This window comes from Luteolibacter ambystomatis (assembly GCF_018137965.1).
In the GTDB taxonomy this organism is placed as follows: Bacteria; Verrucomicrobiota; Verrucomicrobiia; order Verrucomicrobiales; family Akkermansiaceae; genus Luteolibacter; species Luteolibacter ambystomatis.
Window position 1 is genome coordinate 3,573,016 of the sequence record NZ_CP073100.1, and the last position, 230,686, is coordinate 3,803,701.

Here is a 230,686-nt window from a genome sequence, read left to right on the forward strand (position 1 = left end):
GCGCTCGTTCGGCACCGCGAGACGGTCCGCAATGGCATCGATGATCCGCAAGTTCGCCTGATGCGGAATGACGCAGGCGATATCCTCCGGCTGGAGACCGGAACGCTCGATCACCTTCTCCGCCGCTTCCTTCATGCGGGTCACCGCGTGCTTGAAGACTTCCTTGCCCAGCATCGCCAGCGTGGCGAGGTGGTCGTTGGCGTTGTCGATGGTGATCGGACAGGCCGAACCACCGCCGGGAATGTTGAGCAGATGGGTCTGGTTGCCATCAGTGCCCATCTCGGTCGCGAGGATGCGGCCCTCTCCGGGTTCGGCACGGCGCAGCACTGCGGCACCGGCACCGTCACCAAACAGCACGCAGGTGGTGCGATCCTCCCAGTTCACGAAAGCGGAAAGCTTCTCCGCACCAATGATGACCGCGTTCTTGAAAGCGTCCGCTTCGATCAGACGCTTCGCCATCTTCATGGCGTAGAGGAATCCGGAGCAGGCGGCGGAAATATCAAACGCCACAGCCTTCGCCGCGCCGAGATTGCGCTGCACATAGCAGGCGGTGGCCGGCGTGAGCGTATCCGGGGTGATGGTGGCGACGATGATCAACTCGACATCCGCGGCGGCGAGGCCGGCCTGCTCCAGAGCACGCTCAGCGGCCTTGGTGGCGAGGTGGGAAGTAAACTCACCCTCCGCGGCGATGCGGCGCTCCTTGATACCGGTACGGGTGACAATCCACTCATTGGAAGTATCCACCTTCTCGGCCAGTTCCTCGTTGGTAAGGATCTTTTCCGGCACATAGCTGCCGGTGCCTGCGATCGTGACGGCGATGTCGCTCATGTCTGGCGGGGAAGGTGGGAGGCAGGACCCGGGTTGTCCAGTCCCGGGTGGGGCGAAGAATCCGCTGCGAAAAACCCTCTTTCCTATCAGCCCGGCCACTCCGGAAAGGACGGTTGCGGGTAGACCGTTGTGGGGAAGGTTGAAAAGCCCATGAAACCCGCCCTCTCAGCCCTATTCTCGCTCACCGCCCAAGCCATGGCGGCCAATCCCGTTTTTCCAGGAGCCGATCCACACGCCTCTCTCATTGATGGCACCCTCTGGATCCATCCCACCCGGAGCAAGGGTGGCGACAACTTCATGGCTTTTTCCTCCAAAGACCTCGTCCATTGGCAAAACCATGGCCCGATCCTCGATTTCAAGGACATCCCATGGGTGTCGGCGGATGGGCGCGCCGAACACGGTGCCTGGGCTCCCTGCCTGATTCCGAAGGACGGGAAATACTACTTCTATTTCTCCGTAGGCCCGCAAGATGCCACCCACCCGTCCCGAATCGGGGTGGCTGTGGGAGATTCACCGGCCGGCCCCTTCAAGGACTCCGGAAAGATGCTGCTGACCGGCGGCAGCGGCTTCGAGGCGATCGACCCGATGGTCTTCATCGATCCCGCCGACAAGCGCCCTCTGCTCTACGCCGGTGGCAGCGCTGGGGCGAAACTGCGGGTGTTCGAGCTGAAGCCGGACATGATCTCCATCCTCCGCGAGATCAAAGTGGAAACGCCGCCGCAATTCACGGAGGGCGTGTTCATCCACCACCACGGCAGCCTCTATCACCTGACTTACAGCCATGGAAATTTCCGCGACGCCACCTACTCCGTCCACTACGCCACCAGCACCTCCGCCACCGGCCCATGGAGCTACCGTGGCGTGTTGTTGAAAAGCGACGGACACCACCAGGGCCCCGGCCATCACTCGGTTGTGGAGGATTCCAAGCTCGGGACGCTGATCGTTTACCATCGCTGGGAACAGGAAGGTCCCGGCCCCTATCAAGGCTCCCGGCAGATCGCGATCGACCGGATCAGCTACGATGCGGACGGGTTTCTCAAACCCGTCACGCAGACGAATGAAGGTGTGATTCGTTGAAATCGTGGTGGCGCCTTTCAAGCGCCAAGTCTCTTCAGCCGGAGGCACGGCGGTTGAAAACCGCCACCACGGATTCTCAAGCCTGCGCTGGAGTCTTGGAAACGGCCAGTGCCGCAAGAGCCTCCTCGATGTGCGGATTGACCTTGTGATCGACCGTCTCCATCCCCACGCGGATCGCATTGCGGACCGCGGTGGCGGTGGAGCCACCGTGGGCGATGATCACCACGCCGTTCACTCCGAGCAATGGACTGCCGCCATAGCTCTCCGCGCTGGCCTTCTGCTTGAGCGCCTTGAACGCACCCTTCGCGATGACCGCGCCAAGCATGCGGACCAGATTGCCCTTGATCTCGCTCTTCAGCCACTTGGAAACCGCCTTGGCCGTGGATTCGGCGGTCTTCAGCACCACGTTGCCGAGGAAGCCATCGCACAAGACGATATCCAACTCCCGCTCGAACAAGTCGTGGCCTTCCACGTTGCCGATGAAATTGATACCGGGCGTTTCCTTGAGGCGCTTGAAGGTCTCCTTGGTGAAGGTCGTGCCCTTCTCATCCTCCTCGCCGTTCGACATCAGGCCGACGGTCGGGTTCTTTTTTCCAAGCACGTGCTTGGCATAGGCGGTGCCCATCACCGCATAGGTCACGAGATGCTCCGGAGTGGCCTCCGGGTTGGCACCCGCATCGAGAATATTGCACTGGCCGTGCTCGTTCGGCAGCGCGGAAGCGATCCCCGCGCGGTCCACGCCCTTCAGCGTGCGCAGCTTCAGGATCGCCGCGGCCACGGCGGCACCTGTATTGCCGGCGGACACGAAGGCATCGGCCTTGCCTTCCTTCACCATGTCCATCGCGATGCTGATGGACGATTGCTTCTTCTTCCGCACCGTCTTCGCCCCTGGCTCGGCCATGCCGATCACCTCGGGCGCGTGGACGATGCTCACCCGCTTGTCCTTGAGATCCAGCCCCTGCTTCGCGCACTCCGCCTCCAGCGCCGCTTGTTCGCCGACGAGGTAGAGGTGCTGGAGTTTCGGATACAGGCGGAGGGCTTGGATCGCGCCTCCGATGTTCACGGCGGGGGCGTGGTCACCACCCATGGCGTCCAGGGCGACTTTCATGCGGGAATTACGGGAAAATGGTGGAAACGGGTGTACGCCAAATCACCGCGTCCGGAAAGTCCGGCGCGGTGACTGGAGAGAAAGCAACATCGGGGTGCTCAGAGAGCCTCGACGGTCAGCACCTGGCGGTTGCGGTAGTAGCCGCAGGACGGGCAGGCGATGTGCGAGGGAATGCGGGTTCCGCATTCCGGGCAGCTCTTGAGGATGGGGGCACGCCAGCGGGTTGCGCCACGGCGCATTTTCGAGCGGCTCTTGGATTGGCGGCGTTTTGGGACTGCCATGGTAGTAGAGTCGGTTAGTGTTGGTCCTTCAGGTCCTTGAGCGCGTCGAGGGCTGTCCAACGGTCGTCGGACCCCGCGCGGGGGGCGGTCTCTACATCGTCTTCATCCGGTTTGTCCACTGCTAAATAGCGGGAATCGACTTCGCAATGCTGCGGCTCGTCCGCATCCTCGCATCGCGGGTCCACCGGGAAGTGGATCAAAACCTCCTCCCGCAAGGCTTCCGTGGCGTCGATTTCGCCATCCCGGCCGATTTCCAGCGAGACCGCCGCATTTTCCAGCCGGATGGTCTGGATGAAGGGGTGCAGGGTGCGAACACAGATGAATTCAAAGGGCGCGGCCAGCGTTCCGGTGAAAAGCAGCTCGGAGCCGAAACGCTGCACGAAAAGGTCGTATTCCAGCGGGCCGGTGGCCTTCGCATCGCCCTCCGGGAGGTCGAAAGTCTCCGCAGGGAGCTCCCCGGAGACGTTTTTCCCGTCCTCCGGCAGGGTGGACAGGTCGATCAACAAACGTTTCTGCATGCCCGATTGTAATCCATCCCGTCCGTCCGCCAAGTGGAACCCGCGCCGCAAACCGGGGCCTCCCGCCAAACTGCGTTCCTCAGCCACCCAGTTCTCTTTGCATCTTGGCGCTTGTGCCCCGCTCCGCGCCCGCCAAGCTCACGCGCGAATCTTTCCGCCATATTTGCTTTATGCCTATCGACATCGACCTCCTCAGCCGCATTTGCGAAGCCCCCGGCGCTCCTGGCTACGAAAAGGAAATCCGCGCCCTCGTCCTGAAGGAAATCGACGGGTTGGCCGACGAGATCCGCACCGACAACATGGGCAACGTGGTCGCCTTGAAAAAAGGCAAGTCCTCCGCCAAGCGCGTGATGGCCGCCGCCCACATGGACGAGATCGGCTTCATCGTCACCCACGTGGATGACAAGGGCTTCGTCCGCTTCAATCCCGTCGGCGGATTCGATCCGAAAACCCTCACCTCCCAGCGCGTCCTCATCCACGGCAAGAAGGACATCCTCGGCGTGATGGGCTCGAAGCCCACCCACATCATGTCCCCGGAGGAGCGCAATAAGGTTCCGCAGATCAAGGACTACTTCATCGACACCGGCATGGCGAAGAAGGATGTGGAGAAATACGTCGAGGTCGGCAACTTCGTCACCCGCTACAGCCCGCTCATGGAGCTCGGCGATTGCGTGAACGTGAAGTCCCTCGACAACCGCGCCTCCGTCTTCCTCCTCATCGAGACCCTGCGCGCCCTCAAGAAGGCCAAGAAGAAGCCCTCCTACGATTTCTACGCCGTCTTCACCGTGCAGGAGGAAATCGGTCTCCGCGGCGCCGGTCCGGCCGCCCTGGACATCAAGCCGGACTTCTCCTTCGGCCTGGACACCACCATCGCCTACGATGTCCCCGGCTCCACCCCGCAGGAGCGCTGCACCGCCCTCGGCGAAGGCGCGGCCATCAAGATCATGGATTCCTCCGTCATCTGCGACTACCGCATGGTGGCCTACATGAAGGCCGTGGCGGAGCGGAACTCCATCAAGTGGCAGCCGGAAATCCTCGCCGCCGGCGGCACCGATACCGCCCAGCTCCAGCGCATGGTCCCCGGTGGCTCCATCGCCGGCGCGGTCTCGATCCCCACCCGCCACATCCACCAGACCATCGAGACCACCCACAAGAAGGACCTCGCCGCCTGCATCGAACTGCTCACCGCCTGCGTGTGCGAACTCGACGGCCACGACTGGTCCTTCTAACCGTGGCGGCGCTTTCCAAGCGCCCAGCCTCTTCTTTTACCCCTCTCCAAAAGCCGCCCCGGAAACAGGGCGGCTTTTTCTGTGCCTCCTCTTCAATCAGCAAAATCTGTGGTCATCCCATCAAAGGCCATCGGACCCTTTCCTCTCATGGACTCCCCCATTCAAATCCTCCCTTTGCATCCACCCGCGGTTTCTCTTCGCACTGACAAACCTTCCCCCCACCGCTGAAAGACCCTTTCTAAAAATTCCACCCCATATTTTCCGCGGATTCCCGCGAAATGGCCGGTGACGATTCCGTTTCTTTCAGTTTTCCGAACTAAATTTTTAAAATACCACCCCGGTTGCACAAGAGGGGTGGAGGGTTGAAATTTTTTTGACCCCCAAGATTTGGGAGGTTGGCTTGTGGCCGATTTTGAAACCCCTCGCTTTTGCAAGGGCTTGCGTGGGTTTCCGGCCACCAATGCGCGCCGCTCATGGCCCAATACCACCACATGTAGTATTGTGAATAATTTGTGGATACCATATGGGCAAAACCAGAATTGACCCAAGGTGACGTTTTCTGTCACGATCTCCAACGCTGCTCGCCTCCCGGCGGCAGCGCCCGACGCCTCCCGAACGACCTTCCCAAACCAGCCTTCCGACTGCTTCCCTGCCATGTCTGCTACCACGACCGTCACCCTCGGCAACCGCACCTTCACCCTCGATCGCGACAAGGCCGAACAAGCCTTTGCTTCCAAGCGCGTCATCAACGGCCGGGACACGATGTTCTTCAACATCCTGCCGCTGAAGTACCAGTGGGCCTACGATCTGTACAAGAAGATGAAGGCCAACCACTGGGAGCCGGAAGACATCACCATGCAGAAGGACGTGGAGCAGTGGCGCTCCGATGAGATCACCGATGTCGAGCGGTGGATCATCAAGATGGGCATCGGTTACTTCTCCGCCGCCGAGGGCATCGTTGGTGACAACGTCCTCCACGTCGTCCGCGAGGTCGTCACCGCTCCGGAACTGAAACTCGTGCTCGGTCGCCACGCCCACGAGGAAAACATCCACGCCGACTCCCTCGTCTACATGCTCTCCTCGCTGGGCCTGAACCCCCACGAGTGCGAGGCCATGTTCGAGGACATCCCGACCATCAAGGAGAAGAACCACTTCGTCGTCTCCAACAGCCGCGCCCTGCGCCGCGATGTCGACCTCACCATCACCGCCAACAAGCAGGCGCTCGCCAAGAACATCTTCCTCTTCGGCCAGGTCATGGAGGGCACCCAGTTCTACGGCCTCTTCGGCATGATCCTCAGCCTCTACCGCCAGAACAAGTTCCCGGGCATCGGCCAGATGTTCAGCTACACCCTGCGCGATGAGTCGAACCACATCGAGGTCTTCCGCAACCTGCTCATGGACCTTGTCGATGAAAACCCGGACATCTGGACCGATGAGTTCCGCGAGGACCTCCGCGCCACCATGGCCGAGGGCATCCGCCTGGAGAAACAGTTCATCCGCGACTGCCTCCCCGTCGCCGGTCTCGGCCTCAACGCCGCCGACTTCGAAACCTACATCGACTACATCGCCGACCGCCGACTCGCCACCTGCGGCCTCGCCCCGCTCAACGCCTCCGCCACCAATCCGTTCCCATGGCTCGCGGAGATGATGGACATCAAGAAGGAGACCAACTTCTTCGAAGGCAAGGTCACCGAATACCAGAAGGCCTCCGCCCTCGCCACTGTCCACGACGACGAACTTTGATCCCTCTCGGGGCGCAGCCCCGCTGATCCCTTACCTCTGCTTTTTTCCTTAGTTTCAATCCCTGCCCTTAGAAAACCATGTATCGCGCCGTTAACCCCGACGAGGATCTCATCCTGAAGCAGGTCATCACGGACCGCTTTACCCTTCCCGCCAACGATCGTGCCTTTGCTTGGCGCGAGGTGTTGCCCACGGAGAAGCGCAATCCCATCGCAGACATCATCGTCACCCGCGGCTCGAACGAAACGCACTTCTCGCTCGAAGACGTGGCGGACGCGATCGGTGACTCGCTGGCGGACCTCCTCATCTCCCGCCGTCAGGATGAGAAGTCCATCTTCTCGGACGTGAACCGCAAGTTCGTCTCGGACGTCGCCCACGCCGTCGCGAACTCCCTCACCCAGTCGCTCGATGACGGCGGCCGCCTCCGTCTCTCCGAGGCCGATCTCTACCTCCTCATCGAAAAGGCCCTCCTCGAGAACGACGCCTACGATGTCGCCAAGTCCCTGGCGTTCCGCCGCTCCATGGAGAAGAATGGCAGTGTGGACCTTCACACCGGCCCCCACGCCCTGCCCGTGCGCCTCATCCGTCGCAATGGCAACGTCGTGCCATGGTCCGAGACCAAGATCGAGATCGCCGTCCGCAAGGCCTTCCTCACCATCAAGGAAAACCCGGACGCCGCCACGGACATCGCCCGCGCCGTCACCGAGCGCATCCGCCGCGGCGACCAATCATTCGTCCACATCGAGGACGTCCAGGACATGGTCCAGGAGGAACTCATGCGCGCCGGCCGCTTCAAGGCCGCCGAGCACTACATCCTCTACCGCGCCCAGCGCAACCGCCTCCGCCAGGAACAGGAAAGCCGCACCGAGGACCCGAACCAGGAGTCCATGGTCGTCGTCACCACGGAGGACGGCACCAGCAACTTCTGGGACGGCACCGAGCTGAAAAAGCGCATCTCCTTCGCCTCCATCGGCCTCGACCTCTGCCTCACCGAGGTCGAGATCGAGCGCGAGCTGCGTCGCTCCATCGGCAGCGAGATCTCCGACAAGGACCTCAAGGCCACCGTCATTCTCAATGCCAAGGCCCTCATCGAAAAAGACGCGGACTTCGCCAAGTTCGCCGGCCGCATCCTCCTCTCCTACATCTATGAGGAAGTCCTCGACTGGAGCATCCAGAAGGACGGCATCGAAAAGCTCAAGGAAGCCCACAAGTCCAAGTTCAAGAGCTACCTGAAGCATGGCGTCGCCATCAAGCGCATCCACCAGGACCTGCTCGACAGCTACGACCTCGACAAGCTCGCCAACGCCTTCGATCCCTCCGCGGACCTCGACTTCGACTACCTCGGCATCCAGACGATGTACGACCGCTACCTCGTCGTCGACAAGACCGGCTCGAAGCCCCGCCGCCTGGAAACGCCCCAGTTCTTCTGGATGCGCGTCGCCATGGGCCTCTTCAAGCGTGAGGAATCCAAGAAAGAGGACTGGGTCATCCGCCTCTACAATCTCTACAAGGGCCGCCGCTTCTGCTCGTCCACACCGACGCTCTTCAACTCCGGCACCCTCCACAGCCAGCTCTCCTCCTGCTACCTCTACAAGGTCGATGACTCCATCGAGTCCATCATGATCCGTGGCATCGCGGAAAACGCCTTCCTCTCGAAGTGGGCGGGCGGCCTCGGCGGCTCCTGGACCGCCGTGCGCGGCACCGGTGGCTACATCCAGGGCACCAATGGCGAGTCCCAGGGCATCATCCCCTTCCTCAAGCTCCACAACGACCAGCTCGTCGCCGTCAACCAGGGTGGCAAGCGCCGCGGCTCCGGCTGCGCCTACCTCGAGACCTGGCACAACGACATCGAGGACTTCCTCGAGCTCCGCAAGAACACCGGTGACGACCGCCGCCGCTGCCATGACATGAACACCGCGAACTGGATTCCGGACCTGTTCATGAAGCGCATGGAGAACCGTGAAAACTGGACCCTCTTCCGTTCCAACGAGGTCCCGGACCTCCACAACCTCTATGGCAAGGCCTTCGAGACCCGCTACACCCAGTACGAGGCCATGGCCGCCGAGGGCCGCATCTGGTCCCGCCAGCTCCCCGCCATCGAGCTCTGGAAGAGCATGCTCAAGATGATCTTCGAGACCGGCCACCCGTGGATCACCTTCAAGGACCCCTGCAACGTCCGCTCCCCACAGGACCACGCCGGCGTCATCCACTCGTCCAACCTCTGCACCGAGATCACCCTCAATACCTCGGACGAGGAAACCGCCGTCTGCAACCTCGGCTCCGTCATCCTCGATACCCACGTCACCAAGGACGGCGCGCTCGATCATGAAATGCTCAAGGAGACCATCACCGTGGCCATCCGCGCGCTGGACAATGTGATCGACATCAACTTCTACCCCACCACCGCCGCCGCGACCGCGAACAGCCGCCACCGCCCCATCGGCCTCGGCGTCATGGGCCTGCAGAACGCCCTCTACAAGCGCGGCCTCTCCTTCGCCTCGGAGGCCGCCGTCGAGTTCAATGACGAGTTCATGGAAGCCATCGCCTACTACGCGTATGGTGCCTCCTCGGATCTCGCCGGCGAGCGCGGCGCCTACTCCAGCTACAAGGGCTCGAAGTGGGACCGCGGCCTCCTCCCGCAGGACACCGTCGACCTCCTGGAAGACGAGCGCGGTCGCAAGATCGATGTCCCCCGCGGTGGCAAGATGGACTGGTCCGTCGTCCGCGAGAAGATCGCCAAGCAGGGCATGCGGAACTCCAACGTCCTCGCCATCGCCCCCACCGCCACGATCTCAAACATCACCGGCACCACCCCCTGCATCGAGCCGAACTACAAGAACCTCTACACCAAGGAAAACCTCGGCGGGAAGTTCATCATCCTCAATGCGGAGCTCGTGAAGGACCTCAAGAAGGCCGGCCTCTGGAGCCCGGAAATGGTCGACCAGCTCAAGTACTTCGACGGCGAGCTCGATTCCATCGACGACATCCCGGAAGCGCTCAAGCACAAGCACAAGACCGTCTTCGGCATCGGCTTCGAGTTCATCATCGATGCCGCCGCCCGCCGCCAGAAGTGGATCGACCAGAGCCAGTCGGTGAACCTCTTCCTCTCCACCCCGGACATGAAGACCCTGTCTCACATGTATCGGCGAGCCTGGGACAAGGGCCTCAAGACCACCTACTACCTCCGCACCCTCCAGGCCTCGAACATCGAGAAAGCCACCATCGACGTGAAAAAGGAAGTCCGCGGCCTCGCCGCCGGCACCGGCGGCACCCCCGCCAAAACCTACACCGCCGAGGAAGTGAACGCCTGCTCCATCGAAGCCATGATGAACGGCGGCACCTGCGAAGCCTGTCAGTGAATTCATTTATTTGCCTTCTGCCAAATTCGCGGTTTCTCCCGATAGCTAACATTCTAATCAGCAATTTCTGACATGACTTCTTAACCCTGCCTAATCATTCCCCTCGGGGGAGGAGATTTAGGCTTTATTAAAAAAATTATGCTCACATCGACTCTCCGAGAAAATGGCTTAGATATAGAAGAATTGCTTCGTGCTGGCATCGCAAGTTTAGATCTTACAGATGCTCAGTACCAGAAAGCCGTTCGAGAGTATCACGCAATCGCAAAGCACTTGGATGAAAACCAAGATTTTTGTGAACGGCATTCTCCAGACATCTATCCGCAAGGGTCCATGGACCTGGGAACCTGCGTTCGCCCACTTCATCGCACGGAATTCGACCTAGATATCGTGGTGGTGATGAATGGAGCTCAATACATGACTCTTGAAGAAACCATGGATGACCTAGAAAAAGCTTTAAATGGCTTTGCTAAGAATCCCACCACCATAAGCCGATTAGATCGCTGCTTTCGAATAAACTATCCGGGTGATTTCCACATAGATCTTTTGCCCGTGAGGCCAAACCCTACGCCTCAAAATCTTACGGCAATCCAACTTCCGGATTGCAAATCGTTACTCTGGCGTCCATCTGACCCCAAATCTTATAAGATTTATTTCGAATTAGCAAAAGCTCGCGTTCTCCCTACCTCGCGCTCCTTTGAAGCTGTTATTAATTCAAAAAACGCAAGTATCGCACCAGCACCAAAACAAACGACGCAACAAAATAAATCAATCTTGCAGTTTGCTGTTCAACTATTGAAGCGTCATCGCGATCTCTTCTTTGAAGATCGGAACGATGCCACTTCTTCGGCCATCATAACTACGCTTTCCTCACAAGCTTATATCGGACATCAAAACATCGAGGATGCAGTACTTGAGATTCTGTTCACGATGGACAGCTTCGTGAGACCTGTGGCACCTCGTGTCCCAAACCCTCGATACCTAGTAGAAGATTATGCAGATAGATGGCCACACGTTCCTCCCTCTCGAGAAATTGCCTTTGGCGAATGGCTTAAACAAGCTCGAATTGACTTCGGCCGGATCTCAGATCTGAAGTTAAAAACAGCCTCAAATAGTCTCCAGCCTATTTTGGGGAAAGAGGCAGCCGAAGCAGCTTTGAGAACATTTGATCAAATGGGTATCTCGGGCCTACGAGCGGCGGGAAATTTAGGGAGTGACCGTAAAACTGGCTTTTTAGGGGTGGTAGCTGCTTCAGCTAGTGTTTTACCTGTCGGAGGAACTTCTTTTTTTGGAGATAAACCGTAAAGCTCGTAATTACAGCAAAGGTCCAAAAGAGGGCACTAGAACTAAACCACCCTACCGAATCGAGTGCTCTGATTGATAAGCGAACCTTAGTATGGGTAGGACTAGTGCGCCCCACTCCCTTGTGCTCAGAGTATCGAATTAAAATCGAATATAGCGTAGGCGGTCTTCCTTTTGTATCAGTTCTCTCACCAGAATTAATTCCACGGGATTCAACAGAAAAAATCCCTCACATGTACGCGCAGAGGCATCTGTGCCTTTTCCGCCCAAAAAACCAGCATTGGACACCGGGCAAATTAATTTCTCATACAGTAGTGAACTGGGCAAAAATGTGGCTCTATTATTACGAGCTCTGGCATGCGACCGGGGAATGGTTGGGAGGCGGAGAACATCCCGACTAGCTTCCTAAACGCCAAGCAAGGGCTCGAAGCCTGCACTGAATATGATTGACGAATCTGTCTAACATCTTCATTCACCCATTAAATTAATCCCCCTCTGCTGCCATGCCCCCTCTCAATTACTCTGCCAGACTCTCAAGTTTGACGGCACGGAAATCCGATACAGCACTTAACGAATCGGCTCTTTCCAAATCTGCCAGCGCCTCTCTACTCCCTTCCGACGTTAGATATCTACTAGAGTCCATGCGTGCAATTGGATCGGATTACAATTCGCGAACACTCGAAGCGGCCACTCGAGTAAGAAATCATCTGGAAAATAATTTGGAGCTCCCCGTTTCACGAACTTATAAAACCCAAGGTTCGGTCGTAACGAACACCAATATAAAACTTCACAGCGATTTTGATCTATTGGCAATCATCGACGATTACCATTTTCCTGAAACCAAGCCGATCAATCCTTATACCAAAACGGAGCCAAATTCAGATATACGGGCATTGCGCCAACAATCCACCTCAATAATGCAGGCGACGTATGACATCGTCGACACGAGCGGAGAAAAAGGAATATCAATTTACAATAAATCTCTTCATCGCAAGGTTGATCTAATATTTTGCTTCTGGTATCTAAGCTCAAAATATCAAGAAACGCAGGACGAATTTTACAAAGGAATATATCTTTATAAATTTCCCACCGGCGAAAAAATCAAAGATTACCCCTTTGCCGCAATACATAACATAAACCAAAAAGGGGATCGCACCAATGATGGGTCCAGGAAGGCTATTCGGCTAATGAAAAATCTCAAAGCTGATGGCGACAATGTCTTAAAAGAGCTCAAAAGTTTCCAACTAACAACGATCGCCCATTCGATTCCCGATGATCAGATCACCTATCAAACCGTGGGTTCTGAAATATTTATCGCTGAATCAGTGTCTAGGCAATTAGGAAATCTTATTAGGGACAACGATTATAGAAAATCCGTTAAATGCCCGAAAGGCATCGAATATCCTTTGCGCGATGATGAGATTGTTCCTTCTTTAAGGAGCATGAAAGAAGATCTAGACACTCTAGTGGCTGACGTAAAATCTGATCTTGCTAGAAGCGCTTTAGTTAAAAAAGCCTCCTTGGAATACTAGCCATGATTACTTTCCCACCTCAAGTTTTCATTGGCTCCTCCTCAGAGGCCGAGCCTTTTGCTAAGCAAGTTCAAGATGAGCTTTCTTCGGTTGCTAACTGCACCATATGGAAGAAGACATTTGATTTTGGCAATTCGGCCTATGAAGATCTCATGCGCAAACTTAGCTTGTATGACTATGGTGTTTTAATCGCCTCTCGAGACGATGTTGCAAAATCTCGAGGTGTAAAGCTCGATGTGGCTCGAGACAATATTATTTTTGAATTCGGCCTATTTGCAGGGCGCCTAGGTCGCCATAGGTCTTTTTTGATGGCAGAATCGGGAGTTAAGATTCCTTCCGATCTAAGTGGTATCACTTTACCATTTTTCAAAACGGCCAAGAACACTGGTTTCTTGTCAAAATTCAGGGGAAATTTAGAAACTTTGAGAGAAAAGCAAAAGCAATCTATTTCTCAAATATGCGAAAGCATTGCAAACCATATTAAGGAGCGTGAAAAAATTTATGAGTTTGGTTTCTTGCCTTCAACTTCTCTCGCCTATGGCTATTTTAACAATTTCATCGAGAAGGCAGTCACAAGCCTGATGGAGTCAAAAATACTGCGCTTAGGTAAAACATGCGGCTATCCAAATAGCTGCCAAAAGCACGATCCTAAATCTGCAGCACATTCTAAAGTCGCCGACGGCACAACATTTGATGACCTTCAACTGACGATTCTTATACCCGATGAGCTCCCTCCTGACATGTATAACAAAGTTAGAGCCCATCGTACCACGGGTGACTGGGAATTAATTAAGATCGACGCAGGCTCATTCCGACCTTTCGATTTTTATGTGCAAATATCCACCATCACGAGTGGGAAACTACAGCTATCTGATATTCCTATCACATTGAATGCACTTAGCGAATCGATTCGATCTTATATCGGAAAAAATCACATTGGTGTTTCGGATGAGGAAAAATTATTAGCCCAGCGCGAAATAAGAATATTCGTGGGCGTTTTGGAACACCTAATATCGAAAAACAGTATCACTAAAGGCAGGGTTAAAATTGAAATCGTTGATATTTAGCAAATGCGATAGCATCATTTTGCTGCTTTCCTTTAGATCTAGGATATCGACATTTATTCTAAGAACTACGAATCTGTCTCTAGACGCGATTCACAAGTTCCCAAGATTTTAGAGGGTGTCGTTCCTAACACCCAGGCGAGCTTCGCCAGGCTTTCAACTGTTGGCCGACGCTTGCCGCTTTCGAGGTAAGAGACGAAAGACACGGCCAGACCAGCCTTCGCGGCGAGCTCGCTCTTCGACAGACCTGCGGCAACCCGCCGCGCTTCGAGCTCGCTTCGCAGGAGTTCGGAGAGTCGTTCGGCCCGGGTATTGAGTTGCACCCTGTCAGTCTAACGAGAATCGGCCTTGACCGAGCTTTCTCTATAGTGAAATTAGATACAGTCCTTACCCCGATGGCTGGTCGAGATTTCTACCCCTCATTTCCCTTGCCCGTGACTGGCTTGGGAACAGAGCTGTCCCCAATCGAGCTGGAGGGCGATGGCGAGGTCGCGGAGGGCGGCGAGGCCCGGGATGCGTTCGTGGCGCTCGGCGCGGGAGATGACGCCGAGGTCCACGCCGGAAAGCGCGGCGAGCTTCTGCTGGCTCAAGCCCGCCTCCGTGCGGGCGTGCCGCAGGAGATCGATCAGGCGCCGGACGTAGGCTTCGCTTTCAGCGGAAGGCATCCGCGTTTGTTACCGGAATGCAAGACAACCGCCACGCTGAAAATTCTTTGTCATTTGACAACACATCAGGAGTTAGCATGATGGGTCTTGTCTGAATTGGGAGCCGATGCACCGGAAGATGACAGATCCTGCCGCGGGAACAGGAACACGCCCGGAGACGGGAATGACCGCGGACACAAGCGCAGGCGCAATGACCAGCGCAAGCGTGAGCGCGGACCGCGAGCTGGTGGCGGAGTCCATCAACCGCGCCATGGAGCGCTTCCCGTTGATTCTGGAGATCCTGGAAGAACTGTCCCGGCCCGGCATTCCTCATCCGGGGATGTGGAGATCCGCCACGGTTGCGAACGCGGCCTCACCGCCATGCTGGCCGCCCTGTCCCGCATCCCGCCCGCCGCCATCTCCCCGCCCCGGCGGGAACCATGGAGGAAAAGGCCGGAAGCTGGCTCCTCGGCGAGCTGCCCCGCACCCTCGTCGACCCCGGCCGCCTCGCCCGCTTCGAGCAGTTCATCCGCACCCTGCTGCCGCTTTGAAGTGCCGGGTGATCAGTCATCAGTGATCCGACAAATAGCAGAAGTAGAACCAGGCTAAATCGACATTCATTTTACTTTGGATGGGAAGTATCCAAAGGGCGCTTTGGATTTGGAGTGCGGCGAGGCATCGCCGCTTTGAGCGGAGGCGGGACATCGCCGGAAAGAGGCTTGGTGTCCAGGGAGCGGCTCCCGCGTTCCAGAATCATCTCCCCACGGGTTCAGGCATCTCCCGCATGATAGTGCCGCAGTTTCCGTCGATTTCTCCCCCGTGCCGAAAGCGGGGATGTCTCGCCGCACTCCACATCAGAGACACCCGGCCTCGCGCCTTAAATGTCGATCCAACCTAATCCATGTTTCCGTGAAGGAAAGTTGAAGGACGGGCCTCACTCTGTTAGCTGGCGCGCATGCGGATCTTGAAAGCAATCGGCGGAGCCATGATCGCGGTGGTGTTTGGCGGAGCCCTCGTTTCGTGCGGCACGGTGCACAGCATCACTCCGGCGGCGAAGCTGCTGCCACCGGAGCAGCGTGTGACGCTGGAGACGAGCCGCACGAAGGAGGAGCAGAACCAGATGTGCGACTACGCGGATTCGAAGTTCGGTGGATTCACCAGCCGGGGCGATTTTTTCACCCGCCAGGGCTACGCCGGACCGGGCGTGGTGGTCGCCATCAACGGTCAATACGGACGCTATTTCGAGCGGGACAAGCGCGGATGCTACGCCGCGAGCTCGGTGCGGGCCTCGATCGTCTGCGAGCCGGGGAAACTGAAGATCATTTCGATCCCGATCTGGACCGGCCTGTCGGAGAACGTGGACCATGTCTACGAATTCCAGGCGAAACCGGGACATCGCTATTTCATCGGGAACACCTACCAGTTCCCGTCGCCCTCGATTTCGCGCTGGCTCCCGATGGTCTATGACAAGACGGAAGGCAAGGTGATCCCTCTGGAGGGGATGAAGCCGCACATGGTCCGGCTGCCGAACATGGGTGGTCCGCCGACATTGATCGTATTGTAAGCGGGAACGCGGAGCCGGACGTCCGATGATCCGGGAGCTCAGGGAAAAGCAACAAGTTCCATCGCCCGGATCAATCCACCGGAGAACGTGAAACGGTGGCCGACGTGGACCTCCGCAAGCACCGCTCCCGCCAGGTCGTGCACCACCTGATGGACCTCGACGAGGATGCTCCCATCATCGCCCGGATGAAAAGCCACGGGCTCGACACGGGGATCAATCCCACTCCACTGCTCGGTCCGGTAGGCACGGATCTCTTCCAGCCCTTGGACAAAGCCGCCCTTGAACGCCTTCGGCCATTCCACGCCGCGCCCGGTTGGATCAGGTTCTCGGGAAGATCCCGGAATCCCATTGAATTTCTGTCACCCGGGATGACGCTCAGGCGCACAACCTCTTTCCCATGGACATCCGGACCTTCACTCTTCCGCCCGACATCCGCATCCGCGTGGGGCGCCTCGAGATCACACCGTTCTATCCTTCCCTTTTCATGGGAGATCCGGGCTCCGATGTCGTCAGAGACGCGCTCTTCCAGCAGAATAAGGAGAGCGCCCGGAAGTTTCTTGGACAGAATATGCCCTATCGCGCCCTGTCCCTGCCGACAGACTACCGGAAAGGGGACCACCTGCCCAGCTATTGGCATACCGCGGAACTCGTCTGCACGGATTGCGTGGACTATGGATTGGACGGTGGGGAATTCGAGGACCTCGACGTCGACCGCAGCTTGTATGGCGTCTGCTGGCTCGCCACGAAAATGACTTTCGAACTCGACCGCACGCAAGCCCTCCGGCTGCAGAAAATGGATTGGCGCAAGGAAGCGCTTCTTTACAGCGATCTCTTCGGAATCATCAAACGAGGAACTTGAGGACGGGGGACGATGGTTTTGCGGCCACAGATCTCGCAAGAGTTGCGGGAGACGCAGAGCCTTGTTAGCTCGCGCGCATGCGGATCTTGAAAGCAATCGGTGGCGTCGTGATGGCGGTGGTGTTTGGCGGAAGCCTGGTTTCCTGCTCCGGAGTGCTTTCGCCCCGTGGCCCGGAATCTCCGGCAGCCCTTCAGAAGCGCGGCCTGAAGCCGGGAGAAGGCTACCTCGTGGCGACTTTTGACAAGATTTCCCTGGATCGCGAGGGCGGTTCCGGTCCGGATCACGCGGTGAGCTGGGTGCAGGTGGAACGAGCCGGAAAACCGGGTGGGAACTTCGCCCGACTGAAACCGGCGGTGTCCCATCCCATCTACGATCTGCTGATCCCGAATGGCCGCCCCAGTGAAGTAGTGGCCATGCCATTGCCCGCCGGAAACTATGAACTCACCGGCTGGCGCGTGGAGACCAATACCGGAGGTGGCTGGATCGAAATCAGCAACCGCCTGCCGATCCGCGTGCCGCTGCAGGTGAATCCCGGTGAAGCGACCTACGTGGGTCGCTTCCGCTCGATCGCGGTATGGGGGCGGAATTTCATCGGAGTGCCCGTACTCGCCGATGGTGCGATGCTGCTGGGCGATGACTTCTCCAAGGACCAGAGCCGGATCTCCAATCACTATCCCATGATCCGGCCATCCATGATCCATCGCTCCAACGCCCCCGCCACCTATCAGGCGGAGATGAGACGTGTCGCCCGGACACCACGGGAAGAAGCGTTCTGGAAGAAATGGCTGTGAGCGCCGGATGATCGGGAGGAAAGGAGTTGAGCCGACACCCGCGCCCGGATAGCCAACCGCCATGCGGATCTTGAAAGCAATCGGCGGTGCCGCGATGGCGGCGGTGTTTGGCGGAGCGTTGGTTTCGTGCGGACCGGTCAACCGTCCCCTGACCCCTGCCGCCCTGCAGGCGCGGGGTTTGAAGCCGGGCGAGGGCTACATCGTGGCCACGTTCCAGCAGAAGACGGTCATGCCCTCCGGAAAGATGGAGAACCTCCCGGGTGCGGAAGCCAGCGTGACCATCAAGGGACCGACCGACGACACTCGCGTGTGGCTGGAACCCTACGCGCAAGGTCCGGGCCAGAGCGTGATGGTCAAGGGAGCGCGCAGCGAGGTGCTGGCGATCCCCATGCCGGCGGGACAGTACTCGGTGACGGGCTGGAGCCTGATCGGCCAGCGCATGACCGCCACGGTATCCGTAAGCAACCGCCTGCCGATGAACGTGCCCTTTGAGGTGAAGGCGGGCGAGGCCACCTATGTGGGCCGGGTGAATGCGCTCACCATCGTCGGCCGCAGCCTGATCGGCATCCCGGTGTTCGGCCATGGCTTTGTGATCGTCACGGACCGTTTCGCCGAGGATCAATCACGGATCGCGAAGACCTACCCGACGATCAAGTCCTCCACCATCCGCCGCTCGAATGTGCCCGCAGGCTATCTTTCCGAAATGAAGCGGATCGCGGACACGCCGGAGGAATCCGGTTGGAAGAAATTCCTGGGCCAGTAACCCGGAGCCGTGATCCCAAGAAAACAGCCCTACCTCCACGTGGGAGACAGGGCTGATGGTTTTCTTGGGGAAGAAATCGTTTGAAAAGAAAGAAGCGGCAAAGCATGGATGCCGCCGGGGGGCGGGTCACCAGTTCTCGATGTTGCTCGGGAAGTGGTTGTTCACGCTGTCGCCGAAGTTGCAGGCCATGAGGACCACGCCGATGTTCGGGATGGTGGTGAGTTCCTGGCCGCCGTAGCTACCGCCGCCCGGGCAGGTGGGGAAGTTTTCCATGAACAGGCCGGAACCGGCGATGACCTGCTCGCGGTTCTTGCCACCGGGGATGGTGGCGCCGGGGTTGAGCGTGTTCATGTTCGCATAGGAGCGGATGGCCTGCTGGCTATTACGGACATTGAGGATGCAGCCGGCGCGGTCCGAGCCCTTCTTCCATGCACGGGCACCGATGAAGAGGATGCCGATGAGCGAAAGCAGAACGAGGATGACGACGGTCAACTCGAGCAGGGTCATGCCGGCGCGGCGGCGGAGTGCGGTGGTTTTCATGTTGGGATAGGGTGGCGGATGGCAAGACAATCTCCGCTGTTAGATATGGTCATATAGGAATGCCGATGCTTCGCCTATCTACGCAATCATGCGGGGCGGGATCATGAATCCGGCCTCCGCATCCAGCCATCGCACACCCTCGAAACAAAGCGACCCTGCCTCCGGAGGGAGACAGGGTCGGTTGATTCTCTTGGGGAGAAAAATGGTCTGAAACACCGCGGACCTTGGAGATCCGCGGAATCCGGATCAGATCACCAGTCGCCGGTGTTGGTCGGGGTGTGGACCGGGCCGTCCGAGAAGTTGCAGGACAGCAGCACGGTGCCGACGTTCGGGATCGTGGTGCCGCTGAGGCCGGAGTAGGTGCCGTTGCCCGGGCAGGTCGGGGCGTTTTCCATGAACAGGCCGGAACCGATGAGCACCTGGGTGGCAGTCTTGCTGGCCGGGATGGTGGCACCCGGGTTCAGGGCCTGCATGTTGCCGTAGGAACGGATGGCCTGCTGCACGTTGCGGATGTTCATGAGGCAGCCGGCGCGGTCGGAGCCCTTCTTCCAGGCGCGGGCACCGATGAAGAGGATGGAGATGAGGGAAAGAAGAACGAGGATGACGACGGTCAGCTCGAGCAGGGTCATGCCCTTCTTCGACTTGGCGATGGTCTTGGTTTTCATGCTGGTATGGGAGGGTGGGGTGTTGGATTGATGGCGGCTGCCGCCATCGGGGTGGTTTTATAAAGGAAGGTGGACTTTTCGGCTATCTACGCAATCGCGTAGGGTCGGAATTACTTGTTTGCGCCTCTATCCGGGAGCGCGGGGGAAGTCTGAAGAGGAGGGAACAAAGCGGAAACGACCGCCCCTCCCGTTTTAAAAATAGCCCTGTCTCCTGGAGGCGGAGACAGGGCCGGGTGAATCCTCTTGGGGAGAAAACGTGTGGGAAGAAAACGAACCAGGCGGACGACTTACCAGTTGGCGGTGTTCGTCGGGGTGTGGACCGGGCCGTCCGAGAAGTTGCAGGACAGGAGCACGGTGCCGACGTTCGGGATGGTGGTGCCGCTGAGGCCGGAGTAGGTGCCGTTGCCCGGGCAGGTCGGGGTGTTCTCCATGAACAAGCCGGAACCGATCAGCACCTGGGTGGCGGTCTTGCTGGCCGGGATGGTGTCACCGGGGTTGAGCGCGCTCATGTTGCCGTAGGAGCGGATGGCCTGCTGCACGTTGCGGATGTTCAGGAGGCAGCCGGCGCGGTCGGAACCCTTCTTCCAGGCGCGGGCGCCGATGAAGAGGATGGAAATAAGGGAAAGAAGAACGAGGATGACGACGGTCAGCTCGAGCAGGGTCATGCCCTTCTTCTTGGCCTTGGCGATGGACGTGGTTTTCATGCAGGGATCGGGTGGGTGTTGGGTGTGTTGGTGACGGAGTCTCTCCTGCCGTCGGTGGGGTTTATAGGGGAAGACCGGGGTTTCCGCCATCTACGCAATCGTGGTTACGCCATCGCGTGGGGTGGGAGTCCCTGATTTCCAGCCACTTTCTAACAGGATAAGCATTCGGCACAATGGCGCCATCCCTTCCGGAATGAGCTTGATCCGGCGGCGGAAATGCCTGCCGATGCGCCTGCGGTGACGGCATTCCCATCCGCCGCCCGGACCATCATGAACGAGCTGGATCTTCCCATCCGTGCGGCGCTGGAGACCGCCGCCGGTCACGGCGTGCGCACGGATCGCTGCGATATCCTGCAGAACGGCCACACTCTGGTACTACGTCTATCGGAGACGCTGGTGGCACGCGTGGTGACGGACCGCGACGGCCCTCGCCAGGGCGGCGCCTGGTATGCCCGGGAAACCGGGGTGGCACGGCACCTGGCGGAGCGCGGGGCACCCGTGATCCCGGTGCATCCGGAGCTGCCACCGGGACCACATGAGCATCTGGGATACACGCTGAATTTCTGGCAATACGTCACGCGGGTGGCGGAGGAACCTTCACCGGAAGCCGTGGGTCGGACCTTGCATGAATGCCACACGGTCCTGCGGGATTGCCCGGAACCGCTGCCGGAAATGGCGATCCTCACGGAGACTCTGGCGCTGCTGGAGACTCTGGAAAAGCAGGCCCTCTTCCCTCCGGAGATCCTGGAATTGCTGCGCGGCCATCTGGAGGAATCCTTGGAAATACTGGCAACCCACCCACGCCAGCCGCTGCACGGAGATGCCCACGAAGGCAATCTCATGAATACCACGCTGGGACTGCTGTGGACCGATTGGGAGGACACCTTCCTCGGCCCGGTCGAATGGGACGTGGCATCGATCATCTGGAATCCCAAGGTGCTGGAGGGGAATGAGGACACCGCCAGCCGGATCGTGACCGCCTATCGTGCGGCGGGTGGCGCGGTGGATGAGGCCGCCCTGCAACAATGTCTGGTCGCACGCGCGGCCGTGATGAGCGCGTGGTATCCGATCTTGTATCCGCAGCCGGACGAATCCCGGCGACGGAAGCTGGCCTTCCGCCTCGAATGGCTGCGCAAGATGAAAAAATAGAAGCACTCTGGAATTCGGCGTGACCTCACTGTCGGGATGACGCATGGCTGCCAGCGTCATGTCCTCCCGCAGATATCATTCCGGACGCAGTTCCAAATGGAACGGCAATCAGAAATGCCTGGCCGTGGCGGTCGTGATCATGGGCGGGCTGACGCTGCTGTGTTTGATCGCCTTGGTGCAGGATCAAAGGGCGAAACATCCGGAAGCAGGCATTCCCGGCATCCTCGGCGCCGCCGCGATCTCTCTGGTGTGCCCGGGGCTTTTCGTCTGGTTGCCATTGATCATCCTTTGGAGGTCTCTGGCGAAAAGCAGCGCGCGGAGCTTGAAAGCCGTGGTTCGTTCCCAAGCCTATCGTGGCGGAGGTTTTTCCGACCTGACCCTCAAAAGCGATCAGAACCTGCCCAGGATCTGTCTCTGCTGCGGCACGGCCACCAACCGGGTCACGCCCTTGCGCTACGAGAACGCCCACACGGAAGCGAGTGTGTACGACTGGGGTCGAGCGGGTCCGTTCCTGCTGTTGGCACCTTTCTTCACGCTCATCCAAGGAGTGCTCATGGGTGCGATGTTCTGGCAATCCGTCGAGAAACGTCTGCAGCGGCGGAAGGCGCGAGAAGGAGCGGTCCTGTTCCGGATTCCGCATTGCCGGACCTGCTCAAAGCAGCAGCCAATCGTGCAGCGCCATTTCGATTTCCACGGTCGCAGCATGATCGTGGACGCTCATCCGGCATTCCGCAGCGCGCTGGGCTGAGGGGACGAAACGGACTCAGCGGAATTGATTCTGCTCCGGCCGGTATTCGTATCCCGCAGCGGACATTTTCGCGATCAGCGCGGACGGATCGAGGCCGTGGGTCTTCACCAGGTCATCAAGAGAATCACAGTGGTTGCGCAGTTCCGTATTGAGGAGGCCGAGCAGAAGATGCGGGTCCATCTGGAGATAGCGGGAGAGGTCCACGCCGGAAGACTGGCGGAATCCCCACGGGGATGACAAGCCGGAGCAGGGCACCTCAATTGCTGGCCGCCATCCAGACATACAGGGCGGCTCCGCATGTCAGCAGGATGAAACCCACCAGTGACAACCGCCAGAGCAACGAGCCGCGCTCATCCCTGTGCCTCGTATCCGGAACCACGGCGACGGTCTCGGACGGCACTGCGGCGGAAATCACGGGAGCCGCAGCAGACGAACGCACCTCATGACGAAAATCCGCCCGCTGAGGTGCCACCGAAACAGGCAACATCTCCGGAGCCAATGGCGATGGCGCGCGGTTTCCGCGGGTCAGCCGGTTGATTTTCTCCTGGGGGGTCATAAGAACAACGGAAGCTTTTTATCAACTCCCGCGGATTCTCTCAAAACCTATCCTGTACGTGATCGTGTCATATCACCCTACCGCGCCAGGCGGCGGAGCGATGGAATCACCGGGCACCAAAACAGCGTCCACGGACATCTCTTCAAAATCCGGGGCACCTTTCGAGCAAGCCTCCACCCAACGCAGGACGCGGCGGATCAAGGGATCAGCGGGACAGTGGAAGTAAGCGATCCGCAGGCGGCCCCAATCAAACACCGGGTCCGAACTACGGACGACGAGCGACACATCCCGCGGCACGGACAAGCCACGGGCCGCGAGAAAGCTGATGGTCGCGAAAGCATAGTGCATGTTCGGCACGATCAACGCGGTGGGAGAGGTAAGTTGGAACAAGGATTCCAGCAGCCTTTCGAAGCCTTCCGGCGTGGTTTCGTGATACGGAGCGTTGTATTCACTGGCAGGTAGTCCAGCGGCCCGGAGGTGCTCGAAGAACCAGTTCATCATCCGCCCCGGAACGGGTCGCACCCAATCAGGAAGGCACACCAGCACGATCCGCCGGTGCCCGAGACCGATCAAACGATCCACGCTTTCCCGGATGGCATTCAGGGAGCTGACCGACGCCATGGCCAGCGGATACCCGCCATGGCGTCCACCCAGCACGATAAAGGGAGGGCCTTGTTGATTAAACCAATCCAGGACCTCCACGGGCGCGCCGGAAATGACCCAGGCATCCGCGCCGCATTTGCGGACCATGCGGCCAATGCGTGCGGGATCGAGGCCAAGATCACCTTGGGACTTGGGAGCAAACACCGGCTTGTGACCGAGGGCTTCCAGATCGTGCATCAGCCTGAGAAATATTTCCTGAGTCAGAGCCACCGATTTTCCCAATTCCTCCCGGAGCAACAATCCCACCCGCAGGGATCTGATGATCGGACGCGATGTACCACCCACCACCTCCCTCCGCTTTCCCCTTCCGCGGGAGACGATGCTGCCCCGCGCTTCCAGAAGAGCCAAGGCAGCCACGGCGGTATCCTTGGAAACACCAAGGTCTCCTGCCAACCTTACCACTCCCGGCATTGCGCCCTTCCATCTGCCACTGTCAATGCCCTGCTGGAGGTGAAGGGCGGTTTGCTCGACCAAGCTGAGACGGGGAACCGGGTGCATGACACCTCTGAAAACTATCCGGTTTTTCCACCTAGTAAATATCAGGAATGCCATCGCCGGATCTCATGAACTTCCGGAGCGTGCCCGGATCACGATGGGGTTGAAAACACCCGCCCCGTCTCTCCGAAACCAGCATCCACGGCAATCATGACAACCCGGCTCCACTCCAGACTTCTCGCCATCTGTCTCCTCCCACCCATGTCCTCGCATCCTGCACCATCTCCGGCCGGACGGAGCACCTTCTGGCGAAAGCTCGGCGGGAAATCCCTGACCATTTCCATCCTCGTCCATCTCCTCCTGCTCGCCATCGGTCTGGTATGGATCTTCCAGGTGATCCCGGACAAGGTGCCGGATCCCGATTTCATGCCGAAGGGTGGCGGTGGCGGCTCCCCGGGTGTGAAGGAGACCAGCCACAAGAAGCAGCGCGCGACCATGTCCACGCTGAATACGCCTCGCATGGCGGCGAAGGGGGCGATCAGCAGCTTCACGCTTCCGGAGCCGGATGCGGCCTCTGCCATGTCTTCGGTCGGCTCGTTGAACAGCGGCCGATTGTCGGGGGGCCTCGGTGGCAGTGGGTCGGGAGGCGGCAGAGGCAGCGGAAATGGCTCCGGTTTCGGCAGTGGCAGCGGCCCCGGACTGGGAGGAAATGGGATGGGACCGAAACCGTTTGCCGGACTCATGTTCGGCACTCCGGTACAGGCCCGCTCCATCGGCGTGGTGCTCGATGTTTCCGGCTCGATGACCAATGACCTGCCGAAGGTGGTGAAGGAACTCGACCGGGTGGCACCAGGCAGTCCGCTGATCCTATACGTCGGATGCGGCATCGTTCCCGGCAGACCGGAAAAACGCGCCTATGCGACGCGGGACATTGAGGAAAAGCGCTTCGAACGCTTCTGGCGTCTGAGTCACGAAAGCGCCTACCTCCCCGCCAAAACGTTGGAGCAGGGCAGCGCGAAGATCCAAGTGGATTTCTCGACCCCCATCCCGGGGGAACCGGTGTTCCGCATCCTCGCGAACCGGAGCAACAGCTACTACATCGACTATCAGGGAGTCGGCTTCGCCTGGACCGCCCTGCTTGCACGCGAGCTCAGCGAGGTGGAGGCGGTCTATTGGTTCTCCGATTTCCAGGATCCCGTGGATACGAAGGAAGCGAAAGACGTGATGTACAAACTCAAGGCCAGGAAGCAGAAGCTCTACATCCATCCCACCACCCATGGTGGATCTTTCGACATCGTGAAGGACATGATCGTCACACCGACCCATGGCGATGTGGTGGAAGTCCGGTGATCCACGGAATCCATCCGATTCCGCGGGATTCCGGGCTGGTTCGCAAAGTTGGCGGGACCGTGCAACAAACCGCCGTCAGGCGCGTAACCCACGGATGTCTCTCACATTGCGTCTGTCCGCCACCCTCGCAGCTTGTCTCTGCCTCGTTCCAGTCCACGCTGAACCCGCCGCCGCTCCCAAGTCGGCGGCCAAGGCTCCGGCCACTCCAAAGACGCACGACTATGCAAAGTGGGAGAAGGACGTGGCCGCCTTCGAGAAAAAGGACGCGGAGAAAGCGCCTCCGAAGAACGCGGTGCTGTTCGTCGGATCCTCCACGATCGTGAAGTGGAAGTCCCTGGCGGCGGATTTCGCGGGGACCCCTCTGCTCAACCGCGGCTTCGGTGGCAATGAAATCGCGGACTCCACCTACTACGCGGACCGTATCATTTTCCCCTACCAGCCGAGGATGATCTTCCTGCGCGCGGGCACCAATGACATCCACGCGGGACGCTCGCCGGAGGATGTGGCGAATGACTTCAAGGCCTTCGTGGCCAAGGTGCGGACGAAACTGCCGGACGTGCCGGTCGTCTTTATTTCCGTGAATCCGACTCCGTCACGCTGGGCGGAGAAGGAAAAGGGCGAGCGGCTGAACGCCTTGGTTTCCGATTACGCCAAAACGGCACAGGGAGTGGTCTTCGCGGATGTCAGCAAGATCTCGCTGGATGCCGAGGGCAAGGTCCGCCCCGAACTCTTCGTGGCGGACCAGCTTCACTTCAACGACGAGGGCTACAAGCTGCTCGCCGCCGCGGTGAAGCCATATCTGCCAAAATAAGCCCGCGTCATTCGGAGGCGTTGGCGCGGCGCAGGGCGATCTGGTAGTCGCCGCGCTGGAGGATCAGTCCGGTGGAATTCGGATAAACCTTCCAGTTCGCCAGCATCACCGCCTTGCGCGATCCCTCCCCGGTCTGGTTGCCGATCACAAGGGTGCTGGAATCGGAATAGAGCTGCCAAACGAGCAGGCGCACGCGGACGTTCGGGTTCTGACGGAGAGATACAGCCAGCGAACCACTATGACGGCCCGCCTGCTCACCACCACCGAAGTCCATGAACCATTCCCGGTCCGCCTGCATGGCGAATAATGGATCGGAACTGGATATCACTTTGAAGTAGCCGCTCACGGAAGCGCGCGGCCCCGAGGCTTTGTCCGGAATATCGGCCCGGAGGGCCGGTGCGGCGGCCATCAAGGCCGTACCCGCCATCCATGCCACAACCTTTCCCGCGAGCGGGGACCGGCGGCATGCCGTCGTCTCGACTGGTTTAGGGGTCATTCTGCCAAATTAGCTCAATGCGTGCACAATTTCGAGAAGTTCCGACTCGTTCATTTCCAACCACTTTTCCGGACACTTCAGAGGACCGGAGCGCCGGGGCGATTGCAGGACCGGCTGATCGCCGTGCAAATCGCTCTCCCAGTGGCAATTGACGGGTTCCGGGGCCGATGCCATGGCTGCCGGATCATTCCGCTGCCATGAAAAGCCCATCGAAGACCCAACTCCGCCGCTGGCTGTCCTTGCTTCTTTCGCCTCTCCTGTTTGCGAGTTGTGCCCGCATTCCCGAGCTGGGCGCGATGATGGATCGTGGCGGCACCAAGGGCCGGAAAATCGTGGTCGATCTGAGCGAACAGCGCGCCTGGCTCTACCATCGCGGCGAAATGGTCGCCACCTCGCCGGTTTCCACCGGTCGCGAAGGCAAAGCCACTCCGGCAGGGCAATTCCACGTGATCCAAAAGGACCGCGACCACCGCTCGTCGCTCTATGGCGACTACGTTCGGGACGGCAGGGTCGTGGTGAAAAACATCGACGTGCGCAAGGCTCCCCGCCCTGCCGGCTGCCGCTTCGTGGGAGTGCCCATGCCGTACTTCCTGCGGTTCAGCGATGCCTGCGGACTGCACGCCGGACACCTCCCGGGCTACCCTGCCTCCAGCGGCTGCGTGCGGCTGCCGCAACGCCAGGCCAAGCGGTTTTACGATGCCGTGCAGGTGGGCACGCCGGTGATGGTGAAGCGCTGAAACGCGCGATTCCCGTCTCGCCATGATCACGAAAACGGGCTATGGGATAAGCTGTCACGCTGGCGTCAGCCGCAGCCGAACGTTTTTCACGGGAACCCGCCGTGGCCCGAAATCATGAATCCCTGTTTCCGACTTTTTCTTCCCCTGCTGGGAGCCGCAGCCACAACGACCGCAGCTCCCGTCCGCTACGTGGAAGGAGAGGTGCTCGTCACCTTCAAGCCCTGGCGTGACGCCTGGAGCGCGGACCAGACCTTGCAACGCCACTCGCTGAAGTTCCACAAACGCTTCGGCCTGCTCTCCCAACTTCGCTTGAGGCAAACGGGCGTGGTGCGCAGCGATCGCAAGAGCACCGCCATGCTGATCTCGGAGTTGAAGGCGGATCCCACCGTGGAAACGGTGGAGCCGAACTATCTGCGCTACACCAGCGCCCTCCCGAACGATCCGGCCTTTTCCAATCTCTGGGGCTTGCGCAACACCGCCCAAACCGTGCTCGGCACCGTCGGCACGGCGGGAGCGGACATGAAGTATGTGGAAGCCCGCCCGTTGTTCCGTCCCCCGGCATCCCGCCCCATTGCGGCCGTCATGGACACCGGCATGGATCGGCTCCATCCGGATCTCCAGCCGAACTTGTGGGTGAATCCGGGAGAAATTCCCGGCAATGCCTCCGACGACGATGGCGACGGCCGGATCGACGACCTGCACGGCTTCGACTTCACGTCGAACACCTCGAATACGGCTGACATCCAGTATGACGGAGCTTCGCACGGCACCCACGTGGCGGGCACGATCGCTGCAGTGGGAAACAACCAGCTCGGTGTCATCGGCGCCAACGAACAGGCCCGCCTGATGATCCTGAAAGTCTCCGCGGATGGCCACTCCATCAGCACGGCCGCGGAAATCGCAGCCCTGCAATATGCCGTCCTGATGAAAAACCGCGGCGAAAACCTCGTCGTGATCAACGCGTCCTTCGGGGGAGGCTCGTTTTCCACCACCGAGCGCGATGCGATCCAAGCCGCGGGGAATGCCGGTATCGTTTTCTGCTGCTCCGCCGGGAACGAAACCGCGAACAACGATTCAATCGCCACCTATCCGGCGAACTACCGCCTCTCGAACATGATCGTGGTCGCAGCCACGGATCAGAACGACACGCTGGCAACCTTCTCCAACTACGGTGCGACAAAGGTCGATCTGGCGGCTCCGGGCGTGAACATCTACTCGACCCAGCCCTGCTCGATCAACTCCACTCTCCAGGTCGGAGCCACCTCCTATGTCGCCACCGGTGTGAACCAATCCGGAACGACGGCGGGCATCACTGGCAATCTCATCGACTGCGGCATCGGAAACGTCGGTGAGTTCCCGCCTGCCGTGAACAACAACATTGCCCTCATCCAACGCGGCACGTTGCTGTTTTCCGAAAAGGTGACGAACGCCATGGTGGCAGGTGCGAAAGCCGTGGTGATCTACAACAACCAGAGCGGATCGAACGGCTTCAACCTCGTCAGCGACAACGTCAACTGGATTCCCGCCTGCGGCATCTCCCAGGCGGACGGACTCGCCATCAAAGCCTCGCTTCCGAAGACCGCCACCATCACCGGCACCCGCCAGGACAACTACCTCTACCTGAATGGGACTTCGATGGCGTCACCACAGGTAAGTGCGGCGGTAAGCCTGGCGGCCATGTGCTTCCCGGAAGATACGGTCGCGCAGCGCATCCAGCGCATCCTCTCCAATGTGGATGTGAAGCCTTCGCTCGCGGGCAAGGTCATCACCAGCGGCCGGCTGAACCTCCAGCGGATTGTGGACAGCGACCTGAACAGCCTGCCCGACTGGTGGGAAAAGCTCTACTACAACCAGTACACCGGCATCGCACCGAATGTGGATTCCGATGGCGACGGAATGACGAATCTCAATGAGTTTCTGGGAGGCACGGTTCCGACCAATTCCCAGAGCGCCCTCAAAGGCCTCGCCACCACCCGCAACCCTGCCAATGGCAACGTGACGATCACTTGGGCAGCGGTGCCCGGAAAAACCTACCAGGTTTACTACAGCACGAATCTTCAGACCGGCACCTGGCTGGCCACGCTGCCAACCTCGCAGGTCACCGCCGGTGTCGGACAGACCCAGTTGAGCTACACGGATACCACCACGGGCGCGGCCACCCGGCGGTTCTACCGGGTGCAACTGGTGGTGCAGTAGGTATCCTGACGCGGGCGAACCTTTGCCCGATGGACAACTTTCCCTTCGCCCCGGCGGAGCGGGATGGCTAGACTGTAGTCATGCCCTCGACCCGCATCTTCCTGGTACGCCACGGCGCGACGATCCTGACCGCCGAAGACCGCTTCGCCGGAGCCACGAACGTCCCCCTTTCCGATGAAGGACGCGAGCAAGCACGGAGGCTCGGCGTGCGGCTGGCAGGTGAGAAGATCACCGCGGTGTACGCCTCTCCGCTGGACCGCACCGTCGAAACCGCGAAGCTCATCTCGGCCCCCCACCACTTGGAAATCCACACCGTGGAGGGGCTGAAGGAGATCTCCCACGGCCGCTGGGAAGGACTCACCCGCGGTGAGGTGGATGCGCAGTTTCCGCAGGAATCCGCCGCCTGGGAGGAAGATCCCTTCACGTTCGCTCCTGTAGGCGGCGAAAGCGGGCTGCAAGTCACCGCACGCGCCCTGCCAGCTCTCATCGAAATCGTCCGCAAGCATCAGGGCGGCACGATCCTCGTGGTCTCGCATAAGGCGACAATCCGCCTGCTGCTGAGTTCGCTGCTGGGTTTCGACCCGCGCCGCTATCGCGACAATCTCGATCAGAATCCGGCGGCGCTGAACATCGTGGACTTCAAGGATGCGGTTCACGCGCGATTGACACTCTTCAACGACACCTCCCACTACGATCACGCCGGTCTGGCCATCCCCGCCGTTCCAAACGCCCGCCTTTCGAAATGGTGGGATGACGACATCCACGTCTCCGAGTCCGACCCAGGCTGAATGCTCAATCTGCATTGGCGGGCCAAGGGATCATGGAGCGTCGTCGGACGCTCCTTCGCATGTGCTTTGGCGAAACACATGCCCGTCGCCTTCATCGATCCGCCGGAGGGTCATCCGCCATCCGCAACGCCGGTCTCGGCCGATGCGGTGACCTTGAACCTCGGCGATTGGCAGATCTCCCCCACCTTGCCTGGCAGACGGGTGGTCAGCTATGTGCCGTGGGAAACCTCGCGGATTCCCTGGCCGGTCCGCCGGAAGTTGCAGCGTCTCGACCACATCCTCGTCCTGAGCGAGTGGCAACGCGGACTATTCGTAAGGAATGGAATTGCCGCGGAGAAACTCTCCGTCGTGCCGCTGGGCTTTGATCCGGAGGTGTTCCGTCCGGGACCGCGCCAACGTCCCGCCGATGCTCCGTTTCGTTTCCTGTTCATTGGCAAGTGGGAAGCCCGCAAGGCACTGCCGGAATTGCTGGAGGCATTCTGCGCGGAGTTCGGCCCGGAGGAACGCGTGGAGCTGGTGCTGCACGCGCACAACCCGTTCATCGACGGTTTCGATCAGGAAGCGCGGTTGCGCAAGGAGTTGAAGAAACTGAAAGCGGAGAACCGGAACATCCTCTGCCGCGGTGATCTGCCATTGCCGGAACTGGTGCGGGCCTATCGGGATGCGGATGCCTTCGTTCTTCCCACCCGCGCCGAAGGCTGGGGGCTGCCGCTGCTGGAGGCGATGGCGTGCGGGCTGCCATGCATCACCACGAACTATAGCGCGCTCACCACCTTCGCCCATGCGGGCAATGCACTGCTGGTGGATGTGGCGGACTTTATCCGCGTGCGTGATCCGTTTTTCTTCAATGGCTGGCTCAACTGGGGCACGTGGGCGAAGCCGGACGTCAGCCATCTGCGCCGGTTGATGCGTCAGGTGGTGGAGCAACCGGAAAAAGCCGCCGCACTCGGACGAAGCGCCGCCCATGAAGTGGTGGACAAGTGGACATGGGACCACGCCGCCACAGTCGCCATGGAAAGACTGGCAACGCTGCGGTGAAATGATCCTTCACCGGGAGGAGTCGTTTCATGGGATGATCTTATCCAACTGCTTTCCACCCGGAAACAACCGTTCACTCAGGAATGCTCTTGGCAAAGGGGGATGCGGTGACAACGTACCGTCCATGGCTCTCAGTGCCGCGAAGAAGCACCTGTTCTATTTCGAACTCTCCAAGCTGCTGGCCGCGGGTTTCGACATCCGCAAAGCCGCCGCTTCCATGCTGGCAAGCGGAGTGCCGGACGCGGAACGGGCCTTGTTGGACCGCATGGAAAAAGGCCTCGCCGAAGGCCGGACCATCACGGACGCGCTGACCGATGGAACCACAGCCATCAGCGAGCTCGAACGCGGCATCATCGCCGCGGGCGAGCGCTCGGGGCGCATGGCTCCGGCGTTCCGGCATCTGGCCGACTATTTCGGCATGGTTTCCTCGGCCACACGGACGATCACACGCAGCATGATCTATCCTCTGATCGTGCTGCACATGGGCATCCTCGTCGGCACGGCCGCCGGACCACTCCAGCGCGGCGAGGCATTCTCCAAAATCCTGCCATCCCTGATCCTCACCCTGCTGGTGTTCTACGCCGGAACGTTCGTGCTCTATCTAGCGGGAAAAACCCTCCTGAAAGCAGCGGAGACCAACCCCTCCCTCGACGGCCTGGTGAACCGCCTGCCGTGGGTGGGCAAGGCCCGCCGCAATCTGGCGATGGCGCGCTTCACCAAGGTCTATCACACCTGCCTGCTGGCCGGACTGGGCATGCAGGAGACCGCGTCCACTGCGGCGGCAGCCTCCCACAGCGGCCTGATCCGCGAGGCGGGTCTGAAGGTCGCGGAGGCTGCCACACAAGGTGGGCCACTGGGACCGGAGTTCATCGCCAGCAGCTCGTTTCCGAATGCTTTCTCCCGCTCCTACGCCACCGCCGAGGAATCCGGTACGCTCGACCAGGACCTGGACCGGTGGGCGGGCCTTTTCCAAAGCGATGCGGAACAGGCGGTCACGGCACTGGGGGTGGCGGTTCCGAAGGTGCTCTACGCCTGCATCGTCATCTTCGTAGGATGGAAGATCGTGAGCTTCTACGGAGGTTACCTCCACGAACTCGACAATATCGGGAATGATGACTGAAATTGTTTGCAACAACTGAACCCGCATCATCGTATTCCAATCATGCGCTTCCGATTCATGCTCGCATTGCTGCTGCCCTTTTCCGCGATGGCGGAAGAGAAAGAGATCAACCTTTTCAATGGCAAGGACCTGTCCGGCTGGACCAAAGCCGATGGCAAGCCGGTGACGACGGGCTGGAAGGTCGAGGAAGGCCTGCTTCACCGCGCCAGCGCCGGCGGCGATCTGCTCAGCGACAAGGAATACGGTGACTTCGAACTGACCTGGGAATGGAAGATCGCGGAGGCCGGAAACAGCGGCATCAAGTACCGCGTGCAGACCTATCCCGGCAAGGGCGTGCTCGGCTTCGAGTACCAGATGCTCGATGACGCGAAGCATCCGGACGGGAAGAACGGAGCGATCCACCAGACCGGAGCGCTGTATGAATTCTATCCGCCGGCTGCGGACAAGAAGCTGAATCCTCCGGGACAGTGGAATACATCGAAGATCATCCTCCACGGCTTCCATGTGGAGCACTGGCTGAACGGCTCGAAAGTGGTCGATGGCGACCTGTCCGGGGATACCTACAAGGCGGCGCTGGCGAAGAGCAAATTCAAGGACATCGCCAACTTCGGAGCCGCCCCCAAAGGCCGCATCCTGCTGCAGGACCACGGCGCGGAAGTCTGGTTCAAGACGATCGTGCTGAAGCCGCTGTAAGGCGAACCAGCGGAAAAGTCTCCACCTCGATCTTCACGCACCAAAGGTGCGAAATAGAAAGGTCGCTGGTTCTACTCGACCGTCTTTTCCTTCTTGGGAGCGGCTGGGGCCTTCCAGATCAAGCGCACGGCATCGATGCGGGGACGCGCGGCGGAGATGGCTTTGGCCAACTCCGCCTTGCGTAATTCCAGCGCGGCAATTTCTTCCGGGCGGACGTGATCGTTCACGCTGGCGAGGTCCTTGAGGCGGGAGATTTCAGCCGAGAGTTCCAAGAACATGCTTTCCTGCGCGGCTTGGATGATCGGGCGGCTTTGCTCGACCGCCATGTCACGGATCTTCGTGAGCATCGCAGGCAGCACCTTGCGTTTCACCGACTCGTTCTTGAGCAGCCCTTTCGATTCGCTGCGGCGCAGCTTCGCCGCGGCCACGGTGGCATCATCGGTGAGGACATTGCCGAGGTGATCGACCATGATGCGGACCGGTGTCTGCGGCAGGAAGCGTTCGACGTGCAGCTTCGCGGGCGCGATGGCCTCGACCACCACCCACGCTTCCAGCAGCATCCGCTTGTCGCCACCCGTTTCCCAAAGGGCGAAGCAGGCATTGCCATCGGCGGTGCCGAGCATGAGATCGAGCGCACCGCGAACCATGGGATGATCCCAGGTCATGAATGCCTCATGCTCATGCCCCAACGCACGACGACGGTCGAAAGTGATGGTGATGCCGTCATCCGGCAGCGCCGGGAAGGCATCGGACTTCAGGTTTCCGGGCTTGAGGAAATAACGCCGCGGATCGAGCTCCTCGATATCCACTCCGCTGTGTTCGAAAAGCCGGATGACGAAGTCCTCGAACTCCTTGTCCGCGTCCCAACCTTGGATACCTTCCACCAACGCAGCGGATTTCGCCGGCCGGTGCGAGCTGCGCTCCAGCAAGCGATCCTGCCCGCGGGCCAGACGTTCGGAGACCTCCGCGCGGACCTCGGCGGTGCGCGCGAGCAGTTTCTTCACGGCGGCAGGCTTGCCGCCATCGAGCGCGCGATTGAGTTCGTCCTGCACCTGCCACTGGATCTCCGCCCCACCGGCCACGCTGTGGCGGAAGGCATCGAGCCCTTCATCCATCCAACGAACGAGCGCCTCCTCCATGCCCGCGATGTACGGCACATGGATGCGGATGATTCCCTTCTGGCCGATACGGTCGAGGCGCCCGATGCGCTGCTCCAGCACATCGATGTCCTCCGGCACATCGAAAAGCACCAGATGGCGGGCGAATTGGAAATTGCGGCCCTCGCTGCCAATTTCGGAGCACACCAGGATGCGCGCGCCGTCCGGCTCCGCGAAGTAGGCGGCATTGCGGTCGCGCTGGAGAAGCGTCAGCTCTTCATGGAAGAGCGCGCCCTTCACGCCGGACTCTTCCTGAATGGCCTCCATCACCGCACTGGCGAGCTCCACCGTATTCGCAATGATGAGCACCTTTTCGTCACCCAGTTCCTTGAGCAGCTTGCACACCCAGTTGACGGCGGCGACAAAGCCTTCCTTGCCCTTCAGCTTGACGAGATTCGGTTCACGACCGGGAAAACCACCGAGATGGGCGCGGGTATTGCGGAACATCACACGCCCCATCCCGAAGCCATCAAGCAGATCGGAGACGAGCTTTTCGCGCGCGCCATCCACGCCGCTGCGGAAGCGGGCGAGCGATTGTTCCAGACGCTTGCGGCCTGCCACCAGCAAATCGAGTGAGGCACCGATGTCTTCTCCCGCATCGATGCGTTCGACAATGTCCGCGATTTCCTCGTAATGCGCCGACTCTTTCTCAAAGCGCGCGAGATCCGAATATCGCTCCGGATCGAGAAGCTGGAGACGGGCGAAGTGGCCTTCCGGGCCGAGCTGCTGTGGCGTGGCGGTGAGCAGCAGGAGTCCTTCGGTCTCCGCTGCGAGCGAGCGCACCATTTCGTAGGCGGCACCGGGTTCCTCCGGCGACCATTCGAGGTGATGGGCTTCATCGACCACGAGCACGTCCCAACCGGCTTCGCGCGCTTGTCCGGTGCGGCGTTCGTCATTGGCGAGGAAATCGATGGAGGCGAGCACCCACTGGCTGTCGAGGAATGGATTTCCTTCCGGGTCGCCTTCCTCGATCGCTTCGCAGCGGCTCTCATCGAAGATCTCGAATGAAAGCTGGAAGCGACGATGCAGTTCCACGAACCACTGGTGAACCAAAGGCTCCGGGACCAGCACCAGCACGCGCGAAGCACGACCAGTAAGCAACAGGCGATGAATGATCAGACACGCCTCGATGGTCTTGCCGAGACCCACTTCATCCGCGAGCAGCACGCGCGGCACGGGTCGGTTCGCCACCTCATCCGCGATGAAAAGCTGGTGTGGAATGAGATCCATGCGCGCACCGGCCAGCCCGCGCACCGGCGAGCGGCGCATGTCGGCACGACGTCGCAAGGCTTCACCGCGCAAATCGAACGCGGCGACATCATCGAGCTTGCCGCCGAAGAGACGCTCCTCCGGCTTGCTGAAGCTGATCGAGTCGCAAAGCTCCGCTTCCGGCACATCCCCGGCTTCCGTCTCATGAATGCGCAGGCCGTTTTCCTCGCGCACACGCTCCACGGTCATCTCCGCACCGGTGTGGGTCTTGATGCGATCACCGGGCAGGAAGCGCACGCGGCGCAGCGGCGCCGAATCGAGCGCATAGCAACGTTGCTCGCCAGCGGCGGGAAAGACGATCTCCACGCGGCCATCGGCACCGCTGAGGATGATTCCGAGACCCAGTTCGGGCTCGCTGTCACTGGCCCAGCGCTGTCCGCGCACCCATGCGTTCTCTACGGCTACCATGCGAAAATCGGGGGCGCGCAACCTAGTGCCCCCACCGGCCACCGCAAGCGTGGTTTTGTTGAAATCTCACTTCTCCATTTCCACGTCACTCCACCACAGGTGGAATCACGTAAGGACGCTCTTTCCTCTGGACACGCTCAGACTCCGGAAAACTCGTCCGCAGGCGGTGCGGCGGCGCGCTTTGCTTCCCGGCGTTCGAGGTAGCGGAGCATCAACCCGTAGCTGATGACTCCGATCGGCACCGCCAACAGCAGCGAGCCGAGCACCAGGGGCTTTCCTACGGTGAAGATCGTGGACCAGCGCAACAGTTCGCTGACCTTCGGATGGCCCGGCGGGAATTCATGAGGCGCGTGCAGGAGCCAGTAGCCGACGCGGTATTCCCACAGCAGCAGCCAGGGCGAGATCGGAATGGTCACGTCATGGAGCTGCACGGCGATGGCCGCGGCCACGACATTGCCGCGGAACAACCGTGAGGTTCCCATCGCAAGCAGGGTCTTGAAAAACAGGAAGGGCGTGAATCCCCAGAACATGCCAAGCCCCACGCCGAGCGCGATCGCGTGCGGGCGATCCTTGAGCAGGAAAAGGTGGGTCCATTTCTCATGGAGCCAGCGCCAGGCTTTGCGGAAGAAGGTCATGAACTGCCGGGACTATCGGGGGATATGACGCTGGATGCACGTTTCCTCGGAAGAAAAATCACGCTTCCCGTGAGGCACGGAGCCTTCATGCTGCCTGCGGACGATGCCACCGTGGACCTACCTGCTGCTGTTTTTCGCCGGGCTGGCGGGTGGATTCATCGATGCGATCGCCGGTGGCGGCGGACTGATCACGGTCCCGGCCCTGCTCGCGGCAGGACTGCCACCGGGAATCGCGCTGGGAACGAACAAGTTCCAATCGTCCTTCGGCACCTCGATGGCGGTGAGCCGATTTTTGAAAGCCGGTTTGCTGAAGATGGAGGGCATGCGGATCGCGGTGGTGCTGGCTTTCGCGGCGAGCATGGCCGGGGCCTTCGCCGTGAGCGTGTTGGACAAGGATCTGCTGAAGCGGGTGATCCCGTGGATGCTGGCAGCGGTGGCGGTCTATACCGCAGTGAACCGTCGGTTCGGTTTGCAGCGCGGAGAGCGGAAGATGGCACCGATGGTTTTCGCCACGGTCTTCGGCCTCGCTTTGGGATTCTATGACGGCTTCTTCGGACCGGGCACCGGCTCGTTCTGGACCGTGGCACTGGTGACCCTGCTGGGCAGTGATCTGCGCGAGGCAACCGGCTACACGAAAGCAGCGAACCTGGCGAGCAACGCTGGAGCGCTGGTGGTGTTTCTCGCCGGCGGTTCGGTACACTTCGCAGTGGGTGCGGTGATGATCGCGGGACAGCTTCTCGGCGCGAGGGCGGGTGCGAGCCTGGCGATCCGCCGTGGCGCGGGCGTGATCCGACCGGTCTTTCTCACGGTGGTGTTTGCGATGACCGTGAAGCTGCTGTGGGATGCGTGGGGCCGGTAGGACGTTATGGTACCTGCTTGTCCCAGACGGCGATGAACTCCTTTGCCATGGAGGGATCGGTGAGCAAGGTCCGGCCCGGGATCATCCCATCGAATGTCTTTTTCCGCAGGATGCGGAAGCGTCCGTTGCCACGGAAGGCCTTGCGTTTCTGAAGCTCAAGGGCGATCCGGCCCATGGTCATGCGGACGTTCACCTCCACCACCGGCCGCAAGGCCAGCGATCCATCTGCAAGCCGATGGATCATCGCGTCGATGCCAACCGGTCCGACATGGCCGGGCAAAAGCGCGGGCAGCTCGGCCGGAATGCGATTCTCATACCAATCCATCCCCTGCCCTGCGCCGAAGAAAAAAGCCGCACATTCCGGGTCCAGCATCGATCCCCATTTCCAGGCGACGCGGGTACCGGTGAAGCGCCCCGCGCTGTCATTCTCCATCACGGTCATGCCGACGAGGCGCACGCGGCCATCCGCCTCCATTTCGTAGAGCGCGGAGAAATCAAGGACGCGCCGGAGCCACGGCTCGATGGCGATGGCACGGTGTTTTTCCAGCGCCTGGCGAATCCATGCGAAGGCCGCTTCATCCAGCCTGCCAGGATCGATGCGGAAATGTCCACGACCCGCACAGGAATAGGCGGCTTTCAACAAGGCGGAACGATCTCCGGCATGGATGACGGCGGCTCTCTCGCGAACGATATCCAAATCGGTGGCGAGCCTGCCGCGTTGCCCGGAGGAAATGCCAAGCTGTTCTTCCAAACGCACCCCGAGCTCCTTCGAGAAGCAAACCGGCGGCAAACTTTCCCGCCACGCCCACGGCATGCTTGGCGCGATGTTGTCCGCCAGCCCCTCAAACAAGGCCGAAGCATCCGGCGACCACGCCCACGGGCGCATGCCACCCAGCTTCCGATCCTGAAGCGTGGACAAGTCTCCGCGCGAAACAATCTCCGGGATCTCCAAGCCTGCTGCTTTCAACGAAGCGAGGTGCGCTGCGGATGGCGGACGACGCATGACGGCGATGTCATCCTTCCGGCACCACGCGAGCGCGAGGATCTCCAGATCCTCGTCCAGCGCCACGGCGTGCTTGTTCGGATCGTAGCGAGTGCCACTCACGGCGGCCATCACGTGGGATTCCGCATCAGGATTGAACCACGCCAGCACCGGCGTGCGGCCGCGCGATTGGCCATAGACCTCCAGATGGCGGATGAAATCCTCATCGAGTCCGGCGAGCCGACGGCCTTCGGCATTGAATGGAGCGACCCCCTTCGCACGCGCGGCACTGAGTGGCAGCCGCTGCACCTGGCAGAAGGCCTCCCAATCGGTGGTACCATGCTGTTTCCAGTGACGGAACCATTTCACGCCGTGACCCACATGGCCGATCTCGTCCTGGTAGATCTTTTCCAGCACCGCTGCGGTCGCATTGTCCCCGGCCTGACGGAACAATGCGGCGTAGTGCTTCGAGAAATCGAGATTGGCCTGTTCGAAGGTGAGATTGAGGCGTGTGACGAATTCCAGCGGCGACTCCACCGGAGCCACCAGCTTCCAAAAGAAATCGTTCAGCGGAAGCTCACCGAAGCCGATGCCGCATTCCCGCATCCGCCGCAAATACAGGAGCGTATGCATCTGCTCCTCGCGCATGGCCTCATACACGCCCGCGCGATATTCCTTCGGCGCATCGGGAAACTTGAGCAGCACCAGCGCCATCAACTCCGCGGCGAGCAACTCGTGATTCGCGAGGAAGTGCAGCAGCCTGCCGCGCTCGCGGTCATCATCCAGCCGGTGGGTGCCGGGGAAATCGACCTTCACCCCCTTCTCTCCAAGCCGCAACTCGGCCGGTCGGCCGGGGCCGGAGCCGGGTACGGCGATGGCCTTGCCCGGCTGATCGTCACGGATGTCCTTGGGGACAAGCAGAAGCTTCTCCTCCAAGGTGGACGCAAACAGCACCCGCTCCGCCGCTTCACGCATCTGCATGACGCGGCGATCATGACCACTGTCCGGCCCTTGCACATCCCCAAATCAAATCCTCACCAGTGGCGGTGATGACCACGATAGTAGTAGGGGCGCGGACCCCAATACGGATTTCCGTAGTAGTACTTCGGCCGGTTATTCTGGCCGATGGCGTAACCCGCGACTCCGGCGACAGCAGCGGCGGCGAGGGGGTCCACCGACTGGCGGGGATAACCGTAGGCATCGTAGGTCGTCGTGCATGAGGTGGCCGTCATGGCGACCAACCCGGCGGCGATCACTTTGATGAGAGTGCTCTTCATGGGAATATTCGATTCACCCTTTTGACGGGCGACGTCCGGATTCATTCATCCGGAAAAGCAAAAAGCCGCCGGGAAAGTCTCCCGAGCGGCTTTTCCAACCTGGAGCCAATCAGCGCCAGTATCCGCGGTGGCGGAAGGCATTCGCACGATACGGATTGATCGGGCGGGCGTAGCCGCGTCCCCAGTAATTGCGGTAGTACGGGCGATAGTAGGGCCCGCCGTAGTAATACTTCGGCCGGTTGTTGTGGCCGATCGCGTAACCGGCGACACCGGCCACCGCCGCAGCGGCAAGCGGGTCAACGGACTCGCGGGGATTTCCGTACGCATCATAGCTGGTGGTACAGGAAACCGCCGTAAAGCCGACCAACGCCGTCGCAATGACTTTGAGAAGGAACGATTTCATGGATTTCCGGAGGTTGTTCTGACTCCTTGTCTCCCTTCTCGCAGATACCATTCCGAATGATCGAATCTCCACCCAACTCACTCACGATGAGAGAAAAACACCCTCTCGCCACTACACTCAAGCTGTTGTAGTGCCCAGCTTTCCCCGCAATTCGCATGGGCATTCCGCGCAACCCGTGCAATTCGCCCGATCAGACCTTGGTTTTCTCCAAGAACAGTGTGAACTCCTGCCGGTTGTAGGTCAGGTGCGTGGTTGCGAATAACGACAAACCCACCGCCTTCGCCCGCGTGGTCACCGCTTGATGAAGTTCGCTGGCGGCCTCCACGCTGCTGGCATCCGAGGTCTTCAGGGTGAAGACCACCAAACCGCCCTTCCGAAGGTGGCTGGAGAGACGGATGATGTAGCCGATGGACTCGAGCGCGCTGCCGTTGAGATCGGACAGAAAGGCATCGTAGTTCTCGCCTTGAGGCGGCTGGAACGTGGCCACGTCCGCACGCAAGAAGGTCAGGCCGGAGGTCTTGTCGAGCCGGGCATCGAGCGGAGCCCGATCCACGGCAGTGACGCGATAGCCGCGTTTCAAAAGTTCCGAAGTCATGCCGCCCGGGCTGGCACCGAGCTCCAGCCAGTGGCTGCCGGTCATGGGCAGCGGACGATGGAGGCGGAGATAGTGGAGGGCCTCGGCGATCTTCGCGCCAGCACGGCTGATGGTTCCGGGAGCGTTCTGGCTGATGTAGCGGGTACCTCCGGGGTGGAAGCCATTGCTGTCCCGCAGGCTTTGCACGCCGCAGAAGAGGCCTTCCGGCCCAACCAGGCAGAATAACGTAAGCGCGGCCGGGTCCTGTTCCTCGACCTCGATTTTTCCCACGTTCGGGAAAAGCTGGAGGGTGCGCCCCCGGAGGTTCGAGGCGAGGGTTTTGTAGTATTTGTTCGGTGAGCTGGGATCGAGCTGGCCCACCAGAATCGCTTGCAGCGGCAGATGGCCGAATTTCCGGAACATCGCCTGCGCCGCCTTTTCGATGAAGCCTTCCGTTTTCTGCGGGTTGCACGGCCAACTGTGATGCACGGGCAGGTTCCAGCGGATGAATTGGGCGGCGTCCGAGGCGCGGATGGCCTGGAAGTCTGTTCCTTTCAGAAGGTGATATTCGCTCCCAAGTGGTGTGGAAGCGGTCGCACCAGTCCGCTGGATCACCTCCTCCACCAGTTCCCCGAAGACCTCGGAGACACGGATCAACCAACCGGAAACAGGCGGAAAAGCGGGCAACGGAGCGGACATGATGTGGAGCGGGGCGCGACCGTGTCAGGAAACCGCCGCCCCGCCAAGAATCCATGCTCGTTTCCGGGAAGGTTCCCGCCTACAGTGCCGCTCCACCGGAACTCCATGATCATCCTGATCCGCAATCTCGACCGCGCCACCGACCGCATCCAGCTCCACGCCGTGCTCCGCAAGTTCGGCAAGGTGACCTCTCTCGATCTCGTGATGGATGAGGAGACCGGCCGTTCGAAAGGCTTCGCCTTCGCCAACATGGCCACCGCCAAGGACGCCGTGAACGCGATCCGGGAGATGGACGGCATGCAGCTCGGCGCGAACATCCTGCGGGTGAAGAAAGCCGCCGCGTCCTCCGTGAAGAAAGGCAAGGCCAACCAGCCGGAGGAAGAAGAAGCTCCGCAGCGCCCATCATTCCGTCCGCGTGGTGGATCGCGATCCGGTCCACGCTCCAGCCCGCCACGCAAGCGCCGCTGAGCATGCCCCCGGATCATTCCAAGGCGGTGGCGCGCTTGAAAAAGGCGTGCCCGACGATGAAGGGACTCATTGACCGGGTGGGTCCGTGCGCGATGGAATACGAAACCAAGCGCACGCCCTTCCAATCTCTGGTCAGCGCGGTGGCGCACCAGCAACTCCACGGCAAGGCCGCACAAACGATCCTCGGCCGCTACCGCAATCTATTTCCCGGCGGGCGCGATCCGGGGCCGAAGACGCTCGCCAACGTGAGCGACGATGACCTTCGAGGCGTGGGGTTCTCGCGCTCGAAAACCGCGGCGCTGCGGGATCTGGCGGAGAAAGCCATTTCCGGCGTAGTGCCGGGACGAAAGGAAATCGAAACACTGTCCGATGAGGAGATCATCGCTCGGCTGACACAGGTGCGAGGGATCGGGAAATGGACCGTGGAGATGCTTCTGATCTTCACGCTCGGCCGTGGCGATGTCTGGCCTGTGGATGACTACGGAGTCCGCAGCGGCTATCAATGGGCCTACGGTCTGGACGCGATGCCGAAGCCTAAGGTGCTGGAAGAGTTAGGCGAGAAGTTCCGCCCGCATCGGTCGCACGCCGCGTGGTACCTGTGGCGTGCGACGGAGCTGGCGAAGGTGAAGTAAAACTGGTCTCTGCAGGGTAGCTGAAGTCGTGAGACTCAGGTTGGGTAAAGTTCCGGAGTGCCTCGCATGTCGGTTTTCTCCCGACCTATCCAAAGCGAAGCATCGGGATGAGGTCGTATTCACCCAGCCCGAAGTCTTACGACTCCGGCTACGATCCACTTTCAAATCACTTCCGCTTCTTCTGCAGGAAGAGATCGATGCCATCCACGATGGCGATCCAGCTCGCCTCGATGATGTTCTCGGACACACCGATGGTGCCCCAGCTTTGATGACCATCGGTAGTCTCGATCAGCACGCGGGTCTTCGCCGCAGTGGCGTCATGGCCGTCCACGATGCGGACCTTGTAGTCCACCAGCGAGATCGCCTCGATCTCCGGATAGAAGGGCAGCAGCGCCTTGCGCAGCGCCACATCGAGCGCGTTCACCACGCCATGGCCTTCCGCCACGGTGTATTCCGGCGTGTTGTCCACGTAGAGCTTCACGGTGGCCTCGCAGACCGGCTCATGGCCGTCACGGTACTTGCGGAAGCTGGTGTGGTATTCCTTCAGGTCGAAAGGTTTCGTGTAGGTCCCCAGCTCGCGGCGGATGAGCAGCTCCAGCGAACCACCAGCGGCCTCGAAGGAATAGCCTTCGTGCTCCAGCTCCTTCACCTTCTGCAGCACCGCCTTGGCGACAGGCGATCCCTTCTCCAGGCCGAGCCCGAGCTGGTCGGCCTTGATGAGGATGTTGTCCTGGCCGCTGAGTTCGGAGACGAGGATGTTCTGTGAATTGCCCACGGACTGCGGAACGATGTGCTCGTAACTGCGGGCCAGTTTCTTCACCGCATTGACGTGCATGCCGCCCTTGTGGGCGAAGGCGGTGCGGCCGACGAAGGGCGCACGGGCGAAGTGCGGATTGTTCGACACGTCGTCCACATAATACGAGAGATCCAGTAGATTCTCCAGCGCAGGCACGACAGTGAGGCCCATCTTGAGCTGAAGGATCGGGATCACCGAGGTGAGGTTGCAGTTTCCGGTGCGCTCGCCGTACCCGTTGATGGTGCCCTGGATCTGGGTGGCTCCACCCTTCACCGCGGCGACCGCGTTGGCCACGGCCAGTTCGCAGTCGTTGTGGGTATGGATGCCGACCGGAGTACCGGGGATGCGGGCACGGACGACCTCGCAGATTTCCTGCACCTCATGCGGCAGCGTGCCGCCATTGGTATCGCAGAGCACCAGGCAATCGGCACCGCCCTCGGCCGCAGCCTGAAGAGTGGCCAGCGCGTGCTCGGCGGAATCCTTGTAGCCGTCGAAGAAATGCTCGGCGTCATAGACCACCTCGCGGCCGTGCTTCTTGAGATGGGCCACGGTGTCGCGGATCATCGCGCGGTTTTCTTCCGGCGTGGTGCGCAGGACCTCGGTGACCTGAAGCTCCCAGCTCTTGCCGAAGATCGTCACGACCGGTGTCTCCGCCTCCAGCAGCAAGCGCACCTGGGCGTCCTGCTCCACGGGAGTGTCCGCACGGCGGGTGGAACCGAAGGCCGCCAGCTTCGCGTGCTTCAGCTTGAGCGACTTCGCCGCTTGGAAAAACTCGACGTCCTTCGGGTTCGATCCCGGCCAGCCGCCTTCAATGTAATCGATGCCGAATGCGTCCAGACGCTCGGCAATTCGCAGCTTGTCGAGACCTGAAAGTTGGAATCCTTCGCCCTGCGTGCCGTCACGCAGCGTCGTATCGTAGAGGAATACCGGTTTCATCGATGGGGCGCGGAGCCTATCGGGCGGACCCCGGTTCGGCAACCGGCAATCCTCCCCATATCAAGGAGGGCGTTTTTGGGTAAACCAATGCGATTTTAAGGAGAAGACTCGAACGCGGGGTAGCCGGAGTCGTGAGACTTCGGGCTGGATAGAGTGCCGCACGGGTTCCGGCGATCATTGCTCTCAGATGCCCGGGATGAAATCTGCCGGGCATCGAGATTGGAGGACAAGGGTGGATCCCCCCCGCCTGAAGTCTTACGACTCCAGCTACAAAAATCAGAGATGCGGCTTCGGCGGATCCACCGGCGCTTCCCAAGCCATCGCTCCGACCAGCTTGGTCTCCCGCTTGTAGACCTTGTCCCCACAGGTGACGTAGAGGGTCTCCTTCTCCGGTCCGGCGAAGCAGAGATTGGACGGATAACGCGCTCCGGGCACGGGTGGCAGGATCAGGTTCACGCGACCCGGCTGGTCGAAGACCTGGATGCCCATCGCGGTGGCGGCGAGCAGCCAGCCGTCCTTGGTGACGCGAATGCCATCGGCCTTGCTGCCCGGATCGGGATCGGCCGGCGGAAGATGCAGGTGATGGTAAGGCTGGACGTTGACCAGCGAACCATCCGCCGCGCGGGTGGCGGACCAGATGTAACGACCACCCGGATCGGCCACGTCGATGCGGCTCTGGTCGGGAGTAAGCGAGATGCCGTTCACGCCGCGGAAGGCATCGCTGCCGAGCACCTTTTCCTGCCCGGAGCGGATGATCCACACGGCGTGCTTGGCGGGCTCGGTGGCGTAGATGGTGCCATCGTGCGCGACGGTGAGGTCATTGCCCTTGATGCCGGTGGCGTGGACTTTCTCCTCCTTGGTCTGGATGTCCCACGAAACGATCTCGCCACTGCCGGTGCGGCAGCCATAGAGACGGCCATCCGGGCCGAACGTGAGACCATTGGTGCCGCGGGTGTCTTCCATGAACACGGACACCTTCCCATCCGCACCGACGCGATGGATGAGATTCTTTGGAATGTCCGAGAAGAACACGGTGCCATCCGGGCCGGGCACCGGACCTTCGGTGAAACCGTGGCCTTCGCTGACCAGTTCCCAATCCTTGCCGGGGATCAGCATGTCCTTCGCACGGCTCTTGGTCGCATCATAGTGCACCTCGACCGGCTTCGGGAAATCCTTCCACAGCCAGCGCATGGCATCCGGCAGGATCGCGCCGCCGTGCTGGTGGGAATGCGGTCCCTCACCCCAGGCATGGTTCACTTCATAGCCCGCGAACTGGAGCGACCGCTCCATCTCCTGGTTCGCCATCCACCAGTCGCCGCAATAGATGTTCTGGTCGTTCGATCCATCCTGCAGGAATACGCGCAACGGCAGCGGCTCCGTCTTGCGGACCAGCACCGCCGTTTCATCGCCACCGCGCAGGCCCACGAACGTGCCGATCATGGAATACACGCGCCGGAACTGATCCGGGCGCTCCCACGCCGCGAAAAACGACGCGCAGCCGCCGGAGGAAGCGCCGCACAGGCCACGGTGATCCGGGTTCGGGCTGATGTTCCGCTCCTTTGCGACTTCCGGAATCAGCTCGCTGGTGAGGAACTTCGCGTAGTCGCCGGTGAAGGCATCGTATTCATAGCTGCGGTTGTAGCGCGGCTGGCTCTTGCCATCACCCGCAGGCGTGACGCCCGGATCGACGAACAACCCGATGGTGACGGGCATTTCCTTCGAGTTGATCAGATTGTCGAACACGATCGGCACCTTGTCCGCGCCCTTTTCGTTCACGTAGCCGCCGCCGTCCTGGAAGACCATCAGGCAGGCGGGCTTCGAGGCGTCGTATTGCGCCGGAGTGTAGACCCAGTAGTCGCGGGTGGAACCCGGATAAACCTTGCTGTCCTTGAAGGTGTGCTTGGCCACCGTGCCGACCGGGACGCCCTCGTGGCGCTGGGACGCGGGATCAACCGGGTAAGGACCTTCCGCCGCAAGGACGGAGGGCAGGACCAACAATGGAGCAAGGAGCAGGGGTTTCATGGATCAAAGCAGGACGAACCATGGAACCCGGATCTTTCGCACAAGAATGGACAACACCGAATGGCCAAACCGGAACCCGGTTGATCGAACCAGCCGGTCGGAAGAGATTGCCAGCGCCCTATCCGCTCATTGACCATCCGGAAAAATGGCGGAGGAATTCACCGGTACGATCGTGGAGTGGAATGAGGAGAAAGCCCATGGCTATCTCCGCTACGGGAAGAAGCGTATCTTCCTCCACATCCGAGATTTCTCCGAACGCCACAAGAGACCGGCCATCGGGGATCGCATCCGCTTTTGGGCCGGCACCGATGGCAAGGGCCGCCCCTGCGCGGTGAAAGCCGTGCATGTGAACGATGGAGGTCGCCTCGGCATCGGCAGCTTCATCGTCCTGGGCCTGCTTCTCCTCCTCCCTGCCATAGCCTGGTGCTGTCTTCCCCGGCCGTTGCAGTGGGTGGTTGGAGTCCTGTATGGCTCGGCCAGCGCCCTCGTCTGGTTTCTCTACGGCAGGGACAAACAGATCGCCCGCCAGAATGCGTCCGCCACCTCTCCACAGAGAAGACGGGTGCCGGAGTCCCAGCTCCACTTCCTTGAGTTCGCAGGCGGCTGGCCCGCCGCATTCATTGCCAAGCGTCGCTTGCGGCACAAATGTTCGAAACTGAGCTACCAGGCACAATACTGGCTGATCGTGACCCTGCACGAATTCCTCGCCTTCGATTTCCTTTGCGATTGGAGGATCATACGGGCGATCCTTGCCTGACAGTGATGCCCGCCCCGTCTGAACACCCCCGCGATCCGCTCCACGGCCTTACCCTGGAGACCATCCTGACCACCCTGGTGGATCGGCACGGCTGGGAGATGCTCTCGACGCGCATCCGCATCCGTTGCTTCACCCACGATCCCAGCATCAAATCCAGCCTGACCTTCCTGCGGAAAACCCCGTGGGCGCGGCAGAAGGTGGAGGCATGGTATCTCTACGATCTGCGCAAGGGGATCAAATAAGCGGTCAGGTTCGGCAGGGATCAGAGATATGCCCGGAACACTCCTCAAGCCGGTCGGGTCGGCCCACCAGTCGTCCGGCTGAAGGATCTCCACTTGGTTCCCGTAGGAAACTTTCCCCGCCATGCGCCGTTTGCTGCTCCTCTGCCTCCTGCCCTGCTCCATCCTCTCCGCTGTGCCGGTCTTCCCCGGCAAGGCCCCGGGTGCTCCCGCCGCCGATGGTACAGGCGGAGTTTTCACTCTCCGGAACCAACTCCTCTCCGCAAGCTGGTCCTGCCAGAACGGCGAACTGCGACCGGTGGAAATCGCGGACCTGCTCAACAACCACCGCTTTCCCCAGACCTACCGGCAGGTGTTCCGCTTCGCCACCGGCGAGGAAGCCACAAAAGGCGAAAACCAAACCTGGCTGGGCATGCGGCTCGAGGAGGATGCCGTGGTGGTCCAGTCCTCCGTCAATGGGCGCGGCTGGCGGACGCTGGCACGGATTCCCGCGGACAAATTCCCCGGAAAACCCGCCTTGGTCCGTCTCGGCAAGACCGACAGGAAGGGTGGTCTTTCCGACTACCCGGATGCGGGCACTCCCGGCAGCCCGCGCTTCATCAATTTCCGGATCACCGACGAGCGCCGGATCTTCGCGAATGATGGCTTCGCCACCCTGTCTCCGGAATGGACACCGCGGCTTTCCACCAAGCCCGGCACCGTTATAAAAACCGAGGACGGCTGGCTCACGGTCACCGCCCCCGCGAATTGCGCCGCCTTCGTGGAGCGGAAATTTCCCGCCGAGGCGACCCAGGTTTCCTGCCGTGTCGACCGCGCCAACGACGATGCCCAGTCATGGGGTCCCGGTCTCGCACTGGTGTGGGACAACGGCAAAGCGATCGTGGTCAACATGCGCAAGGAAGGCGCATGCTCGGTGATAGCGGATGGAGAGGAACAGGTGATCGGCTCTCCTTTCCAAGCCGTGCCGGACTACAACGTGGTGGCATCGAAGCTGAAGGTCTTCGAAGGCCCGAAGCTGGTCGATCTACCCGCCGAACCCGCCAATCCGCGCGAAGGTGCGCATCATCCCGGCAAGGCGATTGTCGCAAAACTCCGTGATGAGAGCACCGGCCTCGCGGTGATGTGGCGCGCGGTCTTGCGCGAGGGTTCCAACTACGTCCGCGAGGAACTTACGCTGGCCTCGCCGAAAGCCCCGCTCACGCTAAGCGGCGTGCAGATGCTCGACCGCGCGGTGGATTCCCCGGCCAAGCTCGGTACCGTGCCCGGCAGTCCGGTGATCGCCGGTGGGTTGTTCTTTGGCGCGGAGTTGCCGGTATTTTCGGTGGAGACTGCCAAGGACGGATTCACCGGCGGCTTCCCCTGCACCTACAAGCTGGAGGGAACTCAGACGGTGACTTTCTCCTCGGTGACCGGCGTGGTGCCGGAGGGACAACTCCGCCGTGGCTTCCAATACTATCTCGAACGCGAACGCGCCCGCCCGGCGAAAGCATATTTCCATTTCAACGGCTGGTATGACGCGGCGGTTTCCGAGAAGCGCTTCCTCGAAGTGATGGAGGCCTACAAACGCGAGCTGATTCAGAAGCGCGGCGTGAAGCTCGATGGCTTCGTCATCGACGATGGCTGGGACGACGCGCGGGACACCTTCTGGGATTGGAAGCGCTCCGTGCTGCCGGAAGGCCTCAAGAACCTCCGCGCCGCCGCCGAGAAAGCCGGTTCCCGCCTCGGCATCTGGATTTCACCGCTCGGCGGATACGGAGAAGCTCCGATGCGCATCGCCAACGCGCGCAAACTGGGCCTCACCGATGGCAACAAGCTCGATCTGTCCGATCCGCGCTACTACAAGTGGTTCAAGGAAAAGTGCCTCTCGCTGATGCACGAGGACCGCGTGGGCTATTTCAAGTGGGACAAGGCGGGCGATGGCGTGAACCCGCACTTTATGTCGCTGCTGAAGCTTGCCGATGAACTCCATGCGGATGATCCGAACCTGTTCCTGAACGTCACCGTCGGCACCTGGCCGTCTCCGTTCTGGCTGAACCATGTCGACTGCACCTGGCATGGCGGCGGAGATGTCGCCTGGATGGGCAAGGGCGACAAGCGCGAGCAATGGCTGACCTATCGCGACCACTCCGCGCTATCGGTGGTGAAGCGCGGCCCCTTGTATCCGCTGAACTCCATCATGCTCCACGGCATGGTGCTCGGCCACGCCTACCAGGGCAAAACCACCGCCGAAGCGGGCAACCACCTGCGCAACGAATGCCGGTCGTTCTTCGGCTCAGGCACCTGCATGCAGGAAAGCTATCTTTCCCCGGACCTGATGGACGATGCCGCGTGGGACGACCTCGCCGAAGCCGCAACGTGGGGGCGAAAACACGCCGCCGTCCTCACGGACACGCACATGATCGGCGGTGAACCGACGAAGATGGAACCCTACGGCTGGGCCGCATGGATGCCCGGACAGGCGACCCTCACGCTGCGCAATCCGGACGACCAGCCGAAGATCATCGCGCTGGATGCTCAAACAGTGTTCGAACTGCCGACCGGCGCACCGGCGAAGCTGTCCCTGAAATCCGCCTACAAGGAGCAGCGTGTGAGGACACTCGACCTCATGGCGGGAACACCGGTCACCTTGGAACTCCTGCCGTTCGAGGTGCTGGTATTCGATAGCGGGAATTGATGTTCGTGGCGGCGGTTGAAAACCGTCGCCACACTCCTCACACCGTCGGAGCCATCGACATCAGCGTCAGCACCGGCCTCAACTCCTCATCGCTGCGGTCGAGATCGACGCTGAATGTCACCGTCCAATCGTTGATCTCCTCCGGATCGACCAGCGTCTGATGGACCTTCCACTGGCGCGGTTGCTCGCTGTCGATGTGGGTGTGCTTGATGTTGCGCGCTTCGGGATCGAGACGGATGCGCTCGTGGTCCTCATGAAAGTCATCAAGGAAATCGAAGAGACGGTCGCGGGTCCATGCGATGTCGTCGGCGTCGTTCGGCTCGATCTGTTCGAGTACCTCCTCCACGCGATCCGCGGACAGAGCCTTGATGACGGAGAACACCGCATTCCGCAGCGCCCGGGTGAACGCGGCACGATTGCGGGTAAATGGCACGGCGCGGCGTTCCGCCACCGGCTTCTCGGCCTCGGGAACGTAGTCGGGGTTCTTCAGCTTCTCCCACTCGTCGAGCAGGCTGGAGTCCACGCTTCGCAGGATGTCTTCCAGGAACTGCTCCGCCTCGACCAGCTCCTCAGTCTTCGCCGCGGGCGGGACCGTCTGCATCAGCACCTTGTAAACTTCGGACAGATGGCGCAGCAGCACGGCCTCGCTCTTCTCCAGCCCATAGGTCTTCACGTAATCCTCGAACGACTGCCAGTTCTCGAACATCTCGCGGGCGATCGACTTCGGCCGCACGTTGCCCTCCGCCATCCATGGGCGACCGGCGACGAAGGCATTGAAGGTGTCGTAGATGAAATCCTTGCCGGGCTTCGGCCACTCCACTTCCTCGAGCTGGAGCATGCGGTCCTCGTAGGCGACGCCCTCGTTCTTGAGCTGCGCCACCAGGTCGCCGCGGAGTTGCTCGACCTGCTTGCGCAGCACGATCTCCGGATTCTCCAGGATCGACTCCACCAGCGACAGCACGTTGAGCGCGTACTCCGGTGACTCACGGTCGAGCTGCGGAATCGCATCGATCAACCACAGGCCGAGCGCCTGGTTCATCGAGAAATCCTCCTGGAGCTCGACATTCAGACCGACCTTCGCCGGGCCGGTGCGCTCCGCGGGAGGAATGATGCGCAGGATCTTCCCCTCCACCAGTCCGCGGAAGAGCTGCATCGCGCGGCGCTTGAGCGCCTTTTGTTTCGGCGGCGGCTCGTGGCTGTCCGCGATGATTTTCTTCAAGGCCGAGCAGCCGTCCTCCTCCTGACGGCCCAGCACGTTGAGCAGCATGCCGTGATGGACGGTGAAGCTGGAAACGAGCTTCTCCGGCGGCGAATCGAGCAGCTTGCGGAAGGTTTTCTCGTCCCATGCCACGTAGCCTTTTTCCGGCGGCTTGCGCTTCACGAAGCCGCCCTTCTTGCCGGATTTCGAGGCCTTCTGCTCCAGCCGCAGGTTCTCGATCACATGCTCGGGTGCCTGAGCAACCACGTAGCCAACGCTGTCGTAACCCCGGCGCCCGGCGCGGCCGCAGATCTGCTTGAAATCGCGGACGGCGAGGATCTTGGTACCATTTCCATCGTACTTGCAGAGCTGGGTGAAGACCACGGTGCGGATCGGCACGTTCACGCCCACGCCGAGGGTGTCGGTGCCACAAATCACCTTGAGCAGGCCGCGCTGGGTGAGCTTCTCCACAAGGATGCGGTATTTCGGAAGCAAACCCGCGTGATGAATGCCGATGCCGTGGCGCAGCAGCTTGCTGACTTCCTTGCCATACGGGCTGCGGAAGTTCGCGTCGTGCAGCGCCTCGGCGATCTGCTGCTTCTCCTCCTTGGTGCAGAAATTCGAGCTGAGCAGGTTCTGCGCACTGCGGGCGCAGGCGAGCTGCGTGAAGTGGACGAGATACACCGGTGCCCGACCCGCCTCCACCAGCTCGATCACCTTTTCCTCCATCGGCGTCTCGCTGTAGTCGAACTCCAGCGGCACCGGGCGGTCCTCGCTCTTGATCAGCACCGTCTTGATGCCGGTGAGATTGGTGAGGGTCTCCTCGAAAAACGCGGTCTCGCCCAGAGTGGCGGACATCAACAGGAAGCGTGCCTGCGGCAGCGTGAGCAGCGGCACCTGCCAGGCCACTCCGCGCGACGAGTCCGAGTAATAGTGGAACTCGTCCATGATCACGTCATCCACCTCCGCGCGCATGCCCTCGCGCAGAGCGAGGTTCGCCAGGATCTCCGCGGTGCAACAGATGACCGGCGCGCCGGGGTTCACCGTGGCATCGCCAGTGATCATGCCGACCTTCTCCGGGCCGAAGATCTGGCACAGCGACAGGAACTTCTCATTCGCCAGCGCCTTGATCGGCACCGTGTAGAACGAACGGCGGTTCTGACAGATCGCCTTGAAGTGGAGCGCCAGCGCCACCAGCGATTTCCCGGAACCGGTGGGCGTGTTCAGAATGACGTTGTGACCGTCGAACAACTCAAGGATCGCTTCTTCCTGATGGCCGTATGGCTCGATCCCGGCCTCGACGAGGTATTCGAGGAAGGCATTGAGGATTTCATCCGATGACGTGGGATCGGAGATGGAACCGGGATCGAGAACAGCCATGTGCGGAGCAACCGTGACCGGGATCGCGGTGGATGGGGAGTCTTTTGGAAAAGGGTCCGTCGCAAAATAAAAAGGCCGACAAGTGCCGGCCTTTTCAAAGAATCGGGGGAGTGTGCTGGTTTCAAAAGTGCTTCAGCACCTTCGCCACCGCATTCTCGGCGGTCAGACCGTGAAGCTCACGGAGGGTGTCCGGCTTGCCGTGCTCGACGAATTCGTCCGGCCAAGCGATGCGCTCGACCGGTGTCTTGATACCGGAGTCATGCAGCAGCTCGATCACCGCGGCGCCGAAGCCGTTGTGGGCGACGTGGTCCTCGAAGGTGCAGACCACCTTGCACTTCTTCGCGTAGTCCTCGATCACCGTGGCATCCAGCGGCTTGATGAAGCGCGGGTTGATCAGGGCAACGGAGAGTCCCTTCTCTTCGAGCATCGCCTTCGCACAACGGGCCATTTCGAACATCGTGCCGAGGCCGATGAGCGCCACGTCGGCACCGTCGGCGACAACTTCGGCCTTGCCGATTTCGAGAACCTTCGCGGTCGGAGGAATCGGCGTGCCGTCGATGATGCCGCGCGGATAGCGGATGGCGGAGGGACCGGCCTCGTACTGGGCCATGGTGTGGAGCATGTCCACGAACTCGGCCTCGTCCCTCGGCTGCATGAAAATGAGGTTCGGCACGTGGCGCAGGTAGCCGATGTCGAACAGACCGTGGTGCGTCGGGCCATCATCGCCGGACAGACCGCCGCGGTCCATGCACAGGCGGACCGGCAGACCCTGCAGCGCCATGTCATGGATGATCATGTCATAGGCGCGCTGCATGAAGGTGGAGTAGATCGCGAGGAACGGCTTGAAGCCGCGTGTGGCAAGGCCGCAGGCGAAAAGCGCGGCGTGTTCCTCGGCGATGCCCACGTCGTAGTAACGCTGGGGCAGCTCCTTCTTGAAAATCTCCAGCTTGGTACCGCCGGGCATGGCGGCGGTGATGGCGACGATCTTTTCGTCCTGCTTGGCCATGTCCGTCACCGTGCGACCGAAGATGTCCGAGCAAGTGGGGGTGGCGGTGGTGTCGGTGGAACCGTCCTCGATCTTGTAGGCACCGAGACCGTGGAACTTGCCGGGATTGTCGAGGGCGGGCTGGTAGCCGCGGCCCTTCTCCGTGATGATGTGGAGGACCACCGGCTCGTTGAGCGTCTTGAGATGCTCGAAGGTTTTGACCAGCAGCGGCAGGTTGTGGCCGTCGATCGGGCCGTAGTAGCGCAGGCCGAACTTCTCGAACAGCACGTTCGGGAACAGCAGGTTCTTCGCGCCTTCCTCGACCTTGTGGGCGAGGTTGCGGACGGCTTTGCCTGCGATCTTTTCGACGAATTCGGCGGCCTTGCTGCGGACGGCGGAGTAAGTCGAGTGCGTCTGGAGCGCGTTGAAGTAGCGGGCGATGGCGCCGACGTTCTTGTCGATCGACCACTCGTTGTCGTTCAGCACCACGATGAACCGCTTGGTGGTTTCCGCGATGTTGTTGAGCGCTTCCAGAGTCGGTCCGCAGGTGAAGGCGGCGTCACCGGCGACTGCGACCACGTGGCTGTCGTCTCCCGCAAGATCACGGGCGGCGGCCATGCCGAGTGCGGCGGACAGGGCGGTGCCGGCGTGACCCGCTCCGTAGCAATCGTGCTCGGACTCGCTGCGCAACAGGAAGCCGTTGAGGCCCTTGTAGGTGCGGATGGTGTGGATCTGGTCGGCGCGGCCGGTCAGCATCTTGTGGACGTAGCCCTGGTGGGCGACGTCGAAGACGAAATTGTCCTTCGGGGTCGAGAAGACCCGGTGCATCGCAATCGAAAGCTCCACCACGCCGAGGTTCGGGCCGAGGTGGCCACCGGTCTTGGAAAGAGACGTGATCAGCGAATGGCGGACCTCCGCCGCGAGGGCGGGCAGATCGGCATCGGACAACCGCTTGACGTCCTCCGGGGACTTGATGCTGGAAAGGAGCGGCCCGAGGGCGGGGGGCTCAGAAGAGGCGGATGTCGTCATCGTCGTCAGGGTCATCCTCCGGCGTTTCGGGCGGAGGCGCGCCACCGTGCGTGGTGGCGGCGGCGGAATCCAGAGCGTTTTCTGCCTGATTCCGCAGGGTGATCAATTCGAGCCGCTCGCGGGCGGACTTCAGCACGGTCTCGCAGCGTTTCAGGAGAGCGGAGCCCTTTTCGTAGTGGGCAACCAGGTCTTCCAGCGGCAACTGCTCCTCCTCCATCGCCTCGACCACCGCTTCCAACTCGGCAAGCGCCTCCTCGAAGCCGGGTCCGGCTTCGGGGTCGTTCGGGGTGGTTTTGCGGCGGGCGGCCATTATTGCGCGGAGTTGGGGTCCGAGGTGCGGACCGGACGGTCGCTGTAATAGACCATGTCGTAAATGCCGAACAAATTCACCGGATACGGGTACTTCTTGTAGATCGACTGGAGTTTCTGGTCCTTGTCGTAGAGGCGGAGGCCCGGTGGGTAGGTGGCGGCGAAGACCCGGCCGTCCATGACCAACGAGGTGAAGTCGCCGTAGTCGCGCTGGAGCGTCCCCATGTCCTCGGAGCCATGGGAACTGGGAGAGATCATGATGCCGACGGTCGGGGTGCCGAGGTCCGAGGCAATGCCTTCGAGCTTTTCGAAGCCTTTCTTGGAGTTCGGGAGCCAGATGCTCATGCGGTCCGCATACCAAGCCACGGCCCATGGCTGGTCGGAGAAGCAGATCTGGTTCGGCTTGACCCAGTTTTTAAGGCCTTGGTTGAGAGCCGGGGCGAAATAGGGTGGCCACCATGGAACGCCGCCGGAATCACGGCGATCCATGCCGAGACGGATTTTCGGCCAAATGCCCAGCACCAGCGGAGCGGCACACACCAGCACCACCACGATGTGATGGACGTTTTTGAGCAATGGATTCGCGACGACCACTTCCAGGCGGCTCCATAGGATCGACAGGAAGGCAAGGCCGTAGGCCGCCATGATCGGAGCAAAGACCAGATGGATCTGGTTCGAGTCGAGATCCTTGGCGCTGACGCCGAATATGGACATGCCGAACGCGGCAAAGACCCACATCAGAAGGAGGGCCCAGCGGAAACGGGCGATCGAAGGGCGCTTGAAGGGGTGGAACAGGGCGATGAAGAAAATCGGAGCGACCACAATGCCGCCGAGGAACGGCACGATGTCCGTGGCCTGGAGAAGCGTGGTGCGGAGGGTTTTCATGAGAATCCCATCCAGCGACAGCGGCTTGCTGCCCAGATCGTCGGTCCGCATGATGGTGCCTTCGTTCAGGCTGTCCCCCAGGCCCTTGTAAATCATCAGGAAGCTGGTGCCGAAGGGCGAGTCGCAGACCTTCGCGGTGTGGGTGAGGCAGACGATTCCGGCCAGACCAGCGATAGCGAGGATGGAGATGGCGACGATACCGCGGGGGCGGAAAGCGATGGCGGCGAACACCACGTAACCCAGCACGATCCAGATCGCCAGCCAGTGGGTCATGGCCATCAGGGTGAAGAACACGCCGGCGACGATTGCCGGGGTGAGGGCCACCCGCCCCTCGGTGGAAGCCTCCACCGCCCGGTAGGTGAAGTAGATGCCGCATGAAAAGAGCAGCATCAGCAGCATCTGCGGCAGGCCGCTCAACGAGAAGTTCCAGAACGTCTCGCAGAACAGCATGAGAATCGCGACCACACCGGCGATCTTCGCGTCAAATATTCGTGAAACCAGCAGGTAGGTGACCCCGATGGACATCAGGAAGAACAGCGTGCTGACCGCGGCGATGATCCGATCAAGAGGATAGACCACCTGCTTGATGCTCATGTTCCAATCGTCCGCGGAATCCGCACCCACCAGTTTCAGCACGGCGGCGTTGATCAGGGGATTCAACGGCGCGTGGTAAGTGTCCGGGAAAGCGACGAAAGCGGCGGAGCCGTTGACCTTCTGCACCTGATGATAGGCCACCGGACGGATCATCTTGGTGGTGAAGCCGTTGCCACGGGCGATTTCACGCGCGATCTGCGCCTGGTCCATCGCCTGGGGGGCGTTGAGGCCGCGGAAGAGAATGAACAGGTTCAGAAGGGTCAGCGTGACCAGCAGCAGGAAGAAGAGGCTCCGGCGGACGATCACACCGGCGTCAATGGATTGGGACTGGGCGCTCATGGAAAATCGGATGGAAGCGGGCGATGCAGGGTCAGAGTCCCAATTCCTTCAGCTTGCGTTGGAGGGTGCGGCGGCTGACGCCGAGGAGTTCCGCGGCCCGGGTCCGGTTGCTCCCGGCTTGATCGAGAGCCGCCCGGATGGCGCGCGTTTCGAGCGCATGCAAGTTGAATTCCACCGGACCGGCAAGGTCCATTTTGTTGGAAACGGACAGCCCCGGAGAAGCCGTTTGTCCTTGATCCGCAAGGAACGCAGGAAGGTGCCGGACGTCTATGACGGAATCGTTACTCATCACCACGCCGTGCTCGATGGCGGTTCTCAATTCGCGGACGTTTCCGGGCCAGGAATAGTGACGCAACCGGTCCAGTGCCGCATCCGTGAGAGGTTTGACCGGCCGCCCGTTGTCCTTGGCGAATTCCTTCAGGAAACTGCCGGCCAGCAGCACGATGTCCTCGCGGCGGGTCCGCAGCGGCGGCATTTCGATTTTCACCACATTCAGGCGGAAATAGAGGTCCTCGCGGAACTTCCCCTGATCCACCAGCTCGCGGAGGTTCTTGTTGGTGGCCGCGACCACCCGCACATCGATCTTGATCGGGCTGTTGGAGCCGACCCGTTCGATGGTGCGCTCGGAAAGCGCGCGCAGCAGCTTCACCTGCGTGGCAGCGTCAATCTCGCCGATCTCATCCAGGAACAGCGTGCCGCCATCCGCTTGCTCGAACCGGCCGATCCGCCGCTGGGCTGCTCCGGTGAAGGCGCCTTTCTCATGGCCGAAGAGTTCGCTTTCCAAGAGCTGGGGCGAAAGCGCGGCACAGTGGACGATCACCATCTTGGATTCCGGACGGCCGGAGAGATGGTGGATCGCGTGGGCGACCACCTCCTTGCCGGTGCCGCTTTCCCCCTCGATCAGGACCGTGGCACGGGTCGGCGCGACCTGATGGATGAGGTCGAATACCCGGGTCATCGCGGGGGACTTGCCGATCAGGCGGTCGAGCTTGTGGCGCTCCGAGGACTGTTGCTTGAGTTCGCGGACCTCGGTTTCCAGCTTCCTGGTCTTGAGCGCGCGCTTCAGCAACATCTCCACCTCGTCGAGGTTGAGAGGCTTGGTGACGAAGTGCCAGGCACCGCGGCGCATCGCCTCCACCGCCGTGTCCACCGAACCGTAGGCGGTCATCATGATCGCCACCGGTGGATTCGGACGGACGAGCGCTTTTTCCAGCAGCTCCATCCCGGATTCCCCGCCCATCCGCAGGTCGGTGAGCAGCAGGTCGATGGGCTCGCTCTGGAGAATCGTCAACGCCTCGGTCGCACCACTGGCGGTATAGACGTCGAACTCCTCTTCCAAAGCCGCGCGCAGGCCCTCGCGGGTGGCGCGCTCGTCATCAACAATCAGGAGGGTGGGCTGTTGCATGGAAGAGTCGAAGGTCGGAAGGTCGGAAGGTCGGAAGGTCGGAAGGTCGGAAGGTCGGAAGGTCGGAAGGTCGGAAGGTCGGAAGGTCGGAAGGTCGGAAGGTCGGAAGGTCGGAAGGTCGGAAGGTCGGAAGGTCGGAAGGTAATGGCGTTGTAGGATAGAGCGGACGAACGAGGACTTTTAGACTTTCGACCTTCAGACCTTCGACTCTTCACCCCACATCAATCACAGGGTCCTCGCCTTGGCCGAGCAGTCGCACGGTGCGTTCGCCGCGCGGGAGATAGATGGCGATGCGGGTGCCATGCCCCTCCTCGCTGTGGATCTCGATTTCCCCGCCATGCTCGCGCACGATCCGGCGCACGATCAGCAGGCCGAGACCGCTGCCGGAGGCCTTGGTGGTACGGTAGGGCTCGAAGATGGATCCCATGTGCTCCGGAGAGATGCCGGTGCCATTGTCCTCGATGGCGATGCGGTATTCGTAGTCGTTCGCCCGGGTGCGGATGGTGATGCGGCCCTGGCCCTCGCGGAGGGCTTGGTAGGCGTTCCGCATCAGGTTGTAGAACACCTGCTGGAACTGGCCGCCATCGATCTCCGCAGGCGGCAGGGTTTCCGAGAGATCGAGTTCCACGGCGATCTTCCGCGAGGCGAGTTCCGGTTCGAGCAACCGCAGCGTTTCGTGGAGCAGGGCATTGAGGTCCGTACGCTCGCGTCGGAGCGCGGTGGGACGCACGGCGGAAAGGAACTGCTTCAGGATGGCATCCAGCCGCTTGATCTCCTCGCGCGCAGTGGTCAGATGCGTTTCCAGCGGAGCGCGGTCACCGGGCGGCAGTTTCCGGAGCTTGCGGTCCATCAGCTGGAGATGGATGTCCAACGAATTGAGCGGGTTGCCGATCTCATGAGCGACTCCCGCCGCCAGCAGGGTGAGAGCGTTGAGACGTTCGGTTTCCAGCGTTTCCTCCGCCTCGGCACGGGTGCGGGTGAGGTCACGGACCAGCATCACGTAGCCTGGCGGCGTGGTTTCCGGGCCTTCGTCGGCACTGATAGGGGCCAGATAGAAATTGAGGAAACGGTTCTCCGGATAGAACACTTCCAGATCCCGGCTTACGGTCCGGCCCGGTTTGGCGAGGGACTTCCACTCGAGACCGCGGACCTGCCGGGACAGCGGCTCACCAATGGCTTTCTCGGGATCGAGCCCGAAGAAGCCACAAGCCGCCCGGTTGACGAAAGCGATCGTCCCTTCCGGATCGAGCAGGATCACCCCCTCCAGGAGAGCCTCGAACACCTGCTCAAGAAACCCCTTTTCCCGGATCAAGCGGGCGACGATCTGCTGGACCTCCCCCGGCTCCACCTTGTCGAGCCGGGCGACGAGCTTTTCAAGGAAGCCGGATTTCACGGAAAAGGTTGCCAGTGTGGGGATTTCGGTCTTCAGGAAGGACCATGAGTGAAGCTCTTGAGCTCCTGATCGTCCTCTGCACCTTCCCCGATCCGGAGCAGGCGCGACAGATTGGCACGGCCTTGGTGGAAACGCAACTGGCAGCCTGCGTGAATCTGCTCCCCGGCGTGGAATCCATCTACCGCTGGCAAGGGCAGATCGAAACCTCCGCCGAGGTGTTGGCGGTTTTCAAGACCACCCGCGGGGCATTTCCCGCATTTGAAGAGGCACTCACGGATCTCCACCCCTATGAAGTGCCGGAGATTCTGGCGCTGGAACCGGCGGACGCATCCGCGGCCTACGCGGCGTGGGTATGGGAAAATGCTTCCGGCGCTCGCAATCAGTAGCGCGGCACCTCGGAGTCGATTGTCCGCGACCAAGCGTCGATTCCGCCCGCCATCGAGAAGACACTTTCCACGCCGTTCGCCCGGAGAAACGAGGTCGCTCGCAGCGAGCGCATGCCGTGGTGGCAATAGACCACCACACCGTTCGACGCGCCTTGCCGCAGCGCGTCGATTTTCTCCGGAAAGCTGCCAAGCGGAACCAGATCGGCTCCTTCGATCCGGCAGATGCCCCATTCCTCCGGCTCCCGACAGTCCACGAGCCACGGGCGCTCCGATTCCGGCAGGGTGGACCAGCCGGAGACTTCGGCACAGGTGACTTCCAAGGTGGCCGCCGGGTCAGGCAGCAGACTCATTGGACGATGACCGGGGTGCCGAGCTCGACGTTCTCGAAGAAGTGGCGGGCCATGTGGTCCGGCATGCGGATGCAGCCGTGGGAGGCCGCGTAGCCCGGCAGGAAGCCGGTGTGCATGCCGATGCCATCGGAAAAGCGCATGAAATACGGCATCGGAGCCGGGTAGTAGATCTGGCCGGGCAGCACCGGGGTGCGGATATCGGCGTTGTCATTGACCATCTGGCCGGTCGCCCGATCCTTGATAGCGCCATAGGTCGAGGACTTGTGGTCCTTGTCCTTCTGAGTGATCTTGTAGCGGCCCGGAGGTGTGCCGTGGTCCTCGTTGCCGGAGGAGATCTTCGAGACCGCGACGAGCTGGCCACCCTTGTAGAAGTAGGCCTTCTGTTCCGCGCGGTTGATCCGGATAAGCGGGGCGCCGGTGGTGCCTTCGCCATCCCAGTAGGAGATGTCGTCCGGAATCGCCGGGGCGGAGTGATGCTCGCCTTTTCCGGTCGGACCGTTGTTGCGGGTGTAGCCGAGCAGATAATCGGACTTTTGCGGACCGCTGGGGGCGCAGGAAGCGACCAGAGCGGCGATGACTACGAGAATGGAACTACGGAGTGCGGCTTTCATGTAACTAGAAAGGAAACGCGGGACGCGCGATTCTCGCCCGGATCCGGCATCCGGTCAAGCCGACAGCCCTCGGAGCGATCTAACGGCATCGGGAGGGCGGGGCGATGGGGGTTGCTTCCCGGCGCGGGCGTGGTATGGAGGCCTTCCGCCATGCCAAACTACGATTACGAATGCCAGACCTGCGGGCACCGCTTCGAAGTGTTCCAGAGCATGAACGATCCGAAGCTCACCGATTGCCCGCACGAAGGCTGCGAGGGTCAGGTGAAGCGTCTGCTCGGCACCGGAGCGGGCCTGCTTTTCAAGGGGGCCGGATTCTACCAGACCGACTACCGCTCTTCCTCCTATCAGGCAGGCGCCAAGGCCGATGGCAGCAGCGCTCCCGCCGCCCCGGCGGCTCCTGCGGCCCCCGCCAGCGCGCCTTCCACTCCCGCGAACTGACCCATGGCCAAAAACAATGAGGAAACGCCCGCGAAATCCGGTGGCGGCTGCATCGGACTGCTGACCAAGGGATTTCTGGCGGTCACCATCCTCGGCATGATCGTGGCCCTGGCGTTTGTCTATCTGCCCCAAGATGTCAGCGGCATCGAGGGGGTGGGGCCTGCGGCCGTGTCCGCGCCCAAGAAGGATATCAAGGCGATGCTCCGCAGCTCGCTGGAGCGCGGCTATGAGGTCTCATTCACCGAGGAAGAGATCAATGGCTACCTGTCCCGCACGCTTGCCAGCAAGCAGGAGGGGCTGCTGGGCGGGAATGCAACCATCGACGGCGTGTGGGTCAGCCTGGAGAAGGACTGCGCGGAGGTGATCATCGAGCGCCGCGTCTTCGGCCGCCCGTTCACGGTTTCCACCTTTCTCCAAGTCGAGCAGACCATGCAGCCGAACGGTCGGGTGAAAACGGAGGTGGTCCTCCATGGCGGCCCCTATTTCGCGGGCACCTACCCGTATCGCGGCGGTCGTTTCGGGTCGCTGGTAGTGCCGCAGGGATTCCTCCGGCTGATGCTGCCGTCCTTTGAGAAACTCGCCCAAGCCTATCAGGAGGAACTTGCGATCATCCCGGACATGGCCCGCATCCAGATCAGCGAGAATCGCATCACCTTCAATCCCCAGGCACCGGGCGATGACCTGGGCGTGGGTGGATCTTTCTGAACTCCTGCCCGCACACCGGTGAAAACCCTCCTCATCGTCCTTGCCGGCCTTTGTGGCGTCCTGATGGGAGCCGAGCCTCCCAAGGCGGTGCCGGTGAATCCTGCGGCGGTCGTGCCCAAACCCGCCGGTCCTCAACTGGTTCCGTCGGTCGATCCGAATCCGGCGGCGCCCCAGCGGGTGGTCAGCGCCTCGGAGCAATTCATCGTCACCGGTGGGGACGCGGCTCTGCGCGGGCGCATCGCCATGCGGGCGGAAGACATGAAGCGCGCCCTGCTCAAGCTGGGGGACGACGCCAAGGACGAATGGAAGGTGCCGATCAAGATCCATGCCGAAGGGAAAGCAGAAGATCCGGAACCGAAGCGCGCGGTGCGGATGGAGCTGACATTCAGCGAAGCCGGATGGGATTTCCGCATCCGGATGTTCACCGGCCGTGGCATTGAGAATGGCTTGGAGCGGGAGCGCCTCGACCGTACGATGCTTTCCGCTTTGCTCTATGAAAGGGCGCTGCGGACGATGCCGCTCCAGGAAATGGAGGAACCGCTGCTGGTCCCTCCCTGGCTGGTGGCGGGATTGCAGGAGGCGATTGCCTGGAAGGAGCACAAGGGGGACCGGAAAATCTACGAAGCCCTCGCCAAGAACGGCGGCCTTTACAAGCTGGCCGACCTGCTGGCGGTCACCGACGAGCGCTATGACGAGCTGGATGGCGGCAGCCGCAGTGCCTTCCGCGGAACCTCGGGAGCACTGGTGCTGGCGCTGGTGGATCAACCGCAGGGAGAGGAAAGTTTCCGCCAGTTCCTTGCCGAAGCGGCGAATTTCGGTGGCGAAATGCCGGTGCTGCTGAAGCGTTGCTTCCCCGGCCTCAACTTGTCGGAAACCAGCCTTTCGAAATGGCTCGCATTGAAGGTGATGGAGCTGAAGGAGCCGGAATTGAGCGAGTCCCTCCCTGTGGAGGAAACCGACCGGAATCTGGAGGATGCCCTCAAGGTGCATTTCCGTGATCCCTCCGGCCTCTATATCGAGAAGCCTCTGGCGGAGGTCTGGCAGGAACTCGGAGGTCTGCCCCCTGCCACAAGGTTGGAAGCGGTGAAACGGGTGCAGGAAGGCATCGTCCGCCTCAGCTATCGCTCGTTCCCTTCATACCGCCCGATGTTGGAGGAGTATCAGTCGATCCTGGTGGACATCCTCAAGGGCAGGACCACGAAGACGGCGATGCAGTTGAGCAACCTGGCCGAAACCCGCGTGACCATGAAGGAGCGCTGCAAGGTGGCGCGGGACTACATGGATTGGTTCGAGATCACCCGCGCGCGCGAAACCAGCGGAGCCTTCGAGGACTATCTCAAGCTCAAGGAAAAGCTGAAGTATGAGATGCCGGTCCGGCAGGCACCCATCTCCAGTTATCTGGATCTGATGCAAAAAAGCTTCGGACGCTCCGAGCCCGCTTCCGGCCCCCGCCGGTGAGGATTTTCAGAGCACCGCGTGCCTTTTGAGGTCGTCCAGATCGGCGAATTCCAGTGCCGATTCATGGGTGGCCTCCAGCACCACCTGCGGCGCACAACCGGCGTGCAGGGCCTCCTGCCAGCGCGCGGCGCACAGACACCAGCGGTCACCGGCCTTCAATCCCGGGAAACCGTATTCCGGACGCGGGGTGCTGAGGTCGTTGCCGCGCCGCTTCGAAAACTCGAGAAACGACTCGTTCATGCGCGCGCACACCACATGCACCCCGGCATCGCCCTTGCCCGTGCGGCAGCAGCCGTCCCGGAACCATCCGGTCAGAGGTTCGATCGAGCAGGTCATCAGCGGGGTTCCGAGGACATTGAGCGCTTCACGGGCCATGACGGAGAATCTAACGGCAAACTGCGCCGCGTCCAGCGTGCTTGCCGCCTGAACGGATCGATGAAAGAATCGTCACGTGGAAAAAGCATGGGACCATGACCTGCCCGAGCGCTTCGGCCCGATGACCGTCAAGGAGCTGCGGCAAAACCTGAGGCGCGGCAGTTTCGTCTATCCGTTCATCGGTATCCAGTTGTTGGCCGTGCTCGCGGTCTTCGCGGAGTTCCAGATGTCACGTGTGGCGGAATACACCGAATACGTCGGTGTCATGAACCTCGGGCTGATGGGGAGTTCCGGTCCGTTCTGGGTCGTGGTTTCCGTGATCTGCATGGTGATCATGCCGCTCGGAGGTCTCATCCTCATGGGGCAGGAACTGGAGGAGGGAAACCACGAGCTGCTGCTGCTCACCCAGCTCAACCGCTGGAAGGTGGTACTCGGCAAGTTCTACACCATCTGGGGCCTGTGCGCGCTGACCTTCGTCTCGCTGCTGCCGTACGTGGTCGTGCGTTATCTGCTCGGCAGCATCGAGTGGTGGCGGGAAGCGTGTTGCTCGCTCACGGTGCTCGGAGGTTCCGCGATCATTGCCGCCGGAGCGATCGGTGCCTCCTCCTTCAAGGGACTCGCCGCCCGCATCGGGATCATGGCACTGTTTTTCCTGTCCTGCGGAGCAGCTTGCTCGGTGCCTCTGGCCGTGGCCGCCAGCCGGGAAAAGGGCTGCGAGATCTGGTATCATCTCAATGCCCTCTCCGCCGTCTTCTGCTACACCATGCTCGGCCTCTCGCTGGCACGCTCGCGACTGCGCCTGGTTGTTCACGCGTATGAGGTGAAACCGAGCTGGATGATTGTGGGCCTGCTGGTGTTCACGCCCTTCGTGGTGTGGATGACCACGCTGTTCACGGGCGGCTACGCCGGTCTGGTCGGCCTGATCGGCATGGCCTTTGTCTCGATCTATGCGGACGTGACGCCGAAAGCTCCGAAGTGGATGGCGGCTCCGACCCCGAATATCCCTCCTCCGCCGATGCCCCATTCGTAAGCGTCAAACCCGCGCGGCGGCCAGCAGTTCCCTCAAGCGCGCCTGCTCCGCCGCCGAGGTCTTCGCCACGAAACCGCGGGCATGCGCGAAGTGGACATCATGCTCCTCCTGGATGCGGGTGAAGTCGAAGAGCGGGCTGTCATTGTGGCGTGAAAGTCCGTAGCCACTGCCGCGTCGATCCGGATAGACAAGTCCCGCCACGCTGGCACTCTTTCCGATGGATTCCAGATAGCGGCCGAGTCCGGCGGAAGGCTCCTCCGACATCGACTCGGTACGCGGCAGGAACAGCACCTCGGTGCCCCCCACGTCCCAGAGCTCCGCATGCTGCGCGATGAAATCGAGGCGCTCACGCAGATTCCTCAGATAGTCGAGCAAGTCTTCACCGATGAAGCGCAGCAGTTCCCAGATCGGATTGCCGGGTTCCAACCGCCGTGCTTTGGCGAAGCGCCGCAGCACGGTGACATCCACCGGAGAATTCAGCTTCGCCAGCGTATCGCGATCCACTCCCAGCCACTTGGCCGTAGAAACCGGGCCGCGCGTGTCGAACCATTCCGCGGGCTCCAACCAGTCGCAGAACTTTCTCGCGTCCTCGTAAACGCCGAGGTGCTGGAGCACCAGTGTGAGAGCGCAGGCCGGAGGATGATCCGCCGGGAACTGGTGGTGGTCGAAATTGTTGCGGGCAGGATCGTGCTCGCCGCCCACGTCCACCACCGCGATGGCCACGTCATCGAGATCCGCCTGTGTGGGCTCACGCCGCTCGATCGGAACTCCGTGGACGGCGGCCAGCAGGCTGCATGCGAGGAGTTCGTCTTTGTGCGCGCCGCCGGGGTGGGTGAGGATCAGGGAAATCGACATCGGGATGCGGAACCCTAGGCGCGAATCCCGGAGCGACAAGCCCGGCGAAAGCAGTCGGAGATTGTGAAACGACCTGCCGGGTGATTGGATACCTTTCATGGGGCACTATTCCAGTCTGGGACGCATGGTGGGATGGACGGCCCTGGGATGTACAGGCGGGTTGTTCATCGCGGGCGGGATCTGCTACTCGAAACCCAAGCTGTACCGCTCACAGGTGGTCTTTGAAGCAAAGGAAGCGGCGGGACGGAAAGTGGAACTGGCTCCACTGCACGCGGTCCGCGCCGTGCGGGCACAGGAACTGGATCTGCGATGGGGAGTCCCCCCGGATGAAGCCGTGGCGCGACTGCGTGCGGCGGTACGCATGGAGGCGGTTCCGGAGGGAGTGGTCCTCACCGCCACCCACACCAACAAGGAAGATGCCCGGGACATGGCAGAGGAGACGGCTGGATATTTCCGGGGCATGGATGCGGAGGCCACCTTGGCGGGAAAGAACCCCGTGCCTCCGGCCCCGTCGGAAAAGACGGCATACGATTTGGACATAACGGTGGACCGGCTTGTGGAGAGAGCCGGTTCCGCGGGTATCCGGGATTTCCGGCTTATCCCCCGCGCCGCGAAGATGGGGGTGAAGGCGGCCGCGGAGTTGTGGCAGGATGCGGAGTTCAAGGAGTGTTGGAAAACCTACGACGGGATCACCGCCACGCTGGACGGGCTTCCAGGAGATGGCTCCGCTCCGCCTTTGGCGGAATGGATCGAGCCACCGGTGATCGCTCTCCGACCGTTTTCCCCCGACGTGGATTCGTATTTGAAGCCGGGTCTTTGGGGCGGAATGCTTCTGGGATGTCTGGTCGGAGCCAGAATGGAAGCGAAGCGCAAGCCTGACGCGGATGAGCCTTCTCCGGAGCTGGAAGATCCGGAAGACGGCTTTGGCGCATCCTCCTCCCTCCCGCTGTCCGACCACCGGACGGGAGCGTCCCGCGCGACCGCCGGGGATGAATGGTAGCCCGGAGATTTCCTTCGACAGTCCGCGCTTCGCCAAACATACGCGGGCGTGAAAATCACCCGCCACCTCGCCACCTGCACCACCAAGGACGGTTCCGTGCTCGTCCTGCAGGAGCATGACGGGCACTTTTATCTGCGGGTGGACGGCGTGCAGCTCATGAGCACCACAGCCTCGTCCTCGGAGCAGACGATGGCGGAACTGGCTTGCTCGAATCTGCCAAAGAAACCGCGGGTGCTGATTGGCGGTCTCGGATTCGGTTTCACGCTGAAGCGCGTGCTCGAACTCGCCCCCGCGGATGCGATCGTGGAAGTGGCGGAACTGCTGCCGGAGATCGTGGCGTGGAACCGCGAGTTTCTCGGCGAGGTGAATGGCACGCTGGTGGATGACCCGCGCGTGATCATCCATGTCCGCGATGTGAACGATCTGCTCAATCGCTCCGGGGCGGATCGCTACCATGTGATCCTGCTGGATGTGGACAACAGCCCTGATCCCCTCGTCCAACGCGGAAACGCGCGGCTCTACAACCGCAGCGGCCTCGAACGCGCGAAGGCGGCGCTCCATCCCGGCGGACGTGTGGTCTATTGGTCCGCGAACCAGGACAAGGACTTCGCCCGCTCGGTCGAGAAAGTGTTTGGGAATGTCGAGTGCGTGGGAGCGAAAGCTTATCCGAAAGCGAAGCGATTCACGCACACACTGTTCGTCGCGGATCGGAAGTAGGCTTCATGGCCGTCTTCGGATAGCGTGCGGCCATGGACGCGTGGAGCCGATGGTGTTTGTTGCTGACAGGAGCTTTCGCGAGTTGTTCCCCGCGTCTCGTGGATGTGGAAGCGATGCATCGTCCACCCGTGCGCGATGTGCGCTATGCGACCACGGACAATTTCACCCACACCCGGCTCTATCCCCTGACGAAAGTGTTTCTCCATCGCGACACGGCACGCGCGTTGGAGGAGGTGCAAGCTGATCTCGCCTTACGCGGGCTCGGCTTGAAAATCTTCGATGGCTACCGCCCTCTCTCGGTGCAGTGGAAAATGTGGAATCTGATCCACGATGAACGCTACGTTTCCAATCCTGCGGTCAACCGCGGCCGCCATACGCGGGGCACGGCGGTGGATGTGACGTTGGTCGATCGACGTGGCCGCGAACTGCCGATGGGCACGGCTTTCGATGATTTCACCGACCGCGCGCATCCGGATTATGCCGCACTGCCGGAAGCGGTGAAGAGAAACCGCCGCCTACTCGCGGAAATCATGACGCGCCATGGTTTTGAAGCTTATCCCTATGAATGGTGGCACTTCGATCTGAAGGGCTGGAAACGCTATCCCGTGCTCGACATCGGCATCGACCGGTTGGCGGCAGGACGGTGAACCTCTTGTAGCCGGACTGGTAACAGTTCGGGCTGGGAAGATGAACCCTTGGCAAGAAACGCCGCTGCTCGGGGATGACCGAAGTGTATCGGAAGGCATCGCTCGTCCACCCAGCCTGAAGTGTCACCACTTCAGCTACTTTATTTTGGCACGCACTTGCCGATCAACAGGCTCGCCGCCTGATCGCAGACCTTCGCGCCATCCCCGCTATTGCAGACGGCCACCACCGCGAAGTCCTTGGCCGGTGCCAACCACATCACCGCGAAGAACATGGTGTTCGAACCATTGTGCGTGAGCGTGGCACCGCCCGCCCAATCGCGTTTGGTTGTGACCCAGCCGCAGGCGTAATCATCTCCCGGTGGCACCGGACGATGCAGGTCATCGAGCTGGGTCTGGCTCAGCGGACCTTTCTTCAGATCGCCGAGGTGGAAACCGGCATACTTCGCGAAATCGAGCACGGACATATACACCGTACCCGCCGGACCGATGGCCGCGGGGTTGTCGCCATCCGGCTGCGGATTCACGGCGACGAGTTTGCCATTCACCAAATGATGACCATAAGGCTGGTCCACCTTGCCATTCGTGGCCGGAGCGCCGAAGCCCGCGGAGGTGATGCCCAGCGGCTTGAACAAGCGCTCCTGCATCAAATCCTCCCAGGCGCGACCGGTGACTTTTTCCAAAGCCGCACCACCGATGGCGAAGCCACCGTTGGAATAGACGCGGCCCTGTCCGGGCGTGTAGTCCGGCTTCACGGAGAGAATGTCCTTCACCAGCGCCTTGCGCTGTTCCGGTCCGCTGCGGTTCCGATCCCAACTGGGATTCTTCAACTCATGCGGTACGCCGCCGCTGTTGGAAAGCATCTGCCGCAGCGTGGCCTCGCGGTAGTCCGGATGGATTTCGAAGTCCTTGAAGACATCGGAGACCTTCGTGTCCCAACCGATCTTGCCATCCGCGATGATCATGGCCGCGAGGCTGGCGGTCATCGACTTGGTGCAGGAACCGACGTGGAAATGATCGCCGAGCTCCACCTTCTGCGGTTCATCGAGCTTACGGACTCCGGCCGTCCCGGCGGCAACGACCTCTCCTTTCAACACCGCTGCCGCGGCCATGCCGGGAACCTGCGAGTTCTCCAACAGCTTCGCGAGATCGGCGGAAACATCGAGCGGCTCCTTCGCCATGGAGACGGCGACGGACGCACAGAGAATGAGGATGCAACGAACCATGGCAACGGTGTCATACGAGCACCGCCGCCGTATTCCATCAAGACTTCGCCGGAGGCGGGAATGGCTGGTCGGAGATCACCCAGTCCTCGTTCTTGTCCGTGAAGGTCTTCAGCGCCCACTCGTGTGGAATCAGCGCGACCAGCGAGCCGTGGACGTCCCGGGCCAGCGTGACGCCCATCGAGAGCGAAGGCAGCTCCTCGCCGGTCTTTTCCGGGTCCTTCGGCTTCATCCAGCGGGCAAAGCTCCAGGTGCCATTCTCCAAGCGGGTTTCCGCGCCGTATTCGTTTTCGAGACGGTGCTGGAGCACTTCGAATTGGAGCGGGCCGACCGCACCGAGCAGCGGCACGGCGATGCCGATGGCATCCAGCAGGTTGAATTCCGTGACCACACCTTCCTTGAGCATCTGCTCCAGACCGGCCTGAAATCGCTTGTACTTCGCCGTGCTGCGGTTGTGCAGGAAGGCGAAGCACTCCGGAGCGAAGCGCGGGATCTCATCGAAGCTCACCTTCGGATCGCTGGAAAGCGTGTCGCCGATCAGGAAGTCATGGTTGCCCACCAGACCCGCCACGTCTCCCGCGTAGGCATCGTCCACGGTTTCGCGCTCCTGAGCGAAGAGGCGCTGCGAGTTGGAAAGGCGTACGCGCTCGCCGGTGCGGGTGTGGACCACCGTCATGTCGCGCTCGAACTTGCCGGACACGATCCGGATGAACGAAACACGGTCGCGGTGCTTCGGATTCATGTTCGCCTGGATCTTGAAGACAAAGGCGGAGAACTCGGGCGAGGTGGGCTCGATCACCTTGCCGCTGCCGCTTTCGCGCGAAGCCGGTGGTGGAGCGAGTTCGAGGAAACGGTCGAGCAGGAGCTGGACACCGAAGTTGTTCGCAGCCGAGCCGAAGAACACCGGCGTGAGTTCGCCGGCCTCCACGGCGGCGATGTCGAACTCCGCACCCGCGCCCTCCAGAAGCTCCAGTTCATCGCAGACCTGGCGGTAGGTGCTCTCGTCCAGCGTCTGGGTCACCAGCGGATCGTGGATGTCCTTCACGGACTCCGCGGCGCGGTAGGCCCCGCCCGGGGTCTTTTCGAAAAGGTGGACCTGGCCGTGCTCGCGGTCGAAGACGCCCTTGAAACGCGGGCCATCGCCCAGCGGCCAGTTCAGCGGGAAGGCAGCGATGCCGAGCACGGACTCCAGTTCATCGAGCAGCTCAAGCGGTGGACGCGCCGGGCGGTCGAGCTTGTTCATGAAGGTGAAGATCGGCACACCACGGCGGCGGCAAACTTCGAAGAGCTTCCGCGTCTGGCTCTCGATGCCCTTGCCCGCATCCACCACCATCACGGCGGCGTCCACGGCGGTGAGCACGCGGTAGGTATCCTCCGAGAAGTCCTTGTGGCCCGGGGTGTCCAGGATGTTCACCATGCAGCCCTTGTATTCGAACTGGAGCACGGTCGAGCTGATCGAGATGCCGCGCTGCTTTTCCAGCTCCATCCAGTCGGAAGTGGTGGCGCGCTGGTTCTTGCGGGCGGTGACGCTGCCCGCCTGGTTGAGGGCACCGCCGTAGAGCAGGAATTTTTCCGTCAGCGTGGTCTTGCCAGCGTCCGGGTGCGAGATGATCGCGAACGAACGGCGGCGGGCGACCTCGCGTTTCAGCTCGGCGGCGGTGGGGGCATCGGAAGCGGACATGGGACGGAAAGCGCGGGCGGCGTGGGCCGGAAGTAGAGAGGGAACGGGGCGGAGTCGAGGTTTTAGGCCGGCCCACCGTGACCATGGGGGCTGGTTGGCAGGATTCCGGGGAAAAACCGGGCTCGGGAGGCGGAGTCCGAGGGACCCGCATTGATTCATTTTTTACGGGTTTCGGTTCCTCTTTAGCAACACGCCCGCCCCCGGGCTGCAAGGCTCGTGTCGTGCCGTCCGGCACTCCATCGAACCTAACAATCCATGCACACCAGTCATTCATTCCTCGGATCTCTCCTCACGGCCTCGGCACTCGCGTGTGTCCCGGTCATGGCGGGCACGATTTCCAGCCCGGCGACGGAACCGGAGCCTTTTCTCGAAGGCAACCTCCACATCGGCTACAGTTCGGACTACCTCTTCCGCGGTGTTGACTCGGGCGCGGGTCTCGCGGAAGCCGGGCTCGATGTGTCCAAGAAGCTCGGCTCGGGCTTCACGCTCAGCGGCGGCCTCTGGTACGGTTCCATCGAGAACAGCGCCTTCGGTGACTTCCCGGGCGTGGGCATCCCCGACCACTACAGCGAACTTGATGTCTATGGACAGGTGTCGAAGGACTTCGGCTTTCTGACGGCTTCCGTCGGCTATATCTGGTACCACTATGCGGATGCCTCCGTCGAGGTGCCGGGCGGCTCTTTCAAATTCATCAATGACTCCCAGGAAATCTCGTTCGGCATCAGCCGTGAGCTTTTCTACGGAATCAATGCCGGGCTCACCTACTATTGGGACATCGAGACCGACAACGGCGGCTACACCGAACTCTCCCTGAACAAGACCTTCGAACTCCAGAAGTGCCTGACCCTCGATGCGGGTGCGAAGGCCGGCTATCTGATGGAAGAAAGCGGCTTCTCCCACGTCACCCCGATGCTGGCGTTGAACTACAAGCCGACCTCCACCGTCACGATCAGCCCCTACATCGCCTACGCGTTCGCATTGGACAAGCTGGATACCATCGCCCCGAATTCCCACGACCATTTCTTCGGCGGGATCAAAATGGCGGTGAGCTTCTGATGATTCACCGCTGGTAGAAATTCTGCTTCGGACCATATGTCGTCCGGCGAGGGTTCATGGTTGCCCCTCGCCGGATGCTTTTTGCAGCATGCATGCGAGCCTCGGCAACACACCGCGAAGAGCATGACGGAACGCCCGCCGGCGCTGGCCGGGAAAAGGAAGAACGCTGTGGAACCTGATGCGTCCCCTCAGTTTGCTTTGGCGGCAATCGCATTTTCCGCCACCCGCACCTTCATGCCATCCACAAGAGAATCGAAAGGACTCGCGATGATGCGGTCGGTGGCGGTGATACCGCTGAGCACTTCGACCCGCTCGCCGAAGTCACGGCCGATCTCGATCTTCTTGAGATGAACAATGCCTTCCCCATCAACCGCGGCGAGCTGGAGTCCCTCTCCCCGGAAGATGAGGGTGTTTGATGGCACCGTGATCAGCGGCGTCTTTGACACGCTGGCAAAGCGGACCTGCGCGTAACTGCCGGTGCGGATCAGCCCCTTCGGATTCTCGACCTGGAGCTCCGTAAGCAGCGTGCGCGAGGTGGTGGAAATCGATTCGGAAGTGGTGGTGACCTTGGCCGGAAATTTTTCTCCTGGCAGCTCCGGAATCAGCAGCTCCGCCTCCTGACCCACGGTGATGCCCATCGCCTGGGTCTGCGGCACGCGGACGTAGATGCGGAGCTTCTCGGTCTGGGCGAGATGGAAAAGCTCGCGACCACTGCCCGCATTGATGAGATCACCGATGTCCACGTTTCGGACGGTGATGATGCCATCGAACGGTGCGACGACTTTCTGGAAGCCCTGGAGTTCCTCGAGGCGATGCACGTTGGCCCGCTCCGCTTCCAGAGCGGCCTTCGCCACATCCACCGCAGCGGTCTTTTCGTCCGCTTCCTGTTTTGGCACGGCGTTGACCTTGAGAAGACCCTGCCAGCGCAGGTCGGTGGTCTGGGCGAGCTTGAGATTCACCTCGGCCACGCCGAGTTCCGCGCGGGCTTGGTCGAGCGCGCGGTCGGTCTCGGGCGTCTCGATTTCCGCCAGCACGTCACCGGCTTTCACGCGAGCACCGATGTCCACTTTCCAGCGCTTCAGGTAACCGTTCACGCGCGCGTAGATGGAAGCCTGCAGCATCGGCGTCACCTCGGAAGGCAGGATCAGGCCGTCCTCCTTCTTCCCCGGCTGCGGTGAAATGAGAGCCACGGTCGTCTCGGCGAGCTCCGCCGTATCCTGGCGCGTTTCTTCCCGCTGACGCAGGCGCGGCAGGATGCCAGCCACCGCCCCCACCACGATGAGCGCGAGCAGCACGAGGGAAATCAGGCCGAGCCTTACCGGACGACGGGGCGCTGGCGGTTCATCGGCGTGATCGGTTTCCGGAGCATTCATGACAGGCAGGAAAGGAAGGGGTTCAGGCGGGAAGATGGGTGGATTCCGTTTCCGGAGATTCCATGGGAGCAGCGGCAGCTTTCTTGCGATGAAGCAGACTGAAGACCGCAGGAACGAAGAACAGCGTGGCGAAAGTGGCGACGATCAGTCCGCCGATCACCGCACGCCCGAGCGGCGCGTTCTGCTCACCGCCGTCCCCGAGGCCGAGGGCCATCGGCACCATGCCAATGATCATTGCGGCGGCGGTCATGAGCACGGGACGAAGACGTCCGGCACCGGCCTCCCAAGCGGCCCGCACGGGATCACCGCCCTCCTGGTGCTTCTGCCGTGCGAAGGTCACCACCAGCACCGAGTTCGCCGTGGCCACACCGAGACACATGATGGCTCCCATCATCGCTGGCACGCTGAGAGTGGTCGTCGTGAGGTGCAGGCCCCACACTACTCCGGCAAGCGCGCCGAATAGAGCCGTGAGAATGATGAAGGGGTCCAGCCAGCTCTGGAAGTTCACCACCAGCAGGAAGTAGATCAGGATGATCGCCATCACCAGACCCACGCCGAGCCCGATGAAGCTGGCGCGCATCGTCTGGGCCTGGCCGCGCAATACGATCGAGCTGCCTGCGGGCAAGGTCTTCTCCGCCTCCTTGATGAGCGGGTTCAAATCATCGAGCACTCCGGCGAGATCACGACCGCTCACCCCACCGAAGATGTCCACCACCGGCTTCACATCATAGTGCGAATAGATCGGCGAACTGACGGTGCGCTTGTAGGTGGCGAGATTCGTCAGGAGCTGCCCGGTTTCATTGGTGGCCGTGCGCGCGGTGATGGGCATCGACTGGAGATCGGCGATGGAATCCATGCGGTACTCCGGAGCGCGGACGTTCACCACATACTGCACTCCGATCCTGCGATCCAACCAGTAGCCCGGCTGCACCTGCGAACTGCCGCTGAGGCCGAGCAGGATCGATCCCGCCACATCGCGCTCGGAAAGATTCATCTGCGAGGCCTTGGTGCGGTCCACTTCGAATTCGAGGCGCTGGAGGTTGCCCGGCTGCTGCACACGCACGTCCACCGCACCGGGAATGTGGCGGATCTTTTCCGCCAGTGCGGCGGCGGCGCGTTGGTTGCCTTCGACGTTGCGGCCGACGATCTGCACATCGAACGGCGCGGGCAGCCCGAAGTTGATCGTCTGCGTGACGATGTCGGACGGCAGGAAGTAGAACAGCACTCCGGGGAACTGTTTGTTCAGGTCAATGCGGAGCTGGCGGATGTATTCCGCGGTCGGGCGATGCCCTTCCTTGAGCGCCACCATGATGTCCGCATCCGCCGGACCGGTGGCACCGCTGTCGCTGTAGCTGAGGTTGATGCCCGAGTTCGGCAGGCCGATGTTATCGAGGATGCCTTTCAACTCCGAGGCGGGGATCTGCTTGCGGATCGCCTGCTCCACCTGATCGACAAGCTGTGCGGTTTCCTCAATGCGGGTGCCGGTCTTCGCTCGCACGTGCAGGCGGAAGGAACCGCTGTCCACCGTGGGGAAGAAGTCACGGCCCAGCATCGGCACCAACCCCATCGAGCCGACGCAGAACGCGAGGAACACCACGATGAAGGCCACACGATGCCTCAGCAGCACCGCCAGCACATCGCGATAGAATTCCAGGAAGCGATGGAAGCCCGCCTCGAAACCCTTCTGGATCGCGACGAACGGACGCGCCCACCACGCGGGCTTGTGCTCACCGTGGTTGCCGAGGTTCTGCCAGTGCTTGTTGCTGCGCTCGAACCACATCACCAATGTGGGCACCAGCGTGCGGGACAGCACGTAGGAGGCGAGCACCGCGAACACCACCGCCATCGCCAGCGGAGCGAACAAGTAGCCAGCCACACCGCCGAGGAAGAACATCGGCACAAACACGATGCAGATGCAGAGCGTGGAAACCATCGCAGGCAGCGCGATCTCCGCCGCGCCCTTGATGATGCCATCCTCCAGTTTCTCTCCCGCCTGCAAATGCCGCTCGATGTTCTCGATCGTCACCGTGGCATCATCCACCAGAATCCCCACCGCCAGCGCCAGACCGCCGAGCGTCATCAGGTTGATCGTCTGCCCCAGCGCACTCAATGCCGCCAGCGATGCAAGCACCGCCAGCGGGATGGAAATCGCGATGATGATGGTGCTGCGCCATGAGCCGAGGAACAACAGGATCATGATGGCGGTCAGCGCGGCGGCGATCACGCCCTCATGCACCACGCCGGTCACCGCGGATTTCACGAACAGCGATTGGTCGGAGAACTCGGTGACCTTGAGATCCTGTGTCGTCAGCGTGCCAAGGGTTTTCTTCATCGCCTCCTTCACGCCCGCCGCCACATCCAGCGTGGAGGCATTCCCGTTTTTCAAGACGCTGATCAGCGTGCTGCGCAGGCCGTCCTGCCGGACGATGTTCTTCTGCGGGTCCGCGCCATCGCGTACCTGCGCCACGTCCCGGATCCGGATCACCGCACCATCCACCGTCTTGATGGGGAGCTCGTTGAGATACTCGATGAGCTGCGGGCTGGTGTTGACGTCGATCGGGTATTCCTTCGATCCGATCTTCGCCGTGCCGCTGGGATAGACGATGTTCTGGTTGGAAAGCGCCGCGACCACGTCCTGGGACGAAAGGTTCTTCGACTCCAGCGCCTGCATATTCAGGTCCACCGAGACGAGGCGTGACTTGCCGCCATACGGCAGTGGCACGCCCGCGCCCTGCACGCTGATCAGGCCCACACGGATCTGGTTGGTGGAGACGTCCTGGATCTGCTGCTCGTTGAGTTTGCTGCTGCTGACCCCATATTGGAGGATCGGCACCGTGGAGGCGTTGTACTGGATCACCAGCGGCGGCGTGGTTCCCGGCGGCAGCTGGCGCAGGATCGTCTGCGAAATCGCCGTCACCTGCGCCACGCCCGCATCCGGAGAAGTCCCCGGCTGGAAGAAAATCTTCACCACCCCCACCCCGTCGTAGGAGTTCGATTCGATGTGCTCGATGTTGTTGACCGTGGTGGTCAGCGCGCGCTCATGGCCATAGACCATGCGCTGCTCCAGTTCCTTCGCGCTGAGGCCGGTGTAGGACCAGATCACGCTCACCACCGGAATATTGATCGCCGGGAAAATGTCCGTCGGCGTGCGGATCAGCAGGAAGGGCGTGATCAGCAGCAGGAGCAAAGCCCCGACCACGAAGGTCAGCGGACGGCGGAGAGCCAGAAGGACGATCCACATAAGCGGTGAGAATCACAACGTCGCCTGCCACCGGAGCCGGTTGCAGCCAACGAAGGACCGATACGCCCGGCCCAGTGGACGGCAAAGGAACATTTCGTCGCAAATTGTCGCAGAATTACGGGAGGACTCCAATATCGGCATTTTTAGCGGTCGATATTTAAAAAATATGCATCGGTCTAACAAATGCTGTCTCGCAGACGGTCCCCCATCCACCAATAGGTCTGCATGCAAATTCTCAATAAAGCAAATCACCGGTTAAGGCCTTTTGAAGAAGCTATCAATGCTATGAACGAAATCAGATTTTCAGCATCCGAAAGCGGCCCTCTTGATCATCCTTCAACCCAAATTAAAGCTATTGCAATTTTCGAACATAAACAGGAAGCAGTATACAGAAGCTTAGAAAATCATCTCACTCAGTTTAGGAAAAATGTATTCATACAAATGAGGATTTTAATTTTCCAACTTTCTCAGCGTTGACCAATGCCGCGTAAATATTGAAATCCTCTTGATTCTCGGCAAATAAAAACCAATCTCTCCTCCAAACCAGCCTTACATATTTATCATGATCGTGCAGAATCATCCAGTCGCGAACCAACCCCAAAACAGTGGTAGAATATTTTTGTTTTTTTGATGTCTTGCCATATCGCGGGTGGATGATAGCTTCAAGCTGGCCGATTGTCAAAATTCCAAAATCCGCCAACTCACGTATAGATTTGGAATACTCGGCATTTATTTTTATTGCCGCAGGGATTACTTTAAATTCGTTATCCTCACACCATTTTTCGACAAACCTGGATAATGTTATTCCATTTAGTTCCATCAACGAACGATTTTCCGAGGAAAAATCGATTTCCGTTTTGTACCGATCAATTTGATCTATAAGTGCACTGAAACCTCGATCCGCTATCTCCAAAAGCCCAGCATAAAGGAATAGGGAACGGCGGATTTCCCTTGGCAAAGGAACATTCAGTTTATAGTCACGATCATGAGAGACTAGAGCCCATACATGTTGGAGAGATGTCCGCAGTTGTATCTCGAACACTATGTCATTGTATTTTTTAAGTAAATCCGTCCGCTTTTCATCTAATCGACAAACAAAGTGATCCGATCTATATCCGATTTGATCCACCTCAAGGGAGTTATCCTTGTCTCGACTATGATTAGGATCAACCTTGAAATGCTCATTTATTATTCCGGAAATCAACTCGATCTGCGATTCGATATCTACCACTATCCTCACCCCAACGATATCCATCATCTCAGATCTCGGGTCGAGATACCCCTTTCGGATAATTTTTTCCTTAATGTGCGACTTTTGTTTTGTTCGGCTCGTCACTTGTGCACCTTCGATTTTAGCTAAGGTCAAAATCTGTCGCACTCGACTCTCAATCATTGCGGTAAACTCTTCCAGCAGAGGATACTCTTCGTCTATCCATTTCTGGATATCTTCTTCGGAAAGCGGGCAACATTTAGTTTGCTTGGGCGTTTTCATCTAATTCTAAGACCCCGAAAAATTTCTAAGCGAAGCGATTTCAAATTCGCCCAGTTTGACTCCTGCGATAAAAGCCTCCCATTCGTCCTCCGTAAAAGAGACAGTCTTCCCAGGAATCTTGGTATTACCGACTATTATTTTTTCCCCTTGCATCTTAACACCAACACAAAGGCGCCGTAAGGAATCTTTGCTGAATGAGCTTACTTTGAATTCAACATGTGTATTTGGTTGTGGCATATTAATGAGGAACTAAAAATATAATTGCGGTCACGAAGCAACCCGTCAAGAAATTCCCACCCGCAGAGAACAACCTTTCGGAACAGCTAGAAGCTTAACTCGAGTTTTATTACACTATTTCTAGATTGGCTTTAAATTCTGCCAATTGGCGTGCCTCGTAAGGGATCGGTACACCGCTATGCTCCGGCGAGGTTCTCATCTCTTCCTTCGCAGGAAAACAAAAACGTGCTCCACTTCTGAACCGCTTTCGAAAAGAAGGAAAATTTCCCAAGGTGAACGGGAGGGCTAGCCGGTACCGCACTCTGCCCCTGCCAGTTACCCTGCTACCACAGATTGAAAGGAAACCTGGAAACTCCTGCCGCAGTCAAACCCTCAATCGAGGCTCTCCGCTACGCTCCGGCAAGGAGGCTCGCCCTTCGCCTCGCTGAAAAACAAAAACGCGTTCCATTGCTGGAACGCGTTTTGAGGAAGAAAAGCTTCCCATGGCGGACAGGGAGGGATTCGAACCCTCGGTACTATTTCTAGCACACACGCTTTCCAAGCGTGCTCATTCGACCACTCTGACACCTGCCCTTGGTCTGGGAGCGCGGAAGCTAGGGGGAGGCCCCACGGTTGGCAATCCCTTTTCGCCGATTCCGCCTGCTTTTTGCGGAACTTCAAATCAGCGCCATGGTTCCGGGCCGAAATGTCTCATTTGACGCACCGTGACATTCTGTCCGCGCCAAACTGCGTCAGAATGACGCTTTTTCCTGCCTTGATGGTAAGGTCGCCAGAGGCCGGAAATCGAAATCGAAACGTAACTTTCTAACTTTCAGGGTCGTAATCCTCGCCCTCGAACTTGGGACGCCCCGGGTACACGGCTTGCGAAAAGGCGGGCATCAAATCCCGCCCGCAAGGCGGATCACCCCAGAAAGGAACCCCACACCATGTCAAAAATTCTCGGTATCGACCTCGGCACCACCAACTCCTGTATGTCCGTGATGGAAGGCGGAGAGGCGGTCGTCCTCGAAAACTCCGAAGGCGCTCGCACCACGCCTTCCGTCGTCGCCTTCTCGAAGAGCGGCGAACGCCTCGTCGGCCAGGCCGCCAAGCGCCAGGCCGTGACGAACCCGCGCAACACCATTTTCTCCGCCAAGCGCCTGATCGGCCGCAAGTACTCGGAACTCACCGAGGCGGACAAGCACATGCCCTACACCATCGTCGCCGGTCCGAATGGCGACGCCCACATCCAGGTGGAAGTGGCCGGTGAAACCAAGACCTACTCGCCGCAGGAAATCGCCGCGATGGTCCTCGGCAAGCTGAAGGCCGATGCCGAAGCCAAACTCGGCGAAACGATCAAGCAAGCCGTCATCACGGTCCCCGCTTATTTCAACGACTCCCAGCGCAACGCCACCAAGGCCGCCGGTGAAATCGCCGGCCTGGAAGTCCTCCGCATCATCAACGAGCCGACCGCCGCGGCGCTCGCCTACGGCCTCGACAAGAAGGCCGACGAAAAGATCGCCGTGTACGACCTCGGCGGCGGCACCTTTGACATCTCCGTGCTGGAGATCGGCGACGGCGTCTTCGAAGTGCTCGCCACCGATGGCGACACCCAGCTCGGCGGTGACGACTGGGACAACGCCCTGATCAAGTGGATCGTCGGCGAGTTCAAGAAGGACCAGGGCATCGACCTTTCCGGCCAGCCGGACGCACTCCAGCGCATCAAGGAGGAAGCGGAAAAGGCGAAGATCGCGCTGAGTTCCTCGCAGTCCTACGACATCAATCTGCCCTTCATCACCGCGGACCAGACCGGTCCGAAGCACATCCAGCTCACGCTTTCCCGCGCCAAGCTGGAGCAGCTCACGGACAGCCTGTTCGAGCGCACCAAGAAGCCGGTGCGCGATTGCCTCGCGGCCGCCGGCCTTGATGCCTCGAAGATCGACGAGCTCGTGCTCGTGGGTGGCATGACCCGCATGCCGAAGGTGGTGGAAACCGCCAAACAGCTCGCCGGCCAGACCCCGCACCAGGGTGTGAACCCGGATGAAGTCGTCGCCATCGGCGCGGCCATCCAGGGCGGCGTGCTCAAGGGCGACGTGAAGGACGTGCTCCTCCTCGATGTGACCCCGCTCACGCTTTCGATCGAAACCGAAGGCTCCCGCGCCACGCCGATGATCGAGCGCAACACCACCATCCCGGCCAAGAAGTCGCAGGTGTTCTCCACCGCGTCCGACAACCAGCCGGCCGTGGACATCCGCATCTGCCAGGGCGAACGCCCGATGTTCATCGACAACAAGCTGCTCGGAAACTTCAAGCTGGACGGCATCAACCCGGCCCGCCGCGGTGAGCCGCAGATCGAGGTGACCTTCGATATCGACGCCAACGGCATCCTCCACGTCTCCGCGAAGGACAAGCAGTCCGGCAAGGAGCAGAAGATCTCGATCCAGGGTTCCTCCGGTCTCTCCAAGGACGAGATCGAGCGCGCCAAGCAGGAAGCCGAGGCCCACGCCGAGGAAGACAAGAAGCGCATGGAAGCCGTCGACACCAAGAACAAGGCCGAAAACCTCGTTTACCAGGTCGAAAAGCAGCTCTCCGAACTGCCCGCCGAAGCTCCCGCCGAACTCAAGGACGGCATCCAGAGCAAGGTGGACGCCGTGAAGGACGCGCTGAAGAACGACAACCTCGACGCGATCAAGTCTGCCACCGAGGCCCTCGAAGCCTCGCTCGCCGAGCTCTACCAAGCCGCCCAAGCCGCCCAAGCCGCCCAAGCAGCGCAGGCCGCCGGTGGCCAGGGTGCCCCGCAGGCCGAGGCCGCTCCGGAATCCGGAGAGCCGAAGCAGGCCAAGGGCAAGGTCGTCGACGCCGAAGTTGTTGATTGATCCCCGATTCCTGAAATCTTTCCGCTCCGCGGCCACCGCTGCCGCGGAGCGGCATTCTCAACGTAATACCAACCCCACAACCACACAGCAAACATGGCTAGCATCAAACCCCTCGGTCAGCGTGTCCTCGTGAAGCGCATCGAAGCCGACGCGATCAGCGCCGGTGGCATCGTCCTTCCCGACACCGCCAAGGAAAAGCCGCAGGAAGCGGAAGTCCTCTCCCTCGGCACCGGCGGCAAGGACGAAGACGGCAAGACCATCGAATTCACCGTGAAGGTGGGCGACAAGGTCCTCATCTCCAAATACGGCGGCACCGAAGTGAAAATCGACGGCCAGGAAGTGCTCATCATCAACGAGAGCGACATCCTCGGCATCGTTGGCTGAAGCCGACCGGCGGTTATTCGTTAAAGACTGGAGGTTATTCGGAAAGAATTTCCGATCCGCCCACCTGCCGCGAATGGCCCCATCCTATAACGTAGAACCTATAACTTTCAACCAGTAACCAAAATGGCTAAACAACTCCAATTCGACGAAGCCGCCCGCCAAGCTCTCCTGCGCGGCGTTGAGAAACTCGCCAAGGCCGTGAAGGCCACCCTCGGACCGGCCGGCCGCAATGTCATCCTCGACAAGAAGTTCGGCTCCCCGACCATCACCAAGGACGGCGTTTCCGTCGCCAAGGAAATCGAGCTCGAGGACCCGTATGAAAACATGGGTGCCCAGCTCATCCGCGAAGTCTCCTCGAAGACCTCCGACATCGCCGGTGACGGCACCACCACCGCGACCGTGCTCGCCGAAGCCATCTACAAGGAAGGCCTCCGCAACGTGACCGCCGGTGCCAACCCGATCTCCCTCCAGCGCGGCATCCAGAAGGCCACCGAGGCCATCGTCGCCCAGCTCAAGAACATCTCGAAGACCGTTTCCGACACCAAGGAGATCGCCCAGGTCGCCACCGTGTCCGCCAACTGGGACGCCGAGATCGGCAACATCATCGCCGAGGCGATGGACAAGGTCGGCAAGGACGGCACCATCACCGTGGAAGAAGCCAAGGGCATCGAAACCACGCTCGACGTGGTGGAAGGCATGCAGTTCGACAAGGGCTACCTGTCCCCGTACTTCGTGACGGACGCGGAGAGCATGGAAGCCGTGCTCGACAGCCCGTACATCCTCATCAACGAGAAGAAGATCTCCTCGCTGAAGGATTTCCTCCCGCTGCTTGAGAAGGTCGCCAAGACCGGCCGCCCGTTCCTCATCATCGCGGAAGACGTCGAGGGCGAAGCCCTTGCCGCCCTCGTGGTGAACAAGCTCCGCGGCATCCTCAACGTCGCCGCCGTGAAGGCTCCGGGCTTCGGTGACCGTCGCAAGGCCATGCTCGAAGACATCGCCGTCCTCACCGGTGGCAAGGTCATCACCGACGACCTCGGCATCAAGCTCGAGTCCGTCGAGATCTCCGACCTCGGCTCCGCCAAGCGCATCACCATCTCCAAGGAGAACACCGTGATCGTGGAAGGTGCCGGCACCAGCGACGGCATCACCGGCCGCGTGAACCAGATCCGCCGCCAGATCGAGGAAACCACCAGCGACTACGACCGCGAGAAGCTCCAGGAGCGCCTCGCCAAGCTCGCCGGCGGTGTGGCCGTCATCAACGTCGGTGCCGCCACCGAAACCGAAATGAAGGAGAAGAAGGCCCGCGTCGAAGACGCCCTCCACGCCACCCGTGCGGCGGTCGAGGAAGGCATCGTCCCGGGCGGTGGCACCGCGCTCATCCGCGCCCAGGCCGCCGTCGGCAACCTCGGCCTGAAGGGTGACGAAGCCACCGGTGCCGAGATCATCGCCCGTGCGGTGGAAGCTCCGCTCCGCCAGCTCGCCGCCAACGCCGGCCGCGAAGGCGCCCTCATCGTCTCCCGCGTCAAGGGCGGTGCCGAAGGCTACAACGTCGCCACCGACACCTACGAAGACCTCATCGCCTCCGGCGTGGTCGATCCGACCAAGGTGACCCGTTCCGCGCTGCAGAACGCCGCCTCCATCGCCGGCCTGCTCCTGACCACCGAGGCTCTCATCACCGAGAAGCCGGAGAAGAAGGAAGCCGCCGCCGGTGGCCACGGCCACGACCACGGCATGGGCGACTTCTAAGTCGTCCGGCGGTTTCCACCCGCCAAGCCTCTGATTCCACAAAGCCGTCCCGGGAAACCGGGGCGGCTTTTTCTTTGGGGCGACCAAATCATGCAAATTCATGTCGCGCGCTTACAAGACGCGGCCATGGAGACTTCCTAGGGTGTGGTAGAATGCACCTCATGCCATCCCCTTCCCGCGCCTTCCGCACCTTGGCCGCGCTGGCGTTCGCCACCGCCCTTTGCCAGGCCCAGCAACCCGAGTCCTTTCCCGCCCACATCCGTGTGGATGCATCGAAGACCCAGGGCACCCTGCGTCCGATCTGGCGCTACTTCGGCGCGGACGAGCCGAACTACGCCTATATGAAGGACGGCCAGAAGCTGATCGGGGAACTCGGTGAAATGGCACCGAAGCAGGTTTTCTTCCGCGCGCACAATCTGCTCACCACCGGCGATGGCACCCCGGCCCTGAAGTGGGGCAGCACCAATGCCTACACGGAAGATGCCAATGGCAATCCCATCTACGATTGGACCATCACCGACCGCATCTTCGATACCTATCTCCAGCGCGGCGTGCGTCCGTATGTGCAGCTCGGCTTCATGCCACAGGCCCTGTCGATCAAGCCGGAGCCCTACCGCCACCATTGGACGCCGCAGGCGAAGTACGACACCATCTACCTCGGCTGGACCTATCCGCCGAAGGACTACGGCAAGTGGGAGGAACTCTGCTACCAGTGGGCGAAGCACTGCGTGGAAAAGTATGGCAAGGCCGAGGTCGAGACGTGGTGGTGGGAGCTGTGGAACGAGCCGAACATCGGCTACTGGCGTGGCACGCAGGAGGAGTTCTACAAGCTCTACGACCACTCCGTGGCGGGCGTGCGGCGCGCGATTCCGAATGCGAAGATCGGCGGACCGGAAACTGCGGGCGGCTCCGGCGGCGGCACTTTGGAAAAGTTCCTCAAGCACTGCCGTGAAGGCACCAATGCCCTCACCGGCAGCAAGGGCACGCCGCTCGATCTGATTTCCTTCCATGCGAAAGGACAGCCGAAGTTCGTGAACGGCCACGTGCAAATGGGCATCTCCCACCAGCTCCGCGACATCGACGGAGCCTTCTCCGTGATCGCAAAATTCCCGGAGTACAAGAACACGCCCATCGTCATCGGCGAGTCGGACCCGGAAGGCTGCGCCGCCTGCCAGGGGCCGCAGAACGGCTACCGCAATGGCACGATGTATTCCAGCTACACCGCCGCCAGCTTCGCTCGGAAACACGACCTCGCCGCGAAACATGGCGTGAATCTGGAAGGCGCGCTCACCTGGGCCTTCGAGTTCGAGGACCAACCGTATTTCGCCGGTTTCCGCGTGCTTGCCAGCAATGGCATCGACCATCCGGTGCTGAATGTCTTCCGCATGTTCAGCAAGATGTCCGGCCAGCGGCTGACGGTCGAAAGCGATGCCGCCATCGCTCTGGAGGACATGATGAAGAGCGGCGTCCGCGCGAAACCCGATGTCTCCGCCCTCGCCAGCCTCGACCAACACAAGCTGGCCGTGCTGGTCTGGCACTATCATGACGATGACGTCTCCGGTCCGGACGCAGCGGTGGATCTCGCCATTCCCGGCCTCCCTTCCGGCATCGCACGGGTGCAGGTCAGCCACTACCGCATCGATGAAACCCACAGCAATGCCTACACGCTGTGGAAGGCGCTTGGCTCTCCCCAACAGCCGACCAAGGATCAATATGCCTCACTGGAGCAGGCCGGAAAACTCGCCAAGCTGGATACCCCGGCCACGGTGGCGGTGAAGAACGGTCAGGCGGAACTCCATTTCGCGCTGCCCCGCCAAGCGGTTTCGCTGCTGGTGCTGGAGTGGAAATAACCCGCCTTTCTGCCCAAGAAAAACCCCGCCATGGTGAAACCAGGCGGGGTTTGAAAATCAGGTTCCAGCGCTCTGCGCTCTGATTAGAACGTCTTGATCGCCTCGGCCTTGCCCTTCTTGTCGGAGCCGAGCGAGTAAACGATGCAGTGGCGGCCGCGCAGAACATTGCTGGCGCTCGTGCTGCCGCTGGCGGAGGTGTTTTCCGGGGGCTTGATTTCCTCGTTGTAGTCGCCATCGAGCACCACCTGGTAGCCGCTGCCGAAGGGATCGTAGAGACCTTTGATCTCGTCACCTTCGTAGATGAGGCCGTCCTTGTTGCCCTTTCCTTCCGGCACGTTCAGGAAGACCATCCGCTTCGTATTCTGGACGTCGGCGCCGGTTCCGGTTTCCTTGCCCAAGAGGATGGTGAGAAGCTTCACGCCCTCGCCGGTGCTGGTATCAAGCGGCGGATCGCTGTCCGCGCTGAGAGTGCCGGAGGGGTCGGGAAGCTTGTTGTATTCGTTGTAGAATTGATTGATGGCCTGCTCGATGGACGTGGCGACGGTCTTGGTCTTCACGGCCTTCGCCTTTTTCATGGCGGTCATGGCGGCTCCAAAGCCGGCGGCGGCGAGCACGACGATGATCGCGATGACCACCAGAAGTTCGACAAGCGTAAAGCCGCTAGGGCGGCGGGACGAGTGGGTTTTCATGAATCAGTGGAATGATTGGCTATAGGTATGGAGGTATGGACCCGTGAACCAAGCGGATTTCTTTCAGACTGACAACGCCCCTTTCGGGGAGGTGACATGGTAAATACGCTACCCTCCCTTTTTTAGCCCGCAATCTTTCTTTTTCGGCAAGTGCTTTGGATTTGCGAAGCTCCCGCCTCCTGCGCACTCTAGGGCATGGCAGAGGAATCGATGCGGACGCAGGTCCTGGAGTGGATGCGTTCGCCGAAATACCGCCCGATGACGCGGTCGGAGTTGGCGAGAAAGCTGGAGATCCCATCGGCCGCCCGGAGCGAGTTGCGGGAGGTGCTTCGCGCGCTGGTCCATGAGGGACAGATCGTGGAAGGCAAGAAGTCCAGCTACGAACTGCGCGGCAAGAAAGGTGACCAGCTTACCGGAACCCTCCGTTTCCATCCGAAGGGCCACGCGTTTTTCTACCCGAACGCCGCGGACGAACAGAACCTCGCCACCGGCATCGATCTCAAAAAACACTCCCGCATCTACGTCCCGCGACGCGATGCCAGCACCGCGCTGGATGGCGACAAGGTGCGGATTTCCGTGCGGATGCCTTCGCCGAAGCGCGAGAGCAGGCACCAGAAAGGCGACCGCCACCTCGCCGAAGCCCCCGAGGATGATGCCAAGGGCCATGTCGAGCAGATCCTGGAGCGCCGCTCGGGCCGACTCGTCGGCGTCTTCCGGCAAAAGGGCAAGCACTCGTGGGTCGAATGCTCGGACACCTCGTTGGACGGCCCGGTGGAACTCCACGGCGATACCACCGCGCAGCCCGGGCAGACGGTCGTGGTGGAACTCGAACAATGGGACAAGCGCGATCAAGCTCCACGCGGACGCATTCTGGAGGTGCTGGGCTGGCCGGGTGATCCCGGTGTGGACATCATCGCGGTGATCCATCGCCACGGTCTGCGCACCTCATTCCCGGAAGCGGTGATCGATGAAACCCGCAACACCGAGGAAACACCCGCGCCAGCGGAAATCGCGCGCCGTTCCGATTGGCGGGACAGGCTGGTCATCACCATCGACCCTGCGGACGCGAAGGATCATGACGACGCGATCTGGTTGGAGAAGACCGACAAGGGCTGGACGCTCGCCGTCCACATCGCGGACGTCTCCCACTATGTGAAGCCTGGCACCGCGCTCGACAAGGAAGCCACCGAGCGCGGCAACTCCACCTATCTCGTCGACCGGGTGCTGCCGATGCTGCCGCCGGAACTCAGCAACGGCATCTGCTCGCTGAAGCCGGATGTCGACCGCCTCACCAAATGCGCGCTGATGGAAATCAGCCCGAAGGGTGAGATCAAGAAGGCGCGCTTCCTGGATGCGGTCATCCACAGCCGCGCGAAACTTTCCTACGAACAGGCCCAGGCGATTCTCGATGGCAAGTCCGCGCCGGAAGGCTCCGAAGCTGGGCTGGAGGATCTGGTGAAGGAGGCCTGGAAGATGGCTTCCACGCTGCGCCGCCGCCGCTTTGCCAATGGCGCTCTGGACCTGGAGATGCCGGAGATCCGCATCAAGCTGGATGACAAGGGCCGTGCCTGCGGAGTCATTCCAGTGGAACACACCGCCAGCCACCAGCTCATCGAGGAATGCATGCTCGCGGCGAATGAAGCTGTCGCGCGCGTGCTGAAGGTGAACCAGAAGCCCGCCGTCCACCGCATTCACGAGGACCCGGATTTCTCGAAGCTCTTCGAATTCGGCGAGACCGCGAAGCTCCACGGCTACAAGCCCGGCGATCTCAGCAACCGCGAGCACATCCAGAAACTGCTGGATGATTCCAAGGGTTCGCCCGAGGAGCACGCGATCAAGCTGGGCCTCCTGAAAAGCTTGAAACGCGCGGCCTATTCGCCGGACGCCATCGGCCACTACGGTCTGGCGAAGGCGGACTACTGCCACTTCACCAGTCCGATCCGCCGCTATGCGGACCTGATCGTCCACCGCGCGCTCCAGCCGTTCCTGGACAACGCGCCGAAGAATCCCGACCGCACGCCCTCCCAAGGCGACCTCCGCGAAATCTCCCGCCATATCTCGGACACCGAACGCGTGTCCGCGGATGCCGAGAGCGAGACGAAGCAGCTCAAGATGATGGAATTCCTCGGCCGTGTCGCGGACTTGGAAGATCCGATCGTTTTCGATGGCCTGGTGACGGACGTGCGCCCGATGGGGCTGCTTGTGGAAATCCCCGACCTCGGCATCCGCGGCGCGGTGAAGCGCGAGGATCTGCCGGGCGGACGCTGGCGCTTCGAGGGCCACCGCGGCGCGTGGACGAACTGGGAAGGCCAGTCGATCGTGCTCGGGATGCGCATTCCGCTGGAAGTCACCGGCGTGGACCGGGTCCGGCGTTTCGTGGACTTCCGCATTGCGGTGGGCACTGAGAATGCCGCGGGCACCCATGGATCGTTCAATCAACCGGACATGCCGGTGACGAAGAAGAAGACTCCGCCCAAGGACTCCCGTCCGCCGAAACCAACCAAGCCTTCAAAGAAATCCCACAAAAAGGAGTTCGAAGGAGATGCCGCCAAGCCGGACGGTTGGAAACCTTTCTCCAAGGCCAAGAGCGGTGGAAAGAAAAAGCACGGCCAGAAAAAGAAGCGGAAGTAACCGCGACTCGCATTCGGGAATTTCCATCCGCAGCGGGAAGGGCCACGCATAGGGCATGTCGCAAGCCGCTGCCCTCGATCTGCTTTCCCGCTACTACGCCGCCTTCAATTCCGGGGACCGTGAGACGTTCTTCTCGCTGCTCGCGGACGATGTGGTGCATGACTTGAACCAAGGCGGCAGCGAGACCGGCGTCGAAGTCTTCCGCGCGTTCATGACGCGCATGGACCGCTGCTATCGCGAGCGACTGGAGGATCTGGTGATCTTCGCCAATGAAGACGGCAGCCGCGCTGCGGCGGAATTCACGGTTCATGGCACCTACCTCGCCACCGACGAAGGCCTGCCAGAGGCGGCTGGACAAACCTACGTGCTGCCCGCCGGGGCCTTCTTCACCCTCCGCGAGGGCAAGGTCGCGCGAGTGACGATGTACTACAACCTGCAGGAATGGCTGCGGCAAGTGGGCGCGGCGTAATTCGGCGGCAGCGCGGAGAAACCATGCTATGCTCCGGCACCGCATGGAACCACCCGCCCACAAGCCCGATGAAGCTCCCGGCAATCGCATCGCCGAGGCCATCCTCCACTTCCTTGGCAAGGTCCCCGAAACCGAGCTGACGGAAAGCCGCACGCCTGCCCAATGCGCACGGACCATCGCGAATGGCGCGGCCGTGAAAGCGGCGACCGCGGCCGGTGCCTTCGCCCTGCCACCGGGGCCACTCGGCTGGCTGACCATTCTCCCGGAGCTGGCCACCGTATGGAAGATCCAGGGCCAGATGGTGGCCGACATAGCAGGAGCCTATGGCAAGCAGACCGCGCTTTCCCGCGAGCAGATGATCTATTGCCTGTTCCGCCATGCCGCCGCGCAGGCCGTGCGGGATCTGGTGGTGCGCGTGGGCGAGCGCTATCTGGTGCGGAAGGTTTCCACACGGGTGCTGGAGAGTATCGCGAAGAAAGTCGGCCTCAAGGTGACCCAGCATGCCGTGGGCAAAGGAGTCGCACGCTGGATGCCGGTGATCGGGGCGCTCGGCGTGGGTGCCTACGCCTACTACGACACCGCGCAGGTCGCGAAGACCGCCATCGAACTGTTCGAAAGCGAGATCGAACTGGAGGGAGAGAAACCGAAAGGCCCTCCGCCATTGCCCAAGGAAACCATCACGCTCCCCGACCACGGATCTTGAGATACTTCATCGCGGCTTCGGTACGGGAGCGCACGTGCAGTTTCTCGTAGATGTTGCGGAGATGCACACGCACGGTGTTCGCCGCGATGCCGAGCCGGTCGGCGATTTCCTTGTTGGCCAGGCCTTCGCAAAGTTTCTCCAGGATCGCGGTCTCGCGTGAGGAAAGATCGGAGTCCGCCGTGTCCTCTGCGGCCGGTTGGCGGAAGGTTTCCACCACCCGCCGTGCGATCTCCGGACTCATCGGCGCGCCACCGCTGAGTACCTCGCGGATGGCGTCCCGCACTTCCGACGGCGACGAACGCTTGAGCAGATACCCGGCCGCCCCGGCTTTGAGCGCGGCGAAGATCATGTCGTGGTCCGCATACACGGTGACCATGATGATCTGGATGGCGGGCAAGGCCTGCCTCACCCGCGCCGTCGCCTCGATGCCCGAAATGCCGGGAAGATTGATATCCATGAGGACGACGTCCGGACGGAAGGCATCGATCTTCTTGAGCGCGTCCTCACCCGTGCCCCAGACGCCGACGCACTGGAGGTCTTCGGTGGAGTCCACGATCTGCCGCAGGCTCGCGCCAAGAGGCGCGTTGTCCTCTACGATGGCGACGGTCGATTTGCGTTGGCGGGCGGCAGTGGTCATGGAGGCAGAGGCAGGCTGAGGGTGACGGTGGTCCCGGCTCCGGGGATGCTGTCAATGAGGCAATCGCCGCCGCAGTCGGACATCCGTTTCCGCATGTTGGCCAGGCCATTGCCACCGGTCGCATACTCGATCGGGAAGCCTTTTCCTTCATCGCGGATACGTACCACCAGTTTGCCGTCCTCGATGGCGATCCGCAATGAAATCGACTCCGAGCCGGCATACTTCACCGCGTTGTTGAGTGCCTCGCGGGTGGCCAGCACCACGTGATGACGGCGGCGCGGACCGATCATTGCTTCAGGCACTTCGCGGACGATGTCGGTGTGCAGGGGAATGTCCACTGCTTTGAGAAACTCACGGGTGGAGAACGCCAGGTATTCGACCAGCGAGGCCAGGCTGTCCTGGGCGGGATTGGTGGCCCAGACGATTTCATCGAGAGCACCCACGGCCTGTCTGGCTTTCATCGAGAGCTGGCCCAGCGAGGTGCCCAGTTTCTCGTCGTGGTTTGCTTCCGCCGCCAGTTCGGTGAGGATGGATACTTCGGTGAGGCTCGCGCCCAGTTCATCGTGGAGATCGCGCGAGATGCGCGAACGCTCCGCCTCCAGCATGCCATGCACACGGATCTCCCGGAGGCGGTGTTTCATGCGAGACCTTGCAATCAACCAGCCCATGGCGAGGGCCAGAGCCAACCCGCCGACGATGGTGGTGATGATGAACCAAATGCTCTGCCAGAAATGGGGGCGCACCTCGATGGGCAGCACCGCGGGATGCATGCTGACCACCCCTTCCCCGTTGGTCGCGGAAACTTCAAAGCGGTAGCGCCCCGGTGGCACCGGCTGGTAATCCACCTCGCGGTGGTTGCCGATGAAACGCGGAGCCCCCTCAAGACCCACCAGCCGCACCTGATAGGTGACCTTCTCCGGAGCACTGAGACTCACGCCGGTGAAGTTCAATCCGAGCCGCACGAACCCCGGGCCTGCTACAATCGGTGCGGCACCGACCGGATGGGACACGCCATTGATCTCCACCGGCTCAAAGACGATCACCGGCGGCACCGGCGGTGTTTCCATCTGCCGGGGATTCAAGCCCGCCAGCCCTGAGGTGGTGGGAAACCACAGCGAGCCGTCATTCGCACGGAAGACACACGGCCGGGAGCCCCCCACGCACTCGCGCGTAGGGAGGCCATCGGAACGATCCAGGTGAAGCCAGCGTGGGAATTTCTTCCCATCGTCCACGCAGTCGATGAGATCCTGCCGTGAGACATGGAGGATGCCACCGAGCGATCCCATCCACAGCGAGTCGCCATCCTCAAGGGTGAGCGTGGTCAGCCGTTCGTCCGGAATTCCCTGCGCACTGCCAAAGCGATGCCAGCGTCCGTCCTTCCATAGCAGGATGCCGCCACCAATAGTGGAAGCCCACACCTCTCCGGACGATACCGGGATCACCGAGGAAATGCAGGCACGCGTGGACGTGTGAGGCAGACCACCGAGCGGCAGGAAGGCATGGCCGTCAAAGGTGAACATCCTGCCATCCGTGGTTCCCAAGTACAGAATCCCCGAGGGCGCGAAGGCCATGCAGAAGATCTCCATCCCGGACAATTCCGGCTTGTCCGCATAGCTCTCCACCTTCGATCCGTCCCAACAGAACAACCGGCCATTGCCTCCGAACCACAAGCGTCCATTGGAGTCCTCCACGATCACATTGATCTTGGAAAGCTCGGGATTGCTCGGGAACTGCCCCTCGACCTTCTGGGTTTCCGGATTCAACAGATACACCGATGCATCCCGGGTGGCGATCCATAGCCGGCCCTGCCGGTCTTCCTTGAGGCAGGCCACGGCGCGAACAAGGCCGCTGGTGACGATGGGCACATGGAACACCTCGCCATCCCGCACCCGGTCCACCCCGCCATTGCGATTGGCGATCCACCACGTGCCATCCTTCGACTGGACCGCCGCCAAGGCCGGCGAATCATAGACACCATTGTGAAGGGGGAGCTGGATCACACGACGGTGCCGGATACGAACCAAGCCGTAGCTCGGGTTCGCCAGCCAGATGCTGCCCTCGCGGTCCTCCAGCATATCGGTGGCGGCGACACGACCTTCCAGTTCCTTGACCACCACGGATGAAGCCGCCCCCGGCGCGCGGTAGCTCAACGAGCGGTTGCGGATGCTCCACTCGCCACCGTTACGATCCACGAGCAATTCCGGCAGGTTCTTGTTCTCGCCACGCCCGCGCTGCTGCTGGCGCTGCACGTCCGTAGAAAACGCAGCCTCCAGATCCGGGGCGGGATGATCCACCGCTTCCGGAGGATTTCCCCCGATCCGCCACAGTTTCCCCTTTCTGACGAAATAGTCCGATCCACCGTGGGAGAGCACCCGTGTCACGACGCCCGGCTCGGCTCCGCCATCGCCCTCGTAGGCGCTTTCGAGTCCGTCTTCCCGGACGCGGAACAAGCCGTAGCTGTGGGTGGCCACCCACACGCTGCCATCGTCCGGAGTGAAGATCCGAAAGTAGTCGTACTTCCGGTCGCGGCGGGTGCCGCCGGTTTCCACGGTCCGGAACGACAACCCATCGAAACGTGAGATGCCTTCAGCAGTGGCGATCCACAGGCGGCCATCCGCGGACTCGCCGATCGAACGCACCACATTGCCCGGCAGGCCTTCGTCCGATTGCCACACCCGGACGAGGAATTCGGACCGCGGTGCGGCGTCCTGCGCCTCCGCCATCGCGGCGAACAAAAAGAGCAGGACGAGATTCCGAAGCATTTGATCGACCGTACCGCAGAAGCGCGGGAGTTGTCGAGCCGGTCTCCGCCACTAGTCTTTTCGGGCTATCGCCCGCCCTGTCAGAACGTCGTGCCGATGGAGAAATGCCACGCACCGGAAGGCTCGCCGGGATCCTGCGTGAGGTTGTGCCCGTATTCGAAACGGACGGGACCCACCGGCAGATCGAAGCGCACGCCGAGGCCCGCGGCCAGGTCCGGATCGGACGCACTGCCAGCCCCGCCACCGCGTTGCGAAAGCTGTCCGGCATCCAGAAAGCCGACCAATTTCAAGGCTCCGGCGACGCTGTAGATGTACTCGGCATTCGCCACCCAATAGGCCTCGCCGCCGATGGGATAGCCGGTCCGCGAATGCGGTCCCATCTCGCGCTCCGGGTAGCTGCGCACGGTATTCGCGCCGCCGAGGAAGAAGCGCATGTCGATGGGCAGATCGAAGTCCTCGCCGCTGGCAGCGATCACGCCGCCACGCGCGGCCAATGCCACCTGACCTTTCTTCCCGACCGGATGGTACCATGCGCCCGAAAGCTCGGCCTTCGTGTAGATGGTTGAAACCTGCCCGATCGCCGAGCCGAACTCGATCGGCATTTCCACCTTCCAGCCCTTGGTCGGCAGCACCGCGCTGTCGCGGTAGTCGAGGCGCTGGTTGATGCGGATGTAGGGATTCTGGTAAACCGTCTCACCCAGCAGGGTGCCCGGAATGTCCTCGCTGTTGGTGTTCACGAAGCTCCAGCCGACGCGTCCGTCCACCGTGTAATGCGGAGTCACCGGATAGAGCACGCCGGCCTCCAAGCCTGCCTTCCAAGTACTATATCCCTCGTTGTCGTGAGTCAGGAGGAACAGGCGGGCCGTGCCGGTCGCATCGGTGCCCCACAGCCAGGGATCGGACAGCGACACCTCGCCAAGGATGGAACGGGCGGATACTTCCACCCCGCTGCTGAAATTATACAGCAGCCCCATGAAATTGCGGTCGTAGTAGGTCACGCCGCCGATCGGCCCCTCGTAGCTGCCGAGACCAGCGGAAATGGTATAACCACGCGCCTCGCCTTCCTCGAAATGCAACGTGACGTCCATGACGCCGTCGTTGCGCGGGATCTGTTCGGTCCGCACCGCTTGGAACGCTCCGGTGGCCATCATGCCGCGCAGGCGTTTTTCCATCACCGTGTCATCCAGCGTCTTGCCTTCAAGGTCCCTGACGCGCTGGCGGATGCGCCACGACTTCGTCTTCGAGAGGCCATCGAAGGTGATGCGGCCGAGCTGATAGCTCTTTCCTTCTTCTACGATCAGCCCGGGAACGAATTTGCCTCCGGCAATGGCGCTGGTCAGAAGCACCTTCGCCTTGGTGAAACCGCGCTTGCGGTAGTAGGTTTCGATGGCAGCACGCAGGCCGTTGACGTTCGCCGTATCCGCGGTCAGCCCGGTAAAGGCCGCCGCCTCGCGGGCGACACCATCGCGATTACCACCCGCGCCTTCGATGGTGGGCGCGGCGATCTGGTGCAACGGCCCCGGATTCGTCTCGACCAGGATGTCCACCCTGCCGCCCTTCGCCGTTTCGAATCTGCGGTCCTTCACCTCGGCAGTGGCCGTCCAATAACCCCGCGAGTGGAAATCCGAAATCACAAGCGCCAAGCCTTCGTCCACATCGATGGCGCGGAACGGCGGTCGCTCGCCCGCACCGAAGCGGCGCTTCTCCGCAGGCACGGCATAGAGTTTCGCCAGGCGCTTCGCAGTGTCCTTGTCCACGCCCGTGACCTTCACATCGCCGAGCTCCTGGCGCGGACCTTCGTTGACGATGAGCTGGATCGAAGAATCGCTGGTGATCTTCCAGGTCACGTCGCACTGGTTGAAGCCCTGGTTGCGGAACAACTGCCGCGTCATGAACGCGGCATCGCTCGCGCGCGAAGCGCTGGGAGCCTGGCGGCGCACGTGTTCGAGACGATCTCCGATCAGCGCGAGCGCATCGCCTTCGGACATCGTCTTGGTGCCAGCGATGCGGACCTTGGTGCGGCTGTCCACCTCCTGCTCGCCATGGATGATCTCCCGGAAGATCTCGCCAATACCCGGCTGCTTCTGCTGGGCCCGCAACGGGGCAGCCGGCAGAAACGCGAATGGCAGCAGTTTGAGGAACCGGGTCATCGGAAACGGACGAGGTACATCAGCATGACGCGCGAGCGGCCTTCCTCGCCCATCCCGGCGCTGATCAGCCAGTTGTCATCGAGATTGATGGTGGCGGAATTCATCTTCTCGCCCGAGTAGCGGTTCTGCTCGCCGATCTGGAAGTCGACACGGTCCAGAATCTTGAGCAGCGGCTGGAGACGCTTCGCGAAACGGATGCGTCCGCGCCGCAATTCCTCGATAAGCAACTGGGCACCACGGGTGGTCGCCGCCTGTGGATCGGCGATGCCCGAGGTGGTGGTGCCGGTGGCGAGAAGAGTCATGACCTCGCTCTCCGGCATCGGCGGGTTGGAGGTGGTCAGCACCTTCGGATCCGAGACCGAACCATAGACATACACGTTCACCTCGTACGGACGCACCACCGAGCGGCCGCGGATATTGAGCGTGGGGTCGAACGGCGCCTCCGGACGGAAATCGACGGTGCCTTCCTCCACCAGCAGCGTGCTGAACGGCAACTTCGCGGAAACATCGCGGAGGATCGCCTGCCCCTTTGGCGCGGGCTTGCCCAAGGTGCCGCCCACATTGACATCGAGGATCGCCTGGCCGGTGGCGAGGTTTCCGCGGATCAGGAAGGCGTTCGCGGTCTTCGCCTTCACCGCGAGCCCCCAGTTGCGGAACGGCTCCGGAAGGGCATCCGCCGCGGCATCCTTCTTCGCCGTATCGATGGCGGGAACCGATGGCGCCGATGGTTGATTGAACGGCACGCCGATGGGCAGCAGCTCGATGTCGCGGTAGAACAAGCTGTCCACAATCGCCACGGTGCCACTCACCGTCGCCGTCTGCCACGGGCCGCGGATCGCGATGTCCATGTCGCTGCGGATGATCATCGAGTCATCGCGCTTCAAAGGCAGTGCGCGGCCACGGAGGGTCACATCGATATCCGATGGCTTGCCTTCGACGAGGTTGAGTTTGCCACGCCCTTCGAACGTGCCGCCGTCCATTTGTAAACCGACACGCTCCAGGATGATGCCGGCCGGGCTGGCGCTCGCTTTCAGACCGATGCCCTGCAATGGCGGCACCGCCTCGCTCGCCAGCGTCACGCCACCACCTTTCAGTTCCACCGCACCCAGCGGCTCCGGTTTGCCAATGGTGCCGCCCACCGTGAGATCCACCTTCAACGATCCGGCCAACGTCTTCACGCCGGGAGCCAGTGCGGCGAATCTCGCGAGTTCCAGATTCGGCACCCGGGCCGCGGCTTCCAGTTTCTCGTCCTTCAGCACTGCGGGATTCTCCACCCAAACGCCGGGACGGAATGGCAGCTTCGCGGAGAGATTGGCGGCGGGATAACCGGGCGTCGCGAGCGTGCCCGCGACGTTGAGTTCACCCGCTTCGGTCTTGAGCGTGAGATCGAGATCCGCCTTCGGCACTTTCGGCTGGGAAGCGAGGCCGAGATCACGGGCGATCACCTGGGCGTCGATCTGCGGCTCGGCCGGTGTGCCGGAAAGGCGGATCACCAGCTTGCCGCGCGCGGTTTCCGGAAAGCGTGTGGTCGGCGGCAGGAAGGAATGGAGTTTCGAAAGCGCCAGCTCACGGGACTCGATGTCCACGGAAAGCGGGCGGGTCTGTTTGAGCAGGCTCTTCCAGTCGGCGGGATTCTCTGTCACTGGAACGCTGGCCTTGCCATCGAGCAGCACCTCCGTGCCTTCGGTCCACTGGAGTTGGTCGAGCGTGAGCAGTTGGTCGGCGAGCTTGGCATTGCAGACGAACTTCTCCGGCCCCTGCGTGACGGTGAGTCCTCGAACCTCGGCGTTCTTCGGCCAATCGTAAGTGACATCACCAGCGGCGGTGAGCGGACCATTGGCCGCCTTGGCGGAAATGAAATTCCCGATCACGGCATGCCCCTTGTGATCACGCGGACCGAACCCGCCTTCACCTTCCCACGTGCCGCTCAGGGTCATCTCCGGCGGCACCTTCACCGCGAATGCGGCCAGCCAACCGTGCAGACGATCCGGCGTGAAATCATTGAAGGCCGCACGGCCCTTGTAGCGGCGTGCGGTGGGATCGACCGTCGCATCGATCTGTCCGCCATCGATGACAACGCGCGCGTCCACCGGACCCTGCGGCACCCAGCCTGCGGTCACATCCAGTGACGAGACTTCCTCCGGATGTGCGGGCGCGAGCGTGAAGCGGGCATCCGCCTTTGAAACTTTCCCGTCGGTGAAGGCAGCGGCGACCGTTCCTTGCAACGCGGACTCCGGCACCGGGCCGGGTTCCTTCAGATCCTTCATCCGCGTGCGCAGGTTCGCAAGCACCGCGGCTGCCTGCGGGACGCGGATGTCCGCGGTGGCCTGTTGGAATTTCAGACCGCCATCCCGAGAAACCATCGAGCGTGCCGCAATCGAAAGTGGCGAGCCTAGCGCCTCCGCATTTACGTCCGCACGCAGGTCCGGCCCCTTCAGCTCGCCATTCAACCGCAGCGCGGGCACCTGCCAGTCCTGAAAAGAAATACCGCGCAGTCCGGCGCGCACGGTGCCGTCCAGAGTCTTCAGGCCACCCTTGAATCCTCGCGCCTGCACCTCGAACGTTTCCAGAGTGGCATCGGCGGGAATCTCCGCACCGAACAGGGCGGCGGTCTGCTTCGCCACCAAGGTGCCATCTGCCAGGCGAAGCCGCGCTTCTTCCAACGAACCGGTGGCCGACAAACGGGCGTCATTGACCCGGATCGCACCATCATAGGTCAGGGCACCACTGGCAGGGAGTTGGGCCTTCACTCCTTCCAAAGTGATGCCGGGAAGAAGCAAGGCCTTCTCCACCTCGATCTCCTCGTTCCTCCACACCAGCGCGGTCTCCTGTGCGGGCAGCTTGCGGCCGTTGGAGAAGGCGAGATCGCCGAGTTTCAATGCGAAGCGTTCTCCGCCGGACTCATGCTTGAGATCCATTGAGGCAAGGCCGAACACCGTCTGGCCTTTCTGGGTCACCGCCACCCGCAGGTCGGAAATATCCGCCTCCACCGGCACGATCCGCTGCCGCAACGTGCGCAGCGTTTCGGAGAGCTTCGAAAAGTCGCCGGATTTTTCCTGCGTGTCCTTCGGCTTCTTCGGACCGGGCCACGGTTTGTCGAGATCCAGCTCCGCGTGCAGCCCGTCGATCCGCACCGCCTCGATCTCGCCGTGGATCACGCGGGACGGCTGGTAGCGCAGCACCACCTGCTCCAGCTTCACGGACTTCACCGCGCCCTCGCCTTTCAGATCCACACCACGCAGCAGGATCTCCCCCTTGCTGAGTGTGCCGCCGAAATCCACGGTGCCGGTGAGGCCGAGCTCCGGCAGATAGTGCGCGGCCACGCGGCCGGCGATCCAGCGCCAGCCGGGGCCGTTCAGCACCACCAGACTGATCCCCAGCAGCAGTGCCAGCACGAGCAGCACCCGCCGTTTCCAGCGCCGGCGCTTGCGCGGAGCTTTCTCGGGGGGAGCGTCGTTTTCCGGCATCGTGTGCGCAGCATGGACGCGAACCGCGGCCCGGGCAACGAACTTGAGAGGGATTTCGACTGGCAATGCGAACAGGGTGCTTGCGATTTCCGGACGTCGGAATCCTACACGACCTTTTCCGCAGACCGGAAATCCAACAAATCCGGTGAACCGCAGGACACGGAACGAAGGCGTGGCCGCCGCGGAAAAACACGCCGTATTACGCGCAACTGGTTCATTGACACGGGGATGGCTGTTGCTAGCCTCCGCGCGCCTTGCGCCGGATCGAATGGGGTCCTCTGCCTTTTATTCATCCGTCCCGAAGTCTCACAACCCGACTAACACCACATGGCAACGAAAAAGAAGGCCGCCAAACCGGCTGCCAAGAAGTCCGTCAAGAAAGCGGCGAAACCCGCCGCCTCCACCGAGAAGAAGATCAAGTACGTCTACACTTGGGGCAATGGCAAAGCCGACGGCAACGGCAGCATGAAGGCCCTTCTGGGTGGCAAGGGCGCGAACCTCGCCGAGATGACCCGCATCGGTCTTCCGGTGCCTCCGGGATTCACCATCACCACCGAGGTCTGCACCTATTTCTACGGCCACAAGAAGACCTATCCGGCCGTGCTCCAGGCCCAGATGGAATCCGGCGTGCGCAACATGGAGAAGATCATGGGCTGCAAGTTCGGCGACGCCAAGGGCATGCCGCTCCTTGTCGCCGTCCGCTCCGGTGCCCGTGACTCGATGCCGGGCATGATGGACACCATCCTCAACCTCGGTCTCAACGACCAGACCGTCCTTTCCCTCGCCGCCGCCACCAAGAACGAGCGCTTCGCCTGGGACTGCTACCGCCGCTTCATCCAGATGTACGGTGACGTCGTTCTCGGCGTGCAGAAGGCCGAAGGCGAAGACCACGAGCCCTTCGAAGTTGTCATCGAAGGCTTCAAGCACGAGAAGTACGGCAAGGATCTCGTTGATTCCGATCTCACCGCCGAAGACCAGCAGGAGCTGGTGAAGCGCTTCAAGGCTCTCGTGAAGCAGCGCACCGGCAAGGGCTTCCCGAACGATCCCTGGGACCAGCTCCGCGGTGCCGCCGGCGCCGTGTTCGGTTCCTGGATGAACGACCGCGCGATCGTCTATCGCCGCAAGTACAACATCCCCGCCGAATGGGGCACGGCCGTGAACGTGCAGGCGATGGTCTACGGCAACACCGGTGACACCTCCGGTTCCGGCGTGGCCTTCACCCGCAACCCCGCCAACGGCGTGAACGAATTCTACGGCGAATTCCTCGTCAACGCTCAGGGCGAAGACGTGGTCGCCGGTGTCCGCACCCCGGAGCCGGTCGCCCTCATGAAGAAGGCGATGCCGAAGCCCTTCGCGGAACTCATGAAGGTCCGCACCATCCTTGAGAAGCACTTCAAGGACGTGCAGGACGTCGAGTTCACCGTGCAGGAAGGCAAGCTGTTCATGCTCCAGACCCGCAACGGCAAACGCACCGCCGCCGCCGCGCTCAAGTTCTCCATGGACATGGTCAAGGAGAAGCTCATCGACTGGAAGACCGCCGTGCTCCGCAACCCGGCCGACCAGCTCGACCAGCTCCTTGCCCCGATCTTCGACCTCGCCGAGGTCAAGAAGGCCAAGGAACTCGCCAAGGGTCTCCCCGCCGGTCCGGGTGCCGCTTCCGGCAAGATCTACCTCAACGCCGACCGCGCCGCCGCGGCCGCCGAGAAGGGTGAAGTCGTCCTCCTCGTCCGCAACGAGACCAGCCCGGAAGACCTTCGCGGCATGATCGCCGCGGAAGGCATCCTCACCGCCAAGGGCGGTGTGTCCTCCCACGCCGCTCTCGTCGCCCGCCAGATGGGCAAGGTCTGTATCTGCGGTGCTTCCGCCGTGGAAATCGACTACGACAAGAAGACCGTCACCGTGTCCGGCCAGGTCTTCAAGGAAGGTGACTACCTCTCCATCGACGGCACCTCCGGCACTGTCTACGGCGGCCAGCTCAAGACCGCTCCGTCCGAGATCATCACCGGCATCGTCAGCAACGACAAGGCCGCCCAGAAGACCGAGAAGTTCAAGAGCTTCCTCCAGCTCATGAAGTGGTGCGAACAGGCGACCAAGATGGGCGTCCGCACCAATGCCGACACGCCGGAGCAGACCCGCATCGCCGTGGCCTTCGGTGCCACCGGCATCGGCCTGACCCGCACCGAGCACATGTTCTTCGAAGGCGACCGCATCGACGCGATGCGCGAGATGATCCTCGCCACCACCCTGGAAGCCCGCAAGGCCGCCCTGGCCAAGCTCCTTCCTTACCAGCGCGAGGACTTCACCGGCATCTTCACCACCCTGAAGGGCCTGCCGGCCACCATCCGCCTCCTCGACCCGCCGCTTCACGAGTTCCTGCCGCACTCCAAGGAGCAGCAGCTCGATCTCTCCAAGAAGATCAACGTGCCGGTCGAGAAGATCATCCAGCGCGTGCACGACCTGCACGAGTTCAACCCGATGCTCGGCCACCGCGGCTGCCGCCTCGGCATCGCCTATCCGGAAATCACCGAGATGCAGGCCCGCGCCATCTTCGAAGCCGCCGCTGACGTGGCGAAGAAGAAGATCAAGGTGAAGCCGGAAGTGATGATCCCGCTCGTCGGCTTCCAGAAGGAATTCGACCTCCAGGCCGAGATCGTCCATCGCGTCGCCAAGGAAGTGATGTCCGAGAAGAAGGTGAAGTTCGACTACCAGGTCGGCACCATGATCGAAGTCCCGCGCGGTGCCCTCACCGCCGACGAGATCGCCAAGGGCGCCGAGTTCTTCTCCTTCGGCACCAACGACCTCACCCAGACCGCGCTCGGCGTCAGCCGCGACGACATGGGCGCGTTCCTCATGCCTTACATCGAGAACGAAGTGTTCAAGAAGAACCCCTTCGCCACCCTCGATGCCACCGGCGTGGGCCAGCTCATGGAGACCGCCGTCGCCAAGGGCCGCAGCACCCGTCCGAACATCAAGCTCGGCATCTGCGGCGAGCACGGTGGTGATCCGGATTCCGTCAAGTTCTGCCACACCCTCGGCCTGAACTACGTGTCCTGCTCACCATACCGCGTGCCGGTCGCCCGCCTCGCCGCCGCCCAGGCCGCGATCGAGGAAGCCGCCAAGGCTCCCGCCGCCAAGCCGGCGAAGAAGGCCGCCAAAAAGGCTGCTCCGGCCAAGAAGGCTGCGAAGAAGGTCGCCAAGAAGAAGTAATCGCGAAAGCGGTCACTCCGACTGACTGGTTCCAAAGCCGCTCCGGTTTCCCGGAGCGGCTTTTTCGTGCGTGCCCGCCGGAATTCCAAAGCACACGGCTCAGGATACTTTCATCACGATTCCCATTGCCACTCCGGGCGATCCGGCTGTTTGGTAGCCGCTTCATGAAAACGACTTTCAAGCATCTCGCGTTCGCGGCCGCCTCGGCCCTGATCTGCTCCGGTTCCGCGTTCGCCAGTGGTGAAGGCTGGGTCACCGATTTCGAAGCCGCCAAAAAGCAGGCCGCCGCGGAGAAAAAGGATCTGCTCATCGACTTCACCGGCTCCGACTGGTGCGGCTGGTGCATCAAGCTCGATGAGGAAGTGTTCTCGAAGGATCCCTTCAAGGAAGGCGTGAAGGACAAGTTCGTGCTGGTCTCGCTGGACTTCCCGCAGAAGCCCGAGAACAAGGCCAAGCTCGGCGAAGCCGCCCAGGCCCAGAACAAGGAGCTTCAGAAGAAGTATTCCGTCAGCGGCTTCCCCACCATCATGCTCTGCGATTCCGAAGGCAAACCCTTCGGCCAGACCGGCTACCAGCAGGGCGGCCCGGAGAAATATGTCACCCATCTTGACGAGCTCCGCGCCGGGAAGAAAACCCGTGACGACGCTTTCGCCGCCGCCGGCAAGGCCGAGGGCGTGGAGAAAGCCAAACAGCTCGTCGCCGCCCTCAAGGCGATGAAGCTGGACGATGATCTCGTGTCCTCCTTCTACGGTGACATCGCCACCCAGATCAAAGCCGCCGACCCGAAGGACGAAACCGGCTTCGCCAAAGCCGCCGCCGCCAAGGAAAAGCAGGAAGCCTTCCAAAAGGAAGCCATGGGCCTGATGCGCTCCAAGGACACCGATGGCCTCGTCGCCCTGGTGGACCGCACGTTGAAGGACGAGGGTCTCGATGGTGAAGCCAAGCAGCAGGTCATCATGGCCAAGGCCTCCGCCTACGCCCAGACCGGCAAGTTCGACGAAGCGATGAAGATCTGCGACGAGGCCGTCGCCCTGGCTCCGAAAAGCGAAGCCGCTCCGATGATCGAAAGCTTCAAGGGCCGCCTGGCCAAGATGAAGGAAAAGGCCGCCGAAGCTCCGAAGGAAACGAAGGAGAAGGAATAAGCCTCCGGTTTTCAAAACCCGACCACAAAGCCATCCCGGTGCTTCCGGGGTGGTTTTTTTTGAGGTGGTTTAATGCGAGAACGCCGAGGCAGGCACCGGCTGGCGGCCGATGCCCGGACCGCTCCATTCGAAGCCCAAGGCAGGCGTTCCACTACGATGTGCGTAGTAGAGACGGAAGGCGTGGAGGCCGGCCTTCAGCAGCACCTTGCCTTCCTGTTCCACCGCTTTCGAGCCGAAGCCGCCGTCGATCACCATCGCATCGTGCAGACGCAGTGAAACGCCGGCGTCCGCCTTGCAGAAGAACGTGTATTCGCCATCGGCCGGCACCTGGATGAATCCGGACCAGAGCATGCCGGCGTTTTCTTCTCGCGATAGATCGGAGACCGCCGGCCGCGGCGATACACCGGATTTCGAGAGAGACATCGTATCGAACTTCGGCAGCCATGGGAATTCCCCCTCGTAGGCCTTCCAAACAACGCCGGGCTCCGGCTGTGCCACCTTGTCAGCGGGCACCAGTTCGCTGTCGTAAGGGCGCTTTGCCGCGGAACTCGGGCGGCGCAGTTGCAGCACTTTGTCCTTCATCTCCTGCTGCAGCGCGGAGTTCTGCGCGGCGAGGTTCTTCGTCTGCTGCGGATCCTGCACCACGTTGTAGATCTCGAAGTCGTCCGCGTGGCTCTTCACCGCGTAGCGGACACCGGTCATGTCCCCGAGGCGGATCACCTGCATCTGACCACGCTGGCGGTCGCGATGGGAGGCATCGAACTCCGGAAAAGACGGCGTGCGACCGGCGACCGAGTATTCCACATACACGGTCGAGGGTTTCTGTTCACCTTTACCGGTCAGCGTTGGCATCAGGGAAACGCCATCCGCCCGGGCGGGTGCGGGCACTCCGGCCATCTCGGCGAAGGTGGTCATCCAATCGTGGGCCTGGCACGGCGCTTCATTCACACGCTTTGCAGGCACGGAGGCAGGCCAGCGCACGATCGCGCCAGTGCGGATGCCCCCCTCCCAGCAATCCCGCTTGATCCCATCGAAGGGACCAAAGCTGCGGAAGAAATTCGGCTGGAGTTGCTGCTGCTTCAAATAAGACTCGTTGCTCGGACCGTTGTCCGTGGTGAAGACGAGCAACGTGTTGTCATCGATCTTCAGGTCCTTCAGGAGTTTGACAAGATCGCCCACGCAGTCGTCGATGCGGTGAACCGAAGTGGCGTAGCGCTTGAAAACATCCGGCCACGGACGTTTCTGCACGGTCGGATCCTTTTTGCCGAACCACTGCGGCCCGGTGTAGGTCGCGTTCGCGAACTCCGGATAGCAGTAGGAATCCACCTTGCCGGTGGCGGACGTGATCATCCGGCCCGGCTTCCCCGTCCACTGCATGCCGCCTTTCAGACCGCCACCCAAAGGATAGGGACCTGTCGGCAGCTCGGTGGTGGCGTGTGGCGTGTCATAGGCCAGATAAAGGAAGAACGGCTTGTCCGGTGCGGAGGTCTTTTGATCGACGATCCATTTCTTCGCACGCGCGGTGAAAAGATCGGTGGTGTAACACTTGTCCAGCTGGGCGGAGATCTCCTTGTTTCCATCCCAAACCTGCTTCGCTCCGCGATAAGCCCCTTCCTTCGGATAGTGCTCGTGCCCATCGGCGTGGCGCACATAACCGAAGAAGTAGTCGAATCCACGTTTCGTCGGGTAAGCCGGCCAGGTTTCCGGCGATCCGGTCTTCTGTCCCTTTGCTTCATCGACTTCCCCATCACCACCGGAGGGCGATCCCTGCAGACCCCACTTGCCGATCACGGCGGTGGAGTATCCCGCCCCCTTCAGCACGGAGGCGACGGTGTGATTGTCCTCCAAAGCCTTGTCGAACTGGTTGTCACGGACGTTCGCGTGGCCCTGATGCACACCGCTGAGGAACGAGGCCCGGGAAGGTGCGCAGACCGGTGCCGGGCAGTAGTGGCCGCGAAGCTGGATGCCTTCGTCCGCCATCTTGTCGAGGACCGGAGTCATTTCCGCAGGCAGCTTTTTCTCCGCGAGTTGTTTCTGGAAAAACGCGCCGACATCACCGTAGCCCAGGTCATCGGTGAGAATGTAGATGATGTTCGGACGGGGCGCGGGGGCTTCCGCCAGGGCCAACGGGCCAAAAATGATCATCAGCGCGAGGCTGAACAGCGCGGGAATCTTCATGATACTGATGGGATCGGAAACAGCCGGGAGCTGCCACCTGGCCACGACCGGCCAGCCAAAGCCTATGACCGATCGCGGAACAGTCTTACACCATCCGCAGCAGGAAATGGTCATGCAAAATGCCTGCGTCTTCCGAAATTTCCTCTCGCGTCCGCGCCCGGGCCGATTCACCCACGGGCATGGACGATGAACTCCGGAACGCGGCGAAGGCGGCGGGTGTGGACAAAGCCACCCGCCACATCTTCCTGTGCGCCACCCCGACCAAACCCAAGTGCTGTGATCCGGTGAAGGGCGCGGAATCGTGGGAGTTCTTGAAACGCCGTCTCGCGGAACTGGGCCAGGCCGCACCGGGCGTCCTGCGCACGAAGGCGGATTGCCTCCGCGTCTGCCTGCGCGGTCCCATCGCCGTGGTCTATCCGGAAGGGGTCTGGTATCACTCATGCACGCCGGAGGTGCTGGAAGAGATCGTCACCCGGCACCTCGTGGGTGGCAAACCAGTCGAGGAATGGCGGATCACTACAGCCCCGACCTCTGATTGAAGCGAAGAGAGTTTCAGAAGCTTGGCGGCTGGAAACCGCCGCCACGATCCGCGAGCCTCAGTCCTCCAGCTTCTCCGCCTTGGCCTTCGCGACCATGAACTGGAGTTCCGGCAACAGGTCTGCCACACGGGCCGGAGTCGTCCCCGGCTCTCCGTCGTTCTTCTGAACCGGCCCCGGTGTGGTGCGGCCATCGTGGATGGCCTTGGCCAGCACAGCCGAGAGTTCCTTCACCTTGCCCGTTTCCTTTTCGGCGAGGTTGGTCTGCTCGCGGGGATCGTCCTTCAGGTTGTAGAGCTGCACCGGATAGAGAGTCTTCGATTCGGGAGAACCAGGTTTCGGCGCGGACCAACCTCCTGAGTCCGGGCACAGGCATAGCTTCCAATCGCCCTTCCGGATCGCGAACGAACCGTTGATCGAATGATGAATGGTGAACTCGCGCTTGTGGCCATCCTCTCCTCTCAATAATGGCAGCATCGAGAAGCTATCCTCGGCCGCATCCGCCGGAATCGCAGCGCTTTTGCCGATCACCTCCGCCGCCGTGGCGAAAAGATCGGTGGTGCAGATGGTGGTGGCGCAGGTGGAGCCCGCCTTCACCACCGACGGCCAGCGGACGAGGAAGGGAACCCGGTGCCCACCTTCCCAAATGTCCGCCTTGGTGCCGCGCCAATCACCGTTCGGCTTGTGCCCCTTGGCAATCATCGGCGGAATGTCCGCGTGCGGCGAGCAGCCGTTGTCCGAAGTGAAAATCACGATCGTATCCGCAGCAGTTCCGGAGGCTTCGATTTCCGCGAGCAGCTCACCGACCACCCAATCCGTCTCCATCAGGAAGTCACCGTAGAGGCCGAAAGGCGATTTCCCCTTCCAGTTTTCCGATGGGACGATCGGCGTATGCGGGCTCGTCAGCGGCAGGTAGAGGAAGAACGGCTGCTCCTTGGATGCCGCCGCGCGCTTGATGAAACCGCGGGCCTCACGGGCGAAATCGCGGAGGCAATGATCGGCTTCGAAATCCTTGGCCGCAGGTCCTTCCCGCAGCCACTTCTTCGTCACCGTGGGAATCTCCGCCGCCTTGTCGTTCTTCAGATAGACGAAGGGCGGCATGTCGAGTGACGCGGAAATGAAAAAGTCCTCATCGAAGCCAAGCGTGAGCGGGCCGTTCTTCACAGGCTTGGAATAATCCAGTCCCCATCCCGTGCCTGCGGTCGGACCGGATTCAGCCTTGGCCGGAGCCGCGGGTTTCTCCCAACCGAGACCAAGGTGCCACTTGCCAATGAAGCCTGTGTGGTAGCCGGCTTGCTTGAGAAACGAAGGCACGGTCACCCGATCCCCCGGGATCAATGCCGGACTGTTGCCGGAAAGCACCCCCTGCTTGAGCGTGGACCGCCAGTTGTAGCGGCCGGTCATGATGCCATAGCGGGTCGGGGTGCAGACCGAGGAGGACGTGTGGGCATCCGTGAAGCGCATCCCCTCCTTGGCCAGACGGTCCAGATTCGGCGTTGCCGCTTTGCCTCCTGCCAGTTGGGGATCGCCGTAACCCATGTCATCCGAGAGGATGTAAACGATATTGGGAGCGGCGGACGCCACCGTCACGCAGCCCAACCACAGCGCCAAAAGACAACCCACAAACTTCATCAGCCCACCATACCCTCGGGCAGGTTGGGCTTTTACATGAAATTGTTGGTTTCCCTTCGAATCGGGCCGATCAAACGGCGTCCGGCTCGGTGCGGATACGGTAGCTTTCCACCGCCTTGCCCCATGAGGAATGGAGGGCATCGAAAGGCCGCGACCACACCGCGCGGTGCATGGCGAGCACCGAGGGACCGTGATAGAGGATGTTCGCCAGCTCGTCCTTCTTCAAGGCGGCTGCACCTTCCTTAAGCATCTTCTCGGCGAGTTCCGCGTGATCCTCATCCGGATCGGAGGCATCCAACAGCGAAACGTGGACGCCGTTCACGTACGGATCTACGACGGCGGCGATTACGCCCTCGCGACCGGGTGCCTTCGCGGTCAAAGCAGCATCCACCGCGGCCTGCGCCTGGTCTGCCAGCGTCATGATTTCCGGCGGGCTGATCTCTTCCGGGATGGAAAACAGCTTCTTCGATTTCAGAGCCTGACCGTAGCGGACGCGGCTGGTCAGGACCGACATCGGAATGGAAAGCAGCATGCCGATCAGGATCGGACTCATCCACAGCGCGAACGAAGGTCCGATCCACAGCGCGAGCGCGGTCCACGCCACTCCAGCGATAAAGGCCGGGCCATGAACGGACACCGCCTCACCCCAGCCTGTGCCATCGGTTTCGCGGGTCTGGTTGCCCCAGCTCACGGAGGCGCCCATCACCATGCCGAGGATCATGAAGGTGTGCGCGATCATGATCGCGGGCGCCATGAACATGGAGAGCACCATTTCCATGAACACACCGAGAATCAGCGGGATCGCACCACCGAAGGAGCGCCGGGTCGGTCCGTGCAGGACGGCCCCGATCAGGGCCAGGATTTTCGGCAGGAACAGCATGACCACCACCAGCCCCATCAGAATCAGGGCCTGGTCGTTGGGGGCCATTTTCAAAGCGAGGTCACGGAGGTGGCGCAGCTCCGTCGAGACCGGCTGGAGGGAAGGCCATTGGCTGACCCAGGTCGCCAGCTTGTCCAGCCACTCGACGAAACGGCTGACGACCGGCAGGTCACTGAGGCCGCTCTTGTGGCGATCCCACGCGACGTAAGTCCCAAACAAAAGGAACAGGAACCACAGCGGACTGCCGAGGTAGGCCATGATGCCCATGAACAAATGGACACGCGATGGGAGCGGGAACTTGCGCGCGAAGACCAGCCACATGTGCTGGAGATTGCCCTGGCACCAGCGGCGGTCGCGCTTGAGATGGTCCACCAGCGTCGGCGGGGCCTCCTCGTAGGTGCCCACAATGTCCCAGGCGAGCCAGACTTCCCAACCCTCACGAACCATCAGCGCGGCTTCCACAAAGTCATGGCTGAGGATACGGCCGCCGAACGGCTCGCGTCCGGGAAGCGCGGGCAGCTCGCAAAACTCTGAGAACGGCCGCACACGGATGATGGCATTGTGGCCCCAGTAGCTGCCGGAGTTGAGCTGCCAATAATTGAGTCCGCGGATGAACAGCGGCCCGTAGAGGCGCATCGCGAACTGCTGCATGCGGGTGAAGACTGATCCGCCGCGGATCAACTTCGGCGGTGTCTGCAGGATGCCTAGGCGCGGATAGAGTTCCATCGTGCGCGCCAGCTTCACGATGTCGCCGCCGTCCATCAGGCTGTCCGCATCGAGCACCACCATGGCCTCGTAGTGGCCGCCCCAGTTGCGGACGAAGTCGCCGATGTTGCCGGCCTTGCGGTTCTCGTTCTTGCGACGGCGGCGGTAGTAGATCTTTCCAAAGCCATCGAGGCGGCGGCACATGTTCGTCCACGCAACCTCTTCCTCCACCCAGCAGTTCAGGTCGGTGGTGTCGCTGAGGATGTAGAAATCGAACGCATCGAGCTGTCCGGCGGCCTCGATCGAGCGGTAGATCGCCTCGACACGACCGCAGACCTTCACGATGTCCTCGTTGTACACCGGCATCACCACGACGTGCTTCTGCGTGAGCGGACCGGTCTGGCTCTTCGCGAGATCGGTGATGCAGATGGCGCGGCGGCGGCCGCGGATGAAATCCCACACACCGATGAAGGCGTGCATGGTGCCCAGCGTGAGCAGGCCGTTGAGGAGGAGGAACAGGCCCAGGATCAGGCCGTGGGCCTTGTGGAGTCCGAGGCGGTCATAAAGATCGAACAACCAGATCCCTGCCACCAGATTGATGGTGAAGACGAGACCGAAGAAGATCGTCCGCCGCACCCCGGCCGTGAACAGGCTGGTGTAGGGCTTGGCTCCGGTGGGTGGGCCGCTGTCGGCGTGGGGAGAAGGAGAATCCATCAACGGGGAAGTTTGATATCAGGGCCGAAGATGAACCAGAGTCCCGCGACGATCAGGACGATCAGGAAGAAGAAGAACATCTTCCGGACGACCGGGCGGCGGTCCATCGTTTCCCACCACTGGGCGGCACCGGAGCCGATCGCGTTCAGCTCCAGCGGACGCGGGGTCATGGTGAGCGCGGCGAATTGCGGACCGGCGGAAAGGTAGGACTTCCGCATCGCCTCCACGAACGCGGGCGGCCATGGCTCGGGGGTGAGGAACACGGACTGCCACTGGCCCGGCATGTCCGTAAGCAACAAGGCCAGACGACCACGGGCGGCGAGGCGGCCCTGCTGGAGCGGCTCGGCGAGCACCTGCTTCGTCCATTCCGCGATCTCCTTGAGCGTCTCATCCATCGCCAGGCTGCGGACGGAAACGCCCGGCTCCTGGGCATGGCGGGCGGAGGCACGCCAGAGGATGCCGCGGACCAGCTCCGCTACCAGCAGGCGGTTGCGGATGCGCAGCGCCCCCAGATACGCCTCCACGGCGACGTAGGCTTCCTCCCACTCGACGAGTTCCCCTTCATTCAGGGGACGGAGGGCGGCTAGGGAATGATCCGGTTGACCCATGTTTCAGTAAGGAAATCGTCTCCCTGCTTGAGCGAGACGCGGATATCGAGCGGTCCGACTTCGGACAATTTGCCGCCTTCCTTGGCCGGGGCGATCTGGAAGCCGGCGCGCCAGCGGTCTCCAGGCAACGGCTGGACCGCCACGCCCTGGATCTTCGCACGCTCCTTGCCATCGCCGGTGATCTCCACCATCGCGGTGGGAGCAACTTCCTTGCCATCCTTGTCCTTCAGGCGCTCCGGCGCGATGCCGGAAAACTCAACCGCCACGGTGCGCTGCTCCGGCTGCCAATCGTGCAGGCCGGTACGGGTCGCCACCACATGGCCACCCGCCTTGGCCGGGTCCTCCGCCATCGTCCAATGCTGGCGGTAGACAAATTCCATCCGCTGGCCCGCCTGCGGTGCCTGTGCGGGCTCCCACATCGCGACCACGTTGTCGGAAAGCTCGTTGGAGGTCGGGATTTCCATCAGGAACACCCGGCCGCTGCCCCAATCGTTCACCGGCTCAATCCACAGCGACGGACGCTGGTCGTAGGATGCTTCGCCGTCCTCGTAGGCGGCGAAGCGGCGGTCACGCTGCAACAGACCGAAGCCCGCCAGCTTGTCCACGGCGAAGTAGTTTTTCTCCAGACGGCCGGTGTCGTTCGCCAGCGGACGCCACAGGCTTTCTCCCGCTCCGGTCTTGATCGCAAGACCGTCGGAGTCGTGAACCTCGGGGCGGAAATCGTCGAAACGGCGGCGGGAATTCTCACCGAACCAGAACATGCTCGACATCGGAGCCACGCCGAAGGTCTTCACGCCCTTGCGCGGATAGAGCACGGCCTTGACCGTCATCACCGTGTCATCGCCCGGCTGGATCACGAAGGCATAGGCCCCTGCAACAGACGGACCATCCAACAGCGCGAGGATCTGCGCGGCCTGGTCGCCCTGGTCCGGCTTGCGCAGCCAGAATTCACGGAAGCTCGGAAATTCCTCGGCGGTGCCTTCCTCTCCGGTATCGATCGCCACGCCGCGGGCGGAGATGCCGTAGCGCTGGCCCTTGCCGAGCGCGCGCCAGTAGCTGGCTCCCTGGAAGACCACCAGCTCATCGAACTTGTCCTGCTTGTTCAGCGGCGCCAGCAACCGGACCCCGGCGAAACCGGCGTTCGGCGGGAACTCGCCCTTGTCCTTGATGAGCGCGCCGTAGTCGAAGAACCCCGGCGTGAAGCGGACTTCCTGCGAGTGGGTGGAGGTGAACTCGCGGATCTGAACCGGCTCCCGATAGAGATAGCCGGGGTGGAAAAACATCGCCCGGAACGGCAGATTCGCCTGCAACCACAAGGCTTGGTCGTCACGGAAACGGATGTCCCGGTATTGGTCGTAGGACAGCGCCTTCATCCATCCGGGCAGCGCTTCGCGGTCGGGAGCCTGATAGGGCTGCGACGCCAGCTCTTTGGCGCGGGCTTCGATTTTCTGGAAATCGACGTCCTCGCGCAGCCAAGTCTGCGCGCGGGCGAGTCCGCTGGCTGCGACGACCCCGAGCGCAAGGGCTATGGGCCGGTAGGAATGGAGTGGCATAGGGAGGCCCTTATCGGACGACGAACGCCACCCTACTGTCAATTCTCTACCGTTATTTCAATAATCCCGCCGGCAGAAGATCAGGGCGGCCAGACCGAGCATCACCGCCTCGAACCCCAGTGACGAGCCGATCACATAGAACGTGGAATTCCGGGCCATCGCCTTGTCCAGGTTCATATCCTCGTCCTTCTGCCCGAACAGCGCGGCGAGGAAACTGCTGTTGGAAAAGCCCGTCTTTCCGCCCACCACGATCAGCCGGTCCATGACATTCATGGTTTCTCCGGTCTTCGGCATGAAGGCCATGCCCGCCACGCTCACCTTGTGCCACTTCTCCATATCGGCCAGCGCATCCTGCTGCTGCTCCGCAGTGACGTCCGCCATCACACCGGTGGGATGGGAGAACATATAGAGCATTTCCTCACCCTTCTGGCCCAGCCAAGCGACGAACCAGATGACCACTCCAGCCAGAATCGCGGCCAGCACCGAACGGGTCCATACCGAGATCAGCACGACCACCGAGTAAATGTAGCTGAACACCAGCGTCACCAGCGGCACCGCCCAGAAGATGCTGGGATTCCACGTGCCCACCCGCCAGCGGATCGCGATGAACACGATCACGCAAAACAGCCCGACCTGCAGGATCACAAACAACAGCGCCCCGACATACTTGGAAAAAAACAGGGTGAGCCGCGAAACCGGCTTCGACAGCGGAATTCCAATCGACCCTTCCGACATGAAGTCCGGGAAGATCGGCGCACAGGAAATCAACGCCAGCCCGACCGCCACCCACGACAACCACAGCCCGACGACGAATTTGCTGAAAATGCCGAGGTAGAACAGCTCCGCATACTCGCTGCCGCTGCGGATCATCTCGTTCTTCACGTTCACGGCCCCGAAAAGCATCGAGAACCCTTCCGGGTTGAACCCGATGGAGAGATACAACACCGCTGCCAGAGCCGAGATGGCAAGGGTGATCCAGAACAACACCCGCGCGCGCAGCAGCCGCAGCGAGTCCACCAGCAATGTCATGAAAACCCTCATATTCCGTTCTCCTTTCCGTTCGTTTTCACCGCGCTGAGGAACAGATCCTCCAGCGACAGCCGGGCCTCCTTCACCTCCCGGATCATCAGGCGTTCCGCCCGCAGTGCGTCGATCACCGGCTGGACTGCGGCGGCATTGTCCGCCTCGATGTCAATCCGGTCCCCGGAAACTTTCCAGCCCGCCGCGAGAAACTTGTCCCTCAATCCGAGCGGCACCGGACCTTCCGTCCGCACTTCATAGTGGCGGCCGCGGCTGGTCAGGACCGACATCGGCCCGCTCTCCACGATCCGCCCCCGCGCCAGAATCGCCACGTGGTCGGCCACCTGCTCGACCTCCGCCAGCAGGTGGCTGTTCACGAACACCGTCTTGCCCTCCGCCCGCATCGTCTCGATCAGCTTGCGGATCTCGATACGGCCCTCCGGGTCCACGCCATCGGTCGGCTCATCGAGGAAAACCAGTTCGGGGTCGTTCACCAGCGCCTGCGCCAAGCCCACGCGCTGCTTCATCCCCTTTGAGTAAGTGCCCACCCGCTTGTCCGCCCACGCCGCCATGCCCACCCGCTCCAGCAGTTCGCCGGTACGGCGCTTCGCCACGGCGGACGGCACCTTGGCCAATCCGGCGGTGAAATGGATGACCTGCGCGCCGGTGAGATAGTCCGGAAACTTCGCGTGCTCCGGCAGAAAGCCGACCTTCGCCAGCGTGGCGCGGTGGCCGATCGGCCTGCCGAGCATCTCGCCGCGGCATTCGGTCGGACGCAAAATCGTCAGCAGGGATTTCACCATCGTGCTCTTCCCCGCCCCGTTCGGCCCCAGCAGGCCGAAGACGCTGCCGCGGGGCACCTGCAGCGAAATCCCCGCCAGCGCCTCGAAGCCGCCCCGGTACACTTTCCGCAGGTAATCGATCGATACCGCCAGACTCATGGCAGCGTATCTAACCGATCGGGAAACACGCGCAATCTGGAATTCCGTGGCCGGAGACGCCGTATCCGGTATAGGTAGTCCGCCCGATGCGCTTTTTCCGGGAACAATTCCTCATCCGCGCCATCTTATGATCATGAACCGCCGCTCGATCCTAGCCTTGCTTTTCATGCTTCCCGCGCTTGCTTCGTGCGAACCCGAAAAGCCGATGGACCACACCCCCGCCCCCATGCCGAAAGTCCCCGCCGGAGACGAAGTCGTCACCCTCGGTGCCGGCTGCTTCTGGTGTGTGGAAGCCGTCTTCAAACAGATCGATGGAGTCGCCTCCGTGACCTCCGGCTACATGGGCGGCAAAGTGAAGAACCCCACCTACCAGCAGGTCTGCGAGGAGAACACCGGCCACGCCGAGGTCGTCCAGATCGTCTATGACCCGAAAAAGGTCTCCCTCGAAAAGATCCTCGATTGGTTCTGGAAGCTCCACGACCCTACCACCCTGAACCGCCAGGGCAATGACGTGGGCACCCAGTACCGCTCCGCCATCTTCTACCACACGGATGCCCAGAAAACCGCGGCCGAGGCTGCGAAGAAAGCCGCCCAGAAGGATTTCACCGACCCGATCGTCACGGAAATCACGAAGGCCGGCGATTTCTGGCCGGCCGAGAACTACCATCAGGACTACTACTTCCAGAACAAGAACAAGAACGGCTACTGCCGGGTGGTGATCGAGCCCAAGCTGAAGAAGCTCAAGCTCGATCACTGACTCCCATACAGCAGATCCGCTCCTAGTGACGAACAACATTGCGGCGGAGCAGCAACAGCGAGGCCAGGCCGCCCAACAATGCGGCTGACGGTTCCGGCACCGGCGATGGCGCCGGAGACGTGCTGAACTGACCCCACAGCTCGGCTTTACCTTGGGTGCCCTCGTAAACGCGGAACTCGTCCGCGGTCGAGAGGGTGTTGCCCAGGGTGTTCGCGTCGGGGCGGAAGGAAAGGTTGAGGTAGTAGGTATTGCCGCTGGCGTCCTTGAAGGTAAGCGGAGAAGAGGTGTTGCCGAGGCGGACGATGTCGGCGCTGGCAGCCGGGTCGTTGCTGTTCAGCGTGTTTTCCAGAACCATGTTGAACACGCTGGTCACCGGAGAAAGACCGCTGCCATTGGCAAAGGTGAGCTTCAGCGACAGATCCACCGCCGTCGCACCGGTGTTGGTCACGATCGTGCCATTACGGTAGTAGAGGTCGGCGATCTTGAAAACCTGCTCCGGAGAGACGCTGCCCACGTCGGTGGGGGCGAACCACAGCGCACTGGAATGCGCGTAAGACGAATTGGCGGAGGCCTTGCCCCACTGGAACCCGGCGGAACCGGCAGGGCCGGAGCTGGTCATGCCGGAGGGCGCGTCCTTGAGATCAAAACCGCTGGCGTAGCCGTCGGACAGATTGTTGTCCGTGACGAGAATGCTGTTTTTGCTTTCAGAAACCGCATTGGAGAAGCCGCCCTCGACAGAGAAGCTCAGGTTTCCAAGGATATTCTGGGCGTAGCCGCAGCCAAGCACGGCGAAAAAGGCCGAAACGGCCACGAAGAGACGGGGGGATGTCATGGGGAGTGGAGCTTGCGGCGGGGAACTGCCTTGGGCTCCGGGGGATAGGGTGAACGCAAACGGAGCAGGCGGGGGTGGGGTGGTCCTGACTTCGAGATCAAAGTGGCACTTTTTCGGCCAGAGGTGAATTACGAAATCGCGTTAATTCTTTGGAAAACAAGATATTATATTGATCTTAATTAATTCCGGCATCTCATTTCTTGGCGGATGCGCGGCCATCCCTATGCTGGCCGCGATGTCAAAATACGCGGGCGAAGAAGTGCTGGTGGTGCCCCGGGCACTGTTGGAGGAAACCGGAATGTTCCACGGCATCCGCACCGAAGGGGTGGAGGCCGTGATGGAACGCCTGCTCGATCCGGCGAACCACTTCTTCATGGATCGTGCCGCCGCCGAAGAGGACCCGACGCACAAGCAGCTCATCCCCTACTGCGTCTTCCGCCACGGCGACCGCATCCTCCACTACACCCGCGGCAAGTCCGGTGGTGAAAGCCGCCTGCACGCGAAGATCTCCGTGGGCGTGGGTGGCCACATCAATCCGGTGGACACCGGCGAGGGCCGCACCGGCCCGGCCGCCTACCACGCCGCCGTCGCCCGCGAACTGGCCGAGGAACTCCACCTCACCGGCGGCTACCGCGAAACGATCATTGCATTGCTCAATGACGACACCAATCCGGTCGGCCAGGTCCACCTCGGCATCGTCCATCTCATCGATCTGGATGACGAGGAAGTCGCCTCCCGCGAGGACGCGCTTTCCGAGCTCGGCTTTTCCACGCTGGAAGAACTCCGCGGCCCGTTATTCGAGCGGCTGGAGACCTGGTCCCAGCACTGCATCGAGCACTTGGCCGGACAGCCGGTGTGACCCCCAAGGAGAAGGGACATTCCTGTCCCTCTCTTCAAATGGATCACTGATCGGCAAATGGGTCGCCATTAGAAAGAGGGACAGGAATGTCCCTTCTCCTTGGGATCACCCCTGTCCCGGCTTCTTCCCTTCCTCTCCAGCGATATTCTTCTGCCACAACGATGACGGCGGCAGGTCCTTCGGACGGCAGATGATGATGCCGGTGTGCTTCGACATGCTGTTGAGGTAGTCGGTGATCGGGCGATCAATGACGACCATGCGGCCCTTGTCCCGGTCCGATGTGGCGTGGGTGAAGTACGCGCGGCCGTTCACCCGCACGATCAGTCCGACGTGTGAGGTATAGGCGCTGGTATCGGCACAAGTGATGGCACAGACATCACCATCGGCGAGATACTTCTCGATGGCCGGCACCTTGGACTTGGGCACGTAGGACACGGGCAGCCTGGAAACGCGGGCTTCCACCTGGGCCATGCCGGGCAGGAGTCCGGGATTGCTCCGGAGGTAGCGGTAGCTTTTCCACTGCACCGTCATCTCGCGGATTTCACGGCTGAGGCGCTCGGCGCCCGGGATGCGCGGGGTGATGTTTTCCGCGATGCCGCGGCGCTGGTTGTCGTAGAAGACTTCCTCAAGCTGGTGCATGCGACTGAGATATTCGCCGGTGCAGCGTCCGCCGCGGTAGCGTTCCAGCTCGACCATTTGAAGCAGGTCCTCGGGCTTGTAGGGGCCGGGCTTGTAGGCGATGAGGCGCGCCATCGCGAGGGCGTTCTCGTAGTAGGTCCAGCAGTCCAGCGCGGTGAGATTCACCACCGGCGACTCGATGCGGTCGTCCACTTCCAGCGTGTAGTTTTGGTACGGCGTTCCTACGAGTTCGCGCGCGATGCGGATGGTGCGCGCACCGAGCGGCAGGGCTCGCCAGTTCTCACGTTCGGCCTTGGCCATGATCGCCTGGAATTTCGTCTGCCCCTTGAACACCGTGTCCATCGGCAACCGCGGCATGGACGGCGGCGGCAGCACGTCCGCATGGGAGGAAACACCGAGGCAGAAAATCGCGGCGGAGAGGGCGAGGACTTTCCCGATCATCCGCGCAGCATACGGGCCCCAGCCCAAAAGCAAAGGCGGGATTCCAACAGCTAGATGCGGCCGCCGGCGCTAATGCTTTCGGACTAGCGGGCGGCTTTCCCTTTGCAGGACTGCCCGGGTATTTTACGATTCCAAATTATTGCATTCAATATTTACCGTGATCCCAAAGTCCTTCCTTTGCCTTCTTCTTGGTTCGTTTGCGATCCTCCCAGGCCATACCGCCGAAGTCAGCAACGACCTCGACTGGCCTGCGCAAACCCGCGAAACCCGCCCGTGGACCCGCTGGTGGTGGCTCGGCAGCGCGGTGGACCGGCCGAATCTCACCCGCCAGCTCGCGCTCTTTCGTGAGGCCGGAATCGGTGGCGTGGAGATCTGCCCGCTGTATGGCGCGAAGGGCTACGAGAACCGCTATCTCGATTTCCTCTCGCCCGGCTGGATGGAAATGCTCGACCACACCACGGCGGAAGCGAACCGCCTCGATCTCGGCGTGGACCTCACCACCGGCACCGGCTGGCCCTTCGGCGGCCCGTGGGTGAGGAAAGAGGATTCCTCCGCCAAGGTGATCCTCAAGAAGATGGATGCGTCCGCTTTGGACGGCCTCAAGGAGCCCGCGAAGAAGGGCACGCTCCAATGTCTCATCGCGGTATCCGAAAAGGGCGAAAGTCTCGACCTCACCGCGAAATGGAAGGACGGCCGGCTCGATTGGACGGTGCCGCAAGGCACGTGGACGCTCTACAGCGTCTGGCAGCAAAGCGGCATCCAGCAGGTGAAACGACCCGCGCCCGGCGGGGAGGGCAACGTCCTCGATCCATTCTCGATGAAGGCGCTGGACCGCTATCTGGGCAAATTCGATGAAGCATTCTCGAACTACAAGGGCGCGCCACCGCGCTCGCACTTCCATGACTCCTTCGAGTACTTCGGAGCGACCTGGACGAACGATCTCTTCGCCGAATTCCAGGCACGGCGCGGCTACGATCTGCGTAGTAAATTACCCGCACTCTTTGGCGAAGGCGATCCGGACACGATGGCACGCGTGAAGGGCGACTATCGCTCGACCATCGCGGAACTGCATCTCGCCTATATCCAGCGCTGGACCGCCTGGGCTCACGCTCACGACAGTCTCACCCGCGATCAGGCCCACGGCTCGCCCGGAAATCTGGTGGACCTCTACGCCGCCGCAGACATCCCGGAAACGGAGATCTTCGGCTCATTGGATGAAAAGCTCTGGCCGATGCTCCAATTCGCGTCCTCCGCGGCGCATCTCAAGGGCAGCCGCCTCAGTTCGTCCGAATCCTTCACCTGGCTGGGCGAGCACTTCCAGACCACACTGGCGGAGGCGAAGCCCGCGGCGGACATCCTGTTCCTCTCCGGAGTGAACCATGTTTTTTTCCACGGCATCCCCTATTCTCCCGCCGAGGCCCCATGGCCCGGCTGGCAGTTCTACGCGGCGGTGAACTTCGGCCCGCAGGGTGGACTGTGGCGCGATCTCCCGGCCTTCAACGGCTACCTCACGCGTTGCCAATCGATCCTGCAAAGCGGCGCGCCGGACAACGACGTGCTGCTGTATTTTCCGATGGATGATCTCTTCCACCAGGCGGATGACCTGCTGATCCCCTTCACCGTTCACAATGCGGAAGCAGTGATGGCGAAGCACTCGTTCTACCAGACCGCGCATGCTCTCACGGAACACGGCTATACCTATGATCACGTTTCGGATGCGTTCCTGAAGCAGGCCTCCGCCTCTTCCAATGGAGTCTCCATCGGCAAAACCAACTACCGCGCGATCATCGTTCCGCGCTGCCGCGTGATTCCGCATGCGACGATGGAGAAGTTCGCGGCATTGGCCCGCGATGGCGCGAAGGTGTTGTTTCTCGATGCGACACCGGAGGACGTTCCCGGCTTGAACGATCTTGAAAAGCGGCGGGCCGCATTGCGTACCGTAGTTCGGGAAAACAAGGATCGTCTCTCCATCGGCAGCGATGCCGTCGCGATGCTGGAGAAGGCGGGGGTGCCGCGCGAGACCGCCACCGACCAGGGACTGCGTTTCATCCGCCGCACCCACGTCAGGGGTCGGCATTACTTCTTCGTGAACCGGGGCAAAGAGGCGGTCAACGGCTGGGTGCCGATCACCGTGCCGGCGAAATCCGCGGTGATTCTCGATCCGATGCAAGCGGACCGCACCGGCTTGGCCCGGATCCAGACGGACAACCAAGGCGCGAAAATCTTCCTTCAGCTCGAACCCGGAGAGTCCTGCATTGTCCGGACATTTACGACGGATACCGTAGCAGGCCGCGCGTGGGACTACGATGAGCCGGCGGGTGGAGCAAAGACCGTGGACGGCACCTGGCAAGTCCGCTTCATCGACGGCGGGCCGGAGTTGCCCGGTCCTTTCCAAACCAAGCAGCTCCTCTCCTGGACAGTCTCAGGAGACGTGGAGGCCAGGCGCTTCGCCGGCACCGCGCTCTACAGCACCGAGGTGCAGATACCCGAAGGCGCGAATGAGTGGATCCTGGATCTTGGTCGCGTGTGCGAGAGCGCCCGGGTGCGGGTGAATGGCAAGGACGCGGGCGTGGCATGGAGCGCGCCCTTCCGGGTGCATCTTGGCACGCTGCTCCATCCCGGGAACAACACGCTGGAGGTGGAGGTGGCCAACCTCGCCGCCAACCGCATCGCCGATCTCGATCGGCGCAAGGTGGATTGGAAATACTTCCACGAGATCAATTTCGTGGGGAAAGACTACAAACCTTTCGATGCCTCCAAGTGGCCGGAGCGGGATTCGGGGCTGTTGGGGCCTGTGAAATTGGTGCCGGTGAAGAAAAGGGAGCCCTAAAACAGAGTCAGACTCTACCGACCTCGAAGAGGTCGCGGAAAATAGCCGGAGGTTGAGGAGCCTTGGCGACGACACCTCCGGATATTGGTCTCCTTTTGAATCCGCACCCATGCGTCAGCGGGGTGCCAAAGGGCGGAAATTCATGGAGAGCGCTATGAATAGAACATCACAGTCCTGCCCGCCCTGCTGCGACCCACTCCGGGGTCGATAAAATATAAGAGAACCTTCCACCCGGAGGTCGCTGCGCGACACTCCGGCTATTTTCCGCGACCTCTCCGAGGTCGGAGAGCAAACTTCCGCGCTATCGCATCTCACGCGATGATCCCGTCCACTACCTTGCCGAAGACATCCGTCAAACGGAAGTCACGGCCGGAGTAGTGGTAGGTCAGCCGCTCATGATCGAAACCGAGCAGGTGCAGGATCGTCGCGTGTAGGTCATGCACGTGCACCGGCTGGTCCACGGCCTTGAAGCCGAACTCATCGGTCGAGCCATGCACGTGCCCGCCCTTCACACCGCCACCGGCCATCCACATCGTGAAGCCGTAGTGGTTGTGATCGCGGCCTTTCATTTCACCCTTGTTCGATCCAGCCTGCGGCAATTCGACCGTCGGCGTGCGCCCGAACTCACCACCCCAGATCACCAGCGTATCATCGAGCATGCCGCGCATCTTCAGATCCGCGAGGAACGCGCCGATCGCCTGGTCGCATTCTCCTGCCAGGCGGCGGTGATCCTCGATATTGTCATGGCTGTCCCACGGCTGGCCGTTGCCATGCCAGAGCTGGATGAACCGCACGCCGCGCTCCAACAACCGGCGCGCCATCAGGCACTGCCTCGCGAAGTTGCCGGGACCATACATGTCACGGACATGCGAAGGCTCCTTCGAAACATCGAAGGCGTCCGTCGCCTCGCTCTGCATGCGATAGGCCAGTTCAAAGCTGCGAATGCGTGCTTCCAGCTGCGGATCGTGCGAACGCTCGGCGAGATGGCGGTCATTGAGCTCGCGCAACAGATCGAGCTGCGCCATCTGGCGGCCATCGCGCGCAGTCGGGTTGCGCAGGTTCTCGATCATCTTGTCCAATTCCTGGATCGAGCTGTCGAGATAGGTTCCTTGGAACGAGCCGGGCAGGAACGCGGAGCGCCAGTTTTCCGTTCGTTTGATCGGCATGCCGCCGGGGCACATCGAGATGTACGCGGGCAGGTCTTCATTGCCACTGCCGAGACCGTAGGTGACCCAGGAGCCCATCGAGGGGCGCGCAAGCCGGCCATCCCCGCAGTTCATCAGCATCAGCGATGGCTCGTGATTCGGCACGTCCGCCGTCATCGAGCGGATCACACAGAGATCGTCCGCGTGCTTTGCGGTGTGCTTGAACAGCTCGCTGACCTCCAGTCCGCACTCTCCGTAGCGGTCGAACTTGAAAGGCGAACGCAGTGCTGCACCGGTGGGGCGCTCGGTCTTCAATCCATCGAGCGAAATCGCCTTGCCGTGCTGCTGGTCGAGCAGCGGCTTCGGATCGAAGGTATCCACCTGCGACGGCCCGCCGTTCATGAACAGATGCACCACCCGCTTCGCCTTCGGCTCGAAGTGCGGACCGGCCAGCAGGGGAGTCCCCGGCGCGGGAGCCGCAGTCATGGCGGAAGCCCGACCGCCTCCCAGCAGACTGCCGAGCGCAAGGCCGCCGAAACCCATCCCGCAGCGGCGGAGGAAATCGCGCCGGTCGAGAATGAGATCCTTGGCTGAAAGCGAGTGCCCCATGGAATTTCAGTCGATGAAGTTGAATTCGTTCGAGGCCCAGAGCATCTGCACCACATCCGCCCACGGATTGCTGGTGGCGGCCACCGCTGCGGGCGCATTCGGACGGGGGAACTCACTGGTGAAGTTCCCGACCACCGTGGGTTTCGCCGAGGATGTTTCGCGGCCCATGACTTTCACCGTCCAGGCGATGCCCCCGCACGAATCGCCATCCGGAGCGCGCAGGACGAGATCCATCGTGTCCCCGGCTTTCACCGGCACCCATTGGCCTGCGGCATCGATGGTGCTCTCCGGCGCGAACCTGCCCTCACCCACCGGGCGGGTCCCTTGTGCGTCGATCCTCCAGGCCAGGGTATCGCCGCTCTTCTGGGTGCGCTTGAGATGAGCGGTCATCTTGACCTCGCCGGAGGCATTCGCACGCCAGCGCAGGATCATGGCATGACGGTTGGAAACATGCCCGCCACCCGCACCGACGTTCAGCCAGCGGATCGGCGCGGTCGCGGGATCGGGACCGGTTTTCCAAACGTCATCCGCGAACAACGGGAACTCTCGTACTTCCAGCGGCAGCGTGGGGCTGTCATCGGCATGACGGATCTCCCACGTTCCGCCGAGCTTCGGCTGGTAGTTGGCCGGATTCACCCGCGACAGCCATTGCACGATCGCGGACGATTCGCTCTGGCTCGGCTCACGCTGGAACAACCGCCGGTAAAGCCACGCGACGCGCGAGGCATCGTCCGGAAGCCCCTTGAATTCCGGAGCATCCGCGAGAGCCGAAGCACGGCGAACCAGCAGCGGACTGTTCAGGAAATACAACGCCTGCTGTGGCACCGTCGTCTGGGTGCGGCCCGCGCTGAGATGATCCGGATGCGGCAGGTCGAATGACACGAACACACCGGGCAAGGCATAGCGGTCGATGAATGAATAGACGCTGCGGCGGTTGTCCGAAGCCGGCTCGTCGATCTTCAGCGAGCGTCCGCCAACCGCCTTCGTTTCCAAGCTGCCCGCGGACGCAAGCAGGCGGTCGCGCATCGCCTCGAAATCGAAACGACGCCGGTTCCATTTCCAGAAGCGCGTGTTCGCCTCATCGATGCGGTCGTTCTCCGCAGGTCCATCCGCGGAAAGCCGGAAGGCCTGGGAGGTGACGAGCAGGCGGTTCAACTCCTTCACCGAACCCCCGTTTTCCGTGAACCACACCGCGAGATAGTCGAGCAGCGGCAGTAGTGGCGGCGCAGCCTGCTGCGTTCCGAAGTCGGACGGATCGGCCAAGGGTGCGCCGAAATTCCATGCCCACACCCGGTTCACCATCACGCGGGCGGTGAGCGGATTCTTGGGATCAGCAATCTTTTCCGCCAGCGAGAGTCGCGCGCTGCGATCCTTCGGAAACACTTCGCCACCGAGGAAGCTGAACCAATGGCGGTCGAACTTGTCGCCGCGCATCGCGGGATTGCCACGCTTGAACACAACGGCGTCGTTCCACTTCGGCTTGTCCTGGAGCGTCATCGCCCTCGGCGGCGAGCCGGGATGCTCGGCCTGGAGCTTGCTCATGGCACTGGCGCGCTTGCGGCGGGCGTTGTCGTCCTCCGTGTCCATGATGCCAGTCACACGGTCCGTCTCGTAGGACATCGGGCAGGACTGGTCTTTCGAAAACTCCGCGAACTCCCCGCCCGCCATCCACTCTTCCGCGAGTTTCGCACACGCTGCTTTTTTCCCCGCATCATCGGCAACGACCATCTCGCGATCCCAGTCGGCGAGACGCTGCGGCACCTTGTCGCCGGTAGTCTTTTTCTTCAGCCAATCGCGCCATTGCAGGACTGCTTTCGCGCGATAACGACCGCGCTTGAATGACTCGGACGCGGCCATGCCGTGCTCCCAGCCCTGGGATTTCGCACGCCAGCCGAGATCGAGATACACCGCCAGCGAGTCCTTGTTGTGGAGATGATCCACCAGCCCCTGCCGCACGGCGAGATCCTCCTTCTCCAACTTGTCCGACTCGGCCTGATAGGCTTTGAGCGCGGCTTCATCGCCCGGCATTCCAACCACCGGCTTCTGTTCGGGCTCGGTGGTGTTGTCGAAGATCGAGTAGAGCGAGTAGTAGTCCTGCGTGGTGATCGGGTCGAACTTGTGATCGTGGCAACGGGCGCAAGACACCGTGCTGGCCATGAAGCCGCGGGTGACCACGTCCACACGGTCGTCGATCGTCTCCTCATGCCCGGAACGCGGACCCACGGTGATAAAACCGAGCGCGGCAAGATCCGGATGATCGGGGCGGTCCACCATCAGGTCCGCGGCGATTTGAAGCTCCACGAAGCGCGCGTATGGCAAATCCCGGTTGAAGGAACGGATCAGCCAATCGCGGTAGGTGTAGGCGAAGGGATAGCGGTTGTCCTGGTCGAAGTTGTAGCCGCTGGTATCGGCATAGCGGGCCACATCCATCCAGTGGCGCGCCCAGCGCTCGCCATAGGCCGGGCTGGCGAGCAGTTCCTCGGCCAGCGCCTTGCGGGTGGCGTCATCCGGCTGCTTTTCGATGCGTGCGAGTTGGGCTGCGGACGGCGGCAGGCCGGTGAGAGTGTAGGCGGCGCGTTCCAGCCACTGGTGCGGCGAAGTTTCCGAAGCGGCCTTTAGGCCGATCTTGGTCCGGGCATCTTCCAAGAAGGCATCCACCGGGTTCTTCCCTTCCGCACCTGCCGGGAGCACGGCCACCGGTGGCACGTACGACCAGTGCGGCTCCTCAGCCGCCACAGCGGCGAGAAAGGGCAACAGACCGATGAGCGCATGAATCCGCATCCGACGACGACTCTCCTTATTCCTTAAGGGCGAGACGGGAGTCGGTGCACAATTCTTTCAGGCGCGGGCGGAAGCGCGCAATTTGCAAGTGGCAGCCCGGATCAGGTCAGATCCTTGGTCTCGCCGCCGGCGTTCTTGATCACCGAAGCGATGCCGCCTTCGGCGCCATCCTCGCTGGCGTACTGCTGGCTCTGGCCGATCACCTGCCCATTGCCCGCTTTCAGGACGAAATAGGACTTTCCGGCAGAGGTCTGGCGGACCTCGAAGTTCTTCCGGTCCGTGCCGTTTTTCTTCACGGACTCGATGCCGTTCAGCGCCGAGGCCTTCGCCTCATAGCCCTCGCTGGAGAGGATGATCTCGCCATTGCCAGCCTTCAGACGGAAATAGAATTCACCGGACTTCTCGCTCTTGAACAGTTCGTACATGGTGGTTTTCGGATTCTCCGTGACTAACCGTTATTTCCCACGGAAAGGCAAGTCCGCACCGAGTTTCCGCCATTGTCCTGAAGATGACCGTTCCCCGGGATTGCCAGAGCGGCGGCCCGTGCTTGAATAACCGGGATGTCCTTGAAAGCCGACGACCGCGATTTCCTGTTCGAACTGCTCGAAACCCCCAGCCCGACGGGCTTTGAAATGCCGGGCCAGCGGGTTTGGGCCAAGTGGATCGGCAAGCACGCCGAAGAAACCGCCTGCGATGCCTACGGTTCGACCTGGGCCGTGCTGCCCGGAAAGTCCGAGCGGATCGTGATGCTGGAGGCTCACGCGGATGAAATCGGCTTCATCATCAAGCACATCGATGACCACGGCTTCCTGCGGCTGGACCGGATCGGCGGCAGCGATGCGGCCACCGCCCGCGGACGACGTCTGAATTTCTATGGCGACAAGGGCGTGGTGCCCGGCATCATCGGCAACACCGCCATCCACCTGCGCCGCGATGAAGCGGGCCAGGAGAAGGCCCCGGCGGTCCACGAACTGTGGGTGGACGTGGGTGCTTCCAGCGCCAAGGAGGTGGCCGCGCTGGGCCTGCGGGTGGGACACCCCGCCGTCTATCAGGACAGCCCGATGGAACTTTCCCACGACCGGCTGGTGGGCCGCGCCCTGGACAACCGCGTGGGCGGCTACATCATCGCCCAGGTCATGAAGCGCGTGGCCAAGGAGAAGAAAAAGCCCGCCTTCACCCTCGTCTGCCTGAATGCCGTCCAAGAGGAAATCGGCGGCCATGGCGCGATGATGGCCACCTACCGCCTGCGGCCGGATGTCTGTGTCTGCCTGGACGTGACCCACGCCACAGACACCCCCGGTATCGACCACGTGAAGTTCGGCAAGGTGAAGCTCGGCGGCGGACCGTCCCTGACCCACGGCTCCGCCAATCATCCGAAGGTGGTGGACCGCCTCATCAAGGTGGCGGACAAGGCGGAAATCCCGCTCCAGCACGAGTCCAGCAGCCGTTTCACCGGCACCGATACGGACAAGATCTTCCACAGCCGCGAGGGCGTGCCGAGCGCGCTGGTCTCGCTGCCGCTGCGCTGCATGCACTCGGTGGTCGAAACCGCGCACCTGCGTGATATTGAACAGACCATCGAGCTGCTGACCGGCTTTGTGATGTCGCTGGATGCGGACGACGTGTTCCACCAAACCCTGTGAAACCCCTTTTCCTCGCCCTGCTCCTGGCCGTTCCGGCCGCAGCAGCCACCTCCCGCACACCGGCGGAGGCGGCAGTCGGCTACGTGGAGAAAATCCGCGGTGGCCAGGTCGATCTGACACCCGGTGCGGACACCGCGGTGTCCCCTGCCACGGGCCAGGACAAGCGCGAGATCATCGCCGCGCGCATCAAACGGCTTTCCCAGGAAATCGACCCGGGACCGGTGGAAGCCGGACCGGTGAAGGAGGATGGCGATCTGGCAGCGGTATTGGTGCGGCAGACTTCCGGGTTCGACCCCGGACGCTTGAAGGTGGTGGCCATCGGCTTGGTGAAGAAAGGCGGCGAATGGCTGGCGGCGCCGGTTCCGGGATCGTTCGAGAATACCGGACTCGGCTACGATGAAGCCCGTAGCAACCGCGTCGCCGCGCTGGAGCAGTGGATGCTGCGCGAGCAGGTGGTGGATCTGGGCACGCTGCGCGAGCAATCCGCCGAGCGCCTGCGCAAGGAAATCGGGGCAAAGCTTCCCAAGGACTCCCTGCGTACGGAAAAGCCCTCGGCCTTGTTGAAGCGGTTGCTGGCTGCCAGCGCCACCCGCGACCAGGCCACGATGCTCGGCCTGCTCGGTGGTCTCCAGCGCGAATTGCCGAAGGACTGGACCGAGCGCCTGGCGGCGGTCAGCCGGGCCTTTGCCAAGGAAACCTTCGATCCCTCATGGCGGCTGCTGGCATCTCCGGGAGTCATCCGCACCGTGCTGACGGAGGATGGAGACGACACCCAGGCGACACTCACACTCGCGTGTCTGGATGCCTCTCCGGAATCCGGCCGTGGCAAGCTGCCCGCCATCCGTTTCATGGATCTGGACATGGAGCGGGATGCCGACGGCCTGTGGCGGATCGATCTGCCCGGCGCGCTTGTGAAAGGAGATCCGGCGAATCCCCATGAGGATGAGGAGGAATCCGACGAGGAAACATTGGACACGCTCCCAGCCGCATGGCGTCACCAGTTTCCCTTGGCAAAGCCCGTCACGGCCATGGCCGCCAGTGAAGCCATCGTCGCCGCGCTGCGGGCTGGGAATACGGACGGCCTGCTTCCGTTGTTGGACCTCGAGGGAGATCCGCCCAATGCACTGCTCGGCGCCAAACGGCTCGCGCTGATCTGGCGGGATCTGCATTCGCCCCGTGACCTGGCCACCCTGCTGCCGCTCGGATTTCTCGAAAAGGGCGATGGCGCGGTGGCTGCCTATCAGATGTTTTCCTCGCGCCAGCCGGAACGGGCGGACATCCGCACGCTGTTCTTCGTCCGCCGGAACGGCGGTTGGCAGCTCGCTCCCGGCCTGCGCCCCGCCGAACCGCCGCAGGAACCGCTGGCCGCGGTGAAGGAATGGGTGGACACCCAGGCTCCCGAGTGGACGAAAAACTGGGAGGACCTTACCCTGGCCGCCAGCCCGGCCCTCAACCAGGTCCCGGCTGCCGAAGGCCCGCTGGAAGATGCCGCGCGCTCCACCTTCACCGCATGGAGTGAGGCGATCATCAAAGGCGACATCGCCACCACCATCCGGCTGACCGCTCACTTCAAGCGCGACCGCGGAACCTCCCGGTTGCTGCGGAACCTCGGCTTCGAACTGACGGGAGCGGTGAAAACGGGTCGTCACGCCACCATCCTCGGTGTGATCCGCCGGGGAAGCTGGACGGGCATCTCCGCACGCATCGGCAAAGCCGGGGATGCGGAAACCACCTATCCGCTCTACCCGATGGTTTCCACGCCGGAAGGCCCGCGGGTGATGGCGGAGATCGATCTCTTCGCCAACGGCAACCGCACCCGCGAGTATCTCAATGAAACCTCATGGGAGCGCCTCAATGCCGGAGGCGATGGAGATGCCTCCGCCCCGCTCCGCGAGATCTACGAGATTCATCGTAAGAACGCCGAAGCCGACCGGCCGGCCGCGACGCAGAAATGATTCCGAAAGACTTCCTGATGACCCAAGCCCACGAGACCGCCACCAAACTCGAACAAGCCGTCCGCACCGTGATGCGCGGCCAGGACCACGTGATCCGCCGCGTGCTGGCCTGCATGGCCTCCGGCGGCCACATCCTGCTGGAAGACTATCCCGGCACCGGCAAGACGACGATGGCCAAGGCGATCGCGAAAGCGGTATCAGGCGCGGTGTTCAAGCGCGTCCAGTTCACCCCGGACCTGCTGCCTTCGGACATCCTCGGCGTTTCGATTCTCGATCCGAAGTCGCACGAGTTCCGTTTCCAGCCCGGCCCGGTCTTCGCGGACATCCTGCTGGCGGACGAGATCAACCGCGCCTCGCCACGCACCCAGAGCGCGCTGTTGGAGGCCATGGGTGAACGCCAAGCCACCATCGACGGCCAGCGCCATGAGTTGGATGGATTGTTCTTCGTCATCGCCACGCAGAACCCCGTGGAATTCCGCGGCACCTATCCGCTGCCGGAGGCGCAGATGGACCGCTTCGCCATGCAGTGCGCGCTGGGCTATGTGAATGCCGATGAGGAAGCCGCCATTCTCGCCGACCAGGTCGAACGCCATCCGGTGGATGCCTTGTCTCCCGCTGTCAGCCGCGAGGAGGTGGTGCAGTTGATGGAAGCGGTCCGCGCCGTGCGTTTCAGCGACGAGCTCCGCCACTATGTGGTCTCGTTGGTTTCCGCGACGCGCGGCCATCGTGAAATCCAGCTCCCGGCCAGCCCGCGCGCCTCACTGGCGCTGATGAAAACCGCGCAGGCTCTCTCCCTCTTCGAAGGCCGCGACTACGTGCTGCCGGAAACCATTCAGGAAGTGGCGGTGGACGTGATCGCACACCGTCTGGTACTCGAGCCGGAAGCCCGCTACTCCGGCACCAGCGCCCGCTCGATCGTGGCCGGGCTGGTCGAACGCACTCCCGTGCCGGTGTGAGCAATTCCGGGACAACGCGGGAGTTTTCCCCCGCCCTGCTCCGGTTCTACCGGCAGAGCGCCGGATTCAACTACTTCGTCCGCCGCCGCATCCGCCCCGCGGGCTACGGAGTGGCGGTGGCACTGGGGATATCCGGCGTCCTCGGCGTGGCCCAGCCGGACAATGGCGCGCTGAACGTCAATCCCATCTACCTGACATTCTCTTTCTCGCTGGGCCTGCTGGTGGTCGGTCTGGCAGCGGCAATCCTGCGCCGCCCGGGACGCCTCACCGCCCGGCGTGAGCTGCCGCGCTATGCGACGGCGGGAGAGGTCGTCCATGGCACCGTCCAACTGCAAAACCGCGGCCAAAGGGCGGCCCGCTCCGTAGGTCTGATCGAGACACCTCCCGATCCACGGCCATCCTACGATCTCTTCGTGAAGACCCGCGAGCCGGGTGAAGCCAAACGCAATGCCTTCGATCGCAAGTTCGCCTACTACCGGTGGCTGTGGCTGGTGGACCGGTTGCAGCTTTTCGAGGGCGGACGCTCGTCCCACCCGGTGGACGTCGCCGCGGGAGCCACGGTCGAAGTGCCGCTAGAACTCACCCCCGCCCGCCGCGGTGTGATCCGCCTTGATGACCTGCGCCTGCTGTTGCCCGATCCCATCGGCCTTTTCCAGCGCTGCACGAAAATCTCCGCTCCGCCTTCGACACTCACCGTGCTGCCCGCACGCCACCGCCTCCCGCCGGTCGAGCTTCCCGGCAGCGGCCGCTTCCAGATCGGCGGGGATGCCGCCACCAACGCCATTGGCAACTCCGGGGAATTCGTCAGCCTGCGCGACTACCGCCCGGGCGATCCGATCCGCCAGATCCACTGGAAAAGCTGGGCGCGCACCGGACGCCCGATTGTGCGCGAATTGGAAGATACCTTCTATCCGCGCTACGGCCTGGTGCTGGATACCTTTCCCGCTTCCGGCCAGGAACTTGCTTTCGAGGACGCCGTTTCCATCGCCGCATCTTTCGCATCCACCATCGACACCCGCGAGAGCCTGCTGGATCTGATGTTCATCAAGGATCAGGCGCACACCGTCACGGTGGGCCGGGGCATCGCTCGACCGGAAGTTCTTCTCGAAGTGCTCGCGGGTGTGGAACCGGAAACGATCCCGCACTTCGACACCCTCGCCAATCTCGTGCTGAAGTACCGCGAGGAACTCACCTCCTGCCTCGTGGTGCTGTGCGGCTGGTCGGATGAACGCGCGGCCTTCGTCCGCAAGCTCACCAGCCAGGGCCTGACCTGCACCGTGCTGGCCACCGGCCAAGGCCCCGCCCCGGAAGGTTTCCCCGGCCATTGGATCGAGGCCGGTCAACTCTCCCGCGATCTCGGCGCCCTGCCCATCCGCTTGAAACCGGCCACCGCCGGGTAGAAGCTGCACTTTGGTTGCCGTTCCCATGCGTTCCTCCTCCGCACCACCTTTCCTGCTCGCCGCCGCGCTCCTGTTCTGGAGCGCGATGACCGGCGAGTGGCTGATCGGATTGAGTCTCGCGGTCATTGTGGAACTGGCCCACTGGATCCGGGTGCGCTGGGACTTCGCCGATGCCGCCTTTCTGCGCGCATGGCATCTCTCCGTCCTGCTGGTAGCGGCGCGCATGGTCCTCACGGTGCTCCAAGGTTCGCCCACCCAGGTGATCCAGGAACTCGTAGTGTGGTCGCCTGCCTTGTTTTTCCCGATCCAGTTCGCCCAATCCTACGGGCTGAAGGACAAGATGCCGCTCTACACCTTCTCGATCCTGGCCCGCAAACGCTGGGAACGGAACCGGGCGCTCGGCATTGGCGGCAAACCGGTGGAGGTCTGCTTCGATCACATCTATCTGAGCATCACCCTGCTGGGGGCCGCGCTGGGCAAACAAAACCCGACGCAGTCTCTCTTCATGCTGCTGGGTGGCTTCATCGTCCTTATTACCTGGGCTTTGCTAGCCTCCGGCCATCGCCGGAAACTCGCCCTCTTCGTATGTCTCGCGTTCGCAGGCGGCATCTCGGTGGGTGGCATGGTCGGGCTGAAGACTCTCTATCGGATCGCAGTAGGAGCGAAAGTCGGCGGAGGGAGCAACGGCGATGTGGTGAACTACACCGACACCAACATCGGGAAGCTCGGGGAGCTGAAGCAATCCACGGAAATCCTCTGGCGGATCAAAGCGATCAAGGGCCCCACGCCTCCGCTCCTGCACCTGAGCGTCTACAACCAATACAACAATGGCACCTGGAGCTGGCGCCCCGTAGGACGCGCCAAAGGCAACCGGGAAATGAGCGTGGTCCCCAACAAGGAACCGACTCCCGGACATACCGTTTACTTCGCCTCCGCGGAACGCGACGGGCCGGAAGCGATGGCGGACCATCTCCCCCGGATCAATCTCCGCGGTGCGGCCAAGGAGCGGATGCTGCTTCCGGTCCCCGGCAATCTCGCCAGTCTGGCGGATTTCGAGTTCGACTACGTCGAGCGGAATCCTTTGGGGAGCTTTCGTGCGGAACCCAAGGAACCCATCATCAATGGCACCCTGCTCTGGGATCCCCATGTCAGCCCGGACGCGCCGCCTGACAAGAACACCGACCTCAAAATTCCAGATCCGGAACAAGCGGCGGTCCACGAGACTGCGGAAAAGCTGTCATTGGAGGGCCAGCCTCTTTCCGCGCAACTGACCACTCTCAAGGGCCTGTTTATCGATGAGTTCCGCTACACCCGCTACCTCGGCATCGGTTCCCGCCCGGCTGATTTCAAAAACAGCGGCTCGCTTCCTCCGAGCGCCATCACCCAGTTCCTGACCACCCATCGCGCGGGGCATTGCGAATACTTCGCCACCGCCGCCACCCTGATCCTGCGGGATGCCGGAATTCCCACCCGCTACGCGGTGGGCTATTCGGTCCAGGAACTGGATACCGCGCGGAAGGAGGCCGTGCTGCGCGGCACCCACGCCCATGCTTGGTGCCGGGTCTGGGACGCGGAGAGCGGCACGTGGATCGACTTCGACCCCACGCCCCCCAACTGGCTCGCCCTGGAACCGGACCGGAGGACGTGGCTCCAGTATGCCCAGGACTGGCTCCAGCTTTTCCGGGAGGATTTCTTCATCTGGCGGAATGACCCGGGAAATACCACCATGATCGGCTTGGCCATGGGCACCTTCGGCCTGCTGGGTGCAGCCGCGATCGGCCGGAATCTCTGGAAATCCCGCCGCCAGATTGAGAAAAAACCGTCCGGAGGTCTCCCGACCGCACCTGCGGTCCGAACCCCACTCCACGGGTTGGAACCGGTGGCGAAAAAGATCCTGGGCCCCCGCCCGCTTGGGATGACCTATCCGCGCTGGCTGGAGGGACTGCGTGATCATTTGGCGGATCCCCGGCCGTTGGTGGAAGCGATCGGGCTGCACCAGCGGCTGCGCTTTGACTCCCAACTCGCTTCGGATGAGGCCGGTGTGCGCCTGGAGACACTTGAGAAATCCCTCAAATTGGCGTTGAAATCACGGTCCAGGAAACCGCGTTAGAGGGAATCAGGGCGAAAGCACCTATTTTCACTCCATCGCATCGCGCAGCAATCGCAGTTCAGGTCTTTTTGTCGCCATTTTGATTACACATTGGCGCAGCCCAATCGCCAAATTGGCCACAAGATCGCGATTTTCGCTCAAGCCAACCCCACTCATGCATCGGAATGCGGGAAGAATTCCGCATTTTTGCATGATTCCGGCACTTCCGAGGCTTGACCCGCTCCAGTGAGGTGTGCAGCGTGTCGCCTCGCCGCTCCCACAAGGGGCGCGGCTCCTTCCAAATCAACATCTAGAGACACGCCATGGCCGCGAAGATCTACACCAACAAGGACGCCTCCCTGGTGCCCCTGAAGAAGAAAACCCTCGCCGTGATCGGCTTCGGCTCCCAAGGCCACGCCCACGCGCTGAACCTCAAGGACTCCGGCCTCAAGGTCGTCATCGGTCTCTACAAGAAGTCGAAGTCCCGCGAAGTCGCCAAGAAGCTCGGCTTCGAAGTGATGGACACCGCCGATGCCGTGAAGGCCGCGGACGTGATCTTCGTCGCCGTGCCGGACACCGTGATCCCGGAAGTGTATGCGAAGGACATCGCGCCGAACCTTACCGCCGGCAAGACCATCCTCTTCTCCCACGGTTTCGCCGTGCTCTTCGGCGACCTCAAGCTGCCGAAGGACATCAACGTGATCCTCGTCGCCCCGAAGGGCCCGGGCCACACCGTCCGCTCCCAGTTCGTGGACGGCAAGGGTGTTCCCGGCCTGATCGCGATCCATCAGGACGCCACCGGCAAGGCCAAGGAAATCGCCCTCTCCTGGGCTCGCGGCATCGGTGCCACCCGCGCCGGTGTGTTCGAAACCAACTTCCGCGAGGAAACCGTGACCGACCTCTTCGGTGAGCAGTGCGTGCTTTGCGGCGGCGCTTCCGCCCTCGTGAAGGCCGGTTTCGAAGTGCTTGTCGAGGCTGGCTACCAGCCGGAGATGGCCTACTTCGAGTGCCTCCATGAGCTGAAGCTCATCGTCGACCTGATGAACGAGTCCGGCCTCGCCGGCATGCGCTTCTCGGTTTCCGAAACCGCCGAGTGGGGCGACGTTTCCGTGGGTCCGAAGATCATCGACGGCTCCGTCAAGAAGCGGATGCAGAAGCAGCTCAAGGAAATCGAGTCCGGCAAGTTCGCCAAGGATTGGATCCAGGAGTACAAGAACGGCTACCCGCGCTTCAATGCCATCCGCAAGGAAGAGGCCGCCCACCAGATCGAGAAGACCGGTGAGAAGCTCCGCTCCACCATGAGCTGGATCAAGCAGAAGAAGCTCAAGAAGGGCGCCTCCCAGGCCTCCTACGTGTCTTCCTCCAAGTAAGATTCCGCGATCTTTCCCAAAGCCCGGTCTCCGCGAGGAGCCCGGGCTTTTTCGTGCCCGTATGCACCACCGGCATGGCGTATTCGGAGAACATCTTCGCAAAGATGCAAAGAGCGGACGCCCATACTCCAACTACAGCATCCGCTCACGCCAAAAACCCTTCTTTCTATCAGAAACGCCCCCTTTTTTTGTAGTAGAAGCTCTTGCTTGTCAGAACCTGCAAGAACCGTTAATCGGTCCGGTCCTTACCCCTGAATATCATTCATGAGCAGCACCACTGATCTATCAGCATCCCCTAACGCAAAGCGTCTGCTTTGGGCGGGATTCATGGCCATCCTCGCCGCCGGCGTGGGCTTCGCACTCCGCGGCGGCATTTTCGACAACTGGGGAAAGGAGTTTAATTTCACCGCCACCCAGCTCGGTGCCATCGGTGGCGCGGGCTTCTCGGGATTCTGTTTCGGCATCATCATCGGCGGCTTGATCGTGGATAAGATCGGCTATGGCAAACTGGTGGCCGTCGCCCTGCTCTGCCACATCATCTCGGCGTTCGTCACCTTCGGTGCGAGCAACCCGCACAATGCCTACAATTTCCTCTACTGGGGCATGTTCATCTTCGCCTATGCGAACGGCACTCTCGAGGCCGTGGCAAATCCGCTCGTGGCCACACTTTTCCCACAGCGCCGCACGCACTATCTGAACATCCTGCACGCCTCATGGCCTGCAGGCATGGTGCTCGGAACCGCTGCCGGCTGGGTGCTGGACGACAAGATGAATCTCCACTGGAAGTACCAACTCGCCCTCTATCTCGTCCCCACCGCTCTCTACGCCTTCATGTTCCTCGGCCAGAAGTTTCCGAAATCGGAAGCCGCCGAAAAAGGAGCCAGCTTTGTCCAGATGTTCAAGAGCGTGGGCGTGCTGGGTGCGCTCGTTGCCTGCTTCCTGCTCGCGCTGTTCTTCGGTGATATCTTCAAGGGTCTCCTCACCCCTGACAATGCGACCGAGGATCAAATCCTCACGGCAACCAAGAACGCACAGATCATCGGCTACTCCATCGGTGGTATCCTGCTGATCGCCTCGGGCATCATCACCCGCTTCTCCATCGGCTCGATTCTCCTGTTCGTCCTCTTCGTCACCCACCTTCTCGTGGGTGCGGTGGAACTCGGCACCGATGGCTGGATCCAGAACATCACCGGCAACCTCTTCACCTCCGAGCAGGGCAAATACCTCTTCATTTGGACTTCGGCGATCATGTTCGGTCTTCGCTTCTGCGCCCACTGGATCGAAACCAAGCTCAAGCTTTCGCCCGTCGGCCTGCTCCTGCTCTGCGCCACGATCGCCTGCATCGGCCTCAATCTTTCCAGCGGCATGAAAACCCTGCCGATGGCCTTTGTCGCGCTCGGCATCTACGCGATCGGCAAGACCTTCTTCTGGCCGACCATGCTCGCCATCGTCGGTGACCGCTTCCCGCACACGGGTGCGGTGGCCATGTCCATCATGGGCGGCATCGGCATGCTCTCCGCCGGTCTGATCGGCGGCCCGGGTCTCGGCTACAGCAAGGACCGCTTCGCCGGTGAGGAACTCAACAAGACCAACCCTGCGGTGTATGCGGAATACAAGGCCGAGAAGCCGAGTACTTTCCTCAACATCAAGGCCACCGAAGCCTTCGGTCTGGACGCCAAGAAACTGGCGGCGGCGAAGGAAGTGAAGGAGGACGCCCGCTCGGCCGAGCAAAAGCAGGCGATCGAATCCGACCAGAAAGGCGACCGCACCACCCTGCGCATCGACTCCTTCATCCCGGCGACGATGGCCGTAATCTACCTGCTGCTGTTGATCTACTTCAAGGGCATCGGCGGCTACAAGGTCCTCCACATCGACGAGACTGCCGCCTGATTCTTCATTTCACATTTCCCAGAAGGGCGGCCGCGAGGCCGCCCTTTTTATTTGCGGCGACTGCGAGAAAAAGAAAGTCGGTTGCAGGCTTGGTGAAGCCGCCTAGCGTGGATGCCATGTACTCCCGTATCCTGCTTCTCACCTTGGGACTGGTCTCCTTTGTCGCTCCGGCGGAGCTGTGTGCGGCCGATGACCAAACAACCGCCAAAGCGGTGGAGCTGAACTACGATCCAGCTGTCTCCACTTTGAAAGGAACGCTGAAGCGGGTGAAATTCGAGGACGACGACATGCCCGCCCTGAAAGGAACGAGCGCCTGGGTCTTGCGCCTGGACAAACCGGTATCGCTCAAGGCCAGCACGGACAATACCGCGGATGCCGCCGAGACAAATGTGAAGGACGTGCAGTTGGTGATCGACAGCAAGATCGCCAAGGAAGCGGACTTGGCCAGGTTCGTGGCCGCCAAGACACCACTGGTGGTCAGCGGCAAACTTTTCCACGGCCACACGGCCCATCATGTGACCAGGGTGTTGATGACCATCAATGCTCTGAAGCCCGAGGAGGCAGCCAAAAAGGCACCGGCAAAGCCATAGCCCCACCACGCACGATTGTCACACGCTGCCGTGGACCATCGGCACGAACCGCACCGGCAGGATCACCTGCGTGTGCAGCAGGCCGTCCCAATCGCGATCCACCAGCGTAAGCTCCTGCTTCGTCTCCGCAGGACCGATGGGGATGACAAGGCGTCCTCCGGGAGCGAGTTGGTCAAGCAGCCCGACAGGGATCTCTTCCGCTGCACAAGCAGCTAGAATGCGAAGGAACTGCCGTCCCGGCTCCGGCCAGCCGAGAAAGCCATCGCCGTGGATGAGTTCGACATTGCCACACCCCATTCCGGCCAAACGCATGCGCGCCTCGGCAGCGAGTGTTTCATCCCGCTCGATCGAGCAAACCCGCCCCACCAGACGCGACAAGATCGCCGTCTGGTAGCCGCAGCCTGCACCGATCTCCAGCACAGTGGCGTCCGGCCCGGTGCCTAACAACTCCGTCATCAGTGCGACCATGTACGGCTGGGAAATCGTCTGCCCGCGACCGATGGAAAGCGGCTGGTCTTCATAGATCCACGGCAGCAACCCCTCCGCCACGAAGTTCTCGCGCGGCACGGCGCGCATGGCCGCCAGCACCCGCGGCTCACGCACGCCGCGGGCCTCGATCTGCTCCTTAACCATCCGTTCTCTCGCACGGGCATAGTCCATCACCCGTAAAGCGTAGCACGGGTGCGGAACTATTCGAGAATCAGTCGTCGGATGATTCGGGATCGAAAGTCGCAATCCCCCGGCTCTCCATTTCCGCTCGCCGCTGCGCATTGAAGGCGGCGATATGAGCAAGCTCTCCCGCCCGGCGGTTGGATTGCCATCTCTCGATGAACACCACGGCCGCCACGATCACAGCGGTGCCAATCATCCAGCAGGTCCACATCGCCACCTCCTCCCATCCATCCACCATGGACCTTCCTCCAAGGACGACCATCAGCGAAAAAAGCACCGCGCTGTTGCGCCACCACGTGGTCAGGTCCCGCTCGGTCCGTATGAAAAACCAGAGGCCCGCCACCACGAGGATGAAGTTCAGGATGAACCAGGACGAAAGCAGGAACAACGGTGCCATCAGCAGCGCCTCGGGAATGACCGACCAATGGGACAACGGATCTGAAATGGCAGCACCGGCTCCGATCGCCATGCCCCCTGCCATCGAACCCACCCAGACGGAGGAGATAAAGAGCAACGGCCTCGCCACCACCTGGAGGCAACCGCCCGAAACGCTTTCCATGACATCCATGTGCCCCGAATAAATCCCTGCCGTTGGAGAGGGTCAAGAATAGGGAAAAATGCCGCCGGAGGTGCCAACCCTTCAGCCTTCGCCCGGCGGATGGATCACCGCCACACGCTCGATGCCGTGCTTGGTGAACTCCTCCCAATAGCGCTTCTCAATGTCCTGGGTGCGGCTGCGGCGTTCCTGCTCACTCATTTTCTCCCACAGCGGCAGGCCGATCGAGCGGATCAGATCGCGGTCCGCGAGGCGGATCACCATTTCCTCCCAGAAACTCTCCTCGCGGAATTCCTCGAAGCATTCCTGAAAGAATGAATTTCCTTCGTACTCAAGGGTCACGCGGTGGGCCTGCTTTTCCTCGTCGAACTCGATGATTTCCCCGAATCCGGCGTGGCTGGCGCGCTCCAGGATCTTGTTCTCCAGATCCTCAAAAGCTGCAATCCCCTGCTCCGCACCCGGTTTCTGGTTCACCGATGCCACATTCGCCGCCAGACTGACCATCTGGATCAGGGTGGCGAGCTCGCTCTCGGTGAAACGCAGGTGCATGGCGGGGCGCGAAGAAACCACCCGATACGCCACGGCGCAAGCCCTCGTTCCGGGCGAAAAAAGGGTGGTACACGAGGACGGGATCGAACCGCCGACCAACCGGGTGTAAACCGGTTGCTCTACCGCTGAGCTACTCGTGCGACGTGCGGAGATCGTTTTCCCGGCGACGAACCGGATCAAGCTCCGAATTACACCAATCCATCCTTCCGCGCCTGCTTCCAGTAGGCGTATTCGGAACGGTTGAAATCGATGTACTCGGGCGAAAGGTCGCTGGAATACATGGTGTAGTCCGCGTCACCCTGGTTGAGGGAAATCACGATGTTGAACTCAGGCTCCGCCACCACGGCGCGGAGCTCGTCCATCGGCGTGGTCGTCTGCAGGCCGCCGAGGCAGGCCGCCTTGCCACCGATGTGGATATCCACCAGTTCCTCGCGGATGCGCGCGCGGGAATAGCCCACGGCGTGGAGGATGCGGCCCCAGTTCGGATCGCCACCATTCCAAGAGGATTTCACCAGAGCGGACTTGCACACCGCCTCGGCCACCTTCTTGGCATCGAGGTAGGTGCGGGCACCTTTCACATCCACGGTCACGAACTTGGTCACGCGCTCGCCATCGCGGACCACCGCCTTCGCCAGTTCCAGCATCACCCACTGCAGGGCGGCGCGGAACTGCTTGCACAGGGAGCTGCCGCGGCGGATGGAAGGCATCTCACTGGCTCCATTGGCGAGTACCAGCACGGTGTCGTTCGTGCTCATGTCACCGTCGATGGTGATGCGGTTGAAGCTGTTCTCCACGCACTCCAGCACCGACTTCCGCAGCGAATCGCTGGGGAGGTTCGCATCCGTGGTGATGAAGCAGAGCATCGTCGCCATGCTCGGGGAAATCATGCCCGCGCCCTTCACACAGCCGCCGATGCGGACACGGTGGCCGCCGAGGTCGAAGGAAATGGCGACCTCCTTCGGACGCGTGTCGCTGGTAATGATCGCCGCAGCCACGTCCGCGCCGTTCTTCGCGTTGAGCTTCGAAACCAGCTCGCCGTATTTCGGCTCGATGCGCATCATCGGCATCGGCAGGCCGATCACACCGGTGGAGCACACGCCGATCTCATTGCGCTTCAGGCCGAGCGGCTTCGCCACCGCATCGCACATCGCGTTGGCATCATGGATGCCCTGCACGCCAGTGCAGGCGTTGGCATTGCCGGAGTTCGCGATGATGGCCCGCAGGTCGTCCTTGCGCAGATGCGCCTGGCTCACCTTCACCGGCGCGGCCTTCACACGGTTGGTCGTGAAAGTGCCAGCCGAGGCGCACGGAGTTTCCGAATAGACCAACGCCAGATCCAGGCGCTCGACAGCGGGATTCTTGATGCCGCACGAGACCGCGGAGGTCAGGAAGCCTTTCGGCGCGCCGACGCCGCCTTTGATCCGGGAGAAGGGAAAATCCATGACAAGGGTTTGAACGGGCGAAACGTGGGGAAAACTCAGAAGTTTTGCAATCCGGCAGTCTCCTCAAGACCGAACATGTGGTTGAAACTCTGCACGGCCTGCCCACCCGCACCCTTGCCGAGGTTGTCCTCCGCGCTGAGCAGGATGACCCGACCGGTCCGTGCATCGTATTGCCAGCCGATGTCGATGAAGTTGGTGCGCGTGACATTCTTCGTGTCCGGATAGCCGCCCCGGCCCAGCACGCGCACGAAAGCGCTGCGGGCATAGGCCGCCTCCAGGCTGCGTCCCACCGCCTCCGGATCGATGCCCGGAGCGAGCTTCGCCGTGGTGGTGGTATGGATGCCCGCCGTCACCGGCATCAGATGCGGCAGGAAGGTGATCGTCACCTGCTCTCCGGCGGCGAGGGTCAACTCCTGCTCGATCTCGGAAAGGTGGCGGTGCTTCGGCAGGCCATAGGCGCGCACGCTTTCATTGCACTCCACGAACAGCAGCGAAATGTCCGCCTTCCGACCTGCGCCGCTGACGCCGCTGTAGGAATTCGCGACGATGGTGGCTGGATCGATGAGTTTCTCCGCCAGCAATGGCACCAGCGGCAGGATGATGCTGGTCGGATAGCAACCGGGAGAGGCGATGAGATCCGACTTCGCGATCTCCTCAGCCCGTACCTCCGGCAGGCCATAGACTGCCTGCGAAAGCAAATCCGGGGCCGGATGCTCGTGACCGTAGAATTCCGCGTACACTGCGGCGTCCCGGAGGCGGAAGTCCGCGCTCAGATCGATCACCTTCAGGCCCCGCTCCAGCAGCGCGCGAGCGATCTCCGCAGCCACTCCGTGCGGGAGGGCCAGAAAGGCCACCTTCGCCCCCGTGGCGGCGATGGCGTCCGGATCCGGCTCGATGAACGCCAGCTCCGCAGCCGGTGCGTGACGGAAGCGTGGGAACACGGCGTGGATCGGTTTTCCGGCCTCCTGGCGCGACGTCGCCGCCACCAGTTCGACCTGAGGATGCACCAACAGCAGCCGCAGCAACTCCATTCCGGTGTAGCCGCTCGCTCCGACGATTGCAGTTTTGATCCGTTCCATGCCCGCAGGGGCAATCGCACGATTTTACGGGCTTGCCAATCCGGATTTCCCCTGCTTGCTTGGCGCCCCGTTGATTTACGGGCTGTAGCGCAGTCTGGTAGCGCACTTGCCTGGGGGGCAAGGGGTCGTGGGTTCGAATCCCGCCAGCCCGACCAATCACCTGATGGTGCATTGGTTATCCCGCAACCGTCCATCGGAAGATGTCTTCCGCTCCCCATCGAGGGCTGGCGGGTGAGAACCTACCGAGCGCAGCGAGGTGTTCGAATGCGGCCGCTGCTCGTAGCAGCGAAATATATCCTCGGCGAAGCCGCTGACTGGCATGGCCAGAGCGCAGCGCAGGCAATCCCGCCGATCTGTCCCCCACCTTGGAAAGAGCACCCTCTCGTCACTGATTGGCCGCCGATGTCCTGTCGAACATCCGCACGAACTTCATGCTGCCGTGCAGCTCTTCCAAGACCACTCTGATCCTCTCCCGGATTGTAGAACTGGAACGGAGGTCTCCATGGAAACCCATCATGGCATTGCTCATTTCGGTCAGATCCGATCGGAGTTTGCCCAAGGACTCACTTTCGCGCAGCCCCGGTTGTTTATGGCTGCCCTCCAGAATCAACATCCGGGAATCCATAAACCGCTCCATGATCTCCGCGATTTCATTGCGGGCGAATTTTTCCGCCAGCATTTCAAGTCCCGCATACTGCCCTCTCCTTACATAGTCCGACTCCATCTTGTAACCCTCGCCTAGAATCACGCGATAGCACTGCAGATGATTTTCCAGGTCCCTCAACTCTCGGGCCGCGGGCGACTGACGTTCAGCCGCCATCGCCAATGGGGCGAAGATGGCCAACATCAGGCGGCACGCGAATTTCACGGGTAACGGACACATGACCAACACGCATCCTACCTTGTCCCCTGAGGTGCCCAAGCAAATATCACCGATCCGCTTGCCCATCGCGCCCCTCCTTCCAGAGTTGCACCCCGGCTAACAGATGGCATGGTGCATGCGGCCGGTTGCCAGCAGCTCCATGAAATACGACATCCTTGTTCTGGGCGGTGGATTTGCAGGCGCGTATTGCGCGAAGGCGCTCGGTGCGAACCGTTCGCTGAAGGTCGGTCTGATCGCGGAGCGCAACGTGCTCGTCTTCCACCCGATGCTGGCCGAGGTCGCCGGGGCGACGCTTTCGCCGCTCGATGTCGTCCATCCGCTGCGGCACTTCTGCAAGACCGCGGATGTCCTCCAAGGCAAGGTGAAGCGCATCGACTGGGCGGCGAAGAAGGTGATCGTGGATGGCGGCCGTTTCACCCGGAACCACGCGATCGAGTTCGACCAACTGGTCCTCACCCTCGGCAGTGTGACCGATCTCAGCAAGGTGCCCGGCATGACCGAGTACGGCCTGCCGATGAAAAGCGCCGCGGACGCCCTGCGCATCCGCGCCGCCATCATCAACCGGCTGGAGGAAGCCAATCTGGTGGAGGACGAGGAGGTCCGCCAGCGCCTGCTCACCTTTGTAATCGTCGGTGGCGGCTACACCGGCGTGGAAACCGCGGGCCAGGTGCTGGATCTGGTCCAATCCGCGAAACGATTCTACGCGAACCTCCGCGACAAGAAAACCCGTGTCGTCCTCATCCACAGCCGCCCGCACCTGCTGGAGGAGATCGGCCCCGAACTCGGCGACCATGCCCAGCGCGTGCTGGAGCGGCGCGGCATGGAGATCATCCTGAGTTCGCGTGTCAGCGAAGCGACCTCCAACCGCATCCATCACGGCGAGAATGGTTGCATCGAGACCAACACCATCATCTCCAGCATCGGCAACGCCCCCAATCCCGCGCTGCTGGATCTTTGCAAACAGCTCGGCATCGAGCCGGACAAGGGCCGCCTCGCCACCGAACCCACCATGCGGGTGAAAGGCCACGATAATCTGTGGGCGGCGGGCGATTGCGCCGCCGTGCCGTGGAATAACAATGGCGAACTCAAAACCTCGCCACCCACCGCCCAGCTCGCGCTGAGGCAGGGCCGCCAGCTTGGGGCCAACATCCTCCGTGCGCTGAGGAACGAAGAACTACAACCGTTCACCCACCGCTACCTCGGCCAGCTCGCCACCGTGGGCGCGCATGAGGCGGTGGCGGAAATCCTCGGCTTCCGCTTCAGCGGCTTCTTCGCCTGGTGGATGTGGCGCTCGATCTATCTCTCCAAGCTGCCGGGCTTCGGCCGCAAGCTGCGGGTGATGATCGACTGGACCTTCGAACTGTTTTTCCCGCGCGACCTCAGTGTCGTCCTGCCGGTGCAGGAGGACCCGATGCCCTCGGTGCATTTCGAGCAGGGCGAGAACTTCGTCGAGAAGGGCGATCCCTGCCGCGCGATCCTCTACGTGCGCACGGGAAAAATCACCGGCACTGCGCCGGGACAACCGGACATCACCTTCGGCCCCGGCTGTGTGATCGGTCAGGAGGAGATGGATGCCAACGGTTGCTGGACGTACAACCTCACCGCCGCGGAGCGGACGGACGCGGTGCTGTTCCGCGGACGCGCGCTGGATCTGCTGCGCGCCGGATTGCGCATCGAGGGCGACCCGCGCCCGGCACCGTAGGTTTTACGAGTTTTCATACTACGGATGGTGGTTGGTTAGGTCGTTTGTGTGACGGCCTCGCCTCATGGGCAGGCATGCCATGTGTCCGCATCGTCACGTGACGATGTCGTGGCCATGCGGAAATGGCAAAGGACCGTCGGAATTTTGCAAAGGTCCGATGATCCAACGGGAGTTCACCAGATTGGTAACCCCCGGAAGTCGTTCCCTTCCTTCCCAACCCGACCTATGAACAAAATCGCGCTCTTCGGCTTGGCCGCGCTCGGACTGGTTTCCTCCGCGTCCGCCACGGCTCTCTACGGCGTCACCGGTGACAACCAGCTCGTCACCTTCGACACCGTTTCCCCCTCGAACTTCACTTCGAGCGTCCAGATCACCGGCCTGGTGCAGTCCAACGGCGTCACCGCGGACCCCTTCGCCTCGATCGTCAATCTCACCTACAACTACAGCGACGGCCAGTTGTACGGTGTGGACACCAATGCGAACTTCTACCGCATCGGCTCGAATGGCTCGGCCACCCTGCTGTCCGCCACGCTCTCTCCGAACGGTTTCGAATCCGGCCTCGGCTTCGACCCCTTCGCCGGAGCATTCGTCTATGGCACCGATCTCGGCGAGCACTTCAACATCGGTACCAACGGCGCGGTCACCAACGGCCCGGATTTCGCCTACTCCATCGGTGATGCTCACGCAGGTTCGGTCCCCTCCATCACCGGCCTCACGTTCGATCCCGCTTTCGGCACCGCCTACTTCCTTGATGCCTCCCTCGACACGCTCTCGATGAGCCTCGATCCGGGTCTCGGCGAGATCTTCACCCTCGGCGATCTGGGCATCGATGTGGCCGCGCTCGGCGATCTGGCCGTGGACTTCGACGGCAACCTCTACGCGACGCTCTCCACCGATGGTCTGACCACCTCGCTCTATCAGATCAACACCACCACCGGCCAGGCCACCAGCCTCGGCAACTATGGCCCGGGCAACAGCCTGATCACCATCGCCGTGCCGGAACCGTCCGCCGCCCTGCTCGGCGGTCTTGGCGCGCTCGCCCTGCTGCGCCGCCGCCGCGCCTGATCCCTCCCGTTTCCCAACGATCCCAGCAACCATACCATGAAATCCCGTCTTCTTACCCTCGCCGGCCTCGCGCTGGCTTCCGCCGTGCCCGCGTACGGCGTCAAGACCTCCGAGCCCTCCTACCTCACCGCTTCCCCCGGCTCCGATTTCACTATCGAGCCGATCCTGACCGTGGGCGACCGCGTGCCGCTTACCGGTGGCAATGCTTCCGACGACTACGCCTTCGCCGGCATCCCGGACGCCATGGGCCTCTGGCAGGACTCCGTCAGCGGCCAAAACGTGTTGTTCGTCGCCCACGAAATGACCAGTGGCGACCACTCGAAGCCGCTGGCCACCCAGCCGCGTTTCAAGGGCGCGTACGTTTCCCGCTACATCCTCTCCAACACCGGTGACATCGTCTCCGGTGCCCCGGCCCATTCGAAGCTCTTCGCGGAAAACACCCTGGTCGCCAACCGCGCGCCGCAGGAAGGCGACGCCAATGCCTTCACCCGCTTCTGCTCCGGCCACTTCGCCGGCACCCGCGATGGACTCGACCGCCCGTTCTTCTTCGCCAACGAAGAAAGCCCGAGCGGCACCTACCACATCAACGGCCCACAGAGTGTCGCCGTCGTCGATGGTGAGATGCACACGCTGCCCGCGCTCGGCCGCGTCGCCCGCGAGAACACCGTGGTCATGCCGCGCCGTGACGCGATCACCGCGATCGTCTCCACGGAAGACAACGGCTCCCCGTCCTACGTTTACCTCTACGTCGGCACCAAGCAGCGCCGCTCGGACAGCGCTCTCGACAAGAACGGCCTGACCGGTGGCAAGGTGTATGTCCTCGCCGGTCGTGACGCCCAGCACAACGAAGGCACCTTCACCAGCGGCACCCTCAACACCAAGTGGGTGGAGATTCCGGGCGCAGCCAGCCTAAACGTCTCTCAGATCCGCACCGCCGCTGACAATGCCGGCGCCTTCGGTTTCGTGCGCGTGGAAGACGAAGAGTTCGACCCGAACCAGCCGACCCGCAGCATGTTCTTCACCACCACCGGTGGCAGCGGCCCGAACCTGCTCGGCCGCGTGTATGAGCTGACCTTCAACCCGACCAACCCGATCGCCAACGGCACGCTGAACGTCATCTACAACGGCGACACCCGCGTGACCCCGGGCGGCACCTACAATGGCACCGTCGGCAAACTCCTCGGCACCCCGACCGGCAGCCTCGGCACCTACTCCGGTGGCGTGCTGAACAATGGCGTGGACGGCCCGGTGAGCGCGGACAACCTCGCCATCAACGACGACGTCATCGTGCTCTGCGAAGACCGCAACAGCCCGGCCGACGCCGTGTTCGCCAAGTACGCCCGCAATGGCGGTGCCTGGACCCTCGACCGCCACAACAACTACGCGCCGAAGCTCCAGACCACCTTCAACTACGCCGCCCTCGAAGCGCGCGACGCACACGCGCCGTTCGCCGATGCCGGCCTGTGGGAGACCTCCGGCATCATCAACACCGATGACGTCTTCGGCAAAGGCTCGTTCGTGATCAACGTCCAGGCCCACACCAAAACGGTGATCCTGAACGCCGGTGGCACTGGATCCAGCATCCGCTCCAACTGCCCGGGCGACACCGTTGGCACCACGCTGACCCGCTCCGAAGCCGTCACCCGCTACGTCGAGGACGGCCAGGTGCTCATCATTCGCCCGGTGAACTGATTCTCCTTCCCTGCCTCCCAACCGGTCGGGCTCCAAAGGCCCGGCCGGTTTTTCCGTTCCTCTCACCTTCGTTTTTTTCGTCTCCATGCGCCGCCTTCCGCTCCAAGGTTCCTTGATCTGGCTCGAAGCCGTGGCCTTGGCCATCATCGGCCAAACGACCGGCCAGCCATGGTTGCTGCCGGTGGCCGGATTGCTGGCCCTGCTGGCCTCGCTGCTTTCGCGCGGCCTTTCCATCGCACTGCCCGCCGCGCTGGCGCTCTGCGGAATCTGGCTGGTTCATGGTCGGCTCCTTCCCACCGTACCGCTGCCGGTCTTTTGCGCGGTGCTCGCTCTGGTGCTGGGCACGGCCTTCGCGTTTGCCGCCATTCTCTCCGGTCTAGGCAAAGGGCGGACAGTTGATCCGCTGCAAGACCGTCTCCACCGCCTGGTGGTGCTCTTTCACTTTCTCGCGGCAGGCGTATTGCTCGCCGGACGCTTCCCGGGATTCATGCCCGCGCTGTGGCTTGGCTGGAGTGCCTGTGTGGTGTCCCTGATCTTCACCGCGGACACGCTGGTGAAGCTGCTCGCGCGACTCTATACGCCACGCCGCAACTGGGGCACGCTGGCCGCACCAGGTGCGTTTTTCTTTTTCCGCTGGCTGGGTCCGGAATGGCGCGCGTGCCTGCCGGTGGCCCCCAGGGACGAGGATGATTCACTCCGTCTCCAGGAGATGTGGATGTGGCCCACGGTCCGCAAATCCCTCCCTGCCTTGATGGCCACCACTGCCGCACTGGTGTGGCTCGCCACCGGCTTGCACGAGATTCCCGGGGAAAGTGCGGGCGTGCGTCATCGCTTCGGCACTTGGGAAGCTGCGCCGCTTGCTCCCGGGCTGCACACATCGCTGCCATGGCCACTCGGCGGCATCGAGAAAGTGGACACCCGCACGGTGCGGGAAACCGTGCTCGGCTTCCGCGCCGATCCCGGCCAGCCGATCCTGTGGGAGCGTCCGCATTACGAGGACGAGCAGAGATCGCTCGTGGGAGGGGGTGATGATTTCCTTTCGATCTCCGTGCCGGTCTTCTACCGCGTCGCCGATCCCGCCGCCTATCTCCGCTCGTCCACCGATGCCACCGGTCTTTTGCGGTTCGCCGCGGATCGCGTGCTGTTGCGCCTGACCCTGCATCTGCCTGCTTCCGATCTGATGACCGGCGCGCGCGAACCCCTGCGCAAAAAGTTCCAACAGGAGCTGCAACAGGAACTCGATGCCCGTTCCAGCGGCCTGCATATCGAGGAAGTCTATTTCCGTGACATCCATCCGCCTGTGACGGTGGCTCCCACTTTCCAAGAGGTGGTATCCGCGATGGAGGACAAGGAGGCCTTCATCCACGAGGGCGAGGAGTATCGCAACGACCAACTCACCCGCGCGAAAGGCGATGCCATCCAGCTCGTCACAACCGCCACTGCCTCCGCTGAGAACCGCCTGTCGCGCACACGCGGCGAGTCTTCCCGCTTCAACAGCCAGCTCGCCGCGTGGCGGGCATCACGGCCGCTGTACGAACTCCGCGAGGGCTTCAAGGCCTTCGACCTCACGCTCGCAGGCGCGAAGAAGGCGGTCTTCGATGAAAAACTGCGCGGCTCGATCCCGACGCATCTCGACCTGCGCAAGGTGCTCAATCCCGATCTCCCACCGAGCCAGAACATCGCTCCGCAATCGCTGGTGCCACGTCCGCCGAAATCCCGCGATGCCTTCGATCTCAGCATCGATGGCTACCTTCGCACCGACCGCGGCGAAGTCCCCGCCATCCGCATCGGCCCGGAAGATCAGGACAACCTTCTCAACGCCACGCCTCCCAATCCATGAACCAGGATTCCTGCAACCGCCGTGTGACCGCGCTGCGGCTCACCCTCATTCTCGCCGCCGGACTTGCGGTGGTCTTCTCGGCCTGCGGATTCATCCTCAGTGAAACCGAGAGCGGCATCGTGCTGCGCTTCGGCAAGCCGGTGCGCGTGATCGAAAAATCCGGTTTCTATTTCCGCCTGCCACCGCCGGTCGAGCGAGTCGTCCGCATCGACCGCCGTCTCCAGCATGCGGAAATTCGCATCAGCGAGACCCTCACCAAGGACCAGCGCAACGTCATCGTGCCGGTGTATTTTACCTGGCGCGTCTCGGACCCGCTGCTGTTCCACACCGCCGTGCATGACGTGGAGAATGCACGGTTGAAGCTCGACGCGTTGGTGACCAGCTCGCGCAACTCCGTGCTCGGCCGCCACGACTTCGGCGATCTGGTGGCGGAGGAGGACAAGGGCGCCTCACTGCCGGAGATCGAGAACGAGATGCTTGCTCTCTCGTCCGATGATGCCAGCCATCACCTCGGCATCGAGTTGCTGGCCACCGGCGTCACCCGCATCCAACTGCCGGAAGCGAACACCGAATCGGTCTTCCGCCGCATGCGTGCCGAGCGCAAACGCGAGGCCACCCAGTATCGCGCCGAGGGTCGCGCCCAAGCCACCGAGATGAAGGCCGAGACCGACAAGGAGGCGACCGGCATGCTCGCCGAGGCGAAGCGCAAGGCCGAGGAAATCCGCGGTCAGGCCGAAGCGGATGCCTCCTCCATCTATGCGCAGGCGCACGGACAGGACCCCGCGTTCTATCGTTTCCTCCGCGAGCTCCAGAGCCTGCGCACGGTGGTGGACAAGAACACCACGGTGGTGCTCGACACCGGCGTGGCTCCCTTCCAGTGGCTGAAGTCGGTCGAAACCGAAGCCGCTCCGCCCATCACCGAGCCGCCCGCTCCGAAACCTCCGGAGAAGCCGGACAACGTGGCCAGCAGCAACGCACCGCTGCCCACGCTCATCGAACCCGCCCGCCAGTGATGAAGAAGCACGAGCTTCGTTCCGAAGGCAGGGCGGTGGAGGCCCTGCTGATCCTGTTGAAGCATCTCACCGCGCATGCCCGCTGGGTGTTCGTGGCGCTGCTGGCGTTCTATGCGCTCTCCGGCATCCGCACCATCCAACCGCAGGAACAGGCGCTGGTGCTGCGTTTTGGCAGGCTCCAGCCGCAGGTCCATGGTCCCGGTCTTCTGGTCGGCCTGCCCGATCCTTTCGACAAGGTGCTGCGCTTTGAAACCGGCAAAGATCTTGGTCTCTCACTCGACCGCTGGGCGACGACGGGGATGAAGCTGGACGATCCGAACAAGGTGGTGGTGCCGGACGCCGCCACACTCGAGCGGGAAGTACAGGAGTCCGGCAACCGGCGCGGCAAGAGCATCGAAGACAAGCAGGTCATCGGCAATTCGCTCGATCCCCTCTCGTCGGGTTACACACTCACGGCCGATACCAACGTGATCCAGGGGCGCTTCCTGTTGCGTTACCGCATCGAGGATCCCTTCCGCTTTGCCTCGGCGGGAAGCAACATCGAGGACCTGCTCGGCTGCATGGCCTATCGCGCGCTGTCGCAGGAACTCGCGCGGCGGAAGATCGATGCCGCTCTCACCTCGGACCGCCGTGATCTCGCGGAGGCCGCCGCGATGTTGATCCGCAAGGAAGCAGATCGCCTCCATCTGGGAGTCCGCATCTCGGGCCTGGACATCCGCGAATTGTCACCGCCCTCACAAGTGCTGCCCGCCTTCGAAGACGTGGTGAACGCGCGCCAGTATGCCAAGACGATGCACGAGAACTCCCGCCAGTACCGCGGCGAGACACTCGCCAAAAGCGAAGGAGAAGCCGCATCCATCGTCCATCGCGCCGAAGGATTCGCCGCGGGAATCGTGAGCGATGCTTCCGGGGAGGCCTCCTCGTTCAACGCCATGCTCGCCACCTACCGGCGGGCTCCGGCTCTGGTGTCCCACCGGTTGCTGCGCGAAACGCTGGATACCGTGATGGGCCAGATCCATTCCCGCACGCTCATCCCCGTGGATCAATCGAAGCCATCGTTGATTCTCGAACCTTCTCCCGAACAGGCCCGCTGATCATGTCTTCCGCTGACATTTCCGACGACAATCCCCACGCGCTGGATCGCGAGACCCGCGCACGGCTGCGCCTGCTCTTTGCCGCCAGCGCGTTGATGCTGGCCTCGATGGTGATCGGCTGGCTGCGCCCGCAGGAAGAAGGCGTGCGTGGTGCGCTCGCCTTGGCAGGCACCTGCCTCGTCGCGGTGCCGATCCTGCGTGGCGTGATCACCGCCATCCGTGCCACCGGTTTCGCCGCAACCCAGTTCTACATGGATCAATACGTGGTGCTGGCCTTGGCCGCGTGCGTGGCCACCGGCAAGTATCTCACCGGCGGACTGGTCGCGATCGTGCTGCTGTTCGGCCAGATGTTGGAAGAACGTACCACACTGGGCGTCGAGCTGGCGCTCTCGAAACTGCGCGTGCTGAACCGGTTGCGCGCTTTCCTGATCCGCAATGGCCGCGAGGAGGAAACCGACGCCTCCACGCTGGTGGCGGGCGATGAAGTACGCGTCCGTCCCGGCGAATCGATCCCCGCCGATGCGGTGGTGCTGGAAGGCCATGCGATGGTGGACCAGAGTCGGATCACCGGAGAATCGATGCCGGTCGAGGTGGGTCCGGGTTCGGAAATTTTCGCCGGCACATCGAACCTCAACGGCACTTTGCTCGCACGCGTGAAGGGTGCCGGCGGAGAGACGGTGATGGGCCGGGTGCAAAGCATCATTGAGGAAGCAAAGGAATCCGAGGCTCCGATCATCAGCCTCGCCGAAGACTACGCCCGCTACTACACGCCTCTCATTCTACTCATCGCGGCGAGCGTGTTCTTCTTCAGCCGCGATATCGAACGCGCCATCGCGGTGATGGTGGTGAGCATCCCCTGCGCCTTCGTGCTGGCCAGCCCTTCCGCGATGGTGTCCGCCATCGCCGCAGCCTCGCGCATGGGCCTGCTGGTGAAGAGCGTGCGCCACCTCGAATCCGCCCGCATGGTGGACACCATCGTCTTCGACAAGACCGGCACGCTGACCCAAGGGAAACTCGAACTCGAAGACACGCTGGTTCACGATTCCTCGCTGGATGCAGCCATGGTCCTGCGTCTCGCGGCTTCCATCGAAAGCCACTCGAATCATCCAGTCGCAAAGGCTTTGGCTCAAGCCATCCCCGCTGAAGAGCAGGCCGCCGTCGAAGCCTTCACCGAGCACCCCGGCCTCGGCCTGGAAGGTGAAATCGAAGGCCGGAAAATCCGCATCGGCCGTGCTTCATGGCTCGCCGCCAGCGGCATCGGCATCTCTCCGGAAGCCTCCGGCCATTCACGCCACAGCCTTGTGCTGATGGCAGTGAATGGGCGCCATGCCGCCACGTTCCTTCTTGCCGACCGCATCCGCCCCGAGGCTGGCATCACTCTCGACCGCCTGCGCTCGCTCGGCATCGACCGCTTCATCATCCTCAGCGGCGACCGCGAGGAGGTCGTCAGCCACATCGCCGCGCGCACCGGCATCACCACTTGGCAGTCCGGCTGCCTGCCGGAAGACAAGCTCGCCTACATCCGCAGGCTGCGAGCGGACGGACAACGCGTGATGGTTGTTGGAGACGGCCTCAACGATGCGCCCGCTCTCGCCGAAGGCGACGTTGGCGTGGCCATGGGAGCGCTGGGCAATGACGTAACGATCCACACCTCGGACGTGGCCCTGATGTCGAACGACCTGCGCCGTCTGCCGGATCTGCTGCTGCTTTCCGCACGCACCGTGGGAGTCATCAACCAGAACCTGTTGTGCGGTTTCCTATTCATCGTGATGGCGATCACCCTGTCATCGCTGGGTTACGTCAATCCGATCGCCGCGGCCTTCTTCCATGAATTCAGCGCGTTCTTCGTGATCTTCAACAGCGCCCGCCTGCTGCGCTTCGATGGCATGGAAGACGAAGCCGCTTCCGAACCGGAGAGCCTGCCCGCCCATGCGACGTGAGACTGGCATCGCCGCTGTATGTGCGTGCGGAGCGGCAGTCTGTCTGCTCTGGCCATGGCTGGAACAAGGCCGTGGAATATCGCCCTCGCCCGTCACCGCCGCAAGTCCCGCGAGACCGAAACGCGAGCGGGAGAATTTCTGGCAGGACGCCCGGATTCCTGAACCGGGCCACTTCCGCGAACCTTCCGCCCTCGCCTCGACTGCGGGTGCCGCTACGGGGATCGATCACCGGACCCGGATCGGAGAACTGCTTGAAAAGGGTGACTCCAATGGCGTGACGATCGAACTGGTGGACTGGTTTTCCACCGATCCCGCAGGTGCCCGCGATTGGCTGGAAACCCGGGAATCCCTGGGCTTCTGCCAACCCGCCCTGAAGATGGTGGCGGTGTCCTTCGCCACCCGCGGCGATTGCGATCTGGCCTTGGAATGGACCGAGTTGCTGGAATCTCCGGCTGAACGTGACGATGCCGTCGCACGGATCTACTCGACGGGCTTCGTCTCCGGCCGTTTCTCCTCCGAGGATCTCGCCGCAGCTCCGCTCACGGACGAGCACCGCCGCGCCATTCTCGAAGGCAAGGCCAACGATTGACCGACTCCCCCTCTCCGCCATGAAGGAACCCAGCCGGGGCAAACAACTCGAGGACATCATCGCCGGATTCCGCGGCACCCGCATCCGCAGATCCCGGCGTGTGGCCCCTTCTCGCGAGGTGAAGCGGGTCGATCCATTCGTTCGCAAGGTGCGTCTCATCGCCACCGGAGCGATTGCGCTCATCGTGCTCTGCATCGCGTCTTTCATGATCCTGAGGCAGGCGAAAACCGAAAGCGGCACGCAGGTTTTCACGCCTCCTGTCGCCGTGGGTAAAGCTGCGGAAGTCACCACCCAAAAATGGTCGCAGGACCATAGCGCCGGCACCGCCGCTTCGGATTGCCTCAAGACCGTGATGGCCTTGGATGATTCGACACTCACCCATCTGCGTCCGCTCGATGGCATCAAGGATCGGCTCCGCGAACACCGCCAGGAATTGGAAGAACTCGCCGCCAAGCCGTGGTCGGTGGGCCCGTTCCGCGTGGTGCAGGACAGCTACCTGATGCTGCCGGTGGAGTTCAAGGGAATGGGCATGCGCGTGGCTTGGTTCGAGCGCACGGCAAAGGGAGAATGGTTGCTCGATCTGGATTCGTTTCTCGGCATCAGCGATGTGCCGATTCCCTCCCTGGCATTGAGCAAGGAAGAAGGTCCCTTCCTGCTGCGCGGCTACTCACGACCAGGAGGCAACATCCGGCCGGACACGCTGGAACTCCGCGCACCTGTGGGTGAAGGAAAAGTCCGCCTGAGATTCGACGGCGATGCTGACGGCAACCTCGACCTCATCACCGCGGTGCGATCCACCGAGTGTCCGGTGATGCTGATGGTGAGCCGCCTGAAAACACCTCTCGATGGATGCGCGTGGAAAGTGGACCGCGTGCTCGGCAAGGAGTGGTTCCTGCCTGTGGATCGGCGTCTGAAGCTGGAGAATTCGCAGGCGTTCACGCGCTAGGTGTGCCATCGCCTGAAAATGCGCCAAGATGTCCGTTGAGGTCCGCTCTTCCAGAAACTACTCTTGGCAGACCTAATGGAATCAACGTCATGTCACACCAACTGACAATCATTCTGGTTCATGGATTCTGGGGCGGTGCCGCCCACTGGGGAAAAGTGATCCCCGAACTCTCCCGCAAGGGATACGCGAACATCCACGCCGTGGAGAATCCGCTGACTTCACTGGCGGATGATGTCGAGCGCACCCGCAAGATGATCGCGGCGCAGAAGGGGCCGGTCCTTCTGGTCGGACATTCCTACGGCGGCGCGGTGATCACCGAAGTCGGCAATCATGCGAACGTGGTGGGTCTCGTCTATATCGCCGCATTTGCACCGGATGCGGGCGAGAGCCCAGGCAGCATCAGCGCGACCAATCCACCGGCGGGAGCTGCGAATCTGCTCGCCGACGACGACGGCTACCTCTGGATCAAGGCCGACAAGTTCCACGAAAGCTTCTGCCAGGATCTGACTCCCGAGGAAGGCCTTGTGATGGGAGTCACCCAGAAGGCTCCGCTGGCCGGCACCTTCTCGGACAAGATCACGGCACCGGCATGGAAACACAAGCCATCCTGGTACCAGATCTCAAGCGAAGACCGGATGATTGCTCCAGAAAACCAGCAATTCATGTCCGGACGGCTCAATGCCAAAAAAATCATTACGCTCCGCGCCAGCCACGCATCACTGGCTTCCATGCCGGTGGAGGTCGCGGCATTGATCGACGAGGCTGCGGCCACGACTTCCTGACAAAGACCGACGGATGCAGCCCGCTCGATTTCCTCGAAGCTCAAGCCGAAGATCATTCCGAAAATCGTCAGTGGCCGAAAAGCAAAACCACCGTCCCGGACTCCGGGACGGTGGTTTCAAAAATCAGCGGATGATGGAGCGGCTTACTTCTTCTCCGGCTCACCTTTCTTGTCCGCACCGGCCTTCTGGTCGGGCTCGGGCTCTTCGCCACCGTCCTCCTCCTCGGCTGCGTTCGGGTTGGCCTTCATCTCCTGGATGCGGGCCTTGAAGCCATCGAGGTTCTTGCCGAGCTCGCTTTCCGGGGCGACAGCCTTGGCGTCTTCCACCGCCTTGATCGCCTCATCGTACTTCTTGATGTGGGCGTAGATCATCGCCTTGGTGGCCATGATCTCCTGCTTGGTTTCCCCATCGAAGCCACCGTCCTTGATGGTCTTGTCGACAAAGGCGAGCGCACCCTCGTGATCCTGCTTCTCGGCGAAAGCATTGAGGTCTTCCTCGAATTTCGCGAGCTTGGCCTTGGATTCGATCTGCTTGGTGAAGCCGGTTTCATCCTTCGGGTCGGCGGCCTTGATGTCCTTCACCACGTCACCGTAGAAATTGGTGACGGTGGCATCCTCGAGATCCATCTCCTTGAGAGCTTCGACGAGCTTCTTGGCCTTCTCCACGCCCTCGGCCTTGCCAGCGGCGGCGAGTGCCTCATCGCGCTTGGCCTTCTTACCGCGCAGGGTATCGAGGCTGGCCACATACTTCTCCGGGCCACCTTCTTCATAGCCGGTCTTGGCGAACGGCTTGCCGGTGGAATCGCAGAGGACGATGGACGGGAAGCCCTCGATGCCAAACTGCTTCTGAAGACCTTCGTTCTGCTTTTTGACGGTGTCGGACAGCTTGGATTCGTCCTGCGGGAAATCGATTTCGACGAGCACGAACTTGTCCTTCACACCGGTTTTGAAGGCGTCCTTCGAAAAGACTTCGTCGTTGAGCTTGATGCACCAGCCGCACCAGTCGGAACCGGTAAAGTCGAGCAGCAGGTCCTTTTTCTCCTCCGTGGCCTTCTTCTTGGCGGCCTCGAAGTCACTGGTCCAGCCCTCGCCCCCGGCGAACGCGGAACCGATGCAATGAAACGCCACAATGGCGGCGCAGGTGGTGATGTTGAATTTCATGAGCGTTGGCTGATGTGCTGGCACCGTGGATGCAGCGGTGCCCGGAGTCTAGGGGATTCTGTCCGGGCGGATCAGGAACCGGACAGGCAGGCGCGGATTTCTTCCGCGATGATTTTCAAGCCGTCACGGACGACGGCCTCGTCCATGGCGAAGCTGACGCGGATGCACTCGTCGCGGTGGCGCCAGGTCGGATCGTCATGACCGAAGAAGAAATAGTGGCCGGGCACGACCAACACCTCGCGGCGCTTCAGTCGTTCGTAGAGTTCCTTCGAGGTGATCGGCAGACCCGGGAACCAGAACCATAGGAACAATGCCCCCTCGCTGCGATGCACACGCCATGGAAAGGCATCGCCGAAGATCTCCTCCGCCGCCTTCACGGCAAGGCGGGACTTTTCCTGGTAGAACGGGCGGACGATGTCGTTCGACAGTTCCAGGATCTTTCCGGACTCCACCAGCGGCAGCACGATCTGCTGGCCGATGTTGGTATTGGCCAAGCCAACGATGGCACTCATGGAACCGAGCGCGCTGATGATCTCCGGCGGCCCGATGACGATACCGGTGCGGGTCGCGGGCAGGCCGATCTTCGAGAGGCTGAAGGTCAGGATCACGTGCTCGTCCCAGAATGGCTTGGCGTCCGCGAAGAAGATATTCGGAAACGGCGCTCCGTAGGCATTGTCAATGATCAGCGGAATGCCGTGATCCTTCGCGATACCGGAAAGGCGGGCGACCTCGGCATCCGTCAGCACATTGCCGGTAGGATTGGTCGGACGGGAGAAACAGATCGCGGCCACGTCGTCGCCGACCTCCAGATGATCGAAATCCACGCCGTACTTGAACTCATGCGGTCCGGTCTCGGTGATCACCGGAGGCACGGCGCGGAACAGTTCCTCAGTCGCCGATTGGTTCGCATAGCCGATGTATTCCGGCACCACCGGCAGCAGGATTTTTTTGCGGCGGCCGTCCGGCATCGCCCCGGCCAGCAGGTTGAAGAGGAAAAAGAACGCGGTCTGGCCACCTGCGGTGACCGCCACGTTTTCCGGGCCGATGTTCCAACCGAAGGACTCGCGGAACAGCTTGGCGATGGCCTCCAGGAAATGTGGATTGCCGCGCGGGGAATCGTAGCGGGTGAGCGAACGCTCCAGTCCGCCCTCCTCGGCCATCAGTTGCTCCAGGCGCTCGCGCCAGACGGCATTGATCTCCGGGATGCGGGCGGGCTGGCCACCACCGAGCATCTTGATGTTCGGGCCACCCTTGGCGAGGGCGTGGCCGAGATCGTCCATGAGTTCCTCGATGCCGCTGCCCGTGCCCAAATGTTGGCCGATGGTGGAGAATTCAAATGCCATGATGAAATGCCGTTGGTTGACCGGAAGAAAGCCGCTTCTATAGTCGGCCCCCGTTCCGAACAACCTCAATACCACCATGGCACTCCAAGTCGGCGACAAAGCCCCGGATTTCACCCTCGTGACGAAAACGGCCAACGGCCCAGCCCTCGTCAAACTGGCCGACCAGATCGGCAAATCGAACATCCTCCTGCTGTTCGTACCGATGGCCTTCACCGGCGGTTGCACCACCGAGCTGTGCGGCATCACCAACGCGCTGGACGAATACTCCGCGCTGGACGCCACGGTGTACGGCATCTCCGGTGACAATCCCTTCGCCCAGGAAGCCTGGGCTCAGAAGGAAGGCATCCACCTCACCCTGCTCAGCGACTACGAGCACGCCGTCGCCAAGGCCTATGGCGTCGCCTATGAGCAGTTCCTGCCGGAAGCGAACCTGATCATGGGCGGCGTGGCCAAGCGCTCGGCCTTCGTGATCGACAAGGAAGGCGTCATCCGCCACGTCGAAGTCCTGGATCACCCGAAGGACCAACCCGATTTCGAAGCGGTGAAAGCCGCTCTCAAGGCGCTTTGATCCGCTCCTTTCCCAAAAATCAAAAAGCCGCGGGAAACCGCGGCTTTTTTCGTTTGGGACGGGCTCAGTTGCCCGCCGGTTTTTCCGGGGCCTCCGCAGGGGGCTTGGTTTCTCCAGCCGGTTTGGACTCGGCCGCAGGCGTGCCTTCGGAGGGTGGCTTGACGTCGGTCGGTGCAGGCACTGGCACCTCGTTCGGAGCGGCCGCTGGATCAATGACCGTCGGCACGGCACCACTCGGAGGCGCTTCGCCCGGCGGAATGACAGGCAGGCTTTGGTCCACCGGCTTCAGCGGGCCGAGCGGCGGATACACCTGCACCTCGCCGGGAGCACCGGGCAGACCGGCTGCCGGAGCAGCCGGGTCGCTCACCAGCACCGAGGCCACGTAACCGACCTCACCGGAATCCAGCTCGACTTTGAGATATGCGCCATCGCTCGCCACAACCTTCATGCGGGTGCCGAGCTTCAGCAGTTTGTCGGCATCCGCTTCGCCACGGGGGCGTTGCTTGAAGAAGGCCGTGTTATCGGTCACCGCCGTCACGAACTGGCCGGGTGAAAACGAACCGCCGCCGGACATGCCGGGATCACTCTTCTTGATCGAACCCGGAGCGGTCAGCGGATCGAAATCGCCACCGCTGGAAAGCGGCCGGTTCAGGGTTGCACAGGAGACCACGGAGAAGGCCGCGGCGACCGGCAAGAGCAGTCGGTAATTCATTTGCGCCATCAAATTGACACGGCCCCGGAATAGGGTCAACGGCATTCACGGACGTATTCCCGCAGTGCATCTTGCCACGCCCGTGTCGGTCTATCTAGCAGAGCGGCGAGTTTGTTAGTGGCCATCGCCGTATGCCGCGGGCGGGGCGCGCGAAAGGCCGCAACGGAGTCGAGCATGGTGGCTTCGATGACTGGCTTGGAGGACAGGCGACCTTGCCGGACCAGTTCGTCCACGATCACTTCCGCCATATCATGCCAGCTCGCGGGCTCGCCGGATTGGCAGGCGTGGATCACCCCCTCTGTCCGATTCTTCACCAGGTCCCCCACCCATTCCGAAAGATCCCGTGTGAATGTCGGCAGGGACCATTTGTCCCCGATGGCGGAGACGGGTCGCCCTTCCAAAGCGGCCCTCATGATGGAGTCGGTGAAGGACGGCTTCTCCGGACCGAAAACCCAGGAAACCCGGACCACGCAAGCGCCCGGATGAACGAGCACCGCCAGCTCTCCCTCTCGTTTCGTCCTGCCATAGACGGACAGAGGACGCGGTTCGTCCTCCTCGGTGCGCAAGCCCGGTTCTTCTCCGGAAAACACATAGTCGGTGCTGAAGTGAATGAAATGCACGCCCCGGTGCTGCGCCCACTCGACCAGTTCGCCGGGCGCTTCGGCATTCAGCCGGTGGGCGAGTACGGGATCATCCTCGCTGGCTTCCAATCCGGTGAGTCCCGCCGGGTTCAGAAAAACGTCGCAGTCCAGCCCCTCCAGTGCCGCTGCCATCCGTGCGGGATCAGCCAGGTCGAATTCGCGGCGTGGCAGACCGATCACCTCATGGTCCTGCTGGAAATAGCGCGCCAATGCCGCACCTACGCGCCCGGTTGTTCCTGTCACCGCCACTTTCACGACCGGAAGCCAAGCCGTTCCCGCGTGACCGTGCCAGCCAGCACTTGCCGAACCGGCGGCTTTTCCACGATAGTCGTCCACCGTGCCACGTGATCTCACCCGACCGCTCGTGACCGGCGGTGCCGGCTTCATCGGCTCCGCCCTCGTCCGGCTGCTGCTCGCCAGACCGGAGGTGGAACGCGTGGTGGTGCTCGACAAGCTCACCTACGCCGGGTCAATGGAGCGCCTTCCGGAAAACGGTCGCCATCCGCGCATCACCTTCATCCGCGACGACGTGGCGGACCGGGAAACATTGGTCCACCTGCTCGATTTCCATGGCATCACCGGCGTGCTTCATCTCGCTGCCGAGTCGCACGTGGACCGCTCGATCGAGCGTCCGGACGATTTCATCACCACCAACATCCTGGGCACCGCCTGCCTGCTGGATGTATGCCGTCATGCGGGCATTCCGCTGCTCCATTGCTCGACGGACGAGGTCTATGGCTCGATCACCGCCGGCTTGTTCACCGAAGAATCCCCGCTGAAGCCCTCGTCACCCTACTCGGCCTCGAAAACCTCCGCCGACCTCCTCTGCCTCGCTGCGGCCACCACCTACGGCCAGGACGTGGTGATCACCCGCGGCACCAACAACTACGGCCCGCGCCAGCACCCGGAAAAACTCATCCCGCGCATGATCCAATGCGCGCTACGGGACGAACCATTGCCGGTCTATGGCAGTGGCCTGCAGGTCCGCGACTGGATGCACGCGGACGACCACGGCAGCGGCATCATCGCGGCCTACCTCAAGGGCACGCCCGCAAATGCCTACAATCTCGGTGCCCGTTGCGAACGTGCGAATCTCGATCTGGTGCGGATGATCCTCGCGATCCTCGGAAAACCGGAATCATTGATCCGCCATGTCACCGACCGCCCGGGGCACGACCTGCGTTACGCGGTCGATCCTTCCAAGGCGGAGCGGGAACTTGGCTGGATGCCGCGCGCGGTCTTCGAACGGGACTTCACCGCCACCGTTCATCAGCTCGCGCGGGAACTCAAGGGGTAGGGACATTCCTGCCCCTACCCCTTTCAGAAACCAAGAAGCAAGGAGTGTCCTTGCTCCCTGTGGCCCTCAGATCTCGTCGTGCAGGTTCTGCTTCACGCGGCGCCGCTCGGCGCGGTGGCCGATCTGCCGGATCTGCTTGGGAGTGAGCTCCTCATCCTTGTCATGGCGGGACAACGAGGCCCCGGCCATGATGCAGCCGAGCGGTCGGATTTCCCCGATGACTTCGGCGAGGCCGAATTCCCGGATCTGTTCCTTCACCTGGCGGGCGTTCTTGTAGGCGACCGGTGTCTCGCTGAGGTCCGGCTTGCCGGTGAACCAACGGACGTCGATGCCTTCCGTACTGCGGCGGATGACCTCGGCACGGTGTTCGTGGCCCGGGTATTTCCGCTTCAGCGCGGTTCGGGACAGATTCCGACCGGCCCCGTGGGGCGCGAACGAAAGGTGGTCCGCATTGTCCCCGCCAAGCACGATGAGGATTGGTTCCGCCATGTTGAGCGGAATCAATCCCGGCAACGACCGGCCGGATTCGTCCTTCCACGCGGGCGTAGCCCCCTTGCCATGCAGGTAGGTTCCGCCGCGTTTCCAGACGAAGTTGTGTTCGTTTCCAAATGCCGCGATTTCCAGCGCGCCGATCCGTTCAAGGAACCGGCGATGGATCGCGGCATGGTTGGCGCGGGTCCAGCGGGCGACGTATTGCAGCGCCTCCCAGTAGTCCCGGCCTTCCGGCGAGTCCGCGTCCAGCCATGCTCCAGGCGAGGGAATGTGGTTGGCCACGCGGGCGATGTGTTTCAGAGCAGCGATCTGGCCGCGCTTGTAAACGTGAGCTCCGAGGCCCCGGGAACCGTGATGGGTGACGAGCACCCGGCAGGTCCCCTGCCCTTCGAGGCGGTCCGCGAGTTCGTGGTGGCCGGCCTTTCGGAAAGCCTCCGCCGTTCCGGCGTCCACATCGATCTCGCCGAGGTAGGCGAAGTGGTTGCCATCGCCCTGGTCCGCCATGTGGACGCGGGCGCGGTCGCGCAGGCCGGTGAGGAAGGGATTGTCCCACACCTCCTCGTCATGCACGGGATCTTCCACCAGCGTATCGAGGTGCCGGTGGCCCAGCCCGAAGCGGGTGCAGCGGGTGAGCGCGTCCAGCTCCGCCGCCACAGTACTACGCGGATGGTAGAATGTGGCGAACATCGAGCAGCAGATGTCCGAGGAATGCGCGGCGGGAATGATGGCATTCTCCACCGCGATCACGCCGCCGACGGGGATGACCGCCTTGGCCTTCCCCGCCGGACAGGCATCCGGCATCACCGCGCCGCGGGAGATGACGGGGACCTTGAGCAGGTCCCGCATCTGCCGCCGCACGGCCTCCACGTTCTCGTATTCCTCGCGGTTGCTGTAGCCGATCGCCTCGGAAAAAGGCGCCGGTTTCTCACGCATCACCGCCTTCACGGGCGGCGGGGCGCAATCGCGCTTCAACAGCTTGAGGAGATACTTCGGGTCATGGATGCCGCGGGCTTCGAGCTCCGCGGCTTTTTCGAGCAGTTTCTGGATCATCGGGCCGGGCTCGTAGCCGGCGGCGATGAGGTCGTTTTCAGTGATTGGTTTCATTCAGGAGCTCAGGCCACCCGCAGGTAGGGCCTGAAGTTTCCGGCCGGGATCGAGTAGTCGGTCACATCGAGCAGGCGGCCCTGGCGGGCGGCTCCGTGGTGGAGCACGCCCTCACAGCGCATGCCGAGCTTTTCCATCACCCGCCCCGAGGCCGGGTTGTTGAGAAGATGGCGTCCCTGGATGCTTTCCAGCTCCAGGTCCTCGAATCCGAAACGGAGCACCTCGCGACCGGCCTCGGTGGCGTAACCGTGGTTCCAGTACGGAACCCCGATCCAGTAGCCGATCTCGGCACGCGGGCCCTGGGCGAAGAGCCGCAACGAGATCGCCCCGATCAATTCGCCGCTGTCACGCAGGATGACAGCGAAGGGGGCGAGCTTGCGGTTCCGCCACAGCATCGGGTGCGAGGCGATCCAGATCTCCGCCATCCGGTCCGGATAGGGGTGTGGGATCTGGCTCGTCATTTCCGCCACGCGGCGGTCACCCGCGAGCTGCTGCACGCGCCGTCCGTCCGCGATCGCGAAGGGGCGAAGCACGAGGCGCTCCGTTTCAAGGGTGGGGATGTGAAGGTGGTTCATGGGAGTGAATTTCTACGATTGAAGGGTTGGACGGCGGTTCCCGCCGCGGGATTCGAGGAAGTGGTCCCAGTCCTCGATCTGGTGGTGGTTCCGGATCCGCATGGGAGCGGGAACCGCCCGCGGCTTCCGCGGGATGCGGAGGAGCTGGAGCCCGGCCTCCTCCGGGGTGCGGTTGCCCTTGCGCTGGTTCACCCGGCGGTCGGACAGCACACAATTATGCCAATCGTTCTCCCCACCGCGGGAGCGCGGCAGGACGTGGTCGATGCTGGCCTCGGCCGGAGCGAGGGACCGGCCGGTGTACTGGCAACGTCCCTGATCCCGCTCCCACAGGCCTGTGAGTCCGAAGGACAAACGAACCATGGGCACGCGGTCGTAGCGGGCGAGGACGATGACGGTGGGCACGCGGACGGGTCCGCGTGTGGTCCCGATCGCGGTCTGGCCTTCCGCCGGGGCCAAGCCGCGCCATTCCTCCCACTCCAGCGCCTGCATGTCGTGCGGCCCCTCGATCAACAGGCCGCGCGCGCTGCCAGCCGCCAAGTGGCCGAAGGCCTCCGCGGGCGTGATGGCATCGATGGCCTGCCAGTGCCGGTTGAGCACCAGCACCGTGGTCTGATGGAGCAGGTTCGCGTTCATGGGTGGGAAAAGCCGCTGTGGGAATGGAAGGGAAAGTGGGGTGATCTACCGGAATCGAACCGGTGCTTCCGCGATCACAACGCGGGGTGCTGACCGTTACACCAAGGTCACCATTGGGAGATTCAGGTTTGTTTTATCATGTCATCCGGACATAGCTCCGCCCGATGGATATATATCTGTCATTCATCATGCCTGAGACATGACAACTGGATCACAGGAGGGACTCCGGAGACGGATCCGCCCCGGCGGGCGGAAATGGGAAAAGCGGTTGGGAGAAAGTCGGCGGGCGGGTGCCCGGGTGGATGGATGGAGTGGGATTCGTGTGGGAAAGGTTTCGAGGTAGATCGCCAAAACGAAAAACCCCGCTTCCAGATGGGAAGCAGGGTAGCGGCAAATCCTTGATTCTGCGGCTGTCAGGCTCGTCCGAGCCCATCTCTGCTTCCCTTCGGTCGATGACCGGCGGCGGCAAACATTCCAAAGGTGGAATGGGAGCGTTTGCTCCAAATCGCGTTACCCGCCTGCCAGACTGCGACCGCACCAACCTCGAGCGCGAGGCATGGTTTCAGTCCGGTGCTGGTGGATTGGTATCGCATGGCGCTGCTTTCGGGAACGCTTTTCAGATATAATGACACGCCCAACGCGTCAACGGATTTTTCGAATTATTTTATCTCCGTCTCTGGTTATGCATGGAGTGGGCGTGCTTTACCGACCTCGGAGAGGTCGAAGATCATAGCCGGAGCGTCGCGAAGCGACCTCCGGACAGACAGCCGCCCTGAACCCTTCTTCGACCCCGAAGCGGGTCGCACATGGTGGGCAGTCCGGTTGGCGTTTTCCTGCCAAGAAGCGGTCATAGCCTCCCGGCCTTTCGGCGCCCCGCTGACGCATGGGCACGGATTTCAAATGGCATCGCCATCCGGAGGTCGCTTCGCGACGCTCCGGCTATGGTCCGTGACCTCTCCGAGGTCAAAAGAGAGGCCCTGCCGAAATGAGGGCTAGAGGCGAAACCACGTACGCTTTTGCCGTCCGGCCGGGATCTGCTAGAGTGCCGCATGGTGGTCGCCGAATGGTTCGTGGATTGGAAAACGTCACTGGCGATCACAGGGGTGGTTTTCCTCGAAATCCTCGGCCTGCTGCATGTGATCCACGCGCTGATGCACGTCCGCACGGCCCAGGGTACCATCGCGTGGATCGTCTGCCTGATCACCTTTCCCTACGTGGCGATCCCGATCTATTGGATCGCCGGACGCAACCGCTTCGAGGGCTACGTGCGCGCGCGCCGCGGCGAAGACGCCGATCTCTACAAGCTGGCGGAGGACATGCACAAGCGCCTGCGGACCTACGAACTTCCCGCGGAGGATGGGTTTGCCCGCGGGGCGGAAATCCTCGGCGGGCTGCCCTTCACGCGCGGCAACCGGTTGCACCTGCTGATCAATGGCGACGAGACCTTCGAGGCGCTTTTCGAATCCATCGCGAAGGCCGAGCGCTACCTGCTGGTGAATTTCTTCATCGTGAAGAACGACCGCATCGGCACGCGCTTCAAGGACGCACTCATCGAACGCGCGAAGGCCGGAGTGAGGGTCTATTTCCTCTTCGACGAAATGGGCTCCCACAAGCTCTCGCGCCGCTACCTCTGCGACCTGCGCGCGGCGGGTGTGGAGTGCCACTACTTCGGCACCAACCGCCACTGGTGGTCGCGCTTCCAGATCAATTTCCGCAACCACCGCAAGATCGTGGTCGTGGATGGAAAGGAGGCCTTTCTCGGCGGCCTCAACGTCGGCGATGAATACCTGGGCCGTGACAAGCACTTCGGCGCCTGGCGGGACACCCACCTCAAGATCGCCGGCCCCACGGTGCAGGCGATCCAGCTCGTCTTTCTGGAGGATTGGTACTGGGCTTGCAGTAAAATGCCGGAGCTCTACTGGGACCCAGACCCCGATGCCGGCACGGCCCAGGCGGCGGTGATCCCCACCGGTCCAGCCGATCCGGCGGATTCCTGGCAACTGGTTGTCGCCGAAGCCGCGAATACCGCACGGGTGCGGTTGTGGATCGCCTCACCCTATTTCGTGCCGGACGGCGGCGTGCTCACCGCCCTGCAGGCCGCTGCGATCCGCGGTGTGGATGTCCGCATCCTGATCCCGGAAAAGCCCGACCATCTGCTGGTGTGGCTGTCCTCCTTTTCCTTCCTCGAAAGCACCCTGCCCTACGGGGTGAAAATCCACCGCTACCAGAAGGGCTTCCTGCACCAGAAAGTGATGCTTATCGACGACCGGCTGGCCTGCGTGGGCACGGCCAATCTCGACAACCGCTCGTTCCGGCTGAACTTCGAGATCAGCGCGCTGTCACCCGATCCGACGTTCGTCGCCGAGGTAAGGGCGATGTTGGAAAAGGACTTCGAGGGAACCCGCGAGGCGAGGGTGAGCGATTTCACCAAGCGCTCGTTCTGGTTCCGTGCCGCGTGCCGTGCGGCGCGGTTGTTCGCGCCGGTGCAGTAGTCTTTCTGCGTTCGTAGTTCCTCCTTCAGGAGGGTGTCTGAAATGTCATTGCCGCACTCGGCCGCCAGACCTGCAGGCTCCGCCATGAGGATTGCGAACGAGTCTTGCGGCCGCGAAAGCCAAATGGCATCACCCCACCCTCCTGGAGGAGGAACTACGAACGAAGAGCGGTTCGAATCCACGCTCTTGTTTGGAGAGCCGGGACCGGTCTTTGCTCCACCATGAGCGAGACGATCCGCCTGTGCCCGAAGTGCAGCGATGTCATGCAAATTGGCTTCATCCCCGATTTTAGCTACGGAGCCGCCGCCCTCGAAACTAAATGGTTTTACGGCGAAGTGACGAAGGGCTTTTTCGGGGGCGTGAAAGCCTCTCCCATGGGAGGCATCCCCGTGCATGCTTGGCGCTGTGCAGGCTGCGGTTTCCTTGAATTCTTCGCAGTCCCGAAACCGGCGTAAGACGACCGTGGCCACGCTGTTGCGCCAACGCGGCCACGAACGTCTTTCAAATCCATCAAGCCGCCGCGTAGCTCAGCTTGTCGTCGGTATCGAGGTAATCGAAGAGCGTGCTCTGAGCCGGATCGATCCCGACCTCGGCGCAGACGCCGACAAACCAATCCTTCTTCTCCGGATTGTCATAGGGACGGAAGGCTTCGATGCCATCGGACCAGCCCTTCACCTCTTCGGCGGACCTGGCCTGGCCATTGGCCTCGATCCAGGCGGTGATCTCCTGATCGCTGGCACCGGATTCGAGGAGCTTCTTCACTTCGTCCGGATTCACGCCCTTGAAGTCGAAGAGCATCATGTCGAGCGGACAGGCGAAGTGGTATTCGCCGACGGTGCCGGCGATGGAGGCTCGGCCCTTGTCGATGGCGCGGGCGAGGATCACGTAGCCGCCGAGGCGGGTGCGCGGGCTGCGTGGGGCTTCCTTGGTAAGGTCTTTGGCTGCACTCATGGTCGTTTTTCGTTGGTTAGAATGGAACTCTGACTGTCGTGGCGATCGGCGCGACCGCCACCGAGAGATCAGCGACACATGTCGTCTTGTCAACAAGTGTCGTTAAATTTCGCTCGGATTTTTTCAGGGGCGGGCTAGTTTCCGCTCATGATCAGCCCTGCCGAACAGGATCCCCGCGTGAAGCGGACCCGGCAGATGCTGTACGCAGCCTTCATGGAACTCCTTGCTGAGAAGGGATTTGAGGCGATCACGGTGGCGGACATCACCAAGCGCTCCACCCTTCATCGAGCGACCTTCTACGGCCACTTCACCGACAAGTTCGCCCTGCTGGAGGCGAAGATCGGCGACGATTTCCAGGAGATGCTGGATTCCCGCCTGGCCAACGCCAGCAACTGCCAGGAAGGCATCCGCCAGCTCATCCTCGCGGTGTGCGATTTCTTCGCACGGGTGTCGGCGGGCTGCCAGAAGCACCAGCGCCAGTTCGATCCGATCATGGAAACGCGGATCAAGGCGATGGTCCGGGATTTCCTGCTCAAGGGTCCGCTGCGCGAGCAGGGCGCGAACGCGGACACCCAGCTCCGCGCCACCATGGCGAGCTGGGCGATCTGCGGTGCCGCGCGCGAATGGACGCGGGAGCCCCAAGGCACCACTGAAGATCTTGCGAAGGCGATGCTGCCCCGCGTGGTCTTCACGCTGCATGGGGAGTAGGAGTTGAGGCTTTGGCCGAAGAGGGTCTTCAGAGGGAGGCGGAGTTTCTGGAGATTTTTAGCCGCAAGAAGGCGCAAAAATCGCAAAAGGGAGAGAAGCCGTGAGACGCATCCCGCTCACCAGCCTCCGCCTCCCGAGAGACCCTCCTCGGCTAAAGCCTCAACTCCTTTTCCGGCAGAGACAGTTGGCGGCGTGATCGTTCACCATCCCCACCGCCTGCATGAAGGCATACATGGTGGTCGAGCCAACGAAATTGAATCCGGCTTTCCGCAGCGCCTTGCTCAAGGCATCCGACTCCAGCGAGGTGGTGTTTGGATTTTCCTGTGAGCGCGTCTTGTGGTCCTGTGGCTTCCCACCAACAAAACTCCACAGCCACTTCACGACATCGCCTTCTTTCTCCCGCAAGGCGATCCATGCACGTGCGTTCTGGCGGAAGCCTTCAATCTTGCCGCGATGGCGGATGATGCCGGGATCGAGCAACAGTTTCTCCAGCGCGGCATCGGTCATCTTCGCGACCTTCGCGATGTCGAACTGGTGGAACACCTTGCGGTAGTGCTCGCGCTTCTGGAGCACCGTCCACCATGAGAGTCCGGCCTGCGCGCCTTCCAGGCAGATCATTTCGAAAAGCGTGCGTTCATCGTGGCAGGGCACTCCCCACTCGGTGTCGTGGTATTCGACATAGAGCGGCTTGTCCAAGGGCACCCACAAACAACGCTTCGGTTCCATGAACGGAAGCATGCCGATCAAGCGGATTCCAGCAACCGGTATTCCCGACGTTCTGGATTCCTCTTCCGACAAGAGACGCGTTTTGCTCTCATGGGATTCGTGACAGAGGCCTTCCGTTTCCGAATCCCAACCCTCTGCTGCGTGGCTCTCGCTATATTCGCATTCGGCTGCACTCCGGCACCCGAGGTTCTGCCGGTAAAAACCCGCTTGGAAAACGCAGGCATCTCCGGCTGTGAACGTGTGGTCGCATACGCGATCAATCTGGACGAAAAATACCCGAATCCGAACCACGGCATTCTCATGGACGGACGGCTCAACCCCAGTCGATCCCCTGTCACCGGAGTGACTTTGTCCGCACAACAAACGGCTCGTCTGCTGGATGCGACGATCGACTTCAAACATCACGGCCCCGAGGCGATGTGCTTCGAACCCCGTCACGGGCTTGTGTTTTACCGGGCGGATGGAGGCATCGCAGCGCACTGCACCATCTGTTTCCATTGCAGAGGGCTCCGCTCAACCGGCGGTCGTTTCTCCGATGCTCCTGACTACGACTCTCTCGAGCGACTGGTTCAGGAACTCGGGCTGCCTTTGAAATAGCCCGCGCCAAGCTCATGCCTCCAGCAACCGGTATCCAATCCCCGGTTCATTGCGGATGACCAGCTTGTCGCCGAGTTTCTTGCGGAGGTGGTTGGTGTAAACGCGCAGGTAGTGTGATTGGCCGTCGCCCTGCGGGCCCCATACTTCACGGAGGATCTGGCGCTGGGTGACGATCTTTCCCGCATGCCGGGCGAGCACGCGGAGGAATGCGAACTCGGTGGGTGTGAGCTTCATCGGCTCACCTGAAAGCTCCGCTTCATGTCGATCCTGATGCAACACCAGCGGGCCCACGACAATCTCCGGCGATTCGGTGGATTGGCGGCGGCGCTGGATCACGGTGAGGCGCGCGAGCAGTTCCGCGGTACCGAAGGGCTTGGTGACGTAGTCGTCGGCACCGTGTTCGAGCGCGGCAACCTTGGTATCCTCCTGATCGCGGACGGACAGGATCAACACCGGCACATCACTCCAGCCGCGCAGCTCTTTCAAGACCTCAAGCCCATCCATATCCGGCAGGCCGAGATCGAGCAGCACCACATCCGGCCGGACAAAGACCGCCTCCTGCAAACCGAGTCTTCCGTTCTCCGCTTCCTTCACCGCATAGCCGCGCGATTCCAAGGCCAGGCGCAGCAAACGGCGGATCTGGATTTCATCATCGATGATGAGAGCGGTCATGCGAAAAGCGGGCGAAGAGGAACCACGGATTGATTTCCAAGAGACACAGTCATGAATCCGTCCGATCCCTGGTCAATCCTGCCGCGCCGCTATTTCAGAAACAAGCATAGGAAGATCCTTGCTCCGTGGGTCCATGAATTCGGCTGTCATCGCGATCTCGAAGACCGCGCCGCCGGACGGATGATTCCACGCCGTGATGTCGCCGCCAAGCGCGCGGATGAAGCCCCGCGCGATCGAGAGCCCGAGGCCCGTGCCTCCCGCCGGTGATCCGGGCGCGCGATAGAATTTCCCGAATACCCTCGATTCCTCACCGACCGGCAAACCCTTGCCATGATCCCTCACGGCCAAGTGAAATTTCCCTTCGGCATGACGTGCAGAGATCTCGATGATCGTCCCTACCGGGGTATAGACTGCGGCGTTGTGGAGGATGTTCGCCAAGGCCTGCACCACCAGCGCGTGATCGGTCTTCACGAAGGGAAACTCCTCCGGCAGATGCAGCTCCACGGGATGCGTCCTCAGGATGTCGCCGACCGCAAAGGTCGCTTCATCCACGATCTCGGTCACGTCCGTCCATTCGAGCTGGGGTTCCACGATCTGGGACTCGAGGCGGGTCATTTGCAGCAGACCGTCGACCAGCCGCTGGAGACGCCTGGTGGCGGTATCAATCTCCGAAACATACGGATCGCTCGCAGGACCACCCATGCCATCGACGGCGGCGCGGATCACGGCGAGCGGCGTCTTCAACTCGTGCGAGACGCTATCGAGCAAAGTACGGCGCAGGCGTTCCGATTTCTCGATCAGTTCGGCTTGGTTCACCGCTTGGATGAAGTGCTCCTTTTCCAGAACCAGCGCGAGCTGAAGCGCGAAGGCCTCGATGGCTTGCCGCCGCACGAAATCAAGTCCCCCACCCTCGGTCCGGACACCCAGCACCCCCATGGTGGAGGTCGCCGTCTGGAGCGGGAACCACGTGGCCTGCGATTGCGGCAGCGTATCGGTGAAGCGGCCGGCGGTCTGCTTGTTGCCATAAGCCCACGCCGCCACACCGAACTCCTGCTCCTCCGGAATGAAGGTGCTCGCCGGATGAACCTCCGATGGCAGCGTGTGGTCCAGGCGGCGCACGACCAGCGCCGTGTCCGCATCAAGCACGGAATCGATGATGCGCAGCGCCTCGGCAAGTCCCTTGCCGGTTTCCGGAGCGAGGGCCGCACTCTGGGTCACCCGCAGCAGCGCGTCCGTCTCCATCTGCCGCCTCCGCTCCGCCACCTCGCGTTTCCTGAGACGTGCGGTGAGATGCCCCATCGCGAGAGCCACGACGAAGAACAATACCAGCATCACCACGTCCTCGGGCTTCTGGATCTGGAGCGTGAACCGCGGCGGAATGAAAAAGTAGTTCCATGCCAGCGCGCACAGCGTGGCCATCATCAACACCGCGCCACGCGAGAACTTCAGCGCCGCGAGCACGATGCCGAAGAGGAAGACCATCGCGGGCATGGTATAGCCGCCGATCGAGCGCAGCCCCCAGCAAATCGCGGTGAGAACCGCCGTGCCCAGAAACACCTTGCCGTATTCGACAGCGGCATGGGTGGGCACCGGCTTGACCTTTTCCTGTGAAGTGGCGGGCGGACGACCGATCAAGGGCCGCACCACGCAGACATCGATATCACCGCTGCCCGCAATGAGCTGGTCGGCAAGCGATGACTTCCATCGTGACCGCTTGTCCGGCTTTCCAACGATGATCTGGGAGACATTGCGCTCGCGCGCCACCTGGAGAAGCGTCTCCGCCACATCATGACCGGTGGCATGCACGACTTCGCCGCCGAGCTTTCTCGCAAGACCGAGACCACGGGCCAGCAGATCCTGTTGCTGGGGAGTCAGCGGTTGCGTGCGCTCCACCCACACCGCCAGCCATGGGCAACCGAGACGTCCGGAAGCCCGGCGCGTCCAGCGGATCAGGCTTTCCGAATAAGGCGTGGGGCCGACACCGACCAGCAGCCGGGCATTGGTCTTCCACGGACTGTTTACCCGGCGGGCACGGCGGATGTCCTCCAGATCGCGGTCCACCCGTTCCGCAGTGAAACGCAGCGCCAGCTCGCGCAGGGCGGTGAGATTGCCCTCGCGGAAAAATCCATCGGCGGCGGCCTGGGCGCGCTCGCCAAGATACACCTTCCCCTCCGCGAGGCGCTGCATCAGCTTCTCCACGCTGAGGTCCACGAGCTGGATCTCATGCGCGCGATCGAGCATGGAATCCGGCACCGTCTCCATCACCGCCACACCGGTGATCTGGCGGACGATGTCCACCTGGCTCTCGATGTGCTGGACGTTGACGGTGGTGCAGACATCGATGCCCGCGTCCAACAGCTCGATGACATCCTGGTAGCGCTTGCGATGGCGGGTTCCCGGCGCGTTGGTATGCGCCAGTTCATCCACCAACAGCAGGTCCGGACGGCGTGCCAGCGCGGTATCGAGATCGAACTCCTCCAACACATGGCCGCCGTGGGAGAGCTTCCTGCGAGGCAGCACTTCCATCCCCTCGAGAAGGGCTTCCGTTTCCACCCGGCCGTGGGTTTCCACCACGCCGACGAGCACGTTCAGCCCCTCCTTCTTCCGCTGCCGGGCGGCGAGCAGCATGGCGTAGGTCTTCCCCACGCCAGGGCACATGCCGAGAAAAAGAAACAAGCGGCCACGCTTGCCCTGGTTTTCCTCGCGCTGGACCTGCGCGAGCAGGGCATCCGGATCGGGTCGTGGCTCGTCCTTCATTCTTCTTTCACAAGTGGGCGCCGATGACGGCAGGAGTGCGGGCCTTGCGGTTCTTCACCCGCAGTTGCGGCAGCTGCCGTTTGTCTTTTTCGTAATAACAGATTTCCACAAGGGTTGGCCAGAGTTCAAGCGAGGCGTGGATCTGGCTGATGACATCGTCCACGATACGGCTGACGTTCTGTTGGAAAAAGTCCGGCTCGAATCCGTAGAACACCTTGGCGAGGTTCTCGGCGAAAACGAGCAGCGAGTTGCGGCGCTCGCCGTCCGGGGTCCCCTCCGCGGTCTGGAGCACCTGCTGGTGCACGGCCCGGATCTTGCCAAGAATCTCCTCCGAATCCTCCAGGGTCACCTCGCCATTGTAGCGGAAGCGGATGCCGAGGTCGTGGCGTTCGTAAACGCTGTCCTTGATCTTGCGCTTGAGCAGGCTGCACAGCTCCTCGTTGAAGACCTCCATCGCCAGCGGATTGCGCATGTAGTTGTTCTTGGTGTGCCGCTGGACCGCATCGACATGGGCGGCCGCGATCCCGGGCTGCATCACCCACAGGCGGTAGATGTAGTCCTCAAAACGCAGCCGCGTCGGGAAGAACGGCGGGAGCCCCAGGCGGTTGTCGTAACCGGCCACCCCGCAGTCGATCCGCCAGTTCTTCTTGGTCACCACGGGGCGGAAATTCGAGAGCACGTAGACATCGTTCAGGGCGTCGATGTCCACCTGGTCCGGATTGCCGAGGAACATGTGGACGTAGTCGAGCGCATCGATGTCGTTGGTGCCGGTGCGGTAGGTCTGGGCGATCTTGACCACGCAGTCCTTCGGCAGCTTCCCGTCCTCCAGGAGCAGGGAGTTGTCCCGCACGAACGAGGTGGAGGTGTTCGTCTCCAGATCCATCGCCGTGTCGATGAGCATTCCGCCCTTCTCGTAGTGCGGCGGCATCTGCGAAACCCTCTTGCCGAGCACGTCCTTGAAGGCGGAGAGAATGTCGAAGGACTTGCAGATGTAGCCGCCTTCGTTCACGCGGCACAGTTTCCCGCGGCAGACCTCGTGATCGCGCAGCGTCTCGGGCGCGGTCTCGAAGAACGCATCCGGCCGCATGTCGTCGTCCGCGCTGACGAGAAAGCTGCCGAGGGTGTACATCAGCGTGAAATTACGATTCCCGCCGTAGCTGGGGCGGAAGAGGTTCCGCACCAGCGATTCCAGCTTCTTGTCCCGGAGCTTGCGGTTGAGGAACTGGATGAACCGTTCCTTTTCGTGGGGGCCCACGTAGATCAACTCGTTGTGGGTCCGGGTCTTTTCCAACTCGTGGAAATACTTCTGGTGGTTGGCGATGCTGGAATCATCGAAAACCATGATCGGGGCCGAATGCCCGTTTCTCCAGAAGTGTTCGTCGTAGATTTCGACGGTCTCGGAGACATCCCGCAACCGGTAGGTGGGGATCGCAAAAAGGGTGTTAGAGGTATTCATGAGGGTGCAGGCCCGGATGGGCCGGCAAATGGGCCTTTTCCAAGGACGAGGCCCGCGTCACTTCCCGATCTGGTCGACTGCCAGATTGAGTTTGTTCAGATTAATCCGGTCGCTGCCCACCAGACGGGAGGGATGGGGCTCGGTCAGCTTCTCGATGAGCTTCCTGACCTGGTCCGACTGATCGCCACCGAACTTCCGCTCGTTCACCACCCGGTCGAACTGGGAACGGGCTTCGTCCGGTGTGATCCACGGCCCTTCATCGCCTGTGACAGCGCCCGGGTTCTTCGTGACATCCTGGAAGTAGCCCGGTCCGGACAACTTCCGGGTCAGCAGCTCCATCCCCGCGGCCTTCTCGTCCGGGATCTCCAGTGCTCGCTCGTCGAGGATCTTCCCGTAGCGGACGATGGAGATCACCAGGAGCGCGGCCAGCGTGACGAGAATGGTGATGATCTTGAGACGATGCGAGCTCATGGCGATTCGGGGTTAGAGGCTGTCGAGAGCCAGATTCAGCTTCAACACGTTCACGCCGGGGTCCCCCAGCAGACCAAGATCCTCCGAATCGGTGTTCGCCGCCACCAATTCCCGCACCTTGTCGGCGGGCAGGTTGCGGGCCTTCGCGACACGGGCGATCTGGAGCGCGGCATTGGCCGGGCTGATGTGGGGATCAAGGCCGCTGCCGGAGGCGGTGACCGCATCTGCGGGCACCGCCTGGTCGGCGGCCAGGCCGTTGGTGGTGCGGTAAGCCGCCACGCGTTCCTTGATCGCGTCGGCAAGCTTTTGCGAGGTCGGGCCGAGGTTGCTGCCGCTGGACGACGAGGCATCGTAGCCATTGGCGCCCGCGGAGGACGGACGCGGCTGGAAATACTTCTCCCCGCTGAAATTCTGGCCGAGCAGCGAGGAGCCGCGAATCACGCCATTCTTGTCCGTGATGAGGCTGCCGTCCACCTTCGACTTGAAGCACAGGCGGGAGATGCCGGTCACAGCAGCGGGGTAGAGTCCGCAACAGACGACGGCGAGGACGGCGGTGGAGACGATGGCTCCGCGGAGTTCCGAGAGAAACGCTTTCATGGTTCAGGCGAAATGAAGGGTGGTGATGATGAGGTCGATGGCCTTGATGCCGATGAAAGGCACCACCAGGCCGCCGAGACCGTAGATGAGAAGGTTGCGGCGCAGGACCAACACCGCGCCCATCGGCTTGTATGGGACACCTTTCAGCGCGAGCGGGATGAGGGCGATGATGACGAGCGCGTTGAAGATCACGGCGCTGAGAATGGCGCTCTGCGGCGAAACCAGGCCCATGATATTGAGCGGCGAGATCGCGGGGAAGGTAACCATCAGCATCGCGGGAATGATGGCGAAGTATTTCGCGACGTCATTGGCGATGGAGAAGGTGGTCAGCGAACCACGGGTCATGAGGAGTTGTTTGCCGATCTCCACGATCTCGATGAGCTTGGTCGGATTGCTGTCCAGGTCCACCATGTTGCCGGCCTCGCGCGCGGCCTGGGTGCCGGTGTTCATGGCCACGCCGACATCGGCCTGGGCCAGAGCGGGAGCGTCATTGGTGCCGTCACCGGTCATGGCGACGAGATGGCCGGCGGCCTGCTCGGAACGGATGCGCTTCAGCTTGTCCTCCGGGGTGGCCTGCGCCATGAAGTCGTCCACGCCTGCCTCGGCGGCGATGGCGGCGGCGGTCATCGGATTGTCACCGGTGATCATCACGGTGCGGATGCCCATCTTGCGAAGCTGGGCGAAGCGTTCCTTGATGCCGCCTTTGACGATGTCCTTCAGCTCGACCACGCCGAGCACCTTCGGACCTTCCGCCACGACGAGCGGAGTGCGTCCGGCGCGGGATGCGGCTTCAACGGCCTTCTCGACATCCACGGGATAGACGCCACCCTGCTGCTCCACCCACTGCTTCACGGACTCCGCCGCGCCCTTGCGGATGCTGCGTCCATCCAGATCCACGCCGCTCATGCGGGTCTGCGCGGTGAAGGGTACGAAGGTGGCGTGCGGGTGCTGGAGATCGCGGCCGCGGATGTTGAACTTCTCCTTCGCCAGCACGACGATGCTGCGGCCTTCCGGCGTTTCATCCGCCAGCGAGGCAAGCTGGGCGGTATCCGCCAATGTCTGCTCGGTCACGCCGGGAGCCGGGACGAAGTCCGAGGCCATGCGGTTGCCGATGGTGATGGTGCCCGTCTTGTCGAGCAACAGCACGTCGATGTCGCCGGCGGCCTCCACCGCGCGTCCGCTGGTGGCCATCACGTTGCGGCGGATCAGGCGGTCGATGCCGCTGATGCCGATGGCACTGAGCAGACCGCCGATGGTGGTGGGAATAAGGCACACCAGCAGCGCGACCAGCACCGGAATGGTGAACTCCATGCCCGCGTAGGTGCCGAAGGGCTTCAGCGTGATGCAGACCAGCAGGAAGATCAGCGTCATCGCGGAAAGCAGGATCGTCAGCGCGATCTCATTCGGTGTCTTCTGGCGCTTCGCACCTTCCACCATCGCGATCATGCGGTCGAGGAAGGTGTTGCCCTTTTCCGAAGTGATGCGGATGACGATGCGGTCGCTGATCACCCGTGTGCCGCCGGTGACGGCGCTGCGGTCTCCACCGCTTTCGCGGATGACGGGGGCGGACTCACCGGTGATGGCGGCTTCGTCCACGCTGGCGATGCCTTCGACCACCTCGCCATCGGCGGGGATCACGTCATTGGTTTCGCAGACGACGAGGTCGCCCTTTTCCAGCACCGGCGCGGGCACCTGTTCCTCACGACCGTTTTTCAAACGGCGGGCGACGGTATCCTTGCGGGCCTTGCGCAGGCTGTCCGCCTGGGCCTTGCCGCGGCCTTCCGCAATGGCTTCGGCGAAGTTCGCGAACAGGACGGTGAACCACAGCCAGACCGCGAGCTGGAGAATGAATCCGCGATCCGTGCTGGAGGTGAAGATCGCCACGGTGGTGAGCACCGCGCCGATCTGGGTGACGAACATCACCGGATTCTTGACCATGAGCCGCGGGTCGAGCTTCTTGAAAGCATCGCCGATGGCAGGCACGAGGATTGTGCGGTCGAACAAAGATGGAGCTTGGTGAGACATGACAGGAAGTCGGAAAAGTTAGAACAAGTTGCCCTTGAACATCAGGAAGTGCTCGACGATGGGACCCAGCGCGAGGGCTGGCAGGAAGTTCAGCGCGCCGATGAGCAGCACGGTGCCGATGAGCAGCACGGTGAAGGTCGTGCCGGCGACCGGGAAGGTGCCCGCGCTCGGAGGAGAAATCTTCTTTTTCACCAGCGATCCGGCCAAGGCCATGATCGGGATGATCATGAGGAACCGCCCGATGAGAGTGGCGAGGCCGAGGGTGATGTTGTAGTGCGGATCGCCATTGGTGGGCGTCGCGGTGAGGCCGGCAAAGGCGCTGCCGTTGTTGGCGGTGGTGGAACTGTAGGCGTAGAGGATTTCGCTGAAACCGTGCGGCCCGGCGTTGTTCAACCCGGCCTGTCCCCACGGCGAGACCGCGGCCCAGGCGGTGAAGCCGAGGATGGAGGCCGTGAGCACCAGCAGCGCGAGCATCGCCATCTTCACATCGAAGGCCTGGATCTTCTTGCCGAGGTATTCCGGCGTGCGTCCGACCATCAGACCGGCGATGAACACCGCCAGCACGACGAAGACGAGCATGCCATAGAGACCCGCGCCAACGCCGCCGATGACCACCTCGCCGAGTTCCATCATGAACAACGGCACCAGTCCGCCGATGGCGGTGAAGGAATCATGCATCGAGTTGACCGCGCCGCAGGATGCCGAAGTGGTGATGGTGGCGAACAGCGAGGAGTTGAAGATGCCGAAGCGCACCTCCTTGCCCTCCATGTTTCCGTCCGAAGCGACGAGACCGATCGCCTGGTGGATCGGATTGCCCTTCGCCTCGGCCCACCAGCAGGCGAGCGTGCCCGCGGTGAAGAGGATCATCATCGCGGCCCACACGGACCAGCCGTGGGCCTGGTTGCGGGTCGTCTTGCCGAGATACCAGGTCAGGCCGCTGCCGATCGCGAAGATCGAGAGCATCTGCACGAAGTTCGAAAGGGGCGTCGGATTCTCGAACGGCTGCGCGGAATTCGCGTTGGTGTAGCCGCCACCGTTGGTGCCGAGCATCTTGATCGCGGCCTGCGAGGCCATCGGTCCCTGGATGATGGTTTGCTCCGTGACAGTCTGCTTTTCCGTCACCGGCTTGCCCTCGGCATCGACCACCGGCTGGCCGGCGTCATCGGTTTTGGCAACGTCCACGATCTGTGCCTCGACCAGCGTCGCTTTGTCGGAGGGCTTGAAGTTCTGGATCATTCCCTGCGAGACAAGGAAGACCGCGAACACCAGGCACAGCGGGAGAAGCAGGTAGTAGGTGCTGCGGACCAGATCGACCCAGAAATTCCCCAGGGTCTGCGCCGAGTGCCGCGCAATCCCGCGGACGAGCGCCGCGGCGATCGCAATGCCCACCGCCGCCGAGGTGAAATTGTGGATCGTCAGCGCGACCATCTGCGAGAAGTAGGACATCGTCCCCTCACCGCCATAGCTCTGCCAGTTGGTATTGGTGGTGAAGCTCGCGGCGGTGTTGAAGGCCAGCGCGTGGCTCAGGCCTGGGAGACCCTGCGGGTTCAACGGCAGGTGATCCTGGAACCGCAGGATCAAGTACGTGAAGAGCATGCCCACGAGGCTGAAAAGGAGCATGGCGAAGGTGTAGCCCTTCCAGCCGTGCTCCTTGTTCTGATCCACCCCCATGAGACGATAGGTCAGGCGCTCGAAGGGGCGGATGACCGGGTCGAGAAATGTTTTTCCAGCGGGATCCAGCACCTTGCACAGGTAGATGCCCATCGGCTTGGTGATGAGGGCGAGGATGCCCACGAAGAGCCCGAATTGCAGCCAGTCGGCGGTTTGCATGAGAGGAGGGGGTTAGAAGCGTTCCGGATAGAGCATCGCCACCAGCAGGTAGGCGATGAGGGCGAGGGCGATGACGCCGATGAGGATGAGTTCCATGGCGGGAGGATTCAGAGGTGATCGCAGAAGCGGGCGTATCCCACCGCCAGGGCGAAGAACCCGACGGTGATGGCGATGTAAATGAGGTCGGTCATGGCCTTGATTGGAGGTTGGGATCATGGTCCCACGGTTCCCGGAATCGGGGAGTCAAAGGCCGGACCGGAGGCGTTAAAAAACCGTTAAAGAAGGCCTGAATCCGGCGCCCCGGGCCCCGGGCCACCTTCCCCGGCCCATTTTCATCACCAGAATCCCGCCTTGCCCCTGGCGGCCCGGGCTGGTTCCATCCCCGCCCCAATCCCCAGCACCATGGCCAACAAGGACAATACCGACCCCGCCCGCATGGAGAAAATCGTCTCCCTGTGCAAACGCCGCGGCTTCATTTTCCAAGCAGGCGAGCTCTACGGCGGTCTCAACGGTTGCTGGGACTACGGTCCGCTGGGTGCCGAGCTGAAGCGCAACCTCAAGGACTACTGGTGGCGCAAAACCGTCCAGGAGCGCGATGACGTGCTCGGCATGGACGGCGCGATCCTGACCATGCAGCAGGTGCTCGTCGCCTCCGGCCACGTCGGCGGTTTCTCGGACCCGATGTCGGACTGCCTCCTTTCCAAAGCCCGCCTGCGCGCCGACCAGGTGCCCGCCCAGGACGGCACCGCCGTGTGGTTCTCCGGCGCGAAGCTCCCGGCCTCCGGCTGGAGCGTGGAGCGCCAGTTCGCCGTGCTCGTCGCCCCGGGCAAGGACCCGATCGAATCCCACAAGACCGCCCGCAAGTTCTACGGCGACCTGATGCCGGACAAGAAGGTGTCCCCGAAGGAGCTGGAACTTGTCGAAGAGCGCCGCGAGGAGCTTACCGGCACGACCTCCTTCAATCCGGAGAACGGCTCCCTGCTCACCGAGCCGCGCCAGTTCAACCTGATGTTCCAGACGAAGATGGGCGCGTCCGCGGATGACAACGATCCGAACGCGATCGCCTACCTCCGCCCGGAAACGGCGCAGTCGATCTTCGTACAGTACAAGAACGTGCTCGATTCGAACCGCGTGAAACTGCCCTTCGGCATCGCGCAGATCGGCAAGTCGTTCCGCAATGAGATCAACCCGCGCAACTTCACCTTCCGCTCGCGTGAATTCGAGCAGATGGAGATCGAGTATTTCTGCCGCCCCGACGACGGCCTGCGCCTGACCGACGAATGGCTGGAAGCCCGCCTCAAGTTCTACGGCGAAATCGGCATCCCGCGCGAGAAGCTGCACATCCTCGACATCCCGGATGGCGAGCGCGCCTTCTACTCGCAAAAGACCTACGACATCGAATACGAGTTCCCCTTCGGCGTGCAGGAGCTGGAAGGCGTGGCCTACCGCACCGACTACGACCTCGGCGTTCACCAGCAGCATTCAGGCAAGCCGCTGCTCTACTTCGATGAAGAGACGAAGGAGAAGTTCCTGCCGCACGTGGTCGAGCCGTCCGCCGGTTGCGACCGCACCGTGCTGGCGCTCATTTGCGAAGCCTTCGATGAAGAGGAAGTCACCGATGAAAAGGGCAAGGCCGAGATCCGCTCGGTACTGCGCTTCGTCCCGCGCATGGCCCCGATCAAGGTCGGCATCTTCCCGCTGCTGAAGAAGAACGAGGAGCAGGTCCGCATCTGCCGCGAGATCCAGGCGAAGCTCCAGCCGTGGATGACCGTCTTCTACGACGATGGGGGCTCCGTCGGCAAACGCTACCGCCGTCAGGACGAGTCCGGCACGCCCTTCTGCATCACCGTGGACTTCGACACCCTCGGCGAAAACGGCGACGAGTTGAAAGGCACCGTCACCGTCCGCCACCGCGACTCGATGGAGCAGGAACGCATCGCCGTGGACGCGCTGCTGCCCTGGCTCCTTGAGCGCGTGCGCTGATCCCATCTCCTCCTATGACGCGTCACGCCAAACGGCATCTGAAGTGGCTGCTCGGCCTCGGGACCCTCGGTCTCGTGGCCACCGGAGTCACCAACGTCGCCGTCAATCCGTGGCGCGTCCTTCCGGAGAAAACCGAGGTCAAATCCCTCGACCGCTACCGGGAGATCGATGCGGAGATCCGCACCTGCAAGGCAGGCCTCGCCATGCGCGGCCCTTGGGATATTCTCGTCATCGGCAGCTCGCGCCCCAATACCGGCATTGATCCCTCGATGCCCGCGTTCGGAGGAAAGCCTGCGGTCAATCTCGGCATGCCCGGCGGCGACCTGTTCGAGACACGGGCGATGGTCGATCACGCGCTCAAATACCAGTCGCCGAAGCGCGCGCTGCTGTTCCTGGATGCGGGCGACCTCACCCGCCCCGGCAAGCTGCCGATCGAGAGTGATTTCGATTTCTCCCCGCTGGCCCAGAGCGATCCGCTGGAACGGGATCTGAAGTACGTCTTCAGCCAGCGGGCGATGGATTCGTCCGTGGTCACGCTGCACTTCGCCGCCAAACACAAGGCCCCGCGCTACACCCCGCTGGGCTTGCATGTGAAGAAGCCCCCGCGTCTCGATTACTTCGAGACGATGGAAAAGTTTTATCTACCGTGGGCCGTGCAACTCGCGGAGGTGCAGCAGCGGAAGCTCGGCATCCAGCAGGACAAGGTCGCCGTGGTCCGCGCGATGCTCGATGCCTGCGCCAAGGATGGCGTCGATGCAATTCTCGCCATCCCTCCGAACCACCTCACGCTCTGCCAAGCGATGGAGGAGAAAGGCTCGCCCGATCCCTATTTCCTCGCCGAGCGCCGCGCCATCGCCGCGCTGGTGGCGGACGCGAACAAGGCGAACCCGGAACATCCCTGCCAGCTTTGGGATCTGAATATCCCTTCCCCCGCCACGCTGGAACCATTCCCGGCCGATCGGAAGACGCCGATGGAAAACTGGCTGGACCCGATCCACTTCACTCCCGCAGCAGGTGGCCGCTATGCCGGCCTGATGCTAGGCACCACACAGGAAGATCCGGCGCTCGGCATCCACGTCGATGTCGCCCAACCCGAGCCATATCTGGCGAAGGTGGAACAGCTTTTCAAAGCCGCCGAGACCGCGCTTCCGACCGAACGCGAAGGCCTCCGCAAAGCCTTGGCTGCAGACGGCCAACCCAAGGTTCAACCGAAACGGTAGCCAAGGAGCAGGGACATTCCCATCCCGTCTCCTACAAGTTGCCAGCGAAGCTGGGTAGCTTTTGAAAACGAGGAATGTCCCTGCTCCTTGTTAGGCTCCGTATTGATACCCGTGCATGTCGATCTCGCGCTTGAAGATCTTCGTGATGCGGTCGGCCTGTTCCGGGGTGATTACCTCGGTGTAAGGGCGGCGGTCTTCGCGGTATTCCGCCTTGGCGCGGACGCCGAGCGAGCCTTCCCACGGAATGCCGAAGCGGGCGCAGAACGCGCCGAACTCCTCCTTCATGTTCTCATACTTGATGATCTGGTCGACCATCACGTCGCCCTTTTGATCGGTATAGAAGGGGTAATTGATGCAAAAGTCGCCGCGGTCGAAGTACTCCTCGAGCGTCATCGTGCCGCCGCGGGTGGTGCGCTGCATGTGGTAGTGCGAGAGAGTCTTTTCCCACGGGTTCCGCTCGAAGGAGAACTTGTGGTAGGAGTTCCAGATCTCCGGATCGACGCGCTGCTTCAGCACGCGGGCCGGGATGTGCTCATGGTAGCGGCGGCGCTTGTAGCAGTCCTTGAAGGTGCGGACCGGGGTGAAAAACCGGCGCTCGCAGAAAATCGAGTTGTCCCGCGGATAGTTGAAGCTGAACAGTTCCGGGAACGGCCAGAAGGATTGCTCGTAGTTCCGCGGGCGGTGCCCCTCCACCTCCGGATAGGTCGGGGTGATGATGTCGTCCTCGCCACAGTGCTTGCCCAGGAAGACCTCCAGGCTGGTGCCGGCGGTCTTGGCGGTTTTGACGAAAATGAAGCGGTACTTGTGGGAGATGATCATGGACTGGAAACAGGCTTCCTAACGGGGCGGGGCGTTCGGACTTCGGAATAGAAACCACAGATTACGCTGATTGCGCTGATTTTTAAGAATCAGAATTTTCTTCAATCTGCGTCATCTGCGAAATCTGCGGTCATTGGAAAACTGGCGGTGGAGCCTCAACGCAGCCAATCGGCAAGGACGGTCTCGGCGCGTTTGGCAAAGGTGTGGTCGCGGAGGACACGGGCGTGTCCGGCCTCGATGATGGCGGCGGCGAGCGCGGGATCGGCGCGGAGGTCGGCGAGCCGGGCCGCCAGATCGGCGGCATTCTTGTAAACGATGATCTCCTTGCCCGGCAGGAAGCACAGCGGCAGGTCCGGCACGTCCGGATAGGTGCCAATCCCCCCGGCGGCGGGAATCTCGAAGGCCCGGAGATTCAGGCCGCGCTCGGTATTACCGGGCTGGGGCAGGTTCAGGACCGCGACGTGGGCCCGGTAGAGCTCCGCGATGGTTTCGGACGAAAGGCGGCGGTTCCGCCACGGCCTCAGCCAGTTGCGGGAGCCGGGGCCGTAGAGGTCCAGAGCGATGCCCACGGACCGCATCTCAGCGAAAATCTTGTGCCGGTGCGGGCTGCATTTCCCGGCGAATACCAGCTTTGGCACCGTTTTCGCCGGTTTCCGGAAGGGATAGCGGGCCGGATTGACCGCCAGCGGCAGGTATTTCAGCCACGCCGGGCGGTCGTGAGCGGCATAAAACTGCTCCAGAACCGGGATGCAATGGCTATCGAAATAGTAGACCCCGTCGAAGGCCGGGATCTGCTGCTGGGGGACGCGGTTGATGCAATCGCAGAGCCAGCCGACGACCGGCACGCCCGGGCGGACCGCCTTTTTCCAAGCTTCGGCCGCCGGTTCGGGCACCCCGGCCTTGTTCAGTACCAGCACCAGATCCGGGGAAAATGCGGCCAGTTCAGCGGCACTGCGGCGCACTACCTCCGGATTGTGCAATTCCTTGCCTTCTCCCCGTTTCTGGGAAATCCGCTCGGCCGGAGTATCGGCCTGAAAAGAAACCGCCGCGACCTCGCAGCCCTGCTGGCGGAAACCGTCCAGCGTGTCATCGAACCACGTGAGAATGCTGCGGGATTTCCCGAGGATGGCGACACGTGGCTGGCTCATGCGGATTCCGGCGGCCGCCTTGGCCGCGCGCGCCGACTAAACCCGCCCGGGGCGGGTGCGGTCAATCCCCGGCACGTGCCTTGACCGGACGGACCCAACCATGCGATACGCAGCGGCCGGCCGGCACCGTGACCCGATGATTTTCAATTCCTACGTCTATCTGCTCCTGTTCCTGCCGATCACCCTGATCGGCTATTTGTTGTTGCAGCGGGCACCTCTGCGGGTGGCTTTCGGCTGGCTGGTGCTGATGAGCCTGGCCTTCTACGGCTGGTGGAATCCCGACCCGTCGAAGCCCTGGACCCCATTCTACGTCCTGCTGATCCTGGGAAGCTGCGTGGGCAACTACTTCTTCGGGCGCTACCTGTCCGGCCACAAGCTCACCGCCAAAGGGAAGGGAATCCTCACCCTCGGGGTGGTCGCGAACCTCGGATTCCTCGGATACTACAAGTATGCGGGCTTCCTCGCCGGGCTCTCGCAGGCCGCCACCGGTTTTCCGCACGACCTGCCGCACATCGTGCTGCCGCTGGCGATCTCGTTCTTCACCTTCCTCCAGATCGCCTACCTGGTGGATGCCTACCGCGGCGAGACCGAGGAGTACCATTTCACCGACTATCTCCTGTTCGTGACCTTCTTCCCGCACCTCATCGCGGGTCCGCTGGTCCACCACAAGGAGATGCTGCCCCAGTTCACGAAGGGCACCTGCCGCCACCGGCTGTGGACCAGCCTTTCGGTCGGCCTCACCTACCTGATCCTCGGTCTCTTCAAGAAGGTTGTGATCGCGGACAACGCGGCATCCATCGCCAATGCGATCTTCGGCCTCGCCGCCCGCGGTGACCGCCCGCTGACCTTCCTGGAAGGCTGGGCCGGTGCGCTGACCTACGCGATCCAGCTCTACTTCGACTTCTCCGGTTACTCGGACATGGCCATCGGCTCGGCCCGCCTCTTCGGCATCCGCTTCCCGCTCAACTTCCACTCGCCCTACAAAGCGGACTCGATGGTCGAGTTCTGGCGGCGCTGGCACATGACCCTGTCCCGCTTCCTGCGCGACTACCTCTACATCCCCCTCGGCGGCAACCGGAAGGGCAAGGCCCGCCGCTATGTCAACCTGCTGCTGACGATGGTGCTCGGCGGCATCTGGCACGGCGCCGGTTTCGCCTTCCTCCTCTGGGGCCTGCTCCACGGCCTCTACCTGTGCGTGAACCACGCGTGGTTCGCCTTCCGCAAAAAACACGGCATCAAGGCGCTGCCGAAGCCACTGGCCATCGCCATCACCTTCATCCTCGTCCTCATTGCCTGGGTGCCGTTCCGGGCCGGAGCCTTCGAGCACGGCACCAGCGGCTCCACCACCCAGGCGATCCAGGTCACCAAGAACGTCTTCTCCGCCATGTTCGGCCTGAACGGCTTCGGCGGCTGGCCGGACAAGAGCGCCTATGTGGCGAAGAACTCCCACGCGCTCCGTGCCTGCCTGTGCATCCTCGCCTGCTGGCTGCTGCCGAACACCCAGCAATTCCTGCGCCGCTACTCGCCCGCGCTGGATGCCGGCAGCTTCGATGACAACCGCATGGGCAAACGCCGCTGGTGGCAGTGGCGCCCGACTCCCACGTGGTTCGCCTTCACGCTGATCCTCCTGCTCGTGACCCTGTTCCAGTTCGATAAGGTCAGCGAGTTCATCTACTTCCAGTTCTAATCGCCGTGGCCTCTCCCACCCATCTCCGCTCCGGCCTCGGCGGTCCCGCCAGGGCGCACCGGCGTTTCTTCCTCTGGCTCGTCGGCGTCTTCGTCGCCATCATGGCCATCTTCAGCTACGTGAACACCTGGGTAAACCCGCTGTGGGTGACCCATGCGCCGTGGACGAACGACGCGAAGTTCTCCGACTACCGCCAGATCTACCGCAACCTCCGCACCGCCAAGGCCGGGCTCGCCCGCTCGAAGCAGTGGGACACCGTGTTCCTCGGTTCCTCACGCGTCGCCATCGCCCTCGATCCGGCAATGCCGCAGTGGGGCGATCACAAGGTGGTGAACCTCGGCCTCAGCGGTGGCTCGCTCGCCGAACAGGCGGCGTTCATCGACTACCTCTTCGATCACCAGCAAGGACTCAAGACCATCTACCTCGGCGTGGACCTCACGGACCTCACCACCGAGACCGACATGGCCCGCAACGCCGGCTTCTACGAATCCCCGCTCAATCCCGCGGGGGACGTGGTCGAGCGCGAGATGCGCTACGTCACCGGCGTCTCGTCGTTCATCGCCTCCGTCCGCACGCTCAAGACCGCCTCAGCCAGCAAGAAGGACCCGGACAAGCTGCCGCCCTACACCGCGCTCGGCCACTGGCTGCGCCACCGTTCGGTGCGCCCGATGCGCGCGATTCTCGAGACCGACTCGATCCCGCACGCGGTGCGCATGATCCGCCAGCGCAAGGCCAAGCTGGAGATCTTCGCCAAGAAGCGCGACGCCCTCGTCCGCATCCTCAACACCTGCCTCGCCCACAAGGCGGAGCTGAAGCTCCTCATCCCGCCGAACCATGCGGCCTATCTCTCGGTGTTCTACATCGACCACGATGCCGACCCTACCTTCACCAAGGACCGCGAGACGGTGGTGAAGCTGGCGGCCGACGCGAACGCCGCCCATCCGGATGCCCCTCCGATCACCGTGTGGGACTTCAACGACTTCCACCCGCTCAACGCCGAGCCGCTCTCCACCGCCGATCCCAAGACCGGATTCCTCCACTACTGGGCGGATGGCACCCACGCCCTCGAAACGCTGGGTCACGTGATGCTGAAGCGGATGAACAACTGGCCGATCGACGACCCGAAGGAAGCCACCTACGGCGTGAAGATCGACACGAACAACCTCGCCGACCGTCTCAAAGACCTCCACGCGCAGTATGGGAAATACCGCGCCGCGAATCCGGACGAGATCAAGTGGGTGGAGGAAACCATCGGCAAGTATGCCAGCGCGGGCACCGTGAAGGCACCCGCCGAAGAAGAGGAAGGCCCGCATCCCCAGCAATGAAAGCCACCCCCGGTTCCGCGCCGGTGGTTTCCCTCGTGAAGGGGGGCCTCGGCAACCAGATGTTCTGCTACGCCGCCGGACGCGCGCTGGCGCTGCGGCTGGGACGCGAGCTCCAGCTCGATGTCCGCACCGGCTTCCAGCGCGACGACTACGGCCGCAGCTACCGCTTGAACCGCTTCCCGATCATCGCGGCGGAAGCTTCCGAAAAACTCTGCCTCGGCGGTGACACCCGTTCGTGGTCGCACAAGCTGGCGCGCACGTTCTCGAAGCTGGCCAGGCCCGGGTCACGCTCCTATGTGGCCGAGAAGGAGGGCATCACTCCGGCGGCTTTCGTCCGCCTCACTCCGGCCCCGGACAAGCCCACCTATCTCAATGGCTACTGGCAGGACGAGACCTACTTCGCCCATGCCGCCGACCGCCTGCGCAAGGAACTCGCCCCGCCGGTCCCCACCTCGGAGAACGCCCTGGAAGCACGCCGCCTGATCCTCTCCGCCGCCACTCCGGTGATGCTCCACATCCGCCGCGAGCGCTACACGCCGCGGCTGGACGAGAAATACTACAACGACTGTATTTCCGCCTGCATCGACCTGTTCCCGGACGCCACCTTCTTCGTCTTCGGCGATGACTTCGCCTGGGCCCGCGAACACCTCGTGTTCGAGGGCGCTTCCGTGCGCTTCCTTGATCGCGTGGGCGCGGATGAGATCGAGGACCTGCACCTCATGACCTGCTGCCGCCACGCCATTGTCGCGAACAGCTCGTTCTCCTGGTGGGGCGCGTGGCTAGGCCACCATCCCGGCCAGCAAGTGTGGACGCCCGCCGACCCCGGTTGGCCGGTGAAACCCGCCGCCGGCTGGACCCCGGTCGCCAACGACCTCGAGCGCTGATTTCCCGAGGATGCTTTTCAATTCCTACATCTACCTGCTCCTGTTCCTGCCGATCACCCTGATCGGTTTCCTGATGTTGCAGCGCGCGCCGCTCCGGGTCGCCTTCGGCTGGCTGGTGCTGATGAGCCTGGCCTTCTACGGCTGGTGGAATCCGGAACCGTCCGAACCATGGACGCCGTTCTACATCGTGCTGATCCTCGGAAGCTGTATCGGCAACTACTTCTTCGGCCGCTACCTGTCCGGCCACAAGCATACGCCGAAGGGCAAAGGCATCCTCACCCTCGGCGTGGTCGCGAACCTCGGGCTGCTCGGCTACTACAAATATGCCGGATTCCTCGCGGGCCTCTCGAAAGCCGCCACCGGTTGGCCTGCGGATGTGCCGCACATCGTGCTGCCTCTCGCGATCTCGTTCTTCACCTTCCTCCAGATCGCCTACCTCGTGGACGCCTATCGCGGGGAGACCGAGGAATACCACTTCACCGACTACCTCCTGTTCGTGACCTTCTTCCCGCACCTCATCGCGGGTCCGCTGGTCCATCACAAGGAGATGATGCCGCAGTTCGCGCGGAAGAAGGCCTCCGGCCGCACGCTGGATCTCTCGGTGGGCCTTACCATCCTCGCCATCGGTCTCTTCAAGAAGGTCGTGGTCGGCGACAATCTCTCGACCGTCTCCACAGGCTTCTTCGATCTCGCCGCGAATGGCGCACGTCCGCCGACCTTCGGCGAAGCCTGGGCCGGCGCGCTCGCCTATGCGCTACACCTGTATTTCGACTTCTCCGGTTACTCGGACATGGCCATCGGTTCGGCCCGCCTTTTCGGCATCCGCTTCCCGCTCAACTTCCACTCGCCCTACAAGGCGGACTCCGTGGTCGAGTTCTGGCGGCGCTGGCACATGACCCTGTCCCGCTTCCTACGCGACTACCTCTACATCCCGCTCGGCGGCAACCGCAAGGGCAAGGTCCGCCGCTACATCAACCTGCTGCTCACCATGGTGCTCGGCGGCATCTGGCACGGTGCCGGTTTCGCGTTCCTGCTCTGGGGCCTGCTCCACGGCCTCTATTTGTGCATCAACCACGCGTGGTTCGCCTTCCGGAAAAAACACGGCATCAAGCCGCTGGTGAAGCCGGTGGCCATCGCGCTCACCTTCCTCGCCGTCCTGCTCGCGTGGGTACCGTTCAAGGCGGGCGTCTATGAGCACGGCAGGAACGGCAGCACCGCCAAAGCCATCCATGCGACCACCACCATGCTGTCCTCGATGATCGGGGTGCATGGTTTCAAGGGACTGCCCGAGCTGGCCCTTCAGGTGGTGAAGGAATCGCGTGTGTGGAAGCCGATCCTCGTCGCGCTGGCCGCCGTGTTCTTCCTGCCGAACACCCAGCAGATCCTGCGCCGCTACCGCCCCGCGCTCGGCTATGACGACTTCGATCCGAAGCCGGGCAAGCGCCGCTGGTGGGAATGGCGTCCCACACCGCTCTTCGCCTGCCTGACGCTGGCGATGCTCTACCTCACCGCCCGCGAATTCGACAAGATCAGCGAGTTCATCTACTTCCAATTCTGACCGTGGCTGCTTCCCAACGATCTTCCGGACGCGCGTTCCGCCGCTACTTCCTGTGGCTGGCCGTGCCGTTCACCGTGGCGATGCTGCTGGTCAGCTTCCTCAATACCTGGGTGAACCCGCTGTGGCTCACCCCCGCGCCGTGGAGTGATCCCGGCTTCGCCGAATACAAGCCGATCCACAAGTATCCGCGCTCCGGCAAGGCCGGTCTGGTCCGCTCCGGCAAATGGGACACGGTCATGCTCGGTTCCTCGCGCGTGGACATCGCCTTCGATCCCACGCTGCCACAATGGCAGGGCCGCAAGGTCGCGAACCTCGCGCTGCGCGGCGGCACGCTCAACGAGCACCTCGCGATGCTCACCTACGCCGCGAGCCACCAGAAGATCGATCTCGCCATCATCGGCATCGACCTCGCCGACGTCACCAATCCGATCACGATCCCCGCCGGCTCCGGCTTCGATGAATCGCCGCTCGCCGAGAGCAACGACGAGGTCGAACGCGAGCTGCGCTACATCTCCGGCGTCTCCACCTTCGTCCAGACAGTGAAGTGCATGAACTACCGCTTCGGCAAGAAACCGCGCCTCGCCGCCTATTCGCCGGAAGGCCAGTGGGTCCGCCAGCTCGACAAGCGCCCGCTGCGCCAGGTGCTGGAGAAGGAGTCGTTCCGCTGGGTGGACATCTTCACCCGCCAGCGCAAGGCCTCGCTGGAAGTGAAGACCGCGAAGACCGATGCACTCCACGGCATCCTCAAGCTCTGCCGCGAGAAAAACATCCGGCTCATCCTCTGCATCCCACCGAACCACGCCGCCTATCTCACCGGCTTCCGCCTGAAGCACGATCCCGATCCCTGCTTCCGCACCGACCGCGATGCCTTCACCAAGGTGCTCGCCGACGAAGCCGCCGCCCATCCCGGAGGCCCGCAGGTCGAGCTGTGGGACTTCAATGATTTCCATCCGCTCAACTGCGAACCGCTGCCTCCGGACAGTGACCACTTCGCGCAGTACTGGGCGGACGGCACCCACGCCCTGCCATCGCTCGGCAAAACCATGCTCTCCCGCATGATGGGCTGGCCGGTCGAAGATCCCAAGGGCGCGGACTACGGTGAGAAACTCGACCGCTCCACCCTCGACGCCCGCATCCAGCACATTGCGGATGGCTACGAGCGCTACAAGATCGAGCACCCCGAGGACTACAGGTGGGTGCAGGAGAACATGGAGAAGTTCGACCGCTGAGTCAGCTCACTCCAGCGTCAGCTTCTGCCCGTCCTTGAGCAGCTGCTCCTTGAGCTTCCCATACGGCACATCCTGCACCGCCGTATTGCCGTCGATGGCCAGCGAAGCTGCCGTTGCCGCGCTCTGTGACAAGGCCATGAACACCGGTTCCATGCGGATCGAGCCGAAGGCGATGTGCGAAGCGGAAACGCAGAACGTCACCAGCAGGTTCGGGCACTCCGTTTTCTTCGGCACGATCGCGCCGTAGTCGATGCGGTAGGGACGCGGCACCTTCACCTGCACATCGCCTTCATTGCGCACGAAGCCATCGCCACCCACATGCCGCTGCATGTTGTGCGAGTCCATGCCATAGGCACCCATCCCTACGGATCGCTCGAGGCCTTCCGAATGCGTGACCGTCGCCTGGGTCATCACGAAGTCGCTGGTCATGCGCCGGGCCTCGCGGACGTAGAGTGCATGCGGCCAATGCCCGGTGTCGACAAACTCATCCCTGGGCAGACCCCAAGCGGCATACGCCTTGCGGATCGCTTCCGAAACGCGCGGATGGTTCTGCAAGGTCCACACCAAGCCACGCTGCCAGTTCTCATGCTGCTTCGCGATCCGTTCGCGCGTAGCATAGTCGCCATCCGGATAGGCATCATCCGCGGTCGTTAGAAGGTCGGTCGAGATGCCACCGGAGTTGTTCGAGTCGGTCTTATGATTCGGCAGCGGATCGAGCTTGAAGAAGCCCTTCGTCTGGCCCGCCTCGATGGCGCGGAACACCAGTTCATAGTCGGCTTCATTGTAGCCCTCCGGCTTCTTCACCATCACGCGGTTCGGCGCATGATTGGTCAGACACATACGGTAGCAATAGGCCTGCACCCGCTTGTCACCGCTGCCATCGGCACCACCTGCTCCCTCGCGCACGCCGGGCAGCAGTCCACTCGCGGCATCGCCGGGCTTCACATACGGATCGATCCCTTTCGGCAACTGGTTGCCGGTAGCACGCGCAGTCTGGATGCCATTGAGCGTTTCCTGATACCGGCTGTTCGGCTCGCGCCCGACCGTATAGGACACGCCCGCCAGCGCCATCAGGTCGCCTTCATAGGTCGCATCGATGAACACCTTCGCACGGATCGTCTGCCCGTCCTCGGTGCGGATCGAGGTGATGCGCCCGCCTTCCTTCACCAACCCCGAGGCAGAGCGATCCAGCCGCGCGTGGATCACCGGCACGTGGTTCTCCTCGATCCATGCATTGAACACCGCCTCCGCCACCTTCGGCTCGAAGACCGACATCGTGCGGCGGATGTCATTCATCGCCTTCGTGCCTTGGCCGGCATTGCCATACTTCGCCCGCGCCTGGAGGTCCCACGCGGCTTCCTGCGAGTAGTGGTCATAAACCTTCTGATAAAATGAGAGGCTCAGGCCGCCGAGAATCCGCTCGTCCCCCAAATCCGTCCACCCGAGCCCGCCACTGGTGAGGCCGCCGAGGTGCTTGTCCGGCGACAAAAGAATCACGTCCTTTCCCGATTTCTTCGCCTGCACCGCGGCCACCACCGCACCCGAGGTCCCGCCATAGACACAAATGGCCGTCTCGCGGGGAGCCGGAGCAGCGGCGGCGATCCCCGTCACGACGAACGGAAGCAGGAAATGGATGCAATTCATGAGACTGCGGATACGGCGGCAGCGTCCCGCTCGTTTCAGGCTTGCAGCCGCACGGGTGGAAAGCCCGGGGCTGTTTCCAATCGTCCGGCTCCCCGGATGCCGCCATGCTGTCTTGATGATCTGGGCTTGGCTTATTTTCATTGGATTCGTGCTGCTGATGCTGGCACTCGACCTCGGCGTGTTCCACCGCAAGTCCCACGTGGTGGGGTTCAAGGAGTCGCTGGGCTGGTCGGCGGTGTGGATCACCCTCGGACTGGCGTTCTCCAGCGTGGTCTATTTCGCCTATGACCGCCACTGGTTCGGCCTCGGCATGGCGGTCGACGCGGTGGACGGCGTGATCAATAGCGGCAAGCTTGCCGCCACGAAATACCTCACCGGCTACGTGGTGGAAAAGTCGCTGAGCGTGGACAACATCTTCGTCATCGCGATGATCTTCGGCTCGCTCGCCGTGCCCGCGAAGTACCAGCACCGCGTGCTGTTCTGGGGCATCCTCGGCGCGCTGCTGCTGCGCGGCCTGATGATCGGCGTGGGCTCCGCACTCGTCGCGAACTTCCACTGGGTGCTCTACATCTTCGGCGCTTTCCTGATCTTCACCGCCATCAAGATGCTGGTGATGAAGGACAAGGAAGAGCATCCGGAGAACAATCCGCTGGTGCGCTGGCTGCGGAAATTCTTCCCGGTGACCCGTGACTATCACGGCCAGCATTTCATCGTCACCGCCGGTGAGAAGACCTCGGAGGAACCCGCGGTGTCCGGTGGCCCGATCGTGGAAGATCCGGTGGTGGCGGCGGCTCCCAAGGGCAAACGCCTGCTCACCCCGCTGGCCGTGGCGCTGGTGCTGGTGGAGTTCACCGATGTGATCTTCGCCGTCGACTCGATCCCCGCCATCTTCGCAATCACGGCCGATCCGTTCCTGGTGTTCACCAGCAACGTCTTCGCCATTCTCGGCCTTCGTTCCCTCTATTTCGCGCTGGCGGGCATGATCGCCAAGTTCGTGTTCCTCAAGCCCGCTCTGTCGATGGTGCTGCTGGTGGTCGGCGGCAAGATGCTCGCGGCGAAGTGGCTCAAGGAACTGCTCGGTGAATCCTTCAACTTCACGATCCTGGGTGTGATCCTCGCCATCCTGGCAACAGGCGTGGTGGCCTCGCTGGTGGCGGGCAAGAAACAGGAAGCGTGAAGTTGGGTCGGAAGCGGCGGCGCGGGGTTTCAATCGCCCCCGCCGCCGCAACCACCACAGCCCCCTCCTCCGCAACCGCTGCCGCAGCCGCTGCTGCATCCACTGGTGCCGCAGCTGGATCCGCCGGAGGTGTCGCCACCGTTGGTCGGCCGCGAGAGATGGCGGTTGAGGGAGTTCGCGATCGTATCCGCATCCGCGATCCCGGTGATGGCATACGCGCCCACCAGAGCGATCCCCATCGACCAAAGCGGCAAATCGGGCATGAACCCGCTTTCCCGCGAAGCTGTCGCCCGCTCCGCGCGAAGCCCCGCCAGCATCTCGCGTCCGGCCTTCGTCAAAATCCCGGCACGGTTCAGCAGGGTCTGCATCATCGCCATCGTGACGATGAAGGTGAAGAAGAGCCCCACCGCCAGGAACACCACCGGTTTGTCCCGGCAGATTCCGATGGCCAGCTTGATGCCGCCCACCGCCATCAACAGCAGCAGCGGCCTCACCGCCTGCCAGCCTGTGCGCGATTTCTCCTTCGCGGTCGGTCGCAAGCCTGCGGCGGCGAGGCGGGTTTCAATCTCCTCCGCCCGCATCCGGCAGCAATCACAAGCCTCAGCCACGCCGATCTCCCTGCGTCCGAGCACCCGCGTCAGGAGTGCGGATTCCACCGGATGCAGGGATTCGCGCGTCGGCTTGCCTGTAGCGGCCAGATATTCTCCGGTCCACCGCTTCCTCCAGACGATCAGGTCCAGCTTCAGCAACCGCGCCACCGCGAGTTGGGTGACACGCGGCGCACCACCTGCCAGAAAGGCGATGTCGAAGGGATCGGTCAGCGTGCGCGGATTCGGTGCGCCTTCGAACCGTTTGGCCAACCGCTCGGATCGCTGGCTGGTCCAGATCATCGCGCCGACGAAGGCCGCGAGGTAGAACACAAGGAACGCCGGGCCATTCCAATCGAAGATCGGAATCGAGGCGGGGTTCAGGGTCGTTGTCAGTGTTGTCATGCAAAAGGCGAATGCCCGCCACGCCGGAACGGCCAGAACTTCGGCACCAGCCAGAAGCGCGCGGGCTCGAACCAACGCGCCCCGCTGCCACCGGACTTCTTCGCACCGGGTGCCGGCCACAGATCGGCCGGGGGATCTTCGTCGAAATGAAAACGGTAGCTTTCCAGCGTGCGGGAGTACCAGTCGTGGAACTTCATCCGCTCGTCCCGGCCGCCCTGAGACGGCTCGTGATGAAGATCGAATGCCAGCACCTCCCTGCACAACCGCTGCCAGTAGCTGCGGGTGTAGAGCAGGTGCAGATGCCAGGCATGATCCACCGGCTCCGAGGGGGACACCGGATGACCCGCAACCGCCGCGAGAAAAAGGAAGCGCTTGTATTCGCGAAGCACCCGTGCAGTCTCGGCGTGGGTCCAGCCCTGCTCCTTCGCGAGGCGGGCGGAGAAAGGATGGCCCGCATCCGGCTCATCCAAGGGGAAGGCCTCCAAGCGGCTCCACAAAATCATGTGCACTTCCAGCACGTCTCCCGTCTAACGGGTTGCCCGATTCCGAACAAGTGAGTGGTTTCCACACACAAGCGTGTCTCCGCGATTGACCGGATACGCCGGAGAGATAAGGTGTTCGTTCCTTCATGCGTCACTGATCCCCCAGTCTTGTCCGCCGTCGTTCCCTCATCCGGGAGCCAGCGGGCCTGTGTCTGGAAAATCCCGAAGTGTATGTCCGGCTGCACGTTTGCAGCCGCGGTGCGGTGGTATGTGCCATTCCGCTTCGCTCTCCTTACGGGTTTTTCGCGCGCACATATCGCGCCCTTTTTCCTCATGAACTCCGATCGATCCGAATCTTCAGACCATGCCAGCATTCCGCACGCGGGCTCCTTTGAATCCACCACTCCCCTTATCCCATGAACCCCCACCGAGATCCGAAATACGCGGCCGAGAAACGCTTGCGCGCCCTCGAGCTCGAAAGCCGCCGTTTGTGGCGGCTCAAACATGACACCCCTCTTGTCCCCCTTGAAACTCCCTACCCACGGGGGTGGATCCGCTGGCTCGAGTGGACTCCAGAAGCCATGAGGCGCTCTGATGCCTCCAAACTCCATGAGGTCCTTCCTCTGATCCAGAATCGCGAATGGTCTAGGTGGAGTGACTTCACGCACTATGACCGCATCCTGAGGAGAAGGGATGATCCGGGGCACGGTCCCCGGAAGTTCTCCCTGAAAGAATTCAAGCGCCTCCATGTCCGGCAGGGCCTGAGAGTCTATTTCGAAACCCACCGGCGCATCCCGTTGAATACACCCGGGTATTTCGCGGAACTAAAAAAGATCAGTTGGGGTGGATTCATCCGCTTCCGCCATCCCGAATATCTGGTTTCAAAAAAGGCGCCTTACATGGTGACCCATCAGGTTGTCCTGTTGCCTGAGGTGGAATCCCGTCTCAGCGAAATCGAACGAATCATCGATTGTCAGGGAGGGCATCGCAAAATCCTCCGAATCTTCGGTGAACGCGACTGGTATCGGGTTCCATTCGATCGCTACAAACGACTCAACCGAATCCATCTGAAGGAAATGAGGGAGGCAAAAGAGCAATGGTTCATGGAACAAGGCGCGGCGCGATCCGCGCCTTTTTCTTTGCCCGCGTGGCAGCCCGGCCGCATCCTCCCGCCGTGGACGACTTGTTTGCCAAACCGAAACCTGCGGAGCCGAAGGCGCTTTCGGTCACGCAGTTGCTGCGGCGCATCAAGAACGTCATCGAAGTCCAGGTCGGCGAGCTGTGGATCGAGGGCGAGGTTTCCAATCTCAAAAAACAGGCCAGCGGCCATTGGTACTTCTCGCTGAAGGACGAGGGCGCGCAGATCCAGTGCGCGATGTTCGGCGCACGGAAGCGCCAGGGCCATGAAGCCTTGGAAGACGGAGCCAAGGTCCGCGTGTTCGCGGAGGCCAGCGTCTATGAAGCCCGCGGCCAGCTCCAGATCATCGTCCAGAAGGCGGAGCGAGCCGGACTCGGCGATCTCCAGGCCCGCTTCGAGGCCTTGAAGCGGAAGCTCCACGCCGAGGGCCTCTTCGATGCGGAGCGCAAGAAGCCGCTGCCGAAGTTTCCACGCCTCGTCGGCATCGTGACCTCCGACACCGGCGCGGCAATCCGCGATATTCTCAACGTCATCGAACGCCGCGCGCCATGGGTGCAGCCGGTGCTGATGCCCGTCCGCGTCCAGGGCAAGGGCGCGGAGTTTGAAATCGCCCGCGCCATCGAGCGCATGGCGAACCCGGAGCAACATGGCATTCCGCGCTGCGATGTGCTGATCGTGGGTCGCGGTGGCGGCTCGATCGAGGACCTATGGTGCTTCAATGAGGAAATCGTGGCCCGCGCCATCGCCGCCTCTGTGATTCCGATCATTTCGGCAGTCGGCCATGAGATCGATTTCACCATCGCCGATTTCGTGGCGGACCTGCGCGCGCCCACTCCCAGTGCCGCCGCCGAACTCGCCGTCCCGGATGGTGCGGAGCTCATCGCACGACTCACCCAGATGGGCCGCCGCATGAACCGTCAGGTCTTGGAACGGCTCCTGACCGCCACCCGCGCACTGGATGCTCTCAAGCGCGGTCCTCTCCAGCGTGGCGGCGAACGCCTGCTGCGCGAGCCCAGCCAGCGGGTCGATTCCCTGCGCGCGCGACTCGACCGTGTTGTCGCCGCAACATTGGATGCGAAGGCAGCGAGCTTCGCCGAAGCCCGTGCCAACCACCGCGCCCATCACCCGGCAAAGGTGCTGGAACGCCGGACCGAACGTGTCGCCGTACTCGGCAAGCAACTCCTCCGGCTGGTGAGCGAAGGCATCGAAACCCGCCAACGGCGGCTCGCCCACGTGGCGGGGCTGCTCCGAACCCTCGGCCCGGATTCCGCGTTCCAGAGAGGATTCACCATTACCCTTGATGAACAAGGGCATCTCATCCGCTCCGCCACAACGGTGGTGAAGGGAAGCATGATCCTCACCCGCTTTGCGGACGGCGAGGTTTCCAGCGTCGTGAACCACGACACCTCCCCATAAAAAATCCTCCGGCGGCGGACCACCGGAGGACTAAAAAACAAACAGCATCCGATCAGTTGATCGGTGTTACCGGGATGTCCTTCTTGCCAAAAACCGCCATACCCGGACCCGCCTTCACGAAAATCTGATCCGGCTGCACTTTCTTCTTCTCCCACCGGATTCCAGCGGTGGCTCCATAGCGGAGACCCGAGTCAAAAACGCGCACCTGCGCGTTCTGCGGATAGTAGTAAAAGGCATCCTTGTCCTCCTTCTCCGGCTGATAAACTGCTTTCGGGAACGAGTATTTTTTCAACAGGATCCCATCACCCCATGTGAATTCATTCACCCGCAACCCTTTCGCCTGCGGGGTCGAGGTGATGGCTTGAGGACGTGGCCCACAGGACACGACCAACGCCGTGGCGGCGAACACCAGTGGCAAGTTGATCAAGCGGTGCATGTCAGTTGAGGGCTACAAGCTTCTGCTGGACTTCGGCCGGCAACGTGTTGCGGTCGACGATGTGGAGCTTCTGCCCATGGCCATTGTCGAGGGAGGCAAGGGGCGAAAGATTCGCGGTGACGGATTCGTCCAACCTCCACATCGCGCCCGAGGAGGGGTCGACCGCCAGCATGCCGATCAGGCCGCCCGGAAGGATAAGATTACCCATATACCATCCATTCATGTTGGCCGCGATATGCAGAGTCTGTTTCGGATATCCCTTCTTGGATACTTCCACCACATAGGCAGCCGGTCGGAAGTAGCCAAAAGAGGAGGGCAGGGTCAAGGTGGTGGGGGTCACTCCGCGGTGAACCGTTTCACCGTTTTCCTTTTTGATCACCAGCTCGGCTCCAGACGGATTGCTGTTGAAAGTAACCGGCCAGTGGGACTTGCTGACGATGGTCGCACAGCTTGTGAAAAGGACGCAGGGGAGACAAACAAACAATTTGAACTTCATGTCGCGCGGACGCTGCTGTTAGCCAACGACGGCAGTCAACCCAAATGCTGGAATGACAGCATTTTTCACATGATTTTCATGAAAGGGAGCTGCCGGAAACCTCATCTCCTCGTCTGAGACGGACTTTGTCAGTTTCTACGGATCTCCGGACTATTCCCGACAAGCGCCCTTTTCCGGGGTCCCTTTTCCTTGACCCGTCGGGCTGGTCCCCTAGCGTCGCGCCGATTCCCGAAAGCCATGAACATCCACGAGTACCAGGCGAAAGAACTTTTCGACCGTTTCCAGGTTCCCAGCCCCAAGGGCCGGGTGGCATCCACTCCCGAAGAAGCGGCGGCCGCCGCCCGGGAATTCGCAGGCGCCCAGCTTGTCATCAAGGCCCAGGTGCATGCCGGTGGCCGCGGCAAGGGCCATTTCAAGAATGGCTTCAAGGGTGGCGTCCACCTCATCGAGTCGCCGGAGCAGGCCGCCGAGTTCGCGGAGAAGATGCTCAATGAAACGCTCGTGACCGTGCAGACCGGCGAGGCCGGCCGCGTGGTCCGCAAGGTGATGGTGGCCGAGGCCGTGGACATCACCCACGAATACTACCTCGCGATCCTCATGGACCGCGCCACCTCCCGCCCGGTCATCGTGGTCTCCACCGAAGGTGGCATGAGCATCGAGGACGTGGCCCACAATACCCCGGAGAAGATCGTCCGCCAGTTCATCCACCCGGTGCTCGGTCTCCAGCCCTACGAAACGCGCAAGCTGACCGCCGCGCTCGGCCTGACCGGTGACAATGCCAAGCAGTTCGCGAAGCTCCTTTCCAATCTCTACAAGCTCTTCATCTCCTGCGACTGTGCGATGGTGGAGATCAACCCGCTGGTCACCACCCCGGATGGCCGCGTGCTGGCCCTCGATGCCAAGTTCGGCTTCGACGACAACGCGCTCTACCGCCACCCGGACATCGTCGCCATGCGCGACAAGGAAGAGGAAGACCCGCGCGAGGTCGCCGCTTCCGAGTATGAGCTCAACTACATCGGCCTCGATGGCAACATCGCCTGCCTCGTGAACGGCGCGGGCCTCGCGATGGCCACCATGGACATCATCAAGCACTACGGCGGCGAACCGGCCAACTTCCTCGACGTGGGTGGCGGCGCTTCCAAAGAGCAGGTCACCGCGGCCTTCAAGATCATCCTGGCCGACCCGAACGTGAAGGGCATTCTGATCAACATCTTCGGCGGCATCATGGACTGCAACGTCATCGCCGAGGGCGTGATCGCCGCGGCGAAAGAAACCGGCCTTCCCATCCCGCTCGTTGTCCGCCTCGAAGGCAACAACGTCGAGAAGGGCAAGGAAACCCTCGCCGCCAGCGGCCTGAACATCGTCTCCGCCGATACCATGGCGGATGGTGCGCAGAAGATCGTCGCCGCGGTCAGCTGAAATCGAACCTTCCGGCAAGCCATGAGCGGAATCGGAATCAAGGAAGCGGCCTTCACCGGCTACCCGGCCACGGATATGTCCGCAGCCCGGAAGTTCTACGGTGAAATCCTCGGACTGCCGGAAGGCATGGTCTTTGAACACGAGGGCGTCGTCGGCTGGGTGGAGTATTCCATCACGGGCGGCCATACCCTCGCGATCACCCAGGCCAATGACCAATGGCAGCCCAGCCCGAACGGCGGCGGCCTCTGCTTCGAAGTGGAGGACCTCGATGCCGCCGTGGCGAACCTGGACCAGCAGGGCGTGACCATCGTCCTCCCGGTCCAGGAATTCCCCGTCTGCCGCCTCGCCCTGATCGCCGATCCCTCCGGGAACACCATCGCGCTTCATCAGAAGAAGCCGAATCATCCCGAGTGCTCCTGCTGAACCACTGAATCCTTCAACCCACTTTTCCCATGTCCATTCTCGTTGACGAAAACACCAAGCTCCTTGTCCAGGGGATCACCGGCAGCTTCGGCGCGCGCCACGCGTCGCTCTCGCTCGCCTACGGCACCAAGCTCGTGGCCGGCGTGACGCCGGGCAAGGGCGGCCAGAAGTTCGAGGACGTCGTGCCGATCTTCGACACCGTCTCGCAGGCCGTGAATGAAACCGGCGCGACCGCGTCCGCCATCTTCGTGCCGCCGCCATTCGCCGCCGATGCCATCCTCGAAGCCGCCGACGCCGGCGTGGAACTCATCGTCTGTATCACCGAAGGCATTCCGGTGATGGACATGATGCGCGTGAAGGACGCCCTGCGTGGCTCCAAGTCCCGCCTCATCGGCCCGAACTGCCCCGGTCTCGTGACCCCGGGCCGTGGCGAGAAATCGCACGGCGGCTGCCGCATCGGCATCGCTCCGGGCTACATCCACAAGCGCGGCAATGTGGGCGTGGTTTCCCGCTCCGGCACCCTCACCTATGAGGCCGTATGGCAGCTCACGCAGCTCGGCTACGGCCAGAGCACCTGCGTCGGCATCGGTGGTGACCCGATCAACGGCACCAACCACCTCGACGTGCTCGAGATGTTCAACAACGACCCGGAAACCGAAGCCATCATCATGATCGGCGAAATCGGTGGCTCGGCCGAAGTCGACGCCGCCCGCTGGGCCAAGGAGAACTGCAAAAAGCCGATCGCCGGTTTCATCGCCGGTGCCACCGCACCTCCGGGACGCCGCATGGGCCACGCCGGTGCGATCGTCGGCGGTGAGGAAGACACCGCGCAGGCCAAGAAGCGCATCCTCGCCGAGTGCGGCATCGCCGTCGCCGAGACCCCGAGCGACATGGCGAAGACCCTGCTCGAGCGCTGGGGCAAGTAAGCCTCCGCTTCAGATCATCATCACGAAAAAGCCGGTGGGGAAACCCACCGGCTTTTTCTTTGGCTGCCATTCGCTGTAGTCGGAGCGCGGACTTCAGTCCGCGCTCCGACTACAGCAAACAACTCCTTTCCAGGATCACGCCGACTTCCGCCGGAACATGATTGCAGCGAGGGTCATCGTGCCGAAGCCGATGATGATCAGCGGCAGGATCAGCGACCACACGCGCTCCACAGACGCGTCCTTCAGGAACACGCCCTTCACGATTTCCACGAAGTGGCGCACCGGGTTCGGCCAGGTGGCGATCTGGAGCCAGTGCGGCATGTTCTCCACTGGTGCGGCAAAGCCCGAGAGCATCATCGCCGGCATCATGAAGGAGAACGCTCCGAGGAAGGCCTGCTGCTGCGTGCTGCACAGCGAGGAGATGAACAGGCCGACGCCCACTAGAGACAACGCGTAGAAAAACATCCCCACATAAAGAAGCAACAGGCTGCCACGGAACGGCACGTGATACGCGAATACCGCAGCACAGAGGATGATGGTCGCTTGGAAGAACGCCACGATCATCGCGGGCACGGCTTTCCCGATCATGATCATCTCCGGGGTGAGCGGTGATACGAGCAACTGGTCGAAGGTGCCCTGTTCGCGTTCTCGCGCGACCGAGAGCGCGGTTAGCACCAGCGCGCCGATGGTGGTGATGACGGCCACCAGATTCGGCAGCGTGAAGTTCCGGTAGACCAGGTTCTCGTTGAACCAATAACGACTCACCACTTCGGACGGTTGAACCTGTCCGGTTGCAGCCATTCGATCCTTAGTGAAGCCCTCCACGATGCCTTGCAAGTAACCGAAAGCGATCTGCGCGCTATTCGAGCGACGTCCGTCCAGCAATACTTGGACCTGTGGCCCCTTACCCGCCGCAAGATCACGCGAGAAATCCTCCGGGATGCTCACGGCGAGCAAGGCTTCACGGGTCTCGATCTCCTCCGTCATCTGTTGCTGGCTGGTGACAGGGATCACATTCGTGAAGGCGGTGGATTTCGCGAACCGCTGCACCAGCTCCGTCGCGGGAACACCGGAGTCGCGGTTGTAGATCGCGATCGAGGCGTTCGTCACATCCAGGGTAGCGGCGAAAGGGAACAGCAGCGTTTGGAGCAACACCGGCATCAGCAGCAGGGCGCGGCTCGAGGGATTCCCAAGGATCGATTGGAGTTCCTTGAGCACAAGGGCATGGATGCGGTGGAAGAAGTTCATGGCCGTAGTTCACTCCATGCGACGCCGGGTCAGTCTCGCGGTCAGCCCGATAAAGAAGATCGAGGAAAGGATCAGCATCCCGATGTCCGGCAACAGCAGGCTCCAGCGCGTGCCCGCCTGGAACAGGGTCTGAATGGATGACACGAAGTAACGCGCGGGAATGAGATGCGTCACGCCGCGCAGGAACACCGGCATGCTGGCGATCTCGTAGATAAAGCCGGAGAGCATCATCGCCGGGAGGAACGCAGCATTCAGCGCGGCTTGCGCGGCATTGAACTGGTTGCGCGTGCCGGTCGAAATTGCGAGACCAATGCCCAGCACACTCAGCAGGAAAAACGAGCCGACCACGAACAAGGCCAGCAGCGATCCACGGAACGGCACGTGCAGCACCCATCGCGAAGCCGCCACGCACAACAGCAGCGAAACCATGCCGAGCACGTAGTAGGGAATGATCTTGCTCAGCAGCAGCTCCGTGCGTGTCACCGGGGAAGCGAGCAACGCCTCCATCGTGCCGCGCTCCCATTCACGCGCCACCACCAGCGAGGTCAGCAGCGCGCCGATCACCGTCATGATGACCGTGATCGATCCCGGGATGAGAAAGTTCCGGCTCTCCGCGGAAGGATTGAACCAATAGCGCGGCTCCAGGCTGACCTGCTCGGGCACCTCCCGTCCATGATCCGCGGCGTTCTGCCGCAGCCACGTCTGCCACACGCCGCTCACGATGGAGGTGACGAACTGCGCCGTGTTCGGCTCCGAGCCATCCGCCACCACCTGCACCGGCGCGGTGTCCGAACGGCTCTGAAGGCGGCGCGAAAAATCCTGCGGGATCACCACGAAACCGCGGATCCGGGAATCCGTCATGTCCCGGCTCATGGCATCACGCGACCGGTAGTGCCGCACATCGAGCGAAGGCGAGGCCATCATCGCGGAATCGAAGCCACTGGCCTCCACACCGGTCGCCTCATTCAGTACCCCGATGCGCAGCTTCGGCACATCAAGGTTGATGCCATAGCCGAAGATGAAAAGCATGACGACCGGCAACACGAAGGCGATGAGATTACTACTGGGATCGCGGAAGATCTGGAGCGTTTCCTTCCAGCACAGCGCACGCAGACGTCGGAACGAGAGCACGTTCATGTCTCCTCCTTTCCGGTGACGAGGCGGATGAAGGCATCCTCCATCGAGGGATCGGGATCATCCTCGCTGGCCACACTGGCTTTCAATTCATCCGGCGTGCCATTGGCGATGAGCTGGCCGCGGAATACGAGTCCGATGCGATCGCAATACTCCGCCTCATCCATGAAGTGGGTGGTGACCATGACCGTCACGCCGCGCTCCACCAGCCCGTTGATGTGGGTCCAGAACTCGCGGCGCGTCACCGGATCGACGCCCGAAGTCGGTTCATCGAGAAACAGGATATCCGGCTCATGCATCACCGAGCACGCCAGTGCGAGACGCTGCTTGTAGCCGAGCGAGAGCGATTCCGTGCGGGCATTGAGGAACGGTTTCAGGTGGAAGATCTCCACCATGTCCGCAATACGCTCCTGCTGCTGCTTTCCGGAAAGCCCGTAGATGCCGGAGAAGAAGGCAAGGTTCTGCGCGACGGTGATGCTGCCATAGAGCGAGAACTTCTGCGCCATGTAACCGAGCTTCTGCCGCGCCTTGCCCGCACTGTGACGCAGATCCAAGCCGACGACTTTCGCCGTGCCGTTGGTCGGCACCAACAGGCCGCACATCATTTTGAAGGTGGTCGATTTGCCCGCACCGTTCGGACCGAGAAGACCGTAAATCTCTCCACGTTCGACCTGGAATGTGACATCATTGGTGGCTTTGAAATCGCCGAACTGCTTGGTGAGGTTCGCCGCCTCGATGACCGTGCTGCCATCGCGCGGAATCTCCCGCGTGTGCTTGGCCAGAATCGATTCGCCCTCCGGACCTCCACCGAGCAGGTCGATGAAGGCATCCTCGAAGCGCGGTTTCACCGGTGCCCATTCCGCTTCCGAGCCCGCGCCAATTTCCCGGGGATCGAATGGTTGTGATCCCTTTTGGAAAGTCAGACGCAAATTGTGCCCTTGGATCGTGCCATCCGTGACCTCCGGTCGGGATAGGGCTTTGGTGAGCAGACGGCGCTTGCCTTCATGGAGATTCTTCAGATGGAAGCAGCGGCCCGCCAGCGGTTCCGCGATTTCACGCGGTGTGCCGCTGAAGAGCATCTTCCCTTCGTTCAACACCAGCGTGGTTCCGCACAGTTCCGCCTCGTCCAGATACGCCGTGCTCCATACCACCGCGATGCCCTGGTTCACGAGGTCCTCAACCATGCTCCACAGTTCCTTGCGGGAAATCGGATCGACACCCACACCGGGTTCATCGAGCAACAGCAGATCCGGCTTGCCCAACAACGCGCAGGCCAGACCGAGTTTCTGCTTCATGCCGCCGGAGAGTTTGCCCGCGAAGCGTTTGGTGAAACGCTTCAGGTCGGTGAAGGTCAACAGGCGCTCGAACGCCTCCTCGCGTTCCGCTCCGATCACATTGCGCAGATCCGCCTGCAGCGTGAGATTCTCGATCACCGTGAGATCCTCATAGAGACCGAACTTCTGTGGCATGTAGCCGACACGGCCACGGATCTCCGCCGCGTCTTCGATCGGATCGCAGCCGAGCGTCCTCACACTGCCCGCCTTGGGTTCGAGCAATCCGGCGATCAGGCGCAGCAAGGTGGTCTTGCCCGCGCCATCCGGACCCGCGAGGCCGGTGATCACACCGGTACGGATCTCACCGGAGACAGCATCCAATGCGGGAGCCGCCATGCCGGGAAAGGTTTTCACCAATCCCTCGAAGCTGACCACGACCTCGGACATTACTTCTCCGGAATATTGGACAGACGGAGCGTCACCGGCATGCCTTGGCGCAACGAGCCATCCGAATCCTCCACCACCACCCGCATGCGATAGACCAGCGAGGTGCGGAGTTCCTTCGTCTCCACCGATTTCGGCGTGAACTCAGCCGATGGCGCGACGAAACCAACCGTACCTTTATAAGCATGGTCCGGCTTGCCATCCGTGAAGAGTTCCACCTTCGTGCCGGGCGGGAACTTGCCAAGATCCGGCTCCGAAACATAAGCGCGGACCCACACCGGCTTTTCCAACGATAGCGAGAGCACGGTGGCTCCTGCCTGGACGATCGCGCCGGACTCCACCGCACGGGTGATGAGCACGGCGTCGGAAGGCGATTTCAGCACCGTATCAGCCAGTTGGATTTGCGCGGTGCCAACCGTTGCCTTGGCCTGATCAACGGCGGCATTGGCGGCATCGATCTCCTCCTGCCGGTATCCGGCTTCCAGTTGGTTCAGATTCGCCTCGGCAAGACGGACGCGTTGGATGGCCTCGTTGCGGGCCGCCTCGGCGTTCTCATAGTCCTGCTTGGAAACGCTGCTTTGTTTCACCAGATCGGCCTGGCGTCTGTAAGCACGCTCGGCGTTGTCCGCGGCCACCCGGTTCTGGGCGAGGGTCGCACGCGCCTGCTCGATTTCCTCGGGACGGTAACCGGCTTTCTTCAAGCGTGCCTGCGCTTCCGCGGAAGCAAGCGCGGCCTTCGCCTGTTCCAAAGCGCGCTGATAGGGTTCCTGGTCGATGCGGGCGAGAATGTCCCCGGCCTTCACCACATCGCCCTCGTCCTTGAGGACTTCGACGACCCGGCCGCTGACGCGGAATCCAAGATCGACTCCGCGGATGTCCACATTCCCGTGCAGTTGCAGCGGTTCGTGTGCGGGCTTGATACGATCAAAGTAGTACCAAAGGCCGCCGCCGATCGCGGCGAGCAGCAGGATCACAGGGATGATCTTTTTCATGACAAGGGACTCGGGAAAGGACCGGGACCGCAGAGCCGGTCGAGGTGTTGTTCGATGATGGCGGCGATGGTGGAAACGTGCTGCGGCTCGAAATGATCGATCTCCAAACGGCGCAGGATGGTCGAACGGCAGATGGTGAAGACCAGCACCTGCCCGAAGATCGCGTGGGCGCGGAGGATCACGTTCGTGGATTCCGGTTCCTCACCGGTCGCCACCGCCAGCAGGCGGCAGAAAGTCTGGTGCAGCGGCTTGAGGCTGTTCTGGTAAAGGATGTCGAAGGATTCGCTGGGTGCCGCCTGCTCGCGCATCATCACCAAGCGGATCTTGTCGAACTCGGAGGCACCGAGTTGCTTGCCCAGCAGCAGCCCGAGGACCTGCTTCAGTACCGCAACCGCCCCGGCGGGATTGAGGGCGCCTTCTTCGAGCTTCCTACGGCTCTCTTCGGCCAGCGGGCCGATCAGCGAGCGCAGGAACGCGCCAATCCCGTCCAGCACCTCCGCGTACAGCTTCTCCTTGCTACCGAAGTAGTAGGAGATCGCCGCCAGATTCTGCCCCGCCGCGTCCGCGATCTCGCGGACGGAGGCATTCTCGTAGCCCTTTTCCCCGATCTTCTCCAAGGCGGAGAGCAATAGCCGCCGTCGGGCCTGCTCACCCTTGCCGGGCGGGTGTGGAAACAGTTCCGCTTGCATCGTGAAATCACGAATTAAACGATCGTCCAAAAAAGTCAAACGAATGTATAATTCCACGCAGCGGCGGTGCTATTCGAGGCGGTCCCTCAGAGGATGTGCCGAAACCTTCTTCGTCCCGTTGGGACGAAGGAGCTTCAACCGGGTTTCGGTACCCCTTAGGGCTGGATGGCTGCCAACTGGCGCACGGTCTTGATGTTCCGGAAGGTGGCTGGCCGCTTCAGCAACTTTTCCAACACAGCATTGGAGAACTTCGAATCGCTGCTGCGGATCGAGCAGTGCCAGTAGAGATCACTGCCTTCGATGTGGAAGCTGTCGATATCGGTCTTCAGCGCCATCACCTTCTCCACCGCCGCCTTGTCGAAAGGCTCCGCGGTGAACCCCACATGCGTGGTGCCACCCTCCGTATCCGGAAAGGGATTGGTTTTCGCGACTTCCGCCAATTCCGGGACCGAGCGGATGAAGGTGTCCACGCGATAGCCTAGCTCCTTTTGCAGCAGCGCCTCGATACGCCGCTCCAAGCCCTCCGGCTTCGCCTTCGAATCAAACAGCACATTGCCGCTGGCGATGAAGGTCGCGACATTCTTGAAGCCATCCGCCTCGAAGATTTTCTTCAAGGCATCCATCTTCACGGTACGGCCACCCACATTGATGGCGCGGAGAAGGGCAACGAGGCGAGGCATGGCGGATTCCCACCGCTAGCAGAACCTACCCTTTCCGGGAAGAACCGGATGGTGCCGAACGAGGCTGGAAATGCGCGCTCCCGGCCGTAAGCTCCCCGTGTGATCTATCTCGACGCCAACGCGACGACCCCCCTGCTGCCGGAGGTGCTGGAGGCCATGATGCCGTGGCTGACGGGCGGCTTCCACAATCCGAACGCCTCCTACCGCGGGGCGAAGGCCGCGCGTCAGGCGATCGATACCGCGCGCGAACAGGTGGCGGCATTGATCGGCGCACAGCCCGATGAGATCGTCTTCACCAGTGGCGGCACCGAGAGCACCAACACCGCGCTCAAATGGCTGGCCCGTCTGGTCGGCCGGAAATCGGGCCGCGCGATCACCAGCGCGATCGAGCACAGCGCCGTGCTGAAACCGTGCGAAACCTTCGAGGAAGTCGGTTACCGGCTGGACCGCATCGGCGTGAACAGCCTCGGCCGACTCGATCTCGATGCGCTGCGTGCTGCCTGTGCCTCGGCAAAGGACGGTGGCGGCTTCGCCTCGATCATGTGGGCGAACAATGAAACCGGCGTGATCCAACCACTCGCGGAAGCCTGCGCCATCGCCAAGGAACACGGCCTCGCCTTTCACACCGATGCCATCCAGGCCGTCGGCAAGATCCCGGTGGATGTCCGGGAGACGCCCGTCGATTTCCTCTCCCTCAGTGCGCACAAGTTCCACGGGCCGAAGGGAGTCGGCGCGCTCTACGTGCGCAGCGGCTGCCGTTTCGAACCACTGCTGCGCGGTGGTGGCCAGGAATCCGGCCGCCGCAGCGGCACCGAAAATACGGCGGGTATCGTAGGCTTTGGGAAAGCGGCTGAACTCGCAAAACAACTTCTGGATTCCGGCGATCAGTCGATCCGCACAATGCGCGATGCCTTCGAGGCGAAACTGTTGGAGACCATCACCGGCTGTGAGATCAACGGCGATCCGGATCATCGTCTGCCGGGCACCAGCCATGTGTCCTTCGAGCGCTGCGAGGCCGCTGGCTTGCTGATCCTGCTCGATGACATGGGCATCGCCTGCTCGGCCGGCTCAGCCTGCATGACCGGCAAACAGCAGCCATCCCACGTGCAGAAGGCGATGGGCTTCAATGATGCCAAGGCGAAGAGCAGTCTGCGCCTCGGCTTCTCCCGGCTCAATACCCTCGAGGAGGCGATGCAGGCAGCCGAAGCCGTACTCAAGGCGGTCGAAAAACTCCGCCGTGTGCAGGGCTCGGGTGTAGGACCGGTGACGGTTTACACCCCCTGACGTTCCTCAATCGTTCGCGTCGGTCTTGATCCCCAGCAGCAAGCCGCGGACTTCATCGCTGACACCTCCGTTGAGGGCTTGTTCCACCTGACCACGGAGCCCCGCGCGGTTCGTACTGCGGCGGGCCACGTCGCTGGCGACCTTCGCGGCACTCTGGCGCACCTGCGGAGACCGGGCTCCAGCCACGGCTTCGAGCAACGATTGGAAATCATCGTCATTGGCAACACCCCGGATCGCGTCGAGCGCTTCCGTCGCGGAACTCGCTTCATCCGTGGCCTTCGCGTACTGGATGAGGATCGGAACGCCATCGCGCTTGTTGCGGTACCTCACCACATCACGGAAGAACAACTGGCGGACGTCCTTGTCCAGCGATGTCGTGGTGATGAACTCCGCGATCTTCAAATCCACGTTGGTGGCATCCGTGGCCTTCGCCAGACGGATGGCGCGCATCGTGGGGGTGTACTGCTCCAGCTTGCGCGGAATCTTCAGCGATTCCAACAACGACTTGAGCTGGCTGGCACTGACCGGCAGCTCCTTCGCCAGAGGATCGGCGGCGGTATCGATCAAGGACTGCAGGGCCTGGGCCTTCTTCGCCGCCGCTCCCTTCTGCATCACGATCCAGCCGACGACCAGCGCGGCAATCGTCAGGATCACGGAAATCGCGATCTTGGCGTTGGTGCTCATCGGCTTCTTCGGAGGACGAGGCGCGGGAGCCGCCGCAGGGCGCGTATGAACCTGGGAGGTCGCCACCGCAATGGTGGGGACATGGGAGGTGGTATGAACGCTGGGTCGCGAACCATCCGGCGGCTGCAAGGACTGCGGCGCGGACTGGGTGGTCACCGAGGTCTGTACCGGGCCGGTGGCCAGACCCGGACGGCGGGTGGGCGGAGGCGCCGCAGCCCGGGCCGGCATGGTGACATTCGCGCCATCATTGCGGAGGAAAACCTGGAGCGCCTCGCGGGCATCCGAGGGACGATCGGAGGGCTGGCGGTTGATGTGCCACATCACCCAGTCCCGCACCCACTGCGGCAGGTCCGGACGGACCTCACCGATGGGCTTCACCAGATGGCTCAGATGGGAACCCATCACCTGTGGGCCGGTTTCGCCATCGAAGGGATACTTGCCAGTCAGGGCGAAGTAATAGACGCAGCCCATGGCGTAGAGGTCGGTGCGGCCATCGACGAGGCCGCGCTCGAACTGCTCGGGTGCCATGAAGAAAATCGAACCGTAAACCGCATCCTGCTGGTCGAGCGTTTGCTTCGACGGCTTCGGCGTGAACTTGGCCAGACCGAAGTCCACGATCTTCACCTGGAACTTGCCGGACGGCAGCCAAGTGAGCATCAGATTGCCCGGCTTGATGTCACGGTGGACGATGTGCAGGTCCTGCGCGGCGATCAGGGCCTCCTGGGTCTGGACCGCCACCTCGCGGAAATCGCTGAAGGTCAGGGGAGCCTTCTCCACCAGCTCGTCCAAGGACTTGCCGGTGAGCATCTCCATCACCACATAGGGGCCATCCTCATCGGCTCCCACGTCATAGACGGTGACGATGTGCGGATGCTGCAACGCGGCAAGCGCCCCGGCTTCCTTGGTGAGCTGTTTTGTGGCTTCGTCCTGATGCTCGGCATCACCCCCTTCGGGAATGATGCGCTTGATCGCCACCTCGCGGTTCATACGCTGGTCGAACGCGCGGTACACCGCACCGATCCCACCTTGGCCGATTTTTCCGCGTATTTCGTAACGTTCGTCCATGTGAACCTAACCGTATCCAAACCTTGTCCGTTTGCAGGGGGCGGAGGCAACCATGAAAAGCGTTCCAACCCGAACAGGTGGTATCACTTTGTCGTTTGGATGGACGGGAAATCAAGGCGGCTGTTTGATTTCCACGCGCAATTTTCAAGGTGCCTGCGTATAAAACCGGCGCATTCCCATGCGGATCAGGGGGTCGGCGAGACTCGCCTGATCCACCACATCCTGTCCGGACGGACGCTTCCAGGCATGATAGGCGGCCAAGGTTTCGAAAGACGCATTCAGAGAACACTGCATTGGATTGTAGCGAACCCCGTCAATCGACACCGTTTCCGGCAATCCGCGCGGGAACAGGAGGCCTGCTTTTTCAAACGCGCCGATCACCTGCTCCAAGCGGGCCGGATCACTCATGCAGGCCATCACCGGATAGTGCGGGTGGATCCAGGTCAGGTCGGGCAAATCGCAACCGTTCGCCGCGTAAGCGGCACCCGGCATGCCGCCTTCTCCAGCGGAGAGGCCCCACAACCCCAGCTTGGAGGCAGGGCACTCGGGCTTCCTCTTGGTGAAATACCCGGCCTGGTCATTCGCCAGCCTGCGGCGTGTCTCAGGCCACGAGATGCCACTGAGACGATCCGCTTCCGGACGATCGAAATCAGGATGAAACAGGCTCTGGATCTCCGCGATGAAGCCCACGCCACGATAGATCTTCCCATTGGTGGCCAGCTTGCCCTGCGCCTTGTCACCACGAGCCATGCCTTCCAGCAACACGGTCAGCGCCTGCTCACCACCCCATCCGCGATAGGCTCCACTCAATACCTGGCCGGTGGATGACGAGTAGCCGTGATGAGGGAAGCCCTTCTCATCGATCATTCCGGACCAATCGATCGAGCGGATGCGCTGCCTCACCGCCTCCGCGGTGTCGTTCAGTTCCAATACGTCGGCGGCAAGCAACAGACCCTGCAAGGTGAGCGCGGTATCGACGGAACTGTATTCGGTCTTTTCGGAACGCTCCACCCGCCCGTCCGGCTCGCGATTGGCGAAGTGGGGCAGGAAGCCATGGGATTGATTGATGGCAAGCAGCGTGCGGGCAGTGACCCGCACCTCATCCGCAGCCTGCTTCGGATCGATCAGGCCTTGCTTCGCCGCGATGGCGGTCGCGAGCGCATTCATGCCGGAGCCGGGAAGCGCGAGGAAGCGCCCCTTGCCCGTGTGAGCGCGGGCCGCGGTCAGGCCGCTCTGCGGATCAAGGCAGCGCCGGAGTTTGCCAAGGGAGATCCGGAACAGCCAGTCGGCGGGCTCGATGTCCGGCTTTTCCGCCTCAAAGCCCATGCGTCGCAGCGTAATCTCCGTTTCGGGAGGCACTGTGAAGGAGAGGAACTTGGCCTTCGCCGCGAGCTTGGCGTCGAATGGCAACCGTAGCCTTGTGCTCTCGGTGGAGTCCACGGTCAGTTCTCCGCTCCACAATGGCACACGCTTCACATCCCCGATCTGGACGCGGAGCTTGCCCTTGCCTTTCACGTCCACCGCCACGGCGGTCACCGGCACCCGGCTCGCAGGCAGCCCGCCGATTCCCAGCAGATCTCCGGCGTCAAAAGTGCGATCACTCTCGCCCGCAGGACCGGCAAGCGAAGCCCACAGCCCTTCCGCGGAACTCCCTTTGGCAATCACCAGCGCCCCGTCCTTGGCGGTGATCCGCGCAGGCCTCGCCGGAGTGAATCCGATCTCGCCGCCGAAATTCGACGGCTGCCCGTAGCTGCTGAAGAACAATGCCCCGTCCGGACGGGTGCCCGGGACGGTAATGGCAGGGTCCACGACCGGCTGCCAGACCGTCACGGCTCCAGCGCAGGCGGTGGCCAGAAGGCTGGGAAAAAGAAAACGAAACATGGTTCATTTTACGGCGGAACCACCCCTTGCTGTCGAGCATCCACCTGCTTGATTCCCACATCGGCACCGCCTTCACTCGGGCCCGTGCCCCCTGATGCCGTCCTCGATACCCTGCGTGCCCGTTTCGGTTTCAACTCGATGCGGGCAGGTCAGGAGCAGGTCGTGCGGACCCTGATCGACGGGCGTTCCGCGCTGGCCGTTTTCCCCACCGGCGGCGGCAAGTCCCTCTGCTACCAACTCCCGGCCTTGTTGCTGGATGGGCTCACGCTGGTGATTTCACCGCTCATCGCGCTGATGAAGGATCAGGTGGATGCACTGGTAGCGAAGGGCATCCCGGCGGCACGGCTGGATTCCACCCAGGGACAGCAGGAGGCCTTCGAGGTATTCGACCGGCTCCGCGACGGTTCGTTGAAGCTCCTCTACGTGGCTCCGGAACGTCTGGCCAACGAAGGCTTCCGCAACCGCCTCGGCAAGCTCCGCATCGCCTTGGTCGCCATTGATGAAGCTCATTGTATTTCCGAGTGGGGCCACAATTTCCGACCCGACTACCTGAAGCTCGCGCGGCTCTGCCAGGACCTCCACATCCCGCGCGTGCTGGCCCTGACCGCCACCGCGACTCCGGCGGTCGCGGCGGACATCCGCGCCGCCTTCGACATCGCAAAGAGCGATCACGTGCAACTCAGTTTCCACCGGCCGAACCTCGACCTGCGGGTCACCCCCGCGCAGACGGCGGAACGGAAGCCGCTGCTGCTGGAGCGGCTGCGGTCCACGCCGGGTCCGGCGATCGTCTATGTGACGCGGCAGGAAACCGCCGAGGAGGTCGCCACCTTCCTCCAGAGGAACGGCCTCGCCGCGCAAGCCTATCACGCGGGCATGCCGGATGAATTCCGGGCCGCGGCGCAGGAATCGTTCATGACCGGAACCACCTCCGTCATCGTCGCCACCATCGCCTTCGGCATGGGCATCGACAAGGCGGACATCCGCCGCGTGTATCACTACAACCTGCCGAAGAGCCTGGAGAACTACTCGCAGGAGATCGGCCGCGCGGGACGTGATGGCCGGCTTTCCATCTGCGAGTGGCTGGCATGTGGTGACGACCTGCCGGTGCTGGAAAACTTCATCTATGGCGACACTCCCACGCCCCAGGCGATCCGCCATCTCATCGACCGCGTGCTACGGCTGGGCACGAACTTCGACGTGTCCCAATACGATCTCTCTTCATCGTGCGACATCCGGCCACTGGTCGTGTCCACCGTACTGACCTATCTGGAGCTCGAGGGCGTGATCGAAGCCACCGGCTCTTTCTACAGCGGCTATGCCGCCAACCTGCTGCGCGATTTCAAGCGCGTGCTCGCTGGCTACGATGAACGCCGTAGAGACTTTCTCACCCGCCTGTTCGCCGCAGGAACGAAGGGCCGCGTGTGGACGAACTTCGACATCGACAGCGTGGCTGCAAAGATCGGCGAGCCGCGCGAACGTATCGTCAGCGCGCTGGTCCATCTGGAGGAAGCCGGCGATCTCGCACTGAAGAAAACCGGCATCCGCCAAGGCTACCGGCTGCTGCGGGATCCCGGTGACCTGCACGCGCTGGCAGAACGCCTCAACACGCGCTTCCAACATCGCGAGCAATCCGATCTCGAGCGGCTCCGGCAGGTGGTGGCACTGGCGGAAACACCCGGGTGCCTGACGGGCGCGCTCACCGCCCACTTTGGCGAAACCTTGGAAGGCCCCTGCGGCCACTGTGATCGCTGCCGCAACATCCCCGTCGCCTCCATCCCCCGCAGTGCTCCCCGCCAGCCAGGCGACGAGGAATGGTCGATGATCCGTGACCTGGGCCGCGAACGCCACGCCGCCCTCGGCACCACCCGCCAGCTCGCGCGCTTTCTCTGCGGCTTGACCAGCCCGGCCACGATACGCGAAAAGCTTACCCGGCATGATGCCTTCGGGCTGCTTGCCGATCTCCCCTTCTCGGAAGTCCTCGCCATCGCCGAGGCACAATAAGCCCTCCCCCTCCATGTCTTCCGTCCTCGTCACCGGGGCGCGGGCCTTTGCCGCGCTCGACTGGGTCCGTCGCTTCGGCCGGGCCGGCCATCGCGTGACCGCCTGCGACTCCTTCCAGCATCCGCTGTGCCGCAGTTCGCGGTATCTTTCCCACTACACCGAAGTGCCGCCATCGCGACAATCGCCGGTGGAACACGCTCTGGCGGTACGGGATGCGGCCCTCGCATGTGAGGCCGAATGGATCATCCCAACCTGCGAGGAGATCTTCGCCCTCGCACGCTACCGCCGCTTGTTCGATGGCGTTTCCAAGCTTCTGGCACCGTCGTTCGAAAGCCTCGGCCTGCTCCATCACAAGGGCCACTTCGCCACCTGGGTGGATTCGCTGCCCGCATTGTCAATCCGCGCGCCCGAAACCCGTGAACTGCGGTCGCGGGAAGATGTGGCTGCCTTCCTCGCATCCGAAGGCGATCCGCGGGATTGGGTGTTGAAGCCCGCCTTTTCGCGCTTCGCCTCCGAGGTCTTGATACGGCCGTCCGCCGGACAGGCGGGGAGTATCACTCCCACGGCGGAACATCCGTGGCTGGCACAACGCTTCGTCCCGGGCCGGCCGCTTTGCACGTTCACACTCGCGATCGAGGGCAGGATCACCGCGCATTCCACCTATGAGCCGCGGCATCGCTCCGGCCAAGGGGCGGGATTTTTCTTCGAGCCGGTCGAAGCTCCGGAGCTTTTCGAATTCTGCTCGCGCCTTGTGGGTCACCTGAATTTCACCGGCCAGATTTGCTTCGACTTCATCGCCGGTCCCGAAGGCCCCCGGGTGATCGAGTGCAATCCGCGCACGACCAGCGGCATACACCTGCTGGCTCCGGAAGATCCCCTACCCTTTCTCAATGCCGGATGCGGGCGGTTGTGGCCGGTCGATCCCACGCCGCGCATGATCACCTTCGCCATGGTCACGGAACCGGGAAGGAGCCTGAACCGCTGGACCGATCTGATGCGCGGCAGGGATGTGGTGAAGCCTCCCGATGACCGGCTGACCCACGTGGCAGGCTGGCAGATGTTCAAGGAACTGCGCCAGCGCGAGAAGATGCTCGGCCCGGGGGCTGACATGAAAGCCGCCTCGACCTTCGATCTGGAATGGAATGGCGAACCGCTGCCGGAGCTCCCGGCATGAACCGGCTCAACGGTCCGAAAACTCGCGGCGCATGCCACCCTGGGCCTCGCTGAAGGAAATCGCGCCGTCCTTGTTGGCATCGAACTCGGCGAACCCCTTGTCGATCTCCGCATTGCTGATGCCGTGGACATCACTTTCACGCAGACCCTGGCGGACCTCCTTCTTGGTCAGCTTGCCATCCCCGTTGTAGTCGAAGCGGTCGAACTTCTCCAGGAAGGCGAACATCTTTTTCTCGCGATGATTCTCGGGAACGATGTTGTCCGGTGTACCGCAGGAGGCCACCAACAAGGGCAGGAGCAGGAAGGCGTATCGCATCTAACCACACCATCGCGAATCCGCGCTCGAAAGCAACGCCGGGATTCCGCATGCTGGCGGCCCCGCATGCGCCTGCTCATCCTCGCCGCCGGAAAGCCCGCCCTCGCCTACGCGAAGGACGGCATCGCCGAATACCTGAAGCGCCTCGGCCGCTACAGCCAGGTCTCGCTGGAACTGGTCAAGGCGGGGAGCTCCGCCGAGGTTTCGCAGCGCCTGCTGGAAAAATCCGAAGGCATGTTCCGGGTCGCGATGGATGAGCGCGGCGAGCGCCTCACCACTGCGGAACTGGCGAAACGCTTCGAGGCTCTGGAGCATCGTGGCGACGTGAAATGCGTAGCCTTCCTCATCGGAGCTTCGGACGGACACACGCCGGAACTACGGCGCGCCTCGGACATGGTGCTGTCCCTGTCCTCGCTCACGCTCCAGCATGAACTCGCGCTGGTGGTTCTGCTGGAGCAACTGTACCGGCTGGCCTCGATGAAGGCGGGCTCGCCCTATCACCGGGAATAGGCCGTGATCAGCGGCGCTGCTGGAGCTGCGGCATCATGCCGAAAGCTCCCATGCCCTGGCCGGACTGGGGGACATTCCACGGCATCTTGCTGGCGGAGGATGGCGGCGGCACCGGCTTTCTCTCCGGCTCTTTCTTCACGCAAGAGGAGGAAAGGAGTCCCGTGAGGGCGGCGGCGACGACGATCGAAAGCGAACGCATGGGCCGAACATAAAACAACCTCCGCAGGCTGCAAGCCCGCGGAGGTTGGAAGAATAAGGAAACCGTGGAGTTCAGTTCGAAACCGGCTCGGCCAGGATGACCTTGTCGCCTGGCTGGAGACGGACACCCTCGACGAGGCTGTCAAAGTCGATGTCCGCGAGCGTCTGGTTCGGCTCGATGGAAGTCGGCTGAATCTTGCCGATGCGGCGGCCGTCACGCTCGACCAGAAGCTTCGTCTGTGGGGTGAAGCCGGTGTTGGAGCCGGCGCCAACCATCACAAAGCCCCACTCCTGATTGACCGCGGTGATCACGGACTCCATGGAGTTCTGGCGGATGCGGGCATCGCGCTTTACCTTCACTTCGGCCAGGCGGGCGTTTTCGTCCTTCTGGCTGTCACGCTTCTTGGTGGCACCATCGATCAGGGTGGCGAGTTCGTCGCGCTTCTTCTCAAGATCGAGCTTCTTGTTCTCAAGCTCCTTCACCTTGTCGGCGAGGTTCTCAAGGTTCACACCGCCCAGATCCTTGAGGGCGGCATTGAGCTCTTCGATGGCCTTGTTGGCAGCAGCGAATTCAGCCTTCTGCTCTTCAAGAAGGGCATCCTGCGCGGCGAGGTCCCGCTTCAGGCCGGAGGCCGCGGACTTGAGCTGGCTGACGGACTGTTCGCCGGCGGTGCGGTCATCCACCGCCTTCGCGAGGACGCCCTGCTCTTTCTTGAGATTGCTCTCGGTGCCGTCCGCATCCGCAGTCACGGACTTGTTCTCGTCGTTTGCCGCCAGACGCAGCTCCTGCTGCTTCTTGAAATTATCGGACAGCTTCATCGAGAAGAAGATGGCACCGCCGGTCGCCAGAATGACGAGAGTGTGGAAAAGGGGTTTCATGAAATCCGGATCGTGGGTTTCGGGATTGTTTCTTGGGCTTATTTGTCGGCGGTGTCGGCTTGGACCAAATCACCGACCATCAGCACGGTGTCAGTCTTGAGCGATTCCGGAACGATGCTGGCGGAAGACGTTCCGGCTTCCGTCGCGGTGACCTGCAGCTTGGCGATGGTCTCACCATCGCGAACGACCTTCAGGTTCGAGTTGGCGACCACTCCGCCGGTGTTGCCGGAGGCAAGTGTCACGAAGCCCCAGTTCGGGTAGATGGCACTGATGCGGGTTTTCAGAGCCGGATCGGATTTCTTGGCGGGATAACGCTCGCCGATCGCGCGGAGGTTGGCGATCACCTTGTCGAGGCGGCCGGATTCGGCAGTCAGGTTCGCAAGCGTCGCGTTGGAGGTATTGATCGTCTGGGTGAGCTCCTCGATCTGGGCGGTGGTCGCCTTCATCTTGGGTCCGAGGGTCTGCAGGTCTCCGGCGCTCTCGAGCTTCTCCTTGAGCGCGGTGAGCTTGGCCTTGTTGGCTTCGACCTCGGCGGTCTTCGCTTCGACGTCGGCCTTGATCTTGTTGTTCGCCTCGGTGAGGGAGGCTTTCTCCGTGTTCAGGCGGGCCACTTCCGCTTCGGTCTCCTTGCGCTTCGCGGTGGTGGCGGCAAGGTCGTCCTGCGCCTTCTTCAGGCGCACCTTGCTCTTGTCGAGCCGCTGCTCCGCGGTCTGACGTTCATGAATTTCCGCGTCATATTTCTCCTTGTTCTTGAAGCCGACGAATGCCGACGCCGCCAGAACAAGGAAGGTAAGAATGCCGAATGTTTTGGCCATTGGGTTTGGGATTTAAACGTTGGGTTTCCTCGTGTGAGCGGACATTAGGAAGGTCTGTTTTGCTGCGGCAATCCCAAAGTTCACGGGATTTGCCGCTTGCCTTTACAAAGCATCCACACGACGCGACGGTTCGCCGCCCGCCATGCGCTCGATCCCACGTGTTTTTTCGTACCTCCGGCACTACCCGGGCCTTGCCTCCGCCCAGCTCTTTTGCGCGGTGGGAATGACGCTGGCGGTGTTCGTGTTCCCGAACGCGACCCGGCACGTGATCGACCACATCCTGCCGGATCCCGCCCGTCACGGGGAATTCCCGTTGTGGATCGGCCTCGCCGCTTTTGGCTTCCTGATCAAGGACTTGCTGAACTCGCTGCGGATTTTCATCAACAACACCTTCGAGCAAAAGGTGATCTACGACATCCGCTCCGACCTCTATTCGAAGATCCAGCGGCTGCCGCTGCGGTGGTTCGATACCCGGCGCACCGGTGACATTATGACCCGCGTGGTGGAGGATGTGACGAACATGGAGCGTGTCCTGATCGACGGGGTCGAGCAGGGACTCGTCGCCGCCCTGCAAGTGCTGGGGGTGGGGGCATTTCTTTTTTACCTCAATCCGGTGGTGGCGACCTGGGCGACCCTGCCGGTGCCCCTGCTCGCGATCGGGGCGTGGATCTATTCCACCAAGGGCCGGGATCGCTACCGGAACCAGCGCGACGCCTCGTCCGATCTGAATGCGATCCTCCACGACAACATCTCCGGCATTCGCCAGATCAAGGCTTACGCCGCGGAAACGGAAGAACTGGGCCGCTTCAACCGGTTCTCCGATCTGTTGCGCCAAGCCACCCTGCGGATGATGAAATGGTGGGCGATCTACTCGCCGCTGATGTCCTACGTCCGGATGATGGGCTATGTGCTGGTTCTGGCTTTCGGCGGCCATGCGGTGATGCAGGGAAAACTCACCATGGGTGACTTCACCGGGTTCTTCCTGTCACTGTCCCTCTTCTACGAGCCGATCGACCGCCTCAACGGCCTCAACCAGATGATTCTCTCCGGGCGCTCCGCCGCCGACCGGGTGTTCGAAATTCTGGACTCGGAGGAGGAGCCGAACGCCACTGAAGGGAAAACACTCCCTTCTCCGGTCACCGGCGCAGTGCGTTTCGCGAATGTCTCATTCTCCTATCAGGAACAACCGACGCTGCACGACGTCTCGCTGGAGGCCCTGCCCGGCCAGACCATCGCGCTGGTGGGAGCCACCGGCGCGGGCAAAACCACCGTGCTCTCGCTGCTCGCCCGGTTCTATGAAGCGACCTCCGGCACGATCACCTTGGACGGTCACGACATTTCCGCGCTATCCAAGGAAAGCCTGCGTGACCACCTCGCCTACGTGACCCAGGAGGCCTTCCTCTTCAATGGCACCGTCCGCGAGAATCTCCAGCTCTCCAAACGCGATGCCACCGACGACGAACTGTGGACCGCTCTCGAAGCCGCCCATGCCGACCCCTTCGTCCGCGAACTCCCACAGTTGCTCGACACCAACGTGGGCGAGCGCGGGGTGAAGCTCTCCGGTGGCGAAAAGCAACGCCTGTCCATCGCCCGCGCCCTGCTCAAGAATGCGCCGATCCTGCTGCTGGACGAGGCCACCGCCTCCGTGGACAGCCAGACGGAGCGGTTGATCCAGGACGCGCTGGACCGGCTGATGGAGAACCGGACCGCCTTCGTCATCGCCCACCGCCTTTCCACCATCCGCAATGCCGACCGCATCTATGTGTTGGAGCACGGCCACGTGATCGAGCAGGGCACGCATGAGGAATTGTTGGCCCACGACGGGAAATACGCCGAATTGTGCCGGAAATCGTTTCTCGGCCAGGACGAGCAGGACGTTTCGAAGTGACAGTCCGCTTACAAAAGGCGATGGTTTCTCCCAATGTGGGAAAAGGCATTCCGACCCTCGCATTTGCTCTGGCTGACCGTGCCGCTGGCCATCTGGTGGGGTGCCAGGGTGCCAGCTCCCGGCATCTCCGGCAGTCGTGGTAGCGAGGCGCCTCCGGCACCAGTCCGGCCGCTGCCAACCTCGGAAGCATTCGCAGCAATCGAACGTGGACTGGAGACCGCCGATGCCGTCGGCTTGGCCGCACGGCTGCAAGCCTCCTTGAAGCTCCCTCCGGGCATGGAGCGGGACCACGCATGGGAATTGATCTGCGCGCGCTGGGCGGAGGTCGATCCCAGAGGCGGACTCGCGTTTCTATCCAAGGCCAAGGAGCCCTACGACCCCACTCTCCGGGTCTTGTTGCTGAAGGAGTGGGCGCTGGCAGATCTCGACGCCGCATGGACGTATCTGGCAAACCACCCCACGCCCGAGGGCGAGGCGGACGTACAGTGGGTTGCAGACGCGCTGCTGTTGGAGGACCCCGCCCTTTTCGTGCAATGGGTCTGGCGGGCTCCGGAGCAAATCAGCGGGGCTGACGCGGGGAACCCGGCTTGGCTGGCGGTGGCACGGACCAAACCGGAGGAGCTCCAGGCGATCGCGATCAAGATTCTGGCATCGTCTCCCGGCTCGTCCACCTCCTCGCCAAAATGGAATCAAACCACCGCGACCTTGTTCACCCTGCTGGGAACCGCCCGCGCCGAGCGGGATTCTCAGGCGGTATTCACCTGGGCGGACACCCTGCCGGACCCCTATCGTGCCCAAGCCCTGAAAGGCGCGCTCGTCACCTTGGCGCGGAGTTCACCCGCCGCCGCGCTCGAACGCCTCGATGCCCTCTGCAAGGGCAAGTCCAACGAATGGCTGCGGACCGCCTTCCACTCCTTCGGCGATCACGACAATGTGAACGGGATTTCCGTGCTGACGGCTCTGGGCCGGGATGATCCGCGGGTGGTGGCGGGTCTCGCCCGGAAGTATCCCGCCTTGGAATCGTCCTCAGCGCTGGTGGAGGTCTTCGGAAGCGCATTGGGCACCGGAAAGATCAGCGCCCTTGAGGCCTACCGGTCCCTCACCGCGGTAGATTCGGATTCCGGCACGATCACGCTCAACGTCCTGCCACGGATCTGGGAAAGCCTTCCGCCCGAGCAGTTTGGCAAAACCGCTGCCGTACTCGCCAAGGAAGCCGAGTCGGAAGCCCGCGCCGAGGCGATGGGAGGCCTGCTCCAGGCATGGGCCAAAACCTCACCCGATCTGGCGTTGAAGTTCGCGGGCAGCCTCGAGGATCAGGATCTCCGTCTCGCGTTCTATCAGAAGCTGATTGGCACACCCTGGGGCACGTTCTCCCCTGCCAACCTCGCGTCCGTGCCCGGGCGGGACCGTGCGGCGGTGATCGCCGCCTCGCTGGAAGATCCCAAGCAATGGGGGCTGTCCGACGATCACTTCACGATGCGTCCGCGAATTGAAGATCTGGGTCCGGAGGTGGCGGCGCTTCCGCCTTCACCCGAAGCGACCGATGCCGCGCAGCGGTTGATGGCTATTTGGAGCCAGACGGATCCGAACGCCGCGCTCGCTTGGGCCAATCATTTCAAGGATCCCGCCATGCGGGCCACCTGCACGGCGGATGCCATCCAAGGGTGGGCCCGCCAGGACTCCAACGGCGCGGCCCTCTGGCTCGATACCCAGCCGCCCGGTCAGGTCCGGGACGCTGCGACCTTGCCACTGGTCAGGCAGTTGAAGGAGTCCGAGCCGGATGTCGCCTGGGAATGGGCGGGAGCGATCTCCAATGAAACCCTGCGAAGCCAGGCCCGGCGCGAAGCCTTCGCCGCGTGGGCCACCACTGATCCGGATGCCGCTGCCGCCGCTCTGGACTCCGCCATCAACCTGTCGGAAGCGGATCTGGTCGCACTCCGCCAAACCCTCCTCCCATCGCCATGAAACGCAGGAACGGCTTTTTGAAAACCGTGGCCCTGCCGCTGCTGGTCGCGGCTCTGGCTTACGAAGGCACCCGCCTCATTGTCCGCTGGACGAGCCCGACCCCTGCGGAAACCGGCTCACCCGACCTACCGCGGTCCACCCGGCCACCGGATGCCGGGGAGATTCTGCGGACTGCGAAAAACGATCTCCACGGATTGGCCCGGCGGCGGGCGATGGTGGAGCTGGCGTCCACTCCTTCACTCGGCGCGCTCGAACGCCTCCGCTCGTCCGGGAGGGCCAACTGGCAATTGCCCGATCCGGTCGTTCAAGCCTGTGCCGCACGCGATCCCGAAGCGACCTGGCGTTTCCTCATCGGCGGAGGTGATGCCGCAATCACCTCCCACGCCCAGATCGTGCTGACCGAGTGGTTGAAAAAAGACCCCGAGGCTTTCACCGGCATCCTGCGGGTCACGTCCGGTTTCAGTGATCGGCGGTCGATCGCGGAAGCCGCGATGAGATTTCTGGAAGGGACCGATGACACCTTGGCGGCAGCGGCGATGAAGCATTTTGAGATACTGGTATCGATCGATCCCGATCTTGCCAATTCCCTCACCAGCACCGGTCCGGAACGAGACCGCTTCCTGTCCCGACTCCTCGCCCTCAAGCCCTCGAACGCCCGGGACCGCATCTGGGCCGGAATCGCGGATCGATGGCTGGCCAAGGACTGGCTCGCGGCCACCACTTGGGCGGAATCGCTGCCCGCGGAGTCCCGTCGGCAAATCGAAGCCCGTTTCACGGAAACCGCCTTCGCCTCCAAGAATCCGGACGATGGGCCGCTGGTGATGTGGGCGGTGAAGTGGCTGTCACGGAAGGCCTCCTCCGGGGATGTGTCCCGGCTGGGCCCGTTGTATGTGAAAGCGCTGGCCCAGACCCAGCCGGACGAAGCTCTCGAATGGGCGGGCAGCCATCTTTCCGGATATCCCCTGGCGCAGGCCATGGGATCAATCGCAGCCACCCGGTTCGCCACCGACCCGGATGGAGCGAGGGAAATGGTCGCCAACCTTGCCGCCGGAGGCACCCAACAAACCGCCACGGCCGCCATCGCCATGGCTTGGGCGAGAACCGATCCGGTGGGCGCGGTTTCCTGGTGGCTGGAGTTTCCCCACGACAGCAATGGCCCGACGGAGTTCACCCGTCTCCGAAGCCAGTTGACGAAAGCACAGCTCGAGGAGTTCAGCGCCTACGCCCTCGAACCCGAAACCCCGGCCCTGCCTTCGATCCTCGCCTCGCTGGCGGTCAACTATGAAAACCCGGTATCCACCGTGGATCAGGTGGAGCCCGCCACCGGAGCGAACCGGGAACGCATCCTCACCTCCGCCGTCAGCTATTGGGCCACTCAGGATCCGGCCGCCGCAGCCGCGAGGCTCACGGAGAGTCCGGATCTGCTGAATACCACCCGGGCAAAGCGGATCACCGACCAATGGTACCAGTCCGACCGGGCAGCCACGGTGGCATGGGCGGCCGGCCTGCCGGACGAAGAGATCCGCGGCAGCCTCGAAGCCTCGCTCCGTGAAAAGATTTCGCAGGATCCGGTCCTCAATCCGAAACAGAAGCGCGCGCTGATCGACAAGTTGCAGTAACCCGGGCCACCGCCGGGTTTTCGTGGACAAAGCATGCGTTGCATGGCGTTTGTGGAGCATGAAACCCACCCTTCTGCTCCTTGCCTCCACGCTATTGGCTGCCGCGGAACCCACCGTGCCCGCCACCCCCGTCCAGCCATCTCCTGCGGCACCGGCTCCCGCCCGGTTGAACGAGAAACCGGCCCCTACCTTGATCGTTGGTTCCGCCGTCACGCCGGAAGTGCTCGGACAGGGCGAATGGCTCCAAGGAGAAGCTCCGAAAAGCTGGGAACCGGGAAAGGTCTATCTTCTCGAATGCTGGGCGACATGGTGCGGGCCCTGCATCGCTGCCATTCCCCACGTCAATGAGCTACATGCCAAGTATGCGGGGAAAGGTCTGGTCGTGCTGGGGATGAACGTCTGGGAACGCACCGGCAGGGATCCCGTCGCCACCTTCGTCAAGAACAAGGGACAAGGCATGACCTATCCCGTTTCCTACAATCCGAAGGATGGCGCGTTCGACAAACAGTGGCTGGTGCCCGCGGGAGTCGAAGGCATCCCCCACACCTTTGTCGTGAAGGATGGCAGGATCATCCTGATGTGCCATCCGATGCAACTGACCGACGATGCCATCAAAGGCCTTCTCAAGGGAGGCGACGCCGGGGCCGCCGTGGTCGCCGGAATCCAGGAAGATGACGCGAGGAAGGAAAAGGTTGGCGCGGCCATGCGGAAATTCAGCGAAGCCACCCGGAAGAAGGATGTCGCCGCGATGGAAGGAGCCATCGCCGAGATCAAGGCACTCGATCCCGCCAACAACGCGCTCAAGGCGCATCAACTGACCCTGCTGACGATCAGGGGCGACTGGGCGGAACTGGAAACCACGGTGAGCGCCCTGCCGGATGCACCGGTCCGCCCGATGCTGGCATTCAACGTGGGCCGGCTCGCGGCTGCCGATCCTGCCGCTCCCACCAGCCTGATGAAGCTGCTCGCCTCGCAGATGACGGCGTTCGCGGAAACCCGAAACGAGCCCTACACCTTTCAGATTCTGGCCAAGCTCCAATGGCGGGCCGGAGACAAGGAAGCCGCCCTCACGAGCGCGAAAAAGTCTTTGGCCGCCGCGAAGTCGGACAAATCCAAGAGCATGAAGCTCAACACCGCTCCCTTCCAGAGCTTCCTGGAAGGAATGGAGGCCGGAAAACTCCTAAGCGACCAGGAACTCTCCGCCGCCGCCCGGCAGATGGCTCCTGCCAAACCCTGATGCTTACAAAAAATGTCCGGTGCCGGAAGCAGGCGGACACAAATACGGGCAGAACAGGTTCCAAACCCGGACCCGAATCCCACTGGGCGGATGCCTTCCTCCCGGTCATCCTCACATCCTCATGAAAGCATTGGTTCCCCTCCTCTGTCTTGCCGGTGGCATCGCTGTCGGCTGGTTCGCCCGCCCGATGGCGGCGTCCTCCACCGCAGCTTCGGCTCCACCAGTTCCGGCCGCCACGGCACCCGCCAACTCTGCTCCCGCTCCCGAAAAACCCGCGGGCTCGGAAACCGCGGCCAACGGACGCACATCCTCCGGCCGCCCCGCCAAGCCCGACAACGACGAGTCGAAGGCAAAACGGGATGCGAAGGCCAAGGAGGCGATGAAAAAAGGCCAGGACCAGATGGCCAAGCGGATGACCGACGTGCAGCGCAAGAAGTTCGAAGCGCGTCTCGACAAGCTCGCCGCCGACCTGAATCTCAACGACGACCAGAAGGCCAAAATCCGTGCTGCCATGGAGAAGCGCTTCGAAACCTTCGGCTCGCTGCTCACCCGTGACGATGACGACACGAACGATCTGGCCCACATGAAGGAAATTGGCGAGTTGATGAAGTCCGACGGCCTCGACACGGCCACGGAAGGCGTCCTCACCGACGAACAGAAAGAGCAGTACACCGCTTTCAAGGGCAAGGAACGCCAGTCCCGCATCGAATCCAAGGCATTCAAGGATCTCGGCAACATCACCAACGTCCTCGACCTGTCCCCCGAACAGCGCGACAATGTCTATCAGGTCCTGATGACCGAAGCCGCCACCCGCGAGGACAACCAGAAAGCCAGTGGCAACATGATGAGCCTCTTTTCCGATGGCTTGGGTTTCCAGTTCGATGACGAGCTCGGCGTCCAGGACCTGATGCAGGAGCAGATGGAAGCCCAGATGCAACAACAGGGCGGTGGGAAAACCTCGATGGCCGACATCCGGAAGAACTTCCAAGCCACCGTGAAACAGCGTACCGATGCGAAAGTGGAAGCCCTCCGCCCCTATCTCTCCGAACCCCAGCTCCAACAGTACCGCAGCCATCTCGAAACCAAGGGCGGCGGCCTGCTCAACATGTTCGGCGGAGCCGGTGACGACGACGCAGGCAACTGACCGGATTCGGGGGTTCACAAGCCGCCCCGGACCGGCTAAAGCCTCCCCGCCATGCTTGATATCCGCGTCATCCGCGAAAACCCCGCCGCCGTTCAGGAACGCCTGAAACCGCGCGGCGGCGACCACTGGAAGCTCATCGACGAAGTCCTCGCCTGCGACGAATCCCGCCGCCGTGCCGAGACCGAGAAGCAGTCCCTCCAGTCCGAGCGGAAGACCACCTCCAAGCAGATCGGCATGCTCAAGGGCAAGGGCGAGGACACCTCCGCCATCGAAGCCCAGGTCCGTGGCATCAACGACCGCATCGCCGCGCTCGACGCCGAATCCGAAGCCGCCGCCGCCAAGCAGGAGGATCTGCTGCTCAACATCCCGAACATGCCGCACGAGGCCTGTCCGGTGGGTTCCGATGAGACCGCCAATCCAGTCGTCCGCGTCTGGGGTGAGAAGCCGGACATCGCCGAGCCGAAGGACCACGTCGCCCTCTATGAAGCGCACGGCCTCGTTTCGATCGACGATGCCACCCGCATCTCCGGATCGGGCTTTGCCGTCTATCGTGGCAAGGGCGCAAAGTTGGAACGCGCGCTGATCAACTTCCTCCTCGATACCCAGGCCGGCCACGGTTACGAGGAAGTCAACGTCCCCCACCTCGTGAAGCGCGAGTGCATGGAAGGCACCGGCCAGCTCCCGAAGTTCGAGGACGACATGTACGGCACCGATGCCGGTGAGGATGGCCGGAACAATCTGTTCCTCGCCCCCACCGCCGAGGTGCCCGTCACGAATCTCTACCGCGATACCATTCTCGCCGAGGATCAGCTTCCGGTGAAACTGGTGGCTTACACCCCCTGCTTCCGTCGTGAAGCCGGTTCCGCCGGACGCGACAACCGCGGCATCATCCGCATGCACCAGTTCGACAAGGTGGAGCTGGTGCAGGTGGTGCATCCGGACCACGGCTTCGAGGTGCTGGAACAACTCACCGGCCACGCCGAGGCGATCCTCCAGAAGCTGGGCCTGCACTACCGCACCATCGAGCTCTGCACCGGTGATCTCGGGTTTTCCTCGGCGAAGACCTACGACATCGAGGTCTGGGCACCGGGCCAGGGCAAGTATCTGGAAGTTTCGAGTTGCTCGTGCTTCGCCGAATACCAGGCCCGCCGCATGAAGCTGCGTTTCAAGGACGCCGAAGGCCGCAACCGCTTCCCACACACGCTGAACGGCTCCGGCACCGCCCTGCCGCGCCTCTACGTGGCGCTGCTGGAACAATGCCAGCAGCCCGATGGCTCCATCCGCATCCCCGGCGCCCTGGTGCCTTACTTCGGCGCGGAGACGATCGGTTGAAGATGCCTCCCTTTCACATGACAAAGCGACTCCCGCAGGGGAGTCGCTTTTTTCATGCCCGTGTCACTTGCTCACCAACCGGAAGATCAGCAGCAGCACCAGCGCGCCCACCGTCGCGGTGACAATCGAACCGAGCGAAGGCAGCCACGTGCCTACAGGTTCGGTCGGCAGGAACGTCGCGAAGCGCCCCAACCAACCGCCGATCACCGCGCCGATGATCCCCAACAACGTGGTCAGGAGGCAGCCGCCTTTCTGATCGCCGGGCATCAACAGCTTCGCCAAGCCGCCTGCGATCAGGCCCAACAGAATCCATGCGATAAAGCCACTCATAGCGGTAAAACCTAACCGGGTTTCTCCCCCGCGCGAATGGTTTCATGAATTCCGTGTGAAATTCCGGCGGGTTTTCCAATGCCACTTGAATGCGCCTTTGGAGAAGTGGAGAGATGCCCCTGATCGACCGTCCGGTCAGGTTCCAAACAAGCCGTTTCTTCGTAGCGGCGGCACCACGCCCGGGCTGTCATCCTCGTCCCGTTTCCAAAAGAGGGAGCGAATCGGATGAAGGTTGGGTTTTCCCTGTGCTGCGGGTGCGCGGTTTCGACGGGTGTCACGTGCTCATGACCCCGCGGCGCAGGGATTCCTCCTCGACGGCGGAATCACTTCGCCTTCTGGACCACATCCGGCTCAAGCCCGGTCTTGTCCCACGACTTGCCGGAAGCGGTCATCATCAGGCTTTCACTGACGGTCATGATACCACCGCCATACAACGGCAGCTTCACGGTCGAGTGACTCTTGCCGTAACTGTTCTCGCCGAAGATCTTCACCTTGCCGGGCAAATTCTCGCGCAAGCTCGCGGCGAGAAACTCAGCACCCGACGCGGAGCGCCGGTCCTGAAGGATCTGGATGCTCTGCGGTTCGCAAAAGACCCCGTTGCCATCGCTGACATCGCGTTCTCCCTGCCCATCCTTGAGCCGTCCAAGCACCGTCTTCTCCGGCGTGAACAGCGAGGCGGCCAGCATCGCCTCATCGCGGAGGCCACCGGGATTTCCGCGGAGATCGAGGATCAGGCGCGTCACCGGCGCGTTCTCCTGAAGCAGCGCCTTGAACTTGGAAGCGGAGCCGCTGTCGAACTTGCGGATGCGCACGGACAGGCCGGTGGGCCCCTTCTTCGCACTGACCGAGGGAAACACCTGCGTGGTGCGCTTGATCGTGATCGCCTCCTCCTTGCCCTGCGGTTGGCGGATCTTCACGGACACGGTGGGCGAGGGACCGATGAACGCGAGCTTCACCGCGGCAAGACGCTTGCGTTCCACGGAAACGCCATCCACCTCCAGCAACTCGGAGCCGTAGTTGATCCCCGCCTCGGACGCCGGGCCTTCCGGTTCCGGAAAGCACAACAATCGGCCGCTGTCATCACGCTCCACGATCATCGCGATCTGCCCGCCGCTCTGGCGCGAGGCTTCCTGGAGCTGCGCGATCTCCGCGCTCGATTCATAGAGGCCGAAGCGGTCGATCGTCGGCAGCAAAGCGGTCAGGGCTTTCTCTACGAGATCGAACGTGGAAGACGAGGGATCGTTCTTGTTCACCGCGTCCACCAGCTCTGGAAGCGTGGGAGCCTTGTCCGGCTCCCAACTGCGATAGCGCGCGCCAAGCGCGGTGAGCAGGGCCTTTCGCGCCTTGAGATCGAGCTCCTCGGCTGGAAGCGGCGCGAACGAGTACTCGTTGTAGTTCTTCTGGAAGTCCTCCCATAGCTGCGCACCCGCGGCATGTTGGTTGGGCGCGGGTTCCGCGGGAGCAGCGGGTTCCGCATGAGCGGTCACGGCGAAAGCAGCCGCGAAAAAGATGGCGTGGAGGAACTTCATCACCGTCGGGGAAAATCGGACACCCGCACCACTCCGGCACGAGTCGCGTGCAGACTATCCTGCAAGCAGCCTCCACGCCAAGGCAAAGCGCGTGACGCCTCAGCGCGACATCGCGGCATAGGATTTCGCCAGATCACTGAAGGCATATTCCAGCCCTCCCGCAAAAGAACGGTTGCGATCCAAGGAAGCGAGATCGCCACCCGCTCCCGGGAGCCTGCCCTGCCGCGCGAGATCCAGAGCGCGACCGGTATCCTTCATGCGCCGCTGCCACATGCGGCATTCATCGGCACGGAGCGAAGCTTCCGCACGGCTGACCAAAAGCGTATTCGTATCGCCAGAGGCGCGGGCCTGAACAATGCGACCTGCCAGCACGCTCTGGCGCGAAGCCATGGACGAACGGACCCGTCCGGCCTCGCGGATCGAAGAAGGCGCGGCCTTCACCGTGCCCACCGGATCGATCAGCCGGTTCGACGATTCATTCGCCCGGTAAAGATCTCCGCCCAGCCCGCCGAACAGCAGGCCGATAGCGGCTCCCGAACCGGCATGACCGGAAATCGAGCCGATGCCCGCCCCAATGGCGGCACCACCGACACGGCCGGTCACCGGCGCATACGCGGCCCGCTCCTCCCGCGTCGAGCAGGAGGCCAGCAGGCCGCAAACCAGCACACAACCATACAAAGCTCTTCGGCTGGCGCTCATGCTTGGTCGCGAGAATCCAAGGCCGGTTAGTACTTGTCGCTCTCAGCCTTCTCGGTCTTCAGACGATTGATCTCACGCTGCTTCGCTCGGGCGCGGGCCTTGGCGGCATCGGTGCGGTCCTCGATGCGGTTGAGACGGGCCTGCCGCTCATCAAGGCGGGCCTGGGCCTTGCGCTCGCTCCAGAAGATGCCGCCGGTGGACGGATCCCCGGTGGTTTCGCAACTGACGGAAGCAAAGCTGCCGACGACCAGCGAGGCGAGCAGACCGAGACGGACGAAAGTGTGTTTCATGGGATGACTGGAAAGAAAGTGGTGGAAAAGGGAAGCCTCCCCGGACCGGGTCCGGAGAGGCCAAAGGATGAATCGGAATCGATCAGACGCCGATCTGGTTCTCGAGGCTGGCGAGGCGCTGCACCTTCTGCTTGGTGGAGGCACCTTCGGCGCTCACGCTGCTGGTCTTGGAACGCAGCGCGCTGACGCGGGAGGAACCGCCGGCCTGGCTGATGGCGGAGTTCTGGGCCTTCACTTCCTGGTTGATGGAGTTGACCTGCTTCTCGGCCTCGATGCGCTCTTGCTTGATTTCCTGCTTCAGGCGCTGGAGTTCGCCCTTGTTGCCGCTGGCTTTGGCGGCGCGGACTTCGCTCTGGAGCGAGGCGATGCGGCCATCGAGCTTGCGGTTGTAGGCGACGGCGGCGCGGCGGTGGCTCTCGGCTTCCGCGATGCAGGCGTCCAGCCACTCTTCCGTGGACTTGTACTTGGCCTTCTGGTTGGCGACGTGGGTGCCGTAGGCGAAACCACCCGCACCACCGAGGGCCGCACCGATCAGGGCACCACGGCCGGCATTGCCGGAGGCGGCAC

At 62.1% G+C, this 230,686-nt stretch carries 198 protein-coding genes, 4 tRNA genes and 1 pseudogene (2 of these 203 running past the window's edge); 98 read left to right on the forward strand and 105 right to left on the reverse strand.

The genetic code is table 11. From position 1 onward, the window contains the following. Positions 1 to 828: the 5' portion of a beta-ketoacyl-ACP synthase III gene (locus KBB96_RS13550; RefSeq protein ID WP_226373543.1), read on the reverse strand. The gene continues 162 nt to the left of window position 1, outside the view; the window shows 828 of its 990 coding nt (coding positions 1–828); the start codon lies at positions 826 to 828; its stop codon lies beyond the left edge, outside the window. 150 nt (positions 829 to 978) lie between these two features. Here KBB96_RS13550 and KBB96_RS13555 point away from each other — a divergent pair, with 150 nt between their 5' ends. Further along, positions 979 to 1,905 (forward strand): family 43 glycosylhydrolase, encoded by a 927-nt coding sequence (locus KBB96_RS13555; RefSeq protein WP_211629979.1) that lies wholly within the window; start codon positions 979 to 981, stop codon positions 1,903 to 1,905. Positions 1,906 to 1,981: 76 nt separating this feature from the next. Here the strand turns inward: KBB96_RS13555 and plsX are convergent, their stop codons facing one another. From plsX to KBB96_RS13570, 3 genes are all read right to left on the reverse strand, one after another. Beyond that, entirely contained in the window at positions 1,982 to 3,013 is a 1,032-nt protein-coding gene (gene plsX, locus KBB96_RS13560) for a phosphate acyltransferase PlsX (protein WP_211629980.1), read from the reverse strand. 98 nt (positions 3,014 to 3,111) lie between these two features. Continuing rightward, positions 3,112 to 3,294, reverse strand: coding sequence for a 50S ribosomal protein L32 (gene rpmF, locus KBB96_RS13565; RefSeq protein ID WP_211629981.1), 183 nt, complete (start codon positions 3,292 to 3,294; stop codon positions 3,112 to 3,114). A 14-nt stretch (positions 3,295 to 3,308) separates the two neighbouring features. Continuing rightward, positions 3,309 to 3,812 carry a YceD family protein gene (locus tag KBB96_RS13570; protein ID WP_211629982.1) on the reverse strand — a complete coding sequence of 168 codons (504 nt, stop codon included), beginning with the start codon at positions 3,810 to 3,812 and terminating at the stop codon, positions 3,309 to 3,311. Between the two features lie 170 nt (positions 3,813 to 3,982). Here KBB96_RS13570 and KBB96_RS13575 point away from each other — a divergent pair, with 170 nt between their 5' ends. The 7 genes from KBB96_RS13575 (at position 3,983) to KBB96_RS13600 (ending at position 14,038) form a co-directional block, all read left to right on the forward strand. Further along, on the forward strand, positions 3,983 to 5,041 hold the full coding sequence (locus KBB96_RS13575; protein WP_211629983.1) for a M42 family metallopeptidase: 1,059 nt from the start codon (positions 3,983 to 3,985) through the stop codon (positions 5,039 to 5,041). A gap of 654 nt (positions 5,042 to 5,695) precedes the next feature. Next, complete coding sequence (locus KBB96_RS13580) at positions 5,696 to 6,784, forward strand: ribonucleotide-diphosphate reductase subunit beta (RefSeq protein WP_211629984.1); 1,089 nt, start codon at positions 5,696 to 5,698, stop codon at positions 6,782 to 6,784. Between the two features lie 77 nt (positions 6,785 to 6,861). Then, positions 6,862 to 10,140, forward strand: a complete 3,279-nt coding sequence (locus KBB96_RS13585; protein ID WP_211629985.1) for a ribonucleoside-diphosphate reductase subunit alpha — start codon at positions 6,862 to 6,864, stop codon at positions 10,138 to 10,140. A gap of 138 nt (positions 10,141 to 10,278) precedes the next feature. Further along, the gene (locus tag KBB96_RS13590; protein ID WP_211629986.1) at positions 10,279 to 11,442 is read left to right on the forward strand and encodes a nucleotidyltransferase domain-containing protein; all 1,164 of its coding nucleotides are present in this window, start codon (positions 10,279 to 10,281) and stop codon (positions 11,440 to 11,442) included. An 8-nt stretch (positions 11,443 to 11,450) separates the two neighbouring features. After that, positions 11,451 to 11,840: a type II CBASS E2 protein gene (locus KBB96_RS21365; RefSeq protein WP_486624506.1), complete on the forward strand. Its 390-nt coding sequence runs from the start codon at positions 11,451 to 11,453 to the stop codon at positions 11,838 to 11,840. Positions 11,841 to 11,942: 102 nt separating this feature from the next. Continuing rightward, positions 11,943 to 12,971 (forward strand): nucleotidyltransferase-like protein, encoded by a 1,029-nt coding sequence (locus KBB96_RS13595; protein WP_211629987.1) that lies wholly within the window; start codon positions 11,943 to 11,945, stop codon positions 12,969 to 12,971. A 2-nt stretch (positions 12,972 to 12,973) separates the two neighbouring features. Then, positions 12,974 to 14,038, forward strand: a complete 1,065-nt coding sequence (locus KBB96_RS13600) for a TIR domain-containing protein (protein ID WP_211629988.1) — start codon at positions 12,974 to 12,976, stop codon at positions 14,036 to 14,038. A gap of 65 nt (positions 14,039 to 14,103) precedes the next feature. Here the strand turns inward: KBB96_RS13600 and KBB96_RS21345 are convergent, their stop codons facing one another. Both KBB96_RS21345 and KBB96_RS13610 read right to left on the reverse strand, forming a co-directional pair. Beyond that, on the reverse strand, positions 14,104 to 14,358 hold the full coding sequence (locus KBB96_RS21345; protein ID WP_211629989.1) for a helix-turn-helix domain-containing protein: 255 nt from the start codon (positions 14,356 to 14,358) through the stop codon (positions 14,104 to 14,106). 96 nt (positions 14,359 to 14,454) lie between these two features. Beyond that, complete coding sequence (locus KBB96_RS13610; protein ID WP_211629990.1) at positions 14,455 to 14,700, reverse strand: helix-turn-helix domain-containing protein; 246 nt, start codon at positions 14,698 to 14,700, stop codon at positions 14,455 to 14,457. Between the two features lie 338 nt (positions 14,701 to 15,038). Here KBB96_RS13610 and KBB96_RS13615 point away from each other — a divergent pair, with 338 nt between their 5' ends. Further along, entirely contained in the window at positions 15,039 to 15,230 is a 192-nt protein-coding gene (locus KBB96_RS13615) for a hypothetical protein (RefSeq protein WP_211629991.1), read from the forward strand. Between the two features lie 404 nt (positions 15,231 to 15,634). Further along, positions 15,635 to 16,243 carry a hypothetical protein gene (locus KBB96_RS13620; protein ID WP_211629992.1) on the forward strand — a complete coding sequence of 203 codons (609 nt, stop codon included), beginning with the start codon at positions 15,635 to 15,637 and terminating at the stop codon, positions 16,241 to 16,243. A gap of 38 nt (positions 16,244 to 16,281) precedes the next feature. Here KBB96_RS13620 and KBB96_RS13625 read toward each other — a convergent pair. Continuing rightward, positions 16,282 to 16,545, reverse strand: a pseudogene (locus KBB96_RS13625) (nuclear transport factor 2 family protein); the annotation flags it as partial. Positions 16,546 to 16,640: 95 nt separating this feature from the next. Here KBB96_RS13625 and KBB96_RS13630 point away from each other — a divergent pair. From KBB96_RS13630 to KBB96_RS13640, 3 genes are all read left to right on the forward strand, one after another. After that, on the forward strand, positions 16,641 to 17,102 hold the full coding sequence (locus KBB96_RS13630) for a hypothetical protein (RefSeq protein ID WP_211629994.1): 462 nt from the start codon (positions 16,641 to 16,643) through the stop codon (positions 17,100 to 17,102). A gap of 77 nt (positions 17,103 to 17,179) precedes the next feature. After that, on the forward strand, positions 17,180 to 17,893 hold the full coding sequence (locus KBB96_RS13635; RefSeq protein ID WP_211629995.1) for a hypothetical protein: 714 nt from the start codon (positions 17,180 to 17,182) through the stop codon (positions 17,891 to 17,893). 61 nt (positions 17,894 to 17,954) lie between these two features. Continuing rightward, positions 17,955 to 18,656 (forward strand): hypothetical protein, encoded by a 702-nt coding sequence (locus KBB96_RS13640; protein ID WP_211629996.1) that lies wholly within the window; start codon positions 17,955 to 17,957, stop codon positions 18,654 to 18,656. A gap of 126 nt (positions 18,657 to 18,782) precedes the next feature. Here the strand turns inward: KBB96_RS13640 and KBB96_RS13645 are convergent, their stop codons facing one another. The 3 genes from KBB96_RS13645 to KBB96_RS13655 all read right to left on the reverse strand — a co-directional run bounded on the left by KBB96_RS13645 (position 18,783) and on the right by KBB96_RS13655 (position 20,565). Continuing rightward, positions 18,783 to 19,196 carry a type II secretion system protein gene (locus KBB96_RS13645; RefSeq protein WP_211629997.1) on the reverse strand — a complete coding sequence of 138 codons (414 nt, stop codon included), beginning with the start codon at positions 19,194 to 19,196 and terminating at the stop codon, positions 18,783 to 18,785. A 251-nt stretch (positions 19,197 to 19,447) separates the two neighbouring features. Next, positions 19,448 to 19,861, reverse strand: coding sequence for a prepilin-type N-terminal cleavage/methylation domain-containing protein (locus tag KBB96_RS13650; protein ID WP_211629998.1), 414 nt, complete (start codon positions 19,859 to 19,861; stop codon positions 19,448 to 19,450). A 287-nt stretch (positions 19,862 to 20,148) separates the two neighbouring features. Further along, positions 20,149 to 20,565 carry a prepilin-type N-terminal cleavage/methylation domain-containing protein gene (locus tag KBB96_RS13655; RefSeq protein ID WP_211629999.1) on the reverse strand — a complete coding sequence of 139 codons (417 nt, stop codon included), beginning with the start codon at positions 20,563 to 20,565 and terminating at the stop codon, positions 20,149 to 20,151. A gap of 216 nt (positions 20,566 to 20,781) precedes the next feature. On the opposite strand from KBB96_RS13655, the gene KBB96_RS13660 reads away from it, so the two are divergent. Then, on the forward strand, positions 20,782 to 21,714 hold the full coding sequence (locus KBB96_RS13660; protein WP_211630000.1) for a phosphotransferase: 933 nt from the start codon (positions 20,782 to 20,784) through the stop codon (positions 21,712 to 21,714). A 58-nt stretch (positions 21,715 to 21,772) separates the two neighbouring features. After that, positions 21,773 to 22,462 carry a hypothetical protein gene (locus KBB96_RS13665; RefSeq protein ID WP_211630001.1) on the forward strand — a complete coding sequence of 230 codons (690 nt, stop codon included), beginning with the start codon at positions 21,773 to 21,775 and terminating at the stop codon, positions 22,460 to 22,462. Between the two features lie 15 nt (positions 22,463 to 22,477). Here the strand turns inward: KBB96_RS13665 and KBB96_RS13670 are convergent, their stop codons facing one another. The 3 genes from KBB96_RS13670 to KBB96_RS13680 all read right to left on the reverse strand — a co-directional run bounded on the left by KBB96_RS13670 (position 22,478) and on the right by KBB96_RS13680 (position 24,233). After that, positions 22,478 to 22,666 (reverse strand): DUF4250 domain-containing protein, encoded by a 189-nt coding sequence (locus KBB96_RS13670; RefSeq protein ID WP_211630002.1) that lies wholly within the window; start codon positions 22,664 to 22,666, stop codon positions 22,478 to 22,480. A 52-nt stretch (positions 22,667 to 22,718) separates the two neighbouring features. Continuing rightward, positions 22,719 to 23,018 (reverse strand): hypothetical protein, encoded by a 300-nt coding sequence (locus tag KBB96_RS13675; RefSeq protein WP_211630003.1) that lies wholly within the window; start codon positions 23,016 to 23,018, stop codon positions 22,719 to 22,721. A 72-nt stretch (positions 23,019 to 23,090) separates the two neighbouring features. Beyond that, positions 23,091 to 24,233 (reverse strand): substrate-binding domain-containing protein, encoded by a 1,143-nt coding sequence (locus KBB96_RS13680; protein ID WP_211630004.1) that lies wholly within the window; start codon positions 24,231 to 24,233, stop codon positions 23,091 to 23,093. Between the two features lie 144 nt (positions 24,234 to 24,377). On the opposite strand from KBB96_RS13680, the gene KBB96_RS13685 reads away from it, so the two are divergent. Both KBB96_RS13685 and KBB96_RS13690 read left to right on the forward strand, forming a co-directional pair. Continuing rightward, on the forward strand, positions 24,378 to 25,466 hold the full coding sequence (locus KBB96_RS13685; protein WP_211630005.1) for a hypothetical protein: 1,089 nt from the start codon (positions 24,378 to 24,380) through the stop codon (positions 25,464 to 25,466). A gap of 94 nt (positions 25,467 to 25,560) precedes the next feature. Continuing rightward, positions 25,561 to 26,277, forward strand: a complete 717-nt coding sequence (locus KBB96_RS13690) for a GDSL-type esterase/lipase family protein (RefSeq protein ID WP_211630006.1) — start codon at positions 25,561 to 25,563, stop codon at positions 26,275 to 26,277. A gap of 7 nt (positions 26,278 to 26,284) precedes the next feature. Here KBB96_RS13690 and KBB96_RS13695 read toward each other — a convergent pair whose 3' ends face one another. After that, complete coding sequence (locus KBB96_RS13695; protein ID WP_211630007.1) at positions 26,285 to 26,773, reverse strand: hypothetical protein; 489 nt, start codon at positions 26,771 to 26,773, stop codon at positions 26,285 to 26,287. Positions 26,774 to 26,970: 197 nt separating this feature from the next. Here KBB96_RS13695 and KBB96_RS13700 point away from each other — a divergent pair, with 197 nt between their 5' ends. From KBB96_RS13700 to KBB96_RS13725, 6 genes are all read left to right on the forward strand, one after another. Then, a complete protein-coding gene (locus tag KBB96_RS13700) occupies positions 26,971 to 27,510 on the forward strand; it encodes a L,D-transpeptidase family protein (protein ID WP_211630008.1) in 540 nt (179 codons plus the stop codon). 114 nt (positions 27,511 to 27,624) lie between these two features. Further along, positions 27,625 to 29,706: a S8 family serine peptidase gene (locus KBB96_RS13705; protein WP_211630009.1), complete on the forward strand. Its 2,082-nt coding sequence runs from the start codon at positions 27,625 to 27,627 to the stop codon at positions 29,704 to 29,706. 80 nt (positions 29,707 to 29,786) lie between these two features. Continuing rightward, complete coding sequence (locus KBB96_RS13710; protein WP_211630010.1) at positions 29,787 to 30,494, forward strand: histidine phosphatase family protein; 708 nt, start codon at positions 29,787 to 29,789, stop codon at positions 30,492 to 30,494. 78 nt (positions 30,495 to 30,572) lie between these two features. Then, positions 30,573 to 31,532, forward strand: coding sequence for a glycosyltransferase family 4 protein (locus KBB96_RS13715; RefSeq protein WP_211630011.1), 960 nt, complete (start codon positions 30,573 to 30,575; stop codon positions 31,530 to 31,532). A 124-nt stretch (positions 31,533 to 31,656) separates the two neighbouring features. After that, positions 31,657 to 32,652: a type II secretion system F family protein gene (locus KBB96_RS13720; protein ID WP_211630012.1), complete on the forward strand. Its 996-nt coding sequence runs from the start codon at positions 31,657 to 31,659 to the stop codon at positions 32,650 to 32,652. A gap of 42 nt (positions 32,653 to 32,694) precedes the next feature. After that, positions 32,695 to 33,345, forward strand: coding sequence for a 3-keto-disaccharide hydrolase (locus KBB96_RS13725; protein WP_211630013.1), 651 nt, complete (start codon positions 32,695 to 32,697; stop codon positions 33,343 to 33,345). A gap of 71 nt (positions 33,346 to 33,416) precedes the next feature. Here the strand turns inward: KBB96_RS13725 and KBB96_RS13730 are convergent, their stop codons facing one another. Together KBB96_RS13730 and KBB96_RS13735 are read right to left on the reverse strand one after the other, a co-directional pair. Continuing rightward, positions 33,417 to 36,179, reverse strand: coding sequence for a helicase-related protein (locus tag KBB96_RS13730; protein WP_211630014.1), 2,763 nt, complete (start codon positions 36,177 to 36,179; stop codon positions 33,417 to 33,419). Between the two features lie 137 nt (positions 36,180 to 36,316). Beyond that, positions 36,317 to 36,814 (reverse strand): DUF2062 domain-containing protein, encoded by a 498-nt coding sequence (locus tag KBB96_RS13735; RefSeq protein WP_211630015.1) that lies wholly within the window; start codon positions 36,812 to 36,814, stop codon positions 36,317 to 36,319. A 103-nt stretch (positions 36,815 to 36,917) separates the two neighbouring features. Here KBB96_RS13735 and KBB96_RS13740 point away from each other — a divergent pair, with 103 nt between their 5' ends. Further along, on the forward strand, positions 36,918 to 37,673 hold the full coding sequence (locus KBB96_RS13740) for a TSUP family transporter (RefSeq protein WP_211630016.1): 756 nt from the start codon (positions 36,918 to 36,920) through the stop codon (positions 37,671 to 37,673). Positions 37,674 to 37,677: 4 nt separating this feature from the next. Here KBB96_RS13740 and KBB96_RS13745 read toward each other — a convergent pair whose 3' ends face one another. From KBB96_RS13745 to KBB96_RS13760, 4 genes are all read right to left on the reverse strand, one after another. Beyond that, the gene (locus KBB96_RS13745) at positions 37,678 to 39,636 is read right to left on the reverse strand and encodes a DUF455 family protein (protein WP_211630017.1); all 1,959 of its coding nucleotides are present in this window, start codon (positions 39,634 to 39,636) and stop codon (positions 37,678 to 37,680) included. Between the two features lie 53 nt (positions 39,637 to 39,689). Then, complete coding sequence (locus KBB96_RS13750; protein ID WP_211630018.1) at positions 39,690 to 39,932, reverse strand: hypothetical protein; 243 nt, start codon at positions 39,930 to 39,932, stop codon at positions 39,690 to 39,692. A 109-nt stretch (positions 39,933 to 40,041) separates the two neighbouring features. After that, positions 40,042 to 40,335: a hypothetical protein gene (locus tag KBB96_RS13755; RefSeq protein ID WP_211630019.1), complete on the reverse strand. Its 294-nt coding sequence runs from the start codon at positions 40,333 to 40,335 to the stop codon at positions 40,042 to 40,044. 190 nt (positions 40,336 to 40,525) lie between these two features. Beyond that, positions 40,526 to 41,608 (reverse strand): SAM-dependent methyltransferase, encoded by a 1,083-nt coding sequence (locus tag KBB96_RS13760; RefSeq protein ID WP_211630020.1) that lies wholly within the window; start codon positions 41,606 to 41,608, stop codon positions 40,526 to 40,528. Positions 41,609 to 41,713: 105 nt separating this feature from the next. Between KBB96_RS13760 and KBB96_RS13765 the strand changes: the two genes are divergently transcribed. Beyond that, positions 41,714 to 42,076, forward strand: coding sequence for an RNA recognition motif domain-containing protein (locus KBB96_RS13765; protein WP_211630021.1), 363 nt, complete (start codon positions 41,714 to 41,716; stop codon positions 42,074 to 42,076). 2 nt (positions 42,077 to 42,078) lie between these two features. Continuing rightward, entirely contained in the window at positions 42,079 to 42,708 is a 630-nt protein-coding gene (locus KBB96_RS13770; protein ID WP_211630022.1) for a DNA-3-methyladenine glycosylase family protein, read from the forward strand. Positions 42,709 to 42,874: 166 nt separating this feature from the next. On the opposite strand, the gene cimA is transcribed toward KBB96_RS13770, so the two are convergent. Together cimA and KBB96_RS13780 are read right to left on the reverse strand one after the other, a co-directional pair. Further along, positions 42,875 to 44,440, reverse strand: a complete 1,566-nt coding sequence (cimA, locus tag KBB96_RS13775; protein ID WP_211630023.1) for a citramalate synthase — start codon at positions 44,438 to 44,440, stop codon at positions 42,875 to 42,877. A 276-nt stretch (positions 44,441 to 44,716) separates the two neighbouring features. Continuing rightward, positions 44,717 to 46,462: an SMP-30/gluconolactonase/LRE family protein gene (locus KBB96_RS13780; protein WP_211630024.1), complete on the reverse strand. Its 1,746-nt coding sequence runs from the start codon at positions 46,460 to 46,462 to the stop codon at positions 44,717 to 44,719. Between the two features lie 145 nt (positions 46,463 to 46,607). Here KBB96_RS13780 and KBB96_RS13785 point away from each other — a divergent pair, with 145 nt between their 5' ends. The 3 genes from KBB96_RS13785 (at position 46,608) to KBB96_RS13795 (ending at position 50,132) form a co-directional block, all read left to right on the forward strand. Further along, positions 46,608 to 47,219, forward strand: coding sequence for a DUF1294 domain-containing protein (locus tag KBB96_RS13785; protein ID WP_211630025.1), 612 nt, complete (start codon positions 46,608 to 46,610; stop codon positions 47,217 to 47,219). Positions 47,220 to 47,224: 5 nt separating this feature from the next. Beyond that, positions 47,225 to 47,461, forward strand: a complete 237-nt coding sequence (locus KBB96_RS13790; protein WP_211630026.1) for a VF530 family protein — start codon at positions 47,225 to 47,227, stop codon at positions 47,459 to 47,461. Between the two features lie 121 nt (positions 47,462 to 47,582). Next, positions 47,583 to 50,132 carry an alpha-galactosidase gene (locus tag KBB96_RS13795; protein WP_211630027.1) on the forward strand — a complete coding sequence of 850 codons (2,550 nt, stop codon included), beginning with the start codon at positions 47,583 to 47,585 and terminating at the stop codon, positions 50,130 to 50,132. Between the two features lie 37 nt (positions 50,133 to 50,169). Here the strand turns inward: KBB96_RS13795 and KBB96_RS13800 are convergent, their stop codons facing one another. The 6 genes from KBB96_RS13800 to KBB96_RS13825 form a co-directional block, all read right to left on the reverse strand. Next, the gene (locus KBB96_RS13800; RefSeq protein WP_211630028.1) at positions 50,170 to 52,710 is read right to left on the reverse strand and encodes a DEAD/DEAH box helicase; all 2,541 of its coding nucleotides are present in this window, start codon (positions 52,708 to 52,710) and stop codon (positions 50,170 to 50,172) included. A gap of 121 nt (positions 52,711 to 52,831) precedes the next feature. After that, positions 52,832 to 54,724: a 1-deoxy-D-xylulose-5-phosphate synthase gene (gene dxs, locus KBB96_RS13805; RefSeq protein WP_211630029.1), complete on the reverse strand. Its 1,893-nt coding sequence runs from the start codon at positions 54,722 to 54,724 to the stop codon at positions 52,832 to 52,834. Continuing rightward, the gene (xseB, locus tag KBB96_RS13810) at positions 54,702 to 55,034 is read right to left on the reverse strand and encodes an exodeoxyribonuclease VII small subunit (protein WP_211630030.1); all 333 of its coding nucleotides are present in this window, start codon (positions 55,032 to 55,034) and stop codon (positions 54,702 to 54,704) included. The genes dxs and xseB overlap by 23 nt, the downstream gene beginning before the upstream one ends. Further along, on the reverse strand, positions 55,034 to 56,851 hold the full coding sequence (locus KBB96_RS13815; RefSeq protein WP_211630031.1) for an ArnT family glycosyltransferase: 1,818 nt from the start codon (positions 56,849 to 56,851) through the stop codon (positions 55,034 to 55,036). Before KBB96_RS13815 ends, xseB begins: the two co-directional genes overlap by 1 nt. Before the next feature lie 31 nt (positions 56,852 to 56,882). Next, the gene (locus KBB96_RS13820; protein ID WP_211630032.1) at positions 56,883 to 58,256 is read right to left on the reverse strand and encodes a sigma-54-dependent transcriptional regulator; all 1,374 of its coding nucleotides are present in this window, start codon (positions 58,254 to 58,256) and stop codon (positions 56,883 to 56,885) included. A gap of 211 nt (positions 58,257 to 58,467) precedes the next feature. Beyond that, entirely contained in the window at positions 58,468 to 59,649 is a 1,182-nt protein-coding gene (locus tag KBB96_RS13825; protein ID WP_211630033.1) for a two-component system sensor histidine kinase NtrB, read from the reverse strand. Between the two features lie 44 nt (positions 59,650 to 59,693). Here KBB96_RS13825 and cutA point away from each other — a divergent pair, with 44 nt between their 5' ends. Then, on the forward strand, positions 59,694 to 60,035 hold the full coding sequence (gene cutA, locus KBB96_RS13830; RefSeq protein WP_211630034.1) for a divalent-cation tolerance protein CutA: 342 nt from the start codon (positions 59,694 to 59,696) through the stop codon (positions 60,033 to 60,035). On the opposite strand, the gene KBB96_RS13835 is transcribed toward cutA, so the two are convergent. Beyond that, positions 60,029 to 60,385 (reverse strand): rhodanese-like domain-containing protein, encoded by a 357-nt coding sequence (locus KBB96_RS13835; RefSeq protein WP_211630035.1) that lies wholly within the window; start codon positions 60,383 to 60,385, stop codon positions 60,029 to 60,031. The two genes, cutA and KBB96_RS13835, sit on opposite strands and share 7 nt — an antisense overlap. Then, the gene (locus KBB96_RS13840; RefSeq protein ID WP_211630036.1) at positions 60,382 to 60,996 is read right to left on the reverse strand and encodes a L,D-transpeptidase family protein; all 615 of its coding nucleotides are present in this window, start codon (positions 60,994 to 60,996) and stop codon (positions 60,382 to 60,384) included. The genes KBB96_RS13835 and KBB96_RS13840 overlap by 4 nt, the downstream gene beginning before the upstream one ends. A gap of 150 nt (positions 60,997 to 61,146) precedes the next feature. Between KBB96_RS13840 and KBB96_RS13845 the strand changes: the two genes are divergently transcribed. From KBB96_RS13845 to KBB96_RS13855, 3 genes are read left to right on the forward strand one after another with little or no spacing between them, the layout of a single operon-like run. Next, entirely contained in the window at positions 61,147 to 61,434 is a 288-nt protein-coding gene (locus KBB96_RS13845) for an FmdB family zinc ribbon protein (protein ID WP_211630037.1), read from the forward strand. Positions 61,435 to 61,437: 3 nt separating this feature from the next. Next, entirely contained in the window at positions 61,438 to 62,139 is a 702-nt protein-coding gene (locus KBB96_RS13850) for a hypothetical protein (RefSeq protein WP_211630038.1), read from the forward strand. Positions 62,140 to 62,157: 18 nt separating this feature from the next. Next, positions 62,158 to 63,597: a hypothetical protein gene (locus KBB96_RS13855; RefSeq protein WP_211630039.1), complete on the forward strand. Its 1,440-nt coding sequence runs from the start codon at positions 62,158 to 62,160 to the stop codon at positions 63,595 to 63,597. Between the two features lie 6 nt (positions 63,598 to 63,603). On the opposite strand, the gene KBB96_RS13860 is transcribed toward KBB96_RS13855, so the two are convergent. Beyond that, positions 63,604 to 63,972 (reverse strand): DUF2237 family protein, encoded by a 369-nt coding sequence (locus tag KBB96_RS13860; RefSeq protein ID WP_211630040.1) that lies wholly within the window; start codon positions 63,970 to 63,972, stop codon positions 63,604 to 63,606. Positions 63,973 to 64,048: 76 nt separating this feature from the next. On the opposite strand from KBB96_RS13860, the gene KBB96_RS13865 reads away from it, so the two are divergent. Continuing rightward, complete coding sequence (locus tag KBB96_RS13865; RefSeq protein ID WP_211630041.1) at positions 64,049 to 65,002, forward strand: hypothetical protein; 954 nt, start codon at positions 64,049 to 64,051, stop codon at positions 65,000 to 65,002. Positions 65,003 to 65,005: 3 nt separating this feature from the next. Here KBB96_RS13865 and KBB96_RS13870 read toward each other — a convergent pair whose 3' ends face one another. Beyond that, the gene (locus KBB96_RS13870; RefSeq protein ID WP_211630042.1) at positions 65,006 to 65,857 is read right to left on the reverse strand and encodes an MYG1 family protein; all 852 of its coding nucleotides are present in this window, start codon (positions 65,855 to 65,857) and stop codon (positions 65,006 to 65,008) included. 97 nt (positions 65,858 to 65,954) lie between these two features. On the opposite strand from KBB96_RS13870, the gene KBB96_RS13875 reads away from it, so the two are divergent. Genes KBB96_RS13875 through KBB96_RS13885 form a run of 3 tightly spaced genes read left to right on the forward strand, consistent with a single transcriptional unit; the run spans position 65,955 to position 68,221 of the window. Then, a complete protein-coding gene (locus tag KBB96_RS13875) occupies positions 65,955 to 66,857 on the forward strand; it encodes a hypothetical protein (protein WP_211630043.1) in 903 nt (300 codons plus the stop codon). Positions 66,858 to 66,905: 48 nt separating this feature from the next. Continuing rightward, on the forward strand, positions 66,906 to 67,574 hold the full coding sequence (locus KBB96_RS13880; RefSeq protein WP_211630044.1) for a spermidine synthase family protein: 669 nt from the start codon (positions 66,906 to 66,908) through the stop codon (positions 67,572 to 67,574). Between the two features lie 32 nt (positions 67,575 to 67,606). Further along, entirely contained in the window at positions 67,607 to 68,221 is a 615-nt protein-coding gene (locus tag KBB96_RS13885) for a M15 family metallopeptidase (protein WP_226373544.1), read from the forward strand. Between the two features lie 140 nt (positions 68,222 to 68,361). Here the strand turns inward: KBB96_RS13885 and KBB96_RS13890 are convergent, their stop codons facing one another. Continuing rightward, positions 68,362 to 69,444, reverse strand: a complete 1,083-nt coding sequence (locus KBB96_RS13890) for a serine hydrolase domain-containing protein (RefSeq protein ID WP_211630046.1) — start codon at positions 69,442 to 69,444, stop codon at positions 68,362 to 68,364. Between the two features lie 37 nt (positions 69,445 to 69,481). Next, entirely contained in the window at positions 69,482 to 71,122 is a 1,641-nt protein-coding gene (locus tag KBB96_RS13895; RefSeq protein WP_211630047.1) for a peptide chain release factor 3, read from the reverse strand. Positions 71,123 to 71,377: 255 nt separating this feature from the next. On the opposite strand from KBB96_RS13895, the gene KBB96_RS13900 reads away from it, so the two are divergent. Beyond that, positions 71,378 to 72,178 carry a TorF family putative porin gene (locus tag KBB96_RS13900; protein ID WP_211630048.1) on the forward strand — a complete coding sequence of 267 codons (801 nt, stop codon included), beginning with the start codon at positions 71,378 to 71,380 and terminating at the stop codon, positions 72,176 to 72,178. A 188-nt stretch (positions 72,179 to 72,366) separates the two neighbouring features. On the opposite strand, the gene KBB96_RS13905 is transcribed toward KBB96_RS13900, so the two are convergent. From KBB96_RS13905 to KBB96_RS13925, 5 genes are all read right to left on the reverse strand, one after another. After that, positions 72,367 to 73,551: an efflux RND transporter periplasmic adaptor subunit gene (locus tag KBB96_RS13905; protein ID WP_211630049.1), complete on the reverse strand. Its 1,185-nt coding sequence runs from the start codon at positions 73,549 to 73,551 to the stop codon at positions 72,367 to 72,369. Positions 73,552 to 73,573: 22 nt separating this feature from the next. Continuing rightward, complete coding sequence (locus KBB96_RS13910) at positions 73,574 to 76,792, reverse strand: efflux RND transporter permease subunit (protein ID WP_211630050.1); 3,219 nt, start codon at positions 76,790 to 76,792, stop codon at positions 73,574 to 73,576. Between the two features lie 433 nt (positions 76,793 to 77,225). Further along, positions 77,226 to 78,284, reverse strand: coding sequence for a GTP pyrophosphokinase (locus tag KBB96_RS13915; protein WP_211630051.1), 1,059 nt, complete (start codon positions 78,282 to 78,284; stop codon positions 77,226 to 77,228). 6 nt (positions 78,285 to 78,290) lie between these two features. After that, positions 78,291 to 78,521 carry a DUF397 domain-containing protein gene (locus KBB96_RS21350; protein ID WP_211630052.1) on the reverse strand — a complete coding sequence of 77 codons (231 nt, stop codon included), beginning with the start codon at positions 78,519 to 78,521 and terminating at the stop codon, positions 78,291 to 78,293. Between the two features lie 483 nt (positions 78,522 to 79,004). Next, positions 79,005 to 79,094 (reverse strand) — tRNA-Ser (locus KBB96_RS13925). A 353-nt stretch (positions 79,095 to 79,447) separates the two neighbouring features. On the opposite strand from KBB96_RS13925, the gene dnaK reads away from it, so the two are divergent. The 4 genes from dnaK (at position 79,448) to KBB96_RS13945 (ending at position 85,356) form a co-directional block, all read left to right on the forward strand. After that, positions 79,448 to 81,376, forward strand: a complete 1,929-nt coding sequence (dnaK, locus tag KBB96_RS13930) for a molecular chaperone DnaK (protein ID WP_211630053.1) — start codon at positions 79,448 to 79,450, stop codon at positions 81,374 to 81,376. A 93-nt stretch (positions 81,377 to 81,469) separates the two neighbouring features. Next, positions 81,470 to 81,760 (forward strand): co-chaperone GroES, encoded by a 291-nt coding sequence (locus KBB96_RS13935; RefSeq protein WP_211630054.1) that lies wholly within the window; start codon positions 81,470 to 81,472, stop codon positions 81,758 to 81,760. 123 nt (positions 81,761 to 81,883) lie between these two features. Next, positions 81,884 to 83,506 carry a chaperonin GroEL gene (gene groL / locus KBB96_RS13940; RefSeq protein ID WP_211630055.1) on the forward strand — a complete coding sequence of 541 codons (1,623 nt, stop codon included), beginning with the start codon at positions 81,884 to 81,886 and terminating at the stop codon, positions 83,504 to 83,506. A gap of 161 nt (positions 83,507 to 83,667) precedes the next feature. Then, positions 83,668 to 85,356, forward strand: coding sequence for a GH39 family glycosyl hydrolase (locus KBB96_RS13945; RefSeq protein WP_211630056.1), 1,689 nt, complete (start codon positions 83,668 to 83,670; stop codon positions 85,354 to 85,356). 83 nt (positions 85,357 to 85,439) lie between these two features. Here KBB96_RS13945 and KBB96_RS13950 read toward each other — a convergent pair whose 3' ends face one another. Then, positions 85,440 to 86,045: a type II secretion system protein gene (locus KBB96_RS13950; RefSeq protein ID WP_211630057.1), complete on the reverse strand. Its 606-nt coding sequence runs from the start codon at positions 86,043 to 86,045 to the stop codon at positions 85,440 to 85,442. A gap of 195 nt (positions 86,046 to 86,240) precedes the next feature. Between KBB96_RS13950 and rnr the strand changes: the two genes are divergently transcribed. Genes rnr through KBB96_RS13965 form a run of 3 tightly spaced genes read left to right on the forward strand, consistent with a single transcriptional unit; the run spans position 86,241 to position 89,848 of the window. Further along, the gene (gene rnr, locus KBB96_RS13955) at positions 86,241 to 88,676 is read left to right on the forward strand and encodes a ribonuclease R (RefSeq protein ID WP_211630058.1); all 2,436 of its coding nucleotides are present in this window, start codon (positions 86,241 to 86,243) and stop codon (positions 88,674 to 88,676) included. 55 nt (positions 88,677 to 88,731) lie between these two features. After that, complete coding sequence (locus KBB96_RS13960) at positions 88,732 to 89,145, forward strand: ketosteroid isomerase-related protein (RefSeq protein ID WP_211630059.1); 414 nt, start codon at positions 88,732 to 88,734, stop codon at positions 89,143 to 89,145. A gap of 43 nt (positions 89,146 to 89,188) precedes the next feature. Next, entirely contained in the window at positions 89,189 to 89,848 is a 660-nt protein-coding gene (locus KBB96_RS13965; RefSeq protein ID WP_211630060.1) for an EcsC family protein, read from the forward strand. Here KBB96_RS13965 and KBB96_RS13970 read toward each other — a convergent pair. The 4 genes from KBB96_RS13970 to KBB96_RS13985 all read right to left on the reverse strand — a co-directional run bounded on the left by KBB96_RS13970 (position 89,823) and on the right by KBB96_RS13985 (position 98,864). Further along, on the reverse strand, positions 89,823 to 90,485 hold the full coding sequence (locus tag KBB96_RS13970; protein WP_211630061.1) for a response regulator: 663 nt from the start codon (positions 90,483 to 90,485) through the stop codon (positions 89,823 to 89,825). The two genes, KBB96_RS13965 and KBB96_RS13970, sit on opposite strands and share 26 nt — an antisense overlap. After that, a complete protein-coding gene (locus tag KBB96_RS13975; RefSeq protein WP_211630062.1) occupies positions 90,482 to 93,247 on the reverse strand; it encodes a sensor histidine kinase in 2,766 nt (921 codons plus the stop codon). The genes KBB96_RS13970 and KBB96_RS13975 overlap by 4 nt, the downstream gene beginning before the upstream one ends. Before the next feature lie 80 nt (positions 93,248 to 93,327). Next, positions 93,328 to 95,397 (reverse strand): BamA/OMP85 family outer membrane protein, encoded by a 2,070-nt coding sequence (locus tag KBB96_RS13980; RefSeq protein WP_211630063.1) that lies wholly within the window; start codon positions 95,395 to 95,397, stop codon positions 93,328 to 93,330. Further along, the gene (locus KBB96_RS13985) at positions 95,394 to 98,864 is read right to left on the reverse strand and encodes a translocation/assembly module TamB domain-containing protein (protein ID WP_211630064.1); all 3,471 of its coding nucleotides are present in this window, start codon (positions 98,862 to 98,864) and stop codon (positions 95,394 to 95,396) included. Before KBB96_RS13985 ends, KBB96_RS13980 begins: the two co-directional genes overlap by 4 nt. A 327-nt stretch (positions 98,865 to 99,191) precedes the next feature. Between KBB96_RS13985 and ppdK the strand changes: the two genes are divergently transcribed. Both ppdK and KBB96_RS13995 read left to right on the forward strand, forming a co-directional pair. After that, the gene (gene ppdK / locus KBB96_RS13990) at positions 99,192 to 102,071 is read left to right on the forward strand and encodes a pyruvate, phosphate dikinase (protein ID WP_211630065.1); all 2,880 of its coding nucleotides are present in this window, start codon (positions 99,192 to 99,194) and stop codon (positions 102,069 to 102,071) included. Positions 102,072 to 102,235: 164 nt separating this feature from the next. Beyond that, complete coding sequence (locus KBB96_RS13995) at positions 102,236 to 103,213, forward strand: thioredoxin family protein (RefSeq protein ID WP_211630066.1); 978 nt, start codon at positions 102,236 to 102,238, stop codon at positions 103,211 to 103,213. Between the two features lie 69 nt (positions 103,214 to 103,282). Here KBB96_RS13995 and KBB96_RS14000 read toward each other — a convergent pair whose 3' ends face one another. Further along, the gene (locus tag KBB96_RS14000; RefSeq protein ID WP_211630067.1) at positions 103,283 to 105,391 is read right to left on the reverse strand and encodes a sulfatase-like hydrolase/transferase; all 2,109 of its coding nucleotides are present in this window, start codon (positions 105,389 to 105,391) and stop codon (positions 103,283 to 103,285) included. A gap of 179 nt (positions 105,392 to 105,570) precedes the next feature. On the opposite strand from KBB96_RS14000, the gene KBB96_RS14005 reads away from it, so the two are divergent. Further along, entirely contained in the window at positions 105,571 to 105,930 is a 360-nt protein-coding gene (locus KBB96_RS14005; protein WP_211630068.1) for a (2Fe-2S) ferredoxin domain-containing protein, read from the forward strand. Positions 105,931 to 105,987: 57 nt separating this feature from the next. Here the strand turns inward: KBB96_RS14005 and KBB96_RS14010 are convergent, their stop codons facing one another. The 6 genes from KBB96_RS14010 to KBB96_RS14035 all read right to left on the reverse strand — a co-directional run bounded on the left by KBB96_RS14010 (position 105,988) and on the right by KBB96_RS14035 (position 113,980). Then, positions 105,988 to 107,559 (reverse strand): sulfatase family protein, encoded by a 1,572-nt coding sequence (locus tag KBB96_RS14010; RefSeq protein WP_211630069.1) that lies wholly within the window; start codon positions 107,557 to 107,559, stop codon positions 105,988 to 105,990. Between the two features lie 70 nt (positions 107,560 to 107,629). Further along, the gene (mdoH, locus tag KBB96_RS14015) at positions 107,630 to 109,858 is read right to left on the reverse strand and encodes a glucans biosynthesis glucosyltransferase MdoH (protein WP_211630070.1); all 2,229 of its coding nucleotides are present in this window, start codon (positions 109,856 to 109,858) and stop codon (positions 107,630 to 107,632) included. After that, positions 109,858 to 110,466: a hypothetical protein gene (locus KBB96_RS14020; RefSeq protein WP_211630071.1), complete on the reverse strand. Its 609-nt coding sequence runs from the start codon at positions 110,464 to 110,466 to the stop codon at positions 109,858 to 109,860. Before KBB96_RS14020 ends, mdoH begins: the two co-directional genes overlap by 1 nt. Then, positions 110,442 to 112,019 (reverse strand): OpgD/OpgG family glucan biosynthesis protein, encoded by a 1,578-nt coding sequence (locus KBB96_RS14025; RefSeq protein WP_211630072.1) that lies wholly within the window; start codon positions 112,017 to 112,019, stop codon positions 110,442 to 110,444. The genes KBB96_RS14020 and KBB96_RS14025 overlap by 25 nt, the downstream gene beginning before the upstream one ends. 57 nt (positions 112,020 to 112,076) lie before the next feature. Further along, positions 112,077 to 113,048, reverse strand: coding sequence for an ABC transporter permease (locus tag KBB96_RS14030; protein ID WP_211630073.1), 972 nt, complete (start codon positions 113,046 to 113,048; stop codon positions 112,077 to 112,079). A gap of 8 nt (positions 113,049 to 113,056) precedes the next feature. Further along, positions 113,057 to 113,980 carry an ABC transporter ATP-binding protein gene (locus KBB96_RS14035; RefSeq protein WP_211630074.1) on the reverse strand — a complete coding sequence of 308 codons (924 nt, stop codon included), beginning with the start codon at positions 113,978 to 113,980 and terminating at the stop codon, positions 113,057 to 113,059. Positions 113,981 to 114,113: 133 nt separating this feature from the next. Between KBB96_RS14035 and msrA the strand changes: the two genes are divergently transcribed. Next, the gene (gene msrA, locus KBB96_RS14040; RefSeq protein WP_226373545.1) at positions 114,114 to 114,737 is read left to right on the forward strand and encodes a peptide-methionine (S)-S-oxide reductase MsrA; all 624 of its coding nucleotides are present in this window, start codon (positions 114,114 to 114,116) and stop codon (positions 114,735 to 114,737) included. A gap of 22 nt (positions 114,738 to 114,759) precedes the next feature. Here the strand turns inward: msrA and KBB96_RS14045 are convergent, their stop codons facing one another. Then, a complete protein-coding gene (locus KBB96_RS14045) occupies positions 114,760 to 115,569 on the reverse strand; it encodes a choice-of-anchor K domain-containing protein (protein WP_211630076.1) in 810 nt (269 codons plus the stop codon). A 235-nt stretch (positions 115,570 to 115,804) separates the two neighbouring features. On the opposite strand from KBB96_RS14045, the gene KBB96_RS14050 reads away from it, so the two are divergent. After that, the gene (locus tag KBB96_RS14050) at positions 115,805 to 116,428 is read left to right on the forward strand and encodes a hypothetical protein (RefSeq protein WP_211630077.1); all 624 of its coding nucleotides are present in this window, start codon (positions 115,805 to 115,807) and stop codon (positions 116,426 to 116,428) included. A 105-nt stretch (positions 116,429 to 116,533) separates the two neighbouring features. Here the strand turns inward: KBB96_RS14050 and KBB96_RS14055 are convergent, their stop codons facing one another. After that, entirely contained in the window at positions 116,534 to 117,508 is a 975-nt protein-coding gene (locus KBB96_RS14055; protein ID WP_211630078.1) for an N-acetylmuramoyl-L-alanine amidase-like domain-containing protein, read from the reverse strand. A 157-nt stretch (positions 117,509 to 117,665) separates the two neighbouring features. On the opposite strand from KBB96_RS14055, the gene KBB96_RS14060 reads away from it, so the two are divergent. Next, positions 117,666 to 120,338, forward strand: a complete 2,673-nt coding sequence (locus tag KBB96_RS14060) for a glycosyl hydrolase (RefSeq protein WP_211630079.1) — start codon at positions 117,666 to 117,668, stop codon at positions 120,336 to 120,338. Positions 120,339 to 120,649: 311 nt separating this feature from the next. Here the strand turns inward: KBB96_RS14060 and KBB96_RS14065 are convergent, their stop codons facing one another. From KBB96_RS14065 to KBB96_RS14075, 3 genes are all read right to left on the reverse strand, one after another. Continuing rightward, complete coding sequence (locus KBB96_RS14065; protein WP_226373546.1) at positions 120,650 to 122,092, reverse strand: DUF1501 domain-containing protein; 1,443 nt, start codon at positions 122,090 to 122,092, stop codon at positions 120,650 to 120,652. Between the two features lie 6 nt (positions 122,093 to 122,098). Further along, positions 122,099 to 124,873, reverse strand: coding sequence for a DUF1549 and DUF1553 domain-containing protein (locus KBB96_RS14070; protein ID WP_211630080.1), 2,775 nt, complete (start codon positions 124,871 to 124,873; stop codon positions 122,099 to 122,101). Between the two features lie 101 nt (positions 124,874 to 124,974). Further along, entirely contained in the window at positions 124,975 to 125,298 is a 324-nt protein-coding gene (locus tag KBB96_RS14075; protein ID WP_211630081.1) for a YegP family protein, read from the reverse strand. A 135-nt stretch (positions 125,299 to 125,433) separates the two neighbouring features. Here KBB96_RS14075 and KBB96_RS14080 point away from each other — a divergent pair, with 135 nt between their 5' ends. The 8 genes from KBB96_RS14080 to KBB96_RS14115 all read left to right on the forward strand — a co-directional run bounded on the left by KBB96_RS14080 (position 125,434) and on the right by KBB96_RS14115 (position 136,766). Then, on the forward strand, positions 125,434 to 126,516 hold the full coding sequence (locus KBB96_RS14080; RefSeq protein WP_211630082.1) for a M42 family metallopeptidase: 1,083 nt from the start codon (positions 125,434 to 125,436) through the stop codon (positions 126,514 to 126,516). Then, complete coding sequence (locus KBB96_RS14085) at positions 126,513 to 128,471, forward strand: hypothetical protein (RefSeq protein WP_211630083.1); 1,959 nt, start codon at positions 126,513 to 126,515, stop codon at positions 128,469 to 128,471. The genes KBB96_RS14080 and KBB96_RS14085 overlap by 4 nt, the downstream gene beginning before the upstream one ends. Before the next feature lie 17 nt (positions 128,472 to 128,488). After that, positions 128,489 to 129,427, forward strand: a complete 939-nt coding sequence (locus tag KBB96_RS14090) for an AAA family ATPase (RefSeq protein WP_211630084.1) — start codon at positions 128,489 to 128,491, stop codon at positions 129,425 to 129,427. Continuing rightward, positions 129,424 to 130,827, forward strand: a complete 1,404-nt coding sequence (locus KBB96_RS14095; RefSeq protein ID WP_211630085.1) for a DUF58 domain-containing protein — start codon at positions 129,424 to 129,426, stop codon at positions 130,825 to 130,827. Before KBB96_RS14090 ends, KBB96_RS14095 begins: the two co-directional genes overlap by 4 nt. 25 nt (positions 130,828 to 130,852) lie before the next feature. After that, positions 130,853 to 132,937 carry a transglutaminase-like domain-containing protein gene (locus tag KBB96_RS14100; RefSeq protein WP_211630086.1) on the forward strand — a complete coding sequence of 695 codons (2,085 nt, stop codon included), beginning with the start codon at positions 130,853 to 130,855 and terminating at the stop codon, positions 132,935 to 132,937. A gap of 302 nt (positions 132,938 to 133,239) precedes the next feature. Then, the gene (gene ilvC, locus KBB96_RS14105) at positions 133,240 to 134,286 is read left to right on the forward strand and encodes a ketol-acid reductoisomerase (protein WP_211630087.1); all 1,047 of its coding nucleotides are present in this window, start codon (positions 133,240 to 133,242) and stop codon (positions 134,284 to 134,286) included. 327 nt (positions 134,287 to 134,613) lie between these two features. After that, positions 134,614 to 136,176: an MFS transporter gene (locus KBB96_RS14110; protein WP_211630088.1), complete on the forward strand. Its 1,563-nt coding sequence runs from the start codon at positions 134,614 to 134,616 to the stop codon at positions 136,174 to 136,176. Positions 136,177 to 136,292: 116 nt separating this feature from the next. After that, a complete protein-coding gene (locus KBB96_RS14115) occupies positions 136,293 to 136,766 on the forward strand; it encodes a DUF4431 domain-containing protein (protein ID WP_211630089.1) in 474 nt (157 codons plus the stop codon). A gap of 18 nt (positions 136,767 to 136,784) precedes the next feature. On the opposite strand, the gene KBB96_RS14120 is transcribed toward KBB96_RS14115, so the two are convergent. From KBB96_RS14120 to argC, 6 genes are all read right to left on the reverse strand, one after another. Then, a complete protein-coding gene (locus KBB96_RS14120) occupies positions 136,785 to 137,426 on the reverse strand; it encodes a protein-L-isoaspartate(D-aspartate) O-methyltransferase (RefSeq protein WP_226373547.1) in 642 nt (213 codons plus the stop codon). A 40-nt stretch (positions 137,427 to 137,466) separates the two neighbouring features. Beyond that, positions 137,467 to 137,997: a hypothetical protein gene (locus KBB96_RS14125; RefSeq protein WP_211630091.1), complete on the reverse strand. Its 531-nt coding sequence runs from the start codon at positions 137,995 to 137,997 to the stop codon at positions 137,467 to 137,469. An 81-nt stretch (positions 137,998 to 138,078) separates the two neighbouring features. Then, the gene (locus KBB96_RS14130; protein ID WP_211630092.1) at positions 138,079 to 138,543 is read right to left on the reverse strand and encodes a hypothetical protein; all 465 of its coding nucleotides are present in this window, start codon (positions 138,541 to 138,543) and stop codon (positions 138,079 to 138,081) included. Positions 138,544 to 138,608: 65 nt separating this feature from the next. Further along, a tRNA-Val gene (locus tag KBB96_RS14135) sits at positions 138,609 to 138,683 on the reverse strand. Positions 138,684 to 138,731: 48 nt separating this feature from the next. Further along, the gene (gene argJ / locus KBB96_RS14140) at positions 138,732 to 139,985 is read right to left on the reverse strand and encodes a bifunctional glutamate N-acetyltransferase/amino-acid acetyltransferase ArgJ (RefSeq protein WP_211630093.1); all 1,254 of its coding nucleotides are present in this window, start codon (positions 139,983 to 139,985) and stop codon (positions 138,732 to 138,734) included. A 35-nt stretch (positions 139,986 to 140,020) separates the two neighbouring features. Further along, on the reverse strand, positions 140,021 to 141,064 hold the full coding sequence (gene argC, locus KBB96_RS14145; RefSeq protein WP_211630094.1) for an N-acetyl-gamma-glutamyl-phosphate reductase: 1,044 nt from the start codon (positions 141,062 to 141,064) through the stop codon (positions 140,021 to 140,023). 78 nt (positions 141,065 to 141,142) lie between these two features. Between argC and KBB96_RS14150 the strand changes: the two genes are divergently transcribed. Further along, a tRNA-Pro gene (locus tag KBB96_RS14150) sits at positions 141,143 to 141,219 on the forward strand. 230 nt (positions 141,220 to 141,449) lie between these two features. Here KBB96_RS14150 and KBB96_RS14155 read toward each other — a convergent pair. After that, on the reverse strand, positions 141,450 to 141,911 hold the full coding sequence (locus tag KBB96_RS14155; RefSeq protein ID WP_211630095.1) for a hypothetical protein: 462 nt from the start codon (positions 141,909 to 141,911) through the stop codon (positions 141,450 to 141,452). Positions 141,912 to 142,086: 175 nt separating this feature from the next. On the opposite strand from KBB96_RS14155, the gene KBB96_RS14160 reads away from it, so the two are divergent. The 10 genes from KBB96_RS14160 to KBB96_RS14205 all read left to right on the forward strand — a co-directional run bounded on the left by KBB96_RS14160 (position 142,087) and on the right by KBB96_RS14205 (position 154,610). Further along, complete coding sequence (locus tag KBB96_RS14160) at positions 142,087 to 143,649, forward strand: FAD-dependent oxidoreductase (RefSeq protein ID WP_211630096.1); 1,563 nt, start codon at positions 142,087 to 142,089, stop codon at positions 143,647 to 143,649. Between the two features lie 225 nt (positions 143,650 to 143,874). After that, entirely contained in the window at positions 143,875 to 144,714 is an 840-nt protein-coding gene (locus KBB96_RS14165; RefSeq protein WP_211630097.1) for a DUF4394 domain-containing protein, read from the forward strand. 36 nt (positions 144,715 to 144,750) lie between these two features. Further along, positions 144,751 to 146,406: an alkaline phosphatase PhoX gene (locus tag KBB96_RS14170; protein WP_211630098.1), complete on the forward strand. Its 1,656-nt coding sequence runs from the start codon at positions 144,751 to 144,753 to the stop codon at positions 146,404 to 146,406. Between the two features lie 85 nt (positions 146,407 to 146,491). Next, entirely contained in the window at positions 146,492 to 148,246 is a 1,755-nt protein-coding gene (gene hflK / locus KBB96_RS14175) for a protease modulator HflK (RefSeq protein WP_211630099.1), read from the forward strand. Beyond that, positions 148,243 to 149,259 (forward strand): protease modulator HflC, encoded by a 1,017-nt coding sequence (hflC, locus tag KBB96_RS14180; RefSeq protein ID WP_211630100.1) that lies wholly within the window; start codon positions 148,243 to 148,245, stop codon positions 149,257 to 149,259. Before hflK (KBB96_RS14175) ends, hflC begins: the two co-directional genes overlap by 4 nt. Then, the gene (hflK, locus tag KBB96_RS14185) at positions 149,259 to 150,353 is read left to right on the forward strand and encodes a protease modulator HflK (protein ID WP_211630101.1); all 1,095 of its coding nucleotides are present in this window, start codon (positions 149,259 to 149,261) and stop codon (positions 150,351 to 150,353) included. Before hflC ends, hflK (KBB96_RS14185) begins: the two co-directional genes overlap by 1 nt. 2 nt (positions 150,354 to 150,355) lie before the next feature. Continuing rightward, positions 150,356 to 152,293, forward strand: a complete 1,938-nt coding sequence (locus tag KBB96_RS14190; RefSeq protein ID WP_211630102.1) for a heavy metal translocating P-type ATPase — start codon at positions 150,356 to 150,358, stop codon at positions 152,291 to 152,293. Next, complete coding sequence (locus tag KBB96_RS14195; RefSeq protein ID WP_211630103.1) at positions 152,283 to 152,882, forward strand: hypothetical protein; 600 nt, start codon at positions 152,283 to 152,285, stop codon at positions 152,880 to 152,882. Before KBB96_RS14190 ends, KBB96_RS14195 begins: the two co-directional genes overlap by 11 nt. 19 nt (positions 152,883 to 152,901) lie before the next feature. Next, positions 152,902 to 153,828, forward strand: a complete 927-nt coding sequence (locus tag KBB96_RS14200; protein WP_211630104.1) for a hypothetical protein — start codon at positions 152,902 to 152,904, stop codon at positions 153,826 to 153,828. A gap of 89 nt (positions 153,829 to 153,917) precedes the next feature. Further along, entirely contained in the window at positions 153,918 to 154,610 is a 693-nt protein-coding gene (locus KBB96_RS14205; protein ID WP_211630105.1) for an alpha/beta hydrolase, read from the forward strand. 143 nt (positions 154,611 to 154,753) lie between these two features. Here KBB96_RS14205 and KBB96_RS14210 read toward each other — a convergent pair whose 3' ends face one another. Continuing rightward, the gene (locus KBB96_RS14210) at positions 154,754 to 155,770 is read right to left on the reverse strand and encodes a thioredoxin family protein (protein WP_211630106.1); all 1,017 of its coding nucleotides are present in this window, start codon (positions 155,768 to 155,770) and stop codon (positions 154,754 to 154,756) included. Positions 155,771 to 155,841: 71 nt separating this feature from the next. Continuing rightward, the gene (locus KBB96_RS14215) at positions 155,842 to 157,113 is read right to left on the reverse strand and encodes a valine--pyruvate transaminase (RefSeq protein WP_211630107.1); all 1,272 of its coding nucleotides are present in this window, start codon (positions 157,111 to 157,113) and stop codon (positions 155,842 to 155,844) included. Between the two features lie 76 nt (positions 157,114 to 157,189). Between KBB96_RS14215 and KBB96_RS14220 the strand changes: the two genes are divergently transcribed. Further along, positions 157,190 to 157,681, forward strand: a complete 492-nt coding sequence (locus KBB96_RS14220; protein WP_211630108.1) for a redoxin domain-containing protein — start codon at positions 157,190 to 157,192, stop codon at positions 157,679 to 157,681. Positions 157,682 to 157,745: 64 nt separating this feature from the next. Here KBB96_RS14220 and KBB96_RS14225 read toward each other — a convergent pair whose 3' ends face one another. Next, a complete protein-coding gene (locus tag KBB96_RS14225) occupies positions 157,746 to 158,393 on the reverse strand; it encodes an SH3 domain-containing protein (protein ID WP_211630109.1) in 648 nt (215 codons plus the stop codon). A 35-nt stretch (positions 158,394 to 158,428) separates the two neighbouring features. Further along, positions 158,429 to 159,370 (reverse strand): SDR family oxidoreductase, encoded by a 942-nt coding sequence (locus KBB96_RS14230; RefSeq protein ID WP_211630110.1) that lies wholly within the window; start codon positions 159,368 to 159,370, stop codon positions 158,429 to 158,431. A gap of 1 nt (position 159,371) precedes the next feature. Between KBB96_RS14230 and rfbB the strand changes: the two genes are divergently transcribed. Continuing rightward, positions 159,372 to 160,331 (forward strand): dTDP-glucose 4,6-dehydratase, encoded by a 960-nt coding sequence (gene rfbB / locus KBB96_RS14235; protein ID WP_211630111.1) that lies wholly within the window; start codon positions 159,372 to 159,374, stop codon positions 160,329 to 160,331. Between the two features lie 66 nt (positions 160,332 to 160,397). Here the strand turns inward: rfbB and KBB96_RS14240 are convergent, their stop codons facing one another. From KBB96_RS14240 to KBB96_RS14255, 4 genes are all read right to left on the reverse strand, one after another. Further along, positions 160,398 to 161,927, reverse strand: a complete 1,530-nt coding sequence (locus tag KBB96_RS14240; RefSeq protein WP_211630112.1) for an RtcB family protein — start codon at positions 161,925 to 161,927, stop codon at positions 160,398 to 160,400. Between the two features lie 8 nt (positions 161,928 to 161,935). Next, the gene (locus KBB96_RS14245; RefSeq protein WP_211630113.1) at positions 161,936 to 162,502 is read right to left on the reverse strand and encodes a GNAT family N-acetyltransferase; all 567 of its coding nucleotides are present in this window, start codon (positions 162,500 to 162,502) and stop codon (positions 161,936 to 161,938) included. 12 nt (positions 162,503 to 162,514) lie between these two features. Then, complete coding sequence (locus KBB96_RS14250; RefSeq protein WP_211630114.1) at positions 162,515 to 163,135, reverse strand: HNH endonuclease; 621 nt, start codon at positions 163,133 to 163,135, stop codon at positions 162,515 to 162,517. A gap of 36 nt (positions 163,136 to 163,171) precedes the next feature. Then, positions 163,172 to 163,246 (reverse strand) — tRNA-His (locus KBB96_RS14255). Between the two features lie 938 nt (positions 163,247 to 164,184). On the opposite strand from KBB96_RS14255, the gene cls reads away from it, so the two are divergent. Continuing rightward, complete coding sequence (gene cls / locus KBB96_RS14260; RefSeq protein WP_211630115.1) at positions 164,185 to 165,627, forward strand: cardiolipin synthase; 1,443 nt, start codon at positions 164,185 to 164,187, stop codon at positions 165,625 to 165,627. Between the two features lie 221 nt (positions 165,628 to 165,848). Continuing rightward, the gene (locus KBB96_RS14265) at positions 165,849 to 166,082 is read left to right on the forward strand and encodes a hypothetical protein (RefSeq protein WP_211630116.1); all 234 of its coding nucleotides are present in this window, start codon (positions 165,849 to 165,851) and stop codon (positions 166,080 to 166,082) included. 55 nt (positions 166,083 to 166,137) lie between these two features. On the opposite strand, the gene KBB96_RS14270 is transcribed toward KBB96_RS14265, so the two are convergent. Further along, positions 166,138 to 166,578 carry a DUF5069 domain-containing protein gene (locus KBB96_RS14270; RefSeq protein WP_211630117.1) on the reverse strand — a complete coding sequence of 147 codons (441 nt, stop codon included), beginning with the start codon at positions 166,576 to 166,578 and terminating at the stop codon, positions 166,138 to 166,140. Positions 166,579 to 166,791: 213 nt separating this feature from the next. On the opposite strand from KBB96_RS14270, the gene KBB96_RS14275 reads away from it, so the two are divergent. Then, entirely contained in the window at positions 166,792 to 167,286 is a 495-nt protein-coding gene (locus tag KBB96_RS14275) for a TetR/AcrR family transcriptional regulator (protein ID WP_211630118.1), read from the forward strand. 159 nt (positions 167,287 to 167,445) lie between these two features. Here KBB96_RS14275 and KBB96_RS14280 read toward each other — a convergent pair whose 3' ends face one another. Then, positions 167,446 to 168,012: a DNA-3-methyladenine glycosylase I gene (locus KBB96_RS14280; protein WP_211630119.1), complete on the reverse strand. Its 567-nt coding sequence runs from the start codon at positions 168,010 to 168,012 to the stop codon at positions 167,446 to 167,448. Positions 168,013 to 168,153: 141 nt separating this feature from the next. Here KBB96_RS14280 and KBB96_RS14285 point away from each other — a divergent pair, with 141 nt between their 5' ends. Then, a complete protein-coding gene (locus KBB96_RS14285) occupies positions 168,154 to 168,609 on the forward strand; it encodes a hypothetical protein (RefSeq protein WP_211630120.1) in 456 nt (151 codons plus the stop codon). Between the two features lie 12 nt (positions 168,610 to 168,621). On the opposite strand, the gene KBB96_RS14290 is transcribed toward KBB96_RS14285, so the two are convergent. The 8 genes from KBB96_RS14290 to KBB96_RS14325 all read right to left on the reverse strand — a co-directional run bounded on the left by KBB96_RS14290 (position 168,622) and on the right by KBB96_RS14325 (position 178,633). Then, positions 168,622 to 169,281 carry a response regulator gene (locus KBB96_RS14290; RefSeq protein ID WP_211630121.1) on the reverse strand — a complete coding sequence of 220 codons (660 nt, stop codon included), beginning with the start codon at positions 169,279 to 169,281 and terminating at the stop codon, positions 168,622 to 168,624. Between the two features lie 72 nt (positions 169,282 to 169,353). Beyond that, positions 169,354 to 172,038 (reverse strand): sensor histidine kinase, encoded by a 2,685-nt coding sequence (locus KBB96_RS14295; RefSeq protein ID WP_211630122.1) that lies wholly within the window; start codon positions 172,036 to 172,038, stop codon positions 169,354 to 169,356. A gap of 7 nt (positions 172,039 to 172,045) precedes the next feature. Next, positions 172,046 to 173,494, reverse strand: coding sequence for a hypothetical protein (locus KBB96_RS14300; protein ID WP_211630123.1), 1,449 nt, complete (start codon positions 173,492 to 173,494; stop codon positions 172,046 to 172,048). A 57-nt stretch (positions 173,495 to 173,551) separates the two neighbouring features. Beyond that, the gene (locus tag KBB96_RS14305) at positions 173,552 to 173,965 is read right to left on the reverse strand and encodes a potassium-transporting ATPase subunit C (protein ID WP_211630124.1); all 414 of its coding nucleotides are present in this window, start codon (positions 173,963 to 173,965) and stop codon (positions 173,552 to 173,554) included. A 12-nt stretch (positions 173,966 to 173,977) separates the two neighbouring features. Beyond that, complete coding sequence (kdpC, locus tag KBB96_RS14310) at positions 173,978 to 174,562, reverse strand: K(+)-transporting ATPase subunit C (RefSeq protein ID WP_211630125.1); 585 nt, start codon at positions 174,560 to 174,562, stop codon at positions 173,978 to 173,980. 3 nt (positions 174,563 to 174,565) lie between these two features. Beyond that, entirely contained in the window at positions 174,566 to 176,587 is a 2,022-nt protein-coding gene (gene kdpB / locus KBB96_RS14315; protein WP_211630126.1) for a potassium-transporting ATPase subunit KdpB, read from the reverse strand. A gap of 18 nt (positions 176,588 to 176,605) precedes the next feature. Beyond that, positions 176,606 to 178,417 carry a potassium-transporting ATPase subunit KdpA gene (gene kdpA, locus KBB96_RS14320; RefSeq protein WP_211630127.1) on the reverse strand — a complete coding sequence of 604 codons (1,812 nt, stop codon included), beginning with the start codon at positions 178,415 to 178,417 and terminating at the stop codon, positions 176,606 to 176,608. A gap of 12 nt (positions 178,418 to 178,429) precedes the next feature. Further along, positions 178,430 to 178,633: a potassium-transporting ATPase subunit F gene (locus KBB96_RS14325; protein WP_211630128.1), complete on the reverse strand. Its 204-nt coding sequence runs from the start codon at positions 178,631 to 178,633 to the stop codon at positions 178,430 to 178,432. A gap of 186 nt (positions 178,634 to 178,819) precedes the next feature. Here KBB96_RS14325 and KBB96_RS14330 point away from each other — a divergent pair, with 186 nt between their 5' ends. After that, entirely contained in the window at positions 178,820 to 180,400 is a 1,581-nt protein-coding gene (locus KBB96_RS14330) for a glycine--tRNA ligase (protein WP_211630129.1), read from the forward strand. Between the two features lie 14 nt (positions 180,401 to 180,414). Next, positions 180,415 to 181,620, forward strand: a complete 1,206-nt coding sequence (locus KBB96_RS14335; RefSeq protein WP_211630130.1) for a hypothetical protein — start codon at positions 180,415 to 180,417, stop codon at positions 181,618 to 181,620. 90 nt (positions 181,621 to 181,710) lie between these two features. Here the strand turns inward: KBB96_RS14335 and KBB96_RS14340 are convergent, their stop codons facing one another. Both KBB96_RS14340 and KBB96_RS14345 read right to left on the reverse strand, forming a co-directional pair. Next, positions 181,711 to 182,439 carry a hypothetical protein gene (locus tag KBB96_RS14340; protein WP_211630131.1) on the reverse strand — a complete coding sequence of 243 codons (729 nt, stop codon included), beginning with the start codon at positions 182,437 to 182,439 and terminating at the stop codon, positions 181,711 to 181,713. A gap of 155 nt (positions 182,440 to 182,594) precedes the next feature. Then, entirely contained in the window at positions 182,595 to 183,587 is a 993-nt protein-coding gene (locus KBB96_RS14345) for a glycosyltransferase family protein (protein WP_211630132.1), read from the reverse strand. A gap of 100 nt (positions 183,588 to 183,687) precedes the next feature. Between KBB96_RS14345 and KBB96_RS14350 the strand changes: the two genes are divergently transcribed. Genes KBB96_RS14350 through KBB96_RS14370 form a run of 5 tightly spaced genes read left to right on the forward strand, consistent with a single transcriptional unit; the run spans position 183,688 to position 190,270 of the window. After that, positions 183,688 to 185,274 carry an MBOAT family O-acyltransferase gene (locus KBB96_RS14350; RefSeq protein WP_211630133.1) on the forward strand — a complete coding sequence of 529 codons (1,587 nt, stop codon included), beginning with the start codon at positions 183,688 to 183,690 and terminating at the stop codon, positions 185,272 to 185,274. 5 nt (positions 185,275 to 185,279) lie between these two features. Then, entirely contained in the window at positions 185,280 to 186,599 is a 1,320-nt protein-coding gene (locus tag KBB96_RS14355; protein WP_211630134.1) for a hypothetical protein, read from the forward strand. Beyond that, positions 186,596 to 187,483 carry an alpha-1,2-fucosyltransferase gene (locus KBB96_RS14360; RefSeq protein WP_211630135.1) on the forward strand — a complete coding sequence of 296 codons (888 nt, stop codon included), beginning with the start codon at positions 186,596 to 186,598 and terminating at the stop codon, positions 187,481 to 187,483. The genes KBB96_RS14355 and KBB96_RS14360 overlap by 4 nt, the downstream gene beginning before the upstream one ends. A gap of 10 nt (positions 187,484 to 187,493) precedes the next feature. Beyond that, positions 187,494 to 189,041, forward strand: coding sequence for an MBOAT family O-acyltransferase (locus tag KBB96_RS14365; protein ID WP_211630136.1), 1,548 nt, complete (start codon positions 187,494 to 187,496; stop codon positions 189,039 to 189,041). 2 nt (positions 189,042 to 189,043) lie between these two features. Continuing rightward, the gene (locus KBB96_RS14370; protein ID WP_211630137.1) at positions 189,044 to 190,270 is read left to right on the forward strand and encodes a hypothetical protein; all 1,227 of its coding nucleotides are present in this window, start codon (positions 189,044 to 189,046) and stop codon (positions 190,268 to 190,270) included. 6 nt (positions 190,271 to 190,276) lie between these two features. On the opposite strand, the gene KBB96_RS14375 is transcribed toward KBB96_RS14370, so the two are convergent. Further along, entirely contained in the window at positions 190,277 to 191,914 is a 1,638-nt protein-coding gene (locus KBB96_RS14375; RefSeq protein ID WP_211630138.1) for an FAD-dependent oxidoreductase, read from the reverse strand. 115 nt (positions 191,915 to 192,029) lie between these two features. Between KBB96_RS14375 and KBB96_RS14380 the strand changes: the two genes are divergently transcribed. Further along, the gene (locus tag KBB96_RS14380; RefSeq protein ID WP_211630139.1) at positions 192,030 to 193,091 is read left to right on the forward strand and encodes a TerC family protein; all 1,062 of its coding nucleotides are present in this window, start codon (positions 192,030 to 192,032) and stop codon (positions 193,089 to 193,091) included. 29 nt (positions 193,092 to 193,120) lie between these two features. Here the strand turns inward: KBB96_RS14380 and KBB96_RS14385 are convergent, their stop codons facing one another. Further along, complete coding sequence (locus tag KBB96_RS14385) at positions 193,121 to 194,083, reverse strand: TIGR04222 domain-containing membrane protein (RefSeq protein ID WP_211630140.1); 963 nt, start codon at positions 194,081 to 194,083, stop codon at positions 193,121 to 193,123. After that, positions 194,080 to 194,586, reverse strand: coding sequence for a glycine-rich domain-containing protein (locus tag KBB96_RS14390; protein ID WP_211630141.1), 507 nt, complete (start codon positions 194,584 to 194,586; stop codon positions 194,080 to 194,082). Before KBB96_RS14390 ends, KBB96_RS14385 begins: the two co-directional genes overlap by 4 nt. Before the next feature lie 1,153 nt (positions 194,587 to 195,739). Between KBB96_RS14390 and xseA the strand changes: the two genes are divergently transcribed. Beyond that, a complete protein-coding gene (xseA, locus tag KBB96_RS14395; RefSeq protein ID WP_211630142.1) occupies positions 195,740 to 197,119 on the forward strand; it encodes an exodeoxyribonuclease VII large subunit in 1,380 nt (459 codons plus the stop codon). A gap of 52 nt (positions 197,120 to 197,171) precedes the next feature. On the opposite strand, the gene KBB96_RS14400 is transcribed toward xseA, so the two are convergent. Both KBB96_RS14400 and KBB96_RS14405 read right to left on the reverse strand, forming a co-directional pair. Then, the gene (locus tag KBB96_RS14400) at positions 197,172 to 197,555 is read right to left on the reverse strand and encodes a hypothetical protein (protein WP_211630143.1); all 384 of its coding nucleotides are present in this window, start codon (positions 197,553 to 197,555) and stop codon (positions 197,172 to 197,174) included. Between the two features lies 1 nt (position 197,556). Beyond that, on the reverse strand, positions 197,557 to 198,051 hold the full coding sequence (locus KBB96_RS14405) for a hypothetical protein (RefSeq protein ID WP_211630144.1): 495 nt from the start codon (positions 198,049 to 198,051) through the stop codon (positions 197,557 to 197,559). 237 nt (positions 198,052 to 198,288) lie between these two features. On the opposite strand from KBB96_RS14405, the gene sucC reads away from it, so the two are divergent. Genes sucC through sucD form a run of 3 tightly spaced genes read left to right on the forward strand, consistent with a single transcriptional unit; the run spans position 198,289 to position 200,819 of the window. Further along, positions 198,289 to 199,470, forward strand: a complete 1,182-nt coding sequence (sucC, locus tag KBB96_RS14410; RefSeq protein ID WP_211630145.1) for an ADP-forming succinate--CoA ligase subunit beta — start codon at positions 198,289 to 198,291, stop codon at positions 199,468 to 199,470. A 21-nt stretch (positions 199,471 to 199,491) separates the two neighbouring features. Next, a complete protein-coding gene (locus tag KBB96_RS14415; RefSeq protein ID WP_211630146.1) occupies positions 199,492 to 199,893 on the forward strand; it encodes a VOC family protein in 402 nt (133 codons plus the stop codon). Between the two features lie 29 nt (positions 199,894 to 199,922). Continuing rightward, positions 199,923 to 200,819 carry a succinate--CoA ligase subunit alpha gene (sucD, locus tag KBB96_RS14420; RefSeq protein WP_211630147.1) on the forward strand — a complete coding sequence of 299 codons (897 nt, stop codon included), beginning with the start codon at positions 199,923 to 199,925 and terminating at the stop codon, positions 200,817 to 200,819. A 135-nt stretch (positions 200,820 to 200,954) separates the two neighbouring features. Here the strand turns inward: sucD and KBB96_RS14425 are convergent, their stop codons facing one another. From KBB96_RS14425 to KBB96_RS14450, 6 genes are all read right to left on the reverse strand, one after another. After that, positions 200,955 to 202,067, reverse strand: a complete 1,113-nt coding sequence (locus tag KBB96_RS14425) for an ABC transporter permease (RefSeq protein WP_211630148.1) — start codon at positions 202,065 to 202,067, stop codon at positions 200,955 to 200,957. Positions 202,068 to 202,076: 9 nt separating this feature from the next. Continuing rightward, positions 202,077 to 203,204, reverse strand: coding sequence for an ABC transporter permease (locus KBB96_RS14430; RefSeq protein ID WP_211630149.1), 1,128 nt, complete (start codon positions 203,202 to 203,204; stop codon positions 202,077 to 202,079). Next, positions 203,201 to 204,922 carry an ATP-binding cassette domain-containing protein gene (locus KBB96_RS14435; protein ID WP_211630150.1) on the reverse strand — a complete coding sequence of 574 codons (1,722 nt, stop codon included), beginning with the start codon at positions 204,920 to 204,922 and terminating at the stop codon, positions 203,201 to 203,203. Before KBB96_RS14435 ends, KBB96_RS14430 begins: the two co-directional genes overlap by 4 nt. Further along, positions 204,922 to 205,911: a secretion protein HlyD gene (gene hlyD / locus KBB96_RS14440; RefSeq protein ID WP_211630151.1), complete on the reverse strand. Its 990-nt coding sequence runs from the start codon at positions 205,909 to 205,911 to the stop codon at positions 204,922 to 204,924. The genes KBB96_RS14435 and hlyD overlap by 1 nt, the downstream gene beginning before the upstream one ends. Next, positions 205,908 to 206,600, reverse strand: coding sequence for a CerR family C-terminal domain-containing protein (locus tag KBB96_RS14445; protein ID WP_211630152.1), 693 nt, complete (start codon positions 206,598 to 206,600; stop codon positions 205,908 to 205,910). The genes hlyD and KBB96_RS14445 overlap by 4 nt, the downstream gene beginning before the upstream one ends. Positions 206,601 to 206,755: 155 nt before the next feature. Then, complete coding sequence (locus KBB96_RS14450; protein WP_211630153.1) at positions 206,756 to 207,280, reverse strand: DUF1697 domain-containing protein; 525 nt, start codon at positions 207,278 to 207,280, stop codon at positions 206,756 to 206,758. A 99-nt stretch (positions 207,281 to 207,379) separates the two neighbouring features. Here KBB96_RS14450 and KBB96_RS14455 point away from each other — a divergent pair, with 99 nt between their 5' ends. Next, positions 207,380 to 208,564 (forward strand): cysteine desulfurase family protein, encoded by a 1,185-nt coding sequence (locus KBB96_RS14455; RefSeq protein ID WP_211630154.1) that lies wholly within the window; start codon positions 207,380 to 207,382, stop codon positions 208,562 to 208,564. A gap of 6 nt (positions 208,565 to 208,570) precedes the next feature. Here KBB96_RS14455 and KBB96_RS14460 read toward each other — a convergent pair whose 3' ends face one another. Together KBB96_RS14460 and KBB96_RS14465 are read right to left on the reverse strand one after the other, a co-directional pair. Further along, entirely contained in the window at positions 208,571 to 210,313 is a 1,743-nt protein-coding gene (locus KBB96_RS14460) for a serine/threonine-protein kinase (protein ID WP_211630155.1), read from the reverse strand. Positions 210,314 to 210,457: 144 nt separating this feature from the next. Next, positions 210,458 to 212,194 (reverse strand): hypothetical protein, encoded by a 1,737-nt coding sequence (locus tag KBB96_RS14465; RefSeq protein ID WP_211630156.1) that lies wholly within the window; start codon positions 212,192 to 212,194, stop codon positions 210,458 to 210,460. A gap of 84 nt (positions 212,195 to 212,278) precedes the next feature. Here KBB96_RS14465 and KBB96_RS14470 point away from each other — a divergent pair, with 84 nt between their 5' ends. Continuing rightward, the gene (locus KBB96_RS14470; RefSeq protein WP_226373548.1) at positions 212,279 to 214,195 is read left to right on the forward strand and encodes a RecQ family ATP-dependent DNA helicase; all 1,917 of its coding nucleotides are present in this window, start codon (positions 212,279 to 212,281) and stop codon (positions 214,193 to 214,195) included. A 13-nt stretch (positions 214,196 to 214,208) separates the two neighbouring features. Then, a complete protein-coding gene (locus KBB96_RS14475) occupies positions 214,209 to 215,369 on the forward strand; it encodes an ATP-grasp domain-containing protein (RefSeq protein WP_211630157.1) in 1,161 nt (386 codons plus the stop codon). Positions 215,370 to 215,375: 6 nt separating this feature from the next. Here KBB96_RS14475 and KBB96_RS14480 read toward each other — a convergent pair whose 3' ends face one another. Beyond that, positions 215,376 to 215,684, reverse strand: coding sequence for an EF-hand domain-containing protein (locus tag KBB96_RS14480; RefSeq protein WP_211630158.1), 309 nt, complete (start codon positions 215,682 to 215,684; stop codon positions 215,376 to 215,378). A gap of 66 nt (positions 215,685 to 215,750) precedes the next feature. Here KBB96_RS14480 and KBB96_RS14485 point away from each other — a divergent pair, with 66 nt between their 5' ends. Further along, complete coding sequence (locus KBB96_RS14485) at positions 215,751 to 216,194, forward strand: 23S rRNA (pseudouridine(1915)-N(3))-methyltransferase RlmH (protein WP_211630159.1); 444 nt, start codon at positions 215,751 to 215,753, stop codon at positions 216,192 to 216,194. Between the two features lie 7 nt (positions 216,195 to 216,201). Here KBB96_RS14485 and KBB96_RS14490 read toward each other — a convergent pair whose 3' ends face one another. From KBB96_RS14490 to KBB96_RS14500, 3 genes are all read right to left on the reverse strand, one after another. After that, the gene (locus tag KBB96_RS14490; RefSeq protein ID WP_211630160.1) at positions 216,202 to 216,393 is read right to left on the reverse strand and encodes a hypothetical protein; all 192 of its coding nucleotides are present in this window, start codon (positions 216,391 to 216,393) and stop codon (positions 216,202 to 216,204) included. A 71-nt stretch (positions 216,394 to 216,464) separates the two neighbouring features. Further along, positions 216,465 to 217,271, reverse strand: a complete 807-nt coding sequence (locus tag KBB96_RS14495) for a hypothetical protein (protein WP_211630161.1) — start codon at positions 217,269 to 217,271, stop codon at positions 216,465 to 216,467. Between the two features lie 38 nt (positions 217,272 to 217,309). After that, a complete protein-coding gene (locus KBB96_RS14500; RefSeq protein WP_211630162.1) occupies positions 217,310 to 218,086 on the reverse strand; it encodes a hypothetical protein in 777 nt (258 codons plus the stop codon). Between the two features lie 142 nt (positions 218,087 to 218,228). On the opposite strand from KBB96_RS14500, the gene KBB96_RS14505 reads away from it, so the two are divergent. The 6 genes from KBB96_RS14505 (at position 218,229) to serS (ending at position 227,271) form a co-directional block, all read left to right on the forward strand. Further along, positions 218,229 to 219,974, forward strand: coding sequence for an ABC transporter ATP-binding protein (locus KBB96_RS14505; RefSeq protein WP_211630163.1), 1,746 nt, complete (start codon positions 218,229 to 218,231; stop codon positions 219,972 to 219,974). Positions 219,975 to 220,037: 63 nt separating this feature from the next. Next, positions 220,038 to 221,939, forward strand: a complete 1,902-nt coding sequence (locus KBB96_RS14510; protein ID WP_211630164.1) for a hypothetical protein — start codon at positions 220,038 to 220,040, stop codon at positions 221,937 to 221,939. Next, a complete protein-coding gene (locus KBB96_RS14515) occupies positions 221,936 to 223,558 on the forward strand; it encodes a hypothetical protein (RefSeq protein WP_211630165.1) in 1,623 nt (540 codons plus the stop codon). Before KBB96_RS14510 ends, KBB96_RS14515 begins: the two co-directional genes overlap by 4 nt. Before the next feature lie 58 nt (positions 223,559 to 223,616). Then, positions 223,617 to 224,795 (forward strand): TlpA disulfide reductase family protein, encoded by a 1,179-nt coding sequence (locus KBB96_RS14520; RefSeq protein WP_211630166.1) that lies wholly within the window; start codon positions 223,617 to 223,619, stop codon positions 224,793 to 224,795. A 121-nt stretch (positions 224,796 to 224,916) separates the two neighbouring features. Beyond that, entirely contained in the window at positions 224,917 to 225,939 is a 1,023-nt protein-coding gene (locus tag KBB96_RS14525; protein ID WP_211630167.1) for a hypothetical protein, read from the forward strand. Positions 225,940 to 225,990: 51 nt separating this feature from the next. Beyond that, the gene (serS, locus tag KBB96_RS14530; RefSeq protein WP_211630168.1) at positions 225,991 to 227,271 is read left to right on the forward strand and encodes a serine--tRNA ligase; all 1,281 of its coding nucleotides are present in this window, start codon (positions 225,991 to 225,993) and stop codon (positions 227,269 to 227,271) included. A 63-nt stretch (positions 227,272 to 227,334) separates the two neighbouring features. Here the strand turns inward: serS and KBB96_RS14535 are convergent, their stop codons facing one another. From KBB96_RS14535 to KBB96_RS14555, 5 genes are all read right to left on the reverse strand, one after another. Beyond that, entirely contained in the window at positions 227,335 to 227,601 is a 267-nt protein-coding gene (locus tag KBB96_RS14535; protein ID WP_211630169.1) for a GlsB/YeaQ/YmgE family stress response membrane protein, read from the reverse strand. Between the two features lie 323 nt (positions 227,602 to 227,924). Further along, positions 227,925 to 229,130 carry a S41 family peptidase gene (locus KBB96_RS14540; protein WP_211630170.1) on the reverse strand — a complete coding sequence of 402 codons (1,206 nt, stop codon included), beginning with the start codon at positions 229,128 to 229,130 and terminating at the stop codon, positions 227,925 to 227,927. Between the two features lie 99 nt (positions 229,131 to 229,229). Then, positions 229,230 to 229,829 (reverse strand): hypothetical protein, encoded by a 600-nt coding sequence (locus KBB96_RS14545; protein WP_211630171.1) that lies wholly within the window; start codon positions 229,827 to 229,829, stop codon positions 229,230 to 229,232. 26 nt (positions 229,830 to 229,855) lie between these two features. After that, positions 229,856 to 230,119 carry a hypothetical protein gene (locus KBB96_RS14550; RefSeq protein ID WP_211630172.1) on the reverse strand — a complete coding sequence of 88 codons (264 nt, stop codon included), beginning with the start codon at positions 230,117 to 230,119 and terminating at the stop codon, positions 229,856 to 229,858. A gap of 82 nt (positions 230,120 to 230,201) precedes the next feature. Next, positions 230,202 to 230,686, reverse strand: partial view of a glycine zipper domain-containing protein gene (locus KBB96_RS14555; RefSeq protein ID WP_211630173.1) — the 3' portion only. It continues 172 nt past the right edge of the window; only the last 485 of its 657 coding nucleotides appear in the window; the start codon falls outside the window, past its right edge — the gene reads right to left on this strand; the stop codon is at positions 230,202 to 230,204.

Coding starts and splice junctions, on each gene's coding strand:
- KBB96_RS13555 (WP_211629979.1), top strand. CDS start 979: ATGAAACCCGCCCTCTCAGCCCTATTCTCGCTCACCGCCCAAGCCATG.
- plsX (WP_211629980.1), bottom strand. CDS start 3,013: ATGAAAGTCGCCCTGGACGCCATGGGTGGTGACCACGCCCCCGCCGTG.
- rpmF (WP_211629981.1), bottom strand. CDS start 3,294: ATGGCAGTCCCAAAACGCCGCCAATCCAAGAGCCGCTCGAAAATGCGC.
- KBB96_RS13570 (WP_211629982.1), bottom strand. CDS start 3,812: ATGCAGAAACGTTTGTTGATCGACCTGTCCACCCTGCCGGAGGACGGG.
- KBB96_RS13575 (WP_211629983.1), top strand. CDS start 3,983: ATGCCTATCGACATCGACCTCCTCAGCCGCATTTGCGAAGCCCCCGGC.
- KBB96_RS13580 (WP_211629984.1), top strand. CDS start 5,696: ATGTCTGCTACCACGACCGTCACCCTCGGCAACCGCACCTTCACCCTC.
- KBB96_RS13585 (WP_211629985.1), top strand. CDS start 6,862: ATGTATCGCGCCGTTAACCCCGACGAGGATCTCATCCTGAAGCAGGTC.
- KBB96_RS13590 (WP_211629986.1), top strand. CDS start 10,279: ATGCTCACATCGACTCTCCGAGAAAATGGCTTAGATATAGAAGAATTG.
- KBB96_RS13595 (WP_211629987.1), top strand. CDS start 11,943: ATGCCCCCTCTCAATTACTCTGCCAGACTCTCAAGTTTGACGGCACGG.
- KBB96_RS13600 (WP_211629988.1), top strand. CDS start 12,974: ATGATTACTTTCCCACCTCAAGTTTTCATTGGCTCCTCCTCAGAGGCC.
- KBB96_RS13610 (WP_211629990.1), bottom strand. CDS start 14,700: ATGCCTTCCGCTGAAAGCGAAGCCTACGTCCGGCGCCTGATCGATCTC.
- KBB96_RS13620 (WP_211629992.1), top strand. CDS start 15,635: ATGCGGATCTTGAAAGCAATCGGCGGAGCCATGATCGCGGTGGTGTTT.
- KBB96_RS13630 (WP_211629994.1), top strand. CDS start 16,641: ATGGACATCCGGACCTTCACTCTTCCGCCCGACATCCGCATCCGCGTG.
- KBB96_RS13635 (WP_211629995.1), top strand. CDS start 17,180: ATGCGGATCTTGAAAGCAATCGGTGGCGTCGTGATGGCGGTGGTGTTT.
- KBB96_RS13640 (WP_211629996.1), top strand. CDS start 17,955: ATGCGGATCTTGAAAGCAATCGGCGGTGCCGCGATGGCGGCGGTGTTT.
- KBB96_RS13645 (WP_211629997.1), bottom strand. CDS start 19,196: ATGAAAACCACCGCACTCCGCCGCCGCGCCGGCATGACCCTGCTCGAG.
- KBB96_RS13650 (WP_211629998.1), bottom strand. CDS start 19,861: ATGAAAACCAAGACCATCGCCAAGTCGAAGAAGGGCATGACCCTGCTC.
- KBB96_RS13655 (WP_211629999.1), bottom strand. CDS start 20,565: ATGAAAACCACGTCCATCGCCAAGGCCAAGAAGAAGGGCATGACCCTG.
- KBB96_RS13660 (WP_211630000.1), top strand. CDS start 20,782: ATGCCTGCCGATGCGCCTGCGGTGACGGCATTCCCATCCGCCGCCCGG.
- KBB96_RS13665 (WP_211630001.1), top strand. CDS start 21,773: ATGTCCTCCCGCAGATATCATTCCGGACGCAGTTCCAAATGGAACGGC.
- KBB96_RS13675 (WP_211630003.1), bottom strand. CDS start 23,018: ATGACCCCCCAGGAGAAAATCAACCGGCTGACCCGCGGAAACCGCGCG.
- KBB96_RS13680 (WP_211630004.1), bottom strand. CDS start 24,233: ATGGCATTCCTGATATTTACTAGGTGGAAAAACCGGATAGTTTTCAGA.
- KBB96_RS13685 (WP_211630005.1), top strand. CDS start 24,378: ATGTCCTCGCATCCTGCACCATCTCCGGCCGGACGGAGCACCTTCTGG.
- KBB96_RS13690 (WP_211630006.1), top strand. CDS start 25,561: ATGTCTCTCACATTGCGTCTGTCCGCCACCCTCGCAGCTTGTCTCTGC.
- KBB96_RS13695 (WP_211630007.1), bottom strand. CDS start 26,773: ATGACCCCTAAACCAGTCGAGACGACGGCATGCCGCCGGTCCCCGCTC.
- KBB96_RS13700 (WP_211630008.1), top strand. CDS start 26,971: ATGAAAAGCCCATCGAAGACCCAACTCCGCCGCTGGCTGTCCTTGCTT.
- KBB96_RS13705 (WP_211630009.1), top strand. CDS start 27,625: ATGAATCCCTGTTTCCGACTTTTTCTTCCCCTGCTGGGAGCCGCAGCC.
- KBB96_RS13710 (WP_211630010.1), top strand. CDS start 29,787: ATGCCCTCGACCCGCATCTTCCTGGTACGCCACGGCGCGACGATCCTG.
- KBB96_RS13715 (WP_211630011.1), top strand. CDS start 30,573: ATGCCCGTCGCCTTCATCGATCCGCCGGAGGGTCATCCGCCATCCGCA.
- KBB96_RS13720 (WP_211630012.1), top strand. CDS start 31,657: ATGGCTCTCAGTGCCGCGAAGAAGCACCTGTTCTATTTCGAACTCTCC.
- KBB96_RS13725 (WP_211630013.1), top strand. CDS start 32,695: ATGCGCTTCCGATTCATGCTCGCATTGCTGCTGCCCTTTTCCGCGATG.
- KBB96_RS13730 (WP_211630014.1), bottom strand. CDS start 36,179: ATGGTAGCCGTAGAGAACGCATGGGTGCGCGGACAGCGCTGGGCCAGT.
- KBB96_RS13735 (WP_211630015.1), bottom strand. CDS start 36,814: ATGACCTTCTTCCGCAAAGCCTGGCGCTGGCTCCATGAGAAATGGACC.
- KBB96_RS13740 (WP_211630016.1), top strand. CDS start 36,918: ATGCCACCGTGGACCTACCTGCTGCTGTTTTTCGCCGGGCTGGCGGGT.
- KBB96_RS13745 (WP_211630017.1), bottom strand. CDS start 39,636: ATGCAGATGCGTGAAGCGGCGGAGCGGGTGCTGTTTGCGTCCACCTTG.
- KBB96_RS13750 (WP_211630018.1), bottom strand. CDS start 39,932: ATGAAGAGCACTCTCATCAAAGTGATCGCCGCCGGGTTGGTCGCCATG.
- KBB96_RS13755 (WP_211630019.1), bottom strand. CDS start 40,335: ATGAAATCGTTCCTTCTCAAAGTCATTGCGACGGCGTTGGTCGGCTTT.
- KBB96_RS13760 (WP_211630020.1), bottom strand. CDS start 41,608: ATGTCCGCTCCGTTGCCCGCTTTTCCGCCTGTTTCCGGTTGGTTGATC.
- KBB96_RS13765 (WP_211630021.1), top strand. CDS start 41,714: ATGATCATCCTGATCCGCAATCTCGACCGCGCCACCGACCGCATCCAG.
- KBB96_RS13770 (WP_211630022.1), top strand. CDS start 42,079: ATGCCCCCGGATCATTCCAAGGCGGTGGCGCGCTTGAAAAAGGCGTGC.
- cimA (WP_211630023.1), bottom strand. CDS start 44,440: ATGAAACCGGTATTCCTCTACGATACGACGCTGCGTGACGGCACGCAG.
- KBB96_RS13780 (WP_211630024.1), bottom strand. CDS start 46,462: ATGAAACCCCTGCTCCTTGCTCCATTGTTGGTCCTGCCCTCCGTCCTT.
- KBB96_RS13785 (WP_211630025.1), top strand. CDS start 46,608: ATGGCGGAGGAATTCACCGGTACGATCGTGGAGTGGAATGAGGAGAAA.
- KBB96_RS13790 (WP_211630026.1), top strand. CDS start 47,225: ATGCCCGCCCCGTCTGAACACCCCCGCGATCCGCTCCACGGCCTTACC.
- KBB96_RS13795 (WP_211630027.1), top strand. CDS start 47,583: ATGCGCCGTTTGCTGCTCCTCTGCCTCCTGCCCTGCTCCATCCTCTCC.
- KBB96_RS13800 (WP_211630028.1), bottom strand. CDS start 52,710: ATGGCTGTTCTCGATCCCGGTTCCATCTCCGATCCCACGTCATCGGAT.
- dxs (WP_211630029.1), bottom strand. CDS start 54,724: ATGACGACATCCGCCTCTTCTGAGCCCCCCGCCCTCGGGCCGCTCCTT.
- xseB (WP_211630030.1), bottom strand. CDS start 55,034: ATGGCCGCCCGCCGCAAAACCACCCCGAACGACCCCGAAGCCGGACCC.
- KBB96_RS13815 (WP_211630031.1), bottom strand. CDS start 56,851: ATGAGCGCCCAGTCCCAATCCATTGACGCCGGTGTGATCGTCCGCCGG.
- KBB96_RS13820 (WP_211630032.1), bottom strand. CDS start 58,256: ATGCAACAGCCCACCCTCCTGATTGTTGATGACGAGCGCGCCACCCGC.
- cutA (WP_211630034.1), top strand. CDS start 59,694: ATGAGTGAAGCTCTTGAGCTCCTGATCGTCCTCTGCACCTTCCCCGAT.
- KBB96_RS13835 (WP_211630035.1), bottom strand. CDS start 60,385: ATGAGTCTGCTGCCTGACCCGGCGGCCACCTTGGAAGTCACCTGTGCC.
- KBB96_RS13840 (WP_211630036.1), bottom strand. CDS start 60,996: ATGAAAGCCGCACTCCGTAGTTCCATTCTCGTAGTCATCGCCGCTCTG.
- KBB96_RS13845 (WP_211630037.1), top strand. CDS start 61,147: ATGCCAAACTACGATTACGAATGCCAGACCTGCGGGCACCGCTTCGAA.
- KBB96_RS13850 (WP_211630038.1), top strand. CDS start 61,438: ATGGCCAAAAACAATGAGGAAACGCCCGCGAAATCCGGTGGCGGCTGC.
- KBB96_RS13860 (WP_211630040.1), bottom strand. CDS start 63,972: ATGGCCCGTGAAGCGCTCAATGTCCTCGGAACCCCGCTGATGACCTGC.
- KBB96_RS13870 (WP_211630042.1), bottom strand. CDS start 65,857: ATGTCGATTTCCCTGATCCTCACCCACCCCGGCGGCGCGCACAAAGAC.
- KBB96_RS13875 (WP_211630043.1), top strand. CDS start 65,955: ATGGGGCACTATTCCAGTCTGGGACGCATGGTGGGATGGACGGCCCTG.
- KBB96_RS13885 (WP_226373544.1), top strand. CDS start 67,607: ATGGACGCGTGGAGCCGATGGTGTTTGTTGCTGACAGGAGCTTTCGCG.
- KBB96_RS13890 (WP_211630046.1), bottom strand. CDS start 69,444: ATGGTTCGTTGCATCCTCATTCTCTGTGCGTCCGTCGCCGTCTCCATG.
- KBB96_RS13895 (WP_211630047.1), bottom strand. CDS start 71,122: ATGTCCGCTTCCGATGCCCCCACCGCCGCCGAGCTGAAACGCGAGGTC.
- KBB96_RS13900 (WP_211630048.1), top strand. CDS start 71,378: ATGCACACCAGTCATTCATTCCTCGGATCTCTCCTCACGGCCTCGGCA.
- KBB96_RS13905 (WP_211630049.1), bottom strand. CDS start 73,551: ATGAATGCTCCGGAAACCGATCACGCCGATGAACCGCCAGCGCCCCGT.
- KBB96_RS13910 (WP_211630050.1), bottom strand. CDS start 76,792: ATGTGGATCGTCCTTCTGGCTCTCCGCCGTCCGCTGACCTTCGTGGTC.
- KBB96_RS13915 (WP_211630051.1), bottom strand. CDS start 78,284: ATGAAAACGCCCAAGCAAACTAAATGTTGCCCGCTTTCCGAAGAAGAT.
- KBB96_RS21350 (WP_211630052.1), bottom strand. CDS start 78,521: ATGCCACAACCAAATACACATGTTGAATTCAAAGTAAGCTCATTCAGC.
- dnaK (WP_211630053.1), top strand. CDS start 79,448: ATGTCAAAAATTCTCGGTATCGACCTCGGCACCACCAACTCCTGTATG.
- KBB96_RS13935 (WP_211630054.1), top strand. CDS start 81,470: ATGGCTAGCATCAAACCCCTCGGTCAGCGTGTCCTCGTGAAGCGCATC.
- groL (WP_211630055.1), top strand. CDS start 81,884: ATGGCTAAACAACTCCAATTCGACGAAGCCGCCCGCCAAGCTCTCCTG.
- KBB96_RS13945 (WP_211630056.1), top strand. CDS start 83,668: ATGCCATCCCCTTCCCGCGCCTTCCGCACCTTGGCCGCGCTGGCGTTC.
- KBB96_RS13950 (WP_211630057.1), bottom strand. CDS start 86,045: ATGAAAACCCACTCGTCCCGCCGCCCTAGCGGCTTTACGCTTGTCGAA.
- rnr (WP_211630058.1), top strand. CDS start 86,241: ATGGCAGAGGAATCGATGCGGACGCAGGTCCTGGAGTGGATGCGTTCG.
- KBB96_RS13960 (WP_211630059.1), top strand. CDS start 88,732: ATGTCGCAAGCCGCTGCCCTCGATCTGCTTTCCCGCTACTACGCCGCC.
- KBB96_RS13965 (WP_211630060.1), top strand. CDS start 89,189: ATGGAACCACCCGCCCACAAGCCCGATGAAGCTCCCGGCAATCGCATC.
- KBB96_RS13970 (WP_211630061.1), bottom strand. CDS start 90,485: ATGACCACTGCCGCCCGCCAACGCAAATCGACCGTCGCCATCGTAGAG.
- KBB96_RS13975 (WP_211630062.1), bottom strand. CDS start 93,247: ATGCTTCGGAATCTCGTCCTGCTCTTTTTGTTCGCCGCGATGGCGGAG.
- KBB96_RS13980 (WP_211630063.1), bottom strand. CDS start 95,397: ATGACCCGGTTCCTCAAACTGCTGCCATTCGCGTTTCTGCCGGCTGCC.
- KBB96_RS13985 (WP_211630064.1), bottom strand. CDS start 98,864: ATGCCGGAAAACGACGCTCCCCCCGAGAAAGCTCCGCGCAAGCGCCGG.
- ppdK (WP_211630065.1), top strand. CDS start 99,192: ATGGCAACGAAAAAGAAGGCCGCCAAACCGGCTGCCAAGAAGTCCGTC.
- KBB96_RS13995 (WP_211630066.1), top strand. CDS start 102,236: ATGAAAACGACTTTCAAGCATCTCGCGTTCGCGGCCGCCTCGGCCCTG.
- KBB96_RS14000 (WP_211630067.1), bottom strand. CDS start 105,391: ATGAAGATTCCCGCGCTGTTCAGCCTCGCGCTGATGATCATTTTTGGC.
- KBB96_RS14005 (WP_211630068.1), top strand. CDS start 105,571: ATGGACGATGAACTCCGGAACGCGGCGAAGGCGGCGGGTGTGGACAAA.
- KBB96_RS14010 (WP_211630069.1), bottom strand. CDS start 107,559: ATGAAGTTTGTGGGTTGTCTTTTGGCGCTGTGGTTGGGCTGCGTGACG.
- mdoH (WP_211630070.1), bottom strand. CDS start 109,858: ATGGATTCTCCTTCTCCCCACGCCGACAGCGGCCCACCCACCGGAGCC.
- KBB96_RS14020 (WP_211630071.1), bottom strand. CDS start 110,466: ATGGGTCAACCGGATCATTCCCTAGCCGCCCTCCGTCCCCTGAATGAA.
- KBB96_RS14025 (WP_211630072.1), bottom strand. CDS start 112,019: ATGCCACTCCATTCCTACCGGCCCATAGCCCTTGCGCTCGGGGTCGTC.
- KBB96_RS14030 (WP_211630073.1), bottom strand. CDS start 113,048: ATGACATTGCTGGTGGACTCGCTGCGGCTGCTGCGCGCGCGGGTGTTG.
- KBB96_RS14035 (WP_211630074.1), bottom strand. CDS start 113,980: ATGAGTCTGGCGGTATCGATCGATTACCTGCGGAAAGTGTACCGGGGC.
- msrA (WP_226373545.1), top strand. CDS start 114,114: ATGAACCGCCGCTCGATCCTAGCCTTGCTTTTCATGCTTCCCGCGCTT.
- KBB96_RS14045 (WP_211630076.1), bottom strand. CDS start 115,569: ATGACATCCCCCCGTCTCTTCGTGGCCGTTTCGGCCTTTTTCGCCGTG.
- KBB96_RS14050 (WP_211630077.1), top strand. CDS start 115,805: ATGTCAAAATACGCGGGCGAAGAAGTGCTGGTGGTGCCCCGGGCACTG.
- KBB96_RS14055 (WP_211630078.1), bottom strand. CDS start 117,508: ATGATCGGGAAAGTCCTCGCCCTCTCCGCCGCGATTTTCTGCCTCGGT.
- KBB96_RS14065 (WP_226373546.1), bottom strand. CDS start 122,092: ATGGGGCACTCGCTTTCAGCCAAGGATCTCATTCTCGACCGGCGCGAT.
- KBB96_RS14070 (WP_211630080.1), bottom strand. CDS start 124,873: ATGCGGATTCATGCGCTCATCGGTCTGTTGCCCTTTCTCGCCGCTGTG.
- KBB96_RS14075 (WP_211630081.1), bottom strand. CDS start 125,298: ATGTACGAACTGTTCAAGAGCGAGAAGTCCGGTGAATTCTATTTCCGT.
- KBB96_RS14080 (WP_211630082.1), top strand. CDS start 125,434: ATGTCCTTGAAAGCCGACGACCGCGATTTCCTGTTCGAACTGCTCGAA.
- KBB96_RS14090 (WP_211630084.1), top strand. CDS start 128,489: ATGACCCAAGCCCACGAGACCGCCACCAAACTCGAACAAGCCGTCCGC.
- KBB96_RS14100 (WP_211630086.1), top strand. CDS start 130,853: ATGCGTTCCTCCTCCGCACCACCTTTCCTGCTCGCCGCCGCGCTCCTG.
- ilvC (WP_211630087.1), top strand. CDS start 133,240: ATGGCCGCGAAGATCTACACCAACAAGGACGCCTCCCTGGTGCCCCTG.
- KBB96_RS14110 (WP_211630088.1), top strand. CDS start 134,614: ATGGCCATCCTCGCCGCCGGCGTGGGCTTCGCACTCCGCGGCGGCATT.
- KBB96_RS14115 (WP_211630089.1), top strand. CDS start 136,293: ATGTACTCCCGTATCCTGCTTCTCACCTTGGGACTGGTCTCCTTTGTC.
- KBB96_RS14120 (WP_226373547.1), bottom strand. CDS start 137,426: ATGGACTATGCCCGTGCGAGAGAACGGATGGTTAAGGAGCAGATCGAG.
- KBB96_RS14125 (WP_211630091.1), bottom strand. CDS start 137,997: ATGGAAAGCGTTTCGGGCGGTTGCCTCCAGGTGGTGGCGAGGCCGTTG.
- KBB96_RS14130 (WP_211630092.1), bottom strand. CDS start 138,543: ATGCACCTGCGTTTCACCGAGAGCGAGCTCGCCACCCTGATCCAGATG.
- argJ (WP_211630093.1), bottom strand. CDS start 139,985: ATGGATTTTCCCTTCTCCCGGATCAAAGGCGGCGTCGGCGCGCCGAAA.
- argC (WP_211630094.1), bottom strand. CDS start 141,064: ATGGAACGGATCAAAACTGCAATCGTCGGAGCGAGCGGCTACACCGGA.
- KBB96_RS14155 (WP_211630095.1), bottom strand. CDS start 141,911: ATGTTGGCCATCTTCGCCCCATTGGCGATGGCGGCTGAACGTCAGTCG.
- KBB96_RS14160 (WP_211630096.1), top strand. CDS start 142,087: ATGAAATACGACATCCTTGTTCTGGGCGGTGGATTTGCAGGCGCGTAT.
- KBB96_RS14165 (WP_211630097.1), top strand. CDS start 143,875: ATGAACAAAATCGCGCTCTTCGGCTTGGCCGCGCTCGGACTGGTTTCC.
- KBB96_RS14170 (WP_211630098.1), top strand. CDS start 144,751: ATGAAATCCCGTCTTCTTACCCTCGCCGGCCTCGCGCTGGCTTCCGCC.
- hflK (WP_211630099.1), top strand. CDS start 146,492: ATGCGCCGCCTTCCGCTCCAAGGTTCCTTGATCTGGCTCGAAGCCGTG.
- hflC (WP_211630100.1), top strand. CDS start 148,243: ATGAACCAGGATTCCTGCAACCGCCGTGTGACCGCGCTGCGGCTCACC.
- hflK (WP_211630101.1), top strand. CDS start 149,259: ATGAAGAAGCACGAGCTTCGTTCCGAAGGCAGGGCGGTGGAGGCCCTG.
- KBB96_RS14190 (WP_211630102.1), top strand. CDS start 150,356: ATGTCTTCCGCTGACATTTCCGACGACAATCCCCACGCGCTGGATCGC.
- KBB96_RS14195 (WP_211630103.1), top strand. CDS start 152,283: ATGCGACGTGAGACTGGCATCGCCGCTGTATGTGCGTGCGGAGCGGCA.
- KBB96_RS14200 (WP_211630104.1), top strand. CDS start 152,902: ATGAAGGAACCCAGCCGGGGCAAACAACTCGAGGACATCATCGCCGGA.
- KBB96_RS14205 (WP_211630105.1), top strand. CDS start 153,918: ATGTCACACCAACTGACAATCATTCTGGTTCATGGATTCTGGGGCGGT.
- KBB96_RS14210 (WP_211630106.1), bottom strand. CDS start 155,770: ATGAAATTCAACATCACCACCTGCGCCGCCATTGTGGCGTTTCATTGC.
- KBB96_RS14215 (WP_211630107.1), bottom strand. CDS start 157,113: ATGGCATTTGAATTCTCCACCATCGGCCAACATTTGGGCACGGGCAGC.
- KBB96_RS14220 (WP_211630108.1), top strand. CDS start 157,190: ATGGCACTCCAAGTCGGCGACAAAGCCCCGGATTTCACCCTCGTGACG.
- KBB96_RS14225 (WP_211630109.1), bottom strand. CDS start 158,393: ATGAATTACCGACTGCTCTTGCCGGTCGCCGCGGCCTTCTCCGTGGTC.
- KBB96_RS14240 (WP_211630112.1), bottom strand. CDS start 161,927: ATGAAACCAATCACTGAAAACGACCTCATCGCCGCCGGCTACGAGCCC.
- KBB96_RS14245 (WP_211630113.1), bottom strand. CDS start 162,502: ATGAACCACCTTCACATCCCCACCCTTGAAACGGAGCGCCTCGTGCTT.
- KBB96_RS14250 (WP_211630114.1), bottom strand. CDS start 163,135: ATGAACGCGAACCTGCTCCATCAGACCACGGTGCTGGTGCTCAACCGG.
- cls (WP_211630115.1), top strand. CDS start 164,185: ATGGTGGTCGCCGAATGGTTCGTGGATTGGAAAACGTCACTGGCGATC.
- KBB96_RS14265 (WP_211630116.1), top strand. CDS start 165,849: ATGAGCGAGACGATCCGCCTGTGCCCGAAGTGCAGCGATGTCATGCAA.
- KBB96_RS14270 (WP_211630117.1), bottom strand. CDS start 166,578: ATGAGTGCAGCCAAAGACCTTACCAAGGAAGCCCCACGCAGCCCGCGC.
- KBB96_RS14275 (WP_211630118.1), top strand. CDS start 166,792: ATGGAACTCCTTGCTGAGAAGGGATTTGAGGCGATCACGGTGGCGGAC.
- KBB96_RS14280 (WP_211630119.1), bottom strand. CDS start 168,012: ATGGAACCGAAGCGTTGTTTGTGGGTGCCCTTGGACAAGCCGCTCTAT.
- KBB96_RS14290 (WP_211630121.1), bottom strand. CDS start 169,281: ATGACCGCTCTCATCATCGATGATGAAATCCAGATCCGCCGTTTGCTG.
- KBB96_RS14295 (WP_211630122.1), bottom strand. CDS start 172,038: ATGAAGGACGAGCCACGACCCGATCCGGATGCCCTGCTCGCGCAGGTC.
- KBB96_RS14300 (WP_211630123.1), bottom strand. CDS start 173,494: ATGAATACCTCTAACACCCTTTTTGCGATCCCCACCTACCGGTTGCGG.
- KBB96_RS14305 (WP_211630124.1), bottom strand. CDS start 173,965: ATGAGCTCGCATCGTCTCAAGATCATCACCATTCTCGTCACGCTGGCC.
- kdpC (WP_211630125.1), bottom strand. CDS start 174,562: ATGAAAGCGTTTCTCTCGGAACTCCGCGGAGCCATCGTCTCCACCGCC.
- kdpB (WP_211630126.1), bottom strand. CDS start 176,587: ATGTCTCACCAAGCTCCATCTTTGTTCGACCGCACAATCCTCGTGCCT.
- kdpA (WP_211630127.1), bottom strand. CDS start 178,417: ATGCAAACCGCCGACTGGCTGCAATTCGGGCTCTTCGTGGGCATCCTC.
- KBB96_RS14325 (WP_211630128.1), bottom strand. CDS start 178,633: ATGATCCCAACCTCCAATCAAGGCCATGACCGACCTCATTTACATCGC.
- KBB96_RS14330 (WP_211630129.1), top strand. CDS start 178,820: ATGGCCAACAAGGACAATACCGACCCCGCCCGCATGGAGAAAATCGTC.
- KBB96_RS14335 (WP_211630130.1), top strand. CDS start 180,415: ATGACGCGTCACGCCAAACGGCATCTGAAGTGGCTGCTCGGCCTCGGG.
- KBB96_RS14340 (WP_211630131.1), bottom strand. CDS start 182,439: ATGATCATCTCCCACAAGTACCGCTTCATTTTCGTCAAAACCGCCAAG.
- KBB96_RS14345 (WP_211630132.1), bottom strand. CDS start 183,587: ATGAGCCAGCCACGTGTCGCCATCCTCGGGAAATCCCGCAGCATTCTC.
- KBB96_RS14350 (WP_211630133.1), top strand. CDS start 183,688: ATGCGATACGCAGCGGCCGGCCGGCACCGTGACCCGATGATTTTCAAT.
- KBB96_RS14360 (WP_211630135.1), top strand. CDS start 186,596: ATGAAAGCCACCCCCGGTTCCGCGCCGGTGGTTTCCCTCGTGAAGGGG.
- KBB96_RS14365 (WP_211630136.1), top strand. CDS start 187,494: ATGCTTTTCAATTCCTACATCTACCTGCTCCTGTTCCTGCCGATCACC.
- KBB96_RS14375 (WP_211630138.1), bottom strand. CDS start 191,914: ATGAATTGCATCCATTTCCTGCTTCCGTTCGTCGTGACGGGGATCGCC.
- KBB96_RS14380 (WP_211630139.1), top strand. CDS start 192,030: ATGATCTGGGCTTGGCTTATTTTCATTGGATTCGTGCTGCTGATGCTG.
- KBB96_RS14385 (WP_211630140.1), bottom strand. CDS start 194,083: ATGACAACACTGACAACGACCCTGAACCCCGCCTCGATTCCGATCTTC.
- KBB96_RS14390 (WP_211630141.1), bottom strand. CDS start 194,586: ATGATTTTGTGGAGCCGCTTGGAGGCCTTCCCCTTGGATGAGCCGGAT.
- KBB96_RS14400 (WP_211630143.1), bottom strand. CDS start 197,555: ATGCACCGCTTGATCAACTTGCCACTGGTGTTCGCCGCCACGGCGTTG.
- KBB96_RS14405 (WP_211630144.1), bottom strand. CDS start 198,051: ATGAAGTTCAAATTGTTTGTTTGTCTCCCCTGCGTCCTTTTCACAAGC.
- sucC (WP_211630145.1), top strand. CDS start 198,289: ATGAACATCCACGAGTACCAGGCGAAAGAACTTTTCGACCGTTTCCAG.
- KBB96_RS14415 (WP_211630146.1), top strand. CDS start 199,492: ATGAGCGGAATCGGAATCAAGGAAGCGGCCTTCACCGGCTACCCGGCC.
- sucD (WP_211630147.1), top strand. CDS start 199,923: ATGTCCATTCTCGTTGACGAAAACACCAAGCTCCTTGTCCAGGGGATC.
- KBB96_RS14425 (WP_211630148.1), bottom strand. CDS start 202,067: ATGAACTTCTTCCACCGCATCCATGCCCTTGTGCTCAAGGAACTCCAA.
- KBB96_RS14430 (WP_211630149.1), bottom strand. CDS start 203,204: ATGAACGTGCTCTCGTTCCGACGTCTGCGTGCGCTGTGCTGGAAGGAA.
- KBB96_RS14435 (WP_211630150.1), bottom strand. CDS start 204,922: ATGTCCGAGGTCGTGGTCAGCTTCGAGGGATTGGTGAAAACCTTTCCC.
- hlyD (WP_211630151.1), bottom strand. CDS start 205,911: ATGAAAAAGATCATCCCTGTGATCCTGCTGCTCGCCGCGATCGGCGGC.
- KBB96_RS14445 (WP_211630152.1), bottom strand. CDS start 206,600: ATGCAAGCGGAACTGTTTCCACACCCGCCCGGCAAGGGTGAGCAGGCC.
- KBB96_RS14450 (WP_211630153.1), bottom strand. CDS start 207,280: ATGCCTCGCCTCGTTGCCCTTCTCCGCGCCATCAATGTGGGTGGCCGT.
- KBB96_RS14460 (WP_211630155.1), bottom strand. CDS start 210,313: ATGGACGAACGTTACGAAATACGCGGAAAAATCGGCCAAGGTGGGATC.
- KBB96_RS14465 (WP_211630156.1), bottom strand. CDS start 212,194: ATGTTTCGTTTTCTTTTTCCCAGCCTTCTGGCCACCGCCTGCGCTGGA.
- KBB96_RS14475 (WP_211630157.1), top strand. CDS start 214,209: ATGTCTTCCGTCCTCGTCACCGGGGCGCGGGCCTTTGCCGCGCTCGAC.
- KBB96_RS14480 (WP_211630158.1), bottom strand. CDS start 215,684: ATGCGATACGCCTTCCTGCTCCTGCCCTTGTTGGTGGCCTCCTGCGGT.
- KBB96_RS14485 (WP_211630159.1), top strand. CDS start 215,751: ATGCGCCTGCTCATCCTCGCCGCCGGAAAGCCCGCCCTCGCCTACGCG.
- KBB96_RS14490 (WP_211630160.1), bottom strand. CDS start 216,393: ATGCGTTCGCTTTCGATCGTCGTCGCCGCCGCCCTCACGGGACTCCTT.
- KBB96_RS14495 (WP_211630161.1), bottom strand. CDS start 217,271: ATGAAACCCCTTTTCCACACTCTCGTCATTCTGGCGACCGGCGGTGCC.
- KBB96_RS14500 (WP_211630162.1), bottom strand. CDS start 218,086: ATGGCCAAAACATTCGGCATTCTTACCTTCCTTGTTCTGGCGGCGTCG.
- KBB96_RS14505 (WP_211630163.1), top strand. CDS start 218,229: ATGCGCTCGATCCCACGTGTTTTTTCGTACCTCCGGCACTACCCGGGC.
- KBB96_RS14515 (WP_211630165.1), top strand. CDS start 221,936: ATGAAACGCAGGAACGGCTTTTTGAAAACCGTGGCCCTGCCGCTGCTG.
- KBB96_RS14520 (WP_211630166.1), top strand. CDS start 223,617: ATGAAACCCACCCTTCTGCTCCTTGCCTCCACGCTATTGGCTGCCGCG.
- KBB96_RS14525 (WP_211630167.1), top strand. CDS start 224,917: ATGAAAGCATTGGTTCCCCTCCTCTGTCTTGCCGGTGGCATCGCTGTC.
- serS (WP_211630168.1), top strand. CDS start 225,991: ATGCTTGATATCCGCGTCATCCGCGAAAACCCCGCCGCCGTTCAGGAA.
- KBB96_RS14535 (WP_211630169.1), bottom strand. CDS start 227,601: ATGAGTGGCTTTATCGCATGGATTCTGTTGGGCCTGATCGCAGGCGGC.
- KBB96_RS14540 (WP_211630170.1), bottom strand. CDS start 229,130: ATGAAGTTCCTCCACGCCATCTTTTTCGCGGCTGCTTTCGCCGTGACC.
- KBB96_RS14545 (WP_211630171.1), bottom strand. CDS start 229,829: ATGAGCGCCAGCCGAAGAGCTTTGTATGGTTGTGTGCTGGTTTGCGGC.
- KBB96_RS14550 (WP_211630172.1), bottom strand. CDS start 230,119: ATGAAACACACTTTCGTCCGTCTCGGTCTGCTCGCCTCGCTGGTCGTC.